198 protein-coding genes and 2 riboswitches (2 of these 200 only partly in view) are annotated in these 230,686 nt (G+C 49.0%); of the genes, 26 read left to right on the forward strand and 172 right to left on the reverse strand.

The features are described from left to right. The 6 genes from A7975_RS24610 to A7975_RS24635 form a co-directional block, all read right to left on the reverse strand. Nucleotides 1-1,346, reverse strand: the 5' portion of a protein-coding gene (locus tag A7975_RS24610) for an ABC transporter substrate-binding protein (protein ID WP_053373845.1). The gene continues 22 nt to the left of window position 1, outside the view; 1,346 of the gene's 1,368 nt are visible here — the first part of the coding sequence; the start codon lies at nt 1,344-1,346; the stop codon falls past the left edge of the window. 122 nt (nt 1,347-1,468) lie between these two features. After that, nucleotides 1,469-2,293, reverse strand: a complete 825-nt coding sequence (locus tag A7975_RS24615) for a carbohydrate ABC transporter permease (RefSeq protein ID WP_065386919.1) — start codon at nt 2,291-2,293, stop codon at nt 1,469-1,471. A 21-nt stretch (nt 2,294-2,314) separates the two neighbouring features. Next, nucleotides 2,315-3,223: a carbohydrate ABC transporter permease gene (locus tag A7975_RS24620; protein ID WP_053373843.1), complete on the reverse strand. Its 909-nt coding sequence runs from the start codon at nt 3,221-3,223 to the stop codon at nt 2,315-2,317. Nucleotides 3,224-3,462: 239 nt separating this feature from the next. Further along, entirely contained in the window at nt 3,463-6,345 is a 2,883-nt protein-coding gene (gene uvrA, locus A7975_RS24625; protein ID WP_053373842.1) for an excinuclease ABC subunit UvrA, read from the reverse strand. A gap of 16 nt (nt 6,346-6,361) precedes the next feature. Beyond that, on the reverse strand, nt 6,362-8,362 hold the full coding sequence (uvrB, locus tag A7975_RS24630; RefSeq protein ID WP_065387163.1) for an excinuclease ABC subunit UvrB: 2,001 nt from the start codon (nt 8,360-8,362) through the stop codon (nt 6,362-6,364). Between the two features lie 227 nt (nt 8,363-8,589). Then, on the reverse strand, nt 8,590-9,747 hold the full coding sequence (locus A7975_RS24635; RefSeq protein ID WP_065386920.1) for a response regulator: 1,158 nt from the start codon (nt 9,745-9,747) through the stop codon (nt 8,590-8,592). 435 nt (nt 9,748-10,182) lie between these two features. On the opposite strand from A7975_RS24635, the gene A7975_RS35285 reads away from it, so the two are divergent. After that, nucleotides 10,183-14,592, forward strand: a complete 4,410-nt coding sequence (locus A7975_RS35285) for a collagen binding domain-containing protein (RefSeq protein ID WP_065386921.1) — start codon at nt 10,183-10,185, stop codon at nt 14,590-14,592. Between the two features lie 71 nt (nt 14,593-14,663). On the opposite strand, the gene A7975_RS24645 is transcribed toward A7975_RS35285, so the two are convergent. The 5 genes from A7975_RS24645 to ftsE form a co-directional block, all read right to left on the reverse strand. Further along, nucleotides 14,664-15,959 (reverse strand): PDZ domain-containing protein, encoded by a 1,296-nt coding sequence (locus A7975_RS24645; RefSeq protein WP_053373839.1) that lies wholly within the window; start codon nt 15,957-15,959, stop codon nt 14,664-14,666. A gap of 105 nt (nt 15,960-16,064) precedes the next feature. Continuing rightward, nucleotides 16,065-17,543, reverse strand: a complete 1,479-nt coding sequence (locus A7975_RS24650; RefSeq protein ID WP_082198440.1) for a S41 family peptidase — start codon at nt 17,541-17,543, stop codon at nt 16,065-16,067. A gap of 165 nt (nt 17,544-17,708) precedes the next feature. Further along, nucleotides 17,709-18,968, reverse strand: a complete 1,260-nt coding sequence (locus A7975_RS24655; RefSeq protein ID WP_255314533.1) for a murein hydrolase activator EnvC family protein — start codon at nt 18,966-18,968, stop codon at nt 17,709-17,711. Between the two features lie 12 nt (nt 18,969-18,980). Further along, the gene (ftsX, locus tag A7975_RS24660; protein ID WP_053373837.1) at nt 18,981-19,898 is read right to left on the reverse strand and encodes a permease-like cell division protein FtsX; all 918 of its coding nucleotides are present in this window, start codon (nt 19,896-19,898) and stop codon (nt 18,981-18,983) included. After that, the gene (gene ftsE / locus A7975_RS24665; RefSeq protein ID WP_053373836.1) at nt 19,888-20,574 is read right to left on the reverse strand and encodes a cell division ATP-binding protein FtsE; all 687 of its coding nucleotides are present in this window, start codon (nt 20,572-20,574) and stop codon (nt 19,888-19,890) included. The genes ftsX and ftsE overlap by 11 nt, the downstream gene beginning before the upstream one ends. Before the next feature lie 202 nt (nt 20,575-20,776). On the opposite strand from ftsE, the gene A7975_RS24670 reads away from it, so the two are divergent. Continuing rightward, complete coding sequence (locus tag A7975_RS24670) at nt 20,777-22,228, forward strand: VanW family protein (protein ID WP_141680415.1); 1,452 nt, start codon at nt 20,777-20,779, stop codon at nt 22,226-22,228. Nucleotides 22,229-22,353: 125 nt separating this feature from the next. Here the strand turns inward: A7975_RS24670 and argH are convergent, their stop codons facing one another. The 28 genes from argH to A7975_RS24810 all read right to left on the reverse strand — a co-directional run bounded on the left by argH (nt 22,354) and on the right by A7975_RS24810 (nt 51,011). Then, nucleotides 22,354-23,769, reverse strand: a complete 1,416-nt coding sequence (gene argH / locus A7975_RS24675; protein ID WP_053373835.1) for an argininosuccinate lyase — start codon at nt 23,767-23,769, stop codon at nt 22,354-22,356. A 26-nt stretch (nt 23,770-23,795) separates the two neighbouring features. After that, nucleotides 23,796-25,025, reverse strand: coding sequence for an argininosuccinate synthase (locus A7975_RS24680; protein WP_053373834.1), 1,230 nt, complete (start codon nt 25,023-25,025; stop codon nt 23,796-23,798). Between the two features lie 51 nt (nt 25,026-25,076). Then, complete coding sequence (gene argF / locus A7975_RS24685; protein WP_065386922.1) at nt 25,077-26,036, reverse strand: ornithine carbamoyltransferase; 960 nt, start codon at nt 26,034-26,036, stop codon at nt 25,077-25,079. A 45-nt stretch (nt 26,037-26,081) separates the two neighbouring features. Then, on the reverse strand, nt 26,082-27,284 hold the full coding sequence (locus tag A7975_RS24690; RefSeq protein ID WP_065386923.1) for an acetylornithine transaminase: 1,203 nt from the start codon (nt 27,282-27,284) through the stop codon (nt 26,082-26,084). 6 nt (nt 27,285-27,290) lie between these two features. Next, complete coding sequence (argB, locus tag A7975_RS24695; protein ID WP_065387166.1) at nt 27,291-28,076, reverse strand: acetylglutamate kinase; 786 nt, start codon at nt 28,074-28,076, stop codon at nt 27,291-27,293. A 52-nt stretch (nt 28,077-28,128) separates the two neighbouring features. Next, nucleotides 28,129-29,370, reverse strand: a complete 1,242-nt coding sequence (gene argJ, locus A7975_RS24700) for a bifunctional ornithine acetyltransferase/N-acetylglutamate synthase (RefSeq protein WP_053373832.1) — start codon at nt 29,368-29,370, stop codon at nt 28,129-28,131. 66 nt (nt 29,371-29,436) lie between these two features. Continuing rightward, nucleotides 29,437-30,486 (reverse strand): N-acetyl-gamma-glutamyl-phosphate reductase, encoded by a 1,050-nt coding sequence (gene argC, locus A7975_RS24705; protein ID WP_065386924.1) that lies wholly within the window; start codon nt 30,484-30,486, stop codon nt 29,437-29,439. A gap of 350 nt (nt 30,487-30,836) precedes the next feature. Then, complete coding sequence (locus A7975_RS24710; protein ID WP_065386925.1) at nt 30,837-31,724, reverse strand: YitT family protein; 888 nt, start codon at nt 31,722-31,724, stop codon at nt 30,837-30,839. 88 nt (nt 31,725-31,812) lie between these two features. Next, a protein-coding gene (prfB, locus tag A7975_RS24715; RefSeq protein WP_141680416.1) for a peptide chain release factor 2 occupies nt 31,813-32,920 on the reverse strand; the annotation gives its coding sequence in 2 pieces (ribosomal slippage) (nt 31,813-32,847 and nt 32,849-32,920; 1,107 coding nt in all). Nucleotides 32,921-32,988: 68 nt separating this feature from the next. Further along, nucleotides 32,989-35,496: a preprotein translocase subunit SecA gene (secA, locus tag A7975_RS24720; RefSeq protein ID WP_065386926.1), complete on the reverse strand. Its 2,508-nt coding sequence runs from the start codon at nt 35,494-35,496 to the stop codon at nt 32,989-32,991. 139 nt (nt 35,497-35,635) lie between these two features. Beyond that, nucleotides 35,636-36,181: a ribosome hibernation-promoting factor, HPF/YfiA family gene (gene hpf, locus A7975_RS24725; RefSeq protein ID WP_053373828.1), complete on the reverse strand. Its 546-nt coding sequence runs from the start codon at nt 36,179-36,181 to the stop codon at nt 35,636-35,638. A 287-nt stretch (nt 36,182-36,468) separates the two neighbouring features. After that, on the reverse strand, nt 36,469-36,666 hold the full coding sequence (locus A7975_RS24730) for a cold-shock protein (protein ID WP_028608231.1): 198 nt from the start codon (nt 36,664-36,666) through the stop codon (nt 36,469-36,471). 238 nt (nt 36,667-36,904) lie between these two features. After that, complete coding sequence (gene fliS / locus A7975_RS24735; RefSeq protein ID WP_053373827.1) at nt 36,905-37,330, reverse strand: flagellar export chaperone FliS; 426 nt, start codon at nt 37,328-37,330, stop codon at nt 36,905-36,907. 85 nt (nt 37,331-37,415) lie between these two features. After that, nucleotides 37,416-37,829, reverse strand: a complete 414-nt coding sequence (locus A7975_RS24740) for a flagellar protein FlaG (RefSeq protein WP_053373826.1) — start codon at nt 37,827-37,829, stop codon at nt 37,416-37,418. Between the two features lie 200 nt (nt 37,830-38,029). After that, entirely contained in the window at nt 38,030-38,404 is a 375-nt protein-coding gene (gene fliT, locus A7975_RS24745; RefSeq protein ID WP_065386927.1) for a flagellar protein FliT, read from the reverse strand. A gap of 72 nt (nt 38,405-38,476) precedes the next feature. Next, the gene (fliD, locus tag A7975_RS24750; protein ID WP_065386928.1) at nt 38,477-39,991 is read right to left on the reverse strand and encodes a flagellar filament capping protein FliD; all 1,515 of its coding nucleotides are present in this window, start codon (nt 39,989-39,991) and stop codon (nt 38,477-38,479) included. Nucleotides 39,992-40,196: 205 nt separating this feature from the next. Continuing rightward, nucleotides 40,197-41,960, reverse strand: coding sequence for a flagellin N-terminal helical domain-containing protein (locus tag A7975_RS24755; RefSeq protein WP_065386929.1), 1,764 nt, complete (start codon nt 41,958-41,960; stop codon nt 40,197-40,199). Nucleotides 41,961-42,101: 141 nt separating this feature from the next. Further along, nucleotides 42,102-42,326: a carbon storage regulator CsrA gene (csrA, locus tag A7975_RS24760; protein ID WP_053373822.1), complete on the reverse strand. Its 225-nt coding sequence runs from the start codon at nt 42,324-42,326 to the stop codon at nt 42,102-42,104. A 12-nt stretch (nt 42,327-42,338) separates the two neighbouring features. Continuing rightward, nucleotides 42,339-42,731, reverse strand: coding sequence for a flagellar assembly protein FliW (gene fliW, locus A7975_RS24765; protein ID WP_255314539.1), 393 nt, complete (start codon nt 42,729-42,731; stop codon nt 42,339-42,341). Nucleotides 42,732-42,841: 110 nt separating this feature from the next. Beyond that, complete coding sequence (locus A7975_RS24770) at nt 42,842-43,408, reverse strand: DUF6470 family protein (protein WP_065386931.1); 567 nt, start codon at nt 43,406-43,408, stop codon at nt 42,842-42,844. An 11-nt stretch (nt 43,409-43,419) separates the two neighbouring features. Further along, entirely contained in the window at nt 43,420-44,379 is a 960-nt protein-coding gene (flgL, locus tag A7975_RS24775; RefSeq protein WP_176707810.1) for a flagellar hook-associated protein FlgL, read from the reverse strand. Between the two features lie 27 nt (nt 44,380-44,406). Continuing rightward, nucleotides 44,407-45,966, reverse strand: coding sequence for a flagellar hook-associated protein FlgK (gene flgK, locus A7975_RS24780; RefSeq protein ID WP_053373819.1), 1,560 nt, complete (start codon nt 45,964-45,966; stop codon nt 44,407-44,409). Between the two features lie 19 nt (nt 45,967-45,985). Continuing rightward, on the reverse strand, nt 45,986-46,489 hold the full coding sequence (locus A7975_RS24785) for a flagellar protein FlgN (RefSeq protein ID WP_053373818.1): 504 nt from the start codon (nt 46,487-46,489) through the stop codon (nt 45,986-45,988). Nucleotides 46,490-46,497: 8 nt separating this feature from the next. Beyond that, a complete protein-coding gene (gene flgM / locus A7975_RS24790) occupies nt 46,498-46,764 on the reverse strand; it encodes a flagellar biosynthesis anti-sigma factor FlgM (protein ID WP_065386932.1) in 267 nt (88 codons plus the stop codon). 111 nt (nt 46,765-46,875) lie between these two features. Next, nucleotides 46,876-47,292, reverse strand: coding sequence for a TIGR03826 family flagellar region protein (locus tag A7975_RS24795; RefSeq protein ID WP_065386933.1), 417 nt, complete (start codon nt 47,290-47,292; stop codon nt 46,876-46,878). Between the two features lie 114 nt (nt 47,293-47,406). Then, nucleotides 47,407-48,288: a ComFC family protein gene (locus A7975_RS33305; protein WP_082198443.1), complete on the reverse strand. Its 882-nt coding sequence runs from the start codon at nt 48,286-48,288 to the stop codon at nt 47,407-47,409. After that, on the reverse strand, nt 48,285-50,402 hold the full coding sequence (locus A7975_RS24805) for an ATP-dependent helicase ComFA (RefSeq protein ID WP_065386934.1): 2,118 nt from the start codon (nt 50,400-50,402) through the stop codon (nt 48,285-48,287). Before A7975_RS24805 ends, A7975_RS33305 begins: the two co-directional genes overlap by 4 nt. Nucleotides 50,403-50,549: 147 nt before the next feature. Continuing rightward, nucleotides 50,550-51,011 (reverse strand): hypothetical protein, encoded by a 462-nt coding sequence (locus tag A7975_RS24810; RefSeq protein WP_053373813.1) that lies wholly within the window; start codon nt 51,009-51,011, stop codon nt 50,550-50,552. 249 nt (nt 51,012-51,260) lie between these two features. Beyond that, a riboswitch (cyclic di-GMP riboswitch) is annotated at nt 51,261-51,342 on the forward strand. A gap of 33 nt (nt 51,343-51,375) precedes the next feature. On the opposite strand from A7975_RS24810, the gene A7975_RS24815 reads away from it, so the two are divergent. Further along, nucleotides 51,376-53,136: a SpaA isopeptide-forming pilin-related protein gene (locus A7975_RS24815; protein WP_065386935.1), complete on the forward strand. Its 1,761-nt coding sequence runs from the start codon at nt 51,376-51,378 to the stop codon at nt 53,134-53,136. A gap of 153 nt (nt 53,137-53,289) precedes the next feature. Here the strand turns inward: A7975_RS24815 and A7975_RS24820 are convergent, their stop codons facing one another. From A7975_RS24820 to A7975_RS24900, 17 genes are all read right to left on the reverse strand, one after another. Next, nucleotides 53,290-54,018, reverse strand: coding sequence for a response regulator (locus A7975_RS24820; RefSeq protein ID WP_053373810.1), 729 nt, complete (start codon nt 54,016-54,018; stop codon nt 53,290-53,292). Nucleotides 54,019-54,022: 4 nt separating this feature from the next. Beyond that, complete coding sequence (locus A7975_RS24825) at nt 54,023-55,183, reverse strand: sensor histidine kinase (RefSeq protein ID WP_053373809.1); 1,161 nt, start codon at nt 55,181-55,183, stop codon at nt 54,023-54,025. A 77-nt stretch (nt 55,184-55,260) separates the two neighbouring features. After that, a complete protein-coding gene (locus A7975_RS24830) occupies nt 55,261-57,969 on the reverse strand; it encodes a stalk domain-containing protein (protein ID WP_065386936.1) in 2,709 nt (902 codons plus the stop codon). 177 nt (nt 57,970-58,146) lie between these two features. Next, complete coding sequence (locus A7975_RS24835; RefSeq protein ID WP_065386937.1) at nt 58,147-62,532, reverse strand: Ig-like domain-containing protein; 4,386 nt, start codon at nt 62,530-62,532, stop codon at nt 58,147-58,149. Between the two features lie 171 nt (nt 62,533-62,703). Continuing rightward, nucleotides 62,704-63,918 carry a methionine adenosyltransferase gene (metK, locus tag A7975_RS24840; protein ID WP_053373806.1) on the reverse strand — a complete coding sequence of 405 codons (1,215 nt, stop codon included), beginning with the start codon at nt 63,916-63,918 and terminating at the stop codon, nt 62,704-62,706. A 162-nt stretch (nt 63,919-64,080) separates the two neighbouring features. Beyond that, nucleotides 64,081-64,356 carry an alpha/beta-type small acid-soluble spore protein gene (locus tag A7975_RS24845; RefSeq protein WP_053373805.1) on the reverse strand — a complete coding sequence of 92 codons (276 nt, stop codon included), beginning with the start codon at nt 64,354-64,356 and terminating at the stop codon, nt 64,081-64,083. A 113-nt stretch (nt 64,357-64,469) separates the two neighbouring features. Beyond that, on the reverse strand, nt 64,470-64,958 hold the full coding sequence (locus A7975_RS24850) for a hypothetical protein (protein ID WP_255314540.1): 489 nt from the start codon (nt 64,956-64,958) through the stop codon (nt 64,470-64,472). 90 nt (nt 64,959-65,048) lie between these two features. Then, entirely contained in the window at nt 65,049-67,160 is a 2,112-nt protein-coding gene (locus A7975_RS24855; protein WP_141680417.1) for a hypothetical protein, read from the reverse strand. 171 nt (nt 67,161-67,331) lie between these two features. After that, nucleotides 67,332-69,953 (reverse strand): S-layer homology domain-containing protein, encoded by a 2,622-nt coding sequence (locus A7975_RS24860; RefSeq protein WP_065386939.1) that lies wholly within the window; start codon nt 69,951-69,953, stop codon nt 67,332-67,334. A 491-nt stretch (nt 69,954-70,444) separates the two neighbouring features. Then, entirely contained in the window at nt 70,445-74,554 is a 4,110-nt protein-coding gene (locus A7975_RS24865; RefSeq protein WP_065386940.1) for an S-layer homology domain-containing protein, read from the reverse strand. Between the two features lie 259 nt (nt 74,555-74,813). Further along, the gene (locus A7975_RS24870; protein ID WP_053373801.1) at nt 74,814-75,956 is read right to left on the reverse strand and encodes a glycosyltransferase family 4 protein; all 1,143 of its coding nucleotides are present in this window, start codon (nt 75,954-75,956) and stop codon (nt 74,814-74,816) included. A 103-nt stretch (nt 75,957-76,059) separates the two neighbouring features. After that, the gene (locus tag A7975_RS24875; RefSeq protein ID WP_082198476.1) at nt 76,060-76,764 is read right to left on the reverse strand and encodes a WecB/TagA/CpsF family glycosyltransferase; all 705 of its coding nucleotides are present in this window, start codon (nt 76,762-76,764) and stop codon (nt 76,060-76,062) included. A gap of 64 nt (nt 76,765-76,828) precedes the next feature. Beyond that, the gene (gene csaB, locus A7975_RS24880) at nt 76,829-78,007 is read right to left on the reverse strand and encodes a polysaccharide pyruvyl transferase CsaB (RefSeq protein WP_065386941.1); all 1,179 of its coding nucleotides are present in this window, start codon (nt 78,005-78,007) and stop codon (nt 76,829-76,831) included. Then, the gene (locus tag A7975_RS24885; RefSeq protein WP_065386942.1) at nt 77,971-80,112 is read right to left on the reverse strand and encodes a DUF5693 family protein; all 2,142 of its coding nucleotides are present in this window, start codon (nt 80,110-80,112) and stop codon (nt 77,971-77,973) included. Before A7975_RS24885 ends, csaB begins: the two co-directional genes overlap by 37 nt. A gap of 35 nt (nt 80,113-80,147) precedes the next feature. Next, nucleotides 80,148-81,872 (reverse strand): phospho-sugar mutase, encoded by a 1,725-nt coding sequence (locus tag A7975_RS24890; protein WP_065386943.1) that lies wholly within the window; start codon nt 81,870-81,872, stop codon nt 80,148-80,150. 33 nt (nt 81,873-81,905) lie between these two features. Beyond that, nucleotides 81,906-82,337, reverse strand: coding sequence for a 3-hydroxyacyl-ACP dehydratase FabZ (fabZ, locus tag A7975_RS24895; RefSeq protein ID WP_053373796.1), 432 nt, complete (start codon nt 82,335-82,337; stop codon nt 81,906-81,908). A 176-nt stretch (nt 82,338-82,513) separates the two neighbouring features. Further along, nucleotides 82,514-83,047 carry a CDP-alcohol phosphatidyltransferase family protein gene (locus tag A7975_RS24900; protein WP_053373795.1) on the reverse strand — a complete coding sequence of 178 codons (534 nt, stop codon included), beginning with the start codon at nt 83,045-83,047 and terminating at the stop codon, nt 82,514-82,516. Between the two features lie 245 nt (nt 83,048-83,292). Between A7975_RS24900 and A7975_RS24905 the strand changes: the two genes are divergently transcribed. Further along, nucleotides 83,293-85,503: an Ig-like domain-containing protein gene (locus tag A7975_RS24905; protein WP_065386944.1), complete on the forward strand. Its 2,211-nt coding sequence runs from the start codon at nt 83,293-83,295 to the stop codon at nt 85,501-85,503. Nucleotides 85,504-85,638: 135 nt separating this feature from the next. Here A7975_RS24905 and A7975_RS24910 read toward each other — a convergent pair whose 3' ends face one another. From A7975_RS24910 to spoIIR, 60 genes are all read right to left on the reverse strand, one after another. Then, a complete protein-coding gene (locus A7975_RS24910; RefSeq protein ID WP_231637354.1) occupies nt 85,639-85,953 on the reverse strand; it encodes a DNA-directed RNA polymerase subunit beta in 315 nt (104 codons plus the stop codon). 16 nt (nt 85,954-85,969) lie between these two features. Beyond that, complete coding sequence (locus A7975_RS24915; protein WP_053373792.1) at nt 85,970-86,812, reverse strand: flagellar hook-basal body protein; 843 nt, start codon at nt 86,810-86,812, stop codon at nt 85,970-85,972. A 32-nt stretch (nt 86,813-86,844) separates the two neighbouring features. Then, nucleotides 86,845-87,708 carry a flagellar hook-basal body protein gene (locus tag A7975_RS24920; RefSeq protein WP_053373791.1) on the reverse strand — a complete coding sequence of 288 codons (864 nt, stop codon included), beginning with the start codon at nt 87,706-87,708 and terminating at the stop codon, nt 86,845-86,847. Nucleotides 87,709-87,875: 167 nt separating this feature from the next. Next, entirely contained in the window at nt 87,876-88,868 is a 993-nt protein-coding gene (mreB, locus tag A7975_RS24925) for a rod shape-determining protein MreB (RefSeq protein WP_053373790.1), read from the reverse strand. A gap of 124 nt (nt 88,869-88,992) precedes the next feature. Further along, nucleotides 88,993-89,280 carry a sporulation transcriptional regulator SpoIIID gene (gene spoIIID / locus A7975_RS24930; RefSeq protein ID WP_053373789.1) on the reverse strand — a complete coding sequence of 96 codons (288 nt, stop codon included), beginning with the start codon at nt 89,278-89,280 and terminating at the stop codon, nt 88,993-88,995. Between the two features lie 191 nt (nt 89,281-89,471). Further along, a complete protein-coding gene (locus A7975_RS24935; protein WP_053373788.1) occupies nt 89,472-90,212 on the reverse strand; it encodes a M23 family metallopeptidase in 741 nt (246 codons plus the stop codon). 80 nt (nt 90,213-90,292) lie between these two features. Further along, nucleotides 90,293-91,492 (reverse strand): stage II sporulation protein D, encoded by a 1,200-nt coding sequence (gene spoIID, locus A7975_RS24940; protein WP_065386945.1) that lies wholly within the window; start codon nt 91,490-91,492, stop codon nt 90,293-90,295. A gap of 125 nt (nt 91,493-91,617) precedes the next feature. Beyond that, complete coding sequence (locus A7975_RS24945; RefSeq protein ID WP_065386946.1) at nt 91,618-92,808, reverse strand: ABC transporter permease; 1,191 nt, start codon at nt 92,806-92,808, stop codon at nt 91,618-91,620. Continuing rightward, on the reverse strand, nt 92,750-93,511 hold the full coding sequence (locus A7975_RS24950; protein WP_065386947.1) for an ABC transporter ATP-binding protein: 762 nt from the start codon (nt 93,509-93,511) through the stop codon (nt 92,750-92,752). The genes A7975_RS24945 and A7975_RS24950 overlap by 59 nt, the downstream gene beginning before the upstream one ends. After that, the gene (locus A7975_RS24955; protein ID WP_065386948.1) at nt 93,508-95,046 is read right to left on the reverse strand and encodes an efflux RND transporter periplasmic adaptor subunit; all 1,539 of its coding nucleotides are present in this window, start codon (nt 95,044-95,046) and stop codon (nt 93,508-93,510) included. The genes A7975_RS24950 and A7975_RS24955 overlap by 4 nt, the downstream gene beginning before the upstream one ends. Nucleotides 95,047-95,253: 207 nt before the next feature. Further along, nucleotides 95,254-96,204 (reverse strand): carbohydrate kinase family protein, encoded by a 951-nt coding sequence (locus A7975_RS24960; protein ID WP_065386949.1) that lies wholly within the window; start codon nt 96,202-96,204, stop codon nt 95,254-95,256. A gap of 12 nt (nt 96,205-96,216) precedes the next feature. Continuing rightward, the gene (locus A7975_RS24965; protein ID WP_082198445.1) at nt 96,217-97,671 is read right to left on the reverse strand and encodes a glycoside hydrolase family 32 protein; all 1,455 of its coding nucleotides are present in this window, start codon (nt 97,669-97,671) and stop codon (nt 96,217-96,219) included. 24 nt (nt 97,672-97,695) lie between these two features. Further along, nucleotides 97,696-98,523 (reverse strand): carbohydrate ABC transporter permease, encoded by an 828-nt coding sequence (locus A7975_RS24970; protein ID WP_065386950.1) that lies wholly within the window; start codon nt 98,521-98,523, stop codon nt 97,696-97,698. Further along, complete coding sequence (locus tag A7975_RS24975; protein WP_053373781.1) at nt 98,523-99,407, reverse strand: carbohydrate ABC transporter permease; 885 nt, start codon at nt 99,405-99,407, stop codon at nt 98,523-98,525. Before A7975_RS24975 ends, A7975_RS24970 begins: the two co-directional genes overlap by 1 nt. A 108-nt stretch (nt 99,408-99,515) precedes the next feature. Continuing rightward, entirely contained in the window at nt 99,516-100,841 is a 1,326-nt protein-coding gene (locus tag A7975_RS24980; protein ID WP_065386951.1) for an ABC transporter substrate-binding protein, read from the reverse strand. A 179-nt stretch (nt 100,842-101,020) separates the two neighbouring features. Then, the gene (locus tag A7975_RS24985) at nt 101,021-101,998 is read right to left on the reverse strand and encodes a LacI family DNA-binding transcriptional regulator (protein WP_065386952.1); all 978 of its coding nucleotides are present in this window, start codon (nt 101,996-101,998) and stop codon (nt 101,021-101,023) included. A gap of 143 nt (nt 101,999-102,141) precedes the next feature. Next, entirely contained in the window at nt 102,142-103,575 is a 1,434-nt protein-coding gene (murA, locus tag A7975_RS24990; RefSeq protein WP_065386953.1) for a UDP-N-acetylglucosamine 1-carboxyvinyltransferase, read from the reverse strand. Nucleotides 103,576-103,876: 301 nt separating this feature from the next. Further along, nucleotides 103,877-104,143, reverse strand: a complete 267-nt coding sequence (locus tag A7975_RS24995; RefSeq protein ID WP_053373777.1) for a DUF1146 family protein — start codon at nt 104,141-104,143, stop codon at nt 103,877-103,879. 71 nt (nt 104,144-104,214) lie between these two features. Further along, a complete protein-coding gene (locus tag A7975_RS25000; protein WP_255314543.1) occupies nt 104,215-107,298 on the reverse strand; it encodes a S8 family peptidase in 3,084 nt (1,027 codons plus the stop codon). A 486-nt stretch (nt 107,299-107,784) separates the two neighbouring features. Continuing rightward, a complete protein-coding gene (locus tag A7975_RS25010) occupies nt 107,785-109,335 on the reverse strand; it encodes an NADH-quinone oxidoreductase subunit N (protein ID WP_065386955.1) in 1,551 nt (516 codons plus the stop codon). Between the two features lie 3 nt (nt 109,336-109,338). Beyond that, nucleotides 109,339-110,970 (reverse strand): complex I subunit 4 family protein, encoded by a 1,632-nt coding sequence (locus tag A7975_RS25015; RefSeq protein WP_255314544.1) that lies wholly within the window; start codon nt 110,968-110,970, stop codon nt 109,339-109,341. After that, entirely contained in the window at nt 110,967-112,838 is a 1,872-nt protein-coding gene (nuoL, locus tag A7975_RS25020; RefSeq protein ID WP_065386956.1) for an NADH-quinone oxidoreductase subunit L, read from the reverse strand. Before nuoL ends, A7975_RS25015 begins: the two co-directional genes overlap by 4 nt. Before the next feature lie 8 nt (nt 112,839-112,846). Continuing rightward, nucleotides 112,847-113,149: an NADH-quinone oxidoreductase subunit NuoK gene (gene nuoK, locus A7975_RS25025; protein WP_053373773.1), complete on the reverse strand. Its 303-nt coding sequence runs from the start codon at nt 113,147-113,149 to the stop codon at nt 112,847-112,849. A 4-nt stretch (nt 113,150-113,153) separates the two neighbouring features. Next, on the reverse strand, nt 113,154-113,669 hold the full coding sequence (locus A7975_RS25030) for an NADH-quinone oxidoreductase subunit J (protein WP_053373772.1): 516 nt from the start codon (nt 113,667-113,669) through the stop codon (nt 113,154-113,156). After that, nucleotides 113,670-114,119 carry an NADH-quinone oxidoreductase subunit NuoI gene (gene nuoI / locus A7975_RS25035; RefSeq protein WP_065386957.1) on the reverse strand — a complete coding sequence of 150 codons (450 nt, stop codon included), beginning with the start codon at nt 114,117-114,119 and terminating at the stop codon, nt 113,670-113,672. A 16-nt stretch (nt 114,120-114,135) separates the two neighbouring features. Further along, entirely contained in the window at nt 114,136-115,152 is a 1,017-nt protein-coding gene (gene nuoH, locus A7975_RS25040) for an NADH-quinone oxidoreductase subunit NuoH (RefSeq protein WP_053373770.1), read from the reverse strand. Beyond that, on the reverse strand, nt 115,152-116,252 hold the full coding sequence (locus A7975_RS25045) for an NADH-quinone oxidoreductase subunit D (protein WP_053373769.1): 1,101 nt from the start codon (nt 116,250-116,252) through the stop codon (nt 115,152-115,154). The genes nuoH and A7975_RS25045 overlap by 1 nt, the downstream gene beginning before the upstream one ends. 7 nt (nt 116,253-116,259) lie before the next feature. Continuing rightward, entirely contained in the window at nt 116,260-116,910 is a 651-nt protein-coding gene (locus tag A7975_RS25050; RefSeq protein WP_082198446.1) for an NADH-quinone oxidoreductase subunit C, read from the reverse strand. Next, nucleotides 116,907-117,425 carry a NuoB/complex I 20 kDa subunit family protein gene (locus A7975_RS25055; RefSeq protein WP_053373768.1) on the reverse strand — a complete coding sequence of 173 codons (519 nt, stop codon included), beginning with the start codon at nt 117,423-117,425 and terminating at the stop codon, nt 116,907-116,909. The genes A7975_RS25050 and A7975_RS25055 overlap by 4 nt, the downstream gene beginning before the upstream one ends. Next, nucleotides 117,410-117,781: an NADH-quinone oxidoreductase subunit A gene (locus tag A7975_RS25060; RefSeq protein ID WP_053377574.1), complete on the reverse strand. Its 372-nt coding sequence runs from the start codon at nt 117,779-117,781 to the stop codon at nt 117,410-117,412. Before A7975_RS25060 ends, A7975_RS25055 begins: the two co-directional genes overlap by 16 nt. A gap of 98 nt (nt 117,782-117,879) precedes the next feature. Further along, nucleotides 117,880-119,103: a GerAB/ArcD/ProY family transporter gene (locus tag A7975_RS25065; RefSeq protein ID WP_065386958.1), complete on the reverse strand. Its 1,224-nt coding sequence runs from the start codon at nt 119,101-119,103 to the stop codon at nt 117,880-117,882. Then, nucleotides 119,100-119,351, reverse strand: coding sequence for a hypothetical protein (locus A7975_RS25070; protein WP_053373766.1), 252 nt, complete (start codon nt 119,349-119,351; stop codon nt 119,100-119,102). The genes A7975_RS25065 and A7975_RS25070 overlap by 4 nt, the downstream gene beginning before the upstream one ends. Nucleotides 119,352-119,360: 9 nt before the next feature. Next, complete coding sequence (locus tag A7975_RS25075) at nt 119,361-120,611, reverse strand: Ger(x)C family spore germination protein (RefSeq protein WP_053373765.1); 1,251 nt, start codon at nt 120,609-120,611, stop codon at nt 119,361-119,363. Then, a complete protein-coding gene (locus A7975_RS25080; protein ID WP_082198447.1) occupies nt 120,608-122,221 on the reverse strand; it encodes a spore germination protein in 1,614 nt (537 codons plus the stop codon). The genes A7975_RS25075 and A7975_RS25080 overlap by 4 nt, the downstream gene beginning before the upstream one ends. 196 nt (nt 122,222-122,417) lie before the next feature. Continuing rightward, nucleotides 122,418-124,640, reverse strand: a complete 2,223-nt coding sequence (locus A7975_RS25085; RefSeq protein ID WP_065386959.1) for a methyl-accepting chemotaxis protein — start codon at nt 124,638-124,640, stop codon at nt 122,418-122,420. Between the two features lie 265 nt (nt 124,641-124,905). Then, the gene (locus A7975_RS25090; RefSeq protein WP_053373763.1) at nt 124,906-125,304 is read right to left on the reverse strand and encodes a F0F1 ATP synthase subunit epsilon; all 399 of its coding nucleotides are present in this window, start codon (nt 125,302-125,304) and stop codon (nt 124,906-124,908) included. Nucleotides 125,305-125,328: 24 nt separating this feature from the next. Beyond that, on the reverse strand, nt 125,329-126,732 hold the full coding sequence (gene atpD, locus A7975_RS25095) for a F0F1 ATP synthase subunit beta (protein ID WP_065386960.1): 1,404 nt from the start codon (nt 126,730-126,732) through the stop codon (nt 125,329-125,331). Between the two features lie 78 nt (nt 126,733-126,810). Beyond that, the gene (gene atpG / locus A7975_RS25100; protein WP_053373761.1) at nt 126,811-127,671 is read right to left on the reverse strand and encodes an ATP synthase F1 subunit gamma; all 861 of its coding nucleotides are present in this window, start codon (nt 127,669-127,671) and stop codon (nt 126,811-126,813) included. 118 nt (nt 127,672-127,789) lie between these two features. Further along, complete coding sequence (atpA, locus tag A7975_RS25105) at nt 127,790-129,304, reverse strand: F0F1 ATP synthase subunit alpha (RefSeq protein WP_053373760.1); 1,515 nt, start codon at nt 129,302-129,304, stop codon at nt 127,790-127,792. Between the two features lie 25 nt (nt 129,305-129,329). Further along, the gene (locus A7975_RS25110; RefSeq protein ID WP_053373759.1) at nt 129,330-129,869 is read right to left on the reverse strand and encodes a F0F1 ATP synthase subunit delta; all 540 of its coding nucleotides are present in this window, start codon (nt 129,867-129,869) and stop codon (nt 129,330-129,332) included. After that, on the reverse strand, nt 129,866-130,348 hold the full coding sequence (atpF, locus tag A7975_RS25115) for a F0F1 ATP synthase subunit B (RefSeq protein WP_053373758.1): 483 nt from the start codon (nt 130,346-130,348) through the stop codon (nt 129,866-129,868). Before atpF ends, A7975_RS25110 begins: the two co-directional genes overlap by 4 nt. An 84-nt stretch (nt 130,349-130,432) precedes the next feature. After that, nucleotides 130,433-130,648, reverse strand: a complete 216-nt coding sequence (gene atpE / locus A7975_RS25120) for a F0F1 ATP synthase subunit C (protein ID WP_053373757.1) — start codon at nt 130,646-130,648, stop codon at nt 130,433-130,435. Nucleotides 130,649-130,732: 84 nt separating this feature from the next. Further along, nucleotides 130,733-131,491 carry a F0F1 ATP synthase subunit A gene (gene atpB / locus A7975_RS25125; RefSeq protein ID WP_053373756.1) on the reverse strand — a complete coding sequence of 253 codons (759 nt, stop codon included), beginning with the start codon at nt 131,489-131,491 and terminating at the stop codon, nt 130,733-130,735. A 22-nt stretch (nt 131,492-131,513) separates the two neighbouring features. Continuing rightward, nucleotides 131,514-131,882 carry an ATP synthase subunit I gene (locus A7975_RS25130; RefSeq protein ID WP_053373755.1) on the reverse strand — a complete coding sequence of 123 codons (369 nt, stop codon included), beginning with the start codon at nt 131,880-131,882 and terminating at the stop codon, nt 131,514-131,516. Next, nucleotides 131,875-132,108, reverse strand: coding sequence for an AtpZ/AtpI family protein (locus A7975_RS25135; protein ID WP_053373754.1), 234 nt, complete (start codon nt 132,106-132,108; stop codon nt 131,875-131,877). The genes A7975_RS25130 and A7975_RS25135 overlap by 8 nt, the downstream gene beginning before the upstream one ends. 190 nt (nt 132,109-132,298) lie before the next feature. After that, nucleotides 132,299-133,447: a non-hydrolyzing UDP-N-acetylglucosamine 2-epimerase gene (gene wecB, locus A7975_RS25140; RefSeq protein ID WP_065386961.1), complete on the reverse strand. Its 1,149-nt coding sequence runs from the start codon at nt 133,445-133,447 to the stop codon at nt 132,299-132,301. Nucleotides 133,448-133,485: 38 nt separating this feature from the next. Further along, nucleotides 133,486-134,115, reverse strand: a complete 630-nt coding sequence (upp, locus tag A7975_RS25145) for a uracil phosphoribosyltransferase (protein ID WP_053373752.1) — start codon at nt 134,113-134,115, stop codon at nt 133,486-133,488. Nucleotides 134,116-134,284: 169 nt separating this feature from the next. Beyond that, nucleotides 134,285-135,394, reverse strand: coding sequence for a glycine-rich domain-containing protein (locus A7975_RS25150; protein WP_065386962.1), 1,110 nt, complete (start codon nt 135,392-135,394; stop codon nt 134,285-134,287). Between the two features lie 422 nt (nt 135,395-135,816). After that, nucleotides 135,817-136,779, reverse strand: a complete 963-nt coding sequence (locus A7975_RS25155) for an ABC transporter ATP-binding protein (RefSeq protein WP_065386963.1) — start codon at nt 136,777-136,779, stop codon at nt 135,817-135,819. Then, a complete protein-coding gene (locus tag A7975_RS25160) occupies nt 136,776-137,774 on the reverse strand; it encodes an ABC transporter ATP-binding protein (RefSeq protein ID WP_053373749.1) in 999 nt (332 codons plus the stop codon). The genes A7975_RS25155 and A7975_RS25160 overlap by 4 nt, the downstream gene beginning before the upstream one ends. 13 nt (nt 137,775-137,787) lie before the next feature. Then, entirely contained in the window at nt 137,788-138,711 is a 924-nt protein-coding gene (locus A7975_RS25165; protein WP_053373748.1) for an ABC transporter permease, read from the reverse strand. Further along, on the reverse strand, nt 138,708-139,643 hold the full coding sequence (locus A7975_RS25170; RefSeq protein WP_053373747.1) for an ABC transporter permease: 936 nt from the start codon (nt 139,641-139,643) through the stop codon (nt 138,708-138,710). The genes A7975_RS25165 and A7975_RS25170 overlap by 4 nt, the downstream gene beginning before the upstream one ends. Before the next feature lie 132 nt (nt 139,644-139,775). Beyond that, nucleotides 139,776-141,458, reverse strand: coding sequence for a peptide ABC transporter substrate-binding protein (locus tag A7975_RS25175; protein WP_065386964.1), 1,683 nt, complete (start codon nt 141,456-141,458; stop codon nt 139,776-139,778). A gap of 751 nt (nt 141,459-142,209) precedes the next feature. Then, nucleotides 142,210-143,457, reverse strand: coding sequence for a serine hydroxymethyltransferase (locus A7975_RS25180; RefSeq protein WP_053373745.1), 1,248 nt, complete (start codon nt 143,455-143,457; stop codon nt 142,210-142,212). A 79-nt stretch (nt 143,458-143,536) separates the two neighbouring features. Then, nucleotides 143,537-144,142 (reverse strand): TIGR01440 family protein, encoded by a 606-nt coding sequence (locus tag A7975_RS25185; RefSeq protein WP_065386965.1) that lies wholly within the window; start codon nt 144,140-144,142, stop codon nt 143,537-143,539. Between the two features lie 16 nt (nt 144,143-144,158). Beyond that, nucleotides 144,159-144,617, reverse strand: coding sequence for a ribose 5-phosphate isomerase B (gene rpiB, locus A7975_RS25190; protein WP_065386966.1), 459 nt, complete (start codon nt 144,615-144,617; stop codon nt 144,159-144,161). A 98-nt stretch (nt 144,618-144,715) separates the two neighbouring features. Next, nucleotides 144,716-144,796, reverse strand: a riboswitch (ZMP/ZTP riboswitch). A gap of 71 nt (nt 144,797-144,867) precedes the next feature. Further along, complete coding sequence (locus tag A7975_RS25195; protein WP_053373742.1) at nt 144,868-145,446, reverse strand: low molecular weight protein arginine phosphatase; 579 nt, start codon at nt 145,444-145,446, stop codon at nt 144,868-144,870. A gap of 41 nt (nt 145,447-145,487) precedes the next feature. Continuing rightward, nucleotides 145,488-146,048 (reverse strand): manganese efflux pump MntP, encoded by a 561-nt coding sequence (locus tag A7975_RS25200; RefSeq protein ID WP_053373741.1) that lies wholly within the window; start codon nt 146,046-146,048, stop codon nt 145,488-145,490. 136 nt (nt 146,049-146,184) lie between these two features. Then, on the reverse strand, nt 146,185-147,246 hold the full coding sequence (locus A7975_RS25205; RefSeq protein ID WP_065386967.1) for an L-threonylcarbamoyladenylate synthase: 1,062 nt from the start codon (nt 147,244-147,246) through the stop codon (nt 146,185-146,187). Nucleotides 147,247-147,370: 124 nt separating this feature from the next. Continuing rightward, nucleotides 147,371-148,135, reverse strand: coding sequence for a stage II sporulation protein R (gene spoIIR / locus A7975_RS25210; RefSeq protein ID WP_082198448.1), 765 nt, complete (start codon nt 148,133-148,135; stop codon nt 147,371-147,373). A gap of 279 nt (nt 148,136-148,414) precedes the next feature. Here spoIIR and A7975_RS25215 point away from each other — a divergent pair, with 279 nt between their 5' ends. Together A7975_RS25215 and A7975_RS25220 are read left to right on the forward strand one after the other, a co-directional pair. Then, nucleotides 148,415-149,287: an RNA polymerase sigma-70 factor gene (locus A7975_RS25215; RefSeq protein ID WP_053373739.1), complete on the forward strand. Its 873-nt coding sequence runs from the start codon at nt 148,415-148,417 to the stop codon at nt 149,285-149,287. Nucleotides 149,288-149,444: 157 nt separating this feature from the next. Beyond that, nucleotides 149,445-149,882 (forward strand): carboxymuconolactone decarboxylase family protein, encoded by a 438-nt coding sequence (locus tag A7975_RS25220; protein ID WP_053373738.1) that lies wholly within the window; start codon nt 149,445-149,447, stop codon nt 149,880-149,882. Between the two features lie 138 nt (nt 149,883-150,020). Here A7975_RS25220 and prmC read toward each other — a convergent pair whose 3' ends face one another. From prmC to ychF, 3 genes are all read right to left on the reverse strand, one after another. Continuing rightward, a complete protein-coding gene (prmC, locus tag A7975_RS25225) occupies nt 150,021-150,965 on the reverse strand; it encodes a peptide chain release factor N(5)-glutamine methyltransferase (protein WP_065386968.1) in 945 nt (314 codons plus the stop codon). Between the two features lie 114 nt (nt 150,966-151,079). Further along, the gene (gene prfA, locus A7975_RS25230; protein WP_053377571.1) at nt 151,080-152,150 is read right to left on the reverse strand and encodes a peptide chain release factor 1; all 1,071 of its coding nucleotides are present in this window, start codon (nt 152,148-152,150) and stop codon (nt 151,080-151,082) included. Between the two features lie 168 nt (nt 152,151-152,318). Next, nucleotides 152,319-153,419 (reverse strand): redox-regulated ATPase YchF, encoded by a 1,101-nt coding sequence (gene ychF / locus A7975_RS25235; RefSeq protein ID WP_053373736.1) that lies wholly within the window; start codon nt 153,417-153,419, stop codon nt 152,319-152,321. A 216-nt stretch (nt 153,420-153,635) separates the two neighbouring features. On the opposite strand from ychF, the gene A7975_RS34320 reads away from it, so the two are divergent. Beyond that, nucleotides 153,636-153,779, forward strand: coding sequence for a hypothetical protein (locus A7975_RS34320; protein ID WP_176707811.1), 144 nt, complete (start codon nt 153,636-153,638; stop codon nt 153,777-153,779). 86 nt (nt 153,780-153,865) lie between these two features. Here the strand turns inward: A7975_RS34320 and A7975_RS25240 are convergent, their stop codons facing one another. The 7 genes from A7975_RS25240 to A7975_RS25270 form a co-directional block, all read right to left on the reverse strand. Then, nucleotides 153,866-156,250, reverse strand: a complete 2,385-nt coding sequence (locus tag A7975_RS25240; protein WP_065386969.1) for an S-layer homology domain-containing protein — start codon at nt 156,248-156,250, stop codon at nt 153,866-153,868. A gap of 141 nt (nt 156,251-156,391) precedes the next feature. Continuing rightward, on the reverse strand, nt 156,392-157,654 hold the full coding sequence (locus tag A7975_RS25245; protein WP_065386970.1) for a phospholipid carrier-dependent glycosyltransferase: 1,263 nt from the start codon (nt 157,652-157,654) through the stop codon (nt 156,392-156,394). Nucleotides 157,655-157,685: 31 nt separating this feature from the next. Continuing rightward, nucleotides 157,686-158,030 (reverse strand): EamA family transporter, encoded by a 345-nt coding sequence (locus A7975_RS25250; protein ID WP_053373733.1) that lies wholly within the window; start codon nt 158,028-158,030, stop codon nt 157,686-157,688. Beyond that, nucleotides 158,030-158,374, reverse strand: coding sequence for a DUF2304 domain-containing protein (locus tag A7975_RS25255; RefSeq protein WP_053373732.1), 345 nt, complete (start codon nt 158,372-158,374; stop codon nt 158,030-158,032). Before A7975_RS25255 ends, A7975_RS25250 begins: the two co-directional genes overlap by 1 nt. A gap of 94 nt (nt 158,375-158,468) precedes the next feature. Continuing rightward, entirely contained in the window at nt 158,469-159,251 is a 783-nt protein-coding gene (locus tag A7975_RS25260) for a glycosyltransferase family 2 protein (protein ID WP_231637351.1), read from the reverse strand. A gap of 270 nt (nt 159,252-159,521) precedes the next feature. Next, entirely contained in the window at nt 159,522-159,833 is a 312-nt protein-coding gene (trxA, locus tag A7975_RS25265) for a thioredoxin (RefSeq protein WP_053373731.1), read from the reverse strand. Between the two features lie 73 nt (nt 159,834-159,906). Further along, on the reverse strand, nt 159,907-160,326 hold the full coding sequence (locus A7975_RS25270) for an RrF2 family transcriptional regulator (protein ID WP_053373730.1): 420 nt from the start codon (nt 160,324-160,326) through the stop codon (nt 159,907-159,909). A 293-nt stretch (nt 160,327-160,619) separates the two neighbouring features. On the opposite strand from A7975_RS25270, the gene A7975_RS25275 reads away from it, so the two are divergent. Continuing rightward, the gene (locus tag A7975_RS25275) at nt 160,620-160,829 is read left to right on the forward strand and encodes a hypothetical protein (protein WP_053373729.1); all 210 of its coding nucleotides are present in this window, start codon (nt 160,620-160,622) and stop codon (nt 160,827-160,829) included. A gap of 72 nt (nt 160,830-160,901) precedes the next feature. Here A7975_RS25275 and A7975_RS25280 read toward each other — a convergent pair whose 3' ends face one another. Further along, the gene (locus tag A7975_RS25280) at nt 160,902-161,582 is read right to left on the reverse strand and encodes a serine/threonine-protein kinase (RefSeq protein WP_255314551.1); all 681 of its coding nucleotides are present in this window, start codon (nt 161,580-161,582) and stop codon (nt 160,902-160,904) included. Between the two features lie 278 nt (nt 161,583-161,860). Between A7975_RS25280 and A7975_RS35525 the strand changes: the two genes are divergently transcribed. Beyond that, nucleotides 161,861-164,923, forward strand: coding sequence for an FAD-dependent oxidoreductase (locus A7975_RS35525; RefSeq protein ID WP_369688960.1), 3,063 nt, complete (start codon nt 161,861-161,863; stop codon nt 164,921-164,923). Nucleotides 164,924-165,006: 83 nt separating this feature from the next. Here A7975_RS35525 and A7975_RS25290 read toward each other — a convergent pair whose 3' ends face one another. The 11 genes from A7975_RS25290 to A7975_RS34600 form a co-directional block, all read right to left on the reverse strand. Continuing rightward, nucleotides 165,007-165,330, reverse strand: coding sequence for a DMT family transporter (locus A7975_RS25290; RefSeq protein WP_053373728.1), 324 nt, complete (start codon nt 165,328-165,330; stop codon nt 165,007-165,009). A gap of 1 nt (nt 165,331) precedes the next feature. Then, nucleotides 165,332-165,760 carry a DMT family transporter gene (locus A7975_RS25295; protein ID WP_065386971.1) on the reverse strand — a complete coding sequence of 143 codons (429 nt, stop codon included), beginning with the start codon at nt 165,758-165,760 and terminating at the stop codon, nt 165,332-165,334. Nucleotides 165,761-165,766: 6 nt separating this feature from the next. After that, on the reverse strand, nt 165,767-166,369 hold the full coding sequence (locus A7975_RS25300) for a TetR/AcrR family transcriptional regulator (RefSeq protein WP_053373726.1): 603 nt from the start codon (nt 166,367-166,369) through the stop codon (nt 165,767-165,769). A gap of 168 nt (nt 166,370-166,537) precedes the next feature. Then, on the reverse strand, nt 166,538-166,972 hold the full coding sequence (locus tag A7975_RS25305; protein ID WP_065386972.1) for a hypothetical protein: 435 nt from the start codon (nt 166,970-166,972) through the stop codon (nt 166,538-166,540). Continuing rightward, nucleotides 166,972-168,033 carry a histidinol-phosphate transaminase gene (gene hisC / locus A7975_RS25310; protein ID WP_053373724.1) on the reverse strand — a complete coding sequence of 354 codons (1,062 nt, stop codon included), beginning with the start codon at nt 168,031-168,033 and terminating at the stop codon, nt 166,972-166,974. Before hisC ends, A7975_RS25305 begins: the two co-directional genes overlap by 1 nt. Before the next feature lie 70 nt (nt 168,034-168,103). Further along, nucleotides 168,104-168,556: a VanZ family protein gene (locus A7975_RS25315; protein WP_065386973.1), complete on the reverse strand. Its 453-nt coding sequence runs from the start codon at nt 168,554-168,556 to the stop codon at nt 168,104-168,106. A 31-nt stretch (nt 168,557-168,587) separates the two neighbouring features. Further along, the gene (locus A7975_RS25320; RefSeq protein WP_065386974.1) at nt 168,588-169,301 is read right to left on the reverse strand and encodes a metallophosphoesterase; all 714 of its coding nucleotides are present in this window, start codon (nt 169,299-169,301) and stop codon (nt 168,588-168,590) included. Continuing rightward, the gene (locus A7975_RS25325) at nt 169,298-169,804 is read right to left on the reverse strand and encodes a GNAT family N-acetyltransferase (protein ID WP_053373721.1); all 507 of its coding nucleotides are present in this window, start codon (nt 169,802-169,804) and stop codon (nt 169,298-169,300) included. The genes A7975_RS25320 and A7975_RS25325 overlap by 4 nt, the downstream gene beginning before the upstream one ends. Nucleotides 169,805-170,002: 198 nt before the next feature. Then, nucleotides 170,003-170,596 (reverse strand): molybdenum cofactor guanylyltransferase, encoded by a 594-nt coding sequence (gene mobA, locus A7975_RS25330; RefSeq protein ID WP_065386975.1) that lies wholly within the window; start codon nt 170,594-170,596, stop codon nt 170,003-170,005. 79 nt (nt 170,597-170,675) lie between these two features. After that, the gene (locus A7975_RS25335; RefSeq protein ID WP_065386976.1) at nt 170,676-172,349 is read right to left on the reverse strand and encodes a glutamine--tRNA ligase/YqeY domain fusion protein; all 1,674 of its coding nucleotides are present in this window, start codon (nt 172,347-172,349) and stop codon (nt 170,676-170,678) included. A gap of 187 nt (nt 172,350-172,536) precedes the next feature. Continuing rightward, nucleotides 172,537-173,334: a hypothetical protein gene (locus A7975_RS34600; protein WP_065386977.1), complete on the reverse strand. Its 798-nt coding sequence runs from the start codon at nt 173,332-173,334 to the stop codon at nt 172,537-172,539. Nucleotides 173,335-173,529: 195 nt separating this feature from the next. On the opposite strand from A7975_RS34600, the gene A7975_RS25345 reads away from it, so the two are divergent. The 4 genes from A7975_RS25345 to A7975_RS25360 all read left to right on the forward strand — a co-directional run bounded on the left by A7975_RS25345 (nt 173,530) and on the right by A7975_RS25360 (nt 177,626). Beyond that, nucleotides 173,530-174,480 (forward strand): polyprenyl synthetase family protein, encoded by a 951-nt coding sequence (locus A7975_RS25345; RefSeq protein ID WP_065386978.1) that lies wholly within the window; start codon nt 173,530-173,532, stop codon nt 174,478-174,480. Between the two features lie 97 nt (nt 174,481-174,577). Continuing rightward, nucleotides 174,578-174,766, forward strand: a complete 189-nt coding sequence (locus tag A7975_RS25350; protein WP_065386979.1) for a hypothetical protein — start codon at nt 174,578-174,580, stop codon at nt 174,764-174,766. A 66-nt stretch (nt 174,767-174,832) separates the two neighbouring features. Next, complete coding sequence (locus A7975_RS25355) at nt 174,833-176,989, forward strand: ATP-binding protein (protein WP_065386980.1); 2,157 nt, start codon at nt 174,833-174,835, stop codon at nt 176,987-176,989. Continuing rightward, nucleotides 176,973-177,626: a response regulator transcription factor gene (locus A7975_RS25360; RefSeq protein ID WP_053373714.1), complete on the forward strand. Its 654-nt coding sequence runs from the start codon at nt 176,973-176,975 to the stop codon at nt 177,624-177,626. The genes A7975_RS25355 and A7975_RS25360 overlap by 17 nt, the downstream gene beginning before the upstream one ends. A gap of 14 nt (nt 177,627-177,640) precedes the next feature. On the opposite strand, the gene A7975_RS25365 is transcribed toward A7975_RS25360, so the two are convergent. Next, entirely contained in the window at nt 177,641-178,975 is a 1,335-nt protein-coding gene (locus tag A7975_RS25365) for a sodium-dependent transporter (RefSeq protein ID WP_065386981.1), read from the reverse strand. 159 nt (nt 178,976-179,134) lie between these two features. Here A7975_RS25365 and A7975_RS25370 point away from each other — a divergent pair, with 159 nt between their 5' ends. Genes A7975_RS25370 through A7975_RS25380 form a run of 3 tightly spaced genes read left to right on the forward strand, consistent with a single transcriptional unit; the run spans nt 179,135 to nt 182,254 of the window. Then, a complete protein-coding gene (locus A7975_RS25370) occupies nt 179,135-180,352 on the forward strand; it encodes a hypothetical protein (RefSeq protein ID WP_065386982.1) in 1,218 nt (405 codons plus the stop codon). A 22-nt stretch (nt 180,353-180,374) separates the two neighbouring features. Beyond that, nucleotides 180,375-181,121: a glycosyltransferase family 2 protein gene (locus A7975_RS25375; RefSeq protein ID WP_053373711.1), complete on the forward strand. Its 747-nt coding sequence runs from the start codon at nt 180,375-180,377 to the stop codon at nt 181,119-181,121. Beyond that, nucleotides 181,118-182,254 (forward strand): glycosyltransferase family 4 protein, encoded by a 1,137-nt coding sequence (locus A7975_RS25380; RefSeq protein ID WP_065386983.1) that lies wholly within the window; start codon nt 181,118-181,120, stop codon nt 182,252-182,254. The genes A7975_RS25375 and A7975_RS25380 overlap by 4 nt, the downstream gene beginning before the upstream one ends. A gap of 74 nt (nt 182,255-182,328) precedes the next feature. On the opposite strand, the gene A7975_RS25385 is transcribed toward A7975_RS25380, so the two are convergent. From A7975_RS25385 to A7975_RS34325, 6 genes are all read right to left on the reverse strand, one after another. Beyond that, a complete protein-coding gene (locus A7975_RS25385) occupies nt 182,329-184,332 on the reverse strand; it encodes a tetratricopeptide repeat-containing glycosyltransferase family 2 protein (protein WP_065386984.1) in 2,004 nt (667 codons plus the stop codon). Continuing rightward, the gene (locus tag A7975_RS25390) at nt 184,329-185,867 is read right to left on the reverse strand and encodes a tetratricopeptide repeat-containing glycosyltransferase family 2 protein (RefSeq protein WP_065386985.1); all 1,539 of its coding nucleotides are present in this window, start codon (nt 185,865-185,867) and stop codon (nt 184,329-184,331) included. The genes A7975_RS25385 and A7975_RS25390 overlap by 4 nt, the downstream gene beginning before the upstream one ends. After that, on the reverse strand, nt 185,818-187,971 hold the full coding sequence (locus A7975_RS25395) for a glycosyltransferase family 2 protein (protein WP_065386986.1): 2,154 nt from the start codon (nt 187,969-187,971) through the stop codon (nt 185,818-185,820). The genes A7975_RS25390 and A7975_RS25395 overlap by 50 nt, the downstream gene beginning before the upstream one ends. 46 nt (nt 187,972-188,017) lie before the next feature. Further along, complete coding sequence (locus A7975_RS25400; protein ID WP_255314555.1) at nt 188,018-189,205, reverse strand: DUF6385 domain-containing protein; 1,188 nt, start codon at nt 189,203-189,205, stop codon at nt 188,018-188,020. Nucleotides 189,206-189,258: 53 nt separating this feature from the next. Further along, complete coding sequence (locus A7975_RS25405) at nt 189,259-189,561, reverse strand: DUF6385 domain-containing protein (protein ID WP_053373705.1); 303 nt, start codon at nt 189,559-189,561, stop codon at nt 189,259-189,261. Nucleotides 189,562-189,942: 381 nt separating this feature from the next. Next, on the reverse strand, nt 189,943-190,371 hold the full coding sequence (locus A7975_RS34325; protein WP_176707812.1) for a hypothetical protein: 429 nt from the start codon (nt 190,369-190,371) through the stop codon (nt 189,943-189,945). 65 nt (nt 190,372-190,436) lie between these two features. Between A7975_RS34325 and A7975_RS25415 the strand changes: the two genes are divergently transcribed. After that, nucleotides 190,437-191,018, forward strand: a complete 582-nt coding sequence (locus A7975_RS25415) for a hypothetical protein (RefSeq protein ID WP_065386988.1) — start codon at nt 190,437-190,439, stop codon at nt 191,016-191,018. Nucleotides 191,019-191,899: 881 nt separating this feature from the next. On the opposite strand, the gene A7975_RS25425 is transcribed toward A7975_RS25415, so the two are convergent. The 3 genes from A7975_RS25425 to A7975_RS25435 form a co-directional block, all read right to left on the reverse strand. Beyond that, on the reverse strand, nt 191,900-192,445 hold the full coding sequence (locus A7975_RS25425; RefSeq protein ID WP_053373701.1) for a glutathione peroxidase: 546 nt from the start codon (nt 192,443-192,445) through the stop codon (nt 191,900-191,902). A gap of 208 nt (nt 192,446-192,653) precedes the next feature. After that, complete coding sequence (locus A7975_RS25430) at nt 192,654-194,000, reverse strand: DUF2252 domain-containing protein (RefSeq protein WP_065386990.1); 1,347 nt, start codon at nt 193,998-194,000, stop codon at nt 192,654-192,656. Between the two features lie 19 nt (nt 194,001-194,019). After that, a complete protein-coding gene (locus tag A7975_RS25435) occupies nt 194,020-194,502 on the reverse strand; it encodes a CcdC family protein (RefSeq protein ID WP_442950605.1) in 483 nt (160 codons plus the stop codon). A 164-nt stretch (nt 194,503-194,666) separates the two neighbouring features. On the opposite strand from A7975_RS25435, the gene A7975_RS25440 reads away from it, so the two are divergent. Then, on the forward strand, nt 194,667-195,203 hold the full coding sequence (locus A7975_RS25440; RefSeq protein ID WP_065386991.1) for a DUF5362 family protein: 537 nt from the start codon (nt 194,667-194,669) through the stop codon (nt 195,201-195,203). Between the two features lie 16 nt (nt 195,204-195,219). On the opposite strand, the gene A7975_RS25445 is transcribed toward A7975_RS25440, so the two are convergent. Together A7975_RS25445 and A7975_RS25450 are read right to left on the reverse strand one after the other, a co-directional pair. Then, entirely contained in the window at nt 195,220-196,839 is a 1,620-nt protein-coding gene (locus A7975_RS25445) for a response regulator transcription factor (RefSeq protein ID WP_255314556.1), read from the reverse strand. Then, a complete protein-coding gene (locus A7975_RS25450) occupies nt 196,814-198,733 on the reverse strand; it encodes a cache domain-containing sensor histidine kinase (RefSeq protein WP_065386993.1) in 1,920 nt (639 codons plus the stop codon). Before A7975_RS25450 ends, A7975_RS25445 begins: the two co-directional genes overlap by 26 nt. Before the next feature lie 133 nt (nt 198,734-198,866). Between A7975_RS25450 and A7975_RS25455 the strand changes: the two genes are divergently transcribed. Genes A7975_RS25455 through A7975_RS25465 form a run of 3 tightly spaced genes read left to right on the forward strand, consistent with a single transcriptional unit; the run spans nt 198,867 to nt 201,928 of the window. Continuing rightward, nucleotides 198,867-199,748, forward strand: coding sequence for a carbohydrate ABC transporter permease (locus A7975_RS25455; protein WP_053373696.1), 882 nt, complete (start codon nt 198,867-198,869; stop codon nt 199,746-199,748). Continuing rightward, the gene (locus A7975_RS25460) at nt 199,748-200,581 is read left to right on the forward strand and encodes a carbohydrate ABC transporter permease (RefSeq protein WP_053373695.1); all 834 of its coding nucleotides are present in this window, start codon (nt 199,748-199,750) and stop codon (nt 200,579-200,581) included. Before A7975_RS25455 ends, A7975_RS25460 begins: the two co-directional genes overlap by 1 nt. Before the next feature lie 60 nt (nt 200,582-200,641). Next, the gene (locus A7975_RS25465; protein ID WP_065386994.1) at nt 200,642-201,928 is read left to right on the forward strand and encodes an ABC transporter substrate-binding protein; all 1,287 of its coding nucleotides are present in this window, start codon (nt 200,642-200,644) and stop codon (nt 201,926-201,928) included. A 108-nt stretch (nt 201,929-202,036) separates the two neighbouring features. Here A7975_RS25465 and A7975_RS25470 read toward each other — a convergent pair whose 3' ends face one another. The 12 genes from A7975_RS25470 to A7975_RS25525 all read right to left on the reverse strand — a co-directional run bounded on the left by A7975_RS25470 (nt 202,037) and on the right by A7975_RS25525 (nt 214,048). Further along, nucleotides 202,037-202,774, reverse strand: coding sequence for an IclR family transcriptional regulator (locus A7975_RS25470; protein WP_053377566.1), 738 nt, complete (start codon nt 202,772-202,774; stop codon nt 202,037-202,039). 137 nt (nt 202,775-202,911) lie between these two features. Further along, nucleotides 202,912-203,196, reverse strand: coding sequence for an aromatic amino acid lyase (locus A7975_RS25475; protein ID WP_053373693.1), 285 nt, complete (start codon nt 203,194-203,196; stop codon nt 202,912-202,914). Nucleotides 203,197-203,200: 4 nt separating this feature from the next. After that, entirely contained in the window at nt 203,201-204,298 is a 1,098-nt protein-coding gene (locus tag A7975_RS25480) for a thiohydantoin desulfurase (protein WP_065386995.1), read from the reverse strand. A gap of 26 nt (nt 204,299-204,324) precedes the next feature. Continuing rightward, nucleotides 204,325-205,977 (reverse strand): thiourocanate hydratase, encoded by a 1,653-nt coding sequence (locus A7975_RS25485; RefSeq protein ID WP_255314560.1) that lies wholly within the window; start codon nt 205,975-205,977, stop codon nt 204,325-204,327. Nucleotides 205,978-205,990: 13 nt separating this feature from the next. Then, nucleotides 205,991-206,905, reverse strand: coding sequence for a DMT family transporter (locus tag A7975_RS25490; protein ID WP_065386996.1), 915 nt, complete (start codon nt 206,903-206,905; stop codon nt 205,991-205,993). A 28-nt stretch (nt 206,906-206,933) separates the two neighbouring features. Beyond that, nucleotides 206,934-207,761: a DUF427 domain-containing protein gene (locus A7975_RS25495; protein WP_053373690.1), complete on the reverse strand. Its 828-nt coding sequence runs from the start codon at nt 207,759-207,761 to the stop codon at nt 206,934-206,936. 19 nt (nt 207,762-207,780) lie between these two features. Then, nucleotides 207,781-209,139 carry an LLM class flavin-dependent oxidoreductase gene (locus A7975_RS25500; RefSeq protein WP_053373689.1) on the reverse strand — a complete coding sequence of 453 codons (1,359 nt, stop codon included), beginning with the start codon at nt 209,137-209,139 and terminating at the stop codon, nt 207,781-207,783. 29 nt (nt 209,140-209,168) lie between these two features. After that, on the reverse strand, nt 209,169-210,119 hold the full coding sequence (locus A7975_RS25505; protein WP_053373688.1) for an ABC transporter substrate-binding protein: 951 nt from the start codon (nt 210,117-210,119) through the stop codon (nt 209,169-209,171). A 27-nt stretch (nt 210,120-210,146) separates the two neighbouring features. Continuing rightward, entirely contained in the window at nt 210,147-210,797 is a 651-nt protein-coding gene (locus tag A7975_RS25510; RefSeq protein WP_065386997.1) for an ABC transporter permease, read from the reverse strand. Then, on the reverse strand, nt 210,794-211,930 hold the full coding sequence (locus A7975_RS25515) for a betaine/proline/choline family ABC transporter ATP-binding protein (protein ID WP_053373686.1): 1,137 nt from the start codon (nt 211,928-211,930) through the stop codon (nt 210,794-210,796). Before A7975_RS25515 ends, A7975_RS25510 begins: the two co-directional genes overlap by 4 nt. 256 nt (nt 211,931-212,186) lie before the next feature. Beyond that, nucleotides 212,187-213,023: a DUF427 domain-containing protein gene (locus A7975_RS25520; protein WP_053373685.1), complete on the reverse strand. Its 837-nt coding sequence runs from the start codon at nt 213,021-213,023 to the stop codon at nt 212,187-212,189. A gap of 200 nt (nt 213,024-213,223) precedes the next feature. Beyond that, the gene (locus A7975_RS25525) at nt 213,224-214,048 is read right to left on the reverse strand and encodes an AraC family transcriptional regulator (protein ID WP_053373684.1); all 825 of its coding nucleotides are present in this window, start codon (nt 214,046-214,048) and stop codon (nt 213,224-213,226) included. Nucleotides 214,049-214,252: 204 nt separating this feature from the next. On the opposite strand from A7975_RS25525, the gene A7975_RS25530 reads away from it, so the two are divergent. After that, nucleotides 214,253-215,485: an alpha-L-fucosidase gene (locus A7975_RS25530; RefSeq protein ID WP_065386998.1), complete on the forward strand. Its 1,233-nt coding sequence runs from the start codon at nt 214,253-214,255 to the stop codon at nt 215,483-215,485. Between the two features lie 141 nt (nt 215,486-215,626). Beyond that, nucleotides 215,627-216,148 (forward strand): GNAT family N-acetyltransferase, encoded by a 522-nt coding sequence (locus A7975_RS25535; protein ID WP_065386999.1) that lies wholly within the window; start codon nt 215,627-215,629, stop codon nt 216,146-216,148. A gap of 28 nt (nt 216,149-216,176) precedes the next feature. On the opposite strand, the gene A7975_RS25540 is transcribed toward A7975_RS25535, so the two are convergent. From A7975_RS25540 to cls, 5 genes are all read right to left on the reverse strand, one after another. Beyond that, on the reverse strand, nt 216,177-216,851 hold the full coding sequence (locus A7975_RS25540; protein WP_065387000.1) for a DUF559 domain-containing protein: 675 nt from the start codon (nt 216,849-216,851) through the stop codon (nt 216,177-216,179). Nucleotides 216,852-217,896: 1,045 nt separating this feature from the next. Beyond that, nucleotides 217,897-219,351: a catalase gene (locus A7975_RS25545; RefSeq protein WP_065387001.1), complete on the reverse strand. Its 1,455-nt coding sequence runs from the start codon at nt 219,349-219,351 to the stop codon at nt 217,897-217,899. A gap of 171 nt (nt 219,352-219,522) precedes the next feature. After that, the gene (locus A7975_RS25550; protein WP_082198455.1) at nt 219,523-220,416 is read right to left on the reverse strand and encodes a winged helix-turn-helix transcriptional regulator; all 894 of its coding nucleotides are present in this window, start codon (nt 220,414-220,416) and stop codon (nt 219,523-219,525) included. Beyond that, nucleotides 220,395-220,787, reverse strand: coding sequence for a Fur family transcriptional regulator (locus A7975_RS25555; RefSeq protein WP_053373678.1), 393 nt, complete (start codon nt 220,785-220,787; stop codon nt 220,395-220,397). The genes A7975_RS25550 and A7975_RS25555 overlap by 22 nt, the downstream gene beginning before the upstream one ends. A gap of 569 nt (nt 220,788-221,356) precedes the next feature. Beyond that, a complete protein-coding gene (gene cls, locus A7975_RS25560) occupies nt 221,357-222,805 on the reverse strand; it encodes a cardiolipin synthase (protein WP_053373677.1) in 1,449 nt (482 codons plus the stop codon). Nucleotides 222,806-223,042: 237 nt separating this feature from the next. Here cls and A7975_RS25565 point away from each other — a divergent pair, with 237 nt between their 5' ends. After that, entirely contained in the window at nt 223,043-224,359 is a 1,317-nt protein-coding gene (locus A7975_RS25565) for a deoxyguanosinetriphosphate triphosphohydrolase family protein (protein WP_065387002.1), read from the forward strand. A 72-nt stretch (nt 224,360-224,431) separates the two neighbouring features. Here A7975_RS25565 and A7975_RS25570 read toward each other — a convergent pair whose 3' ends face one another. Beyond that, a complete protein-coding gene (locus A7975_RS25570; protein WP_053373675.1) occupies nt 224,432-225,403 on the reverse strand; it encodes a nucleoside hydrolase in 972 nt (323 codons plus the stop codon). 72 nt (nt 225,404-225,475) lie between these two features. On the opposite strand from A7975_RS25570, the gene A7975_RS33320 reads away from it, so the two are divergent. Further along, the gene (locus tag A7975_RS33320; protein ID WP_076266302.1) at nt 225,476-225,631 is read left to right on the forward strand and encodes a DUF1540 domain-containing protein; all 156 of its coding nucleotides are present in this window, start codon (nt 225,476-225,478) and stop codon (nt 225,629-225,631) included. 104 nt (nt 225,632-225,735) lie between these two features. Here A7975_RS33320 and A7975_RS25575 read toward each other — a convergent pair whose 3' ends face one another. After that, nucleotides 225,736-226,638, reverse strand: a complete 903-nt coding sequence (locus A7975_RS25575; RefSeq protein WP_141680427.1) for a M15 family metallopeptidase — start codon at nt 226,636-226,638, stop codon at nt 225,736-225,738. 341 nt (nt 226,639-226,979) lie between these two features. Between A7975_RS25575 and A7975_RS25580 the strand changes: the two genes are divergently transcribed. After that, nucleotides 226,980-228,842, forward strand: coding sequence for an LTA synthase family protein (locus A7975_RS25580; protein WP_053373673.1), 1,863 nt, complete (start codon nt 226,980-226,982; stop codon nt 228,840-228,842). Between the two features lie 75 nt (nt 228,843-228,917). On the opposite strand, the gene bcp is transcribed toward A7975_RS25580, so the two are convergent. The 3 genes in view from bcp to A7975_RS25595 are tightly spaced (at most 13 nt apart) and all read right to left on the reverse strand, a layout consistent with a single transcriptional unit that may run on beyond the window. Next, nucleotides 228,918-229,388, reverse strand: a complete 471-nt coding sequence (bcp, locus tag A7975_RS25585; protein ID WP_065387004.1) for a thioredoxin-dependent thiol peroxidase — start codon at nt 229,386-229,388, stop codon at nt 228,918-228,920. A gap of 13 nt (nt 229,389-229,401) precedes the next feature. Next, nucleotides 229,402-230,082 carry a VOC family protein gene (locus A7975_RS25590; RefSeq protein ID WP_065387005.1) on the reverse strand — a complete coding sequence of 227 codons (681 nt, stop codon included), beginning with the start codon at nt 230,080-230,082 and terminating at the stop codon, nt 229,402-229,404. Nucleotide 230,083: 1 nt separating this feature from the next. Next, on the reverse strand, nt 230,084-230,686 hold the 3' portion of the coding sequence (locus A7975_RS25595) for an asparaginase (protein ID WP_065387006.1). 456 nt of this gene lie beyond the right edge of the window; the window shows 603 of its 1,059 coding nt (coding positions 457-1,059); its start codon lies beyond the right edge, outside the window; the stop codon is at nt 230,084-230,086.

Genomic DNA, 230,686 nt, shown 5'->3' on the forward strand with positions numbered 1-230,686 from the left:
ACCTCAGCAATATTTTTATCAATATTAGCAATCGTGGTGTCCACGTCCTGCTTGCCTAGAATGTACAGCTCCGCCTCAGGGATAACGGTATTTTTAGCTTCATCGGCGTATTTAGCAGGTACTGGCGCCGTTCCTGGAATGGTAGTGCTCATCGTATATTTCAGCGACTCCACGTCAATTTTTGAAGGATCCTTAGCTGCAGCTACAATCGTATCGATAAGCTTGCTGGAATCGGACTTCGCCCAGCCGGAGAATACGCGGCCGCTAATGCCAAGACCTTCAGAGGTATACCATCTTACAAACGTATATGCCGCTTCTTTGTTTTTCGATTTTGCAGCTACGCCCATATAAGTCGGTTGTACCGGCGAGTAATGTTTGCTCTCTCCGTCAAGTTTTGGAAGCGGCGCGAATGCCGTTACGAAATTAGCAGGAATCGCATCCGTGCCCCCGGATTCAGCTACCATCCAGTCACCCATTGGCAGCATAGCAGCTAAGCCGTTGAAGTATTGGTTGCGGTAAGCCAGCTTCTGCGAAATAATGTCCTCGTACATATTGGCGCTCTTGTCTTCATACATCATTTTTTTCATCATTTCCAAGTTCGATTTAAACACCGGATCAGTCGCATTGGATGTACCGTCCGCTTTCAGGAACGTATTATCGGTCGCTTTGCTCATCATTTGCAATTGGAAGTAATCCGGCCAGTTATGCAAATAAGCGCCATAACGTTTCGTTGTTCCTTCGCCCTTAGTGAGCTTTTTCGCATATTCCATGAACTCGCTCCACGTCCAGTCCGTCGGAACCGGCAAGCCTGCCTCGTCGAGCATCTCCTTGTTCAAGAGCACGAACCAGCGCTGCATGGAAGAAGGCAAAGCGTAAATTTTATCGTTAACCTTCGTATCTACCAAATACTCGTCTTCGTATTTATAACCGTCCTTTTCAATGTAGCTGTCCAAAGGCTCAAGCAAGCCAATATCGGCACGCTGCGAATAGTTCGTATAAGGCAGCTCGATAATATCAAGCTGGTCATTGGAAGCCGCCATCAGATCTAATTTTTGCATGGAAGCAACCGAGTCGCCTTTTTCATTGAGCAGGTCAAGCTCTACTTTAATATTCGGGTGTTTCTCTTCAAAAACGGAAATAATGTCGGTCCACTTTGCTTTACCGTCCGTTTGCCATGTGCTTAGCTTCAACGTTACTTGCTCTGCTGCCGCTGTCTCTTTAGGAGCGTTAGTAGCGTTTGTAGCATTTGTGGCGGAGCTGTTCGGAGTGCCGCCATTGTTGCCCCCGGAGCAAGCCGTTGCGAATACTGCCAAGCCCAATAACATCATCGATAATCTCTTTTTCATAGTAACCCTCCTAATATTTATGACCCGTCTAGTTTTTGAAAACGTCTACAATCAAATCCTACCACGTACAAATCGTATTCGAAGTTCTCATATTTTACTGAAGAGAAACTATTTTGACTTTGTTACCCTTTTACGCCGCCAAGCGAGATCCCTTCGATAACCTGCTTTTGGCCAAGCGCAAAAATGATAAGCAGCGGAACGATCGCCGATACGGCGCCCGCCATCATAAGCGAGTAGATGTCCCCGTATTGGTCGCCAAACAGCCTAATGCCAAGCTGGATCGTGAATAGGTCCTTCGACTTCAAAAAGATTAGCGGATACTGGTAGTCATTCCATGTCCATATGAAACGCAGAATAGCATACGTTGCCAAGCCTGGACGAATAAGCGGCAGCGCGATTTGAAAGAAAGAGCGGAAGTGGCCTGCGCCATCCATCCGGGCCGACTCCATAAACTCATTGTTCACGCCCATAAAAAATTGCCTGAGCATGAAGGCTCCAATAATGCTGAAGCTATTGATAAGTATAAGGCCAATATGCGTATCGATAAGGTTCATCCAGTTAAACAATAAAAATTGCGGTACAAGCGATGCTTGAGGCGGCACCATATACAAGGCAAGTACGAGAAGGAACATCGTATCTCTGCCGCGGAACCGCAGTTTAGAGAAGCCGAACGCTGCCAGTGCGCAGACGAAAACATTGATAAAGGTTGTCGTTAACGTAATGTAGATGGAGTTGAGATAATAGTTCAAAAATCCTCCTGTCCACACTTGCTTATAGTTTTCGATGAGATGCCACTTCGACGGAATCCATTCAATCGGAAAATTAAAGACGTCCGCTTCCGGCTTGAACGAGGTCGTCAGCATCCATAAAAACGGGAGCAACGAGATCATGCCCGCCGCTGCCATAATGATGGTCCATCCTATTTTGGATACACTCACGTTTTTCATTAGCCATTCCTCCTCTCCGAATTAATAGTTCACCCATTTTTTTTGTGCGAGCATTTGCAAGCCCGTAATTGCTAGACAGATAACGAAGAGAACAAGCGCCATACTCGATGCGTATCCCGTCTTCAATTGATTGAAGGCCGTATCATATAGCTCGTACACGATAACGGTCGTCGAATTGGCTGGTCCGCCCTGCGTGAGCACTTGGATCAAATCAAAAATTTTGAACGTCCCGATAATCCCGGTAACGAGCAGGAAAAAGGTCGTCGGCGATATGCAAGGCACGGTGATTTTGCGAAACTTGGTCCATATATTCGCGCCATCGATGTCGGCCGCTTCATACAAATCCTTTGGAATCCCCTGCAAGCCAGCAATGAAAATAATGATGTTATAACCAAGCAGGATCCAAATTTGAATCATCATGAGCGACGGCATCGCATAATCGATATCAGCCAGCCACTTCGGCGGGTTGTCGATTCCGATTGAAATCAAGAAATTATTTACCGGTCCATGCGAAGGGTGAAAGAGCACCTGCCATACCATCGCAACGGCGACCACGCTAGAAATGTAAGGCAGGAAATAAACGACTTTGAACATATCCTTTAAATAAACATGCTTATCAATAATGATCGCCAGCACCAACGCGAGTATGATTGTAATAGGTACCGTAATGATAAAGATAAGGTTGTTTAATAAGCTTTTCATAAACACGCCATCATGAAATAATCGGACAAAGTTATCCAATCCTGCAAATTTAATTGCATCCACCCCTGCGACAAAATTCCAATTCGTAAAGCTAAGCAATAATGATCCTAGAACGGGAATCAACGTTAGCACAACGAGCCCGATCATTAAAGGAGCGACAAATAAGTAACCTGCTATTTGCTCCTTAGCGCCCATACTGAGCTGGATCAACGTTTTTTTCTGTTTCATGAAGCTCCTCCTTCAAACTTTCTGTATAGCTTCATTTTAGAAAAAAAAATAGCTGCTCATAAGAATTAGATCTTTGTATTTTGGAACATATTTTACTTTTTTATCATTTCACACACAGGGATGGGCAAAAGACGTTTTGTTCATCCGCGGTCGCAGCTCCGTCTCTGATAGGTTGTAAATATGCAAAAAAAGAGAAAGCCATCTGATTAATCTCAGACTGCTTTCTCTTCTATTCTTGCTTATTCTGCTGCTGCAGCTACCTTCTGATTCTCTTTATGCTGTGCGATGGTCCTTGCGCGATCACGCTCAAGAATCGGCTTCAAGTATTTGCCCGTATACGATTGCTCTACCTTAATGACCTGCTCCGGCGTTCCTGTCGCAACGATCATACCGCCGCCGCTGCCGCCTTCCGGCCCTAGATCAATGAGGTAATCCGCTGTTTTGATGACGTCCAGGTTATGCTCGATGACGAGTACCGATTCGCCTGAATCAACCAAACGATGCAATACCGTCAGCAATCTATCGATGTCGTGCACGTGCAAGCCCGTTGTAGGCTCATCTAAAATGTATAGCGTCTTGCCCGTCGAACGGCGGTATAGCTCAGCCGCCAGCTTCACCCGCTGCGCCTCGCCGCCAGACAATGTTGTTGCAGGCTGACCCAGCTTCATATAACCAAGGCCTACATCAAGAAGCGTTTGCACCTTGCGGTGAATGCGCGGAATGTTCTCGAAGAAGGAACAGCCGTCTTCAATCGTCATTTCCAGCACTTCGGCAATGTTCTTTCCTTTGTACTTCACTTCCAGCGTCTCGCGATTATAGCGTTTGCCCTTGCAGATCTCGCAAGGCACGTATACGTCGGGAAGGAAATGCATCTCGATTTTGATAATTCCGTCGCCGCGGCATGCCTCGCAGCGTCCGCCCTTCACGTTAAAGCTGAAGCGGCCTTTCTTATAGCCGCGAACCTTCGACTCTGTCGTGCTTGCGTACAAATCACGAATATCATCAAAAACGCCTGTGTAAGTGGCAGGATTCGATCTTGGCGTCCGGCCGATTGGCGATTGATCAATATCGATGACCTTCTCCAAATGCTCGATGCCTCGAAGCTCCTTGTACTGCCCTGGACGGGTTTTCGCTTTATTCAAATCACGCGCTAGCGTCTTGTAGAGAATTTCATTTACGAAAGTCGACTTGCCCGAACCCGAAACGCCCGTAACCGCCGAGAATACGCCGAGCGGTATTTTTACGTTCACGTTTCTAAGGTTGTTTTCCTTAGCGCCGCGTACCTCCAGCCATTTCTCGTTTGTTTTGCGTCGTTCAGCCGGCACTTCGATAAACTTGCGCCCGCTTAAATATTGTCCGGTCAACGAGTTTTCATTTTCCATCACTTCCGCAGGCGTACCTTCGGCAATGACCATGCCGCCGTGAATGCCTGCCCCAGGTCCAATATCAATGATGTAATCGGCTGCGAGCATCGTATCCTCGTCATGCTCTACGACGATCAGCGTATTGCCGAGATTACGCATATGCTCTAGCGTCTCAATCAGCCGGTCGTTGTCGCGCTGATGCAAGCCGATGCTTGGCTCGTCCAGTATATAGAGGACGCCCATCAAGCTGGAGCCGATTTGGGTTGCCAATCGAATCCGCTGCGCTTCCCCGCCGGACAGCGTCCCCGCTGCGCGGCTGAGCGACAAATATTCAAGCCCGACATTAACAAGGAAGCCAAGGCGGCTGTTTATTTCTTTCAAAATGAGGCTCGCAATCGCAAGCTCCTTCTTCGTCAGCTCAAGCGACTCGAAGTAACGCTGCGCATCGCCGATGGAGAACGATGTTACTTGCGACACATTTTGCGCGTTGATCGTTACTGCCAAGCTTTCCTTGCGCAGCCGCTGTCCCTTGCAGCTTGCGCATGGCTTGGCGCTCATGTAGTTCTCAATATGCTCGCGCATCATATCCGATGCCGTATCGCGATAGCGGCGCTCGAGGTTATGGACGATCCCTTCGAATGGAACATAGGCCTCTTTGCGATGGCCGAAATCATTTTCGTATAAGAAACGAACGCGCTCTCCGCCTGTGCCAAAAAGCAGCTTCTTCATCTGCTCGGGCGCAAGCTCCGATACCGGCACGTTTTGCGGAATGCCGTAATGCACGCAAACCGCGCTCAGAAACTGCGGATAATAGTTGGACGTGCTGCCTGCCCAAGCTAGGAAAGCCGCATCCTCAACCGATTTGGTCGTATCAGGTACAAGCAAGTCCGGATCAACGATCATTTTGACGCCTAAGCCGTCACACTCCGGGCATGCGCCATATGGGCTGTTGAAGGAAAACATCCGCGGCTCCAGCTCTTCGATGCTGAATCCGCATTCCGGACAAGCAAGGTTGGAGCTGAAGAGCAGCTCCTCTTGATCGATAATATCAACGAGCACGCGTCCCTCGGACAGCTTAAGCGCCGTTTCCAAAGAATCCGCAAGCCTAGTCTGAACATCCGACTTCACGACGATACGGTCGACCACAACTTCAATGCTGTGCTTTTTGTTTTTCTCCAGCTCAATCTTCTCGCTAAGCTCTCGGAGCTCGCCGTTTACGCGGACCCGTACGAACCCTTGCTTCTGAATATCAGCCAGCAGCTTGGTATGCTCGCCCTTGCGTCCCGAAATGAGCGGCGCCAAAATTTGCAGCTTCGTCTTCTCCGGGTATTCCATAATCCGATCGACCATCTGCTCGACCGTCTGGGAAGTAATTTCTATGCCATGCTCCGGACAATGCGGCTTGCCGATACGGGCAAACAATAGCCGCAAATAATCGTAAATTTCCGTAACCGTGCCGACTGTAGAACGCGGGTTGCGGCTGGTCGTCTTCTGGTCGATCGAGATAGCCGGTGATAATCCGTCGATCGAATCAACGTCCGGCTTTTCCATTTGTCCAAGGAATTGACGCGCATAGGCAGATAAGGATTCCACGTAGCGGCGCTGTCCTTCCGCATAAATCGTATCGAATGCGAGCGAAGATTTACCAGATCCGCTTAGCCCTGTCAGTACGACAAATTTGTCGCGCGGTATGGTGACGTCAATGTTTTTAAGATTGTGGGCGCGAGCGCCCTTAATAACAATTTTATCGCTAGCCAATCGTTTCTCCTCCTACTTAACCCATCTCTGCGCGCAGCTCCAGCAGCGCGTCCCGCAGCTCCGCTGCACGTTCGAACTGCAGATTTTTCGCTGCGTCCTTCATATCCGCTTCCAATCTTTGAACAAGCGCCAGACGATCCTTCTTGTTCATCTTGCCTGCGCCGGCTTCGGTCAAATAATCAGCCTTCTGCTCGGCTACCTTAGTTGCTTCGATAACGTCATGTACTTTTTTGCGAATCGTTTGCGGCGTAACGCCGTGCTTCTCATTGTAGGCAAGCTGAATCGTACGCCGCCGTTCTGTTTCTTTTATCGCGCGATCCATAGAATCGGTTATTTTGTCGCCGTACATGATGACTCGGCCTTCGCTGTTGCGCGCCGCGCGTCCAATCGTTTGAATAAGCGCGCGGTCCGAGCGAAGGAAACCTTCCTTATCCGCATCGAGAATCGTAACTAAGGATACCTCCGGCAAATCCAATCCTTCGCGGAGTAGATTGATGCCGATGAGAACATGGAATACGCCAAGCCTGAGGTCGCGCAAAATCGCTAAACGCTCTAGCGTCTTTATATCGGAATGGAGATAGCGAACCTTGATGCCAATCTCCTTCATATAATCGGTAAGATCCTCTGACATCTTCTTCGTCAGCGTCGTAACAAGAACCCGCTCATCCTTGGCAATGCGATCACGAATCTCGTTCAACAGGTCATCGATTTGGCCCTTCGTCGGCCGAACGTCAATGATCGGATCGATTAGGCCGGTAGGCCTGATGATCTGCTCGATCATTTTGTCGGTATGCTCGATCTCGTAAGGACCCGGCGTAGCCGATACATAAACGAGCTGCTTCGCCTTCGCTTCAAATTCTTCAAAGCGGAGCGGCCGGTTATCCATCGCGGAAGGAAGCCTGAAGCCGTGATTGACCAGCATCTCCTTGCGCGCGCGGTCACCATTGTACATCGCCCTGATTTGCGGCAGCGATACATGTGATTCATCGATGACGATAACCATGTCGTCGGGGAAATAATCGAGCAGCGTATACGGCGTGGCGCCGCGTTCTCTGAACGTTAGCGGTCCCGAGTAGTTCTCAATGCCGGAGCAGAAGCCCATCTCCGCCATCATTTCCAAATCGTAGCGCGTCCGCTGCTCCAGCCTTTGCGCTTCAAGCAGCTTGCCTGCCTCGCGCAGCTCGGCGAGCCGCTCCTCCAGCTCACGCTCGATGTTCACGAGCGCTACCTTCATCGTCTCCTCCTGCGTAACGAAGTGAGACGCCGGGAAAATAGCGATATGATCGCGTTCGCCGATAATCTCGCCGGTCAGCACGTCAATTTCCGAGATGCGCTCGATCTCGTCGCCGAAGAGCTCCACCCGAATGGCACGCTCATTGTTGGCAACGGGGAAAATCTCAACGATATCGCCGCGAACGCGGAACGTTCCCCGCGTAAAGCTTATATCGTTGCGTTGATATTGGATATCGACAAGCTTATGCAAAATCGTATCGCGCGGCTTCTCCATTCCCACTCGCAGCGAAAGCACGAGCCCTCCGTATTCCGTCGGAGATCCGAGGCCATAGATGCAGGAGACGCTCGCTACGATAATCACGTCGCGCCGTTCGAACAGCGAGCTTGTCGCCGAATGTCGCAGCTTATCGATTTCATCGTTAATGCTCGAGTCCTTCTCGATAAAGGTATCGGTTGAAGGGATGTAAGCTTCCGGCTGATAGTAATCATAATAGCTCACAAAATATTCGACTGCGTTATCCGGGAAAAAAGTTTTGAATTCACTGCACAGCTGTGCGGCCAGCGTCTTGTTATGAGCAATGACGAGCGTTGGCCTGTTCAGCTTCTCCACCATATTCGCAATCGTGTACGTTTTGCCTGTACCGGTCGCGCCGAGCAGCGTCTGATGCCTCTTGCCTGCCTTTATTCCTTCCAGCAGCTGCTCGATCGCTTTCGGCTGATCGCCCTGCGGCGTATAATCCGACTGAATTTTAAACAGCTTCGTTTCCTTTGCAAGTTCGCTCACGCTTACCATCCACCCCCATCATTCCGAATACTCTTATCATTATGGTCAAATATATGAATTTCATTTCATCAGCTTTCACAAAAATAAGAATGTTTGTTCCCGTATATTATACCGTTATCTTTCCTGCCGCGCAATGATCCCCTAACAAAAAAATACCGCAGCAGCGTCCCTACAAGACTTATGCCGAGGTATTCCAATTTGTACGAGCCCGCCTTATGCCTGCGCCCTTACTGCATCCGCTCTCTGCCGTTTCTATTTCCCTGCCACTTCTTATACCATAAATTTACCTGCTGCGGAACAACTATGCCCAGCTCCTTCTCCATCGATTGGAGAAGCCGCTCGTAATGGGCTGTCACCTTGTCATAATAGCCGAGCTCATCATACAGCCGCATGACGATCAGCGCCTCTTCTTCATTATAAGGATCCATCGCTTGTATTCTTTCATAGATTTGCAGCGCATCGGATTGCCTATGGGCATCCTCCAAGTAATATGCGCCAAGCTGCCTCGCGAGGATCAGCCACAGCTGTCTCAAGCGCTCTCTCTCATACTCAGCCCAAATGTACCCGTAATCCTGAAGGTAGTCGCCCTCATAATCCGCCAGCAATTGCAGCACACGATCCACCTGCCCCGAGACAGGCCCGCTCAGCTTGCTCAGCTCCTGCTCCCACAGCTCTGTAATCAGCACGACTTCGCCGATGTCGAGAATATAACCCTCTTGGATGCTCGAATTATGAATCGATATGTTCATATTCATTTTCTGAATGCATTGCCTGATTTGATAAATAGCGGTATAGAGCTGAGTCATCGCCCGCTTCAAATCCATCTCCGGATAAAAAACCTCCAGCAGCGTCGACTTATGAACGATCTGCCCCCGATGGTGCAGCAAATAAGCAAAAAGCTCCTGCGCTTTAGCCGTCCGCCATTTGGGCAGCTCAGGCTGTTGCCCCGAGGACTGGAACTTTAGCATTTTGAAGCAATTGATTTTCTGAGTGTGGTCGATTTCAGCTATTGGCGCTGCCGGCAAGCCTCTCCGCTTGGTCAGCCTATCCATCGTTTTCTGCAGCCGAGACATCTGAAGCGGCTTGAGCACGTAATCCATCGCATTCAGCTCAAATGCTTGCACCGCATACTCATCATGAGCGGTTACAAATACGATATCCGCAAGCGGACAAACCTCGGAAAGCAGCTCGGCTGCCTGCAATCCGGAAATTTCGGGCATATGAATGTCCAAAAAAATAATATCCGGCTGCAGCACAGCGGCTTGCTCCACGGCATGCAGCGGATTTTGAAACGATTCAATTGACGTTACCTCTGTCGTTTGGCGGAGCATCCTCTCTAGTTGAACAAGAGCCAGTCTTTCATCATCTATTAAAAGCGCCTTCACCTGCTTCACTCCCACATCAGTGTAAAAATAATCCGATTTTATTACTTAAAAAGCGTTGTTGCCGTTTACATACTCCTATCGGCAACTTCTCCGTAATCATTTATGCTCTTGCCAAAAAACGATAAGTCTTAAGAACTATTATGTTCAGAAAATGTATAGATTGGGTTGATATAATGCTAAAGCATGCAATCCTGCTCGCAATTTAGCGAAAAAAGTAAAAAAACAACTAGAATCGAAGCTTCAAACACCCTCGCTAGGCCGGCGCTTTTCTCGTAAAGCTGCCATGCATACATAGATTATCTCATAAATAACAGCAGGCCGATCCCTACATTTTACCCGTTTAATTTAGAAAGGAATGATGCATTGCCGCTTAAACGTTAATCGCTATCTTCGATTAGACCCAATAGACCAAACCAAGATGGAGGATACTAAGAAATGAAAAGAAGAACGATCGCATTAATGGTAGCGTTTCTGCTGATTTTTCAGTACGTGAACTTCGCCGGTGCTTTGAAGACGGCAGAAGCAGCAGGTATTACAGACAATATTATTACAAAAATGAAACTGACTGACAAGGATACCCCTAGTACCGTCATAGCCTCTGTCTATCAATCCGTTTATTATGTAAACCCGGATATCCGTGTCGAATTAGGGCAATATCTGACTTTGAATTATGAGTGGGAGCTTCCTGAAAACCACACTTATAAGAGCGGCGATACGTACACCTTCCAGCTTCCGTCGCAATTTGTCATGTACGGCGGCAATATTTCGGAAAGTTCTTTGGCCGGCACACCTTCAGTCGGAACTTATAAAGTTACGAACGGAACGGTCCTATTAACCTTTAATGAAGAGATCGAAGGCTCAGCCGTTAACGGAACGCTTAGCTTCTGGAATTACTTCACCGAGCAAAGCATCAACTACAAAACGGAAGTCCCTATTCAGTTCAATATCGGAGACAGCATCACGATTCCGATCGCGCCTAAGCCCGGAACCACCCCCATCGCCAAAAAAGGCATTGCGGACAAGTCCTTTAACGCAGAAAACATTAAATGGACCGTTGACGTAAATAAAAATTTGCAAAAGGTGAACGATGCCGTAGTGACCGACATCATTCCCAGCGGCCTGACTTATAAACCCGGCACGCTCAAGGTATACAAAATGGATACGGATACGAACGGTGTTTTGTCCAATCCCGTCCTTGTAACGCCTTTGATCACGGAACCTACGGCTCCTGCTTACGAAATGAAGATCGAGCTCGGAAATATCGCTTCCTCATACCGCGTGGAGTACGAGACGCAAATTACCGATATTACGAAAGCGAATTTCACGAACACCGCCGTGTTGAAAGGCAGCAATATCAGCAATGCCTCAGCCTCTGATACGGTGACGAATACGCGCGGCAAGCTGCTCGAGAAATCGGGTACTTACGACGAGTCTACTCAACTGATTGATTGGGAAATTAAATACAATTTCGGCGAGGATACCATTGCCAATGCAACCTTGACTGACTTGTTTGATAATCGCCATGAGCTTGTCCCAGGCTCCATTAAAGTGTACCCTGTTGCAGATCCGGTTACCGGCACGGCTGGAGCTGAGATTCCGGCAGCTAACTATGCGATAGACACCAACGTTAGCAGCCATCCTAACTATACAGCTAGCAAGAACGGATTTAAACTGACTTTTACGAATCCGAATCCGATTACTGGCGCTTATAAAATCAAATACCAAACTCGCCCGTCATCGAACCTTTATGCCGACGCGACGATTAATAACACCGTTTATTCCGACACGAAACAAAGCTCAGTCAACAAAACGATAAAGCATCACTTCGTGCACAAAACAAATTCCAACGCTAACTACGCAGCTAGAACGATTGACTGGAAAGTAGAAATCAACGCCGACAAATACAATTTGTACGATCTCAAATTCGAGGATACATTCCCTACTCAGCTAGGCGCCTTAAAGCTTGTGCCAGGAAGTCTGGTCGTTAAGCAAAACGGAGTGACCGTCGGCAATTCTGTCTATACGCTTGCTTATAATCCGGTTGGCGATACTGCCACGGCTAAGGGCTTCAGCCTTGTACTCCCGGATGGAAATGCTTCCTATACGATCACGTATACGACGGAGTACGACTATGTAAACACATCTTATTTTTCCAATGCGAACATTGCTTTCACCAACAACGGCAAAGTCATTTGGAAAGAGACGCCTGCTGGCGCCGTTAAGGAGCAAACCGGATCTTCAACGTTTACGCCTAACAAAAACACGCAGGACAACGGCTACAAAAAAGGAAGCTATAACGCGACCGATAAGCAAATCACTTGGACGATCGGCGTCAACTACAATAGCAAAACGATTGCTGCCGCTAAAGTCATAGACAAGCTCGAGTCTGTCCAAAAATATGAAGCCGGCTCTATCGAGGTTCGTAAGCTCGTAATCAACAGCAATGGAACGACTGCTCAAGGCGCTGTCGTTCCGGCATCAGAGTACAGCGTAACGAATCCAGATGCAGCAAATTCGAATACGCTGACCGTTGCCTTTAACCATACGATTACCGAGCCTTACCAGATTACGTTCAAAACGAGTCTCGTGAACCAGTTCATTGACGACACATTGATTAAGAACGATGCTCTATTCAGCGGAACAGGCTTTAACGAGAAGACTTTGCACGCTGAAGTAACGATCCCTAAAGCAGGCGAATATGTAGCGAAAACCGGCGCGCAAAGCGACGATTCGATCAACTGGACGATCTATATCAACCGCGGCCAATCGACCGTGGCTGGCGCCAAAATCAATGATACGCCTAGCAAAAAGCAAACCTTGATCAAACAATCGTTCAAGCTATTCAACACATCCGTAGCTGCGGACGGTACGGTTAACAAGCTAGGGCCAGTAAACACTAATGAGTACGAGCTAGTGTTTACCGAAAATACCAATCCGGCTATCGATAGCGATGAAACCTTTGAGCTCCGCTTCCTAAATACGATTTCCAAGCCTTACATTCTTGAATATCAATCGATTATTGATGCTAAGGACGGCGAGAAGGTATCGAATACCGCTTCGTTCACAGGAAATGGCGTAGGAACAAAGATCATCGACAACCCTTCCGAGGTCAGAGTAGCTCTGTCTGGCGCTGAGGGCAACGGCAGTGTCTATATCGGCTCCTTGAAGATAGAAAAGGTTGATGCGGATGATACAAGCATCAAATTATCGGGCGCAGCCTTTGAATTGACTCGTAATTCCAATGGCAAGAAGTCAAGTGGTACGACCAATGCCGCTGGTGAGCTTGAATTTAACAACCTGCGCTATGGGAAATATACGTTAAAAGAAACGGGCGCGCCTACTGGATATAACATTGACGGTAACGGAATCTATGAGATAACGATAAATTCCTCAACTCCTCTACCGAAGCAAATTGGGAATAAAAAGAAAACAGGCAGCTTGGAAGTGACAAAGGTAGACAAAGACAATAACGCAACCGTCCTTGAAGGCGCTAAGTTCGAGCTATTCAATGTCGCGAACGTAAGCCTTGGACAAAAAACGACAGCGGCTAACGGTAAAGTTTCCTTCACTGATCTCCCGTACGGCAATTATGTGCTGAAGGAAATATCTGCTCCTGCTGGCTACAGCATTGACGGCAGCGGTCAAGTAAATGTAACGATCAATGCAGCAGCTGTTACGCAAAAGGTTGAAAACAAAAAGATCCCTGTCGTTTTGCTTGGCAGCTTGGAAGTAACAAAGGTGGACAGCGCTAATATTGCTGCCGTTCTTGCTGGAGCCAAGTTCGAGCTATTCAATAGCGCGAATGTAAGCCAAGGACAAAAAACGACAGACGCCAGCGGCAAAATCACGTTTACTGATCTTCCTTACGGCAATTACGTGCTGAAAGAAATCTCAGCTCCTGCTGGTTACACAATGATTGGCAATGGCGAGCTGAGTGTAACGATCAATGCTCCAACAAATGCTAAACAAGTAGAGAATACGAAGATCCCGCTTGGCAGCCTGGAAGTGACCAAGGTTGACAGCGATAATGCTGCTATTGTTCTTCAAGGAGCGAAGTTCGAACTGTTCAATAGTGCGAATGTAAGCCTTGGACAAAAAACAACAGCCGTTAACGGTAAAGTATCCTTCACCGATCTTCCGTATGGCAATTATGTGCTCAAAGAAATCTCGGCTCCTGCTGGTTACACAATTAACGGCAGCGGCGAAGTGGCGATTACGATTCAATCAACCGTCGTTAATCCGGTTACCGTCAAAAACGTTAAATTCGTTGCGCCGGTTGTGACGCCTAGCCCAGCGCCTACGGCGACACCGACACCGACGCCAACAAATAAACCTACGGCGACCCCTCCAGTAGTGGTGCCGACTGCAGTACCGTCTCCGACGCCAACTGCTGCTGTTACTCCATCGCCAACAGCGTCACCTGCCGTATCGGCTACGCCGGCACCTACTACTTCTACTGAAAAAGAAGTAACAGAGGTCGACAAGCCAATTGAAGGCGAAGTAGAGATTCCTGAGGATGGCACGCCAATTGGCGGCATTAAACCAGACCATGGCAAGGTTACGATCACGCCAGACGGCAAATGGGTTTACACGCCGGATCCTGGCTACGTCGGCAAAGACAAGTTCTCGATCATCGTCATCGATAAAGATGGCAACGAAGAAGAAATCTTCTTCGAAATTGATGTGGAAGAGCCGCCGCAAGGCGGAGTTATCGCAACGCCAGACGTACCGGTATTGCCTAAGACAGGCGAAGGCAGCTATCTGCTTATGCAGCTCCTCGGCTTCTCGATGATTACAGTTGGACTTGCAACACTCGTTGTGAAAAGAAGAAGAACAAGACGTTAATGGTTATTAAAAAAAGGTGGATCAGGATTATCTCCTGACCCACCTTTCTTTTCGTCCACAGGTTCTGCCAATCAGCTCTCCGCTCTCTCCAGCGGAACATCGCGACGGTTCGACGTGCGCGAGCTCCGAAGCAGCTCAAGCAGCGATGCCGGCCCTGAAGCTGCATAATAATTAGCCTGCTCATCAGGAGCGAGTATTACGCCCAGCTGGTGATGCTCCCCCGCAAAGCGCGCCCGCTGCGCAAATTTTAATTCCCCGTCTAAATTCAACACTTCCAGCTTGCAAAAAGCGGAGTTTTGAACGAGCGCCTCATAAAGATCCTCTTTCGTTCTAACCCGCACGCCATTCACCTTATGCAGCACCTCGCCTGTAACGAGTCCCATCGTCGCTGCCGGCGTTCCAGGCACGATGCCCAGTATGCGCAAGCCGCGCGAGTCATGAACGTACAGTGGCGATTGAGCGGCTTCTACAGAGCGGCTGCGCCAAATGATAGCTTCATGGAAGAGCAGCGACACCAGCGCTGCCAGCGGCAGCAGCATAGGCTGCCACCAGGCTAATATTGCTGCACCCGCGAGGCAGATGCTGTATAGGAGCAGCCCTTTGGCTGCATGCTTTGCTTTATCTTTGGGCAGCAATGACCGCGTCATTTCGGTAAAGCCGATAATCATAGGCAGCGCCACAAACGTCCAGCCCTGCGACCAATCCGCTCCAAACAGCGGTGTCCATGGCAACGCCGACGTTGATGCTCCCGCTCCGGCAGTTGGCACAAGCATCAGTAGCGGTACGGGCCAAAAACCTTGAAGCATATAGCCGCCAACGAGCTTGCCTCTTTTTCCTTCAAGAAATAAAGGCGTAGACAACCGATCTCCTTGCCAGCGTACAAGGACAGCCTCTGCCAGATGGAGAAGGGCGACCAGCACAAGCAGCCCTGCTGCATCGATGCTTGCCAGCGACGCTGCCGCTGATCCGAGAAAGTCCGTTCTCTCTGCGAGCGGCGTCCATCCAATGACCCATTGCAAAAGCGTGATTACTCCTGCGCTATAAGCGAAGCATAAGTACCTGATCCTTGCGAGCATAAGAATGGCGGCAACCGCCCATAGCCAAATTACCGACTCGCCTGTTAACGACACGCCTACGAACGCTCCTGCGACCGACACGGCTATCCCAATCAACAGCCCTGCCAGCAGCGCTTTAAAAACCAGGCCTACCCAGTTATGGAGCTTAACCGCGAACATTTGCCTCTCCATCCGGATTTGCCTCGTGTACTGTAAAACAATAAACAAAACCGCAATATAATAAAATGGCTGTGCAACCAATTGGACAGCCGCTTTTCCGAGCATTTCCAGCAACTCCATCGCCGTTTCCAAAGCCAACACTCCTTTGCTCGTTCCACATGTCCTTATAAGCGCAAAAAAATAAAAGGCCGACTCCGTTAAACAGAGTCAACCTCTTATTCATTCGACGCATGCGCATTATTTCCTGCCTACCGCTTTAATTGCTTCATGGAGCTGAGTGTCATTTTTCTCATCTTGAATCCATTTAATGACCGCTTTCTCCAGCGCTTCCCCGGTCTGCTTGTCGACCTGTCCCGTAGCCGGCAAGCTATGCTCCGTTTGGAACTTTTTAACGGCCGCCGTTGTATCGGCCCCGAAATAACCATCCTCGCGCTTCGGCTCGTAGCCAAGCCCGTGCAGCATAATTTGTACGCTTCGCACCTGCTCGCCCAGCGTATCCTGCTTAAGCGTCTCCGGCAGCGTTAATCTGGCTACCGTATAAAGATCCGGAGGCTTCACCTCAATATCCGGCTTAATCCCCTTCTCGTGAATCCAATTGCCGTTAGGCGTGAGCCATTTGGCAATCGTCATTTTCACCAGGCTGCCGTCCCCTAATGCCTTGTTGTAGCTCACTTGTACCGTACCTTTGCCGAAGGAGGTTTCGCCGACCAGCTTCGCGCCCGCGCTCTCCTGCAAAGCGCCCGCCAATATTTCTGATGCGCTGGCGCTGCCGTTATTCATGAGAACCGCGATCGGGTAGCTTTTGCTTTGCCCCTTGGACAGCGTTTTCTCCCGATTTCCGTCCCGATCCTCCACCTGTACGACCGTTGTGCCTTTCTCCATAAAGGATTGCGCGATTTCTACGACAACTGGCAGCACGCCGCCCGGGTTGTTGCGCACATCCAGCACAAGTCCTTTCATGCCTTGCTCCTCAAGCTTAGCAAGCTCCTGCTTAAAGCGCTCAGCCGTATGAAGAGAGAACTGTCTGATCTCAATAACGCCTGTCCCGTCGGGGCGCAAGCTGCCGTATACCGTTTCCACATCAATATCGTCGCGGATGAGCACGAGCTGAATCGGCTCAGAGAAGCCGGCACGCTGCACCTGAATTTTCGCTTTCGTCCCCTTGGGGCCGCGAATCTTCGCTACCGCATCCTGCAAATTCAGCCCGTCCAGCTTCACTCCATTCACAGAAAGCAGCACGTCTTTAGCTAATAAGCCCGAGCGCTCCGCCGGTGAGCCCTTTATCGGAGATACGACGACAATACGACCATTCTCAAGCGTCACCTCTGCGCCAATGCCTGTGAACGAGCCTTCAATCGATTCTGAAAAATGCGTCGCCACGTCCTTCTCCATATACACGGAGTACGGATCATCCAGCGAAGACATCATTCCGCTTACTGCGCCATCGAGCAGCTCAAGGCGATCGACCTTTTGATAATATTTTGTTTCGATTAATTCCAGTACCGCATTGATCTTCGTCAGCTCGTCCTGCTTGAGCTTGAAACGCCCGCCGTCATCGGCTGCCGAGGCCGTGAGCGCAGGCCTTGACGCCTCGTCTGGTTTAATAATTTGGTCCGCGATCGTCAGCGTAACGAGTACGGATGCAATCATCGTCAGCATAACGAACGCAAATACTGTGCGTCCTTTGAAATGCACCGGTCTACACCACCTTCTCATCTTACACGGTCTTATTTAAGACCATCCTAGTATATGACAATTCGCTTACAATTATTTGTATTTTAGGGTGAAGATGATCCACGCAAAATTTGGGGGATGTTATAGTTCAAACGAGGCAGCCACAATGGGCTGCCTCTAGTTGTTCCAATATGAATGAATGAGCGCTTATTTTAAATAGCTGCTTGGGTTAACCGGCGTTTCGTTTTTGCGAACCTCAAAATGCAAATGCGGTCCAGTCGAGTTGCCCGTGCTGCCAACCTCGGCGATTTTCTGGCCTTTCGACACCTTATCGCCTTTGTCGACCTTGATGCCGCCGTTGCGAATATGGCCGTATAACGTCCACAAGCCATTGCCGTGATCAATGATGACACAGTTGCCGTAGGTGCTCCATGCCTGCGCGACAAGAACTACGCCGTCCTCCGCCGCGTAAATATCCGTACCCTGCGGTGCGGCAAAATCGATTCCCGTATGCGTGTGCTTCTTGCCGGTAATCGGGTGAACCCGCGTGCCAAAGTTCGAGCTTATCCGGTAGCTGTCCCTGATCGGCATGCCCAGCTTGCCGCCCGAATAAGGGTTCGTTATTCTGTTTTTCTCCGCATTCAGCTTGGATACTTTAGCGGCAAGGGCCATCAATAGATCCTCTTGCTCCTTGCTAATTCCTTCAAGCTCCTCCAGCGTGCTGTCGATTTGCTGAAGCTTGCTGTCCAGCTGTTTAATATTGCTCTTATAGCTCGCTATCATCAGTTCCTTCTCTTGTTCCTTCTTCACAAGATGGGCTTCATACAGCTTGAGCTTCTCATAAATGGCCGTCACTTCGGCAAATTGCTTCTCAACCTCAACTTTTTTGAGGGCAACAAGCTCCTTCTCTTCCCGCTGCTCTGCCAAAATATCGCGATCCTGCGACAGAATCGATTGGAGCGCGTCAAAGCGGTCGATAAAATCAGTAAAGCTCGTCGCGCTGAGCAGCACGTCCATGTACGAAACAAATCCGTTTGTGTACATGAGGCGCATACGGGATTGCAATAGCTCATCGCGCGTTTTCACGCGCTCCTCGGCCTGCTCCAGCTCAAGTCCTGTCTGCAGCAGTTCCTCTTCCTTCGCTTCGCTTTGCGCCTGCGTTTTCGTTTTGTTAATGACGACATTATCGATCTCCGACATTAAGTTAGCAATAGAAGCCTCCGCTTCCGATTTCTTGCCTTCAATATCAATCTTCTCGCTCTTGGCGCTGGTAGCCTGTTGATGAGCGCTTGCCGCTTGCTGCTCCGCTTTGGCAGCGCGTCTCTCCGCCGCTTTCATTTCCGCCTTTGCGGCTGCAATTTGTTTCTTGATATCGTTAAGGGAAGCAGCTTCTCCGCCTGTTGGCTGCAATACAAACACCGTGAGCATCATCGTAACTGTGAATAGTACCCATTTCTTCTTCTTCACGTTCGCGTCCACCTACACTTTCAAATACTTGCGTATCGAAATCGTACTGCCCCAAACACCGATCAAAGTACCCAGCCCTATAAGCAGCGTTCCGGTCATCAGGCCGGAATCCTCTATCGTGACAAGCTTTATCATCATGAGTGACAGTTCCATTTGCGTAAACTTTACAAGCTGCGAATAACCCGCCAATACCGCTATCGTTGTAATGACCGAGCTAATGATGCCAATTAATGCGCCTTCAATAAAAAACGGCCAGCGAATAAAGGAATTTGTTGCTCCGACCAGCTTCATGATGCCGATTTCCCGGCGCCGTGCAATAATCGTCATTTTGATCGTGTTAGAGATGAGGAACATAGCAGTTACTGACAAACCGATAACGACGACGATTCCTATGTAACGAACAGCGTTTGTAATTTTGAATAATGTTTCTACCGTGCCTTGCCCATATTTGATTTTGGCAATCGGGATAAGCTCGTCTGCTTTATTGATCGCGTCGATCTGCTTGGCTGCCGCTTCGATCGATTGCGGATCGTAAACCTCTACCGTAAAGGAATCCGGCAGCGGATTTTTTTCTTTTTCATAACCGTCAAGCAAATCCTTGTTCTCGTCGCCCAGGTTTTTGCGAAGCAGCTCCAGTCCCTCTGCTTTGGACACAAACGTTACTTTGCTTACCTCGGTAAGGTTGCCGATTTTATTTTGCAGCTCCGTTATTTTCGCTTTATCGACATTAAGTTGCAGGAATACGCGAATTTGCACCTGGCTTTCAATTTGTGACGCCATATGGTTCACGTTCAAAGCCAGCAATAAAAAGATGCCAAGAATGAACAAAGAAATAAAAATGGAGCTCATGGAAGCAAACGACATCCAACCGTTTCGAATGATGTTTTTGGCGCCTTCCCGGAGATGACGGAGTATGGTTCTAAGCTTCATAACCGTACTCCCCTCTTGCTTCATCACGAACGATATTGCCGTTTTCGATAGCAATGACGCGCTTGCGCATGGAGTTGACGATATCTTTGTTGTGTGTGGCCATTATGATCGTTGCGCCGCGAAAATTGATTTCTTCGAGAAGGTTCATAATGCCTAGCGATGTTTCCGGGTCCAAGTTGCCTGTAGGCTCGTCCGCTACGATAACCGATGGGTTATTGACGATCGCCCGCGCGATCGATACCCGCTGCTGCTCGCCGCCCGACAGCTGCGATGGCAGGCTTGTATGCTTATGCTTCAGTCCGACGAGGTCGAGCACTTCCATCGTCCGTTTCTTGATTACACGAGTCGGCGCTTCGATTACTTCCATGGCGAAAGCGACATTTTCATATACGGTTAGTTTGGGTAATAGTCTAAAGTCCTGAAAAATAACGCCAATATTACGTCTTACAAAAGGAATTTTGCGCGGCTTCAGCTTGCCTATGTTAAATCCGTTAACTGATAGCTGTCCTTTGGTCGGTACTTCCTCGCGATAGATGAGTTTCATGAATGTCGATTTACCTGCACCTGATGGTCCTACTAGATAAACAAATTCATTACGATCTATACGAACGGAGACGCCTCTTAACGCATGCGTTCCGTCGATGTACGTTTTCCATATGTCTTGCATCTCAATCACATTATCACATCCTGTTAATAGTCAGTAGTACTATTTCGACAGTTTGTGCTGAATTCCTTCATAAGAAGCTGGCAATCCTCATTTTTCACAAATCTCATAAATATCCAAATGTCGAAACGAACTCAACTTTCTGAATAGACAAAATTACAGGGCAACGCGCATATACATGTAAGACTGTCCTTGTTTAAACACGCAGAAAGGAGTGATTCGTATCGTAAAACGTATACACATCGGTATCATCGTTATCGCTTCATTGCTTCTCGTTGCCGCAGTCGGCTGGGGCTTTGTCTGGAATTACGCGCTTCAAAAAACCGTTCCTGCTGAGGTAGATGCCGGAGGCATCCCTATCGGAGGCATGCCGGTGAGCGATGCTCTGAAGCTGCTGGATCAATATGAAAACTCGCTGCTGCAGCGGACGATTACGATTCATGCCACGGCTGCTAACGGCGACAACAAGCAGTGGACCGTTGCTGAGCTTGGCTACAAGGCTGAATTTAAGGGCGTTCGCGATGCTTTATTAAAGCTGGGCGAGGGTGATATATGGGAGCGTGCCGTTTATCGGCATCAATTCGCCAAAACATACGGGCTGACGCAAGGCTGGAACCGCGATGTGTTTGATGCCGCCGTCCGCAAGCAGTGGAGCTGGATTGAAAAAAGCGAAACCAAAAACGCTGCCCGCACGATCACCGATACGGATAAAGTCATTTATGAGCCGCATGTTGACGCTTACCGCTTGGACATCGGGAAGCTGCTCGATGAGGTCGATAACTTTGTCGTGCTGAAAAAGGAACAGATTGGCGCATCAGTAAAGCCTGCCTTTGAAGCTGAGCTGTCGATCGCGGCCATCCATCCCGAGCTTACGCTGGAGAAGCTGAAGGACGAGGGGGTCGAGCGTAAAATTGTCGAGTTTTCGACTGACTTCAAAACGAGCGCCGAGGGCCGCGCCCATAATGTCACGGTTACCGCCGAAGCTTTGAACGATTGGGAGCTAGCGCCAAATGAAGTGTTTGACTACAGCAAGCTGATCGCGAGAGCGGAGGAGCTTTACGACTACCGCGAAGCACCGGTTATTTTGAACGGCAAGCTCGTGCCCGGCATCGGTGGCGGGATCTGCCAAGTATCCAGCACCCTCTATAACGCAGCGCTGCGCGCAGGCCTTGAGATCGTGGAGCGGCGCAATCATTCGCTGCCCGTTGCTTATTTGCCGATAGGCCAGGATGCCACTTACGCAGGCGGAGCCATTAACTTCCGCTTTAAAAATACGACAGGCAAACATCTCGTCATTCGCACCCTCGTAGAGGACCGCAGGCTTACCGTTAAAATATTCGGTACGATGAAGGCAAACGAACGCTACGAGATCAATTCCGTAACGCTCAAGACCATTGCGCCATCCGTGCAGGAGAAAAGCAATTCCCTTCTATCTCCCGGCAAAAAGGTGACTGTGGAGAAAGGCAAGGAAGGTTATGTGGTCGAAACGTTCCGCACGCTGCTGCGTGACGGAAAGGTCGTATCCCGTGATCGGCTATCACGGGATACGTACAAAGCTCAGCCTAAGGTGATCGAGGTCGGGCCGCTCAAGGGCGGGAATGGCCCGGCTGCAACGCCGTCTCCGGGACCGGATACGACAGAAGGGCTGCTGGAGGACGGGATTTAGGGAATTTAATCTCAGCTAGAAGCATCTTGATTCCAACGCCGCCATATAAAAAAAGCAGCTCAGCTGATTGCCTCAAGAGGCATCGCTGAGCTGCTTTTATAAAGCCTATAAAAGGCTGTTCATCCTTATCTGCTGCGCTCCAGATACTCGGTTACCCAAGCAGCCGTTTGCTCCAGCGCCAGGCCGGCGCGGCCGATAGCATCCTGCACCTGCGTTTTTGCCGTACCGCCGTAAACGTTACGCGCATTAACGACCTGCTCCGGTTGAAGCACCGCATAGATGCGGTCGTCGAACAGCGACGAGAACTGCTTGAATTCCTCTAGCGTCAAATCCAGCAAGTATTTGTTTTGCTCGATGCAATACAATACCGTTTTGCCGATAACCTCATGCGCTTGGCGGAAAGGCAAGCCTTTGCCGACTAGGAAGTCCGCGATATCCGTTGCGTTCGAGAAATCCTGATTCACCGCTTGGCGCATCCGGTCTTTGTTTACTTTCATCGTCGCGATCATCGGAGCGAACAGTTGAAGCGCGCCTTGCAGCGTCTTCACCGTGTCGAACATGCCTTCCTTGTCTTCCTGCATGTCTTTGTTATAAGCGAGCGGCAGCGACTTAAGAACAGTCAGCAAGCCGACAAGATCGCCGTATACCCGTCCGGTTTTGCCGCGTACAAGCTCGGGCACGTCCGGATTTTTCTTTTGCGGCATAATGCTGCTGCCTGTGCAGAACGCATCGTCCAGCTCAACGAAATGGAACTCCGTGCTTGACCATAGAATAAGCTCCTCGCTCAGGCGCGAGAGATGCATCATAATGATCGAAGCGTCAGCCAGAAACTCAACGATGAAGTCACGGTCGCTTACAGCATCCAGACTGTTCTCGTAGACGCGGTCAAATTTCAATTGGCTCGCCACAAAATGACGGTCGATCGGGAACGTCGTTCCAGCCAAAGCGCCCGCTCCAAGCGGAAGCACATTGATACGCTTATAGCTATCCTGGAGACGCTCGATATCCCGTCCGAACATCGACACGTACGCCATCAAATGATGCGCGAACAGAATCGGCTGCGCGCGCTGCAAATGCGTATATCCCGGCACAATCGTATCGATATTCGCTTTCGCTTGCTCAATAAGCGCCGATTGCAGCTTGTGCAGCATATCCACGAACTCGACAACACGTTTGCGCAGCCACAAATGCATATCCGTCGCCACTTGGTCGTTCCGGCTGCGGCCGGTATGCAGCTTGCCGCCTACCGATCCCACATCGTCGATCAGCGTCTTCTCGATATTCATATGAATATCCTCGTCGCCGATCGAGAATTCGATGTCGTCGCGCTTGATGCGTTGAAGGACGCGGTGCAGGCCGTCCTTAATTTTTTCAACGTCGTCTGCCGGAAGAATGCCTTGCTTGCCGAGCATCGTGACATGCGCAAGGCTGCCTTGGATATCCTCTTCAGCAAGCTCCTTGTCGAACATGATCGAAGCCGTATATTCCTCTACCAATTGGTCCGTTTTTTTCGTAAAACGACCGCCCCATAATTTGCTCACTGGTTCGTTACACTCCCTTGTAAACCTTATTTATTGCTAACTGCAGAGGACACTTTAAGACGCAAAGCGTTCAGGCGGATAAAGCCTGTTGCATCGCCTTGATCATACGCTTGGGAAGGATCAGCTTCCATCGTTGCAATGTCTGGATTGTACAAGCTGACAGGGCTTTGTACGCCTGCTCCAATTACGTTTCCTTTGTAGAGCTTCAAGCGAACGACGCCGCTCACGTTCTTTTGCGATTCCGTAACAAGTGCCTGCAGCGCAAGGCGCTCCGGCGCGAACCAGAAGCCGTTGTATACGAGCTGGCTATATTTTGCGATCAATGAGTCACGAAGGTGCATAACCTCGCGGTCCATTGTCAAAGATTCCATTTTGCGGTGAGCGGTGAACAAAATCGTTCCGCCCGGTGTTTCATATACGCCGCGGCTCTTCATGCCGACGAAGCGGTTCTCTACCATATCTACGCGTCCGATGCCGTGCTTGCCGCCAAGCTCGTTGAGCGTATCCATAACTTCAAGAGCGCTAAGCTCTTTGCCGTTAATTGCCGTACAGTTTCCTTCTGCAAACGTCAGCTCCACATACTCCGCTTTATCCGGCGCATTTTCAGGAGATACGCTCAGCACATACATGCTCTCGTTCTCTTCGGAGCTTGGATCGAACCAAGGATCTTCCAGCATGCCGCTCTCAAAGCTGATATGCAGCAGGTTGCGGTCAGTCGAATAAGGCTTAGCCGCAGAAGCGGTTACCGGAATGTTGTGCTTCTCCGCGTAAGCGATCATTTCTGCGCGGCCCGGGAATTCCTCTCGGAAAGCTTCAAGGCGCCAAGGGGCGATAACGCCGATCTCAGGAGCCAAAGCGGCAGCAGTCAGCTCGAAACGAACTTGGTCGTTGCCTTTGCCTGTTGCGCCATGCGCAATATAAGCCGCACCCTCGGCACGGGCGATATCAACCATGCGTTTTGCGATTAGCGGACGTGCAATGGATGTGCCAAGCAAGTATTGGCCTTCATAAAGCGTTCCCGCTTGGAACATCGGGTAGATAAAATCTTTGGCGAACTCATCGCGAAGATCGTCGATGTACACTTTGGAAGCGCCTGTTGCCAGTGCTTTTTCTTCCAAGCCGTCAAGCTCGTCCTTTTGACCGATATCCGCTGTAAAAGCGATAATTTCTGCGTCATATGTTTCTTTCAACCATTTGAGGATAACCGAAGTATCCAAGCCGCCGGAGTAGGCGAGTACGATTTTTTCTTTTGCCATGTTCGTATCTTACTTCCCTTCGAATAAATTCATATTGTTGGAGCGACAAACCTAGGACATAATAGCGGCCATAATCGCTTTTTGCGCATGAAGACGGTTTTCTGCCTGATCAAAAATGATCGATTGGTCGCCGTCGATAACTCCCTCGCTCACTTCTTCGCCGCGGTGCGCCGGCAAGCAGTGCATGAAGAGATGATCCTTCTTCGCGTATTTCATCAAAGCCTCGTTTACCTGATAAGCGGCAAAAGCAATCTCGCGTTCCTTCTGCTCCGCCTCTTGTCCCATACTCGCCCACACATCCGTGTAAACGATATCGGCTTCGGCAATCGCTTCCTTCGGATCGCGGCAAATATGAATTTGCGAGCCTGTCTCGGCAGCATGATCCTTCGTTTGCTTAATAATATCGGAATCCGGCTCGTAGCCCTCCGGCGTCGCTACGGACATATGCAGACCAAGCTTCGCCGCGCCCATAAGCAGGGAATGCGTCATATTGTTGCCGTCGCCGATATAGGCGATTTTCAACCCTTCCAAGCGGCCTTTTTGCTCAAGAATCGTTTGGTAATCCGCCAGCGCTTGGCAAGGATGCGACAAATCCGTCAATCCGTTGATGACCGGAATCGTTGCTCCGCGGGCGAGTTCAACCACTTTGCGGTGCGCGAATGTACGAATCATAATACCGTCCAAATAGCGGGACAACGTCTGAGCTGTATCCCAGATCGTCTCGCCGCGGCCGATTTGCAGGTCGTTCCCGCTAAGGAAAAGCCCTTGTCCGCCAAGCTGATACATCCCAACTTCAAACGAAACGCGCGTGCGTGTCGATGATTTTTCGAAAATCATGCCAAGCGTCTTCCCTTTTAGCACATGATGCGTTTCGCCTGCTTTTTGTTTTTGCTTAAGATCAATCGCGAGGTCGATCAAGTAACGGATTTCCTCCGGCTTGAAATCGACCAGCATTAGAAAGTCGCGCCCTTTCAAGCTTTGAGCCAATTCCTCATTTACTGTTCCTTGCATGGTGAAGCCCTCCTTCAGGTTAAAACCATTTGCATTGTTATGTTGTTAAACGACAGGACGCTTCGCTTCCAGCAGTTCTGCTAGGATCGCTACGGCTGTATCGATTTCTTCATCAGTGACGAGCAAGTTAGGCAATAGGCGGATAACGTCCGGACCTGCCGAGATGGCAATCAATCCGCGCTCCTGCGCCTGATTCAAAATATCAGCAATCGGCTCTGCGCATGCAATGCCGACGAGCAAGCCAAGACCGCGAACCTCTTTGACAAAAGCATTGGCAGCCAGCTTCTCCCGAAGCTGCGACATCAAATACTCGCCTTTTTGCGCGGCGCGCTCTGACAGGCGATCGCTTACGATCGTCTCAAGCGTCGCTTTTACGACTGCTGTCGCAATCGGCGTTCCGCCGAACGTTGAGCCGTGGCTGCCTGCCGTGAAGCCTTCGCGCAGCTTTTCCTTCGCTGCCATCGCGCCGACCGGGAACCCGCTGCCGAGACCTTTTGCCATCGTAAAAATATCTGGCTCAATCCCGTAATGCTCGTAAGCGAACAGCTTGCCTGTACGGCCCATGCCCGTTTGGATCTCATCCACAATAAGCAGGATGCCTTGCTTCTCGCACAATGCGGCAAGCTCTTTCATGTAGGCAGGGTCAACCGGATAAATGCCGCCCTCCGCCTGCACCATCTCCAGCATAATCGCTGCAGTCTGGTCCGAAACCGCCGCTTCAAGCGCAGCCAGATCGTTTAGCGGAATGGTTTTGAACCCTTGCGGCAGCGGCGCAAAACCTTCCTTCACCTTCGCTTGGCCTGTCGCCGTAAGCGTCGCAAGGGTACGTCCGTGGAAGGATTGCTCAAACGTAATGATTTCAAAACGGCCATTGTTCAGCACCTTCTGATTATAACGGCGTGCCAGCTTAATGGCCGCTTCATTCGCCTCGGCGCCTGAGTTGCAGAAGAACACCGCATCCGCGCAGCTGTTATCCGTAATAAGCTTGCCCGCTTCCGCTTGGTTTGGAATGTGGAACAGGTTCGATACATGCCACAGCTCATCAAGCTGCTTGATAAGCGCCTCTTTGATCTGTTTAGGCGCATGCCCGAGATTCGTAACGGCAATGCCGCTCATAAAATCAAGGTATTTATTCCCTTTATCATCCCACAGCCAGCTTCCTTCGCCCTTTACCAAAGCCATCGGATATCTTGCATAGGTTGGAAATAAAGATTGGTCCACAGCATCAACCGTTTTTGTCTCACTCATCTTTCCTTACACCCGCCCTTCATTCGTCTGGACAATACGCGTGCCTACGCCGCCCTCGCGGACAGCTCTCGTCAGCACGCCTGGCTCCTCGCCGCTTACGATCACGACCTCGCGCACGCGTCCTTGTATACACTGAATGGCTGCACGCACTTTTGGAATCATGCCGCCGTAAATGTCACCGCTCGTTATCATCTCTTCAATCTCGTCCACGGTTACAACCGGAAGCACCTGCTTCTGGCCATCTACCGTTTTCAAAATGCCCGGCACGTCCGTTACGACAATCATCTGCTCGACGCCAAGATGGGACGCAACCGCGCCTGCCGCCGTATCTGCATTAATGTTGTAGCGCTGTCCTGCGCCATCAATGCCGATTGGAGCAATGACCGGAATGTATCCCATTCCCATCACGCCTTCGATAATATCGGCATTCACGTCGGTGACATCGCCTACGAAGCCGATCTCCGCTGCATTCGCAACAGGCTGAGCCTGAATGAGCATGCCGTCAACACCGGATAGGCCAAGCGCCTTCGCGCCGTTGATCTGAATTTTACGAACGATTTCTTTATTGATCCGGCCCGCAAGCACCATCTCGACAACATCAAGCACCGCTTCACTCGTTACGCGCAGCCCATTTACGAACCCCGTCTCGATGCCGAGCTTGCCGAGCGTGTCCGATATGGCAGGACCGCCGCCATGCACGATAACCGGCAGAACACCCGCTAGCTGCAGCTCGCGCAGCTCATCAAAAAAGCTGCTCGGAAGCGCCGCCAGCGTGCTGCCTCCGCATTTCATTACAAATCGTTGCTCCGTCACTGTTCCATGCCCTCCAAGCGTGTACTTTGCTTTAAGTCCGATATGCCGCATTGATGCGGACATAATCATAGGTCAGATCACAGCCCCATGCTGTCGCTGTTCCTTCGCCATTATGTAGATCCACGCGAATAACAACCGTATCGCCCTTCAAATATTCCAAGGCAACCTCTTCGTCGAACACGACAGGACGAGATTGCTCCAATGTCAAAATATCGCCTAGCCGGATATCAACCGTCTCAGGGTTAACCGGCTGGCCTGCACGGCCCACAGCCGCAATAATGCGGCCCCAGTTCGCATCCGCTCCGAACACGGCCGATTTCACGAGCGACGATCCGATAACCGTCTTCGCAATCGCTTGTGCGGAATCGTCGCTAACCGCTCCGTTCACCCGTACCTCAACAAGCTTCGTCGCACCTTCGCCATCGCGGGCGATCGCCTTCGCAAGCACCTCGCAAACATGGCGGATCGCTGCCGCAAATGCCGCCCAGCCCGCATGCGCTTCTGTCAGCTCGTTATTGCCAGCAAGACCGCTCGCCATAGCCACGAGCATATCGTTCGTGCTCGTATCGCCGTCAACCGTAATCATATTGAACGTCAAGTCCGTCGATTGGCGCAGCAATTGTTGAAGCGCCTCGCTGCCGATTGCCGCATCCGTCGTTACGAAGCCAAGCATCGTTGCCATATTCGGATGAATCATGCCAGAGCCCTTCGCAGCGCCGGCCACATGCACGGTTTTGCCATCCAGCTCCAACTCAACGCATACCATCTTCTGTACCAAATCCGTCGTCAGGATCGCTTGGCAGAAGTCGTCCGCGCCTGCGCGACCGCCATCCAGCCTAGCCGGAAGACCGTCGATGCCCACGCGTACTTTATCCATTTTGAGCAGCTCGCCGATAACGCCCGTTGACGCTACCGCTACATGATTCGCCGATACACCGATCGACTCCGCGAATCTAGCACGCATCTCGTATGCGTCCGCGTCGCCTTGCTTGCCTGTGCAGGCATTCGCGTTGCCGCTGTTCACGAGCACAGCGCGCAGCAAGCCGCCCGCTCCGATGCTCTCGCGGGTAACCTGCAGCGGAGCAGCCTGAAACACGTTAGTCGTATAAACACCGGCTGCCGTTGCCGGCACTTCGCATACGATCGCGCCAAGGTCGTGACGCGTCGTTTTTTTGAGGCCGCAATGCAATCCCCCTGCTTTAAAGCCTTTTGGCGTTGTTATCGAGCCGTCTGCGACGACTGAGAACAAGGCTGCTGTTTGATCCTGTCCCATCGTAAAATCGTATCTCCTTCACCTGTATGAGTATGGATGATGATTTCAAAAGATATGTTTCGTTATTTACGGATAAACGGGAACGAATTGCAGACCAAACGTCTCGTCCCAGCCCATCATCAGGTTCAAGTTTTGAATCGCTTGACCTGCTGCGCCCTTAACCAAGTTGTCGATAACCGACACAATCGTTACGCGGCCCGTACGCTCATCGACCGCAAAGCCGATATCGCAGTAGTTGGAGCCCCATACTTCCTTCGTGGCCGGCCATTGTCCTTCCGGACGAATACGCACGAACTTATGCCCTTCATAATAAGTGCGATATAGCTCGATAAAATCGCTAGTGCTGCGCCCGCCCTGAACGGTTGCGTACATCGTGGACATAATGCCGCGTGTCATCGGTACAAGATGCGTCGTAAACGTCGTTACGACCGGCTTGCCCGCCGCATCAGACAGCACCATTTCGATTTCTGGAAGATGCTGATGCTGATTAAGCTTATAAGCTTTCAGGTTTTCATTAAGCTCTGAATAATGAGTGCCCAGCGAAGCGCCGCGACCCGCACCGGAAACGCCCGATTTGGCATCGATAATAATGGTAGCCGGATCGATCCAGCCTTCTTTTACCGCCGGAATAAGTCCTAGCAGCGTCGCTGTCGGGTAGCAGCCCGGATTCGATATGAACGAAGCATCCAGCACCTGATCCCCATAGATTTCCGCCAGACCAAACACCGCTTGCTTCAAATACGCCTCATCCGCAGAAGGCTTCTTATACCACTGCTCGTATAATGCAGGCGATTTCAAGCGGAAATCTCCGGACAAATCAATAACCTTCAAGCCTGCCTCAAGCAAGGACGGAACCAGCTTAGCCGCAACTCCCGCGGGCGTAGCAAGAAATACGACATCCGCTTTCGCTTTGATCGCGGCAGGATCGACATCATCAAGAAGCTCCTCGCGAATGTTCGTCAAATGCGGATAACCTTCTGTAATCGGCGTACCTGCGCTGGAAGACGAGATGATTGAAGTCACCTCTGCCAGCGGATGGGATGCAAGCAATCGAATGAGCTCTACACCGCCGTAGCCGGTTGAACCGATAATCGCAATTTTCACCTTATTGCTCATGTTTATCTCTCCCCAAAACAAGATGCTGCGCGTGGTTTCGACCTTCATTGGCAAGCTCGCTGCAGCTTTATCTATTGCTCTTTCCGCATGCGGAAAGCTTGACTTCTTTCACAACTAATAATTGTACAACATTCGGCAGTTGATGGAAATACGCACATTGTTTCGTATTATTATACATTCGAATTCATAATAATACAACGAACAAATGAAGCGATTATATGAACAAAAATGCCCAATTTCATGCGCCGGAACATGGCTCCGCTCGCCGCGTTTATGTAACATAAAAAAGAGCCTATGAGCTTGCTCCCGCAGCTGTTCATAGACTCTTTTTTTGAGGGAGGCAGCGGTGTTTATCCGTTCTCCAGCTTAAACCCTTGCCCGAGCACCTCTGCCGTATTGCTTATGATAACAAAAGCGCCAGGGTCGATCGCTCGCACAAGCTGCTTCAGCTTCGGCACCTCATTTTGCCCAACGACTACCATCAGCACCGTGCGCCCAGCTCCCGTGTATCCACCGTGGCCGTCGAGCCTCGTCAACCCCCGGTCCAAATCATTCAGAATCGATTCGGCAACAGCCTCGGATTGGTCGCTGATAATAAAGGCCACCTTAGAAAGCTGAAGGCCGCTTTGCACAAAATCAATCGTCTTGCTCGTTACGAACAATCCAATCAGCGCGTACAGCGCCACCTCAGGCGAAATAATGATACCCGCTGCAATGATGACGCATCCGTCAAAGCATACAATGGCAAGGCTAAGCGGAAGCCCGGTATATCGGTGCAGGATTTGAGCCGCCAAATCGAGTCCGCCAGTAGACGCGCCTCCTCGAAAAACCAGGCCAAGTCCGAGCCCCACTCCAATACCGCCGTAAATGGCTGCCAGAAGCGGATTATCGGTTGGCGAGGACACATGGCTTGTCAGCAGCACGAACAGCGGCAAAATGACCGAGCCCAGCGCTGTTTTGACCGCAAACCGTTTACCAAGCAGCCATAGGCCTGCGATAAACAGCGGAATATTGATAGCCCATTGCGTTATCGCCGGCATAACGCCTGCCACTCTCTGCACGAGAATGGACACGCCGGATACGCCGCCCGAAGCGATTCCATTCGGCACCATGAACATATTGAAGCTTATCGCTACAATAATCGACCCTATCAGCAGCTGGACAATGCTCCAAACCGACTGAGCCCGCGGGCTTAAGCTTCGTCCGCCTTTTCTCCGTTTCACTGCGCCTTCATTCATGCCCCTTCAATCTCCTTGCAAGCCGATTTTCGCAAAAAGAAGAGCTCCACACATTGGCTGTGTCGGAACTCTTCCCTCTTTCTATACATTAATCATGACGAATCTGGTGGCGCAAATAACCGTCGATAAAAGCGTCGATATCGCCATCCATAACCGCGCCGACATTTCCGGTCTCGACCGATGTACGGTGATCCTTCACCATGCTGTACGGATGGAAAACGTAGGAGCGAATCTGGCTGCCCCAAGCAATCTCGGATTGCTCGCCGCGAATTTCCGCCAAATGCTTGATCTGCTCCTCGATCTTTCTCTCATACAGCTTGGAACGAAGCATCTTCATGGCCCGCTCGCGGTTCTGAATTTGCGAACGCTCCTGCTGGCAAGCGACTACGATTCCCGATGGAATATGCGTAATCCGGATGGCTGACTCCGTCTTGTTGACGTGCTGGCCGCCCGCTCCGCTCGCCCGGTACGTATCCACCTTCAAATCCTCGGAGCGAATCTCAATCTCGATGCTGTCGTCGATTTCCGGAACAACGTCACAGGAAGCAAACGACGTATGGCGGCGGCCGGCCGAATCGAACGGTGAAATACGAACAAGCCGGTGGACGCCCTTCTCCGCTTTCAAATAGCCGTAAGCATTATAGCCTTTGACCAAAATAGTCACGCTTTTGATGCCCGCCTCATCGCCTGGCAAGTAGTCAAGCAGCTCAACCTTGAAGCCGCTCTTCTCCGCCCAGCGCGTATACATCCGGTACAGCATGAGGCCCCAGTCTTGCGACTCCGTGCCGCCAGCGCCAGGATGCAGCTCGAGAATCGCGTTCAGCTTATCGTAAGGCTGATTAAGGAGCAGTTGAAGCTCAAAATCGCTAACCTTACGCAGCAGCTTGGCAACGCCGCTCACGACATCCGCCGCAAGCGACTCGTCGCTCTCCTCTTCCGCCAGCTCCAGCATCATCTGCAGCTCTTCTTGCTCGCTGTTCAGTCCGTCGTAATGGTCAACGACCGACTTTACCGCATTGAGCTCCGAAATGACGCTTTGCGCTTTCTCGTTATCATCCCAGAAATCAGGCATCGTCATCTTCTCTTCGAAATTCGCAATAATCTCCTGCTTAAGATCTAAGTCAAAGAGACCCCCTGAGCTCTTGGAGCCGCTTGGCCATTTCACGCAGGTCTTGTTTAACCGTTATGTCTATCATAGCTTCAGCTTCACCTCAAAATATTACTTCAATGCCTTACCGTATGCTGCGGCGTTTAACGCTGTTCCTTACTTGCCGTGGCATTGCTTATACTTTTTGCCGCTTCCGCAAGGACATGCATCGTTGCGCCCTACGCGCTCTTCGCGCTTAGCCGGACGCTTCTCAACCGCTTCTCCGCCGCCGCTTGTCGTAGTCGTTTGGCCCTGAGCTACCTCTTGGCGCTCCAGGTTGCTCTCTACGCGAGCCTTCATAATGTATCTCGCAACTTCCTCTTGAATGCTCTCGATCATTTCCTTGAACATCTCGAAGCCTTCAAATTGATATTCGCGAAGCGGATCTGTACCGCCGTATGCGCGCAAGTGGATACCTTGACGAAGCTGATCCATGGCATCGATGTGATCCATCCACTTGCTGTCTACCGCACGGAGCACAACAACCTTCTCGAACTCACGCATCGTGTCCGCGCCAAGCTCTTCTTCACGCTCATCATAAGAAGCAACGACCTCATCATAAATATAGTCGATGATCTCTTCTTTCTCTTTGCCCCAAATTTCTTCTTTGGTCAAGGAGCCTTCTTGCAGGAAGGTAGCATGCGCAAAATCAACGATCGCTTGAAGATCCCACTCTTCCGGAATATCCTCCGAGCAGTGTGCTTCAACGATGCGATCAATGACCGGCTTGATCATATCCATAACTTCCTGGCGAATATTTTCGGAACCAAGAATATCGCGGCGCTGTTTATAAATAACCTCGCGCTGCTGGTTCATTACGTCATCATATTGCAAAACAACTTTCCGAATGTCGAAGTTGTTGCCCTCAACACGCTTCTGTGCCGATTCGATCGCTCTTGAAATCATCCGGCTCTCGATCGGTTGATCCTCATCTAGTCCTAGCTTGTCCATCATGCCCATAATATTTTCAGAACCGAAGCGGCGCATCAGCTCATCCTCAAGCGATAGATAAAACTGTGAGGAGCCTGGGTCGCCTTGACGTCCGGCACGACCGCGCAGCTGATTATCGATCCGACGGCTTTCATGGCGCTCCGTACCAATAATATGCAAACCGCCAAGATCAGCAACCTCGTCGCCCAGCAAAATATCGGTACCGCGTCCAGCCATGTTCGTTGCAATCGTCACCGAGCCTGCTTGTCCCGCTCGGGAGATAATTTCTGCTTCCTCCGCATGGAACTTCGCGTTCAGGACCTTATGCGTCACGCCCCTGCGTTTGAGCATGTCCGATAGCTTCTCGGAATTTTCGATGGAAATCGTACCGACAAGGACCGGTTGGTTTTTGCTGTGGCGCTCGACGATTTCTTCAACGACCGCTTTAAATTTACCCATTTCGGATTTGTAGACCACGTCTGCGATATCCTTACGGATCATCGAGCGGTTTGTAGGCACTTGAATAACATCAAGACCATAAATACGCTTGAACTCTTCTTCCTCCGTCTTCGCCGTACCGGTCATGCCTGCCAGCTTGCGATACATGCGGAAATAGTTCTGGAACGTAATCGTCGCAAGAGTCATGCTCTCGTTTTGAACTTCCAGCTGCTCCTTCGCTTCAATTGCTTGGTGCAACCCGTCGCTGTAACGGCGTCCCGACATGAGACGACCCGTGAACTCATCGACAATAACAACCTCATCTTCCTCAACCACGTAATCCACGTCGCGCTTCATAATAAAGTTCGCTTTCAGCGCTTGCTGAATATGGTGGTTAAGCGTGACATTCGCATGGTCGAATAGATTCTCGATCGAGAATGCCTTCTCCGTTTTCTCAACGCCTGATTCCGTCAGCATAACGCTGCGCAGCTTGATATCAATCGTGAAGTCCTCTTCGGGCTTCAAACGGCTAATAAAGCGGTCTGCGGCAAAATAGAGCTCAGTCGACTTAGCAGCTTGTCCGGAAATAATAAGCGGCGTCCGCGCTTCATCGACTAGAATGGAATCCACCTCATCGATGATTGCAAAATAAAGCGGACGCTGTACCATTTGTTCCTTGTAAAGCACCATGTTGTCACGCAAATAATCGAAGCCGAATTCATTATTTGTACCGTACGTAATATCGCAAGCATAAGCCTCTTGCTTCTCGTCATGCGACAAGCCATGCAAATTACAGCCGACAGTCATGCCTAGGAAGCCGTAAAGCTGTCCCATCAGCTCGCTATCACGCTGTGCCAAGTAGTTATTGACCGTAATAACATGAACGCCTTTGCCAAGCAATGCGTTCAAATAAACCGGAAGCGTCGCAACGAGCGTCTTACCTTCACCCGTTCTCATCTCCGCAATCTTTCCTTCATGCAGAACCATACCGCCAAGAAGCTGTACGTCAAAATGACGCATGCCAAGCGTACGCTTGGATGCTTCCCTTACGGTTGCAAAAGCTTCAGGAAGAATTTGATCGAGCGTTTCTCCCTTTTCAATTCTTGCTCTGAATTCTTCCGTTTTCGCGCGCAGCGCTTCATCGGACAAAGCCGTGAACTTCGACTCTATCGCATTTACCTCATCTACCGTCCGTTGGAGCCGTTTTACCTCGCGCTCGTTATGGTCACCAAATATCTTTTTCACTAGTCCGAGCATGGAATTCCCCTTTCGTAATGACGCCTCTTTGCATTAAATTGTATCAGTTTGTCGACACCGCCGCAACGAAGATGATTGGAAAAGAAAAAGCCTCTCTCCAAAAAGGAGAAAAGGCTCTTCGTTTTAAGTATAATTGCTGCTAGCCCTGCTCGATTAAGCCGTATTTTCCATCATTGCGTCTGTATACAACACTCACTTCTTTGTTGTCTACATTCGAGAATACGAAGAAGTTATGTCCAACCATATTCATTTGCAAAATCGCTTCTTCCACGTCCATCGGCTTCAGATCAAAGCGTTTGGTACGTACAAGCTCCAGATCATCCTCTTCCTCCAGAACGCCCACTGCTGAGCCTTCTTCCCTGAATAAGGCGCGTACGCCGCTGCCTTGGCGGAACTTGCGATTTACTTTAGTTTTATGCTTACGTATTTGTCGTTCGAGTTTGTCCGCAACAACATCAATCGATGCGTACATGTCCTCGCTTTTCTCCTCGGCTCTTAGCATGACACCGGTGAGCGGAATGGTCACCTCTACTGCATGTTTCCCTTTGGTGACGGATAGTGTTACGTTAATATCGGAGGTGATTGGTGCTTCGAAATATTTATCCAATCGGCTGAGTTTCTTTTCGACGTAGTCTCTCAATGCGTCTGTCACTTGAAAGTGTTGACCTCGAATGTTGTAGTTCATGGGGAACTCCTCCTTTACATGGCCTTATTATAACATATGTAAGCGTTCGAATCAAAAGAGTTTTTGTTTTATTTCGAATTTTCAGATAAATAATGCTATAGAACTAATAGAATTGTCACAATTAAGATACATACTCCGTTGGGCTCGTCAAAACGCCGGGATTCCGTTAATTAGCTGCGACCCGTTTGTTAGCGCGGACAACAAAAAAAAGCCCCGGTTACCCGGAGCTTTGTGTAAGTTGCTTGTTTAGTGATCCAAATTATAAGGTGGCTGGATCAGCCGAATGATTACAGTTTAACTACGTTAGCAGCTTGTGGACCACGAGCGCCTTCAACAATATCGAATTCGACGGATTGGCCTTCTTCAAGAGTTTTGAAACCTTCAGTTTGGATAGCGGAGAAATGAACAAATACGTCGCCGCCTTGCTCAGTCTCGATAAATCCATAACCTTTTTCTGCGTTAAACCATTTAACTTTACCTTGCATGTGCAAACATTCCCTTCATCTTCAAATACTGTGAGGCATCGCTTTGTATAACCCACAATTTGACTATAACACCCACTTAACGGAATTGTCAAACAATTTATTGTAAGCGAATACATTTGAGTGTTGGCGGGGTTTATGCTTGGCGATTCTTGTCGATAATCCAAATAAAAAAGCCACCCAAGGGGTGACTTAGCAATTAACTTCGTTATATCCAAAGTCACAAACCATGTCATTCAAACTAGACGACCGTTGATTGAGTTTGTTTATAGTTGCTTCCATTCGATTGTCCAACTGCTTGATTGAACTCCTTGGCAGCTTGCATCCAAGTTTCTTTCAATTCAATCAAATGCGCTAACACCTCTTCAGCCGGCTCAGTATTTTTCTTCACATTAGCTTCAATAAGTCGCATATTGAAATAATCATATAGTTTCAGTAAATTTTCTGATATCGGATTGGAGCGATCAATTGTAATCGTAAACTCACTTATAATATCTTGTACCTTTATTAAACTCGTATTTGCATCTGAATAGCGTTGTTCTTTAATCGCTTCAATTCCTTGACGGCAAAACCGGATAGCACCATCGTAGAGCATAATAAGTAATTGTCCTGGAGTAGCTGTTTGAATGGTATTCTGAATATACTTATTACGTTGTTGAAGTTGCATTTTTTATCCTCCTATGAACTAAATTGCTGTTTAAGCCAATACTCGCGAGTTCATCTTAATAAGATCTATCTTATGAAACGTTGAATTATCCTTTTTCGTCTATAAGTATCCCTGCCATCTCCCACAACTTAGCTACAAAATCCAAGTTTTTTTCTGGAGGGATTTCACGTATGACTTCTCCCGATGCACTATCTAGAACTTTAACTGAAATGATATTTGTTTGCTTATGCACGGAGAACTCTAAGTTCGTGCTTTTGCCTTCCATGGCTTTAATCGCTCTATCGATTGCTTTAACTAGCTGCTCTTCGCTAATCGTAATATGCTCACCGCGAAGCTCTGCCTTTTTCAACTCGTCTTGTCTAGTAATTTTAGAAAGGTGTTGAGAATCACTCATTCCAACAGAGCTTGATGACTCTACTCCGGAATTAACCGAATCGATACCCATAGCACTACGGTTCAGTGAGCTAATCACCCCTGTTGCTGGCACATTCGTGTTCATAACCTATCATTCCTTCCGCGTCGATAGTTCTAAAGTATATATCGGCTAGCCATCTTTTTTTTATTAGATGAGGACCTATATTTTGGAATGTTTCTTTTTCCTTTTTAGCTTTGGTCAACACCAATAAATCAGTTTGTATTCATAACACTATTTATATAACAAAAAGGAGCTTCTTTAAAAAGAAGCCCTTAAGCAGTTGGTTATTTCTTTGTATCAAAAAAAGCACCATACGGAGAATAAGAATTTCCATAATCCCCGTATTGTTGATTTGCCGCTTTGCTTTTTTTAAGGTTAATAATTTCGGATTCCAGCTTCTTTTTCTTCTGGTCCATAATGGGAAAAATTCTTAGATCAATCTCATACGCCGGTTGTAGGCAGCTTTTTTTCTGAGAATCCGTAAATGCTATACCCTGCGATAGTAGAATGGTTAGTGCATCAATATGCTCTTGTCGTTTGTCCAACAGCTCTATCCATTCTTCCGGTTCACTGTTTTCATCTACTACTCTCTCCTCTAACGAGCGCGTAATATGCAAGAAGTCGTTAAGAAGAGATTCTAGAGAGGTATCCGTGTTCATTATCGCCTCTCCTTCTACTTTACTAATGTGTACACTAGCAGTAGCTTTTTTAGCCAACAATTTGATTATTCATTATTTGAATTGTTGTGACAGCCAACCGCTCTGTGAGTTTGCTTTACTCATCGCGGTCTCCATAGCAGTAAATCTCTTCCAATACCGATCTTCGATATCCACCAGCCTAGTGCTCCACTTGTTAATATCCGTATTAAGCCTGCTCAATCCTTTGCCTATCGTACTGTTGTCTACGAGCGAAGCGATGCTTCCTGCTTTTTCCGTTAGCTTACCCATTGTACTGTTAATTTGATCGTAAAGCCGCTGAGCTACACCGCTCTCATTGTATTTGGTTGCAGGATCCGTGGAGGTGCCCGTTTTAGTGAATAAATCCATTATCGCGTTACCGTCTTTGGAAATTGCTTCACGCAGCTTTGTTTCATTGATATACAGCTTTCCTTTTTCCGAATAGCTACCGGAAGTAATACCAATATCGGAAAGATTGTCATATTTCGAATCTATGCCGGAGCCCTGTAAGTTCGACGATAGAGAAAGCCGCATTTCAGATAATACATTAGAGAGCAGAGAATCTTGACGCAGCAATCCGCTCTTCGCCTTGTCCTCCCATTGCTCGATTTGCTTTTCCGACAGCGATTCTTTCTCCTCAGCTAGTAAGGGCTTAAAATCTCTATAGGTTGCTTCCGTTATCTTAGTATTGATCTTATTTGTAATTTCATTATATTTATCAACATATTCTTTTATCGATTTAAAAATAGCATCCTCATCTGGCTTTAAGCTGACTTGCGTCGTACCGACAGCTTTAATGTTGAATTCAACGCCATCAAATGTGAAGGTTGAGCTATTGACCTGATAAGCAATTCCGTTAATTTGGACATTGCCAGGCTTAGCGTCTTTGGACGATTGAAAACCCTTATTCGTAGCAAAATCCGTTATTGTCGCAGAATTGTTAACCGTACCCGTAGATAATCCAAGCTTGTTGCTCGTGCCAAACCCGCCTGTGTTAGTAATCGAGATAGCCGCGCTTGCACCGCTTGTCGTTGTTGTAAATGTGATGGATTTATCATCTTGCAGGTAGCTTGCGGTAACTCCTGTTACGGATGAATTGGAATTCACCTTAGCTATTATACTATTGATGTTATCAGTTGCTGCAACACTAATCGTGGTTGCGCCTATTTTGAAATCAAATGCCTCGCCAATTTCGGCAGTTCCATCTGCCAGTCCACTGGCAGTAAATTTCACAGATGCTGCTTTGGCCGCTTCAGCAAGGTCTGTAACCTTCACTTCATAATTGGAGGTACTTGGGACCCCTTTTTGCTTAACAGCTACAAGATTGTCGTTACCTGATGCTAATACCTTCTTCTGGTACGTCCCTTGCAATTTCATATCAAAGGTTTTGTTTTTAAGATCTAATAATAGAGAGTTCATCTCTCTAAACTGATCACGTTTCCATTCCTCGGTTTGCTTCTTTTGGAGCAGCTTATTGAGCGGCGCTTTTTCAGCTTTCATTAGGTTTTTAACAAGCGTATCTGTATCAAGGCCCGAAGCTAATCCACTCATGCGGATTGAATTTATCATAATCTTCCTCCTACCTTTTCTCATCTATTTGTATTTTTATATAGAGCATTATCTTGCTGGCTAGTTCACATTATCGTTTGTATCTACTACTAGTAGTATCGGAAATAAATAGAAGATAGTTTAGGGATAATCATAAAAAGCGATAACTTTAGCCATAAAAAAAGAGACTCTAGATAATCTAGAGTCTCCTTGTAAACCATTAGAATTAACGAAGCAATTGAAGAACGCCTTGCGGTTGTTGGTTAGCTTGTGCAAGCATAGCTTGTGCAGCTTGTGCAAGGATGTTGTTTTTCGTTTGTTCCATCATTTCTTTCGCCATATCAACATCACGGATACGGGATTCAGCAGCTGTTAGGTTCTCAGAAGCAGTTCCCAAGTTGTTGATTGTGTGCTCAAGACGGTTTTGTACCGCACCAAGTTTAGAACGCTCGCTGGAAACAGAAGCAGTTGCTTTATCAAGAACTGCGATTGCTTTAGCAGCATCATCTTTAGTGGAGATGTTCAAAGCAGCTTCGCCTTTAACATCGTTAGTACCATCAGTTACGGAGTTAGATTTAGTGAAACCAGCATCGCCAGCTTTACCAGTGATACCAAGTGCTTTAGAGCGCATATCGTTCACTTCAAGGCTCATTGATTGACCGCTGTTAGCACCGATTTGGAAAGAAGTTTTGAAAGCTTCTTGTACTCCGCCATCGATTACTTTTACGCTGCTATCAGCACCTTTGGCAGCAGATGTCACAACTAGGTTGTTAGTAACCGCTTCTTTGCTCAAAGTAACGCCATCGATTTTACCTTGTTTTACAATTGCATCTACTAGAGTAGCTTCATCTGTTACGTCGCTGATGTCAATACCAATCGAGCTACCGTTACCATTAAACGTTCCATTGTCAGCATTGTAAAACTGGATTTGTTTTCCGTTAATTGTAAGTCCTTTATCAACCAAAGTTGATAGTTTAGTGAAATCGATGGATGCAAGGTCAATAGATGTTTTTGCAGATGTACCATCAGTATTCGTACCCATAACTTGTGCGCCAGCATTCACAAATGCAGCCATAGCTCCAGCAGCACCAGTATTTGCTTGTCTAGTTACATTTGCATCTGTTGTTGTTGTAATTTTCATGTTGCCTTTGGAACCAGCGTATTCACCAGTTTTAATAGCTTCAATTGTAACTACTCCAGCATTTTCAGATACTTTAAAGTTACCTTTTAGTGAATCGTCACCATCAATCAACTTTTGCAACGTTTCTACCGCTGATTTTGTAGCTTTAGCATCAGATCCAGCTACAGCACCAAGTGTAGCACCGCCAATGTCAATTGTAGCGCCAGATGTTGTTAGGTTAGTAACATCACCGGCTACTGCACTACCACCGCCATTTGCAAATGTAAGTGTCAATGCCTTGCCGTTAATGTTAACTGCTAATGTCTCACCAGCAGCTAATGTACCGTTTAAGTCAAAAGTCATTTTAACTTCTTGCGAAGTTGCATCAGTTCCAGCAGTGCTTGTGGAAAGAGCAGAAATATCTAGTCCAGTACCAGTAAGGTTGGATTTTCCATCGCCTTGAAGCAATTTTTGAGTATTGAACTCAGTAGTGTTACCTACACGGTTGATTTCGGAAGTCAATTGGTTCATTTCGTCTTGAAGAGCGCCACGGTCAGCATCAGTGTTCGTTCCGTTTGCTGATTGGTTAGCAAGCTCGCGCATACGTTGCAAGATGCTGTGAGTTTCGTTCAGAGCGCCCTCAGCCGTTTGAATCAAAGAGATACCATCTTGGGAGTTCTTAGCAGCCATGTCCAAACCACGGATTTGACCGCGCATTTTTTCGGAAATGGCAAGACCTGCTGCATCATCGCCAGCGCGGTTGATGCGAAGACCTGAAGATAGTTTTTCGATGTTTTTGGAAGTTGCTGCGCTGTTAGCACCTAGTTGGCGGTGAGTGTTCAAAGCAGCGATGTTGTGATTAATACGCATTGTTATTTCCTCCTTGAAATTTTCGAGTATCCGCATCCTTGCGGAAGCTTACGGTTGTAGGTCGGCCGCCCTTTTCACCGTGCTAATATATATATCGACAGATCATTTTTTTTGTTTATAGTAATTATCCAAAAAAACGAATTATTTTTTGAACAGCTTCGTCACTTCATCTAATGGTAACGGATGCTTGGCTGCTGCAAGGTTTTGGGCTTGAATGGTTAAGTAAATTTCTTTGCGGTAAATGTCTACTTCCTTCGGAGCCCGTATACCTAATTTAACATTGTCGCCCTCCACGCCTAATACTACAATCTCGATATTGCCACCTATAATAATGGATTCATCGCTTTTGCGAGATAAAACGAGCATGGCTGTTCCTCCTTATGTTCGATTAAGCGGGGCCCGCGAGCTGTAAGTACTGTCATGAAGAATGAGCTGCTTCCCAGTCATTTGGTTAGGATTCAAGACGAGCGGAGCCAGCAAATTAATGGTAGCCTCTGACGGTTCGGTAGCCATCGTCAAAATCGACCAGATTTCAATATCCTGTTCCGTTTGGATTTGCAATTCCTGTTTAGCCGAATCGGACAACTCCCATTCGTACTCCGGATAAAAGAAGAATGGGTTAACGATTAGTAAAGAGATTTCTTGATCATCTACGGATTGCATAAGCTTGATTGGCAGCTCTTGCTCCAGGTCTGAGAACACAAAGTGATGAAGATGTTCAAAACCCGGAATACCTTGCTCGAAATGATACACTGATGTAGTTGCACTCACAGTATTGCCCTCCTCCATATGGTTACCAATATTATAAATAAAACTATAGACCCCGCAACTGCGTTCAGTTACGCTGCTGGTCTATAGTTCTGATTTCGAAAGCGCATATTTTATATAAGCTGATCAATTTGGGGAGGAATGATTTCGACCTTCGGATATTGACTCATATAAATCTCTAGCTTACCTCGCTCATACTGATGAATAGGCCGATTCACTTGTACGTCCAAATTGACTCTCCCCGGCGTTGTTTCAATTGAAACTTCTGCAGGTGTGTAGGAAATATCAACGTTATCATAAGATGCTTCTCCGCTGAAATCAAATTCAGGAAAAGTCCGTTGCCAGTCTTTAGCTCTCTCTGCAATTGGATTTCCGCCTAAATGAATGTCTGCCATACGGTTTCCCTGTTCTACAATACGAGCCAGACCTCGGAGAGCCATATCAGATGCCATGGAATAGATTTTGCTCATCGTTTCTAAATTCCCGCCTAGTGCTAAAGCATCCCAGGCTCGATCCTGATTAACTTCAAGCCGGCTTCTTGAGGTTGTAAAATGCTGCTCCGGGCGAATCTGCTCCATTTCCACGGTCGCTTGTGGTTGCTCCAAAGACTGTTTCCCCATATCTGCATCAATGGAAAGCATGGCCGGAAATTGGCGAATCTGGATTTGAGGAATTTGCATAAGGCACTCCCTTATCTCAAGAAGTCAACCAGGCTTGGTCTAATAAGCTGCGCGCCGACGGATAAAGAAGCCTGATAAACGTTTTCTTCCGCCTTTAAGTTCGTAATAACCTCGGCGATATCCGCATCCTCAACCTTAGACTTCACTGTCTGGAGATTGATCTCAGAATCCTTTAGTCTGTTCTCGATTAGCTCCACACGGTTTATCCTTGCTCCGATTTCCGCGCGCTTGGTAAGCATCGTATTCATTCTCGTATCTACTTGCCCAATTAAGTTAGAAAGTCCCTTCTGGTCCCCAGAAGAAAGCATATCATGTGCACGGCGCAATAACTGGAATACGTTATCGCTGTTTGTGTCTGTGTCAGATGCAACGGGATTTCCGAATACCTCGTTCCCCGTTATGTTTGTCGCAAGCGTCATTCCCGGCGCCAACTCAAACTTAATTGCGCCTGGGTCTGAAGCATTATTATAGGCCTTTGTCTGCGGAGGAACAGCAAGCGGGTCAATGGCTTGCTCAAGTGTCATTGCGGAATAAGGCTTGGTTCCCGTCAACTCCCCGTTAAATACTTGTTTGCCATTGAATTGGCTGTTGCCGATCTCAATCATTTGATTAAACAATTGCGACACTTCGGTTTTAATGGCATCCAAGCTGGTTTGCTCATTCGTTCCGTTAGAGCCGTTTACCATGAGTTCCCGAAAGCGTTGCATAATCTCACCGGCTTGGCCAATCGTTGTATCCGTATATTGTAGCATGGATAACGCAGAATCTACGTTTTCTGTATATTGAGCATTAGAATCAATTTCGCTCCTATATCGCAAAGCAAACGTAATGCCTACTGGATCATCAGAGGGCTTATTAATTTTCATACCGGTCGAAAGCTGATTTTGCAGGTTGTTCATACGACCCATATTACTGGATACATTACGCAATAGCTGGGAGTTCATCATTGATTGTGTAACGCGCAGCGACATAATATATCACCTCCATGTTTTTAATCATTACAGACCTACCCGGCCCATGCCATTAATGACTTTATCTAAAATTTCATCAATCATCGTCATATTCCGTGCTGCAGCATTATATGCATGCTGGTATTTGATCATATTCGACATTTCTTCATCGAGCGAAACACCGCTTACCGATTGTCTCCGCGACTCTACTTGTTCTACTATAATTTGTTGATTTGTCTGCATCCTTGTGGCCTCAGCCGCTTGAACGCCGATCTGCCCAACCACGGAACGGAAATAGGCATCCATCGTATTTTTGTTTTCTCCGGCGCTTGGGTCAAAATCAAATCGAGTATCTCTCATTTGCGAGAAAAGCACCGCCAACGAGTTATTGCCGCTAACAACAGTCTCTGAACCGTCAGCATTCGTAGTTACACGCATAGAAGAGGCTAGCAAATTGGAATTAGCAACAATCGCAGGATTAAGGGTAATGTTACCCGCTGTAAGTCCTGAAACCCCACCCGTACTATCCGTGAACAATGGCAGTCCTGCCTCCGTGCCTGCCAGTGAATAGCCAAGCTGGTGCAAGCCGTTTAAACCTTTAACCGTAACAGTCGTATCCTCAGCTAGCGTACGATTTGTACCCGTGTAGGTTACATTATTAAGTACTGTTCCTTCTGGCAATACAGAGCCTTTGGGAAGCGTTATCTCAAACTCACCGGTTGCCATCGTTTGTACGAGCTTATTCAGTTCGCCAATGTAACCTTCTACAAAATGATCTCTGGAATACATTGTGCCGTAAATCGTACCACTATTCAGGTCGCCTGATGCAATAGCTTGCTCAACACCCGGCATATCAAGCTCAGATGTTGCTGTTCCTTGAACAAGCTCAGTACCGCCCATTGTAATCCTGTAGCCATTTGCTTGGTCTTCAACACGAATGTTGATCAAACCGGAAAGTTGGTCCGTTAACAGGTCACGCTGATCACGCAGGTCATTGGCGTTATCGCCTAAGCCTTCGATCCGACGGATCTCACCGTTTAGCTGCGCGATGTTTGTTGTTAAGGAATTCACCGTGTTTAGATTGGTTTGGACATTTTCGGTTAGATCGGTTTTCAGATCCCCTAGTTGTCTTGCCGTGTAATTAAATGCATCAACCATCGCCATCGTTTGTTCCAATACAACCTTGCGTCCGTCAGCGTTTTCCGGGTTTTTGCTTAAATCCGACCACGAATTCCAAAAATTCGAGATCACCGTTCTTAAGCCCGTATCACTTGGTTCATTTATGATTCCTTCCAACTTTTGAAGCGTATCCAGTTGAACCGTAAAGTTGCCGTACGATTTATTTTCATTGCGGTACTGATTATCCAGAAACTTCTCTCTAATACGTGTGATTGAGCTTGCCTCCACACCTGTACCAAGTTGGCCTGCCGCTGTTGATTTGGAGAAGCCTACTGCATCAATCGGTCTTGAAGCGGTCATGTTTACGACTTGGCGCGAATAGCCTGCCGTGTTAGCATTCGCTATATTATGTCCTGTTGTATTTAGAGCGGACTGCGTCGTGAACAAGCTGCGCCTTGCTGTTTCTAAGCCATGAAATGTCGATGCCATCGTATTTTGTCCTCTCTTGTTACGTCTTTATATTAAAGCGGCCAGTACGATTGTAGGCCATGCCTTGAACAGCGCGATGATAGGTTGCTTCGTCCTCCGTTGGTCCGAGCAGCAGATCCTGCGTGAAATGCAAATGCTCCAGCGTCATTTTTACAAGCTGCTGATTAAATTCATTGATGTCTTGAAGTTTGGCAAGAGCTGCCGACAATTCCTGCCATAGGGCCTGAAGTTGCTGCTTCTCATTGGCATGATAGACAGCCTGTATGAGCTTGTCCATCTTGAAGGAACGATGGCTAGTCAGCTTTTGATCCAGCATATATTTCCCGATCAGAAAGATTCGCCGCTGCTCAAGCTCCAGTATGCGCTGGAGACACTTCTTTTCTTTGCTGGAAATGTATGAAAGAGTCTCCACATTGTTCACGGTAATGGCCGTTGTTTTCGCATTGCCGTATTCAATTAGCTGCCGGTGCTCATCTAATAGCTCTTGCAAAACCTCTAATATTTGCTGGATGTATTCATTCATTTAGAAAACTACTCCTTCAAGTAGGGAAGCAGCTTCTCGGCGATTTTGCCGGCTTCCACATGATACGTGCCCGATGCAACCGAACGCTTAAGCTGCTCGATCTGTGCTGTTCTGTCCGCTCCGCTCGCTTTGCTTGTCGTCAGCATCTCCTTGGCAGCCGCAGAAATCTGGACCTCGTCCTTCTTCTTTGTCTTGCCTTCTGCGCTCAATCTTGCTTCATTTTGCTTATGGTAAGGATTTAGCGCGCCAATACGATTCGTCTCGTTTATTTTCATTTTATCCACCTCATTATTTACGGAAACTAAAAAAGCCGATTACCTTTACAAGTATTATCGGCTTCGGTCAAGTGAAATTTTATAGTCATGAAAATATTAACAGTAATTCATCTATTTATCCTTGTATCTTTCTAAGCCTTTATATACACCGGTTGGCTTATATGCGCTTTTTACTTCAGCCTGCTTAGCGAGGTTATCGAACATTTCCTTTTTGTCCTTCTCGATCCGATGACGGCAGTTGTCGCAAAGATGATGATCGCGTATTAGCGTCCCGCAGGATTCGCATGGATACGACATATTAGGAGCGTTCACGATCGAAATACGTCCCTCGCGGATAAATTTCGTGATTTGTTTAATGGACACACCGGTAGCATCTGCCACCTCAGTAATAATCGAACCCTTGAACTCACGCAAAAAGTTTGCGCAAAGCTCGTACTCTTTATCAATATCTCGCATGCATGACGGGCATACATCTCTAAAATTTTTGGCAAAAAGCTTACCGCAGCGAGGACAATTATCCAAATTCATCGCTCTGAGCCCTCCTTTTTCTGTCAAAAGAATCATATGATTAGCTTTATTCTAATCGAAAGCGTTAACTTTTTCACTATGAATCTATTTACGATCCTATGAATATTATATCGCTTAGGAGCGCGCCCAGGTCAAAATGTATATTTCCAGCGGACGCTTCGCCAGCCGATGCAATTCTTGCGAGCAGGCTTCTGCCGTGCTTCCCGTCGTATAAATGTCATCAATGAGGAGGAGCCGAATCGTTTTCCGAGAGGGCTGTGCTTTAGAGGCAGGGTCAAGCAAAATGCGAAGCAAGCCAACGTTCACGCTAAAAAGAGACCTTGTATCTCGCATTCTTTCGGAGCGAGTTTTGAAGCTTTGCTTCTCCGAATGGCGCGCACGGACAAGCAGGTCCAGAAGCTGCAAGCGATAGCGCTTCGCAACATGGCTTGCAAGCTGCTCTGCTTGATTGAAGCCCCTCTCGCTTGCTCGTTCTTCACTGATAGGGACATAGGTGACGGCATCCCAATAATCTGCTAATTTCCATTTTGATATTTTAGCATTTCCGCTTGCCGCATTTTGTCGCTCCGCAATCTCAGCGGTCATCGCCTCTATAACAGGCAGCAGCATATCGCCTAGCAATGGGGCCAATCGTTCGTTCCCACGATATTTATATAGAGCGAGCATCGCCCTCATCGCTGGGTCATAATAAACCGCGCTGCGGTTGCATACGAATGCACGATGCGGACTGCGTATGCAGTCCTCGCATGCGATGCCGCGGCCGCATCTGGAACAGGCGATGCGGGTGAGCCATGGGATTGCGGAGAGGCATGCTCCGCAAAGCGACTTTCGAAGCTGGGGAGTCAGCTTCGATGGGTTGGAGCTGCCCGGGCTGCGAGCCTCGGTTCGCGGTTTGCCGCATAAGAGACATGCGGCAGACGTTGGAGCGAGCAGCTCCGCGGTAGTGGCGAAGGCGGATTGGAGACGCCGGAGCCATGCTTGCGGCGAGTCGGTCACTTTGACGAGCCTCCTCTGCTGGCGGGGAGCAAGTAGCCTTCCTTGCGAGCCATGCGGTTCATCGATTGAATGTGGCGAACGGCCGATACTAGCGAACGATTGCGTTCGCGGCTGCAAAAATAAACGCGGCCGAACGGGTCTTCGGCGGATCGCCCTGCCCTACCTGCCATTTGGACCAAGGATGCTTCGTCAAAAAGCCGTCCATCCGCATCTAGAATGTAGACATCGCTTCTCGGAATGGTGACCCCTCGCTCTAATATGGTGGTCGTGACCAGCACCCGAATTTCCCTCGCGCGAAAACGTTGAACCTTCTCCGATCGACCATCATCCTGTGATGAGGTTGCTGCTACGGATGGATGGTTTAACACAGCTCGCAGCAATGCAGCCATTGGCTCGGTCTGCGCGATTTGCTGAACGAATACAAACAGCTGGGCATTTCTCTCAATGGAGGCCTTCATAGCCGCCAGCAGCTTGGATGGCAGCTTTCGCTGCTGCAGCATTTGTTTCACTGCCGGCGTTTGGTAAAGGCGCGGAACGGGCAGCGGATGACGATGATAGCGCACGGGTACCCTAGCATGCGGAAGCTTACCGCGCTTCGCTGCTCGCTGCAGCTCCGCTGGCGGCGTAGCGGATAATAGCAGCCGGGCAGCGCCAGGCGCGCAGCTTTTGTCCGCCGCATAATGCAGGATAGGGTCGCCGGCGTAGGGAAAGGCGTCAAGCTCGTCTACAACGACTAAGTCAAAGCCCTGATAGAAACGCAGAAGCTGATGCGTCGTAGCTAATGTGATATCCCCGGCCTCCCAGCGCTGTTCGCTGCCGCCATACAAGGTTACTACTGAAGCCGCCGGGAATGCTTTGCGAATACGTGGATCCAGCTCGATCACGACATCGCGGCGCGGCGTTGCGATAAGCGCCTTGCCGCCCCGCAGCAGTACCGATTCCACCAGCGGAAAAATCATTTCGGTTTTGCCCGCTCCCGTAACCGCCCATAATAAAAAATCTCTCGTCTCCACGGATTTGCTTGTTGACCGCAATGCTTCGTTCTCTTCCTCTTCGACGAAACGAAGCGCCTTCGCAGCTGCAGCGCTCTGCGCTGGGCTCAGGCTCCATTTCGCAAGCCGCCGCTCCAAAGGCAACGGCTTGAGCGGCCGGCCACGTCCCGCCTGCACCCCATGAAGCGCAGGATGCTGCCCTATAACGAGCAGCTCGCATTCACGGCTTCGCCCCATTCCAATGCACGCCGTACAATAGGCGCACAACCGCCCGCACGCGGCACATGCCGTGCGGTGCATGAGCGCCTCACCGCTCCCGCAGCGCAAACAGCTGCGCTCGCGCCTGCGGCGCCCCATAGCGTCCAATCGCCCGCCATCCCCGGCGGCGATCGATCCGCTCAGGCGTACCCGCCCGAGCAGCGCGGCAAGCTGGAGCACTCCGCTCCAGCTCACCGCGGCGCCGGGCCCGCCCGCGCCAGCGAGCAGGGCGAGCGCCTCGCTTCGCAAAAGCGCACGTCCCTGCATCAAACCCGCGGCAAGCTGCGCTCCCGCCCCGATCTCTCCCAGCTCCGCCTCACTAATCGCCCGCTCCCGCTCTCCCCTTTGCTTGCGCACAGCGCCAACATGCGCAGCAGCATCCAACTTTCGCCATTCGCTCGCCGAATCCCTTTCAACTTTCCACTGCTCCACCAAGCCAAACAAGCTCCCCTCTCTCGCCTTTTCCCGCTTTCCTCCGCCACCTAGCGGCCACCATCGCCCGCTGCCAGCTGCTTTCCCTTCATTTTCCCCGCCTCGCTTAGCTATCTCAACACAAGCAAGCAGCAGCTCTATCCACTCCTCATGCTCCGCTCTCTTCCTTCTTCCGCTTGCTTTCATGTCCAATGCAGCCTTTCTCTCTTTGCTTCTCTTATGCCTGTCTTCCCAAAGCGCAGCTGCAAGGCAAGCATCGCCAAGCGGCAGTGGCTCCTTTAACAGCCAGCCAGAATCAGCTGTCTTCTCATTCAGACGCCCTGCTTTCCCAAATCTACCGTCCATCCAAAACTGCTTATCTATCTCCGGATTAATCGTTACCGCGGCCTGCCAACACCCTCGGACCTCCACAACATACACATGAGCCTTCATTCCCCTTCTCTCCCCTCGCACTCTTCCTTTAATCAATAGCAAAACGCTTCCTCTAATCCCCCGAACGACAAAAAAGCACACCCAACAACGCATCCCGCGTCATTGAGTGTGCTTCACTCCGGTTTTTCAATTACAGAAAATTATATACTAAAATGGCATTTTCGACAAATCCGACGGATTTTGCAAATCAATCAGCACCGCATGATCAGACTGCGATACAATTCCTTCTGCCTGCAGCAGCCATAGCAGCTGTGTGCCGTCAACTCCATCCTTTTGTGAGCGCTTACCACCCTCGGTTTCCGTTTGCGGCACATTTTCTCCGGAGTGTATCGTAACCTTATTGCCGCTTCTAGCCAACCGTTCGACAATAGCACGCGTCTCATCCGTCACTCCACGATCGACAATGGTCAGGCGGACATCCTTGCCCATCCTTCTCGAGAAAGAAAACAATGAACGCATATGCCATTCCATATTTTTTTGCCGAACGTCCGCTACAAACACATAATGCTTGCTGGATTGCTGTCTTCTGCGCCGAATTCGAAACGCCAGATGCACCGACAATGCAGCCAAAGCATAACATCCAATCACTAAAAGTAGAAGCTCAAACATAGCGGCCACCTCCTCTTTGTGACACTATATGCCACGAAGCGCCCACTGGTTCCGCAAGCGGAGGACAAGATGACAAAATGTGCGCCATGTCCAAGAGATACCCGGTTTTATGCTGAAAATAATAGTCAAATTACGACAAAGAAACACCCTTGAGCAATTTATTATATATGTTATCATCGAACTACATCCTTGCATAAGTACGTTTTTCAAGCATAGATTACAGGGAGAAGGTGGACTTCGTTCAATCGTAAAAGCTAGGGAAGCGATGAAGTATAATCTGCATATGGACACTTGGATTATATGGAGCCAATAGTGTAACCGGCCCTCTTAGAACCCACTATCTACTCTAAGAGGAGAGTGAACGATGCGTTATTGGAAAAAGCAGTTTACTATGAGCTTGGTCATTATATTAATCCTTTCGCTTGCGCTTGGTTCCTTCGTTATGGCTGAAGGACAGAACGGTGGTGGCCAGAGCAGCGGAGGCGGGGCTACTACACCCGTACCTAACACCGAAAATAGCTGCCAGAACTATTCGAACGACCGCAATAACGTTATTGCCAGCCATTCCAATATCGTTGTTAATGGCGACGGCACGGCAACGGCTACCTTTAAGACAAAGATCGATTGTGTAAGAGTCAGCTTTTCCTCCTATGTGGCTCCTGCTGACTGGGCTCCAGGGCCAGGCGATTTGACGATTCCTTACAATAAGCAGACCTATTTTGATGGGCAGTCCATTGCCTTTGATAAAGCTGGCACGTACACCATTACGATTACGATTCCGAAATGCCTTCCTTATCAATTGGACATTTACAGCGGCGATTTGCTCAAAGTGCTAGGCACTGGCGCCCATGGCGACAAAATTTTAGCCTGGAATCTAAAGCTGCAAAACAGCTGTACGGGCAATATCGTCATCAATAAGCTGTTAAACAACGTAGAAGGCGCTCCTCATGCGGGCATCACTTTCGAGCTATGGAAAAATAACCAGCTTTTCAAAAGCGGAGTTACGGGCAGTGACGGCACCCTTTCGTTTAATAACCTGCCGATCGGCAATTACGTGTTGAAGGAATTGACACTGGACGGCTTCACAACCGATTTGGCGGTGAACGAGCAAATTGCGGTTACGACCGACTCTACCCAGTTAAAAGTTGTCATCAATACACCAAAGTTAAAAATTGAATCGGCATGCTCCGTTAACCCGAATGAAACTAGAAGCTGGAAAGTAACGAACGAAAGCAATATTGATGTCCCGTATTCATGGAAGATAGAAGGCTCTAACCAGACGGGAGCAGGAAGTATTCCATCAAAAGCTACCGTTTCGTTTTCAACAAATACAGTAGCAGATAGCAATCCTATCGCTAATACCTTAACGGTGTATTGGAGCACCAGTAAACAACTGTTACTCGCAAGCACAGGTGAATTATGCGTTACGCCTACGCCTTCAACGACACCGACACCAACGCCTACTGCAACACCTACAGCATCACCGACACCTGATGTGACGCCTACTTTACCGCCAACTGCATCACCTACACCGGAGACTACGCCTACTATACCGCCGTCAGCATCGCCTACACCGGAGACTACGCCTACTATACCGCCGTCAGCATCGCCTACGCCGGAGACTACGCCTACGATACCGCCGTCAGCATCGCCTACACCGGAGACTACACCTACGATACCGCCGTCAGCATCGCCTACACCGGAGACTACGCCTACTATACCGCCATCATCAGAACCTACACCGGTGACTACGCCTACTACACCGCCATCATCAGAACCTACACCGGTGACTACGCCTCAGAATACGCCTAACTCAACGACGCCAACACCTACGAGTACGCCAACCTCAACACCTGTTGTCTCGACTGCACCTACTCCTACATCATCACCCGAGGTTACTACAATCGTTGAGATCGTGGATGAGGAGCCGCCAATCGGAGGAATCGATGATAACGAAAATGGCGAGCCGCCTACAGATACCGTTATCGATGTAGCCGAGGATCAAGTTCCGCTTGATACGCTTCCAAAAACGGGCGATTCCAGTCCTATCCCGTATTATCTCATTGGCGCCTTTGCCCTTTCAGCCGGCTTCCTATCGCTTCGCAAGAAACGGCAAGGAAGATAACCGGTAGGATCAAACCATCTGATAATTGTATTTTCATCTCCGGAGCAGCCTAAAAGGCAGCTTCGGAGTTTTTTTCGCAGCTCACACCTAACGGGAGCTAAGCATACAAAAAATCCCGCATCATCCGATACGGGATTTTTAATGATTTGAAATTTAAAGCGTAACCCAGCCATATTTGATCGATTGAATAACAGCTTGCGTCCGGTCATCAACTTCCATCTTTTGCAAAATGCTGCTGACGTGGTTTTTAACTGTTTTCTCACTGATAAATAGAAATTCACCAATTAGCTTATTGCTCTTGCCTTCAGCCATAAGTCTCAGTACCTCTGCCTCGCGGCGCGTTAGAGGGCTCTCGTCGCCTGCAACGAACTTCACTCCCGGCTCTTGTGCAGCAGCTGCTCCCGATACGATTCCCATCTCGTCCAAATAAGTCATGCGACGAAGCTGGTTAATCAGCTTGCCAGTAACTTTAGGATGAATGTAGGCATGTCCTTGAACGACAGAGCGGATGGCATTAATTAACGATTCCGCTTCCATATCCTTAAGCAGGTAGCCTGTAGCCCCTTTGCGAAGCGTTTCAAATACATAGCTCTCATCGTCATGGATAGATAGAATGATTACCTTAACATCGGGAAACAAGCTTTTCAAACGCTCTGTCGTAACGACACCGTTCTCGATTGGCATATTAATATCCATCAAAACGATTTCAGGAATCGTGTGATTACAGAACTCCATCACTTGAATGCCGTCGCCGCATTCGCCAATGACTTCAAGATCGTCTTCCATATTCAGAATCCGTTTAAGTCCTTCACGAAATAGCTGGTGGTCATCCGCAAGTAAAATTTTGATTGTATTTGCACTGCTTGCAGGTTTCTGGATCATCATCTTACTCCTTTCTAGATTCGGCAGTCGTAGGTATGTCTATCATAATTTTCGTCCCTCTACCGGGATTTGAGTCTATATCCATCCTTCCCTCTATCAGCTCAATACGTTCTCTCATCCCCACCAATCCAAAGTGTGCGTTTTGGCTAGCATCCTGCTCAATTAGTTCGCTATGAAAACCAACGCCGTTGTCCTGAATAACGATAGAAATCTGTTGTGGCTGATAGTTAATTTCGAGCAAAACATGAGTAGCACTCGCATGCTTCAAAGCGTTGGTAAAGGCTTCCTGAACCAAGCGGTAAATAGCCGCTTCCATTGCAGAGGGCATCCGAGCTTCTTTACCGATTAGCTCGAATACGGTATGTATTTTCGTTTTCTCTTCAAAATCCTGCGTGAATTTGCGAAGAGTCGGCACAAGTCCCAAATCATCCAGCGCCATCGGACGCAAATTAAAAATAATTTTGCGAATTTCTTCTAGGCCGGAACGGACCTGTCCTTTCAAATCTACTAATTCTTCCTGTACCATCACAAATTCCTGCTTGATAAGCATTCGTTCTGCAATTTCTGTTCGAAGAACGATATTGGCGAGCGATTGTGCCGGACCGTCATGGATTTCTCTCGCGATCCGCTTTCGTTCTTCCTCTTGCGCCAATATGATTTTTAAGCCTAGCAGCTGCCTTGTTTTGGCGGATTCAATGATTCGAGTAACCTGGTTCAGGTCACCCGCTAAATACTCAAGCACAACATTTATTTGCGAAGCAATCGTTTCAGCTCGCTCAATCGAATTTTCCACATTGCGGACGCGTTTTTGCAAATCATCCCGACGTGCCTTCAAGTAAGACTCTTTCTCGCGATACACCATCAAATCCAATTGAATTTGAGTAGCCTTCTCATACGCTGACTTAATGTCGTCTTCCTTGTAGCGTACAAAATCCCGGCTTACTTCTGTTAACCGTATACGCGCACGACGGTAGTCCAGCTCCAACTGATCGACCTTATCGATCGTCTTCACCGTTTCCTGAAGAACGATCTCAAGCTCCTGCTCCAGCGACTCAAGCTCCGTGCGCGCCGATTCACATATTTCATAAATCTGATATTTGCTGTCTTCCATCACTTCGATTGCATTCTTAATAACTCGATTTATATCGACGGTTAGGTGGTCCACGATAGATCGGCAACCTTTCTCTACTTAAAGGTTTATCTATTCTATCATAACACAGAATATAGCTATTTCGTCCATCGTTAATCGATGGTAATCTTTTTGGCTTTGCCGTCATAGCCCACTTTTAATCCCAGCTTCTCCGAGAATAGACGAACCGGAATTAGCGTACGGTCGTTTCGAACGATCGGAGTTACTTCTGAGGTTTGACGCACGCCGTTTAAAATTAGATCTTTTTTCCCAAGCGTCATTTCCATCAGCTTATTGCCGCGCAGCACCGTAACTTGCCCCGTTTTACCATCAAAAAGCAGCTTGGATCCCATTGCGTCCGAAACGAACCGAACCGGTACATAAGTGACTCCATTCAGCACGATTGGCGCCGAATCCAGCTTGATCGCTTTACCATTAACCGTAGCAGCAGTCTTGCCTACGATCATCTCTACTTTCGTTTTTGAATCAACCGTTACGGACGGCGGATATTGCAGCTTCATGTTATCTAGTCCAATTGAACCAGATGCTGCCCGCTCATCCTGTCCCTCGGCAATCGTAACGACGTAGATGCGTTTGAGCTTAACCGGGAATTTCATTCCAGCCGACGATAGGTTCAGCTTCACATTTTTCCAGCCGCTGAAGTCCAGCTGCTTGGCAAGATCCAGAAGATGCGCTTTTCCGTCCGCATCAATAAACTCCGCACGTACCCAGTTCAGGCTGTTATCTCCGTATAGGTCTACGGTCATTGAGATTGGCGAGCCTTCGATTGCACGGCCTGTCGAATTAAACACTGCATAAGATGCTTTCGTACCTGTTCCATTCGTAAAATCATAATCCAGCTTTAACGCCTTCGCGGACGTTTGGCCCGGCAAATCAGACACTAGGTTTACGCTGCCAGCCGTTTCAGCAGGTGTCACCTGTGAAGTAATCGGATAGGTCGATTTCTCAAAGTCCTCGAAGGTGCTGACCGATTCTCCTTGCGTAAATGGAATCATAGCCGGATAACCGTCATAACGGGCAATTGCGTATCCTACAGTCGTTCCTGCATTAACCGATTGAACCGTTAGGCTATCTCCTTTTTGCGCGGCTGTGAAGCCAACAAATTCCCATTTTACGGAGTCGCCGCTTAGCTTATAGGTATTGCCGTTTTTGAGCTTCATCGTAAGCGGAACGGAAATGGTTGCTCCCTTAGCCAATACGCCCACTGCCGTATCAATGGATAGCGAGGCAATTTGGTCTTGGCCAATGACTTCAATATCCTGTTTTGTCGATATTCCGCCCGACTTCACGCTGAGCGTCGTTTTCCCTGCTTTTGTCGCCGTAAACTCATTGCCTTGGAAAGTTCCGATCGCTTTCTCAGAGCTCCATACTGCTGTTCCATTATCTACATCATATGGATTGTAATACGTATCATAACCCTTCAATGAATAGGAAGACTTCTGCCCTATTAGCATGACTTTAGATCCACTTACAGAAATACCTTTAAGCGTTCCTTTTGGCGCTGTTGTGAATACGCCTATTCCGTTAGCCACGCTCCGCTGCGTTGTGCCGTATTGCGTAGAATGAGCAAGCTGCAGCGCACTATTGCCAAGCGGACGCTCGATCATCGTCGTTGAACCGCCGCCATCGAGATTGACGCCTTTATAAACGCCTAGCTGCACCATAATCTGCTGAAGCTCCTTCAAGCTCACACCCGTATTGCTGCCATATCGCTCACTCGTAATGAGATAGACTTTCGTTCCGTCCTGTGAGTAGCCGACACCAGTCCGCGAGGTATAAGAGGAACCGCTAACCCCCGTAATATCACGAGAGAACGCAGCAGCAGCGCCGGCATTAACCAGAAGCGTATGACCGCCTGCCATCATCTCGAAGGACGCAGGATCTACCTTCGCTCCCGTTGTCTGTGACACAAGCGAGTAGTCGGCTGTAATCGATTGTCCGATCTGCAAATGCTCTTTTACGTATGTAGCTGCTAGGCCGTGCGTACGAAGGATGTATCCATCGGCTGGCGCTTGTCCGGCTATTGCTTTATCAATGGAAATTTCCTCGATAATGCCGTTGCGAACCAATACCTCCGTAGGTGTGGAGCCTGAATTTTTGGGCCGTTCCGCCCCGCCCCAGGCACTAGTATAAATATACATCTTATTGACGTGGCTAAAGTTCGTGCCTGTCGTTTCCGGAACATAGGCCGATTGGTTCAATCCCTCAAGCGGGAAGCTAGACCCATCTGCAGCCGTCACTAAGCCGTCGAAGGTATAATTATCGATCATTGGCTTGCGATCCTTCGATATCGAGAATGCATGCATCCCCTTTAGCTTAGCTGGGCTCGACATGAACATGCCGCTCGAGACTTGCCCTCCAAGAGGCGCGCCTTCATTGCCCATTACGAAGACGTCAGCATTGATTGCAGCTACCGCTCCGTTTTCTTTTGTCATATTAAGAATCGTGTTGACTTGACCAATGCTATTATTTCTCCCGCTCATCGCATTTAAGGATACGTAGGGATTCGTTAGATCGACTTCTATGACATGAACATCGGTTTGTACCTTCGAGCTGCCGCGCGTCGCCGTGTATACGTAGTCAAGCCGCTTGGCTCCCGCTGTAACATATGATTGTTGTGACAGCTTAAGAACAGTATTGCTAGCAGCCGCCTCTGTGGGCTCCACAAGTGCCGTTTGCCAGCTTCCAGGCAAAAGTGACGCTACTGGCTGTACTAGCAACGCTCCACCTAACACAACGATAATGACGCGCTTCCCCAAGCTTTCTGTCTGCCGTCCGATGATTTTCTTAACCTTACCCATTAGATTAGCAACTCTCCCATCCATTAATCTAATAGTTATAGACTACAAGAGTAGTAGAAAAGTTACGTCCGATAAAAGAGTACTATCGTATTCTCTAGACTGATAGATATCGCCTATGTAATAAAAAAGGCTCAGACCGCACATTTGATGCACGGACCGAGCCATATTAATTGCTTATTACGGAGTCAAAAATTTCACCTTTTGCAGCAAGCGCAGGATCATAACGGATCCTTCCGCGCGCGTTGCATTGGTTTGCGGACTCAATGTCGCCGCCGTTTTACCGCTAATGACACCGATATAAATCGATTTTGCTACGTCAGACTGCGCCCATGCGCCAACTTTCCCGCGATCCGTGTACTTCTGGAGGTAGGAGGAAGCCGATTGAGGCAGCTGAACCGTTAGACCTGCTACACTAGCGGCTCTAATCATCATCACGGCCATTTCCTGACGCGTAATAGGATTGTTAGGCTTAAAGGTGCCATCGGTATTGCCAGCCACAATTCCTGCTGCCGATGCGGCGCCAATATAAGCTCCCATTGTCGTATTCGTATTGACATCCTTAAATCTGGCCGCTGCCGTCTTGTCGCTGCTTAGCCCTAGACCTTTGGCGATGTATGTGGCAAATTCACCGCGCGTAATCGCTTTATTCGGCTCAAACTTAGATGCAGTCCGGCCCTCTACGATGAATTTCCGCGACAATGTATGAATATTGGCCGCTGCCCAGTGATTGGCTAAATCCGAGAAGCTCGCTGAGTTAGTCACAAGCGCATATGAGCTATTGCCCTTCCGCTTGAACGTTGCTGTCGTCTTGCCTGAGCTTGTCGTAAGCTCAGTCGGCACATAGGAAAGCCCGCCTGTCGTAGGGTCGAACCACACGACTGCCGCCTTGCTCGTGTCCACGGACTGGTAAGTCTGAATCGTACGCGACACATAGCTGTTAAAATCATTCAATGGCTTCTGCACGGAACCGCTGACAGCGGTAACGTCGAAGTGGTAAGGGCCGGCTAGCATACCGACATTGGAGCTATTGATTTTTGAGTTGAGATCTCCCGTAAGCGTTGATGAACCTTGGTCGATTCGGATCAGCAATTGCCCCATTGAACTGTTGCCATTAAGCAAAGTATTTATTTTCGAAAAATCCGTCGCATTTAATTGCAGCTCATAAGTCGCATCGCCATATTGCACAGCGAATACGGATTTAGCATTGATGCGGGATGCCATATCCAGCGTGCTTATTGGAACAGACACAATCGCTGCACGTTCTGAGGAAGGCACTTTAAACGCGACACGAGGTATTGCGATACCGGCTGTACGAGCGGTTGAAAATGCCGTAAGCAGCTTCTCGCTCGATATTACATAACGATTTGCTTGTACGCCTGCTGGAGAAGTGTCCATTACAGTGGATGCTACTGACGTTTTTAAGCCAATTCCTCCACCATCAGATTCTTCATACTCACCTGATAAGCCATCCAAGATCGTTGTTTGATTGGCCGCATTTAGATTAGTGAAGCTATTTATCGTCGTCCCGCTATTCGTGCGAAGACCGGTAGTGCTCGAATAGTAGCTCACCGTCACCGTCTCTCCCATGCCAACTGGGGAGGCTAGCCTTAAAATGACCGATGATCCGCTCAAATCTACTCGCGATACTAATCGTACTGCGTTATTCGAATTTACTAGAAACTGAGAAATGCCAGGCACATAACTGCTGTTCATTGACTCAGCGAAAGTTAAGGTTATTGTAGAGCCTTTTGCAATAACGCCATAAATGGTGCCGTTTTGCCCTCCTCCGCCGCTACCTCCACTTCCAGACGTAACATTGGTAAAGGAGGATGCAGCATTTCCTGCCAAGTCTGTTATCAACGACATCGAGGCCAAGTACGATACGGATGCCACTTGTCCAGTTGTTATAGCTGATGAAAGTATTAATAGCACGGAATCACCAGAAATATTGATTTGTAGTACAGGACGTACGATGTTATCGACCAATACATTGAACTGTCCCACTGTTGGTACACTCTGTGTGTTCAAGTTCTTATTGTATTTCAATGTGACAATGTTACTGTTAACGCTAATATATTGAAGGGTGGGCGTACCAGTATCAGGCACACTGTAAATACTGTAATTGTTAAAAGCCCCCAAGTAGTTGCCAGCCTTATCCCTAACTGGATTAGAGCCAGGCGTATAAGTCACATAAACGTTTTGATAGCTTTGAATCGATCCATTAATCGTAAGCAAAATATTGTTTCCGTTGCTTGAGATGGAAGTCGTACTGTAATTAACGCCTCCGATGTTAACTGAGAATTGCAGATATGCGTAACTATTTACTTGCATTAGTTCTTTATTAAAAGATAAAGTAATGGCGCTTCCTGAAGCGTTACCGCTTATTACCGTAGGTGCTGTGACATCTTTTGCACCAGGCACATCCTGATTGGCAATGCTTGCTGCTTGATTGCCTGATGTATCTTGAATAAGCCCTACGGCTGCTTTAGAATATGACAGCTTCACTTGTTGTCCCGCAACAATTGGGCTAGAGAGTGTTAGGTAAACAGCTTCTCCTCTTACCTGAACGCCAGTCACTGGTCGCGGAGCTCCATTTACCGTCACATAGAAACTCCCCGTTGACGGGACCGAATATACATTTAAATCTTCGTTAAAAGATAGAGTGATCGTTGATCCGCTCCACTCTAGCTTGCTAATCGTTGGCGCTGTTGTGTCCGAACCAAACGTATGAAAAGTCCATTGATACTCGTTTAGTATTCCTGCAAAGCTGTTTCCAGCTAAATCGGTTACAGCACTAGCATCAATCGTTATATAGTAGGCGGTTTTGGCATTCAATGCCTGTGATGGCGTAATAACTAATAAACTATTATTATTGCCGTCAATATAAAAATTCCCTGGAATAGGCTGCAGCGTGTTATCCCCTACAGGATTAAACATGATCGATCCTGTGCCCTTTTTGACAGGCTCGTTGAACGAAGCCGTAAAGGCTTGACTCAGCCCAACCGAAACCGCATTATTTACCGGATTCAGTAATGATAGTGTAGGCCTCACTGTATCCTGCGCAACCGTAAAGGACCAAGCTGACGAGGATGAAAGCCCTGCATAGTAATTGCCTGCCGCATCGCGAATTGCGCGATTGCCGATTGTAACATAATATTTTGTATTATTTACGAATGCCTTCTCGGCCTCGCCACTAATCGCTTTATTCGGATCAATCGTAATCTGATATGTTCCGCCACCCGTTACTCGCTCCGAAGTGACTGGAATCGAACGGAATAATGCTCCTGTTGTTGAATCTCTAATTTCAATTGCGCCGCTGCTTAGAAAAACGGGCTCATTAAACGTAATTTGCAAGAGAGAGCTCAAGCCACTGATCGTTCCGCCCGCCGCCGGCAAGACCGCTGTTGCAAGAGGCGGGGTCGTTTCATTGCCAGGATCCGTACTGAAATTCCATACGGAGGCGCCGGCAATCCCATGATACCATTGATCGCCATTTGGGTCCTGCTGGGTGAACGCACCTGCATCAATTAACACATAATAAGCTGTATTAGCCTCTAGATTTGAGCTTGGAGATATTTGTACTTGATTACTAGTAACAGTTACTCGAGATGACAGAGCGCTAAAGCGTTCAAAGGTTGTGTTATTGCTTATCCGTCGTATTTCAATATATTTATCTGCACGTGCTTGAACATTTTTGTCAAATGTAATATTTAGCGTTGCAGTGATCGGCACCGATGTCGCATTGTCTGCTGGAACGAAAGGCGCTGCCACATTCACTGGTGCAGTGTCCGTTGTAAAGCTCCACGTTGTGCCATTATAAAGATTGCCCGCCGCATCCTGAAAGGCTGTACTGGGAATCGTAACGGAATACGACGTGTTTGGCTGCAGTGCAGCTGGAGGCTGAATGATGATTTGGTTCGTCCCGCTGCCCCTAACCGCATTCGAAGTCACTGCAATCGTTCTATTATCCTCTGTAGAGTTGATTTGGATGCTGCCGCTTGCAACATATACCGCCTCATCGAAGGTAATGATAATAGGTGTCGTTATTGCCGTAGGCGAAACATTAGGAATTAGCTTTGTATGCGACGGCCTGGTCACATCCACTTCAGCAACCGTTCGGAAATTCCAGCTGCTAGCGCTATTGATCCCCGCATAACCGACATTGTTCGAAGTGTTAACAAAGGCACCGGCATCAACCAAAACATAATAATTTGTATTTAGCGCGAAATGATATGTCGGGTCTATCGTCACCGTTCTCTGAGATGCATCAATGGAGATTTGATTAGACGATAAAGGAATCCTTTCCACCAAGTTGCTCGTTGCATAATCGTAAATGGAAATGGATGTTGAATTAGACCCTTTGCTCACATTTTCATCAAAGGTCATTTTCAAATCAGCCGTAATCGATACGTTAATAAGATCATCAGCCGGGCTGAGGCTTAATACGACTGGACCCGTAGATGCTGCAGCCGCTTGCTGCGTGCCAAGAGGCCAGCTTGCCAAGCTTAATTGGAGAAACAGCATTACGGCGATAAATGAAGAAAGCTTGCTGGTTCGGTTCATTTCAATTCACTCCTCAAAAAATTACACTCGTACTGTATTTGTCGGTTAGTTGACATGAAAAATTTAGGTTAAACTCCTTTTTTGTGTCGAAAGGCAAACAAAAAAAGCTGACCACGGAGTAGTGTAACTACTTCAAGGTCAGCTTTTTGGTTCATCTATTTTAAAATTTGCTTATACTCCGCTTTGAACGCCAGCCTCTGCTTTAAGCTTCTCAGCTTTGTCAACGCGTTCCCAAGGAAGATCAACATCCGTACGACCGAAGTGGCCGTATGCAGCTGTTTGTCTGTAAATTGGACGACGTAGATCAAGCATTTTGATAATGCCAGCTGGACGAAGGTCAAAGTTGCTAGTGATAAGGTCAACGAGCTTATCTTCGCCAATTTTACCTGTTCCATAAGTATCCACGTTGATCGATACAGGTTGAGCTACACCAATAGCGTATGCCAATTGGATTTCGCATTTGTCTGCAAGTCCTGCAGCTACGATGTTCTTAGCTACGTAACGAGCAGCATAAGCCGCTGAACGGTCAACCTTTGTAGGATCCTTGCCGGAGAATGCGCCGCCGCCATGACGAGCGTAGCCGCCATACGTATCAACGATTATTTTACGGCCCGTCAAGCCTGCATCACCTTGAGGTCCGCCGATAACGAAACGGCCAGTTGGGTTGATGAAGTATTTAGTATCTGCATCAAGCCATTCAACAGGAACAACTGGCTTGATAACATGCTCAAGAATATCCTGTTGGATTTGCTCAAGCGTAATTTCTTCCGCATGCTGAGTAGAAACAACAATCGTATCAACGCGGACTGGTTTGCCATCTGCATATTCGATTGTAACTTGCGTTTTACCGTCAGGACGAAGGTAAGCAAGCGTTTCGTTCTTACGAACTTCAGACAAGCGGCGTGCAATACGGTGCGACAGAGCGATTGGAAGCGGCATAAGCTCAGGTGTTTCGTTCGTAGCAAAACCGAACATAAGACCTTGGTCGCCAGCGCCGATATCTTCGTTCTCTTGCTTCATGTCCTTGCCATCACGAGTCTCAAGCGCAGCGTTAACGCCTTGCGCAATATCAGCCGACTGCTCATTAAGCGATGTCAATACTGCACATGTGCTGGAGTCAAAACCATATTTGGCGCGTGTATAGCCAATTTCTTTAATAGTACGGCGCGCGATTGCTGAAATATCAACATAATCCGCGCGGCTGCTAATTTCACCAATTACCAAAACAAGACCTGTAGCGACAGAAACCTCACAAGCGACACGCGCGTGTGGATCAGCTTCAAGGAATGCATCTAAGACAGCATCGGATATTTGATCACAAATCTTATCCGGATGGCCTTCAGTTACTGATTCCGATGTGAACAAGTGGCGTCCTTTAACCGACATCCATATCAACCTCCTACAACCTCAATATGAAATAAGTGCGAACATTCTACACAAAAAATGAACCTTTTCCCGGAGGAAAAGGTTGTTTGACAACTCTTCTAAGACAGTATGATACCTAAAATGTCGCATTGTGTCAATGGAAGTCGGGATTTACACAATATGTTAGTAACCACCAAGCACCGATTCTGCTTGTGCGATCAACCTTTTTGTAATCTCTCCACCCACTGAGCCAGCTTGCCGTGTAGACAAGGCTGACCAATGCACGCTTTGACCTCCTGTGCCTCCAGAGGACGCTCCAAGCTCGCCGGCAAATTCAGTATCTGCACCAGTGCCTGCATAGGCTCCTGAAGTTAATCCAAATTCTGCTGCGATTTCATACTTCAATTGATTAAGCGCTGCTTTACTTTGTTGCACTACCACTTTATTCGAACGACTCATAAAATGACACCTCCAAATGAATGTAAAACACATATGTATTGTGCGTTGATCCATCATTTTTGAAGCGTATAATCTATTGTCAGTTCGGGTAAAATGTAGAGCATCTAACCATATTATTGCAATGTATAGCTTCCTTTTACCAATACAGTAAGACCGTTCTTCTGATTTGGATCAGGAAGGATGCCTCGACCTTCACGCGGGAACAATAACAAATGGTTCGTAGGAACAGCTTTGCCTTTCGTCAAATCAGTACCGCCTGTAAGATCGGCAATACCGCTGGCGTCAGAGCTATATGCAATGGCTTTGCCTACGCGTACAATGACCTCAGTGCCTTGTCCAGCCATTAACGTCTTCCCAGCGGGAACAGTTACTACTTCTAACGCTGACTCTGCAACTGGCGTAGTACCGCCGCCAGGGGTGCCACCGCCCAATTTTGCAAGCTGCTCGTCCACATAACTTTTGGTGACCACTGGATCTTCTACGGAGCCTGGTGTGAGTGCATTGGACTCTGCTTCCAATGAGTTAGGACGCAAAATGCCAAGCCATACTCCAAGCATCACTAATAGCGCTGCTACTGATAAGCGTACTGCTAGTTTCTTCAAAATAATTGCTCCTTTCAGAAAAACATCGGATATCCTTTGTTAAAGATATCCGATGTTTATTGTATAAGTCTAGACTTTTTATGGTTTTTATTACGAAACTGGACTCACATTTGCATCCGCCCAGTTTGTGAATGCAGACCACTGGATCTTTTTCGAAACAATTTTAGATTTCGATCCGTTAAGCTCCTCATAAATATTCAAAGTAACAGAGCTTGAGACTCTTGTTAAATCTTCATTTATTTCGGTATAGTTGCTTCCCGTTTTCAAACTGTATTTTGCGCCAGCAGTAGTTGTATCAATCTCTAATGGAGTTGAGTAAACCGTTGTATTTGTCGATTCATCTTCAAAAGCAAGCGTTAATTTCTTGCTGCTGTATCCATCGTAGGCAAGATTGCGCTCAATTTGTGAAGAGATATCCACATCAAGAGATTTGCCATCTAAATAAGCAACAAGCGACTTAATATTAATGGTATATGGACCAACATGAATATCGTTGAAATTGTTTGAAATCTCTTTTTGTACAGGCAAAGCAAATTTCGCAGCATTGAAGTAACCAAGTGCGGCTCCCTCGCCGGCGATTAATCCTTTTTCATTATATGCTAATCCAAGCATCAAGCTCGCATTATTCAAATCAATATCCTTTGGCACTTCAGCTGTAATAATGACTTGCTCTTTTTTACTAGGGTTGATCAAATTCGTTGTTTTAATCATTTTCGTATCAAAAATGGTGCCGGTAGCTGACTGCAAGTAACCTGCCCAATTAGAAGTTAATTTAGCTCTGTCCTGAAGATTAGAGAAATCCATATAAATGGCATAGGTGTTTTTGTATTCGCCTTGGAATAGTCGTACGTCTGTTACAGTCGCCGACATTTTTTCTCCATTGTCGTTAATGTTGTAGGTTGAACCCACTGCAATTGTAGAAGGATTAACTGCATCTTTCGTAATTAACGATGCAAGCTCTGTTTTTGTTTCTCCTTCTGTTTTAAACAGCTTGAATTTAAGATTGCTTACTTTAATGGAACTAGCTACGGAACCATAATAATACAGCGTTACTGATTGTTTAGCTGGAATCGATAGCTGTGTAGTCAAAGGAAGCTCTTTAGTTGTTACCTCTGCACTGTTGTCTACGTAAAATACGCCATCAATTTTCGGAATTGGAGCTGTTTTAGCGCCTTTGTTCGTTATTGTCAATTTACCAATGATATTGTCATCAGATGCCCATGCATACTTCTGAATGGAGCTGATTGTATAATCGTATACATAATCTCCATTAATATATTCGTAATGGTTTGAGCCAACAGTTGTAGTTGGTTGTTTTACTTGCAGCTTGAATTGAGCCAAGCCGATATTAATGCTCGCTGCAGCTTCTCCTACAGATTGTGCTACTACGATATTCATATCCGTTGTATCAATCTTAGTCGGCAACTCTACTGAAAGTTTCAGCCTTTCCAAGATCAATGGCCGGAGAACAACTTCCTGAGAAGTAGCCGAAGACAGCTTCAAAGGATAAAGCGCTCCTGTTTTCGTTTGCAAATAGAAATTGAAATTGGGAACAGTAAGACTAAAATTGTTTGTATTTCTCATGAGCAGCTCGATATTAACGACTTTATTTTCGCCGCCAACGGAAACGGTTGATTTATCAACACGTACGTTTACCAAGTTGTTGCTAATTTTAACAGCTTTATAACCATTTACTTTAACAGCTGTCGAATAATTAGCAGGAAAATTAAAAGAAGCGACATTTGTCTCATAACCTGCTACCGAGAAGTCAAATTTGATCACTCTCAAAATCAGGTTAGTAAGCTTAATATTGTTTGGTACTTCACCGTAATAAGTTAAGGTAACGGTAGATTTAGGCTGTACTTTCTTCTTTGTTTTGTCTGTTTCAATAAGTGCTAAGTTATATTTATTACCGCTTGTTGATGATAATCTTGCCCAGTAATCCACTAAATTAATAGAAGTAGTACCACCATTGTAAAAAGTTAAAGTGAAACTGGCTGTATTCCCTTTGCTGCTAGGCATAAGATTAGCGCTATCCAATTGTACATAGGATTGCTTATTTATATATACCTGTTTGCTTGTACTTGCATTTGCTGCAACAGCAGCTTGTGCGCCCGCTGAAATCAACAAAGAGAAAACCAGCAATAGGGCTAGTACACCTATACTCCTTTTCTTTTGCTTGCGAATAACTCTCTGCATCATGATCACTCCGCTTCATAATTATGTACAACTTTATAGACGCATACTCTAACCAATAAGTTTCGTGCTTTTTAATTATATCACTAAAATATGTATGGAATATGAACAAAAAAATCGGGTTCTCGAAATTCGAGAACCCGATTTTTGTCTTGCACTAATTACTCCGAGGAGTTATTAGCCTTTTTTGATAACAAGAACGGAAACTTCTTTGTTGTTACCAAGGAATTTCTCTGTGTCAGCTACGAATACGTTATAAGCGTTATCGCCAGCATCACCAGCAAGTTGAGCAGCAACTACGTCTGCGATCGAACCAAGAACAACATTGTTGTCTTTGTCGATTACATATACAACGGAGTTAGCAGACAGTGCATAGCTTCCAGTCAAACCACTAACTTCAAATGTGTTGTAGTTCAAGTTAGCAGCAGTGAAGTTATTGTTAGCAGTAGCTGTTTTTTCATAAACAACAGTTACGCCATCGTATTTAGTGGAAGCTGTTGTACCGTCACCGTTATCTTTGTCGTAAAGTTTAACGATTACGTTGTTGTCAGCTTTTTTGCCATTCAATGCGTCGTATACAACACCTTGGATAGCGATTTCTTTGTCAGTTCCGTTAACATTCAACGTTACTGAGTAAGTGGATCCAGACACTGTATCAGCAGTGTTTTTGCTTACACTTACAAATTTACCAGCTACTGTTGGAAGTGCATTTTCAGCAGCTTCAAGATCTTTGATAAGAACGATGTAAGTAGCGTTATAACCACTAGCATCAGTTACAACAAATGCAACGTCAGCTTTAGTTACTTTAGCGATATCGCCCTTAACAACTTTAGCATCGGATTTAACTTTACCAGCGTTAAGAACGCCAGTTGCATCAAGTACTACAGTGTTGCCGTTAATTGCATAGTTACGAGTTGTAGTACCGTTTTTAAGAGTCAAAGAAGTATCGGATTTAGCATCTACAGTAGTAACAGCAGTTTCGATGTTACCAGCGTTTTTAGATGTGTCGATACCAGTTACTGTAGAACCGTCAAAAGTCAAAGTTACAAATTCACCAATTTGAGCTGTGTAGTTTTTAGCTACATCAAGGTTAACTGTAATGATTTTGTCTTCTTTAACGGAGTAGTATTTAAGAACATCACGATCTGCAAGAATTCCGTCAACGATAACTTTTGCGTCGTTAGTGTAACCAAGAACGATAGCAAGGTTGTTATCAGCTGCACCTGGAGTTACAACCGTGAACTTAACGATTGCTTTGTCTTTGTTCAAGAACAATTTGTACTCGCCACCGTTAACAAGTGTAACACCGATAGCTTTGTACTTCTCACCGTTTACAGTGTAGAAAGTGTCAGAGTTAACTTGGCTAATGTTAGTTACTTTACCAGTAACAACGTTACGAGTAGCGTTAACTTCACTTGCTACAGATTTAGAGTTACGAGCAACTTCAAGCACGTCATCAGCAGCAAGATCAGTTACCGCTTTAACTTCACCGTTAATTGTAACAACAGTGTTGTCGTTCACGATGCTGAAACCACCAGTGTGAGTGATACGAGCGTCAGAAGAAGCTGTTTTAGCTACGTAAGAAACGAACAATGCGTTTGTTGGGTTGTACTCTTTAGCTACAACTGCACGAGCTGAACCGTCTTTGTTAAGGTAAACATTAACAGTAGCGCCACTTGCGATTGTACCACGGTTTTCAACAGCAACAACGTCACCGTTTTTGAAGAAATCAGTTACGCCATAAGTAGTCGAAGCAACAGTGTTAACTGTGTAAGATTTAACATCGCTACCCACTTTAACGAATACTTTACCTGCATCAGCGCCAGAAACTGTAGGAGCTGCATTCAAAGTACCAGTTACAGTGTTTTCAGATGCTTGAGCATCAGTCAAAGCAAGAACTTTACCGTTTTTGTCAAGAAGAGCAACAACATCACGGCCGATCAATTGGGAAAGTTTTTTGCCGCCAGTAACGATGAAGTTAGCAGCAGTGGACTCCCATTTGTCGTTAAGTTCTACTTGACCTTTGGAATCAAGGGAACCTGCAGTAAGTACACGATCAATTGTGGAACCTAGTTTAGAAATCAAGATAACGTTTTTGCCTTCTTTTACAACATTGTATTGATCGCCATCAGCATTGTAAGCTACTAGCTCTTTTTGCAATGTGTTAGAAGTGATTTGTGCAACGATTGCACGAGTTGCAAGCGTACCAGGCGTAATTTCTACTTTGCTAAATAGACCAAGGTCTTCAGCTTTTACTAGTACGTTATAAGGCCATGCTCCAGGAAGCTTAGCATCTTTGTAACCAAGTGCACGAGTCAAGATTGCTGTAACTTCTTCAAACTTGATGTTGTCGCTTGGACGGAAGTTGCCGTTGAAACCTTGGATGTAACCTTTAGTAGCAGCTACGTTGATGTAGCCAGTGTACCATTGGTTTGTTTTAACGTCTTTGAAAGTGGATTTAACGGATTGCATCAATGTTGCAGCGCCGCCGCTTCCTGTAGCTTCAACAACGATTTTCGCTAGTTCTGCGCGAGTAATTTTGTTGTCTGGCTTGAAAGTACCATCTTCATAACCTTTGATGATTCCTAGTGCGGAAAGTTCTTCGATTGCTGATTGTTGCGGTTTGCCCACAACATCAGACGGTGTTGCTGCAAAAGCTGTAAGAGATGTTGGAAGTACTAGCGCTGCCGCCAATACAAATGCTGCTATTTTTTTCTTCATAACCTTTATTTCTCCTCCTCTAAATACATGCGGTTGTTGAGAGTTTTGTTTAAATAGTGAATTGCTCTTTTCCCTCATAGCCGATTCACCCCCTTTCCAGAGTTGAGCATAGATTTGATATAAATGATGTCTACGATCACGATAAACCCATTTGTAAAATCATGTCGTAGAAACTTGTAAAAAAAGCTAGAACAATGCTAGAGTCACGGCACCACTATAACATTATACAATGGGCGCGCCGTACCGTAAAGAGGAAGTTGAGAATTCATTCCAATTTGTTACCAGCAAGAGTAGGTCTAGCGCATCAAATCATGTGTTTGTTACAACGTCATGTATTTAAACGCACGCGACAGTGAAAAGTTGCGATGATCTTAAAAAAACTTTTAAAGTTTTTTTCGTTCGTCTTTTTTCTCACTTATGTACTCCATCTGTATACCTTACAGATTACTTTGTAAGTATAGCTTGTTTTCATAGATAGCGTCGATGCTAAAGTTTTTCCATGGATAATGTTTCTCTTTATTGAGAGTGATAAAAACAGACCGGCTCGAATGCCGGTCTGTTAGGGCTTCTTACTTGCTATAGATATTAGGCAGCTTCTTCAAATCAGCCATTACTCTAGCCATTATTATGGCAGCGTCGCTGCGAAGCAGTTTTGCTTTGGGTTCGAATACAGATCCGGATTTTGGATTGCTTGGATCAATTAAGGATCCTTGGATAAAACCTTTTTTCTGAATAGCGATGACCGCTGGTATTGAATAATAGTCAAAGTTACCGGAATCTTTGAACGTTTTATCAAGCGTTGCTTTTGCTTTTTTCGCATCTGTCTCCAGCTTCAGGTTCAGAGCCCTGGCCAAAACAACCGATGCATCTTGACGGGATAAATCTATATCTTCATCGAAGAATCCTGGTCTTGTGCCCCTTACAAACCCTGCACGTGCCGCTGTTTCGATATAACGATAATCATAAATGGCATTTGCGTTGCTTGCATTTGTGATTGTTTCTGGATAATAAGAGAAATGCATAGCCCCGCCATAATTCATAGGAATGTCTAATGCGCGAATGATCATACGCGTGAATTCACCGCGGGTTACATAACGATCGGCACCAAAAACACCAATCGGATCAACAGCATTCATAACGCCTTTTGAATAAATAGCCTCCATAGCCTCACGAGCATAAGGGTGGTCATTAATATCGTTATATCCACGAGTTAGTTTAACTGCAACATAATAGCCGAATTTTGTAAATGGAACCGTAATCGTGTGCTTCTTCTCATCTACGACACCGCCAATATTTTCCCATGTACTATTGTAAGGGTCAAAGCGGAATACCGTTATTGTTGTACCCGCGCTTTGCGAAACATTGCTGTCGTAAGATAGCGTAAGCTTACCCGGTGCGGTTGGAGCTAGCTCAAGTCCGAATTTATTCCAGCGTTTAGCAAAACTATCCGTTGCTTTCCCTACAATGTTTGGAAACGGGAACGGGTCTGTTCCTGTAGTCACAGGATCAAATGCAGGTGAGCTTGGATCTGGATTATCCGCTTGTCCGCCATCTATCCAAAATAGCGGGCTCGCCTTAATGAATTGTCTGGCTTGATCTTGGAATCTAAATCCAATATGCAGGTTGCCTTCAGCCAAGCTATTTGCTGAATAGTTAGGCGGCTGGCTTTCGAATTCGTGACGGTCAACGATTCCATCATTTGGATTTGCAATAGCAAACAAGATGTCATTGCCGTTATAAACTTGTCCCGAATAATTGGTAGAAGAATTATATGACGGACGTACCAGCTTGCTGTTCTTGGCAAATGCTAGGACAAGGTTGCCATCAAATACTTTATGAGAGCTTTGCATCTTCTGAAGATACTGTGCGCCTGGAATATTTGCCGGCTGATAGACCATTTTAAAGGAATCGTTAATTTTATCCTGTCCGCGCGTAATGGTGAATTTAATATCAGTATCCTTATTCGGTTTCAAATCCTTCACCGTGATGCTGAAAGCATCAATGAATTGCGGCGTGCTTTGACTATAGTCAATGAATTTCACTTTTTTGGCAACTTCTTTGCCAATTAGTAGTGTGTCAGCTCCTGGTGAAGCTATCACGACTTCGACGAAATTCTGGTTAGTCGTGCGCTTTTCAACAAGCGGTGCCAAAATGGAGTATGGAATTGATGTGGAATCAATCTCCATTCGATAGGTTGCCCTAGGGCCTGCCTCGCCGCTATTGAAAACGGTCATCGAATATACTTGAGAGCTTCCATCCTCAGGCATTTTTTGGTTAATGATTTTAAAGTAAAAGTATTGACCTTCTACGTCATAGAAGAAATCTACTTTAGCATCTCCATTAGATACGTTTTGGCCAGAACCGCTATTGTACGGAACTGTTGCATAAGCCGGCAATGGCACCCCTTTTTTGGTAGGCGTAAATTCCTTCGTCAGATCCCATTTTATATCTGATTTCCAGTTCGGTGAGGATATTCTAATAATGTATTGACCTTGAGTTGTTCCCAAATTCGTATGACCATTGCTAAAAGAAGTTTCCCCTCCAAGGTCAACGAAATCAAATGTGCCATAAACATTCAAACGAGCTTCTTTAGTCGTATAGATGCTTCCTTGTTTTGGAAAATTCGCATCGTTCGGCAGCGGTTGCGGCAGATTCGCGCTATATGGATACACTCCATCAGTTCCAGGAGCTGGGATGACTGGTAAGTTCGTCGGTACGACACTGAATTTAAAAGTATTCTCATAGTTATTTTTTTGCGTGCGGAAAACAAATTTAACTGTGTTCTCCCCTGCTTTATTAAGGATATTAAAAATAGTTGCTGCTGAGCCCGTTGGTTTAAACTTTGTTTTCACTACATCTGCAGTGAGCGGAATCTCGACATTATTAATGTAGAGGAATACAGACTGTCCCACACCACTGTAAACAACTTCCGACTCATTGGCTACATTAAATAATTGTCCGCTAAACATACCCAATCTATTTAACAAAATCGTTGGATCTGTCTCTCTTACCGAATCGTAATCAACCTTCATTCCTTCAACTAAAGTATTGAACTTCACGTAAGGTCCATACAATAATTTGGCAATGATTGTTTTTACTTCGCTTGTGCCGTTATTCAACTTGAAAGTGATTGAATTTGTTCCGGATGTTGGCAGCTTATTGATTTCAATAAACAACCGCAAAAACGGCGTTTGTTGGTTATTTACCGTACGGTAAACAATTTCGGAATGGTTAATTTGCGAAAAGCCGGAATCGGTATCCGCTTGTTTTTTCCCGTTTATCGTGAATAGGTCAGCGTAAGGGCTGGTAAGGCTGCCATAATTGCCGACCAATACTTCTACCCCCATTGGCATCGAATATACATTGACGCCGTCACTAGGAATATCTGTACCTTGCAATCCTTGAAGCCTTCCTGCATTTATAGGAGTAATCATGGAATGATCGTAGCCTGACAAATAATTGATATCGTAAATATAGGATTTCCCGCTATCACGTACGACAAATGGTATCCAATCCGAGCCTTGAAGAGTATTTGCATTGGGAGCAATAAAACGAATTTGATTGGATTGGTCATACGCTAGTGCAGGTAAATTATACTTGTAGGATACCGTAATGAATTTAGTTGTGCTATCAATGGTTCCTGGAGTAAATGTAACTGAGCCGGTAATCGGACTTGCAGATGTTGCTGCTGATGCTCCTTGTTTCAGTTCCATGCTTAACATTTTTTCAAGATTAGCTGCGGATACGGTAACGGTTTCGGCTTTATCTCCGTCACCATCGATGTCCGTCACATCATATAAAGGAAGCGGCAATATCACATTGCCGGATACTTGGATTGCGTCAGCTGTAATGGCGTCAGAAGAGAAGTTCAAATTCGGCTCCAAAGCAGCCGTTTGTGTATTTCTTGTCATCTTCAAATCATAAAACGTTACTTCACCGTTATAGAAGGCAACCTCGCGTGTTGTTTCCACCACTTGACCATTGTTGTGGACTTTCAAAACAATGGTATTGATCCCCTTCTGTATGCTCAGCAAAGAGGTGCTAAACCGGCTATCGCTAGTAGAATTAGAGACATTGAATTCGTAGCTTCTACCATTAATAACTACTGTTATTTTCTGCGCATTTGGCGCTTTACCAGAAATAACGATCTCCCCGTTTTGGATAACAACAGGCGCCGTTGAATAAAGCATAGTCGGTTGATCTTCCGGCATTGCATAGTCTTTGTTCTCAAACGTCGTTTTTAGATCATAAAGCATAGGACTGTTGCGATACTCAATATAGATAGATTCGCTGACCGTAGATGTGCCTGCGATTCCTTTGAACGTTATCTTATTTAGACCAGGAAAGAGAGTTAGGTTAGAAATCACGATGCTGTTATCCCCACTGGATGTGGAGATGCCCGTTGTGATCTCTTCTGTTGTGTTCGTTTCTTTTTCTGTAGTTCCGTTTAGAGTAATTTGTTTTACATTGTAGCTGATTGAATTACCAACAACTCCGTTAATCGTACCCTCGAGCCTTACGGATTGACTGGATACAATGCGTGCACTTCCCGCTGATGCATTTTCGTTGGAAAATAGAAAATAAGAGCCTGCAGCCATAGCTGGCTGAGAGTTACCGAACGGCGGCAACAATGTAATCAACAATGCCAGCGTAAGCGCTAATGAAAGTATTCTTTTCAAAACAATGTTCCTCCTTTATGTATATGACGAGCATGGGTATTTGAGTATGAGATGAACAGACGACAGTGCTACTTGCTTCCGAATAAACCTTCCTCCCTTTTCCTCTTTAGCCAGCTTTCGAGCATTGCAGCAAGATACGCTGACCGCAGAAAAGTTCTGTATTGTAGTTATCGGTTTTTGGCTTCCATTTTTTTAGTGAAATGAGCAATTTAGCACAAAAAAAAGAGCCCTGATTCCCTTACGGAGTCAGAGCCCTTGATTATTTGGATCTGGATTCAGCATCAACCTTGAGCCGAAGCCTCATTCGGTTTAAAAAGTTTATTAGCGGCCTGCGCGTTTTGTCTACGATTCCGGTTACCTCTGCCCCGATTTGGAGGAAGAACATCAGCAAGCAAATGACGGCGAAGGTGATCCAGTTCGCAGCGCTTGATTGCACGACTGCCGATTGCACGATAGCCAAAGCGCCGAATATCGCTGCAACTCCCCATATGATCAAGACGGTGCGGCGGTGGCTAAAGCCGAGGTCGCGCAGCCTGTGATGCAAGTGGCCTTTATCCGGTGCGAAAATCGGGCGTTTGTTCACCCAGCGGCGAACGATTGCGAAGAAGGTATCCGAAAGCGGTACGCCGATAATAAGAAGCGGCGTTACAAACGATACGATCGTCACTTGCTTGAATCCAAGCATCGAAAGCGTTGCTAGGCTAAAGCCGAGAAACAGCGAGCCGGAGTCGCCCATAAATATTTTTGCGGGATGGAAGTTGAATACGAGAAACCCTACGATTCCTCCAAGCAGCAGCGTGCTTAGCAGGATAACCGGTTGGAAGCCCATCAGCGATGCCATCACGACGATCGTTGCGATTGCAATGCCGGATACTCCGGCAGCGAGCCCGTCTAGGCCGTCGATCAAGTTAATCGCATTCGTGACGCCAACGATCCATAGAATCGTGAGCGGAATGCTGATCCAGCCGGCGATCGGCTGCATCGTTTCGCCGAACGGAATGTTCAGCAGGTCAATCTTTACGTTAAAGCCGAACACGACAACGCATGCTGCCGCGACTTGGCCTAGAAGCTTAACTTTTGCCGACAGCTCGAAGCGGTCGTCGAATGCTCCTAAAATAATGATCATCGTACCGCCGACTAGCAGCGCGTTGATCATATTCGAATCTTGAGGGCGAAGCAGTCCCTCCGGAATAAATGGCGACAGTATAAAAAATGCGCCTACGAATGCAATATAAATAGCTAGACCGCCAAGACGCGGCATAATGCGCGTATGTACCTTGCGGTGGTTTGGTTTGTCTATTGCGCCAACTTTAAATGCGAACTTCTTAACAAGCGGCGTCATCGCAATGGCAAGTACTAGAGCGATTATGAACCCAATTGAATACAGCAAGCCAACCGGCATGTGTGCAACTCCCCTTTTTTCTCTACCGAAGTGAATTATACTCCGATTGAAAAAGAAACTCCAACTCCGTTTTCAACCAATTTTCATGGTTTTAACGAGATTTTCACGGTGTAGGCCTAGGTTTTGTTACGTTTTCTTTGTCGCGAAGCACTTTCACTACGAATTTCGGCAAAACAAGCATTCTTTTGTATCTTTTTGGCTCTTGAAGCAAGCGATAAAACCATTCCAGCCGAAGTTTTTGGAAAAGAACAGGGGCTCGTTTCAGTTTGCCAGACACAACATCAAAGCTGCCGCCGACGCCCATGATAAGAGGCACGTCTAGTTTTTTCTTAAACTTAACAATCCACGGCTCCTGCGTATCTGCTCCTCGGGCAACGAACAATAAGTCCGGCGCTGCCTCGCGGATCGCAGCTACCACTTCCTCGTCCTGCTCCGGTCCAAAAAATCCGTTTCGGTAGCCAACGATCCGCACCTGCGGATACTGCAGCTGCAGCTTCTCGGCTGCCGCTTCAATAACCTCCTGCGAAGTCCCGAGCAGATAGGCTTTCCATTTGCGCGATTCGCCCTGCTGCAATAGCCGGTGCAAAAGATCAAATCCCGTCACTCGCTCGGCTACCGGATGGCCAACATATTTAGCTGCCCATACGACGCCTGCGCCATCGGGGACAATAAGGTCCGCACGGCGCATCATTGCGCTGTAATTCGAATCCTCGACCGCGGACATGATCATGATTGGATTAGCTGTAATGACGTGGGTTACGCGTCTCTCTTCGATAGCTGTTGTTAAATAATCAACCGTCTCATCCATGCTGGCTTTCGAGAACGGAATGCCGTATATCGGCACAGTCGGTAAACGTTTCGACAAGAGGAACTCACCTCGATATGTTATGACGCAATAAATTTACGATTTGTTGCGCCGGTTTTTGCGATTGTTGTTTTAAAAGGTCGATTGCAGGCTTATGCTTCGCTTGCCAGCCAGCCTTGTCCGCCAGCAGCGAGCTTGCCGCGTCTGCAAAAGCTTCGGCATCCAGCGACTCCGTCGTGCCGATTGCACTTAGCCCTAATCGATTCAGAAACTGATCGATTTTGGGATCGTATGAGAGGCCAAGCATGGGAACCATTTGGCCTGCTGCATAGATGAGCGCATGGAGGCGCATGCCGAACAAAGCGTCGCACCGGCTGACCTCAAGCAGCATTTGCTGCGGGTCGTCGCCGGGGGCGGCCAGCTCGGCGGTGGAGCCGGAGCCGAGCCTGCCGCGCAGCCGTTCCATCACCTGCTCCGACGTTTCTTGGTCGGAGGGGGTGTGGAACGGCAGGAAGCGCAGCCGGACAGGCATGCGCTTCGACAGCGCGACTAGCGCTTCGACGGCGCGGGCGAGATCGGCGCCGTCGCTGCGCCAGTGGCGCAGCGACACGCCGACTAGCGGCGGAGCTTCCGCACTTGGTGGAGCCGAGGCTTGCCCGGCCTGCAAGCTGAGCTGAACTTCAGCATGCGCGCCTCCCGGCAGCGGCAAGCCCATAACCGGATCGGGAACAACCTCGATCTGCTCCGCCGGAACGCCAATTCGTCCCAGCAAAGCAGCGGATTCTGCATCGCGTACGGATACATACGCGCTGCGCTTCATGACGCTGCGGATGAGAGGGTCCATCCAGCGGCGATTCACAGGGCCAATTCCCTGCGAATATGCAAATGTAGGCTTGCCAAGCATCTGTGCGAGCTTCATGACTCCCGTATAATAAGGAATCGTTTTGGCGCTGGTAGCATCCTGCAAGAGACTGCCGCCTCCGCTAATCAGACCATCGCTGCCCCGCAGCGCTTTCCATAAATCAGCTGGGTGCATTCGCCTTACGGATTCAACGCCATACATCTGGCTTGTCCACGCTGGATCAGCCGACAGGACGATCGGTTCAATCCGAACGCCCTGCGCCGCTCCTTCTTCCTCCAATGCAAGCAATATCGATCTGAGCACCGCTTCGTCACCGCTATTGCTGAAGCCATAATAGCCCGATATTACTATTCGACGAATTTGCGAACGATTGCCGGTGCCCATTTACGTATTGCCCCTTCCACGATCTGCCATGCCACGATCAAAATACAGCCTATAATTGCGCCTACACCCAATCCGAGCAGTACTCGAATGATTGAAATGTAGAGCGGCGTATGAAGATGCGCGAACGTATCAACCATCGACAGCTGTCCAATCGAGCCGATAATGATAAGCAGCCATGCTGCGCGGTATCTCAGCGATAGGAAAAGTCCCAGCAGCAATAGCGGATGCGCGAGCAAGAACTCTTTGAAGCGCGGCCGCACGCCAACGGTTGATTCCAAAAAGCGGCGAATAACCAGCTCAATGGACGATACTTGTCCGCTGTTGCCTGTACGAGACAGATAGTAGTAGCCGATGATTCCGATCACTGCCGCCAAAATAATCCATGTCAACGTTATTGGCTTCGTAAGCAGTGCTTTCAATCTACCCACAGTAATCTGACTGTTGTATAGCAACACATAGATAGCAACGAGTGCTATAGGTGCCAAATGAAGCAAGCCCACACCTCTGAATTGCTCCAGCTTCAAATTGTACGTAATGTTATTCAACAATCCGAATAAAATAGGAACGGCCATTAGCGAGATCAATGTAGCTACGATAAACCAGTTCAACGCCAGTCCAAAACGCCTTCCCGTGGACAATGCAGGGAACAGCCATTTCATGCGGGAGCCATTCTCATAGATGGCGCCTGGCTGTGGAGCTTGTCCTTGCTGGCTGCGGCCCACAGACCAATTAGGTCCGCCAATGACGCGCCGATCGCCAACCGTACGGGCATAAATCCGGTTCATCACCCATACAAGCGCGAGCGTAGGAGCTGCGATTGCCGCACCTAGAGCAAGCCCTTGCTCCATGATCGAGCTATTGAGCTTATACAAGCCTGCGCTTCCGACAAGGCCGATTGCAAAGACTGGAATATATACGCCGGGAATGAACGCGCCAACCAGCAAGGCGATGAGAGCAATTGCACCCAAGGCAACCACTGCCCGCACCGGCTTATTCCATGATGGCGGATCATAGTCGAACGGTTTTGGCGTACCTGGCGTAAAGCCATCCTTCGAAAGCTTCGCGACCACGCCGTCTTCTGCGCTCATCGCTTCTGCAAGCCTGTCCAAGGAATGAACGACTTTAGCTTTTTCGGTATTTGACTCTACCATGCCGTTAATGAAAAACATACGGATATTCCGGTCTTTTGCCGCCAAAAGAAAACGGTCCGAAATCGCGCTTGTCGTCATGGTCATCCCATCGGTCTCCGACAAGGAATATAACCTTACTGCATTATAGTTTGTAATATATGCTAATTTATTTATGCCTTCTTGCGGTTTTTTTAAATTTTCGATTACGGCAACGCCCATATCGTATTTTTTTAACAGCTCGCCGAATTTAGTAAGGCTGTTATCCGTCGCTTGATCGGATGCGCCCTTTACTTTATCGCCATCAAACAATACGCGATTTACGCCGTAGCCTTTTAAATTCGCAAGAACCTCTTCTGTATCCGCTTGGTTGTAAGGCTTAACGCGGTCAGAGAAACGCGGCAATATGCCTAGGCCTGCGTCGTGGATCGTTTGCAGCGACATCGGGTCAAAATCCAACGTTTTCATAATCGCTTCCGCAATCGGAATCTCAACGACAATGCCGTTGCGTCCGCCGAATGACCAATCGCTGTATACCGCTTCCGAACGATCGAATGCTTTGCGGACAATTGGCCCGATCAGCTCTTCTTCCTTAGGTCCACTAAATAAAATATAAGTAAAGTTCTGGCCGACAGCTTCAAACTTGCCTTGCAGCATGGCTGCATCCCTTGAGCTGTAATACGTCAATCTGCCCGATAATTGCAGTTCCTTAAGCGAGCTCTCATAGACGGCCATCGTCGTAATGCCGGATTCCTTCAGCAACGCTAGCTTCTCCGTCAGGAAAGATAGCGGCCTAGCCTGCTTCTCAGCTACCTCGGCAATATCCCGATAATCAAACACATACTCCACTTGCTTCGATGATTTCTCCATTTCCATACGGACGGCGCCGAGCGGCAATGCTGCCGCTACCCCTATTATTGCAATTACCCATAATACAAACCTTGCCCGCCGATTCCATTGCTGCCAACGTAAAAACACGTAATTCCTCCGTTCTAAACAGGTTGATTATCGTTCTATTCGTTTCGGTCTACCCGTTCCATAACGGCTGTCTTCAACGTTTGCAGCGCAGCAGAAGCAGAATCGTTCGACTCGCCCTTGACCGCAAAATAAACCTTGATCTTCGGCTCCGTACCGGATGGACGCAAGCAGAACCATGAGCCGTCCTCAAGCAAATATTTCAATACGTTTTCTGGGCGAAGCCCGTCTTGGCCCTTGCCGTAATCGAGCACACGCTCTACCTTAACGCCTCTAATTTCTGCTGGCGGATTTTGGCGCCAATCATCCATAATGGCACCGATTTTTTGTACCCCGTCAAAGCCTTTAAGCGTGCGTGACTCTAGCCCTTCTAAGTAGAAGCCAAACTTTGCGTAGAGCTCAAGCAGCACGTCATATAATGTTTTTCCTTGGCTGCTATAGTATGCCGCAGCTTCCGAAATCAATAACGCAGCAACGATAGCATCTTTATCGCGCGCATAGGTTCCCGTTAAATAACCATAGCTCTCTTCATAGCCAAACAAGAAAGAACGCTCGCCTGTTTGCTCATAGCGGGTCATTTTTTCTCCGATATATTTGAAGCCGGTTAACGTGTTCTCAACGGCTGCCCCGTACGAGCGGGCAATCTCCGCGCCGAGCTCGCTAGTCACGATTGTTTTAACGACTACGCCATTGGCTGGCAGTTGGCCGCGCTCCTTCAACTGGCTAAGCACATAATGAACCATCAGCGCACCGGATTGGTTGCCCGTAAGCACCACATATTCGCCCTCGTTGTTTTTCACCACAGCGCCCATTCGGTCGGCATCGGGGTCCGTACCGATAATGATATCGGCATCCACCTCCTGCGCAAGCTTAATCGCCAGCGTGAACGCTTCCCGCTCTTCGGGGTTAGGCGATTTCACCGTGCTGAAATAGCCGTCTGGCTGCTCCTGCTCGGGAACGATGTGGACATTGTTGAAGCCGACTTTTTTTAGCACTTCACGTACGGGCATATTGCCCGTCCCATGCAGCGGCGTAAACACGACGCTAAACTTTTCGCCGATTCCACCTTTAATCAGATCCGCATTTAAGCTTTGTGCAACTACCGTATCGATATATTGTTGATCGGCTTCCTCGCCAAGCCAGCGAAGCAAGCCTTTTGCTTCCGCTTCCTCGCGGCTTACCCTTTTCACTTCATCGAAACCAGCAATTTGGCTGATCGCTGAAATCACTTGTTCAGCTTCCTCAGGGATGAGCTGGCAGCCGTCAGAGCCGTATGCTTTGTAGCCGTTATATTCAGGCGGATTATGGCTAGCCGTAATAACGATACCGCTGGAGGCCTTTAGCTCGCGCACCGCATAGGAAAGCTGAGGTGTCGGACGAAGCGCAGAGAACAAATAAGTGACAATGCCGTTGCCTGCAAGCACAAGCGCAGCATCAAGCGCAAATTCAGGCGAATAGTTACGGGAGTCATGCGCAATGACAACCGACGGCGCAGCTTCGGCTGATGCGCCTGCAAGCAGCCAATTGGCAAGTCCTTGCGTCGCTTTGCCGACTGTATAGGCGTTCAAACGGTTTGTCCCTGCGCCCATCACGCCGCGCAAGCCCCCCGTACCGAACTCAAGGTCACGATAGAAACGATCCGTAATTTCCTTCTCTTGCCCTTCAAGGCCGCGAAGCTCTTCCTTCGTCGCTGTATCGATAAGCGGATCATTAAGCCAAGCCTCATATTTAGCAATAACAGTATCATTAGTTGGAGTTGTCATAATTATCAGCCTCTCTCATTCATCATTTTTAATTTATGAAGGATTTGATAAAGCAAACATTAGCTCGCCTTCGGCAACGATTTGATCGCCTACTCTTGCTGTTCCTTGCCCTTTGCCGATAGAACCCTTGAGCCTGGTTATTTGCACTTCAAGCGTCAGCGTGTCTCCAGGCTTTACTTGCCCGCGGAAACGGAAACCGTCAATGCCCGCAAAAAAGCCCAGCTTGCCGCGATTCGCTTCAATCATAAGCATTGCAACTGTTCCGACCTGCGCAAGCGCTTCTACTATAAGTACGCCAGGCATAACCGGATAGCCGGGAAAGTGACCTGCAAAGTAAGGCTCGTTCATCGTAACATTTTTCAAACCGACTGCTCTTACGCCTGGCTCAACCTCCAAAATACGATCGATTAGCAGAAACGGCGGGCGGTGCGGAATGATTTCTTGAATTTGATTAATGTCCAACATGTTAGAAAAAAGCCCCTTTCAAAGGTTGAGTAGTATAAAAACGGTGTAATTGTACGACACTAAGCATATCCCTCATAAAACTGCAGTTTATGGAGGTTAAGATAAGGGGCTTGGCTGCTTGGACCAGAAGTGTCCTTCGCCAAGCCTCTTTGTTCATATGTAGAAGCCTAGGTAGATCATGAATGCCCGGTCGGCGTTCCCGGGGCAGCTTTATTGAGCGCCTTAAACATAACGACATACATAATAGAAGTAATGAACGAAAAGGCAATAACCGCCCATAAATACGAATGGGCATTTGGCGCTTCAAAGAAGATGAGCATAATCGCCACATAGAACAACACGGTTGTCAGCTTTCCCATCCAATTCGCCGGCACTGTCTTCTTTCCTCGAAAATGAGAAAACAATCCTCCAGCTATCATACCTAGATCGCGCAAAAACATCGCTGCTGCCGCCGCCCACGAAATATGGCCGGAAATGAGCAACGATACAATAACGGTTATGAGCATCAGCTTGTCAGCGAGCGGATCGAGCATAATGCCTACCATCGTAACCTGGCCGCTTCTGCGCGCGATATAACCATCCAGCACATCGGTAATGCCTGCAGCAACCATAATCAAGAAAGCGGGTATCATATGCCCATTTACGAATACCGCAATGTACACGGGAATCAATACAAAACGCAATGATGTTAATAGATTCGGCAGATTCAAACTCGCACGCTCCTCTACCTATTACTGACGTCCACCATGGTTCCCAACTATTATACAACTACCTCCCCTAAAAATAAAACTGTCGCTGGTCCGAGAAAGCCGAGTTTTTATGCATCAGTCGCCCCATCCTGCCTCTTTCGCAAAAGTTTTATTACCATATTATACCTTTGTTCTTCATTTTCGCCATCTCTTTACCGTTATTAATAGAAGACCATTTACTTTAACCAAGAAAGGACAGGGATGTAGTGAATTTTAGTTTACGCTTTGGCAAATCGTTAAAAGAAACTCGTAGGTGGCTGGCAGCAGCGCTGGCATTCGCAATCGTCATGACTTCGCTTACCGGAATAGTAAACGCGGCAGAGGAGACCGTAACCGGCATCGAATTTTCTTATGATCCAGATGATTACAACAACAGCACATCTTCGCTCAAAGTATTCGTTGAGGATGACAAGGTCAATTTATCCGTGTTTGCCCTTATTTCAGGCGCAACTAACAAAAATGTAACTGCGGATGTAACATGGAAATCGTCCAATACAGCTCTCGTCAAAGTGGATAAAGGCGTATTAACAGCTGTCGGCAAAGGCACGGCGACAATTAGCGCTACTTATAAAGGCTTCACATCTTCCATCAAAGCGACATCCGATTATGTGTATGACTCCGTTGTTCTGAAGTATCTAAACGGAACGGTCGCACCGACAACGCAAGATATTGAAATCGGGCAACCTTTGGCCTTCATTCTTGACGGTACAAAAGCAAGTACTCCCGACGAGAATGTTACAAGGGAAGCCGTTTGGACGACTTCAAATTCTGCTATTGCAACCGTAGATGAAGGAACGGTTACCCTGTTAGGCGTCGGGACCGTTACGATTTCTGCCAAGCTGAAAGGCAAATCCGATTCCATTACACTTAATGTATCCTCACCTTACAAATCGATTGCAATTGGAGCAGGAGATTCCGGCAATTTAGTCCAGTTCGATATGGGCTCAGAAGACAAGACATTAACAGCATCCGTCGTTGTGAAGACAGGCGAAACACTTAACGTCACGGATGCAGCCAAATGGGTGAGCGCCAATGAAAAGGTCGTAACCGTTAAAAAAGGTGTTGTCACTGCGGTAGGCATCGGCAAAACAACGATTACAGTATCCCATAAGGGCGTATCCGCTTCTATCGATGTTGTCGTTCGCGCGGCTTTCCAATCGATTAGATTAACGCCCGAGAAGGAATATCACCTGCTTTTGCAGAGTGATGGGATTCAAGTAAAAGCTGAAGTGCAAAATAACTCAGGCACTACAGATGATGTAACCCAGGCTGCGGATTGGACGTCCTCGAACGTCGTAGTCGCTACCGTCAAGGAAGGCAAGGTTACGCCTAAGGCTGTTGGTTCAACTAAAATTACTGCAAGCCACAAAGGCGTTAGCCGCAGCATCGACATTACAGTCTACCCTACAGTAAGCGAGCTAAGCGTAGAGACCGAAACCATCGATGGCTTTAATGAGATGAGCGGCGACCTTCCTAAAGTTATGGCAACAACGTTTGACGGCTCTAAGGTCGATGTTTCAAAAATCGTAACCTGGACGTCCAAAGACGAGAAGATCGCGATCATCAAAGACGGGCAATGGTCAGCCAAAGCGCTCGGCGAAACGACACTGACGGCTACCGTGCAAGGGTATAAAGCCGAAGTAAAATTAATCGTTCATGTGAAGCCGTTGAAGCTGATCGCAAGCGTGAAGGATCTTAGCATTATTTTAGGAAAAGAAACGCCATACCCTTCTGTAACCGTCGTGAATGAAGATGGGGATGAAGAAGACATCTCAAGCAGAGTCAAATGGAAAACAACGTCTGAGGATATCGTTTTGAAGGATACGGTAATGAAGGGCCTAGAGGTGTCCAGCGTCACTCTAACAGCCACTTACTTGACCAAGAGCGTAACCGTCCGCGTAAAGGTTGAAGAGGAGATCGTGAAGCTCGTCGTTGAGCCTACCGCTCTCGATCTTTATCCCGGCAGATCCAAATCAATTAAAGTTACAGGCTACTACAAGAGCGGCAAGCAAGTTTCCCTTGGTTCAAAAATGAACTGGGAGTCCGGAAATCCGGACATCGCTAGTGTAAGCAGTACTTCCGTAAAAGCTATAGCTATCGGCACTACAAAAATCACGGGCTCCTACCAAGGCAAAACGGTTGTTGTTCCCATCATTGTGTCGCCGAAGCTAAAATCGCTTGTTCTTTCAAGCAAATCGGTACAGCTAAGCCCTGGCGGGACTTATTCCGCTAAGCTGCAAGCTAATTTCACAACCGGCAACCCGACTAACGCGACAGATGCTGCAGTATGGACTTCATCCAAAGCTAGCGTAGCGACCGTAGTAGGCGGCAAAATCGTTGCAGTCGGCAAAGGCTCCGCATCCATTAAAGCAACCTATGCTGGCAAGAGCGTAACCATTCGGGTAACGGTAAAATAGTTCTCGAATAAGCAAAAAAAGCAGATCAAAGGCGAGAGCCCTGATCTGCTTTTTTTCATTTTTGCCCAAACAAAAAAAGGCCGCCCGCCACGCCGCAAATACCGCTGGATAGACAACCTTTTTATCGTATGATTATTAAGAATCAGCAAATACCAGGTCATAGAGATGCTGCCAGGTGGCCCAGCTGAACACTTCTTCGTTAGGCTGCTTGCCCACCACTACGTAACCAACATATAGGCCTGCAACAAGCATAATAACCATAATGAGCGGTACGATGCTTTTGCGTAAAAACCACAGCAGCACCCTTACTCCTTTGGGCCGTTGCTTCTTCTCAGAGCTCCCGTCAGCCTTCGCGCGACTTTTGCGCTTCTTCCTCCCGGAGCCGCTCTCTTCAGCTTGACTCCCGACCCCGCTTGCTTCGCGGTCGATTCGTTCATCGGCCATACTCATCAACATCATCCTATCCTTATGCGCGCAGCCCGTTTGTCAGGCTCATCATCGTATCGCTTGACGATAACGCTCTAGCCGCCAGTTGATAAGCGCGCTGCACATTAATAAGCTCGGTCATCTCGTCCGTTAGCTCAACATTCGATTGCTCCAAATAGCCTTGGCGCAACGTGATGAGATTTTCCGAATTGGGTACGATCTGCTGCACCACATCTCCAGCATTGATGCCGTTAGCAATAACAAATAAGTTGTCATTAACCGCAGTCAGCGCTGCCGGACGCGAAGCTTGCAGCAGCTTAATGCTGCCAAGCTCGATGGTGCGGTCAGACGAGACCCCAAGCACGGTTCCATCTGGATTAACTCGCAGGCTGAAACCTTGAGGCACAACAATATTGCCCTCTACGACGTTACCCGTCAGAGGGTCTTTAACATTCGCAACGACCGGATATCCGTCTTCCGTTGCCAAAATCGTATCACCGTTTGCACCGACCGTCAACTGAAAGGCGCCATTGCGCGTGTATCCGCGGTTGCCGGCGTCGTCCACCTCGACTTCAAACAATGCGTTTCCTTCAATCGCAAGATCGGTTTCTTTATTCGTTCCCTGCATGGGACCTTGCGATAGATTCGGCTGAACCATCGTCATTCGCGAGCCCCAACCTTGCGTAAAGTCCATAGGCGTAAGACGGCCAGGCTGATTAAACGCTTCGGGCTGGTTTCTTAAGTTCGTTAGAAGATCCTCAAAGGTAGCTTCTTTCCGCTTGTAGCCAACGGTATTCACATTAGCGATATTATCTGCAAGCAAATCTAGCTTCTGCTGAAGCCCATTCATCGATACCATTGCGTTAATCATTGAACTGTTCATGCTTCGTGCACCTCCGCTGCTTCAGCCTGCTGTTATACGCGACCTACTTCATTAACTGCTTTGCTCAAGCTCTGATCATAAAATTGAATAACCTTTTGGTTCGCTTCATATGCCCGGAGCGCTGACATAAGGTCTACAGCCGCTTGCGCAGTATCGACGTTCGAACGCTCTACGTAACCTTGCCTTACCTCGACACGCTCACCTGGAGCAACCGCAACTGCCGCACCGTCCGCTGTGGCGAATCTAAAGCTTCCGTTCCCTTCGCGTACGAGCAGATTCGGATTATCGACCCGGCTAATTAGCAGTTGAACGCCAATATCCTGTCCATTTACATCAAGAAAACGTTGATCGTTTGTCAATTTTAGACTCTCTAGACCTACGCCAACAGGCATCTGAATAGGCCGGCCATCTGCACCGAGCACGTTCGAGCCATCACTTGCCATAAGGAAGCCCTGCTCCGTTAGCGTAAATTTCCCGCCCCGCGTATATCTTATATCGCCATTTTGATCCTGAACGGTAAAAAAGGCTTGCGGCTGGAAAGTGACCGTGCCGTCTGGCGCGACATTTTTGCCGGATGCGTCAAAGGACAGCCCGTTTAATTCGATGTTCGAAATCAGCGCAAAATCAGACGAATTGTTCGTCTGCATGAGATCGCCCTGCAAATGAATGGATAAGCTCTCTTCCGCAAATACGCCGGTTGTCAGCTTCCCGATCTTGTCGACGCTCTCAGGGCCCGCTCCAGTCAATGACAGCATCATTTCCGGAAAAGAACGGGTCACCGCATTCGTCTGCTTATAACCAGGCGTGTTTATGTTGGAAATATTATTCGTTACCGTATCATGTCTTCGCTGCTGAGAAATCATGCCCGACGCTGCGGTATATAATCCTCTTAACATAGTTGTTACCCCCTTGGCCGCTTGCCTTCCAACTTCCTATATATGTTATCGGTTGAAAGCAAGGCTGCCTGAATAGCTTGTCCTGCGACCAATGACTCATTTACGCCTCGGCTGCGCCCCCCTAAGGCTCCCTACCCGCGCAAATTCATACATGGCCGCTCCTGCCCTTACTTCTTCCCGAGCTTGTCCAAGTTATCTAGAAGGATGCCAGTCCCTTTGACCACGCAGTGCATCGGATCTTCCGCAATGAGCACCGGAACTTTAAGCTCCTCTGCCAGCAATGCATCAAGCCCGCCAAGCAAAGCGCCTCCGCCCGTCAAAATAACGCCGCGGTCAATAATGTCGGCAGACAGCTCTGGCGGCGTGCGCTCAAGCACAGCCTTAGCCGCAGATACGATCGACATTACCGGGTCCCAAAGCGCCTCGCGGACTTCGCCGGAACGAATCGTCAACGTAAGCGGAAGCCCAGATACCATGTCACGGCCGCGAATGTCGATCTCCTCTTGGCGTCCGCCCTCAAGTACCGTACCGATCTTAATTTTAATATCCTCACTCGTTCTCTCACCGATCAGAAGCTTGTATTTATTCTTGATAAACTTCATGATCGCATCATCGAACTTGTCCCCTGCGACTTTAATAGAAGAGGCGGTCACAACGTCGCCCATAGAAAGAACGGCCACATCCGTTGTGCCCCCGCCAATGTCTACGACCATATTGCCGCTAGGCTGGAAGATATCCATTCCAGCCCCTATAGCGGCAGCTTTCGGCTCATCCTCGAGAAATACTTCCTTTGCGCCGCTGCGCTCGGCAGCCTCGCGAATGGCCTTCTGCTCAACTGAAGTAATATTCGTTGGCGCGCAAATAAGAATTCGGGGACGGCTAAACCATTTCCGTCCCTCGACACGATCAATAAATGCTTTGAGCATAATTTCCGTAATCTCAAAATCGGCAATAACACCATCACGCAATGGACGAATCGCTATAATGTTGCCTGGCGTCCGGCCTACCATTCTATGTGCTTCCTCACCAACAGCCAGCACTTTCTTCGAGTCGCTTTCAATCGCAACGACTGAAGGCTCATCGAGAACAACGCCTCTTCCTTTTACATGAATGGAAACATTGGCTGTTCCAAGATCGATCCCAATATCCTTGCTCAACATAAGGCTTAAGTCCCCCAACGAATAATAATTACAAAACGTACATTTGGTTCCCTTGACACAGAAACCGCTAACGTTTATTATTCGCCAAAAAAGACAAATTTCCTCTATAATTCGAGAAAAAACTTCACAGCTTGCCAGCAGCGAGTACTTCACGCTTCTTCGTGCTCGTTTTCTTGTATTTAATCTTGGTCGCTTCTCCCCCCCTCAGATGCCTGATTGATTTGTGGTATTCGAGAATGTGCTTAACCTGATCGGCCAAATCGGGGTTTATTTCAGGAAGCCGCTCAGTCAAGTCCTTGTGCACCGTGCTTTTGGATACACCGAACTCCTTGGCAATCGTACGCACCGTGTGCTTCGTTTCCACGATGCAGCGGCCTATTTTAATGGTTCGCTCCTTAATGTAATCGTGCACGTTCCCGCCTCCCTACTCGAGATAGTTTGGTACATTATATGAGTAGGTCACGTATATATTCGTTATGGTCAAGCCTAACAAGCCCGAATGTGAATAAATTTTCATAAAAACGTAAAACAGGCAGGGAATCGCTCCCTGCCTGTACGTCTAAAGACCTATTTTTTTGAGGAGAAGTTAATCTCCAGCCGCCATTACTCTTTAATCAATGAGCTTGGGTTAATCGGCTTGCCATTGTTGCGTGTTTCATAATGAAGGTGAATGCCAAGGTCGCGTTCAAGATCGTTCCGGCCAGCTTTTGCAATGACAGTGCCTTGTGTAACATCATCGCCTTCAGCAACCTGAATGTCCGTTAAGCTTTGGTACACGGTCACAAGGCCGCCTTCATGTGTAATTTCAACTACGTTGCCGTTTGTTGGTTCAGTCTTTACATAAGTGACTTTACCGGAAAGTGCGGCAAGTACGTCAAAGGTTTGGCCGCTTGGGTCAACAAAGTCGATACCCATATGCGGTGAGAACGTGTCTCCCACTTGAACCAGTGCAGCTTCGCGCTCCGCGTCGCTTGATTTTTCATCATAAAACGGAAGTTCTTCCTTCAAAGCCGCTTTGTTAGCGATTGGCCATTGCATCAATTCGTCACCAAGTACCACTTCAGGATTTTCTTCACCCTTGCCAGGCGCTTTCGTTTCCCCTTGTGTAGCTTCAGTAGGGTCCGTTTTTCCTGTTGTCGTTTTCGCTTGATCGGCCCCCTGATAGATCCACATTAAGGTTACGATAATTGCTGCCGCGGCCATGAAGATTGCTGGAGATACCCATCGCTTTGCAAAAAGGTTCTTCCATCCACTGCTAGATTTGGCGGCAGACGTTCCTCCCAGAACAGTTTTGGGAGTTTCTTCTGGTTTTTGCTTCGGTTTACTTTGATTTTGATCATTCATTTTCTATCACCTCACTAGCCATTGTTGCCAGATCTGCTAGGTTTATACGTGAGGCAATACGAAAAATTGAAAGATTTAAATTACGAGTGGCGAGAGAGCTGTTTCGAAAGCTTTGAAGCTTGCTCCACTTGAACGCTAGAGTAATAATGTTCCAAAATATCCTCGGCGCTTGCTCCCGTCTTAGCCATGCCGTTTGCGCCCCACTGGCTCATTCCGACGCCATGCCCGTAGCCATAGGTTGTAATCGTAATGGCACTTCCTTTGATGCTCCACGTGAATTGAGAGGATGCGAGACCTAGCGCCTCTCTCACTTCACGTCCTGTAAAAGCGGTTTCTCCTATGATGATCTTGCTTATGCGATTGCCTTCCGTCTTCTCTACCACGCGAATCGAAGGTTTGGCAGAGCCCTTCTTCCTCACGCCAAGCTTGCTATAAAAATCGTTTAAAGACAACTTCACCGTTTCTTTGTATCGAGGAGAGATCGCTTCATCCCATGGGCTTGCCACACTCCGCAAATAAGGAATCTCTTGGTTCCAGTAGTCCTCTGAATTTTCGGTATAACCGTTGCTGGTGGAGAAAAAAGAAGCCTCTATCGGCTCGCCTTTATACGTTATGATTTTTCCTTTTGTCTGAGCGATCACTTCATTCAGCTTGCCCATGTTTTTCTTCTGCTCGTTCTTTGGCCATTTCCGAGCGAGCTCCGCCAAAGGAATATATACTTGATGCTCGATGGTATCGGTCACATCGGCTCCCTCTACAGGCACTCCGCTGTCGTTTCCTTGAACGATTCGCCGCACCATATAGGTGCGTGCAGCAATCGCTTGCGCCTTCAACGCTTCAAGCTCAAAATCGATTGGCATTTCCGCTGCGACCACACCTCGGACGTAGGTTTCCAGCGGAACCTTCTCTATCCTTTTGTCCTTCGTCATATAGACGCGGACGGTGACATGATCAAGTGCGCTTGACGTCTCCGTTTGCGATGTTTCGCTAGAGGATGGCTTAGCCGTTTGCCGAGGTTGATCCACGCCCTTGGACGGCTTCGTATCTGCTGATCCATCCGCAATGCCCGCTGAGGGATCCGCTTGAAATCCGTCCTTTACGCCGCTGGCATCTGTTAAAGTTCGAGCCGCTTGTACATTTCTCAGCTCATTCAGCGATAGCCTTACTAGCAGCATGGATGCACCCAGCATGGCACCGATTGCAAATAGCGCCATCCATCTGCTCGTCCGCAAACGACCGATTATCGAAACTATTGAAATCTTCCCTATCCTTCGACTCATGAGCTCTCCTTCCACCTTTGACGGTAAGAGAAAGCAGGAATCAGCTTGCGCCAGGCTGTTCTCTCTTAAACCGTTCCTGATGGTTCATTCTATGAGTCTGAATGATAGGGTAGAACTCCAAATGGCTAATCGTGGCGAAGTGCGTCAACCGGCCGCAGGCTTGCCGCTTTATTCGCCGGCAAATAGCCGAACACCACGCCAACGAATGCAGAAAAAGCAAAAGCCAACAATACCGTATCGCCAGGAACCTCTGTTTCTGTCTGCATCACCAATCCGATAACGATAGAGGCAGCGTATCCGAGCCCAATCCCTAGCGCGCCTCCCAGTCCGCTTATACAGACAGCCTCTACTAGGAATTGAAATAATATGTCCCGCTTCTTAGCTCCAAGCGATTTCCGAATGCCGATCTCCCTCGTCCTTTCCGTTACCGACACGAGCATGATGTTCATGATGCCGATTCCGCCTACGATAAGCGAAATGATCGCTACATAAATAAGCTGTCTGTTCATCGTTTCATTAACAGAATTCAACGTCTTCATCGCTTCCTCTTGGTTGAAGACGCGGTACGCATTCTCGTTCCCTCTGAATTTCTCATAAAGAACGGCTTCAATAGCCGTGACGGTTTCCTTCATGAGGTCCGTATCCGTCACTTTTAAGTTAATTGTAGAAACGCCGCTTGTTTTAAATATTTTTTGAGCGGTTGTCACCGGAATTAATATTTTCTCGTCGTTCGATCCCGTAAGCGAGCTGCCTTGCGACTCAAGCAGTCCTACTATTGTGAAAATATAGCCGTTAATCGTTATTTTTTTGCCGACTGCCGCAGAGGGGTCCTCACCCTCATCCTCAAACAGATCCTTTGCGGTATCTACGCCAATGAGCGCGACCTTCGTATTGTTATTAAGATCAGGAGAGGAGATATACCTGCCATCCTGAACCGGAAAATCCTTAACGTCTTCGTACGCAGCCGTAATCCCTTCCACCGTGACGGATACTTGCGTTTTCCCGTATTTCGCATAACCTGTCGTGCTGGTTACCGGAGCCACTCCCGCCACGTTGACAACGTCCCCAAGCTCATTGGCTTCGTCAACGGAAAGCGTCGTAACCGTCCCGCGTCCAAATATCGTTACGGAGAGGGAGTTGGGACTTCCTAGCGAGGAAACCTGCTTGGCCACCTCATTGGAAGACGCCTTCCCCATGGCGACCAGCGCAATGACAGTAGCAACGCCTATCAGGATGCCGAGCATCGATAGTATCGTTCTAAGCTTGTTGGACAATACGCTCTTTATTGCCATCTTGAGTCCTTGCGAGAGTTTCATGGCTGACCCTCCTTTCCTGCTCCGTCAACACCCCATCCCGTATAATAACCGTACGTCTTGCCCGGCTTGCTATTTCCATATCATGCGTAATCAGCACGATCGTCTGGCCTGCCCGGTTCAGCTCCTCCATCATATCGAGCACTTCCAAACCCGTCTTCGAATCGAGCGCTCCTGTCGGCTCATCTGCAAGCAGCATCGGCGGGTTAGTAGCGAGGGCGCGCGCAATCCCGACACGCTGCTGCTGCCCGCCTGACAGCTCATTTTGGCGGTGGTTCATCTTTTGTCCAAGCCCCACCCGCTCTAGCGCTTCCATGGCCCGCTTCCTCCGCTCCTTGCCTGGCAGGCCGCGATAGATAAGAGGGAGCTCGCAGTTCTCCAACGCCGTAAGCTTGGGAAGCAAGTGATAGCCTTGAAAAATAAATCCGATTTTCTTATTGCGCATTTCGGTCAGCTTGTTGTCGTTTTGTCCCGTTACTTCAAGCCCTTCCAGCTTATAGCTGCCTTCGCTTGGCAGGTCAAGGCAGCCAATAATGTTCATTAGCGTCGATTTGCCTGATCCGGATGGACCTACGATCGCCAAAAAGTCTCCATGGTTAACCGTTAGCGAAACCTCATGCAAAACCGTCGTTTTTTCGCGCGCCATCATATAGGATTTTGTAATATTGGTCATCTCAATCAGCGGGATGTTTGGATTTATGCTCATCGCGCACCACCGGTGCTGCGCATGCCGCCTCCGCCCATTCCTCCGCCGCCTCCGGGGAACATCATAACCCCGCCTGCAGGGAAGCCGTCACGCTGAATCGTCGTCTCTTGGGAGCTCGTTCCCATGCCCGGCGTTCCTTGAGCGATTGGAATAAGCACGCTGTCTCCCTCTTTCAACCCGGATACGATTTCCACAAAATTCTCATTGCTTAGCCCCGTCGTCACCTCAACCAATTGTCCTCCCAGCGCATTAGGCATCCGTCCGCCGGCACGTCCTCCCGCTGCAAAGCCGCCTCCAGCGGATGCTCCGCCTTGGACGCCAGCTGCCGCACTTTGCGCACCCTGACCGGCTGCAGCTTGGTTCCGACCGCCTTGGGTGCCTTGGGTGCCTTGGGTGCCTTGGGTGCCTTGGGTGCCTTGGGTGCCTTGGGTGCCTTGGGCTGCCGCTGCATCTCCGGCTGCTCCGCGGTTTGGCCGCTCGCCGCTTGCCGCACCTTGACCGGCCGCGCTTCCTTGCTGATTGCCGCCCGTCATTGCAGCCCGATCGGGTGCTAGTCCCTGTTGTTGGCCTTCCGCTGAAGCGGCAGCGTCTCCGCCCTCTTCAGACGGAATACGAACGAATGAACGTTTACCCATCTCGACAACCGCATTTACCGGCACTAGCACGATGTTTTCTTTGGAAGCGATCGTAATGGCCGCTTCGCCAGACATGCCTACTCTTACGCCTTCAATGTCCTTAAGAAGGATGCTTACATCAAATGCAGAGGAACCGTTATTCGAGGTGCCCTCCAGCGCGATGTCGGAAACCGTTGCATCAATCGTTTTATCCGTAATCGAGCTTAATGTAATATCTACAGCTTGGCCTACCTTTACGTTAGAAATATCGAGTTCGTCAACAGAAGTTACAAACTCTAGCAGCGTATAGTCCACTATCGTAGCTATTGTCGTATTGGAGTTTACCTCATCGCCGACCTCAATATCCATCTCGGTAATTTCTCCGTCAATCGAAGCGACCACCGCTTTTTCCACTTTTTCCTGCTCTGCATAAATATCCTGCAATTGGTCGTTGTAATCCGCTATCTCGTCATTCGCGCTTTCTATATTTTTTTGCAGAGATTTTTTTGTAACTTCTTCACTTTCCGTTCCTGTCGCTTCCTTATAGCTTTCTTGATAATCTGCAATGGATTCCTGCAGCTTTTTAATGCTTTTTTCAATCGTTTTCACTTTGTCTTCATTATCATTCGTATCCTCAAAGGTAACAAGAACTTGACCTGCCTTGATCTTATCTCCTTTTTTGACGTTCACAGTCGCAATCGTGCCGCTTTTGCCCGCAGTCACCGTTTCTCTGGAATTAGCCGCTACCGTTCCGGTTCCGCTAATCTGCTTTACGATAGATCCTTTAGTAGCAGCAACGGTCAGCGACGTAGGCGTTACCCCTGCCGCTTCCTTGTCTTTAACGAAAAAGAAATAATAGGCACCTGCTCCGGCTGCAGCCAGAATAATAACAATGCTGAGCCCTATCGTCCATTTCTTCATTTGCTTTAATCCACCCTCCATCGGTCTTAGTGAGATAGACTATAGCATTCAAAAATGAACGGAAGATGAACAAGCTTTCGCTCCCTAAACCTATACGTACGCTTATGCCCACTACGCCTCACCAAGCTCTCTGTCAAACAAAAAAAGAGTATTGCTCCTTCTCCGCCCTGCTCGGCGAGAACAAACAATACTCTTATAGAAACTTCTTTATAGTGGCGGAAGCTCACTCAATACCGGTAGTGATGAGATTGCTCCTGCTCTGGTCGTCGTTAGCGCTGCTGCGGTATTGGCGAACGAGAGAATTCGCTCCGCCTCTTCCGCTCCAATCGTCTCTACGACTCCTTTATTTAATAGAAGCTGATATAACATCGCTCCAATAAAAGCATCTCCAGCACCAGTCGTATCCATGACGGATACTTTTTGGCCGGGCACGGAAACGTCGTAGGAGCGCATATACCATGCTGCTCCATCGGAGCCGCGCGTATAGACGACAGCTTGCACGTCACCGACAAACAGCGAGGAGATCGCCTCCTGCTCGTCTTCGATTCCTGTAATAAAGGCAAGCTCGTCCGAGCTTATTTTGACAAGGTGGCTCAAAGGTACAAATTGAAGGATCGTTTGCCTGCACTGCTCATGATCCTCCCATAGCGGAAGCCTTACGTTTGGATCAAAGCTGATCAGGCCGCCTGCCGCCTTCATCGCCGCTATCGCTTTAAGATGGGCATATTTCACCGGTGCCTCAATTAGATCAACGGAGCAATAGTGCAAAATATCCCCTTTCGCGAACCAATCCTCACCGATCTCGTCCTCCGTAAGAAGCATGTCCGCACTCGGATTGCGATAGAAGGAAAAATCTCTGTCGCCGTCTGCCTTCAAGCTTACAAATGCAAGAGCTGTATTCGCCTCTTTCGTCCGAAGCACATGCCCCGTATCGACGCCCACCGCCTCCAACGTTTCCACGAGAAAATCCCCAAAAGCATCCTGACCCAGCTTTCCGATAAATGCGCTGCTGCCGCCTAGCTTCGCTACCGCACAGGCAACATTCGCAGGAGCCCCTCCGGCTTCCTTCCTGAAGTTAACGACATTCTTCAGCTCGACTCCCCGTGAATCTGGAATAAAGTCAATGAGCGCTTCCCCAATTGTATATAGCTTAGACAGTTTAATTCCCTCCTACTTTATATCCCATTTTTTAAAGGATACCATAGAACATGATCCCTCGGCATACGCTTGAATGCCCAGCGAACCCGCACCCGGGTAGATTCGGCCCGTCATGACCTTTTCACCGCCTTGAATGAACACTTCGACAGACGATTTATCTACAAATACGCGCAGCGTGAGCAGGCCGTCCTTTAACGCGACCTTCGTTCTGCGCTCGCCGCCCAAACCGACTCCCGAGCGATCACGATTGAATCGAAACCGGCCTTCTGCTTGTCTGTAAGAAAGAACAGTCTCCTCCTCGCCGCCCACTCGCAGCTTTAGACCAAACTCTTCAGCCTGCTCGGCCTGAAATACAACCTCAAGCTCGTAGCAGTCCCCGCTCACTTCCATATCCTTAACACCGCTCAGGCTCAAATTCCCAGCTTCAAAAGCGTTATGACGATAAGCGCTCGTTTCTTCCAGCGGTTTAAACAACAATGATTCCCCGTCCAAAACAACCTCGCGCGGCATCGTCATTGCCCCAGCCCAATAATGACCAAGCTGCGTTGGAATCTCCGTCTCCCATGTCTCCATCCAAGCCATGACGATGCGTCTTCCTTTGTCGTCAATCGTTGTCTGCGGGGCATAAAAATCAAAGCCGCAGTCAATCGGCTCATACCGCTCATAGCGGAAGCTTCCGCCCTCGATATCCAGCCGACCGATCATATAAGTAGTGGAGTGCAGATTTTGATAGTCATCCCCTTGTGCCGGCATGCGCTGCGGCGACATCATCAACACATCACGCCCGCCCAGCTCAAATAGATCCGGACATTCCCAATTGTCTCCGAGCTTGCCGTCGCTGCGCGCAATTTCCCCAACTAAGCTCCAATTAGCCAGATCATGCGAGCGATACAATAAAATAAGCCCGTGTCCCTGCCCATCGTTTGAGCCTAACACCACATAATAAACACCGTCGCGCTCGAACACTTTCGGATCCCGGAAGTCTTTCCGGCTTAGACCTGCCGGTATTTGTTCCGGACCGATAACCGGATTGCTCGTCAGCTTCTCGAACCGGATTCCGTCCTCGGAGACGGCGATGTTCTGGTTTTGGCGGTAATCATTATCCTTATCCGGGCCTGTTACTAGATGACCGGTATACATCAAATACAGCTTGCCGTCACGCTCAAAAGCGCTGCCAGAGAAACAGCCGTCGCGGTCGTAAGCTTGATCCGGCGCAAGAGCTACAGGCAGTTGCTTCCACTTCATTAGATCATGACTTACCGCGTGCCCCCAGTGCATAGGGCCCCATACGGGCTGGTACGGATAGTACTGGTAAAACATATGGTATTCGCCGTTATAGTAGATAAAGCCGTTCGGATCATTCATCCAGCCGAATTCGCTCATTAAATGAAAGGTTAGCCGGTATTCTTCGTTCAGCAAATATTTACGGTCAGCAATAAATTTATCGGCATTTTCTCTCGTGTACAAAATAAAGCATCCAACCCTTACTTGTTATTTGATTGAGCCCTGCATAACCCCTTGAATAATATATTTCTGCGCGAATAAGTAAACTACCAGCACAGGCAATATGGTCAGCATAAGACCCGCCATAAGCGGCCCATAATCAACCGTGTACGTCCCGAAGAAATAGAAGGTCGACAGCGGCAGCGTTCGCTCGTTCGGCGAAATCAATACGAGGGATGGCAATAAGAAATCATTCCAAATCCATAATACATTTAAGATTGCAATCGTAACCGTGGTTGGGGCCAGCACTGGAAAAACAATTCGGAAAAACGTCTGCGTTCTCGTACAGCCATCGATAAGCGCCGCTTCTTCCAGCTCCGCGGGTATGCTTTTTACAAACCCGTGATAAATGAAAACAGCCAGCGGACTGCCAAAGCCGATATACATATAAATGAGGGCCCATTCGCTATTCAAAAAGCCGATGGAGCCGTATATTTTGACGAGAGGGATCATAATGGCCTGAAACGGAATAATCATAGCCGCGACCATTAAGAAAAAGGTGTATTGATTCAGCTTCGATTGATTTCTTACAAAATAATGAGCCGTCATGGCAGCTAAAAAGGAAATAAGGGCGACGCTAAGCACCGTTATAACAACCGAGTTCGTAAAGGCAGAGACGTATTCCATTTTGCCAAAAGCATTCGTGTAATTCGCAAAGCTAAATCGATCCGGCAAGGAAAGCGGGCTTGATGTAATCGCCTTGTTCTCCTTAAAGGAGTTGACGAGCAGCATCAAGAAAGGAAACACAAACAGCAGCAAGCCAATGAAGAGGGCGATGAACTTTGTCCATGCCAGCGTTCCGTTTTTGTTTGCCATCACGCCTCAACCTCCAGCTTCTTGCTAAAATAAACCTGAGCAATCGTTATCGTCGCTACAAGCAGGAACAGGACGAACGCCTCGGCTTGGCCTACTCCGTAATCTCTCGATAGGAATGCCTTCTCGTACACGTGCATAGATACCATCTCCGTGCTTTTGAACGGCCCGCCCTTCGTTAACGAGAGGTTCAGGTCATACACCATAAAGCATCTTTGCAGCGATAGAAAGATACAGACGATAAATGAAGGAACCATAAGCGGCAAAATCATTTTGCGCATTTTGGTCCATAAGCTTGCACCATCGATGCTGGCTGCCTCCAAAATATCCTTTGGCACATTCATGAGCCCGGCTACATAAATAACCATCATATAACCTGCGTATTGCCATACCGTAACGATGATCATCGACCAGAATGCTTTATTCGGGTCGGCCAGCCATGAAGCGCTGAACAATGGAATGCTCAATTCTTTGCCTAAGTACACGATCACATTGGAAAAAATAAATTGCCATACGAAGCCGAGCACGATCCCGCCTACTAGGTTGGGAATAAAGAAGCCTGCCCGGAAAAGGCTTTGCCCCTTTAAGCCGCTCGATAATACAAAGGCTAGCAGGAAAGCGACCACATTAATAAGGCCGACAGAAATGAAAACATATTTTAACGTCAGCATAAATGATTTCCAAAAAACAGCGTCTTTAAATACCGAAACGTAATTAGCAAACCCTACTAGGCTGCTTGTCGTCGAAATGCCATCCCAATTCGTAAAGGTCAAATAGATGCCATACAGGAAAGGAATAATCATTACGGCAAGAAAAGCAAACAATGTAGGTCCGGTAAACAGCAGCCGCAGTCGCAAGCGATTCCACAGCCCTTTTTCCGTTATCATCATGATCCCTCGCATTCATGCATGGTTTGTAAAAAATAATCGTGATTAAGAGTAAACGGCTTACCCCGTCACCTATGCGGGGTAAGCCAGCAGCTAGCTTTTAATAGGTTACTTAACCGTCTTCCAATATTCTTCGACTTCTTTGGTTAGAACAGCACGGTCAGCCGCACCCGCCAAATACTTTTGCATCGATGCGCCAAGCTTCGCCCAGTGATCGGCAGGCAGCGTGCTCATTGAATCCTCTGTTTTGCCTTTTGCGATATGTTCAGAGATCGACTTCGCAAGGGGATCCTTAGCTTCGAGCGTAATATTCTTGAATGCAGGGATAATGTTCGCTTTGTTTACAAGGAAGTCTTGTCCCTTCTCGCTGTACACCATCCACTCCAAAAACGTTTTGGCAGCCGCTTGCTGCTCGGCCGTATTTTTTTCCTTGTCCAGCACCAAACGTTTCGAAACGGCGGAAGAAATTTGCGTATTGCCAAAGTCATCCGCATTGTTGCTTATCGGTACAGGCAGGAACCCGTATTGTCCGCTTGCCGTATCGAAGCTGCTGATTTGCGGCCAAGCCCAGTTTCCTTGGAACCAGATGCCTACTTCCCCTTTGCCAAGCACTTCTGGACCTCTCTCATACGTACCGGACAATGGAGAAGCTTTGTCGATATTGTATTTGGCCATGACGTCAAACGTATCGATCAAGCCATTAAATACGGCATTGCTGGCAAGGTCGACTTTTCCTGCTTTCAGATCATCTACGAACTTCGCAACCGCTTCCGTATCAGCGGATTGGCCTGCGTAAGCAAGCGGCAAGTAGTGTGCGCCAAGCGACCAATCCATTGGAGAGATGATAAGCGGCGCTTTGCCTGATGCTTCGATTTTTTTGAACAGCTCTTCAAGCGCGCTCGTTGTGTTAATCGTTGCCGGATCAAATGTGCCGCCTACCGCTTGATCAACAACCGCTTTGTTATAAATGAAGCCATAACCTTCAATGGCCAGTGGGAATGCGTAGTTCTTGCCATCGAACGTCGTAAGCGACGTGCTGCGATCAACCGCATCCGCCATCCATTTCTCACCGCTAAGATCAAGAATGCGATCCTTGAATTTCTCAACGTCACCCGTATCGAGCATCGTAATAGTAGCCGGATTGCCTGAAGCGTAAAGCGCTGAAGCCTTCTCGAAAGGAGATTGCCCAGCCGGAACCGGGATAATTTCAAGTGTGATGTTCGGGTTGTCTTCTTTAAAAGCTTTTGCCGCTTCTTCCAGCTGGGCTTGTATTTCACCTTTAGAATTAAGCAGCGTTATCTTTACTGCAGAGCCTTCGTTTTTTGATCCGGAATTGCCGGAGTTTCCAGAGTTGCCAGAGCCGCCACATGCAGTAACTGTCATTACGACGATAAGTGAAATTGCCAGCGCCTGTATCCATTTCCATGATTTCATTTTAATGCCCCCGATTCTTCATATTCACAAACGGATTACCGATCGTGTAAACCGCTTTCATAACGTATTATATATTCGGCACTTTTGTATGTCAATCGTTTGACATGTCAAACGATTGACATTATTTTTAGACAGCAAAAAAACCCTTGCAGGACAAGGGTTTTCCGTCATTTCCTTACTTATGTAGTTGCTCGCTCAATCAGCGATATGGGCAAAATGTTTTCCGCCTCGAAGGGCTCAACGTTCATTTGCTTCACGATCAAGTCTACCGCCGTTTTGCCGATTTCGGCAATCGGCTGCTTGATAGTCGTGATCTCCGGGGTCATCCATCTTGCCGCATTAATATCATCATATCCAATGATCTTCACGTCTTCAGGAATACGCTTGCCGGCGGCTGCGCATTCCTTAACCGCAAACGCTGCGATAATGTCACTTGTAGCGAACACGCCGTCTAGATCAGGATGCTCCTGAAACAGCCGATGGATAATCTGCTCATACTGCAATTGATCAAAAACGTTCATGTCCGTCTGAATGATCACATGCTCGATTCCTTTCGCCTTCATAATGGCTTGAAAAGCAATCGTCCGCTGGTTGGCGAGCAGCTGCAGCTCCAGATTGCCGCAAATATGCGCAATCTTTTTGCAGCCTTTGTTAACCAGCAGTTCAGCAGCTAGACTCCCGCCAGAAAAATTATCGGATGAGATGTAAGGAATATCGCTGCTGATTTGGCGATCGATGGTTACGATCGGAGAACTCAGGTTTTTGTACTCCTCTACCTGAAGGGTATGGCTCCCCATAATGATGCCGTCAACGCGGTTCCGCTTGAGCATCTCAATGTAATCCTTCTCCTTCACCTTATCCAGCTGGGAGTTGCATAGCAGCATTTTGAAGCCCAGCTCATACGCGTAGTTCTCCACATGATTTGCAAGCTCGCTAAAGAATGGATGGGCGACGCTTGGGATGATCAGCCCGATGACGTTGGATTGTTTTCGCAGGAGAGACCGCGCGATCTCGTTAGGCTGGTAATTGAGCTCATCCATGATCTTGAACACCTTGGTTCTTGTTGCTTCGCTAATATAACCGCGATTATTTAAAACGCGAGACACCGTCGTTACGGATACGTTCGCTAATTTCGCCACATCATGTATCGTTGCCATGGCCGCCCCTTTGCATCTTGCAGTAGTCCCATTCATTATAGCTAAATCGCAGATATATTCCTACGGCAGCAAAAAAGAAGCTGTTTCAGATAAGTCCATGACGGCTTATTTGAAACAGCTTCTTTTTGATAAAAAGGGAAACGTTAAGCCCAAGTCGGCTGGATTTTGAGAACGGCAACTTCTTTCTCACGCTTGTAGGAAGCGGCCGATTCGCTCTCAGACGATGCCGTAATCGCAACTACGGAAGCGATATCCCGAGCTGGCAGCCCGTGGCTGCTTGAAGCTTGCTTGCTTGTCGTAGCCATAGCTGCGGCAACCTCTTGCTCGACACGGTGAATATCAGCGCCAAGCGCTGCGAGCTTGCCCGTAATATTGACGTAACCGCGATCCACATGATGCAGACCCGTTACTTCCGTCTCGCCGTCTGCTCGCAAAGCCGCGCATATAAGCGCCGCTCCTGCCCTCAAATCGGTTGCGCATACTTTTGCCCCTGTAAGAGGCAAGCCGCCGCTAACGATAGCTGTACGTCCATCCACCTTAATTTGAGCGTTCATCTTCTGGAACTCCTCGACGTGCATGAAGCGGTTCTCGAACACCGTTTCCGTCACGACGCTCGTTCCTTCGGATACAAGCAGCAGTGCCATCATTTGGGATTGCATATCCGTAGGGAAACCCGGATGCGGCAATGTTTTGACGTCAACCGATTTCAGCACAGTGCTGGATTGTACGCGAATACCGTTGTCGCTCTCCGTAATTTCTACGCCCATTTCCTGAAGCTTGGAAATAACCGGCGTCAAATGGTCCGCAATAGCGCCTTCGACGAATACGTCTCCGCCTGTGATGGCTGCAGCGATCATATACGTGCCTGCTTCCACGCGGTCAGGAATGACATTATGCGCTGCGCCAAACATTTTGTCCACGCCTTCGATACGGATTACGCCCGTACCTGCGCCGCGAACCTTACCGCCCATCGCATTGATATAATTTGCTAAATCAACGATTTCAGGTTCTTTGGCTGCATTTTCAAGAATGGTTGTGCCCTCAGCCAAAGCGGCTGCCATCATAATATTTTCAGTTGCGCCTACGCTAGCCACGTCGAGGTAAATTTTCGCACCTTTAAGACGTGTCTTTGTGCTTGCTTCAATGAAGCCCTGCCCAAGCGTAATTTCTGCGCCCATCGCTTCAAAGCCCTTCAAATGCTGGTCAATCGGACGAGTTCCGATCGCGCAGCCGCCTGGCAGCGAAATTCTTACCTTGCCAATACGGCCCAAAAGAGGCCCCATGACAAGAAAAGATGCCCGCATTTTGCGAATAAGCTCATACGGAGCTTCGTAGGACGTAATCTCTTGCGCTGTAATGCGCATCGTTTCATTGTTATAAGTTAATTGTGCGCCCAAAGAGGCAAGCACTTTCTGAATCGTCATAACGTCGTCGAGGAGGGGTACGTCACAGATGACGCTGTCTCCTTCTGTCGCCAATAATGAGGCCGCTAAAATGGGGAGTACTGCATTTTTTGCTCCGCTAACACGGACCGTACCATTTAAACGCTGGCCTCCGCGGACGATAATTTTGGTCATCTTTTGGTTCCCTCCGCGAACTGCAATTTCTATTTCCTATTCGTGAATATTCTGGAATAGCTCTCTTTACCCAAACTTCATCTTATCACTCAATTACACGAATCGACAAGCGTTAAATTATTACTACTTTGTGCACACGCTTCCGGTGGCAATTTATGACTTTTTTCACCATAAACGACTCTGTTTTTCGGTAAAAAGTACGTTCCTCATCCACATTCAGGTCCTAATTAATACCTATTCGTGGCTCGTTTGTTTTTTGAGTCCGTCATGTATTACCCATTGTTGACATGTTTCGCTTTTGTTATTCGACAAAGCTTTTGAGAAGCACCGTGTAACCCCAATATTCCAAAATAAATTTGGCGAGCAAATGTCCCATAATGATGGCGACGATGACTTGAAACAGACGTGCTTTGGGGCTGCGCGGAAAACGAAAAAAGGTTTCCCACTTTACCTCTTGAATGACAAACCAAACAAAAATAATGCTGAGAATGACAATGACAATGGAAAACAAACCGGTCATGCCCGTGTAGGTTTGCATGTCATTGTAGAGCTCGTTGTCGACGTTCATGTTGCCTCCCTGGCTTCGCAGCTTAGTTACCATTCAAACGAGTTTGGATGCGAAAAGGTTATATGCAAATATTAGGATACGAAGCGGTGCAAAAGGACGGTGAAGTCAGCCCTGCTTGCCTCCTGCTTCGGTTTGTAGAGATTGGACTGCACCCCATCGATTTGACCATTCAGTCTCATCGCAAACAGCAAGGGGGCTGACCAGTGCGTTTTGGGAACATCGCCAAACGGATCGAACGTCGGAAGCCGCGGCTGTACGCCTTCGGCATGGCCGATGATAAACGCCATTTCCGCCCGCGTAATCGGCTGATCCGGCCTGAATGTATCATCCGGGAACCCTTTGATCCAGCCCTGCCTCACCGCGCTTGTGATGGCGTCATTTGCCCAATGGCTCACCCGAACATCCTTAAACCGCTTCACTTGCCCCATGCCGCTAGGCGTTATTGGCTTGTAAGCCTTGACGACCATCGCTATCGCCTCAGCCCTTGTAATCGAACGCTTAGGCTCAAAGCGATTGTCGCCCGTACCGTTAATGATGCCCTTCTTGTTTAAAGCGATAATTTCTTTTTGTGCCCAATGGTCCTTAATATCGCGGAAACCGGCTATCAGCTCCTCTGACTTAATTTTCAACCGATAATACTGCTTGTCAAAGGGAGCGTCTGCCGTCAGCTTCACATAATACAAGCCTGGCTGCAGCAGCAGCTCGCTCGTCTGAAGCTTCCCGCTAGCGCCGGTTCGTCCTGTCGCCAGCGATTTCATACGTTTGTCATATACTTGGAGATTCAAATCGACATCGAGCGGCGTACCGCTGACCGTCATGCTAACGATGCTTGCGCTCGAAATCCGGTATTGAAACCAATCCACATCGGTGTAGCTGCCGATTACCCCAAGGTACTCTGTGCCTGGATTAATCATGAACGCTTCATACGATTTATCGTTTGGTTCATTCGGATCATCATATTTAGGCGTATAGTTCATCTTGAGCGTATAAGTGCCTATAGCCGGACTCGCTTCCGAGGAGATCGCATTATGAACACGAATATAATATTTGCCGGGAGTCACAGTTATGACAGGTGACTGCTCTGTTGCCCCTTCTCCCTCGTCATCGTAAACGAGCAGCTGCTGGCCCGCTCTTTGGAGAGCCAGCCCGGGATCAATGCGAGCCGTATTCGCGCTGAGCACGAGGCTGAGCTTCCCGCTTTGCGTAAAGGTAACGGCAAACCAATCCCGGTCAGCAGTTTGATGGAAATTGCCTGTTATCGATTGGGTCCTGGGCTGAAGCGTCGAGGCTTCGTACGACTTATCGTTTTTCTCGTAATCGTCCGGCTTCATCGTAAACGTCGATGTAAGCAAATAAGCCAGATCATCGTCGCTGCTCTGATTGATTAGCTCTAATTGAATAAGCTGCGGCCCTTTTTTGACCTCGATATCTATGGATCTGCTTGCAAGCTTCGTATCGCTCACGCTTTGCTTCACGCCATTCGCATAATGGGTAAGGCGAACGGGCGGCACGATTTTGCCGCTGGCAACAAGTCCTTCATAATGTACCGTCAACGTACCATCATATGGCGCATCGATTCGGTACCAATCGCGATCAGCGGTTCCTTGCAGCATGGCTGAAATATTCGAGTTAAGCGGAAAACGAGCTGCCGTTGACATGCTGTCATTCGGCTCGAAAATATCCGGATTTAAAGTGGCGCGAACCGCTTGGTCAACTTGAAGCACGCCATAGCCTGAATTGCGGTCTGCTCCGGAAGTGCCAATGTCCTTAGCTGTCTGGCGTAGCAGCGAGCGTACTTGGTAAGGCTTCAAGTCCTTGTAGCGTGCCCATATTAGAGCTGCTGCCGCAGCAACCTGAGGCGCTGCCATCGAGGTTCCCTCCTCGGCTTTGTACAAACCGCCAATCGCAGTCGTATACACATTCCAAGGCGCGACCAGATCAAGCTCCGAGCCCCGGTTGGACCTGCTGTCCACGGAATTATCCGATTTGACCCCGCCAACCGCGAGAACCGTCGGATAAGCTGCCGGGTACTTCACTTCCGCCTTCTCGCCGAGCGAGACGCCATCATTACCCGACGCCGCAACAAGCAGTACGTTTTTGCTTTCCGCATACTGCACGATATCGAGCATATAAGGGGAGTAACGATGTAGGCCTACCGAAAGCACGACGATGCTTGCACCGCTGCGAACCGCATACAAGATGGCTTCGCCGAGCTCCTGCTCCGTACCGTCGCCGCTGTGATCAAGCGCCTTGATCGGCATTATTTTAGCTTTCCAGAGTATGCCTGATACGCCTACTCCATTATTTCCAGACGCTGCTATGACGCCCGCCACGCTTGTTCCGTGACCGTTATCATCATCCGGCGGCTTGCCCGGGCTTACCAGGTTAGCGCCTGGAACTAGATTATCCTTCAAATCAGGATGGTCCAAATCGACGCCCGTATCCACGACCGCAATCGTAAGCTGCTGCTGCTGCTCGCGCACGGTCTCCCACGCCTTGGGCGCGCCGATTTGGCTTAGATATCGCTGCTTAGGCAGCAGCGGATCATTCGCCTGCAGCGCAGCAGCCGCCGCTGCTCCCGCAAGCCTCGCTGAGGGCGGAGGCGCTGTCTCCTCCGCCTCTGGCGCTGCGGCTGCTTGCGAATCGGCTTCTGCCTCGCTGGCAGGCAAAGACAAGGCGTGCACCCGGTAATTCGGGTGCACGTATGCCACGCCCGGCATGCTTTGCAGCCGGCGCAGCCACTCTTGCACGTCCGCGCCTTCATCGGCCGGACGCACGAGCATGACCGCCGCCTCATCCTGGCGGCGCAGCACTTCTGTCCCGCGCGGCTCATGCGCCAGCGCGGGATCGCTCCATTTGAGCAGCCAGCTTTGCGGCTGCTCTTCGCCTGCGCCGGCGGCGTCAGCAGCCGCGCTAGCTGCGGCGGGAGCGAGCCCTGCGGGGGCTATGCCCCCGAGGGTAACGCTCGCGAGCAAGAGCGCGAGCAGCGCGCGGCGCAGGAGCGTGCGCGCGCTCGGCGTGCTCTTGGCGGCCGCCCGCTTGCGCAGGCGCGCTATTTTATTTTTGAGCGCAGGCCGCATGCCTGCGCTCGCTGCCTTATCGCAGTCTTTATGCGATTCTCGAGCTGGTCTTGATGCTATTTCATTAATCATCATATTCTGCCTTTTCGTATTGGAACGATTATAGTTTGTTCCCACTTTCAAATGGATAATGCTGTACCTATTATTTCTATTTACAGCTATCATTTCCCTTGTTACATACAGACAAAAGGACAAAAGACCTAGGAGACAGCCCTTCCGTATGCACAAAATACGGTTTCCCGACGTCATACGATGTTTTCTCGGTCATGTAGAACTAGAACGACCAACATCCTCAGCAGCCCTTCCATATCTCCAATCCTATAGAGATGAATCTTTACTCCCCTGCTGCTCCTTACCCACATCCCCGACCGCTGAAACAGGCGCAGCAGAGTGCCGCGCTCCACCTTTTCTCTACTCATTTCATAGATAAAAAAAAAGCAAGGCCGCTCCCCGCCTGCGAAGACCATACGCCCTCGAGAGAGTCTCACCTTGCTTCTCCTGCTTTCGCTAGATTTCTCTAGCTATTTCCTGCCTTTTCCTGCTTCTCTAGCCCCTAATCACTTAACCAAGCATCAAATCGCCTTTTATCGAGAAAACCGCATCAATCCATTCCATAAGCGGCCCAGGGAATAGGCCTAGCGCAATCGTCGCCGCTACGCATAGCCAAATCACGATTGCTGTGCCGCCCGGGATACGAATCTCGTTCTCGTCATTCCCGCTTCGCATGAACATTTGGCGCACGAGGCCAAAGTAGAAGTAATAAGAGATGACGCTGCTGATTACCATAATAGCTACGAGCCAATATGCCTTGGCGCTTGCCGCGCCCAGCAAGATGAACAGCTTGCCAAAAAATCCGCCGGATACCGGCAGCCCAGCCAGCGACAATACGAAGATAACCATCGCCGCAGCCGTCCAAGGAGCACGGTAGTACATGCCCGCGAAACCTTTTATCTCGTCATGCAGAGAGGCTTTGCTCACGACGGTAAACACCGCGAATGCCCCTATGGTCATAAATAAGTATGCCACTAAATAATAAACAAACTCTGAGAAATTGCTGCTGTGCACAACCGTAATCGAAATTCCGATCGGCACGAGCATATAGCCGGCATTCGCTACTCCTGACAAAGCGAGCAATCGCTTCATATTTTTTTGCCTTAGCGCTGTCGTTGTCCCGACAAGCATCGCAGCCGCCGCAATGACCAGAATGGCGAAGAATACATCTTTAAATACTTCGGCACCGTCGCCCGTTACGGCAATTAGCGCAGTGCTGAAAATAATTCGGAATATAGCTGCAAGCGCCGCGCCCTTCGCGACAACCGCTAGAAAAGCAGATACCGGAGTAGGAGCGCCTTGATACACGTCAGGTGCCCAAGCGTGAAACGGCGCCGCTGCTATTTTGATGCCGAAGCCGGCAATCATGAAGAAGAACCCGACATAAGCAAGCGCTTTGAAATCATTCAAAGCACGAGGCAACGCCTCCGCGATCGTGCCAAGATCAACCGAGCCTGTGATCCCGTATATGTACGACATCCCGAACAGCACCATGGCGGAGGAAATACCGCCCGTCACCACATACTTGAACGCCGCCTCGGCGGACTGCAACGATTTGCGCCTCATGCCAACGAGCACATAGCTTGTTAGACTAAGCAGCTCCAGCCCGATGTACAGCGTCACCAAGTTGCCTGATGAGGCCATCATCATCGCGCCAATAAGAGCAGGCAACAGCATATAATAATATTCCGACTTATCCGTTATCGCTTCCTCATCACGCGCCGATCCGAGCGCGAGCAGCACGATAAGCGCCGTTCCCGTCAAAAACACGAGCTTCAGCAGGCTGGCAAAATCATCAATGCGGTAGCTATTGCCAAGCAGATGGATCGCTTCAGCAGATGCTCCGCCAATGTTCATGTCGATCATTCGCAGGACAACAAATAGCAGCGAAACGAGTATGCCAGCTAACGTTAACCAACCAATCGAGATTCTGTTTACGCGCTTTGGCAATAGCAAATCCAGCAGAATTAAAATCAAAAAAGCAGCAGCTAGCGAAAACTCCGGGGCAAGGTAGCGCATATCCGTCCATGTCAGTGGTATGAAAGAAACGCCTTCGTACATGGTCTAACCCCCCGCCCTTGTTGCAAGTAATTGTTCGAATAGCCCGCGGGTGCTATGCTGCACCGTATCCGTAAGAATGGAGGGATAACAGCCAAGCAGCACGATGAACGCAAGCAGCACGATCATGGGAACCGCTTCGATAAGCCTCGCGTCTTTAAGTGCGCCATACTTTTCCGGCTGCGGGCCAAACGTGATTTTAAGCACAGCTCGCAGTACGTAGACAGCGGTCAAAATAACGCCAAGCACCGCGGCCGCAGTCAGCCAGCGCAGCGATTCAAACAGGCCAAGCAGCGATAAAAACTCGCCAATAAAACCCGATAAGCCCGGCAGGCCAAGCGAAGCAAGCCCCGCCGCCAGCAATACGCCGCTAATAAACGGCATAGAGCGTGCCAAGCCGCCAAGCTCAGCCAGCTCGGTCGTGCCCGTTCGCTCATAGATACTGCCGACGATTAAGAACAGCAGCGCGGAGATCAGCCCATGCGATACGAGCTGAAACACCGCCCCTTGCAAGCCGATTTCATTAAAGGCAGCAATGCCGAGCAATACGATCCCCATATGGCTTATCGAGGAATAGGCGAGCACCAGCTTGAACTCCTTCTGCCGGAAAGCAAGCAGTGCCCCGTACAAAATATTAATGACTCCCAGCACGGCGATTGTGACTGAAAAATCCCGTGCCTGCTCCGGGAAGAGCAGCAATCCAAAACGGAGCAAGCCGTATGCGCCCATTTTTAGCAGGATGCCGGAATGAATCATCACGATGGAAGGCGGTGCTTCCGCATGGACCTTGAGCATCCAAGTGTGGAAAGGAAAAATCGGCAGCTTAATTCCGAAAGCAACAAGCAGCATGATAAAAAGTACCCACTGCATCGTATCCGTCATTTGAAAAGGATTGATTGTGCCGAGCTGCTCGGGCGTCATATTCACCCAAGCGGCGGGATCGGCCATGTTCCGGAAAATATCCTCATAGCTCCCGCTATAAATGAAGCTCACCTGCTCGCCAATCTGATCGATCCGGAAGCCTGCCGTGCTCACAAGCAGCACGAAAGCAAACAGCATGATCGCTGAGCCAACGCCGTTATAGATCAAAAACTGGTTGGCGGCGCGCTCGCGATTGAAATAACCCCATATCCCGATTAAAAAGTACATCGCAATAAGCGTAACCTCGAAAAATACAAAAAACAAAAACAGATCGCGGGCAAGAAACACGCCCAGCATCCCGATCTCAAGGATCAGAAACCATATAAAAAAGGATTTCCATCGTTTTTTAACGTGAACGGCAGCAAGCGCAGCCATCGCTGTTACGAGCGTCGTCAGCAGCAAAAGCGGAAGCGACAGCCCATCTACGCCAAGCGCATATTGCAATTGGAACGTATATTCAGTAACGCTGGACTGTGCCTCTTTATTAAGCGGAACCATCGCCCAGCTATGCTGCTCATCGAATGCCGCTCCGCCTTGCTGCTTGTCGAAATCGACGTACAGCCAAAAAGACAACACAAGCGGAACTAGCGTCGTGACTACAACAGTGGTCTTCATCCAGCTGCTCCGATGCTTGGGAAGCAATAATAAGACGAGTATGCCAAGCAAAGGCGACAGCAAAATAAGCGAAAGGACAGGAAGGTCATTCAGGATGCTCATGGCAGGAACCTCCTTCCGACTATAGCAAGCACAATAACGACAAAGCCGATTACGGCTGCTACCCCATAGGTTTGCACCTGACCGTTCTGCAGCCGTGCTGCCGCTCTTCCGCCGGAGCTTACCGCTGCTCCAGCTAACCGGACGATTCCGCCAATGACATAAGCGTCAAAAGCCATTAAAGCCGAGCCAAGCAGCTTCAGCGGCTTCACAATAATTACGGCATACAGCTCATCGATGTAATAACTGCGCTCAAGCAGTTTATAGAGCCATGGCGCCCGCTCCTGGAAGGTCGCTCTGCTGACACTTCTCTTCCCGTATACGAGCCATCCGATATAGAGGCCTAGCAAGCCAACCGCAATCGACGCAACGATCGCTACTCCGCTCTCATGCGTTTCTACGCTTCCATCGTAGATCCATGATCCGAACCAGCCGTTCCATGGCGTCTCTACAAAACCGGAAGCGATAGCAAGCAAAGACAGCACGATCAGCGGCAGCGTCATGGAGAAAGGCGCTTCCTTCGCGTTAGCGGCTGCCGCGCTCGGTTCTCCCGTAAAGACAAGAAAAAACAGTCGCGACATGTAGAGTGCCGTACAAAAAGCTGCCGCCAAGCCGGCGACGAATAACAGCGGATTAGTCTCCCAAGCAACCGACAATATCAAATCCTTCGACCAGAAGCCGGATAGCGGCGGTATGCCCGCAAGCGCCAAAGCGCCTATGCCGAAGGTCCACGCCGTCAACCGCATTTTCGAGCCTAAGCCGCCCATTTCATTGATGTTTTGCGTATGTACGGCATGTATAATGCTTCCTGCTCCGAGGAACAGCAGCGCTTTGAAAAACGCATGCGTGAATAAATGAAAGATCCCGCCCGTAAGGGAACCGAGACCAAGCGCCATCATCATATAGCCTAGCTGGCTGACCGTTGAGTAGGCCAAAATTCGTTTAATATCCTTTTGCACCAGCGCAATCGTCGCTGCAAGCAGTGCGGTAAAGCCGCCCACGTAAGCTACCGTTTCCATTGCGGCTGCCGAATCCTGAAAGATGTCATACGTCCGCGCAATAAGAAATACGCCTGCCGCTACCATTGTAGCCGCGTGAATAAGCGCACTGATCGGCGTTGGTCCTTCCATCGCATCGGGCAGCCAGACATGGAGCGGAAATTGACCTGATTTGCCAACGGCACCTAGAAAAATCAACAAGGCGATAAGCGTCGTTATCCCATTCGTAATGGCGCCGGATTGCCCGTCGAACACGCTTTGAATCGTTGTGAAGTCGAGCGCGTGGTCCGGCATATACCAGAACAACAGCAAAATCGCGAGCAGCAAGCCCGCATCTCCGATTCGCGTCACGATAAATGCCTTTTTGGCAGCGGCGCGCGCTTTGGGCAGCGTAAACCAAAATCCGATTAGCAAAAACGAGCATACGCCAACCAGCTCCCAGAAAATATAAAGCGATAATAAATTATCAGACAGAACGAGTCCGAGCATCGAGAATGTGAACAAGGCGACATAACCGTAAAATACAGTAATCCGCTCATCGCCTTTCATATAACCTGCCGAGTATACGTTAACGAGCAAGCTGACAATCGTGACGACCACAAGCATAAGCGCCGTCAGATTCGTTATCTCAAACCCGATGCGGAGCGTATAATCACCGATCGCGATCCAATCGAAGGAATAGTTGTAATCAACCTCATTAGCGCCCAGCCGATCAATGACAATCAGCAAGGAAAGAATGAATGCGGCGAGTGAACCGATACAGCCGATCATTACGCCTGCTCGCCGGTAGCTGCGGCCAAGCGCTGTCAAAACGAGGAATGCCGCCAGCGGGAACAGCGGAATTAACCATGCCGCCTGTGTGAACTTATCCATTTGCCGCGTTACCTCCTCATTTTGTCAAATTCGTCGACATTAACCGTCCCGCGCAATCGGAACAACGCAATCAAAATAGCTACCCCTATCGCCGCTTCAGCCGCGGCAACCGTAATCGTAAATAACGAAAAAATTTGGCCTGTCAGCGATGGAACGACGCCATATTTGGAGAACGCTACTAAATTCAAATTGACCGCGTTAAGCATAAGCTCGAGAGAGAGCAGAACGACAACCGCATTTCTCTTTACTAAGGCGCCATAAAGCCCGATACAGAACAAAATGGCCGCCATGGTTAAATAAGATGGAAGCATATGATTAATCCGCCTCCTTTTTGGCAAGCACGATCGCTCCAATAAATGCAACCGTCAGCAGGACGGAGAGCAGCTCGAACGGTATGACATAGCCCGTATACAACAGCTCGCCAATCGCCATCGTATTGTCTTCAGGCGCATGGAAGGGCTGCGGCTCGGGAAACGTCGTCGTGCGAATCGCATAAAACAACACGCCGAACAAGCTAAGCGCGCCAACCGCCGCAAGCGTCTCATGCAGCGGCTTCGCAGGCTCGCGCTCCCCAGCCTGATGCTTCGTCATCATAATGCCGAAAATCATCAAGATTGAAACCGCTCCGGCGTAGATCAGCACTTGAACGAACGCAACGAACTCCGCCTCAAGCAGTACAAACATGCCTGCTAAACCAATAAACACAGCCGCCATGGAAATAACCATATGAACGACCTTCTCTAAACTGATCATCAGCACGGCCCCGCATATCATAATCGCCGAGAAGATGAAAAAGGCAACGAACTCGCCTGTAAATGCTATATTGAACAACTATTTGCCGCCCCCTTTGGCCGGCGCCCCGATATTGTTATTATCCTGCCGGGTAAGCGTATTATTGTCTGTCAGCCACTGCGCATCCTTAAACAGATCATCGCGGCTGAAGGATGCCAGTTCAAAATGGTTAGACATTACGATCGCTTCAGTCGGACAAACCTCGGTGCACAGATCGCATAAAATGCAAATTTCAAAATTAATATCAAACGTGTCGATCACTTTGCCTTTTTTTTCGGGATCAGGATTGGGCTTGCCCGTCAGCGTAATGCAATCCGTCGGACAGATGCGCGCGCATTGATTGCAAACGATGCATAGATCCGGAATAAAGTGCTGTATGCCACGGAAACGGTCCGGCATGACAAAGGGCACGTCAGGATAGGCAGTGGTCACTTTTGGAGCCGTCATCGATTTGAGCGTAACGCCGAGTCCCTGCAGCATTCCTTTCATTTCCATCTCCCCTTTGCTAGTTCTTAATAAACAGCTCTAAATAAATGGCCGTCAGAAATACGTTGAGCAGCGATATGGGCAGCAGCACCTTCCAGCCGAGCCCCATGAGCTGATCCACGCGAATGCGCGGCAGCGTTGCGCGAATCCAGAATAGGAAAAACACGATAAACGCAAATTTGAGCAGAAACCAGATGATGCCGGGCACAAAGTCAAGAAATGGCGCGGGCGCATGCCAGCCGCCAAGAAACAGCACTGTGGTTAATGCGGCAATCGCATATACGTACACATATTCCGAAAGCATAAAAAACGCGAAACGGAAGCCGCTGTATTCGACATGATAACCCGCGACAAGCTCGGATTCTGCCTCAGGCAGGTCGAAGGGCGTACGATTGAGCTCTGAGACCGCAGCAATAATGAATATGACGAAGCCGACAATTTGGGGCAGGAAATTCCAGTCCCAGAACCAGCCGCCATCCTGCGCGTCAACAATATCGCGCAAATTCAGGCTGCCGCTGAGCAAAATAACGCCGACTACCGAAATAACAAGCGGTACCTCATAGCTTATCATCTGTGCCGCCGAGCGCATACCCCCAAGTAGGGCATACTTATTATTGGAAGCCCAGCCGCCCAGCACGATCGCAAGCGTCGAGATGCCCGACAATGCTACATAATAGAGTAGGCCGACATTCAAATCCGCGAAATAAAGATTTTGGGTGTAGGGGATTACGGCCAGCACGGAGAAAGCCGGTATGTAAGCCAGTGCAGGCGCGATAATGAACAATACCCGATCAGCCTTGCGCGGTATCGTATCTTCCTTAATCAGCAATTTAAAAATATCGGCTACCGTCTGCAGCAGCCCGAATGGGCCAACACGGTTAGGTCCGATGCGCAGCTGCATCCAGCCGATCACCTTGCGCTCGAAATAAATGGCATAGGTTACGAAGCCAAGCACGATGAATAGAAATACGACCGCCCAAAGAAACAGCACCAGCGCGTTTCCCCACGTCAGCGATTGGTTAAGCCAGGACTGCATCAGCAATCGACCTCCCCGACGACAATATCAATGCCGCCCAGTATCGTAATGAGGTTCGTCATCGTTTCTCCTACGAGCAGCTTCGGCAGTATTTGCAAATTAACGAATGAAGGCCTTCGAAACTTGAGCCGGTAAGGCTCAGCTTTGCCCTTGGATACGATATGGCAGCCGATCTCGCCGCGCGGCGATTCAATTCGCACGTAAACCTCGCCAGCAGGGGGCCGGATTACGCGCGGCACCTTGCCCATCGTCTCCCCATCGCTTGGGAACTGCTCCAACGCCTGCTTTAGAATCCGCAAGCTTTGGCGAATTTCTTCCAGCCGAATGCGGTATCGGTCATAGCAATCACCGACGGTGCCAACCGGCACATCGAATTCAAACTGGCTGTACAAGCTATAAGGCTCAGCCTTGCGAATATCAAAGTCTACTCCGGTGCAGCGCAAATTAGCTCCTGTTAAGCCATAATCGATCGCAGTTGCGGCATCATATTGCCCGATCCCTTTAATGCGGGCAAGGAAAATCTCATTGCCGCTGACCAGCTTATCGTACTCCTCTAGTTTATTCTCCATATAGGGAATAAAGTCGCGCACCTTATCCAGCCATCCTGGCGGCGCATCCCATTTCACGCCACCGACTCTCATATAATTGTATGTTAATCTAGCGCCGCATAGCTCATTGAACAAATCGATTATGATTTCTCTATCGCGGAAGGCGTATAGGAAAGGGCTCATTGCGCCAATATCAAGCAGATAGGTTCCCCACCAGACAAGATGGCTCGCCACGCGCTGCAGCTCCATGACGATTAGCCGAAGATACTCCGCCCGCTGCGGGACGGCAAGGCCCATCATCGTTTCAACCGCATGCACCAGCACGTAATTGTTTGTCATTGCTGAGACGTAATCCATACGGTCCGTATAAGGAATGATTTGCGTAAAATTCAAATTTTCCGCGATCTTCTCGGTGCCCCGGTGCAAATAGCCCATAACAGGCGTCGCCTCGGTAATGACTTCTCCGTCAAGCTTAACGATGATTCGGAATACGCCATGAGTGCTTGGGTGCTGTGGTCCAACATTCAAGAGCAGTTCTTCTGTTCGGATCAAGGGCTGCCTACACCTCCGAGTCTAACGGTTCATAATCTTTGCGCAGCGGATGTCCCACCCAGTCGTCGGGCATCATAATGCGCCGCAAATCGGGATGTCCAGGGAAATCGACGCCAAGCAGATCGTAAATTTCGCGCTCATTCCAATTCGCCGTCGCCCAGACGGGCGTCGCGGAATAGACGGCAGCCGCTTCGCGGTCTGCCTTAATCTTAACGGCGACCTCTCTCCTGCTGCCAAGCGAGAGCATATGATAAACCACTTCCATGTGCGTTTCATAATCGATGCCCGACACATTGCGCAAATAATTAAATTGCAGCTGTACATGCCCCTTTAGCAGCTTAGCCGCCTCGCGCCAATAGGAATTGCTTACGATGATCACCGGCATATCGCCATTTAATTCATTCACATAAGCATCCTCAACCGCTGACACTCCGATTTCCTGCTTCAGCAGCGCTACGATGGCCTCCAGCTCCGGCTGCCGCGGTGAAGGGGGCTTGGGCTCCTCTGGCGCAGCTTCCGCAGCCTCCGCCTCCGCCTTCGCTGCCGCCCTTGCTGCACGCGCCTCAGCAGCTGCTTTCAGCTTTGCCTCTCGCTCAGCATCGACGGGAGGCGAATCTGCGGGCGATTGTTCTTCTTTGTTATTCTGATCCTCACTCATCGACCGGTCACCCGCTTCCCGGTTTTCGCCTCGTACCGAATTTTCTCCTGCAGCTTGTTAATGCCATAGATCAGCGCAGCCGGGTTAGGCGGACAGCCTGGAATGTATACATCAACAGGCACGATCTGGTCGACACCTTTAATGACCGAGTAAGATTTAATATATGGCCCGCCTGCTGTTGCGCATGAGCCCATCGCGATCACCCATTTTGGCTCAGGCATTTGGTCATACAACCTTCTTAAAAGCGGTCCCATCTTCTTCGTGACCGTTCCGGCCACGATCATCACGTCCGACTGGCGCGGCGAAGTACGGAACATAACGCCGAAGCGGTCCAAATCATAATGGGACGCTCCCGTCCCCATCATTTCGATCGCACAGCATGCCAGCCCAAACGTCAGCGGCCATAACGAATTGCTCCTTGCCCATGCTTTTAATTGCTCCAATGTTCCCATAAATACGTTGCGTTCCAGCTCTTTGCGTTCCTCTAGCGAAATTGACTCTAAACTGAATTCCATTTCAGCACCTTCTTTTTCCAGGCATATAGAAGACCAATAAACAGCATTCCCGCAAAAATCAACATTTCGACTAGCACAAATAAGCCGAGCTTATTATATGCAACGGCCCACGGATATAAGAAAACGGTTTCTACATCAAAGATGACAAACATCAACGCAAACAAATAATAACGAATGTTAAAACGGACCTGTCCCTCACCTACCGGCTCATTGCCGCTCTCATAGGTGGTTTGCTTCAGTTCAGTTGGCTTATTCGGTCTAAGCAATCTTCCTACAGTCAGTGCAACAACCGGAAGCAAAATGCCAAGTACGATAAAAATAGCCACGACGACATAGTTATTGGCGTAGTTTTCCACACGATCGCCTCCGTCAATTGAATAGGTACGGACCGCCTGCGCTTGGTCAATTTTCCTCACAATTATAACAAATGCTTCCACACACGTCTATGACGGAGTTACGCCTGTGCAGGCTCCTTCTCAAGCATTTCCCCCGCATCATCAGACGTTTTTTGATTGGCTGCCCCGCCCTTACCTTGCTGCTTCACCTCAGGAAAACGGCCGTCGCTGTTATCGCGCTTCCCCCTAATAATAGCTATGACAAGCAGGAACGTCGGCAGAACAAAACCTTGAAACAGGCTATATGCGGTCCATACGCCCATCGCAAACTCTTTGGCATGAGCTACGTTTCGATAGACGATTAAAGAAAGCGGTACAATTATTACGGCATAAGGCACAACCAATGTCCGGTAGGTAGACAGCTTCAGCATTTGGGCGGTAATCACGGTCAGCACATACACACAAAGCGCCAGTTTCATAAACACCGTTCCGATCCAGACCATCGCTACCAAAATTTCGACCCGCACCAATATTTCCTCGATGTTGATGTTCTTCGCCATATCATACACGGCAAAAGGGCTTCGGCTTGCCTCATCCACCCCCATCACGCCTACTAAAAATACCGTTATGAGAATGCTTATAAACGTAATCAACGCGGCTGAGAGCTTTAATGATTTTCTCAGCTTTTTGCGATCTTTCTCGCGTACAAGCGGAAATATCATCGTTATGAATACAAATTCCCCAATCGGAAATCCCAAAATCGGATAAACGCCCTTGATCGGTCTCTCCCATCCCGCAAATAAGAAAGGCTCAAAGTTATGGAAATCAAATTGATTAAATAAAGAAAAAATAACGATAACAATAACGAGCATACCCCAGCTAAACAAAATTTCTCCCGTTCGCGCAATCGTCTCAATGCCTAAGAAAACACCGTAAATGATCACGATCATAAACGTGCTGTCAATGAACCACTCCGGCGTAAGCGGCAGTACGGAGAGGTTCAAGAAATCAGAAATGTTGCGAAGAACCAGCGCGCTAAGCAGCAGGAAAAAGAAAATATAAAGCAGCGTCACGATCTTCCCCCCCCATACTCCAAGCACCTTTTCCGAGTATTGAGCCAGAGATAATTTAGGAAAACGATCCGCCAGCGCTAAAAGCGCGATCAATACGAAGTAATTGAATGGGCCGGCCAGCAGCATCGATATCCATCCGTCCTGCTTGGCAATGGCTGTTACAGAGGTTGGCAAAATAAGCGCCGCGCTCCCAAGCGCGAATAAAAACAAGATTTTCGCGCATTGGCCGGAAGTGATTTCCGCATTGTTCATGCCAGCGTATTTACTCATCTGTTTTTTATATCCTCCTCAACCCATTTTGTAATTGGCCGTGACATAGGCGTAAAAACAGCCGAAATCCAGTCCGTCGGATTGGGAACCGGAATGCGGAACTGTAGCGCGATAATGAGCAGGGTTCCTATTAATAAAATAAACAGGGCCCAGCCTCTCTCGCGCAAGCGCTGCTTATCGCGATTCCTTTTCCAAATCACTGTGCCTGTAAAGGCCGCCAACAGAACAACTACGATAGGAGCCATCATTGTAATCACTCACTTCACGATAGATTCGCCTCGTATACCCGATCCTTCGATTTCAGTGCTGCAATTCACTTTGCTTTGCACATTCGGAAAAACCGTCTCCCAGTCGCCTTCTATCCGTTTCCAGATGCCGGGCTGATGCAAATAAATCTCTTTTCCCCAACCAATCGCATCAATCTTCAGCTTTTTTTGCAGCTTTACGATTGTCGCCTCCATCTCATCCTTAACGGCTTGACTAGTCATCGCGCCGATTTGCTTCAGCACTTTCTCCTCCGATACATTGATATCCGTGCACATGATCTCTTGTACGCTGCCTGAGATCTTTGCGTTAATGAGAATAACCGGTTCACCCTTCTCGTCTCGTTTGACGTTGAGCTCCGTGGTAACGCCATGAACCTCCACAATCAAGTTCTCCTTCGAATTCGGGCATGCCAGCTTGACGACAGTGCTTTTTACCTTTCCTTGCAGCCAAGACAAACCTCTCGACTCCTTCGGCTTCAAATATTCGACCAGCTTCCCGTTTCGAAATACGGCCATCGTTGAAAGGACGGGACTGGCTTTCGCCGGAATGCTGTTCACATTTTCATTGGAGTGGCCCATTTCCTTCTGGCCTTCGATTCTCATCGATGGCAGCACAGCCTGCTCTTTTCCTTCCCCGTTCAGCCTCGTTAAATCATTGACCTGGACGACATAATTCATGGCATACGCAGATTGATTGGTCTCTACGATCGCGTGAATCTGATTTATGGGAATAGACTCCATTTGGGTCGTTAATTGCAGCAGCTCCTCCGCTTTCACGCCGCGTGTGACGAGCACGTAAATATCAGTACGTATGTCCGGGTTTCGCTCGATCAAATCGACCAAAGGGAATATCCCTTTCCTCGCCATCTTCTCCCCGATGATCAACATTTGCGTATGGGAGAAAAACAGCCTCCTCGACGTTTTCGCCGACATTTTGCGAATCGCTTCAAAAATCGTGTCGCCCGTTTCCGTAAACGTCGTTACAGCGGTCCCCCCAATCCCACCCTTGCTTTCAGCGGCTACATTTTGCGGAAGGACGACTTGGACCGTCAGTCGAAGCTTCTGCTTGCCGCTGGGATCCTCATCCACGCCCAAAGCCAGCACGACCCCAAGCTTGTCCAAATAACGCAAATCCCAGCAGCCGCTTAGCAGGATCAGCATGCAAGCCGTCCATAGCAGCACCGATTTGCGGCATGCCCGAATGACTAAGCGCACGCGCTTGTCGCTTTTTCCACCGCTCATTGCCCTGGCTCCTTCCTATGCTCTGGATGCACTTCTTGCCTCACGACATTTTCGGTGGCCAGCTTTTGGGGGCGGTCACGCATCTTCCAAAGAGGGGCGCGAATAAGCGTATCCTTCATATCCCTTGGGAACATCGGAGCAAATGGCTTGATATAAGGCATGCCAAATGACCTGAGATTACTAAGGTGCAGGATAAGAATCAGCACAACTAAGCCAATGCCATAAAAGCCCAGCGTCGAAGCGGCGAGCAGAAGGAAAAATCGCAGCAGCCGAGCGGAGATGCCAAGGCTGTAGGATGGCGATACGAAGCTCGCAATGGCGGTAAATGAAACGACGATTACGACTGCCGGCGATACGATGCCTGCCTCCACCACCGATTGACCGATAACGAGACCGCCTACGATTGAGATGGTATTCCCCGCGGCGCTCGGCATTCGAACGACGGCTTCCCGCAAAATTTCGAATACCAATTCCATAATAAAAGCTTCCAAATAGGCAGGAAACGGTACGCCCTCCCTCTGTGCCGCCAGCTTGAGCAGCAGCTGCGTCGGTATCATTTCCTGATGGTAGCCGACGATAGCCACATAAATGGATGGCATGAGCAGCGCAATCAGAAATGAAACAAAACGAAGCATGCGCAAAAAAGTAGCAATATCATACCTTTGGTAATAATCCTCTGAGGCTTGAAAAAACATGTTTAGTATGGCAGGTACAATGAGAACAAACGGGGTGCCATCTACCAAAATAGCAATACGTCCTTCAAGCAGATTTCCCGCTACCGCATCCGGCCGCTCGACGCTCAGAACCGTTGGAAATGGCGTCCACATTTGATCCGTTATCAGCTCCTCGATATAGCCGGATTCTAAGATGCCGTCTATGTGGATCGCCTTTAACCGTTCTCTTAAATCCTTGAGCACATTTTCATCCGCCAAACCTTTGACGTACATAATTGAAACAGGAGTTTGCGAAACCTCTCCAATCGTCCACTGCTCCATCCAAAGCTTTGGGCTACGTATTTTCCTGCGAATCATAGACGAATTAATCCGGATGGATTCCGTAAAGCCTTCCCTAGGACCGCGAATAGCCATTTCCGTTTTGGGCTCTTCTACGCCGCGCCTGGCTCCGCCCACTACGTTTGTCCCGATCGCATGGCTGGCGCCTTCTATCATAATGATGCAATAGCCCATGAACAGCTTTTGGAACAGCATCTTCCAATCGCAGATATCGTTCACGATGCCCGTCTCCAGCTGGCTGCTCTTCATATGCTCTAACAGCTCTTTTGGCGGCATGATCTCTTCATCTGGAAATTTAACGCGGTGCATAGGCTGAATAACAAACTCGTTCATGCGCTCGTCATCTACCATCCCCTGCACATAAACGATAAGCGCCTTCGTTTGATTGACATCCTTTAGCTGCAGCTCGCGGAAAATAATGTCCTGACTCTCCCCCAGCTCACGTTTGATTGCCTCCGAATTCTGTTCCAGCGAAGTGAAAAGAGGCTTGTCCGAGAACGCATCCAGCTGCTCTTGCTCATGCTTCTCAGCCCGTGCTAATTTCTTATTGGCTTTCTTGCTAGCTTTGCCTCTGCCGCCCATAAACGAACCGGACATCTGCCCCTCTCCTTTCCTGTTCAAGCATTCGTTTCTGTCTTAGGATAACTATTCCATGGCATAATTATGTACTCCGGCATAAATGGTTAGCATTGCTCTAAGACAAAACAGGCACGTTTTGATTAATCCGAGCACGACAAAAAGAGCCGCAGCGCCGTTGCTAGAACGGCCTCCTGCGACTCCCTTTTTGGTACTTTTATCGAATACGTGATTCTGTCAGCTTAAACTGTCCGACGAGCTGCTGCAAAAATGTCGTAATCGACTCCACGCTTTGCGACGTTTGCCGAACATTCATCATTTCGTAAATGAGCTCCTGTACCTTGCTCTCCACGTCAGATGACACCTTGCGGTTCTCTCTGCTTACGAGAGCGATTTTTTCCATGAGCTGCACGACCTCATCGACAACCTGCGTTTTGCGCAAATCCTCGGCATGCGCCGCTGCAAGCGTAGTCGCGGCAGCCGCAACAAGCTGATTGCCTTCCTCTACGACTCTTGTTCCCTCGTCCATAGAAGCGTAGGCTTGCTTCGCTTCGTCATAGATATGCCGGGTAATCGCATGAACCTCTTCCGTCGATTTCTTGGTCATGTCCGCAAGCTTGCGTATTTCCGATGCAACAACAGCAAAACCTCTGCCTTGCTCGCCTACTCTAGCAGCCTCGATCGAAGCATTTAGCGCGAGCAAATTCGTTTGGGCTGATATTTCTTCAATCACCTGCAGAACGCCTTGAATCTCCTGTACGGTATCCATAAACCTGTGTATGGTATGGTTCGTTTCGCCAACCTTAGCCGAAATATGATGCATCTTGTCGCCAATCCGGTCGACCTCGGTTTTAGCTACCGCAATTTGCTCGGCAGCCTGCTCCTCGATCTGCCTTAGGGTAGCCTGCATATCGCCAGCCGCATCCTTAGCCGTATCGATATCCTTGAGCTGCTGCCTGATGCTTCCGATCATATCCGTTACTTTGCCGCTGACCCTCTCCGTAGAGGCTGACGTGACCGCCGCCGATTCGTTAAGCACATGCTGGCTGGATAACACATCCGCGGAGGTAAGCCTGACCTGAAGCATAATGCCTTCCAAGGAATCGATCATATTGTTAATCCACTTGGCCAGTTCCTTCGATTCGTCGTTATCAAACTCGCTAAGCGGCAGCCGCTGCGTCAAATCACCCTTGCCCTCAGCGTTTATGCGAATAAATCGGTTAATTTTTTGCAAATGCGATACGACTCTCGTAGATTCCCTCTTCTGAAAAATACCGCTGAACAATAAACCGAATATGAGATTGAAAAAGCCTGCCGCCGCCGCCGTTAGCTGAACCGGCGCACTATCAGCCATTAAGACAACGAGCAATGTCGTTAGCACACTCAAGCTAATAACCGATATAAGCTGAAGCTTCCGCTGCCTCCATCCCACGCTGCGTATGCGGTATACCTCTTCTAAGTCGCCTTCGCACATCATCCCCCATCGATCCGGACAATGCGGAAGCTGAAAGGTCACGCCTTTGCCGATTACAGAAATATGCCGGTAGTCGGAATAACCCGGAAATTCAACGAATAGATTGCTTCCATTGCGGATCGTATTCGCTACGCCTGGATGCAGCTGGCCAGTAGCCGGATCGGTAAACATTATTTCAAGCTCGGTGTGTTCTTTGATGGATACCGTGCCCCAGTCCGTTGTCACGCCATCCTTCAAGTTTTCCCCGTGCGTAAATGTCCGGTCCTCAAAGCGGCTGCGGGAAAGCGCAGTTCCTGGCGCAATATGTTTATTCAAGCCGGCTTTTGCCATAAATAGATAATTGTCGCCCGAATCCGGATACACATGCCCCGATTCGCGTTGAATCAAATCGCCCAAGACATCGTTTGGCACTCTGCCGCACAGCGTCCCAGCAAAGCTGCCGTTTACCGTTAGCGGGAGCATGAACATTAGCGTCATTTTGTCATGAAAAGCGGACGAACGCGCTCCTAGCTTAAGCGTAATCGGATCACTATAAGGGCCGTATAAGCAGCTCCGCAGGCTGCTCGCTTGTTTGGTATAGGCAAGACCCATTTGCAGGCTGCTGTCCGCCTCATAAGCCGTTCCTACGTGCGCTGCATACGTTGAGTATGCGACCGTTTGTTTGTCATCCAGCAAAAACAACTCCGTAAAATCAATTGCGCGCGCGTATGTTTTTTCAAATAATCGTTCTATTTGTGACTGTACAGTAGAAGTAGGAGAACTCTCGCTTTGACTGAGCGCCTCTGTCATTTGGTCGCTAAGCCGCTCTAAATGAATCCAATAATCCGTTGCCCATGAGGTCAGAAGCTCCTTACGCGTCTCTGCAATACCCTCAAAGCATTGTTCAACATCCGTCTTCAACTCTTTGTTCAAGTTCCATGACACCCAGAGCGGAAACCCTACCTTCACACCCAACCAGTCAAACATAGCGCTCTCCTCCTGCAACTCTATCTCTTCTAATGTTAACTATATTAACATATATTTTTGGAGAAAACATACATATTATTTGATTTTTCGTCGAAATATAGCTTTTTTTGCGAAATGTAACACCAAAACCGCCTCAAAACACGAATATTAAACAAACCTGACATCGTTTTATATAATAATTTCCAAATCCTCCGTAAAAATCTAACATAATAAAAAAAGCACCGCCGCGCCTATACGGCGCTAACGGTGCTTTTTGGGATAAATCTTATTTATGCTTAATGTTCAGACGATTCATAGCACGCTGCAAAGCAAGCTCTGCGCGGCGGAAATCGACCTGATCTTGCTTAGCGGCAAGACGCTGCTGGGCACGCTGTTTAGCGGCTTCAGCACGTTCAATGTTAATATCGGTTGCAAGCTCAGCGCTCTCTGCAAGAATAACGATCTTATCCTTGCGTACTTCGATAAAGCCTCCGTTAACCGCTACAACATCAACCGAATTGCCACGTTTGATGGTGACAGGCGCGATACGAAGCGGCGTTACGAGCGGAATGTGGTTTGGCAATATGCCAAGCTCACCTTCAACACCAGATACGCTTACCATATTCGCAGTTTCTGCATACACCTTGCGTTCAGGTGTTACGATCTCTACCAAAAACGAACTCATGTGGATTCCTCCCGCCTTTCGCTATTAAAGCGTTTTGGCTTTCTCCACGGCTTCTTCAATCACACCAACGTATCGGAAAGATTCTTCCGGAAGGTCGTCATGTTTGCCCTCGAGAATTTCTTTAAAGCTGCGAACGGATTCTTTAACAGGTACATATTTACCTTTGATACCTGTGAACGGCTCAGCAACGTGGAACGGTTGAGATAGGAAGAGTTGAATTTTACGTGCGCGAGACACGGTCAATTTATCTTCTTCGCTTAGCTCGTCCATACCAAGGATTGCGATAATATCTTGAAGCTCTTTGTAGCGTTGAAGAATTTTCTTAACGCCTTGAGCCACGTTGTAGTGCTCTTCACCCAAAACAGATGGGCTAAGGATACGGGAAGACGAAGCGAGTGGATCAACCGCTGGGAAAATACCCATTTCGGAGATTTTACGCTCAAGGTTCGTCGTTGCATCCAAGTGGGCAAATGTCGTTGCTGGAGCCGGATCCGTATAGTCATCGGCAGGTACGTAGATCGCTTGGATCGAAGTAACCGAACCTTTTTTCGTAGACGTGATACGCTCTTGCAATTGACCCATTTCAGTTGCCAGCGTTGGCTGGTAACCTACCGCGGAAGGCATACGGCCTAGAAGGGCCGAAACCTCGGAGCCTGCTTGCGTGAAACGGAAGATGTTATCGACGAACAATAGTACGTCTTTGCCTTCTTCGTCACGGAAATATTCAGCCATTGTCAGACCAGTCAAAGCAACGCGTTGACGTGCGCCTGGCGGCTCATTCATTTGTCCGAATACCATCGCTGTTTTGCTAAGTACGCCGGAGTCTTTCATCTCGTGGTAAAGGTCATTACCTTCACGAGTACGCTCACCAACACCCGCGAATACGGAGATACCGCCGTGCTCTTGTGCGATGTTGTTGATAAGCTCTTGAATCGTAACCGTTTTACCTACGCCCGCGCCGCCGAAGAGGCCGATTTTACCGCCTTTTGCGTATGGAGCGAGAAGGTCGATTACTTTAATGCCTGTTTCAAGAATTTCCGCTTGCGTGGACAATTGGTCGAAAGCAGGTGCTTCGCGGTGAATTGGAAGGTTGATTGGCGATGTAACAACGCCAGCTTCGTCAATTGGCTCACCAAGTACGTTGAATACACGGCCAAGTGTTGGAGCGCCAACCGGAATAGTAATTGGTGCGCCTGTATCAACAGCGATCATACCGCGTACAAGACCGTCTGTTGTACTCATAGCTACGGCACGTACCTTATTGTCACCGAGGTGAACAGCTACTTCAAGCGTCAAGTTAATATCAATGCCGCCTGCTTCGCCCTTTTGCTCGATTTTGACAGCGTTCAAAATTTCCGGCAAATTGCCGCGTTCGAACTCTAAGTCTACGACCGGACCCATGACGGATACTACGTGTCCTTTTTTCATGGTTTTCCCTCCTGGTTCCTTCTTGTTACCGCAAGCCGGTTCACTTATCACAAGCGCCTAGCTCTTGCAGTGTATCGATTACGATTGAGCATTTGCCCCTGCAACGATCTCAGAAATTTCCTGCGTAATCGCTGCTTGACGCGCTCTGTTGTAAGTGAGCGTCAATTGGTTGATGATCTTCGTTGCATTTTTCGTTGCGCTTCCCATGGCAGTCATACGAGCGCCGAACTCACTTGCTTTACCGTCAAGAACTGCGCTGTAGATAAGCGTTTCGGCATATTTAGGCAGCAGCACTTCAAGTACGCCCTCTGGAGACGGCTCGTATTCATACGAGGTGACAGCTGTGTTTCCGCCCACTTCTTCAAGCGGCAGCAAACGTACATCTGTCGGTATTTGCGTAATCGCGTTAACGAATTCGTTATAGTACAAGTAAAGCTCGTCATAAGCGCCTTCCGAGAAATTCTTAACCGCGGAATAAGCGACCGATTTGATGTCAGCGAAAGAAGGAGCATCTGGCAAGCCAGTCACTTCCTCTACGATTGGCATGTTGCGGCGGCGGAAATAATCGCGGCCCTTACGGCCGATAACGAATAGCACGTATTCATCTGTCGACTTATGCTTTTCACGAATGGTTTGCGTTACTTTACGAAGAATATTCGCATTGTAGCCGCCTGCAAGACCACGATCGGAAGTAATAACGAGATAACCCGTTTTCTTTACCGGACGCGTTTCCAGCATCGGATGCTTCACATCCTTGGTGCCGGCTGCGATGCTTGCCACAACTTCCTTCAGCTTCTCAGCATATGGACGTGCTGCTTGCGCGGCTTCCTGTGCTTTTCTTAGGCGGGAAGCGGCAACCATCTCCATCGCTTTCGTAATCTGCTTCGTATTTTGTTTGCTCTTGATTTCGCGTTTAATATCGCGCATACCTTTTGCCATTTGGTTTCACCCGCCTTTGTTGCTTTGGAGCTGCTCCAAAGCCTGGTGTTGGTGGAGTAAGCGGTCTAAGCCCGGACAACATGAACGGGCGAAGACCTTTATTGAAAGATGAAGAGATTTATGCCGTTACAGCGAAGCTCTTCTTGAATTTATTGATAGCGTCAACGAGAGCTTTCTCGTTGTCAGCAACGATGTCTTTTGTATCGCGAATCGATTGACCGATTTCTGGGCTGTTCGAATCCAAATACGCGTGGAACTCTTTCTCGAAACGAAGGATGTCGCCAACCGGAATCTCATCCAAGTGACCTTTAACAGCGGAGTAGATCGAGATAACTTGCTTCTCAACCGGCATCGGCTTGTTAACGTCTTGTTTAAGAATTTCCATCGTACGAGCACCGCGGTTAAGGCGGGCAAGCGTCGATTTGTCAAGGTCGGATCCGAATTGCGAGAACGCTTGAAGCTCGCGGTAAGCCGCAAGGTCAAGACGAAGCGTACCAGCTACCTTCTTCATCGCTTTAATTTGTGCGGAACCACCTACACGGGATACAGAGATACCAACGTTAACCGCTGGACGTTGACCCGAATAGAATAGATCTGCTTCAAGGAAGATTTGACCGTCAGTGATCGAGATAACATTCGTAGGAATGTATGCCGATACGTCGGATGCTTGCGTCTCAATGAATGGCAATGCCGTCATTGAACCGCCGCCTCTTGCGTCGCTAAGTTTTGCAGCGCGCTCAAGCAAACGGGAGTGAAGATAGAATACGTCACCTGGGTAAGCCTCACGACCCGGTGGACGGCGAAGCAAGAGTGAAAGCTCACGATAAGCTGCCGCTTGTTTCGATAGATCATCATAAATAACGAGAACGTGCTCGCCTTTGTACATGAAGTACTCACCCATCGTACAGCCCGCATAAGGAGCTAGGAAGAGAAGTGGAGCTGGCTCAGAAGCACCTGCAGTAACGATGATTGTGTACTCAAGCGCGCCGTGGCGACGAAGAGTTTCAACTACGTTAGCAACAGTGGATTGTTTTTGACCAACGGCAACATAGATACATTTTACGCCGTTGCCTTTTTGGTTGATGATTGCATCGATAGCAATCGCTGTTTTACCCGTTTGACGGTCACCGATGATAAGCTCACGTTGTCCGCGGCCTACTGGTACCATCGCGTCGATTGCTTTAATTCCCGTTTGCATGGGCTCATGAACCGATTTACGGTCGATAACGCCCGGCGCTGGAGATTCAATCGCACGGAATTGAGTGGTATTGATTGGTCCTTTGCCGTCAAGCGGCTGACCAAGCGGGTTTACTACGCGGCCAAGAAGCTCTTCGCCGACAGGTACTTCCATGATACGGCCTGTACGTTTAACTTGATCGCCTTCACGGATATCCGTGTATTGTCCAAGAATAACGACACCGACATTGCTTTCTTCCAAGTTCAAAGCCATACCGACAACACCGTTGGAGAATTCGAGCAGTTCGCCCTGCATCGCATTTTCCAAGCCGTGTACGCGGGCGATACCGTCACCGACATTGATTACGGTGCCGACGTCTACGACTTGAATTTCGGATTTATATTGTTCGATCTGTTGTTTAATCAGCGTGCTGATTTCATCAGGTCTGATACTCAATTCGTTCACCCCTATCTACAGTGCATTAGATTTTAAACGATTTTTGTAAACGTTCCAGCTTGCCGGACAGGCTGCCATCGTATAGACGGTCACCGATGCGCACTTGTACGCCGCCGAGCAAAGCAGGCTCTACCACTTGCTGTGCAATAATAGTTTTGCCGGTCAATTGTCCGAACTGCGCCGCTACACCGGCAAGCTCGTCATCAGACAAAGCTTTGGCGGAGTAAACCGTCGCATGCGCTTGACCAAGCGAATCTCCCGCAACCTTGGTGTATGCTGCATATACATCAGCAATAACATCCTGGCGGCGACGAGTGATTAGAATTTGTACAGTATTGAAAACGAGCGCAGATACACGATCGCCGAATGCTGCTTTTAGAACCGCAATTTTGCTTTCTGGATCAATGCTTGGAAGTGATAGAAACTTTTGAACGTCAGCGTCCTGCTCAAGAGCTTGCACGATCAGCTTAAGCTGCTCTTCTACCTCTGAAACAACCTGCTGCTTCTCAGCAACCTCGAACAGTGCTTTAGCGTAGCGCTTCGCTACGACTGCATCGCGGCTCATTTATTTCCAACTTCTTTCAAATATTGACCAACCAGCTGCTCTTGCGATTTTTCATCCACTTGCTTCTCGATAATTTTCGACGCGATTTTCACGGAAATGCCGCCAACTTCTGTACGAAGCGCTGCAATTGCTTTGTTTTTCTCGCTTTCGATATCTTTGAGAGCATCGTCTTTCAGACGGGATGCTTCCGATTTTGCAGTTTGAACGATCTCTTCCGCTTGCTTAGAGCTCGTAGTTCTCGATTGCTCGATAATTTCGTAAGCTTCCTTGCGAGCTTGCTGGAGTGCAGCCTTTTGCTCTTCCATTTGCTGCTCGGCTGCTTTACGACTGCTTTCTGCTGTATTCATTTGTTCAAGCACAAGCTGTCTGCGCTTCTCCATTACTTCAAACAATGGACCAAACGCATACTTGCTCAACAGCCAGTACAGCACACCAAACGCGATCATCGCGATTACTGTCGATTCCCAATGCCATGCCATAGATGCCACTCCTTTCTCACCACAATATTGTCTTAATCATAACGAAGGCGAAGAGGGCTAGGCCTTCCCCGCCAGTTGCAGTTATTAAGCTTGGAAGAAAGCCAAGAAACCGATAACTACGCCGATGATAGGCACAACTTCGACGATACCTACACCGATAAACATTGTTGTTTGAAGCTTGCCTTGAAGCTCAGGCTGACGAGCGATACCTTCAACTGTTTTACTAACGATCATACCGTTACCTACGCCTGCGCCAACTGCACCCAAACCTACTGCCAAAGCTGCTGCTAATAATTCCATTTTTAAAATCCTCCTCGAAAATTGTTGTTTTTTTGTATAACCAACCGCGGTATTTCTTAAATAAACCGAGGCATAAAGCGTAAATTAATGTTCCTCATCGTGGATGGCAGCTTGCGAAATATATACCATCGTTAGAATCGTGAACAAGAAAGCTTGAATACCGCCGACAAAAAGACTGAAGCCCTGCCATGCGACTAGGAACGGCGTACCATACCAGCCAAGCATCAGGATCGTTGCAATAAGCACCTCACCTGCAAAGATGTTGGCGAACAACCGGAGCGCAAGCGTAACCGGCTTCGAGATTGTCTCAATAATGTTAACAGGGAAGAAAATTGGAAACGGATGGAAATAATGTTTCAGGTAGTGCTTTCTATTCTGCTTCAGACCAAGGAAATGGACGATTACGAATACGATAAGCGCAAGACCGGCTGTTACCGAAAGATCGGCAGTCGGAGATTTCCACCACGCAAGTTCAACATGTCCATGCTTCTCTTCCAACAACTCGTGCGTAACACCGATATTCTCGTTTACGCTAGTCGCTTCGGTAACAATACCAAATGGCAATCCCAACAAGTTGGAGACGAAGATGAACATAATGAGCGTCATCCCTAAAGAGATGAAGGGTCTGACTCGGTTTGCCGGCATTGTGCTGGAAATGAAGTTGTGTACGAAATCAACGACCCATTCCAAAAAGTTCTGCATCTTCGAAGGGTTGTCCACCGAAAGGTTGCGAACAGCCAGCTTAGCGATCAGAAACGTCACAATGACTGAAACCACAATTGCTACTAAGGTCGAAATATCAATATTAAACGGCCCCAGTGGCATCACCGGAAATTCATGCATCTAAAATTTTCACCCCTTTCCGCTAAGATTGTCGTTTATTGTGGATAAAAGCTGTTACCAAAAGAACAAACGGCATGACCATGCAGCCAGCTAAAGCGGCCGGCATGCTGAGATCCTCCGGAAAACGATAGGCGATCATGGCTACCAGCAGCACGGTCGCGATGCGGTTTCCAAGACCTAGACCTCTCTTACGCGGTCCTACCCCCGCTGCTCCTAGGGTGACCATTTCCACTCGGCGTCTCAGTAAAAACGCATTCATGGAACCTGCTGCCAATCCAACTAGAAGGCCGAGAGACACAGTACGCCATTCCGGAAGGAAAGCCCATACAATTAGGCATACCGCCATTGCATAAACAAGCGTACGTAAGGCTGTCTTCATAATGTTATCCATCGGGTTCCTCCATAACCTTCTTAACAAGCAGAATGGCTGAGAGTAGACCGACAGCCAGACCGACCAGTATGCCACCGAGCGACCATCCCTTCACGTCACCAAAACGGTTCCCGAGGGACGAGCCGATCCAATAGCCTAAAAAGATACATGCAGCGACTTGCACTCCGAGTGCGCCGACTAGGCCGGCTGCAAACAGCGGATTGTCCCTTCTGCCCTTTTTATTCATGGATCATACCCCTGTCAATCCTCATTTATTTTATCCAAGCGGCGACACGTTTGTCAATTGAATTAACTGCAAACATTTAGTGAAAAGATGCCCCAAAACCCTTGATACATAAGGTATTGCGACCCCCGAAAACCGTACAGTACTACTGTATGCTGTACATTCGCCTATCAGGCTATCGCCGCTGGTCAATCTATGAACGTTGTGTGAACGAATCCGGACGCTCCTTCAGCCTGCCAAAATGATGCAAAATCGCGTCTACAATACGCTCGGATGCCCGGCCATCGCCGTAAGGATTTGCGGCTTGGCTCATGCGAGCGTACAGCTGCGAATCAGTTAAAAGCGCACGCGCGCGGCTGTATACGAGCTCCTCGTCCGTGCCCACCAGCTCAAGCGTTCCTGCCTCGATGCCCTCAGGGCGCTCGGTTGTATCGCGAAGCACCAGCGTCGGCACGCCGAATGATGGAGCCTCCTCCTGCAAGCCGCCTGAATCCGTCATAATCATATGAGCATGCGGATAGAAATTGTGGAACTCGAACACATCAAGCGGATCAATCAAGCGAATCCGCGGGTGGTCGCCCAAAATTTCATTCGCAGGCTCTCTGACTGCTGGATTTGGATGAACCGCATAAACGACAACGACATCCTCATGCTCGTCAGCGATCCGTTTGACAGCGCGGAAAATATTCCGATGCGGCTCGCCAAGCGCTTCCCTGCGATGCGCCGTCATCAGAATCATCCGTTTTCCTTTCGCCCAGTCAATGACCGGATGCGAGAAGGACTCGTCCACCGTATATTGAAATACGTCAGTAGCGGTGTTCCCAGTCACATAAATGGCAGCATCCGACTTATTCTCTTTGCGCAAATTGCCGGCCGACCATTCTGTCGGTGCAAAGTGAACATCAGAGAGCACGCCGGCAAGCTGCCGATTCATTTCCTCCGGATACGGAGATAGCTTGTTCCAAGTACGAAGCCCCGCCTCGACGTGACCGACTTGTATTTGCTTTAGGAACGCTGCATAGCTCGCCAGGAAGGTCGTCTGCGTATCGCCGTGAACAAGCACAATATCAGGCTTCGCCTGCGTCAGAACGGGATCCAGCCCCTCTAGAACGCGCACTGTCGTCTCCGTTAATGTCTGACGATCCTTCATGACATTCAAATCGTAGTTCGGATGGATCTCAAAAAAGTCGAGAACCTGGTCCAGCATCTGGCGATGCTGCGCCGTTACGCACACGATCGATTCGATTTCGTCTTCGCGCTTCTGCAGCTCAAGCACGAGCGGTGCCATCTTGACTGCCTCCGGACGCGTTCCGAAAATGGTCATTACCTTCAGTTTAGACAAAAGCTTCCACTCCTATTATAAATTCATGCGAAATAGCGTTAATTGGTTCCGAACATGCGGTCTCCAGCGTCGCCTAAACCAGGCACGATGTAGCCCTTCTCGTCCAGACGCTCATCCAAGGCTGCGATATAAATATCAACATCCGGATGCGCTTCCTGCACGGCTTTTACGCCCTCAGGAGCAGCTATCAGACACATTAATTTAATTTGGTCACAATTATGGTTCTTCAGCGAAGAAATGGCAGCGATAGCCGAGCCGCCGGTTGCCAGCATCGGATCAATAACGATAAGCAAGCGATTCGGCGCATCAGTCGGCAGGTTAATATAATATTCCTTCGGCTGAAGCGTCTCATGATCGCGCGCCAAGCCGATATGTCCCACCTTCGCGGATGGAATCAGCTTCAATATACCGTCTACCATGCCAAGTCCGGCACGCAAAATCGGCACAAGGCCAAGCATTCTTCCTGATACTACTTTTGAATCCGTCTCAGCGACAGGCGTTTGCACCTTGATCGTATCAAGCGGTATTTCTCTCGTTAGTTCGTATGACATTAATGTAGCAACTTCATCAACCAATTCCCGAAAATCTTTTGTATTCGTCTCTTTATCCCGAATAAAAGTCAGCTTATGCTGAATTAACGGATGGTCGCAAATAATTACTTTGCTCATGGAGCGGTATTCCTCCCGTTTGTTGTTGTAGGCCTTGACACAATCCCGTATATTATAGCACTGTAAACTATCCGTTGCATCCCGAGTTTTTACGATTGTGTAAATAAAGACTGGCGCATCCCTATAAGGATGAACCAGCCTCCGGCCTGTCATTTCCTAATGTTACCTATTAGCTGCTGCAACCGCCGCCGCAGGAGGAGCCGCAGGACGATCCTCCGCCACCGCTGTCTCCCCCGCCGCTGCCGCAGGATGAATCGCCGCCTGATCCTCCGTCGCTCCCACCGCTGCCGCCGGAATGGTCCCGCCCATCATCAGACGAGCCGCTGCATGCGTAAGTCGAGTCACCGCTGCCATTTGCTTTGCGCTGTTCCTCGCTTTGGGCTTGGTCCATCTGCTGGGTAAAATCACTTGGACTCGATAACGAATGATAAATAAGCATGCCAGAAAGCAATCCCGTTGCGCCAAGTACAGAATCATAACCTAAGCCGCTCGAAGAATGACGGGCATCTCTCGCGTATGGAGGCTTGCCGCTTGAAGCAGCCGCAAGCTGAAATTTAGCTCGTTCGATTAAATAGTTGGAGCTTGCAAGCAAGTCCGCATAGCGGGCCGCCGCTTTAACGTTAAACCATTGAACGCGCAGCTCCTCAGGATTTAATTCCCCAAGCTCCTTTAGCTTTTGCTCCGGCATCTGGGTTCGGTAGAATGCCCCCCAAACTCTGCCGCTTGCCGGCGCTTGCTCAAACAGCTCGCCATACACCCAGTCGAACAAGGCTCGTTCTCCTGGTTGAGGCGAAGCACCTGGCGCATGAGGCGCATGATGAATCATTTCGCCGCAGAAACGGGTGCAAAACTGCTCATACTCCCTAGTGAACATCAGCATCTCATGCCACACCGCGTCAACCTGGCTGCTATACATCGGAACGCTGCGCATAATGCCGCACATTAGAAAATAACGCTTCAGCTCAAACCAAGTCCAGTTCCACTCTTTATCCGTTATTTTCGGAAATTCCTTTAACACCCGGTCCTTTACCCGGCTCTCAAAATCCAGGCCCAGCGCTGACTCCAGACGCTCTGCCGCAGATCTTGCGGGGTGGCCCTGCGGTACGCCAAGCGCCGCCGGCGGCTCCGCGTTCGGCCAAGGCGCAAAAACATTCGTCCTGCCGGCATAACCCCTGCCGCTTGCCTGCCTGTTTCTTCTAGAGCCCCTCGAATTATTAATTGAACTAACTACAACGACCAGAATTACCGCAATCATTACAAATATTATTAATTGAGTCATTTTATCCTCCTAAGCCAATTCGTCGTATCCATATTTTAACACAACTGCTTCCAGGAGGGAGAGGGTTTTATCATCTTTAGAAGATCATAACAAGATGGATATGCACATAAAATGATCCACAACTTATTCTTATATACAGCCAACTCAGCAAAAACAAAAAAGATATGCACAGATAAATCATTAGTTATCCACACTCATCCACAGCTTATCAACAGTTTTGTGCACAATCCACAATAACTTTATAAATCGAATGGTTATCAACCTGGTATATCGAGGAGAGACAAATCTAACTTCTATACCTAATTTCTATACCTAATTTTCGCCAAGCTAACATTTCCCGCTCGCCAAATACAAAAGAAGGAGCTGTCCTTCAAGGGATATAACCCCTGTGACAGCTCCTCGATCATGTTCCATTCATTTTCTTACACAGACGCATAGTGGCAAGCGGCAAAATGCCCCTTCCGCACTTCAAGCAAAGCTGGTTCGTCCACCTTGCACTTGTTTGTCGCAATCGGACAACGCGTATGGAATTGGCAGCCTGTAGGCGGATTGATTGGACTTGGCAAATCGCCCGTCAATACAATGCGTTCACGGCTTTCTTCCACCTCTGGATCCGGAATCGGAATGGCCGATAGCAGCGCCCGCGTATACGGATGCGCCGGCTTATCGTAGAGCTCGCTGCTCTCAGCAAGCTCTACGATTTTGCCAAGGTACATAACCGCTACGCGGTCGCTGATATGCTTAACCATCGACAAATCATGCGCGATGAAAAGATAGGTGAGTCCCATTTTGCGCTGCAAATCCTGCATCAGGTTGACAACCTGCGCTTGAATCGATACGTCAAGCGCCGAGATCGGCTCATCCGCAATAATAAAGCGCGGATCAACCGCAAGCGCGCGCGCGATACCGATACGCTGGCGCTGCCCGCCGGAGAACTCATGCGGATAACGTGTAGCATGATCCGGGTTCAAACCAACGACATCAAGCAAATGCTCCACACGAAGCTTCCGCTCCTTCTTGCTGCTTACAAGGTTATGAATATCGAGCGCTTCGCCGATAATATCCATAACCGTCATACGTGGATTCAAGGAAGCGTACGGGTCTTGGAATATCATCTGCATGTCTCTGCGCATCGCTTTAAGCTTCGCGCCCTTTAGACTGTAAATATCCTGCCCATCGAAAGTAACGCCTCCGCTAGTCGGCTCGTACAGCCGCATAATCGTGCGTCCAGCCGTCGATTTACCGCAGCCGGATTCACCAACCACACCAACGGTTTCCCCTTTTTGAATGGAGAATGTTATATCATTAACGGCTTGGAGCGTCGCTCCACCGCCCAAATTAAAAAATTTGCGCAAATGATTGATCTCAATTAACGGTGCGCTCATACCGACACCTCCCGATTTGCATAAGGATGCGCAAGCCAGCATGCCGAAGCATGGGATTCATTGCCGTCTACCGGGAGCAATTCAGGATCATTGTCCACGCAAACCCGCATCGCCTCATCGCAACGCGCGCAGAAGCTGCAGCCCGTCGGCGGTTTAATCAAATCCGGCGGCATGCCGTAAATCGGCACAAGCGGCTCTTCCTTCTTCTGATCGAGACGCGGCAATGAACGCAGCAGCCCTCTTGTATAAGGATGTTTTGGATTTTTGAAAATTTCCCACTTGGTTCCGGTTTCTACCACTTTTCCGGCATACATAACGATAACGCGGTCACACATATCTGCTACAACGCCTAAATCATGCGTAATAAGAATAATAGAAGTGCCTAGCTTTTGCTGCAAATCCTTCATCACGCGCATAATTTGCGCCTGAATCGTTACGTCGAGCGCCGTTGTAGGCTCATCCGCAATCAACAGAGACGGATTGCACGCGAGCGCAATAGCGATCATCGCACGTTGGCGCATGCCTCCCGAGAACTGATGCGGATATTGGTTCACACGTGAAGCCGCGTTTGGAATACCTACAAGATCAAGCATTTCAACAGCCCGTGCGGTTGCCTTAGCGCCGCTGATACCTTGATGCTTAATCAGGCCTTCCGTAATTTGTCGCCCAATCGTCAAGGTAGGATTAAGAGAGGTCATTGGATCCTGAAAGATCATTCCCATCTCTTTGCCGCGAATGTCTTCCATCTGTTTATTGGACTTATTCAATATTTCTTCGCCTTTAAACATGATCGATCCGCTGGTCTCCGCCGGAGGCGATGGAATCAAACGCATAAGCGATTGAGCGGTTACGCTCTTGCCGCAACCCGACTCCCCAACAATGGCTACTGCTTCTCCTTTATTAACATGAAAATTAACGCCGCGAACCGCTTTAACGATACCGCCGCGAACTTTGAAATTAACGCGAAGGTTTTTTACTTCAAGCAACTTCTCCATCCTTGTCCACCTCCTACTTCTTCATTTTCGGATCAAGCGCATCTCTCAGACCATCGCCAAAAATATTAAAGCAAAGCATCGTAATACTGATAACTGCCGCCGGGAAAATCATTCTCCACGGGTACAGCGTCCAGGCTTTAATAGCGTCATTGATCATCGTACCGAGCGAAGCTGCCGGAGATTGTACGCCTAGTCCCAAGAAGCTGAGGAACGCCTCTGCGAAGATCGCGCTTGGAACGGTAAGCGTCAACGTTACGATAATCGGACCCATCGCATTAGGAATGAGATGGCGGAACAGAATACGTGCCGTGCCTGCGCCGAGCGCTTGAGCAGCCATAACGTACTCTTGGTTTTTGAGCTGCATGATCTGGCCGCGCACGATCCAAGCCATACTGATCCAACCGGTTATACTAAGCGCAAGCACGATCGTGAACATGCTCGGCTCTAAAATGACAATCAACAGAATGATAATAAGCATGCTTGGAATGGAATACAGAATTTCGCAAAAACGGTTCAATATCTCATCGACACGCCCGCCGAAATAACCCATAATTCCGCCGATAATAACACCGAGAACCAAGTCGGCTAGCGCAGCATAGATACCAACCTGGAGTGAAATTCCTGCCCCCATCCAAGTACGGGTGAAGAGATCCCGCCCGAGATCATCTGTACCGAACCAGTAAGTGCCGTTAGGACTGAGGTTCTTTTCCTTCAAGTGATTCGTTTGAAAATCTTGCTCCGATATAATCGGGCCAAAAATCGCCGTAAGGGAGACGAGCAGCAGAACAACTAAGCTGAACATCGCTATTTTGTTGGAACGCAGACGCAGCCAAGCATCTTTCCATGCCGAGATGCTCTCGCGAACGACAACTTCCGTCTGCTTCTCGTCTTTGTTCAACTTAGCGAATTGATCCGGCGTAAAGGTGTTATCCTTCATCCTTTTCCGCCTCCTCTACTCAGCTTGATACGCGGATCGACAAAGCCATAAGCAACGTCAGTCAAGAACCGCGCAACCATCAGGATAATTCCATAAAATAAAGTAAGCCCCATTATGAGCGTATAGTCGCGGTTAGTAATACTTTGTACAAAATATTTCCCAATTCCACCTATACCAAAAATTTGTTCGACAACGACAGATCCGGTAATAATGTTAGCGGTCATCGGTCCGATATAAGTTACTACTGGCAAAATAGCATTGCGTAGAGCATGACGAACCAAGATAATGCGGCCGCTGAGACCTTTGGCGCGAGCTGTCTTAATGTAGTCAGCGGATAGTACTTCCAGCATCGTCGAACGCGTCAGACGCGCGATAAATGCAGCCGGAAGGAACGAGAGCGCAAGCACAGGCATAATGAAATCCGTAGGATCGTTAAGACCCGATACATTAAGCCAACGCAGCTTGCTGCCTAGAACGAATTGTAAAATGGAAGCTGCCAAAAAGTTGGGAATCGATACCCCAAGCACCGCAATAACAATCGTGAAGCTATCCAAAAATTTACGATGATTAAGCGCGGCAATAATACCTAGAATCAAGCCTAAAGCGAGTGACACAATGACGGCGAAAAGGCCGATTTGCGCAGAATAGATAAAGCTCTCTTTGATAATACGAGTTACAGACATATATTGCTGCTTCATTGACATCCCTAAGTCGCCATGAAGCAAATTGTTCAAATACATTAAATATTGTTTCCATACGGGCTGATCAAGGCCGTACATTTGCAAGAGGTGCTCTCTTATTTTCTCAGGAATGGCCTTCTCCCTGATGAAGGGATCGCCCGGGATGATTTTCATAAGAAAGAACGTAGCCGACGCAAGTACAAACAACGAAACAAACATGGACAGAAACTTCTTGGATACATATTTTATCAACGCAATGGACACCTCCTTACAGAATATAAACAAGAAGAAATGCTGGCGTGCAAGAGTCTAAATCAGTCAATAAGAAAGGGATATATGCGGTCATCCCGCATATATCCCTGCCTTCAGATGCTCGAAGGATGACTAATTCGCTTGGTAGTAACCTCTTGTGTAGTCGATGTCCCCTTTGTAGTCCAAGAAGATGTTCTTGAATCCAGGTTTAAGCATGTAAACGTTGCTGTAGTAGTAGATCGGCATGATCGGCATATATTCCATAAGAATTTTTTCTGCCTCAGTCATAGCCGCAATACGTTCAGCTTGATCTCCGCTTGCATTCGCTTTTTTGATCAAAGCGTCATATTCAGGAGAAGCAAAGCCAGTGTTGTTTTGACCGCCGCCAGTTACGAACATATCCAAGTAAGTCATTGGATCGTTGTAGTCAGCTCCCCAGCCTGCGCGAGCGATTTGGTAGTTCATTGCAGTACGGTTTTTCAGAAGAACGGCAAACTCTTGGTTCTCGATACCAACTTCGATACCAAGGTTTTGACGCCACATTTCAACGATCGCTTCAGCAATTTTCTTGTGGCCGTCGCTTGTGTTGAACGTCAATGTTACTTTAGGGAACTTAGCAAGCTTAAGCTCAGCTAGACCTTCAGCAAGCAATTTTTTCGCTTCATCAACATTCTCAGTGAAGAAATCATCCTTCACTTCGTTACGGTAATCTTCTTTCAAACCGATGATGCCTGGTGGTACAAAACCAAACGAAGGAACTTCGCCGGCCATTGTTACGCTCTCAACAATTGCTTGACGGTCGATCGCCATTGCAAGTGCTTTACGAACTTTCACGTTGTTGAAAGGAACTTCTTCTGTGTTGAATTGGTAATAGTACGAGCTTGCGATACCTTTTGTAACGATCTCGTCTTTTTTCGATTCTTTTAGAACCGGGATTTGTTCAGCTGGAATTTCACCAGTTGGTTTACCAGTGTAATCAAGTTTGTCTGTCTCATAGTTAGCAAGCTCAGTTGCAGACTCGGCGATCATTGTAAAGTCAACGCCAGCAAATTTCACTTGGGCTTTATCGTAGTAGTTTTCGTTAGGAACAAGCTTAATGGACGTATTGTGCTGCCATTCGCTCATTTTGAAAGGACCGTTACCGATGATTGTTTTCGCATCAGCAGCCCACGCTTCGTTGTCTTTCACGGATTGGTGAACAGGGTTGTAAACATAGAAAGAAGTAAGGCTCAAGAAGTACGGAGTAGGTGAAACGAGCTTAACTTCAAGCGTTTGAGCGTCAAGCGCTTTGATGCCTACAGCATCAGTGTTTGTCGTTTTGCCTTCGTTATAATCTTGTGCGCCAACGATGTAGTAGAATTGGTAAGCGTAAGTTGAACCTACAGCAGGATCAAGCGCACGTTTCCAAGAGAATTCGTAGTCATTTGCAGTAACAGGGTCGCCGTTACTCCATTTTGCGTCTTTACGGATTTTGAAAGTGTACGTTTTGCCGTCTTCTGATTTTTCCCAGCTTTCAGCAGTTGCAGGAATGGATTCACCATTCTCGTTTTTACGAGTCAAACCCTCGTAAATACCAGTTGCAAGTGTACCTGATACGTTGTCTTCCATTAGTGCCGGGTCAAGAGTTGAAGGCTCAGAGTGAATGTTCATTCTGAATACTTTCCCTTCGGATGATCCGCCATTAGTAGCACCGGATGTTTCTCCATTTGTAGCACCGTTGTTGCCTGTCTCTTGTTTCGGCGTACAACCTACTGCGACAATAGCAAGAATGAGTAAAGCAGCAATAAAGGATAAAGCAGACTTTCTTGTTCTCATTGTAATCCTCCCGTGTTTTTTCTTCCGTGTTCATCGTGGGCAGAATCGACCACCTCACTCGCGTTACATACAAACGTTTGCATTGCTTTACAGCTTGTACGATGCAAAAGCATGTATCCCCCTGAGTTGCAGTTTATGCACCCTTCCCCTTCAAACATAGAGATTATAGTTTACTAATATTTTTCACTATACATCCATGTTAATTATTTATCAACAAAATGTCAGGTGTAAATTTATGTATGAAATGACTTTTATACTACATACTTTAGCACTTTGACGCGTTTATTCAGCTAATTATTTTGTTGCTTTAATGCTTTACAGCGTTTATTCAGTCTAATATTCTGTTACTTTAACGCTTTGAAGCAAATCAACATAAATTATCAATAAAAAAGTGATAATTTATGGAAATACAAAATATTGTTCTTATCCTTTTAATTACCATTTTAAGAGCTTATTTTTCGCTCTTTCACGATTTTAACTGCAATTGCCTTACAAAAACCTGTGCAATTGTTAACAATTCATGACTTCACATAATTGTCACTCGCTATTATCAACTCGATTTTAAAGCAAATTCATGCAATAATTTTACTAAAAAAAAGGACGAATCTTATGTTGAATCAGCCTCACTATCTTTCTTCCAGTGCCAACATTTTATACTGGACAAATAGCTGTAAGAAGACAAAGACAAAAAAAAGACCTATTCGGCACCTGGATGCCAAATAGGTCTTGCTTTTAAAAAAGGAGAATAAAATTAGTAAGTCATACCTGGATAAAGTGGGTATTGCGCAGTAAGATCACGAACCAATCCGCGGGCTTTGGCAAGCACTTCTTCATCTTGCGGGCTGTTAAGGACAAGTGCAATTACCTCAGCAATCACTTTCATTGCTTTCTCATCCATGCCGCGAGCCGTAGCTGCCGGTGTGCCGATACGGATACCGGATGTGACGAATGGGCTAGTTGGATCAAATGGAATTGCATTTTTGTTTACCGTAATGCCTACTTCATCAAGCACATGCTCAGCTGCTTTGCCCGTGATGTTCAGGCTGCGCGTGTCGAGCAGCATCAAGTGGTTATCCGTACCGCCGGATACGATGTTGAAGCCTTTTGCAACTAGCTCTTCGGAAAGAACTTTTGCATTTTTTACGACTTGAGTCGCGTATTGTTTAAATTCCGGTTGAAGCGCTTCGCCAAAAGCAACTGCTTTAGCAGCAATAATATGCATCAACGGGCCGCCTTGCGAGCCTGGGAATACCGCTTTATCGATTGCCGCTGCCCATGGCTTACGGCAAAGAATCATACCGCCGCGAGGACCACGAAGCGTTTTGTGAGTTGTTGTCGTTACGAAATGTGCATGCGGCACTGGGCTCGGGTGCAAGCCTGCTGCTACCAAACCAGCGATATGCGCCATATCTACCATGAACAATGCGCCTACGTCGTTAGCAATTTGGCCAAGCTTTTCGAAATCGATGGTGCGCGGGTAAGCACTTGCGCCAGCTACGAGCATGCGCGGACGGTGTTTGAAAGCTAGCTTGCGCACTTCTTCGTAATCGATTGTGAAGGAATCCTCTTGCACGCCGTATGCAACGAAATTGTAAAGCAAGCCGGATGCGTTAACCGGGCTGCCGTGCGTCAAGTGACCGCCATGCGCCAGGTTCATACCAAGAACCGTGTCGCCAGGCTGCAAAGCCGCTAGGTAAACAGCCATGTTCGCTTGTGCGCCGGAGTGTGGCTGTACATTCGCATGCTCAGCGCCAAACAGTTCTTTTGCACGGTTGCGAGCGATGTCCTCAACGATGTCAACATGCTCACAGCCGCCGTAGAAACGCTTGCTCGGGTAACCTTCTGCATATTTGTTAGTCAGGACGCTTCCCATTGCTTCGAGCACCGCTTCGCTAACGATGTTCTCGGATGCGATAAGCTCGATATTGTCACGTTGACGGCCAAGCTCTAGGCCTAGCGCTTTTAGAACCTCAGGATCTTGCTTGCGTAAATTTTCCATTTCAGTATTCCTCCTCAAGTTAGATAGCCTGTATTTTAAAATGGTTAAAAATCAACTCATTATGGCTCAAAAATGTAACCTAATCGCATGTTCCAGCAGCTTGCTCAGCCGTTATATTCGTCTCCAGCTCATATACCGCACGGGAACCGCCTATAAGCTTCGGCCTTGTAACGGCCATCGTCACATGCGCCTCGCCAATGCGGCGAATCGTCGGACGAACCGGTACGGCCACTCTCTTCAAATGCATGCCGATGAACGTATCTCCGATATCGACGCCAGCGTGCGCTTGCACAGCTTCTACTAAACAAGGTGACTCGAGCTGACGATAGGCGTATGCCGCCATCGACCCGCCTGCTTTTGGCACAGGTACCGCACCTACAATGTCTAATCCATAATGCTCAGCGGCAGCTTGCTCGATAACGAGCGCGCGATTCAGATGCTCGCAGCATTGATACACCGGAATGAAGCCAATCTCCCTGCGGACAGCTTCCACGCCTGCATAGATCTGCTCAGCCGTCTCCGTTGTCCCTGCTGTACCGATGCGATGCCCAAGCACTTCACTTGTACTTACACCAATGACAAGCAACTGACTCATACCGATTCCGCCAGCGGACACCAGCTCTCGAACAATCGTCTCTACTTGCTCTGCAATGACTCCTGGCTGTAATTGGATGTTTTCACTCATTGCGATGGCCCCCTAATTAGGACTGGCTAATATATTGCTCTTCAATTTGCTTGACTTTATTAACCCGGCCAACATGGCGCTCGCCGTTTGAGAACGGCGTTTCAAGCCAGATCCGAACTATCTCCAGCGCAACCCCAGGGCCGATAACACGCTCCCCAAGCGCCAATACATTCGTATCGTTATGCTCGCGAGTGGCTTTCGCCGAGAACATATCATTTACTAGCGCGCAGCGGATGCCCCGCACTTTGTTGGCAGCAATCGACATTCCGATTCCTGTCCCGCAAATCAAGATACCGCGCTCTGCTTTGCCGCTCGTAACAAGGTCGCATACAGGCAATGCATAGTCCGGATAATCAACCGATTGGTCGCAGCTGCAGCCAACATCTTCAATTTCATGACCGAGCGATTGAAGAAAAGGAACGACCTCGTCCTTCAAACGATAACCTGCATGATCGGCACCAATAGCAATTTTCAACGCAAAAGACCTCCTTCGAAATGATACATCACAGTGCTAGTATACCTATTTTTGCAAAAAAAGACGAAAAAAGAGCAAGACATGCTGAATAGCATGCTGCTCTTTGCCCAGGCGACCGGCCGTATATTCCGATGCTCCACCGTGGTTACCCACTTCCGTCGCCAGTTACATCGGAAACCGTATATTGTCCTTTTATAATAGCCGAACCTTCGTGAAAAATCAATCTATATCGCATTGGGCAATTGCGGAATTACCTCTTCGAAAGCTTGTCCAGCAGCTTCACGAGCGCGTCCTCAATTTCATTCGCGCTGGTGCTGTAAACCGACAACGAGCCGCCGAATGGATCAACGATGTCGAAGCTTGGTATACGGCGCTCCAGCTCAAGCAGCCGGCTTCTCTCAGCGGAGGTCAACTGCTGCCCCAGCGCCTGCTTCATATGAAGTTCTGAATATAGACGCTCCAGCTCTTCGATATCAGCCAGTACGCGCGCGTCCTGATTGGCGTATTCTTTGAGCGTATAGGTTTTGTCGATCGCCTCCGGATGCCATTGCAAAAGCCCGCGCTTATGGTTTGCCGTCATCGTCAAAATTATATCCGCCCAGCCGACCGCTTCGCTCGTCAGCGCAAGCGACGTGCTTTTGTGATCGATGTCGCGTTGTCTAAGCGTCTCTACCGCATGTGCCGAAACCGGAAGCCCATCAATCGTAGATATGCCCGCAGAACGTACAGCAACCGTAATGTTTCTCAGAGCAGCCATCCGGCGAAGCATAGCCTCCGCCATCGGCGAGCGGCATGTATTGCCGGTACAAACAAATAAAATACGCTTCACACTGCCAACTCCTTTTCTACCCGAATCTAAGTGTCTGTCCATCAAAAAATAAACAAGATGCCAAAGACGAGCAAAATGGCCCCGCCTATGGCTTCGCCATATTCACCAAGATTGTTGCTTACTTTGCGCCCAAGCATTAAGCCCAGTACCGACATCAGCCCGCCAAAAAAACCAATCAGCAGAATGGTCGTCCACAAATTAGCTGCAAACATGCCAAGCGTGATGCCAACGGAGAAGGAATCAATGCTGACGCTTAGCGAAAGCACCAGCAAGCCCCATAGGGACCGATGGTCAAAGGACTGCACCGCGTCTCCGCGCAGCGAGCTATAAACCATATGACCGCCTAGCAGAACTAGCAAAATACCGGCTGCAGTCGTTGCCACATCTCCAAGCAAGCCGCCTACATACTGCCCGGTATATATGCCCGCAAGCGGCATTATAACATGAAACAGAGCAATCACAATGCCGAGCTTTAAAATATCCAGCAGCCGAATACCTTTCAGCCCAATGCCAAGTCCAAGTGAAAACGCGTCTAAACCGAGCGCCAACGCTATAATGAGCAGCGTCAACAGCTGTCCGGCATGCAAATGTGCTTCGACCACAGTCAATCTCCCCCATGTCCGCCTGTATTCTTTACCAAACATATGCGGGCATGAGGACAAACATACTATTTGCTGTGCCAAGCTAAATTTTCAATGACCGGAAATAACGTGAAACCCAAGCTTTTCTTGTAGCTGCCTATACGAAAATAATTCGGTTACCCGCCGCCTTAGCCAGCCGGTTCATTAAGGCTGCGCCAATGCCATGAATGCTGCAGCACTCCCCCCATATGCGCTGCACGCCTTCGCCGTCAAACTCACGCAAGGCTGCGTATAGTAGATGCGCTGCTGCATCAAGCTCTAACTCGCTTCCCAATGAAAGCACTGTATGCGACTCATAGCGGCCAAGACGTTCTTCAAAGGCGAGCACGCCCGTAATCTCGCCGCGCGCTCGCGCAGCTGCCACTTGCGCCTGAATGTACGCGACGACAGCTTCAGAATCGCCTTGTACAAGCTCCAGCTCCCCTTGCGGCGCATAATGCGTATATTTCATGCCGGGGGAACGAGGCGCCGTCTCTGGCTCCTCTGTTATGCCGCTGTCGATTGCAGCAGCCGGCGCCGCCTGCTGCAGCGCTTCAAGCGTTATGCCTCCTGGACGCAATATCCGAATGTCCTTGTCGCCGACCAGCTCTATCACCGTCGATTCCAAGCCAACGCCCGTCGGCCCGTCGTCAACTACACCATCGATACGTCCATCTAGATCCTCCAGCACATGCTCGGCAAGCGTCGGGCTTGGCCTGCCGGATCGATTGGCGCTTGGCGCGGCAACCGGGCAGCCCGCCTGCGCAAGCAGAGCAAGCGCCGTAGGGTGGTCCGGCATCCGGATGCCCACGGTTGATAAGCCAGCCGTCACTAGCGGGGAAAGCACGGCCGGACGGACAGGCAGCACAATCGTAAGCGGCCCCGGCCAAAAATGGTCCATAAGATCCGCAGCCAGCTGCGGATATGGCAGCACCAGCTCATTCAATTGCTCGCGCTGAGCGATATGAACGATAAGGGGATTGTCCGAAGGACGTCCCTTTGCGGTAAATATTCGCTCTACGGCTGCTGTGTTTCGCGCATCCGCGCCAAGTCCATACACCGTCTCCGTCGGAAAAGCAATTACGCCGCCGTCTTTCAGCTGACCTGCTGCCTGTGCGAGCTCTTCGCGCAGCCGATTGTCATCAGCCTTTTTTACACGCCATATATTAGTTGTCGTCATCTTTATCCTTCAATCCTTGCCGCTAAAATTAAATTGTCCATTCATCCATTATTATAGCATAAGCGCTCCAAAACGAGCAGAAACGGCAGCTCCTCCCCGCAAAATCAGAAGGAACTGCCGTTTCTTATGCAAACAATGATTTGATCCAATCGATAAGCGATTTGATCATCTCCCAGAGAAAAAACTTCGCTTCCGGCGCTTCTCCTGCAGCAGGCGCATCTGCCGGCGCTGCTTGCAGCGCGGCCGCCTTCTCTGGAGCAGCATCCGCCTTCACCGCTGCTGCCTTTGCCGTCTCCTCGGCTGGCGCAGCCGAAGCCTCGCCAGTTGCAGCATCAATGAAGCAAAGCGGCGGGAACAGCACGCACCACCAATTTTGACCTTTGCCTTCGCCAAGCGTAATGCGGAGCGCTTCATAGTCACCGGCTGGATAAACCTGATTGCCGTACATTTTTGTAGGGAAAGGAACCATGCCAAGCTCGGCGGCGGAACCATATTCAAAGCCGCGGCTCTTTAATACCTTTGCTGTAATCCGTTCAATTTCAGGCATATTGGCGATAATCGTCTGACGTGCTTCCTCAATCGTCTGAGGGCCCGTAACCCAGCCGTTCATCGCTTTAACGATCTCATCCCGGACAACGCGCTTCACGACTTGGTCCGCGGGATTATCGGAGTTGGCTAATATACGTAAACGGATCGCTTCCTGCGGAATTTCGCCGCCAGCAACCGCTGCATCCATCTTCTGGGCTTCCCAGCTCATAATTAAAATAATAATGGCAAAAACAATAAAACCATATGATCTGCGATAAGCGGATTTTTGGGCGCGCACCGAATAAGAAGGAGTGGACTTCGAAACATTGGAATAAGAATGAATGGAAAAATGGCTGGACATACACACAAGCTCCTCTCGTCGCACCCGTCAGTGCGTCTGCTTGCGTTCCGGAACGTATCTATCCGTCATTATGTCCGCCTACCGGAAAATATAAACCTAGCAATCTATCTTTTTTAATTCGGTTCCGAGAGTGACTAGAGCGGAAAAAAAGCTAGACGATAAAAACTTTAGCTTTTCACACCCGTCGGTTGGCAAGCTATAATGGTGTCAATAAACATACAAACGAAGGCAGCATCGTTGATGCGCCTCGATTCTTCATGCAGATAAGGATGGTTGCCCATGAATTTTGAAACTGCCTACACCACCTATCGGCCGCTGCTTCATTCGATTGCCTACCGCATGCTTGGCTCCTTCAGCGAGGCCGAGGATATGGTTCAGGACGTATTTGCGGATTACAGCCGGCTGGACGCAAGCGACATAAGCAATGAAAAAGCCTACTTGGTTCGAATGGTTACGAACCGCAGCTTGAATCTGAATCAATCCGCGCGCAAGCGCAGGGAGGTTTATACCGGGCAGTGGCTCCCTGAGCCTGATGTCACGACGATTAAGCAGGACCCGGCCGAGCTGTATGACCTTCATGAATCGGTGTCCTATGCGCTGCTCGTTATGCTTGAGCAGCTCTCCGCTGTCGAGCGGGCCGTATTCATTCTAAGGGAATCGCTGCAATACGATTACGAGGAAATCGCAGCTTGCTTGCAGAAATCGGAGGCCAACTGCCGGAAGATCTACAGCCGCGCGAAGGAAAAGCTGCAAAAGGAACGGAACCTGCTGCCGGTAAACTCGGAAAAAGCCCAGCCGCTCGCCATCACGTTTATAGAGGCGGCAGCGACCGGCAATTTTGACAAGCTGATCTCGCTTTTGACGGAAGAGGCTGTGCTTGTTTCCGATGGCGGAGGAAAAGTCCGTGCGGCGATATTCGCCATTATTAGCAGAGATCGCGTTATTGCGTTTTTGCAGGGCGTTATTCCTAAAACTTTTCTAGGCGACAGCCATAAGTTTGCGATCGTTAACGGACAATTCGGCATCATTATCATAAAAGACGGCAAACCTAGAAGCGTCATCAGCTTCCGGCTAGACGAGTCCGAGCAAAAGGTTGAGCGCATATACGTCATGCTGAATCCCGACAAACTGCAGCATGTTCGGCTGGATTAAGCACATCCGCTTTCATTTAGGCACACTTGCGCTCACCCGAAAAAACTTTTTTTCATCTTCTGTCACAACCGGAGCGGCTGCTTTGTCTTAGATGACGAAGAAACGCATTCAGCCTCACAAAGGCTAACCAATCGGATGATAGAGGAGAATGAAGAACATGACCGAAAGAACCGTAATTATGAAAGAAGCCCCTGCCGCATACCAAGCGATGCTCGGATTGGAAAAATATTTGGGCACTGCCAGCATCGGTAAACAGCTGAAGGAATTGATAAAAATTCGCGCATCGCAAATAAACGGCTGCGCATACTGCATCAATATGCATACCAAGGACGCAAGAGAGCTTGGCGAAACCGAGCAGCGGATCTATGCTTTGAGCGCTTGGCGCGATACGCCTTACTTCACGCCTGCAGAGCGTGCCGTGCTTGCCTTGACCGAGTCGGTTACCGTTATTACGAAGGAGCATGTGCCCGATGCGGTGTACGATGAGGTTGCGAACTATTTCGACAGCACGCAGGTAGCGGAGATTATTATGGCCATCGTTACGATTAACGCTTGGAACCGTATTGCGATTAGTACGAATATGATGCCGGAGTAAGAGAGTTTCAGCAGCGTGAGTTGTCATGCGAGGCGGAATTTTTAAAAGGATGCGGCCGAAAATCCAATTTTCGGCTGCATCCTTTTTATTTCGCCCTATCAGGCGCGGCATAACGAGTCAGATAAAAACAATATTCACTCAGCGTGGCTGCGACTGAATGGCAATGACATGCCGCTCAATACCGGCATAGTCGTTAATGATGCGGATATCATCCCATGCGCCCATGCTGCGCATCATGTCTGCGACGATGCGAGGCTGGCCCATGCCGAGCTCGAAGGCGACGATGCGAGGCATCTGTACGAGCAGCGGAAGCTGTTCCAGCATGCGGCGGTACGGGTCTAAGCCGTCCGCCCCGCCTTCCAGCGCGAGATGCGGCTCATAGTCGCGCACCTCGCGCTGCAGGCCTGGCATATCCGCCGCAGGGATGTACGGCGGATTCGAGACTAGCACGTCGATGCGCAGCCGCTCGTGCGGGGGTTCACCCTGCTCATGCCCAGTTATGAAGGGCATGAGCAGGTCGCCCAGCACGAACGCCATCCGGTCCGCCGCTTCATGGCGGGCCGCGTTCGCGCGGGCGACTGCCAGCGCGTCCGGCGACAGGTCGGACGCGCTCACGCGCCACGCGGGACGCTGCGAAGCTAGCGTGACGGCGATGGCGCCGCTGCCTGTGCCGACGTCAACGACCGTCGGCGCCTGCCCTTCGCCCGCTGCCTGCGGCCAGATTAGATCGGCCGCTTCCAGTACGGCCTCAACGAGCAGCTCCGTCTCGGGGCGGGGAATGAGCACCGCCGGCGATACGGCAAAAGGGCGGCCGTAGAACCACTGCTCGCCAATCATGTATTGAACAGGCTCACCCAGCGCCTTCCGGCGCACGAGCTGCTCCCAATCGGCAAGCTTATTGGGCGGGAAAGGATCCCCTCCGTCGCGAAGCAGCGCAGCCCGGTCGATATCAAGCAAATGCATGAGCAGCAGCTCCGCATTGTTGCGCGGCTCCTCTACCGCCTCTTCCTTCAAGAGTGAGGCGGCTCGCATGCTTGCTTCGCGAATCGATAGCGGCAGCGTAAACCATTGACCACTATTCATGTTGATCACTCCTTCCATGCTCTTTCTTCAGCTCCAAGAGCTGCCCATAACCTAATAAAACGCCGGGCCGCCGGATGCTTATCGCAAGCATCCGGCAACCCAGCGCATTATGGTTTAAGCCATTTCACGTTCCATTAGATCAGCTTGCTCCGCAATCGTAAGCGACGAAATGACTTCCGTCAAATCACCGTTCATGACGGAATCAAGCTTATGCAGCGTAAGTCCGATGCGGTGATCCGTTACACGGCTTTGCGGGAAGTTGTACGTGCGAATACGTTCGCTGCGATCTCCCGTTCCAACCTTGCTCTTCCGCTCGCCAGCATATTTCGCTTCTTCCTCTTGGCGACGAACATCCGAGATACGTGCGCGAAGCACGGCTAGCGCCTTCGCTTTGTTTTCATTTTGCGATTTGCCATCTTGGCAAGTCGCCATGATGCCTGTCGGAACATGCAATACGCGAACCGCGGATTTCGTCGTATTAACCGATTGACCGCCTGCTCCGCTGGAGCAGAACGTATCGACGCGAATATCCTTGTCTAAAATCTCAACCTCAACATCTTCAACCTCCGGCATTACGGCTACCGTCGAAGTCGAGGTATGAATGCGTCCGCCTGATTCCGTTACCGGAATACGCTGCACGCGGTGCGCGCCGCTCTCGAACTTGAGCTTGCTGTACGCGCCTTTGCCCGTAACCATGAAGATAACCTCTTTGAAGCCGCCCAGATCGTTCTCGCTGAAATCCATCAGCTCCACTCTCCAGCCTTGCGTATCGGCAAACTTCGTATACATGCGATACAGCTCATATGCGAACAAAGCTGCTTCATCGCCGCCGGCAGCGCCGCGAATTTCAACGATAACGTTCTTGTCGTCATTCGGGTCCTTCGGCAATAGTACGATGCGAATTTTCTCATCAAGCTCAGCTTGGCGCTTGCTTAATTCGTCAATTTCCATCTTTACCATTTCACGCATTTCGTCATCGAGCTTCTCTGCCTGCATCAGCTTGGCATCGTCAAGCTGCTCGGTAACTTGTTTATATTCCGTAAAGGCATCATAAGCCTCTTGTAAATCCGACTGCTCCTTGGAAAGCTCTCTAAGCCGCTTGGGATCACTGGATACATCTGGATCACATAAAAGCTCGCTCAGCTTCTCATACCGGTCTGCGAGTGCTTGTAAACGGTCAAACACGATCATTCACCTCTGTTTATTCCATTAGGATAATGTTCATTATACCATATCAACGGCATTGTATCGACTGCTGGTTTGGAATTGCGACCAGTAAACTGCGCCCAAATTCGAAATAAAGCCCCGCGAGCGCAGTGCAGCACTCACAGGGCCTTATTATTGCCAATTGTTTTACACGTTAAAACGGAAATGGATAACGTCGCCGTCGCGCACGACATATTCCTTGCCCTCAAGGCGAACTTGGCCCTTCTCGCGGGCTGCTACCATGGAGCCAGCCGCTGCAAGGTCCGTAAAGGATACAACTTCGGCACGAATGAATCCGCGCTCGAAATCGGTATGAATGACGCCAGCCGCTTGCGGCGCTTTCGTTCCTTTGCGAATCGTCCATGCACGAACCTCTTGCACGCCTGCCGTGAAATACGTGTATAGCCCAAGCAATTTATAAGCCGCGCTGATCAAACGGTTCAAGCCGGATTCTGACATGCCAAGCTCCTCAAGGAACATTTCCTTGTCCTCGCCTTCAAGCTCGGCAATTTCCGCCTCTACCTTCGCGCTGATCGGCACAACTTCCGCGCCTTCCGCAGCCGCGAAATCACGAACGCGCTGAACATACTCGTTGCCGTCTGAGTTTGAAACCTCATCCTCGCTTACGTTCGCAGCGTACAATACCGTTTTCATCGTCAGCAAATGCAGATCGCGAACGAGCAGCTTCTCATCGTCGCTAAGCTCTACGCTGCGCGCAGGCATGTCGTTGTACAATGCTTCCTTGATGCGCTCAAGCACTTCAATTTCTTGGGCAACCTTCTTGTCGCCGCCTTTTAGGTTTTTGCGGGAACGCTCGATCTTCTTATCAACGGAATCGATATCCGCCAAAATCAGCTCCAGGTTAATGGTCTGAATGTCGCTGATCGGATCTACTTTACCGGATACATGCGTTATGTTGTCATCTTGGAAGCAGCGAACCACGTGAACGATCGCATCAACCTCGCGGATATGCGCCAAAAACTTGTTGCCAAGTCCTTCGCCCTTGCTCGCGCCGGCTACTAGGCCAGCGATATCAACAAATTCGAATGCCGTTGGCACAATGCTCTTCGGAACGACAAGCTCAACCAGCTTGTTCAAACGCTCATCCGGCACCTCAACAACACCAACGTTAGGATCTATTGTACAAAAAGGATAGTTGGCAGATTCTGCCCCTGCTTGTGTAATTGCGTTAAATAAAGTCGATTTGCCGACGTTCGGCAAGCCTACGATTCCAGCTTTCAATGCCATGCTATAAGACACCCCTATTTTCCCGAAAGTAAACAACTCCAGCTATTATACCCCAGCGTCCCCTACATTGAAAGTGCCAACGGCTTCCGTCAGCCACTTTAATCAGCCTTTAAAGCGAATAAATGATGGATTGTGTACACAAGCTATGTATCCGCAAATGTAAACTTACTCGTACGGAGCAAGCTGCCAATAAGCACATCCGAAGGAGGTGAGCCCATGGAAAATCAGACGCACAAAGGCAATTACAAAGGAACGACGAATATGAAGGCAAAAAATCAGGATATGGCATTCGTCAACGATACGATCGAGGATACGAAGTCCACATCCAATTTCACTTCCAAAAAAAAGAAAACGGATTAGCTATCGTCCTTCAACTACCAAACAGCCTGAATACCGCCCGCTCATCGCCGGCTGTATTCAGGCTGTTTTTATTCCTTATGAAATGGCTACATACGGATCGGCGCTTCCTGCAGCTCGGCGCGCGATTGCAGATAGCGGAAGAACGCAACCGATGCCTCGCCTCGCGTCACCTGCTTCTTAGGCAAAAACTTGCCGTCAGAGAGGCTCATGATTTTGAGACCAACGACGATTGCCGCCTGCCCTTTGTTCTCGATTTGCGTAGCATCCTTAAATGTCGCTTTAAAAATATGGTCATAATTCGCAAGCGCGTTATAGCCAAGCGCACGCACAATCAGCTCTGCCATCTCATCACGGGATACTTTGCCCCCTGGATTGAAGGACCCGTCGCCCACATCAATTAGATTTTGCTCCAAAGCAGATTCTACATACAAGAAATAGTTAGAGCCGTAAGCAACATCATTAAATGAGGCTTTAGCTCCTGCGCTATCGGCTGAAGAAAGCATGCTCGGCAACCGCCCGCTATTTCTGGCCAGCACCAGCATCTTGATCAGCTCTCCGCGCGTAACCAGCTCATTTGGACGCACTTGGCCATCTTTTACGTCGAGCGCTTTATAAGCAACCATCAGCTCCAGCTGACGCTGCGCAAAATGCCCCTCGATGTCCTGTGCCTTCGGCTTCTCGAGCTGCGTCGCTTCGCCGGTATCCCGGTTGCGCCAGCTGCCCGTCTCGGCGTCAAGAAATACTTGCTCATCCATCAATCTCGGCACTAATCGGTAGACGAGCTCGGCTTCCGTAGCCGTCTCCACCTCGTTGCCCTTTATTTCACCCGAAGCGAGCATCAGGTTATACTTCTCGATCGGAATCGGCTGGCCGTTCCATGAAAATTGCTGAATCAAGCGATACGTAAGCTGCGTACGATAATAAGTTAACCACTCTGCTACTGCCTGCTCTTTTTTGATCAACGCTGGCGCATCAGCAGGGTACTCAAAATCCGACAGGTTCGTATCATAATTGAGGATCTCGCCCGTACGTGAATCGATGGATACGTTGATGCGGTCAAATTCGACTTCCGCGCCATGTATTTTGTGCACAAAATTAAAATAGTATTGACGATTCTCGCTTGCGCTTAGTCCCTCATATTGCTTAGGATCAGGCTTTACCAAATACAGCTCATCCGTCAGCCATGGCAGATGTTTTTTCACTGCATCAGTCGCCAGTGCCGATGCTTGCTCAACCGTTACGCTTGGACTACCTGACGGCGCTTGCTCATTGTACGTATACGTATAAAAATTACGGACAACGCCGTTACGCCCATCGACAGAAGCGGATGCGGAGCCAAGCTCCTTGCCGTCCTTCTTAATCGACCAATTCAAATGCCAATACGCCTCTAGCTTGCCGGTGCTCTCGTTATTGTTTTCACTGTAATTCGAACCGTTCAGCTCCGCCCCTGCCGGCAGCTTAAAAGCCGCTTTCACCGCATCTGCTGCTTGCTTCTCCGTAATCGTTGTCGCCTTAGGCTCCTCGCCTAACGGTTTGTCTGTCAAAGGAGTATCAGAAACGGTGCCCGCTCGAAAGTACGCATCCTTTGACGGTCCTTTTATTTCTCCCGTAACCGCATCGATGGATATAGCCTGTAGCTCATAGCTGAGCACGGGTTTTCTTTTTCCCTGCATATTGCGAGGCACGATATAAGCAAGCTTAGGATCAGAAGCTGCTCGAAGCTTAGCGTTGGCTTCTTCTAAAGTAAGCTTCGCGTCGACCTTCGGGAAAGTAATCGTATCATCCCATTGCAGCGAAAACCTCTGTATATGACCTTCGCTATCCACTTCCAGCTCGATATAGTTATCCACGTACGGAATGTCCTGAACCACACGGTCAAAGCGGAGCGAATGCACCACCTGACCCGATAATGGCGGCAGAAGCTGAACTCCGTATTCCGGATTGTACTTCAATTGTGCTTTATAATCCGAAGCGATCTTATCTATGAATTGGAGCGCGATTTGCTGTGCTGCGTCACGTTCGACCTTAAGCGGGTATGTCGGCTTAGCAGACGGATTATCGGTGTAAGAGTTAAATTCGAGCAGTTGTCCTTTGTCCGCATGAATACGGACATAAATGCTGCCCAAATGCTTGCCGTTTACTTTCTTCACGAAATCAAGGCCCCAAGAATTACGCTTCCCGCCTGCCAGCATTTCCATCGAAAGATTAGCTCCTTGGAGCACGTACTCCTTCGGTATGCTCACATACTGCCTAGCCAACGCCTCTGCCTTCTCCTTCGTAATGGCAACGTTCACCGGAGCCTCAAATGCTTCTCCCATCTTATCTCCTCCCGACGAAGGCGCTGCTTGCGCAACTGCACTCGTCCCTACAGGCTTGTTAACGCTTTCGGCAAATGCCGCAGCAGGCAATACGCTCATCAGCATCACCGTCGACAGCATAACAGCAAGCTTCTTCCGATTATTCCTCTTCACTGCTTCACCCTCCAATGCTTTTCCAATTTATTCATAAATTAGACGTTTCCTGCTGAGGGGAAGTTGCACAAAAAACGAAAAAAAGACTGTCTCAGGCTTGCAACCTGACGACAGTCTCTCATTAATAAACGATAATTGCGGTTATACAGTTTTTCTACGCGAGAAGTACGCCCCTATTTTTTGCAAAATATAAACGCCCAGCCAAGTCGACAAAATAATAAACAACGGCATAACGGTAAAATTATAACGATACTCCGGTACAAATACGAGCCTGATCATCGACATAATGATGATGACTACCGCGAGCATAGCTGCCGGATGACGCCATCTCCATATAAGGGCAAGCAGCGGAATGATCGTACTGTATACAATCAATATATGCAAGTAGGCTACATGCGGATAAGCATGATAAATGGGTGAATGCCCAGAGCCAAAGAACATATGCGTATACGTATATTTGAGCTTGCCTACCGTGTACCATTTTACGTATTTCCATGTTTGCTGAGTGAAGCCTGCTTTTATGCGCGCCCAAGCGTATTCATTTTGCGACATTCCATTTTGCACAACGATTTTATCGGTATAATCTTTGTTTGGATATGTACCGGCTTTGAAAGGATTCGATTGGGATGCTGTCATAACAAACTCATTTAACGTTACAACGTTGCGAATCCACCATGGAAGCATTGTCGCCGAGAGGCATAAGCCCGTAATGATGCCAAGCAATGCGACCTTTTTGAAAATGGCAAGCTTAGAGGCTGTAGCCACTTTCTGCTCTGACCTTGGCCTGAACCATTGCTGAAGCAAGAACACACCATACAACGGAACAAATAAGGGCAAGAACTCCGCTCTTACGAGTACCGTAATCCCTAATAACACGCCAGCGAGAGCTGCATCGCGCTTTCTTTGCGTTCGAAAGGCATGAAGCTGCATCGACAAGTAACCCATTAGAAAAAATAACGCGAGCGTCTCAGTAAGAACGGCGCCGTTGGCCCAAATAAAAGGATGGTAAATCGCAGAAATAAACAGCGATATAATGGCAATCCATTTGTTTCTCGTAGCTTGCATGGCTATCATATAAATCAAAATTAAGGTTGCTAAGCTGATGAGCACCTGCACCCACCGGATCAGCGGGAATGGCTCTACGCCGATTTGATCTGCTACGACGTACATAGCGGTCATAAACAACGGGTATCCTGGAGTTACCCTTGCATTAGAAACCTCTTCCTTATAGGCATAAATGCCTTTGTCCAGCAGCCGATGAACCATCTCATCGTAATATTTCGTATCATGCGATACGGTATGCTTGACCGAAGTAAGAAAGTCAGCTCTAAGCCAAGTGGCCAACACAAAAATAAGGACAATCGCTATTGTCCATGCTTTGTTTTTTCTAATCCATTCAACCACGTTCGTTAATCCCCCTCAATTCTAAAAGCACCTATTTCCAAGCGAGTACAATGACACCGGTCAAAATAATGGCAGCACCGATCCAGCGCTGCAGCGGCACCGATTCATGAAAGATAAATACAGCTGCTACCAAAGCGATTACGTAGGCCAAGCTCTGAAGCGGATAGGCCAAGCTAAGCGGCAGTTTCTTAAGTACGTAAAGCCACAGAACCGTCGCAATCCCGTACAATACAAGACCTGACCAAATATGCGGCGACCACAAAAGCGTTACCCATGAATCTCCCTTAGCGGTATCCAGCTTATTCATGCCTGTTTTCCACAGAAGCTGACCTGAAACGAGCAGTATAATATTAAAAAACAATACAATATATGCCATTAGGAATCCGACCTTTTGCGTTCATGTAATTCGTGATGCAAAATACCAAGCTCTTGCGTAAGGCGAATAACCTTTTCCGATAATTTGGAGACGATGACAGTTAGATGAAGAATCAAAGCAACACAGAACAAAATTCCAACGAGAAATAAGAGTGCGGGCGCGTAATTGATTCCAATCGCATGTGCGAGCGTATCAATAATTTGGACGCGTACGGACAAGATCAGCATCACTACGCCAAATAGCAGCCAAAGCATGGAGTATTGCTCGCGCAGCAACCTCCGATTAATCAACATAATGAGAACGAGCAAAAAAACGATACTTGTGATAATCCACAAGGCTTGCATGGTGTATCCTCCTCAAAGTTTGCGAAGCAAACTCACTTCGTAAGCATAGACATAGTTGCTTAACAAAACCCACTTCGTGTGCATGAACTTATTTCTACGATTGAACATCAACGGGCTTCGTCGCTTTTAAGCTACGGATAAATAAGGACAATGTTACCTTAACCATATAATAGACAGAGCGCATTGCATTGATGGAGGAAGTTCCGCCTGTGCGCGCCTCCATCACTACGGCTACCTCGCTTGTACGCAGGCCGCTCCGGTGAATAAGTACAATCGAGTCCACCTCTGGATAATCCGTTGCGTAATCACTTTGAAATACAGCGATCGCACGCTTGTTGGCAGCACGAAAGCCGGATGTTACGTCAAGAACGCGTTTATGCGTCATGGCGCTGACAATAGTAGATAAAATTTTTATTCCGACTCTCCGCGTTGCTGAAGACAAGAAGCCCGTCTGTTCAATAAAACGCGAGCCAATCGCCAGATCTGCTTTTCCGCTCAGTACAGGATCCAAAATAAGGTGAAGCTGCTCCGCTTTATGCTGTCCGTCGCCATCCACCTGAACGGCAACATCATAGCCATAACGATAAGCGTAACGATATCCGGTCTGCATAGCGCCGCCGATACCTAGATTCGTCGGAAGTGTAACGACAGCTGCACCGTTCGCTTCAGCTACCTCGCGAGTACGGTCCTTTGAGCCATCGTTAATGACCAATATATGAGCAGACGGGCAATGAGTCTTCACATCATGAATCACATGGCTTATGCTGTGCTCTTCGTTATAAGCCGGTATTATGATCAGTATTTTTGAAGACGTCAACCCTTGCCGCAGGGACTCCCCGGTAACCGCGCTGTCCTTTTTCTTCATGTCTGCGTTCACTCAATCACCACTCCATAAACCATAGTTTGGGCACGCTCATGCGCACAATTATATCAATTCTACTAGATAACTCTATTAGAAAGCAACAGAAACGATTGTGAAAATGTGTAAAATATGGTCAATCTGCGAGGAATATCTGCCCATTTGATGGATAATATAGTATTTCATGATTAATAGATGGAAGGCTTTTACGAAAAAAATATCGCCCGGTAACCAGCCATTGACTGATACCAGACGATACTTAGACGATTATTCATTTGAAAAAGTTGCTTACATTTGACCGGAGATTTTTGCTTTCAAAGCGTCTTTGCTTTGTACGCCGACCATTTTGTCAACGGGTTGACCGTCTTTGAACAAAATCAATGTCGGAATGCTCATAACGCCGAATTGGGAAGCCAGTTCAGGCTGCTCGTCAACGTTGATTTTAGCGATTACGGCTTGGCCTTCAAGCTCTGTTGAAAGCTCCTCAACGATTGGAAGCTGCATTTTGCAAGGTCCGCACCAAGGGGCCCAGAAGTCTACAAGGGAAACGCCGTTTTGAATGCTCTCGTTAAAGTTTTCTTTAGTCAATGCTACTGCCATTTCAATCATCCTCTCCAAACAATGTGTATGATAAAGGGAATACCCGTCTCACCGCTTAATGAATCATCATTTGCTAACCGCATGCGTGAATTTGTTTCAATACATCTTGAATCGTTATCGCGCTAAAATGGCTTTCGAGCTGCTTCTCCGCTGTGCAAAAAATACCGAACATCACTTGAGTCATATTCGATCCAACGACACAATCCATCTCTGGATTGCCCGAGCACCAGCTCGGAATAAGCGAGCCTTGTGCCATCACGCGATAAATATCGGCTAATGTTACCACGCTCGGATCAATCGTCAGCCGATAGCCGCCTCCCGATCCTTCACGCGTATCCACATATCCACTGCGGCGCAAACCACTCATTACCTTACGAACGCGAGCAGAGTGCGTGCCAACATTCTCGGCAATCATATCGCTGCTAGCCATTTTCTCCGGTAAATAAGCCAAGTAAACGAGACTGTGTACGGCAATCGTAAATTCGCTGTTCACTGTTTAAGGGCCTCCCTGCTTTGTACTGTAATTTTATCAGTTACAGTTAAGTTTGTCAATAGACAGGTCGCCAACTCACTTCCATAGCATACGGCATGGCTCAAACAGTTATGCTCCATCAGATATTGGATAGATCGTGAAAGTATTTTTCGTTTCGCTGTCATGTTTGAATGCTATGGCTGAATAAATATGATATGTGCATCCTTATTCGGTTTGAACATGCAAGCCAAGCCGGAGAGCACATGCTTCCTATACCGGTTTTACTATGTAAAACTTTAAGGAGGTGACGCATAATGGCATTATTTTGGAATCGTTGGATACCCGTTCGTACAGAAGGAGGTTCTAGATCGGAATTAATTGACCGATTGCAGGCCCATTTCAAAGCAAATGGATTGAAATCCAAAATTACCATTGAAGGCAATTCCTTGAGACGGATTCATGTGCTTAAAAAGGACGCCGATCTCGCCAAGGTGCTGCTTGACGCCTTTGACGAAGAGCATTAATGCGAGGGTTTAGGGAATGCTTTGCCTAGCAGCGGCTGCTCAAACAGAGCAGCCGCTGCTTCGGTCTAATCATTAGGACGAGCGTCCCGTTACTGTAGAGCTTCGCATCCAGCGGTAGCCTTTGCGAACGCCATTGAGCACCCATTCGGGTACGGGCCTTGGCTTTTTGGACAGGAAAGGCATATAGATCTTGTTGTACGCTTTTTTGAGATCATCCCACATCGTGCATGGCTCTTCCTTCAAAAAATCCGAAATGTCGAGGACGATGCCCCGCCCATCCTTCACCATCACATTTTTGCCATGGACGTCATGCGGGTATAAGCCGCGGGAGCGAGCATAGTCGAGCGCCTGATCGATATCTTCAATGACCTTGTTTGGAATAGCTACCCCATCGATAATGCATTGATAAAGCGTCTTCCCCTTCAATCGCTTTAAAATCAAATAATAATGCCCGTTATGCTCCCCTGCGTGGTAACACATCGAATAAGCAGGATGCTTGCCGATTAATCGGTAAACCTCGCATTCGCTTTCCCAACCCTCGCGGTTAGGCGCATATACCTTGACCGCTATATCCGGATAATCGCCATGCGTAAATACGCCAGCGTAGTTCCCTGCTCCAAGCAGCTTCCATCCGAGCGGCAGTACAGCCACGCGAATCGGATTTTTGGGGTCTATGCTGCTAAGCTCAACTTCAGATAGCAGCGACCGTTCGGTTAACGAGATCAGCATCTCCAACTGCCGGTCATCCATCATGTATCATCCCGCTTTTCCCTTTAGTTTCATCTTATTCCTCCATATTGTAAAACGAGCTGGTTCAAAAATAAAGCACACCCGTTTAGCTTTTCATTTCCGCCCTGCCTATTCTTACTATTTCCTTAACAAATCGTCTTACTCCTTAACGATTTCTAACGATAAATTTCACCTTGCTTATCATTGCATTAAGGTTGCTGCAGAATTATTGAACCGCCCCAGGCGCCGTGATACTTTCGTGAAGATTCCAATCCAAACACGAAAGGGCGGGCCTTAAAACTATGACACCGAACCTGCAAAACAGAGACGAACAGATTCCCGAGCTTCAGATCGCAAGGGCGCTCGCAATGCTCGGCGTGCTGTCTGTTCATGCCAGCGCATCCGCGACAATTTCCATGCTGAAATCAGGCTACTACTCCCTTTACAATTTCATTAACGTTTTCATGAAGTTTGGTACACCGACGTTTATATTGCTAAGCAGCTTTGTATTATTTTACAGCTATTATACTCGTACGCTGGATACCAAGCTTATGACGAGCTTCTATAAGAAAAGACTGCTTTACATCATCATTCCTTATTTCATATTTTCAGCCCTGTATTTCGTCTTGGTGCAGCTAATCCAGCATGAGCCGATCTTCTCGCTCGGCGCGCTAGCCAGCTTCTCCAAAAAGCTTTTGCTCGGAAAAGCGTTCTCCCATCTTTATTTTATTTTTATTAGCATTCAATTTTATTTGTTATTTCCGGCGATTCTTTGGCTGGCGAAGAAAAAAGCCGCTCTCGTGCCTTGGTTTATTCCGATGGGCTTCGCCCTTCAATGGGCCTTTGTCTTGTTCAACAAATATTATTTTCAGGTGCCAAACAAAGGGAATTGGTCCTTCTCTTATTTTTCTTTCTTCTTTCTTGGAGCTGCGATGGGTATTTATTTCCCTAAAATCAAAGCATGGCTCATGATTAGCAAACAAAATGTTACCCTTTACCGGCTATCGGCCTGGGCAATCATCTGGATTGCTTGGCTTGCGTTTGCATTGTCCCATGTCTTGATCAATTACAATGCCCGTTTGCTTGGAACGCGCTATAATTCGCTGCTGTATGAATTTTTATGTAGCTTCCATACCGTGCTATCCGCTCTTGTCCTAGTTCAGGCTTCTTTCATTATTTACCGCTTCCTGCCCGGTATAGTTTCCAAAACATTTTATCGCCTAGGACAATTATCCTTCGGTATTTATCTGATTCATCTTTTTTACTTATTTGTCTACGATCAGTACATACCGAGCTTTGGAATTAGCTGGCTAAGCCACTTCCGCTACTTAGGAAGCTGGATATTCATGCTGGGAGCATCGTGGCTGACAGTGGAATTGGCAAGCAGGCTCAACCCTTACGCTTCGTTTGTATTCGGCAGGCTGCCGGAGAGAAAGGAAAACAAGCGAATTCTAACAGGCAAAATGATTGCTCTCGGTTCTGCCGCCTTGCTGCTTGTCTTCGCAGCTGTCTTCGGGATTTGGCAGAAGAAGTCAGACGATACGAGCAACCCTTCCCGGCGCCAGCAGCTATTATCCGTTCAATCGGAAACCAATCTTAGCGGGAATTATGATGTCATCGTCGTCGGAACAGAGCCAGAGGGCGTTGTCGCAGCCGTTTCCGCTGCCCGCAATGGACTGAAAACGTTATTGGTTGACGGAAAGAACCGTGAAATATTAGGCGGCCTTATGACAGTGGGAGGCTTAAATACGCTGGATCTCAACTACTCGCCTAAAAATAAAACTTCACTCGGCAAGCACATTTTTTTAAATAAAGGCATTTTCCAAGAATGGTACGACAAAATAGAAGGAACGTCCTTTGATACCCATACGGCGGCTAATGCTTTTTATGAAATGGTTGCAAATGAACCAAACATTGACCTGTTGATGAAAACTCGAAAAATGGCTCCGATCATCCATACGCAGACAAACGGAAACAAAGCAGTAACCGGACTGCATGTCGTGCTCGAGGATGGCAATGAACGCGAGATTCAAGCTAATTCGGTGATCGACGCGACGCAGGACGGAGACATTGCTGCAGCAGCGGGGGCGCCGTATACGATAGGCCGTGAAGATCTGGGCGACCCGAATGCGCAAATGGCTGTGACGCTTGTGTTCAAGCTAAGCGGCGTCACGCAACAACTTTGGGATTCGTTCGCTAAACATAAAAATACGGGGATAGATAAAATGAGCGCCTGGGGCTTTCCTGAGGCTAAGGAGTATGTATCGAGCAATCCGGAGCGCGTTCGCATTCGCGGACTTAATATCGGGCGGCAAAATGATAACACCATCCTTATTAATGCGATGCACATTTTTAAAGTCGACCCGCTTGACCCCGAGTCTGTGGCAGAGGCGCTTGAAATCGGCAAGCAAGAGGCTCCTCGCATCGCAGCGTATTTAAAGAAGGAGTTCCGTGAATTTAAAAATCTTGAATTTGCCGGCACCGCGGATGAACTATATGTTAGGGAAACCCGCCATTTTGAAGGGGAGTATCGTTTGACCGCAGCCGATTTGCTCGATAATCGCGATCATTGGGATGCCATTGCGTACGGCTCTTACAAGCTGGATATTCAAAGCACCAATTATAAGGATAACGGCATCATCATCATGGCCCCTATTCAATATGGCGTACCGTTCCGCAGCTTGGTTCCGAAGGAGGTCGACGGAATGCTCATCGTGGGCCGGTCTGCCAGCTTCGATTCGCTGCCTCACGGCAGCGCCAGAGCTATTCCGCTTGGCATGGCGACCGCAGAAGCCGCAGGTGCGGCAGCAAAGCTTGCAGCCGAGAACAAGATAAGCTTTCGCGAGCTTTCACAGTCACGCGAGCTGATAAGCACCCTCCGGGAAAGGCTGACTGCACAGGGCATGGACCTTAGCATGAATGATTTTGAAGCGCCTGCCTACAAGAGCCACAAAGCATACAAAGGATTAATCGCAGCTGTAAGCATGCTTTTGACAAGCGGATCCGTTGACAACAAAAGCTTTGAGCTGGATGCTCCGTCAAATGCCCAACGCTTCGTCAATAATATGAACAATGTAAAAAACAGGCATCCCGCTTTTTTTACAGGAAAATCAGTTGCCGCTATTGATGGCATGAGCGATCCATCCGCTATGCCGCTGACACTCGAGCAAGCCTTCAAGACGATTGCTCATACAATAGACAACGAGAACGCTGCGGAGCTGAGAAGCAGCGAAATCATTAGCCGGGGCTGGATTCAACCCGAAACCATAGACGCGATCGCCAATCCAGCCAAGGTAACTAACGGCGAGGCATTTATGCTCATACGAGATTTAATGGAATACTACGCAAATATCGTGTACGAGTGAGAGCCCTTCCTGCTCCAAAAGAAAAGAGTCTGCTTCTGCAAGGTCAATGACCTCGCAGAAGCAAACTCTTCCAAAAATTTCAACTAATGCCCTCCGCTGACAACCTTTAGTCCAATAACGCCACAAATAATCATCGATAAAAATAACACCTTACGCCAATCACGCGATTCGCCAAAAATAAACATGCCGAGCAAAACGCTGCCGATCGAGCCGATTCCCGTCCATATCCCGTATGCCGTGCTTATCGGAATGGTTTGGAGCGCTTTGGATAAGAAGAAAAAGCTGATAAAGCCTGCTCCGATTGCTCCAACGGTACCTTTCCATTTCTTAAAACCGTCAGACAGTTTCATGAACGTTACGCCGCCGACCTCGCCTAAGCCGGATATAATTAAAAAGACCCAAGCCATGTTACGTACCCACCTTTTCACGATCTTTGTTGTTTGTTCTTATCGCTGATTCCGTTGAGCGCTCCTGAATGGATGAGGATGCCTCTGCTTGCTCATCTGCTGGCGCCGGTTTATCCTTCGACACAAGCTTAAGCCCAACGATCCCGCCGACCAATATTGCAATAAAGAACAAACGCCAGAAATCAGCCGGTTCATTTAATATAAAAATGCCTGCTATAACCGTTCCGACCGTCCCAATACCTGTAAACATAGCGTAAGCAACGCCTATTTCAATCGTTCTCATCGCACGGGCAAATAGCATAAAGCTTACGGCAAGCAGCACGATGGTCACGATACTTGGAACAAGCTGTGTAAAGCCCTCCGAATATTTGAGGCCAAATGTCCAGCCAACCTCCAGAAAGCCTGCTAATAATAAATAAATCCACTGCATGATTTTTCAATCCTCTCTCGCTGTCATCGTCCAAAGCTGCCATAATGATTGCCACACCATTTGCTTCCTTTTTTCGAACAGCTCTTCCTCATATAATTGGTTTTCGACCAGAATGCCATCGACACACACGTAAAAGGAGGCAATCAGCCGCTCCTCGTCACGGTTGAATAATCCCTCAGAAGCACCTTTATGCAGCACCTCTACAAGTCCTTCGGTTAACCCATTTTCATGCCGCATGAAATCCTGCCTAAGCTGATCACGCAAATGCCGTGGCGGTACAAGAATCGTCCGCTTCAAAAATGCCTGCCCAGTCGACATATGCTTCAGATTGGTGAAAAAATCAAATAATCGATAGACCTGTTGTTTGATTGGGTCCTGCTCAATCGCTTGAAGCAGCTCTAAATATTGTTTGCGCTCCTCCGCGATCACTTCTTGAATGAGCTGCAGAAACAGCTGCTCCTTTGATTTATAATGCGCATAAATGGACGGCGTCTTGATGCCGACCGCATTGGCAATTTCTGATAAGGATGCTCCTTCATAACCAGATTCCGTGAACATCGTTAACGCCGCCAGCTTGATTCTCTCCGCCGTAGAAGGCTCCTTACTCATCTTTATCCCTCCTGCTGCCTCGTCCGTTCCCTTGCCTAACGAACGTTAGTTTAACAGAATTGTAAGACGGATCAGGCCAAAAGTCAAGGTATAAATCATCGGACAAAAAAAGCTGTGCATGCTCCTTTTTTAAGAGGAGAAACATGCACAGCTTATGAATTAGAATTATTACTTTTTGTTCTGCTTCATTCGATGCCATAACATCCAACCCGTATTTATGATCATGCCTAATGCGATGCTAAGCACCATAACAGCGACATTCAATATAAGGCAGTAAACGAGCAGCAGCCCAAAATCGACATAATCATCTGTTACCGGAAGCACTTGGCTAAGCACAAATGCAAGCAGGACGCTGAACGGTATCCAAAACAAGAAGATGAAGGCCGGAAAGTACCAATGCTGATTGCGAAAGAGCTTCACTATCGGCAGCACGAATGCGATTACCATCACCGTACAAATAAGGTAGCTCCACTCTATAACGCTGCTGTTAAAGTAGGCAGAATAGAGATAAACATTGCTTACTACGGCATAAATGGCGCTTAGCAACAGCACCGACTTCATCGAACGCTTAAACAACATCGGCTCCTTTGCTGCCGCTTCCATTATACGCCTACAATTTCTTGAAGCGCCGCAATGAAAGCATCCATCTCGTCATCCGTGCCAATGCTAACCCGCAAATATTCATGAATCCGGGGCTGATTGAAGTAGCGTACAAGCACGCCCTTATCCCGCAGCTGCTGGAAAATGCTCTCTGCCGCCATGCTTGGATGCGAAATAAAGACGAAATTCGCCTTCGAATCCGTTACTTTGAAGCCCGCCTCAAGCAGCTGCTTCGTTACCCGCTCGCGCGTAGCGATCACCTTCGCAGTCGTTTCACGGAAATAAGCATCGTCCTCGAGAGAAGCAACGGCGCCTGCTAAGGCGAGCCGGTCAATTGTATAAGAGTTAAATGAATTTTTGATCCGATTAAGCCCCTCGATCAGCTCTTCGCTGCCGAAGGCAAAGCCAACGCGAAGTCCTGCCAAAGAACGTGACTTCGAGAGCGTCTGCACGACGAGCAGATTCGGATAATCCTTAACCAGCTCGACCGCCGATTGCCCGCCAAAGTCGATATAAGCCTCGTCAATGATGACCGCCTGATTCGGATGGCTCGCAAGCAGCTTGCGAATACTCTCGAGCGGAATCAGCTCCGCTGTCGGCGCATTCGGATTCGGGATAATGATGCCGCCGTTATCCGCATGGTAGGCTTCCACCTGCACATGAAACTGCTCGTCCAGCGGAATAAGCTCCGTTTGCAAACCGTAAAGCTTCGCATACACCTTATAGAAGCTGTACGTGATATCCGGGAACAGCACTTTCTTCGCCGGGTCAAAAAACGCTGCAAACGCAAATGCTAAAATTTCATCCGAGCCGTTGCCGACAAATACTTGCTCAGCGGGCAGGCCGTAAAAGCTTGCAGCCGCTTGCACAAGTTCCTCGCAAGTAGGATCGGGATACAAACGCAAATCCGCATTCGCCGCATCCTTGATAGCCTGGGTTACCTTCGGGGATGGCGGATATGGATTTTCATTCGTATTCAGCTTAATATACGTTTTATCCTTCGGCTGCTCGCCTGGCACATAAGGCACGAGCGACGCGGTTAGCGGACTCCAAAATTTACTCATTCGTCATTCTTCCTTTCGTTGCCTTGATTCTATTTCATTGCTTTTATTTTAACATTAATAGATATGCCAGTCACAGTGGCTGACGAAGGGCGGACCGTGTTATCAGCAAGCCGATCATCGCCCCGAAGGTATTCAATATAATATCATCGATGTCGAAGCTGCCCACCCGCGTTAGCATTTGCGTCAGCTCGACAATTGTAATCAATAGGATAGAGGCTGCGGCAAGCGCGAGCACATGTCTGTATTTCTTATTGAATAACGGCAAAAAAAGTCCGATCGGTATAAATAATACGATATTTCCGAATAAGTTTTTGAACCAGGTATCAAAATTAAAATGATCATGGTAAATGATATATTTTTTTATCGTAAAGAATGGAACTAGATTATAGCTGTAGCCTTCGCCAAAATAGCGGCCGCGGTAAAATAACAGCCAGCCCATAATAAGTGCGTAAACTAAGGCAAGCGCCGTAAGCAAAACATTCAGCAGCAAGCTTTTGTAATGAGCATTAGCGTACATCCGCATTCCATTTCACCTCTTTATATGAACAGCTACCCTATAATCTCCAAGGTACAGAATACGTTTTAAACTCGTCTGCTCCTGTTATCGCTAATCCGTTGAGCTGATGCCCGTTTGCGCAACCGCCGTCAACGCCGATTTTGCCGGGGCCGAACCAAATATCCGGCTTGCCGTGAATGTCGATCGTTTTGGTGTGGCCGAAAACAACCGTTTTGTTCACATTGGTCGGCCTGGTAAGGAATGGCTGCTTAATATAGAGAAAATCTCTTGGCGGCTGATCTTTCCAGTTCAAATAATTAGGATTAAGGCCGGCATGGACATAAATAAAATGTTCGTCCTCATGGTAATACGGAAGATTGTCAAGAAACGTCATATGATGCGGATAATGCTCGTGAACCGCCGCCTTCGCGCATTCGATAACATGCTCGATCGGGCCTTGCTTAATGCCGGCATAGCTCTCGGCCGTCTGTCTTCCGCCGTGTCCGGAAAACTTCAGCAGCGCTTGTTCATTCCGCTCCAGCATGACGTCAACAAGCCTCTCGTCGTGATTGCCTTGAATGGCAATCGCGCCATCCTTTTGCACCAGGCCAATGACCTGCTCCACCACATCCTTGCTTCTTGGACCACGGTCAACAAAGTCGCCGAGCAGCAAAAGCTGATCCTCGCCCGGGCAATAGTTCATAAGCGCAAGCAGATCATTAAATGGCGCATAACAGCCGTGAATGTCACTAATGACTAACGTTCGCTTCATACGCGTCTCCCCGAGATCACAAGATCTCTCTCTACGCCGTCAAGCACCGCTACCTTAGGCAAATGCCCCCAAACCTCAAACCCGAACTTGCGAAGCAGCGCCAAGCTTGGCTCATTATGTCCGAACACGAAGCCAAGCAGCGTGTTAAGCCCCAAACGCGGGCATTCTTCGATTGCCTTCTGAATCAACACCGAGCCAAGGCCGCGGGAACGGTATTCCTCCGCGATATAAATGCTGATCTCCGCCGTTGTATTGTAGGCAGGTCTGCCATAGAACGATTGAAAGCTGAACCACGCCGCAATTTCCCCTTCGATTCGCAGTACCCATAACGGCCGGAAATCGGCAGAGTGCTCATCGAACCATTTTCTTTTGCTCAGAGCCGTTGCCGGTTCCAGATCTGCCGTAACCATTCGGCTTGCAATCGTTGAATTATAAATGTCGACAATACGCTCCAAATCGCTTAGCTGAGCGTCGATAATTTCATATTGTAGCTGCCAAGACATACTCGCCACCTCGTACCTTCCTATGTGTCGCTTGCGTGCTTCCTGCTGCTTATTTATTAACGATTTATGAAGGCCTAACGCCTCTCCCAACTTTGACAAATTATATCACAACGCCGATTGTTTGAGCATCCAAAAATAAAAGCCCGCCAAGCTAATCGCTCTGCAGGCCGCATGAATCAAAACCTTGCTTTGCATCCCTTACTTGCCTATATATTTGTTGTAATCATCAGGCGTGTTGAGGTTCGTTGCGACTATTTCGCGGCCATTCCCCGAGGGACTAACCACAAGAGTATGCAGCCTGCTAAGCAGCCGCATGACGCGGTAATCCTGCGCATCAAGCGCAGCCGCTATTTGCGTGGCCGTTCTTGTATGATACAGCGCATGAAACGGCTGTCCATCGGCGTGAATAACGTCCGCTCCGCTATCGATATGAGCCATGAGCTGCGCGAGCAGCTCCTCGGACAGCTCCGGCATATCGCAAGCCATAACGAATACGTAACCTTCAGCGGCAGCAGATAAGCCTGCATGCAGACCGGACAAAGGACCGCATCCTTGAGCATGATCCAAGGCGAAGCTCACTTTCTCTCCCCGTTCCTCGAGGGATTCGCGGTAGAGCGCCTCCCGCTCCGATGATCCAACCGATATAATCACATGCTGCGTCAGAGCGCTTAACTGCTCGACCAGCCGGTACAGCAGCGGCTTGCCCTCGATGGGCAGCAGCGCTTTGTCCGTTCCCATTCTCGTACTAAGCCCGCCAGCCAAAATTAAACCGTTAATGCGATGTTTCCCCACAACCTCGCCCCCTCTGCCAGATAGAAAGAAAGCCTGCCGAGTGTAAAAATCTCGGCAGGCTTCTGCGCTTCGTTTGCGTTTAGGCTTTGGATGGATCGAACGAGCTCTTCAGCGAAACGATACGGTTGAATGCCAGCTTCTCTGCCGTCGTATCCTTCGGATCTACATTAAAGTAGCCATGGCGGAAAAACTGGAACTTGTCGCCGCCAACCGCATCCTTCATGTTCGGCTCAACGAAGCCCTGCAGCACCTCAAGCGAATTCGGATTGATGCATTCAAGGAATGGCTTGCCTTCCTCTTCCGCCTCACTCGTAATAAGCGGCTCGAACAAACGGAAATCGGCAGGTACGGCTTGAGACGCTTCTACCCAGTGAATCGTGCCTTTCACTTTACGCTCATTAAAGCCGGATCCGCTCTTCGTCTTCGGATCATACGTGCAGTGCAGCTCGATAACGTTGCCGTCCGCGTCCTTGATCACTTCTTGGCATGTAATAAAATACGCATGCTTGAGGCGTACTTCATTGCCGGGGAAGAGACGGAAATATTTGCTCGGAGGATTTTCCATAAAATCATCCTGTTCAATGTAAATCTCGCGGGAAAACGGAATTTGACGCGTTCCCATCGCTTCGTTCTCCGCATTGTTCTCCGCTTCCAGCAGCTCGGTTTGGCCTTCTGGATAGTTCGTAATAACCACTTTCAGAGGGCGTAATACCGCCATCGTGCGAAGAGCTTTCAGCTTCAAATCTTCTCTTATAAAATGCTCAAGGTTGCGCTCGTCCACAAGGCTGTTGCTCTTCGACACGCCGATTTCGCGGCAAAATGCACGCATGGCTTCCGGCGTGTAGCCTTTGCGGCGCAAGCCGCTAATGGTCGGCATGCGGGGATCATCCCAGCCATCCACAACCGCCTCGTCTACCAATTGCTTAAGCTTGCGCTTGCTCATAACGGTATTCGTCACGTTCAGGCGGGCAAATTCATATTGGCGAGGAGTTGCTTCCATCTCGCATTCCGCGATCGTCCAGTCATATAAAGGACGGTGATCCTCAAACTCCAGCGTACAGATGGAGTGCGTAATGCCTTCAATCGCATCGCTTAGCGGGTGGGCATAATCATACATCGGATAAATGCACCAAGCGTCGCCCGTACGGTGATGATGCGTATGCGCAATACGGTACAGCACCGGATCACGCAGCGTGATGTTCGGCGAAGCCATGTCGATCTTAGCGCGAAGCACCCGCTCGCCGTCCTTGAACTCGCCCGCGCGCATGCGCGTAAACAAGTCGAGGTTCTCCTCGACAGAGCGGTTCCGATTAGGGCTTTCTTTGCCAGGCTCGGTCAACGTGCCGCGATATTCGCGCATTTGCTCAGCCGTCAGATCGCACACGTAAGCTTTGCCCTTCTTAATTAGCAAGACAGCGCGGTTATAAAGCTCTTCAAAATAATCCGACGCAAAACGAAGATCATCCCATTCAAAACCAAGCCAGCGGACATCCTCTTGAATGGATTCCACATACTCGGTATCTTCTTTGAGCGGATTCGTATCGTCAAAACGCAGATTGGTTCTGCCTTTAAACTCATCGGCGAGCTCAAAGTTCAAACAAATCGACTTGGCATGTCCAATATGCAAATAGCCGTTCGGCTCCGGCGGGAAACGAGTCACAATTTCCTGCACAAGGCCGCTCTTCAAATCTTCGACTACGATGTTTTTTATAAAATTCGAGGATGATGACTTGTTCTCTACTGCATTCTCCATCTGCGACCAACCTTTCCCACGGAAAATATTTATCCTCTTATAATACACAAATTTCCGCGAAATTATAATACTCCCTGCTTGCGGGCGTCATTTCAGCAGCAAACGAAACAACCCGGCCTCGATCGAGGCGGGCTGCAATTGTTGTTTACGCTTATGTTTCTCTATTAACTTCTTTAATTTTGACGATTCATTGTATCAGTTCTTTGTTTGTCTCTCTGATCAATTTCATAATTAATATACAGCTTATGAGAACAACTGCGCCGTACCCCCAAACAAACGTCCCCATACCTGGCAATTGCACGCTGTAAGCGGCTATTAAATGAACGGGATCAATGATCTTAATATGAAAAACCTCAGATATGACCAGCAGCCCCATATAGAACAAAAACGGAGAAGCCATCACCGCATAGCGGTTTTTGAGCAGCGCCGAAAACGAAAACCCGAGAATGCCGTACAATCCGCCAAACACTGCGTTCGTCCCTATAATAAATAAAATGTAGAGAAAGGGATGCTCCTGATAATAAGCTGCTCCGGGTCCTTGTGGCACAAAATTCATATCGGTATTGGGCAAGTGCAGCGGAAACAAGGCAGCAACGATTAAAAACAAAATGAACAATATAGCAATGGCAGTCAATCCGCCTGCGAGGAAATTAACGACTATTTTTGATCTCATATACTTGGCAAAAGAAACTCTGGCCAAGACGGCTTTTGAATAGCCTGTTTTTTTATCATGCAGAAAACTATCACAATAGGGCAGACCTATAAGGAGTGGCAAAAGGAGCTGGAGCATAGCCCCCGAACCGAGGCCCAGACAATACAGCCACGCTTCAAAAGCTGAAATCGAGGTGTCTAACTGATATATTTTATAGTAGGATGTATCCGAATAATAAGGGAATAGCCCTATCAGGCCAATGATTACTCCGAAGGAGACAGCAACGTAAAAGAGCTTGTTTTTGGACAAGCGCCTCAGCTCTACACATAGCATCCTTATGCTCCTATTCTAACAAATTAATATCACCCCTTAGTATAGTAAATGGAGCAAGGATTGTCCCCCCACATAAATGTAGTCTTTCCCCAAGAAAATTTAAGGCAGTAACTACTTGCATAAATCGGATTTATATAGCTATCCTTACCAAAAAGAAAATTATCCATCTATAAGTAGGAAGGAAGAATCAAATCCATGCAAGAAAGCGCTCCTGCCGGCTCATATGAACAACGCTCCATGCTCGACTATGTTTCTATTGAATTATTTAAAATCATAGACATACACTTTTATGAAGAAAGCTATAATCGGATCATTAGAAGCTATATTCAATATAAAAAATCAGAAACAACGTTATGGTCCGAGTTGACGCTGTATACCCACTACATGCTCGGAGGCAGCTCCCCAGCTATTTATCATGCGGCTGCCCAAACGGAACTGCTTATTATAAGTTTGGATATATTCGATGATCTGCAGGATCAGGACAACTTCATCCCGCCATGGATGCATGACGAGCCATCTGTTGCCATGAACTGCGCTTCAGGCATAATGGCTGCCGCAATTGCAGGCAATCTGAACAAACCGCTTGGCTCGGATATTCTTCAACTGCTTACAACGGCTCATAATGGCCAGCACAAGGATATTCAGAACACCGTCACAAAGGAAGAAGAGTATCTACAGCTTATTTCCGAGAAGTCCGCATCGCTCCTTGGCGCTGCTATTAAGCTAGGCTATCAACTCGTTGATCAGCCAGATGCTTCTATAGCAATAAAGCTCGCAGATTTTGCACAGTTCATCGGGATTGCCGCCCAGCTGCGCAATGATGTCAAAAACTTATCCATCCTTCAAGAACGGAATGATATCGTTCAGCGCAAAAGGACGCTTGCTACTTTGTATTTGCTCGATCACAGCGAGGGAAACTTTCCCTTTCTCAGAAAATATTACGACGGTATAATAGGAATGGAGGAGTTGCCTGCTCACGAGCAGCAGCTTGTTGAATTTATCCATACATCCGGCGTTTCGGAGTATACGTCGGCTGTTCAAAAGCTGTATCTGCTGCAAGCGGATCATCTTTTGACAACGATACCCGTTAGCCAGCCTTGGGAGCATCATTTCAGAGCGATCACCATCGGCCATTTCCGTAAATAAAATTGCGGCTTGCCCTAAAAATATTAGGGAAATCCTCTCTATCTTTTTTGCTATAATTTAATTTGTAAAGATACCATTTTTTAGGGGGAATTTAACCATGTGGTCACCGCAGCTTAAAGAAACCGCTCTTCAGTATGCAGCTAACAAAAACTCAAAAGACAAGCTTTCAACAATACTAGCCGAAGCTACGATTTCCATGGAACAGAAGCAGGTTCTCAAACTATCCTATGCAACTCCGGCAGCAGCACTTAGCAATGGAACTGCCTCATCCGATTATTGGGCTTAATTCCATAATACAGAGCCTGACCAATGAGTCAGGCTTTTTATTATGTATTCTGAAAGGATTACTGCCATGCATAAATTACCGCATTTCAAGCGGTTTATCTTTATTTTTGTAGGAGCCGGCCTGCTGCTGATTCATTCATGGGTCAGCTATGTTACGTTTCATTACCCTTACCTCGGCATTGGCGTGAGCTCTACCGACAACATTAATTGGTCAATCTCGGAAATCTATGAAGACGGCGCAGCCGAGAAAATGGGGCTTATCGTCAACGATACCGTGCTGCGCATCAATGGTGGGCCTACGGGCGAGCATTTCACCGTGCTAAAATTCCGAGATATTGAACAAGCCCATTCGATTGAAATCATGCGAAACGGCCAGCGATATACCTTTGATATCAAAAATAACACGAACGAGCTCTCATCCAGGTACGTGCTGGGAATAATAGGCGAGCTTGTTCTATTTGCCATTTCCGTCTTTCTTTATTTTAACGTGAAGCATTCGCGATCCATTTATTATTTACTCGCTGTGTTCATATTAATGGGACTTGCCTTCATGTGCGCCGAAGCCTCTTCACGCTCAGACGCGCTTGCCAAATTCATTACGCTTAATGCGATGTCATTTATTCCGCTCCTGTTTGCAAAGTTCATCTATTTCTTTCTTAAGGAAAAGGGCTATAAGCTCTTTCATCAACGCTGGCTCAAATACGCTTTCGCTTTGCTTACTTTCCTGGCAGCGATACGGATCGTCTATTTTCTGAACATGCCCCTCCATCGCTATTTCTTGATTGACCGCTTTATCAGCTTGTTATGCTTTGCATTAGGATCGCTGCTTACGATCATTCTCTTAATCGTGATTTACATAGAGAAGCGCCATGAATACTCCTTCTCAGCCAAGGTGATCAAAATCATTTTCATCGCTTTTCTTCTGTCATTCTTGCCTTTTTTGCTTTTGTCGGTCGTTCCTGACTTACTGGGAAAACCGGTAGTCAGCTACGCTTATGCCGTATGGTTCATCACGCTATTTCCGCTGACCTTTATTTATTACACCGTTAAGGAGACGCTCTATAAGAACAATGGAACGGTCAGCTTTCTCTTTCCGATAAAAAATAGACGGCTTGGCGCGTTTTATCGTATTCTGACAGAGCATGGGCAGATTAAGAAGCTAGAGGATGCGAAGTTTAGCCTGCTGCCTCAGATTTGCACGGCACTTGGGCTTGAAGCGGCAGCGCTGCGATTCCATGACAACTCCCGCATCAGGCTGGTGACCCATGGACCGCTCAATAAAACAGAGCTGGAGCATGCTGTCCTTACGGATGACTTGCCCCCCTCAAAGCACATCGTATATGCCATAAATTCAGAACTGGATTTCACCAGCCATATTATTATGAAAAAAATATCGCCTGATCTGCCGTTCAGCGATGAACAGCAGCAATGGATTGCTATATTAAAAAGCCAGCTTTCTATTTTGATCGAGAATGTATACTTATCCGAGAAGCTCTCCATGAAAGTGAGCGAGCTCATTTCCGAGCCGGCCGCCGCAGCGGACATGCCTGCTGATTATTACTTATGGTTTAGAAAATCGCTCTATCAGATGCAGGAAAAGGAACGCCGCCGGGTTGCGACGGATCTGCATGACACGGTGATGCAGGATATTTATTTTGCCAAGCAGCGGGTCACAGCCATTCAAAACGGGAGGCTCGAGCCAGCCGCCCTGCAAACGGAATTAAAAGAGCTGGCGGAGTATTTGGATATTATTAATTTGAACGTGAGGGAAACGGGATTTCAATTGTATCCTCATCTGCTGAAAGAGGTTGGCTTCGCCGTAACGGTATCCAATCTCATCGAGACGGAGAGGATGAATGTCCCCTTTAAGCTGCAATTGCGCATTGAACAAAAGACGGAGTGGGAACAGCTTGATACCGATGTCCATCATCATTTATTTCGGATCATGCAGGAGCTGCTCTCTAATGCGAAGAAGCATTCCAAAGCGAATGAGGTCGATTTCCACCTCTACTACGCCAATCAAACCTTTGTACTCGAATATGAGGATGATGGCATCGGATTAAACGAAAAAGAGCATAGCGGGGGCATCGGCTGGCATGGCATCAATCATCGCATCAACAGCCTGGAAGGTAAAATGCAGTATTTTACGTCCATCAATAAAGGGTTAAAGCTTATCCTCACGCTGCCTGCAGAAGGGAAAGACACTTATGAATCAAGAAATTAAAATACTCATTATCGATGATCATCCGGCAATGGCGCTTGGCATCAAGTTCCTATTGGAGCAAGATCAAAGCATAAAGGTGCTTGGCATTGCAGCGAGCGGCTCGGAGGGCATCGAGATGGTTCGAGAGCAGCTCCCTTCCGTTGTTGTTCTTGATTTGAACCTTCCGGATGATACCGGCGTTCATATTGCCGCTGCGATCAAGGAGCAGCATCCTGCGATACATATCATCATCCATACCGGATATGACTATATTCCCTATTTCAATCGCCTTATCGAGTGCGGCGTAAGCGGGATTTTGAATAAGAGCGCTTCGCCCCAGGACATTCTGGACATGATCCATACCGTTATTCGCGGGTATACGATCATGCCGCTGCCTATTTTTAGACAGGTTCAGCTGCAGCGCCCGGATCATGTCAAGCACTACTGGGAAGCGGATCTGACCACGACCGAAGAGAAAATTTTATCGATGGTGGCCGACAAATATACGAACAGCAAAATAGCCGGCATCATTCACGTTAGCGAGAGCTCCGTCGAAAACTATTTGAAAAAAATTTACGGCAAGCTGGGCGTTAAATCCAAGGTCGAGGCGCTTGCCAAAATTACGCAGGACGACCGCTTTCAGCGCGTCGACAATTAAAATCAGCTTCTGCTTTAAAACGCAATAATGCCTGATGAGTAAAGAAAGACGAGCAGCACTAATACCGGAGCCACGTAGCGCAGCATGAACATCCACACGCGCAGCCACCATGAAGACAAGCCCGCTTCCTCCGCCGCCCCCTTCCAAGCATATCCGACGAACAAGGTTACGACTAATCCGCCGAGCGGAAGGATTATATTCGAGCAGACGAAGTCAACCCAATCAAAAAAAGGCTTGCCGCCAAACGTTAGCCACGGCGCTTTATCTCCTAATGATAAAGCGGACGGCAGCCCGACCAAGAAGCAAAGCAGCGTCAGCATCGCGGCAGAAAAGGTACGGCTCCAGCCGAATGCCTCGCGAACGAAGGCAACCGGCACTTCAAGCAGCGACACCATGGATGTCAGCGCCGCAAAAGCTAGCAGCACAAAGAACAAGCCTCCAAAAACCGCGCCTAACGGCATCGCGGAGAATGCAGCCGGCAGCGCCACAAACACGAGGCCTGGCCCTTGCGATGCCTCAAGCCCATATACAAAGGTTGTTGGGAAAATAATCAGCCCCGCCAGAAAAGCGTATGCTAAATCCCCGATTCCGATAGCCAGCGTAGCGAGTCCCAGCGATTGCCGCTTGTCCACATAGGCACCGTAAGTCATAATCGCCCCCATGCCTAGCGAAAGCGAAAAGAAAGCATGTCCCAGCGCAACGAGCGCCGACTCTGCCGAGAGCTTGCTAAAGTCGGGCTTTAGGAAAAAGGATACGCCCTCCCCTGCTCCCTCTAACGAAAGCGCGCGAACGCAAAGCACAAGAAGCAAAATGACGAGCCCCGGAATGAGAATCTTATTGAACCGCTCGATGCCTGCCGACACGCCCCGAATGATGACGAAACCCGTTAGCACCATCACGATAAATTGCCAAAGGACGGGCATCCAGCTGGCATTGAAATCATGAAAAAGCAGCGCGTAATCCTTATGCACGAACAGCTTTCCCGTGAAAGAAAGCATCGCATAGTGCAGCGTCCAGCCTGCAACTACCGCATAAAAGGACAAGATGACAAACGCGCCTACTATCGTAATAAACCCTAAGCCGCCCCACAGCTTTTGCCCGCTAAGGCGAATGAGCGAGGTCGCCGCATTTCCTCTGCCGCCCCTTCCTACCGACAGCTCGGCAAGCAGCACCGGCAGGCCAACAAGCAGCAAGCAAATGACGAATAACATAAAAAAGGCCGCGCCCCCGTATTGTCCTGTTATATAAGGAAACTTCCACATATTGCCTAGACCGACTGCGCTTCCGATTGCCGCTAAAATAAATCCCGAGGACGAAAACCTCTCGTCTGTGCGATATTGATCCTTCATTACCCTAATTCCTCCCGCTTCTATGCTTACCAGAATTTCTCTAGAGGTGCTGATGGGTAGTATGACCATTTTCGAAAAATATATCTGCATTCGTACATGCATGCCCTGCATAGGCTTCATAAAAGCGAATACATATCTCACAGGATGGAAGGTGAATCGATGGCGGCTGCTTCGTCCTTTGTTATTTTCCCGGATGGCGGCTGGAATAGCCTCCCCGCTCCCTTTCAACAGCTGTTCAGCAAGCTTAGTGATAAATATGCGATTTATATCGTTTCGGAAAGCCCCGTCCCTGCACAGGCGCCACCAGAAGTAACGTCTCTTTCCTTGAAACAGGCGGAGCAGTTCAACTGGGAGCAGGCTGCCGCCGTCGTTTTGCATCCTTGCTGGATTCAAACGGCGATGGCCGCTAAGCCGCTTATGCTTATTGCGATGCCGGAATCTCCCCAGCAAGGCGAGCCTGCACTTTGGACAAAATGCCGGAAATGGTTATGCGCGCATGCTGATTTAATCATCACGGAATCGGAGACTTATTATTTGGAGCAATCCTTTTGCACGGAGCATGTCTTCCTGCTCGACGGACGGGATGAGGTATGCGACTTGCTGGCAAAGCAGGCTTTCAGCTGGATGCTCAGCGGCTTCTCCCCTAAGCCGCTTATTCGTTTGCAGCAGCGCAGCCTTGCGGAATGGTACAGCAAGCTGCTCAGCGCTGGGGCTGGGCAGCCAGAGACGAGCAGGCTGCAGCCTTTATTTTTCCACGCGGTTTATCGGTATCTGATTTGTGATCTGGAACGAGCAAAGGAAGCGCTGCTTGCTTCATTCGAGCTTGCCGTTATGGAAGGAAAAGAGGACGCTCTAAGTACGTATTACCGTTTTTTGTCCGCCATTGAACTAAAGCAGGGACTGACCAAACAAGCCGTTCAAACGTACAGCTTCACCGCCGTCACGGAGGAGGAGAAGCAAACGGTCAGCTATCTGGATGATTGGCTTCATCAAGGGAAAGACGGGCTTGCAGGAGCGCTGCTCTATCGTCTGAACGATGATTTTAAGCAGTCGCTTGAGCGGCTGGAGCTGATTGAAGCAGAACCGATGGCCGAACGGCTCGCCACCGAGTCCTGCATACAGAGCGGACGGCTAATGAAGGCGATCGCCCTCCTATCACCGGAGCATCTGACGACCGATGAGGAACGGCAGCAATATTTGCTGCTTCGGGGAACCACGTTTCTGCTTGAAGGGAAACGCCACGAGGCGATTCATGCTTTTTTGGAGGCAGCGGAAAATGGCTTGGAGGCGCTTGGCAATATCGCCGAGCTGGCGGTGCTAGACTCAGCGGTGCTCGAGCTCGCCAAAGATGTTAGCAGGAGAGCCTCAGATATATAAAAGCGAAGAAGGAGGACGTTCCATGGACGACGGACGCATTTGGCGGCGCAAGAAGAACGGCAATAAGCTGACGGCCATTTTGCAGGTGCGAAATGAACAGGGCCGGTACTTGGAAGCGGTATTGTCCGAGCTATCCGGCTTTGTCGACGAGCTAGTTATTGTGGATGACGCCAGCACGGATGGAACCTATGAGCTATGCCGCTCCTTCGATAAAGTCGTGAAGCTGGTCCGTCTCGATACGCCTCTTTTTCGCTCGGAGTGGCAGCTGAGGCAAAGACTGTGGCAGGAAACCGTAGCGACAGAACCCGATTGGATTTTGTCGGTGGACGCGGATGAAATCTATGAGCAGCGGGCAGCCAAAGCGATTAGGACATTAATCAATCAGGAGCAATATGATTGGTTTGGTTTTCGCATGTTCGATTTCTGGGGCTCGCTCACTCATTACCGCGAGGATGAATGGTGGAATTTGCATAAGCGGCATACGATGACGCTCGTTCGCTATTTGCCGGGCTACCATTATTTCTATCCGCAATGGGAGCATCATGTGCCGAGACTGCCCATTACTGCCGCTGCGCTGCCGGGCGCTTGTACCGAATTTCGGATAAAGCATTTGGGCTGGGCAGGAAGCGGCGCCGATCGGCGTGCGAAGTACGAGCGTTACAAACAAATTGATCCATTCGGCAAGTGGGGCAGCCTTGCGCATTACGAGTCGATACTCGATCCGAAGCCGAATTTGATCCGCTGGCGCGAGGAGGCGATTGAGGATTGAGCGAGACTGAACGGGATACGGTTACGATTTTGACGCATAATTATTTAGATGGCTATACACAAAATATTTCGCGCCCGTTCGGCGGGGGCTTAGAGAGGTATGTGCATGCACTCTGCCAAGTCGTAACGGGCATGGGGCTTCGCCCCGTCGTGTATCAGCTCTCTTACTTTGGCGCATTTGATACGGTCTACGAAGGCGTTCGCGTTCGAGGCTGGACCTATGAGACCGATAAAATCGCCGCCGCTTTCGAGGAGATGGCCGAGGCTGCCGACGGATTGATCATTTATGGCAGCTGTATCTGGCATCCCATTCGCTACAGACCGCGCAGCATCGGCATTTGCCACGGCATTAGCTGGGATCGGCATGATATGACGCGGGAGGCCAAGCAGGATGTCGCTGCCATCATCAACGAAGCGATCAGGCAGCTCGACCGCGTCGTTTCCGTTGACTCGCAATTTTTAACTTACTGCCGCTCCGTCTGCTGCTATTCCGATCCCGCCAGCATTATTCTGCTCCCAAACGCGGTCGATACGGATTGGTTTACGCCGGGCAGAGGCAGCGAAGCTCAGAGCAAGCCTCTGCGCGTGTTGTTTCCGCGAAGACTCAGCTATGAACGCGGAGTCGTTCCGATGATGCTGCTCACAGATGCGATTTTGCAGGAGTACCCGAACGTAATTATCGAGTTCGCCGGCGAGCTGGTTGAAGGAACGACGATCGCTGCCGCTTTCCACCTTTGGGTAGACGCCCATCCGAATAAAGCCCGAATCGCGCATCGCACCTACTCGTTCAGCGAAGTCCGAGAGGCTTACAGAAATGCCGACATCGCCGTTATCCCGACGATTTTCTCAGAAGGCACGTCGCTTGCCTGCTTGGAAGCCATGAGCTGCGGCCTCCCCGTCGTATCCGCCAATGTCGGCGGACTAAACGATATCGTCATCGACGGCATGAACGGCAGGCTTGTCTCTCCAAGGGCACAAGCGCTCACCGAAGCGGTTCGCGCTTTGCTGGACGATGAGGACAAACGCCTCTCCATGAGCCAAATGGCCAGGCAAACCGCCCTCGCATTCGATCAGCGCAAATGGAATGAGCAGTGGAGAGGAATCATTGCGGAGCAGCTGGGGAGATTGAGGTGACTTCGGGCGCGGGGGTAGGTTGTTAGAGGGTTCGCCTAGCTAAAAAATCAATAAACGATTCAATCGTATATTGATTATGAAAATAGCGCAGAGACGGCTCTCAGCCTCGTCTCTGCTTCCACTTGCAGCGGCGGCATTGCTATCGCCGCAGCTACCGCGGCGCGAGCGCGCGCCGCGAACGCTGCCGCCAGCCCTGCTGCGGCTGCGCGGGCAACCCATGGCTGCGCCGCCGCAGACGTCGCGGCGCTGCCAAAGCTGCCAGCCGCAGCGCGCCAGTCGGCTGCTGCGGCTGCAAGCACGCCCGCGGCAAGCTGCGCGGGCGCCGAGCTGCCGCTCGCGAGCGCATAGCGCTGCGCTGCGCGGGCACCCTGTGGTGCGCGAATAACCGCGCACCATTGCAGCGGCGGCAGAGCCGATATGCCGCCCGCACCCGCAAGATCCACCCAAGCTTGCCAAGCGCGAACGCGCAGCAGCGCCTGCTCCAGCGGCGCCGAACACTCCCGCGCCGGCACAATCCCCCCGCCCGCTTCGCGAAGCGCAAGCGCGTACAAATAAAGCGCTCGCCGCTCGTCAGCCTCCGGCAATTGCTCCCACAACTCGCGCCCCTGCTCGCAGTCGCCTAGCTGCACGTATAACAGTCCTCGCCAGAACAAAGCTTGCTGCTTGTGATCAGCCCCAAAAACAGAAGCTATTAGCTTTTCAACGATTGGAACTTCGCTATTTTTGACGTAGCCTAGTTTCCCCTCAGCCTGCGACCCGTCTTCATTCCGGGCAAGCGTTTCAAACCCTGCATCGCCCATCCGCTCCAGAAGCGCTTCGCCTACTGCCTTTATCTCCTGCTCACTTCCCTCATCTAGCAGCTTGCTCAAAGCCTCCAACAAACGCAATCGAAATCGATCATCCACCGTCCCCAGCAGCATCAGTCGTTCCCATGCGGCTAAATAACGAGGCTGCCGAGCTGCCGACCTGCTGTAGCAATCTGCCGCCTTCTCCCAAGCGTACAAGCGCTCGCAAACTATGCCTGCCGCATGCAACGTCCGGTAGCTTCCCGCTCCAGGAGCGGTCGAATAATAGTCGGGAACACTCCCAATATGGAGTGCCTGTTCAAGCACAGCAAGCGACTCCGCGTTTCTATCCTGCTCTTGCAAAGCTAATGCCAACGCTTCATAAAGATCCGGAAAATCTGCAAATCCAAGCTCTACGATGCCTTTTCTCGCCCATTTCTCCGCAGCGTGAAGCCTGCCAAGCGCAAGACAGGCGTAGCTCAGCTTTAATAGAAGATCGGAAGCGTAGCCGTCATTTGCCTTTAATTGCTGCGCGACCGGTTCAAGCCAAGCTGCCGCCTCCGCCCAGTTGCGATAAGTAAAGCATTCTGTCCCCATGGCGTAATGCAGAACAGGATCTTCAGGATTATGATGCAGAGCAGCTTGCAAAATCCGCCTATTCCGCTCCCGCTTCCCCTTCCTTGCTACAACTTCAGCTCGATAGCCCTCATGCCACACTGTCACCGGAGCATAAGCCAGTGCCCTTTCCCCAAACGACGTTATGCTTGTAGCTGCCTCTTCATGCAGCGCTCCTCTAAACCGGATTTGCGGATCATTGCGAAACAAGCGGCATACCGCATCCGCAATAAAGGCATCGCCCGCTTCAAGCACGTTGCCTCCTTCTATGCTTGACCCGATCCAGCTGCACAGCTTAATGTAATATCCGGCGCATGCCGTATTCGCAAGCAAGTCCTCCCAAATATCCAGCGCGGCGGGCTCAATCCGTTCATCCGCATCCAGCACCAGCACCCAAGGCTGCTTAGCCTGTTCAAGCCCTAAATTGCGCGCTGCCGCAAAATCATCAGTCCAAAGCGCGTGTACAACCTTCGCTCCAAAACCTTCTGCAATTTGGACCGTACGATCTGTCGATCCCGTATCTACGATGATGATTTCAGATACATACGCTTGAGCGGATGCTAGACATGCAGGCAAAAGGGTCTCCTCGTCCCTGACGATCATACATAACGAAACAGGCGGCTTCCTAGCCATAGTTTGAGTATTCGCGCTTACAGCGTCCTTATCCTCAGCATTCATCGGCGAGGCCCCCAGCCTTCCTCGCATGGAAGGAGCAGCCTAAGTGCAGTTACGGCTTTATTGGAGCGCTGCAGCCGCTCCAAATGCCAATCCGCTCGGAGGCACATCTCTGAAAATAAACCCGACGTACCTATCGGCGTTTGCACGGGTTCCTGCTCCTGCTCCTGCCCCTGATCCCGCAACAGTCCCCGCTCCGTTTTCTGCCCCTTCTCCTCATCCCCCACTCCACCAATTCGCTCGAACCATGCCTCCAGCCGTCGTCTCTGTTCATCGCTATGCTGAGCTGCATGCCAGTTCACCCATTCGATGGCCGCCTGCTCGCAGCCGCTTTCCGCGATAACATCCGCTACCTTCAATACAGCCTCCTCATTATGGCAGGCGAGCTGAGCTGCCAGTATCGCCGCTAGTCGATCTGCTTCTCCGGCGATGCGCAAATATCTGCACAGCCTGTACAGAGGCGGCATTAGTGAGGAATGCTGACGGAGAGAAGCGATATAAGCGCGAATAACGCCTTGTGTATCAAGCTGCGCTTCCTTCAGCCTGCCGAGCATATAGGACGTGCGGTAAGTGCCGATTCCATCCTCCGTATGATACTGCGGCGGAGCCGCTCCAAGCTGCAACGCCTTCTCGGCAGCATGCACTGCTTGTCGCAGCTGGCCGTTCTGCGCCAGCGATAATGAGCGATAATGGTGCATATCGGGATAGTCGGCGAATTGCGCCGTCCCCTTAGTCGCGGCATCAACCGATTCAGCCCAGCGATGAAGGGAAAGCAAGCTCCTCACTTCATATTTCAATACCAGATGCGCATAGCTTAGCTGTCCGAACCCTTCCTGCTTCTTGACGAAACGAAACGCCTCAAGCGCCTTCTCTGGCATGCCCGCCCGCAAAAACTCTACGCCCAAATTATAGCGATGAAAGACGTTATTCGGCTCTTCCAGAACCGCCCGCTCCAGCAGCTCCATATTGCGCTGCAGCTTATTTTTCTCAAGCACAATATCATGCCGATAGCCATAGTGAAAAATTTTTGCATCCGTCAGCCGAAACACGGCCTCCGGCCATCTCCGTAAAATAGAGGCCGCGATCTGCTCGTGAATTCTGCCTTCGAACCGAATATGCTGGTCATTGCGAAACAATCGCAAAACAGGGTGAACCGTCCCTCCCCGTTCATCGTCGCTTGAACCAACCACATTCCATATTTGCAAAAATAGCCCTGAAGCCTCGTGATCAGCCTCCTCTCGCAGCTGACTGCCCGTTGCAGCATCAAGCATCTCGTCTGCATCAAGAAACAGCACCCATTCGCCTTGAGCTCGTGCAAGACCAACATTCCGTGCCTTGGCAAAATCCTGCTCCCACTCCGCCCGCACGACGATCGCCCCAAATTGCTCCGCAACTTCAATCGTGCGATCCGAGGAGCCTGTATCGACGATGATAATCTCGTCAACAATACCTTGCACGCTCTTCAGGCAGCGAGGCAGCTGCTGCTCTTCATTCCGGACGATCATGCATAAGGAAATCAGCTTCCGCAGCTTCTCCATTCGCTCGCCTCCTTTGCATGCCGTTCCATTTCGTTTTCCAGCCCAGCGCATCTAGGCGCTTTATAACTTCCTGCAGTCTGCTCGCATCGGATTCAGCCCAGCTTCCATCCCAGCCTCTGCTGCTCCCCGCGCCTGTTAACTCCAGCGCTTCTAAAACAAGCTGCAAGCTGGCTGCGGCTGAACCGAGCGTTGATCGGTCTGCCGTACCGCCATCTGTCGACCCTCCAGCCGACGCACCGCGCTCGAACATGCCCAGCGCTTCGCTATAAAGACTCTTATTGTAAAGCAGCTCACCCAAGCGAAACCAATGCCCGCTGTTTAAATCTCCTTCTTCCGAGAAACGGCGCAGCATCCATTCAGCGGCAGCATCCTTATAACCTTGGTCGTACAGCACATGCTCAAAATATACCGATAGCGCTGCATCCGTATCCGCCAGCCGCTTTGCAAGCCGAAGCATCCCCAAAGACACGGCTCGCTCAAGCAGCTCTTTGGCAATAGCCATTTCCTGCTTCTGGGCAAGCCAAGTTTCTTCCTTATTAGCCGAGTATGAAGCATCTGCCAGCATCGTCTCGATTATTTTTAACCATCCGCTATCGCTCTCAGGCCATATCGCTTTAGCCGCGTAATCCAATTCTTCATCTGCCAGAGCACGGCTATCGTTCCAAAAGCACAGCGCTGCGGCTATCGCTATTTCCCGGAGCAGCGCTTCCCCACTTCCTCCTTGTCGCCGCTCCAGCTCCTTCAACAGCATTTCTCCCGCTTCCGCATAATGCCCCGTGCCGATAAGTGCGGCAGCAAACCCGTGAACATCCTGCAGCGATCCATGCTCAGCAAGCACATCGCTTTCCACACGCCTCCACAGCGGAAGCGCTATGCCAAAAGCGCCTATTCGCGTCAAGCATCGGGCAAGCCATAGTTCCCCTGATTGCGGCATGCCAACCACCTTTACGAGCCGGTCACGAATAGCCGTATCACTTAAACCTTTTTGGTGAAGCACGTCTGCCAGCCCACAGTAAGCTGGCTCCCAATGCGGAATTTCCGTTACCAATTGCTCGAACAGCAGCTCAGACCGCTCCAGCTCTCCTAGCTCCAGCCATACGTCAGCGAGTGCAAAACGTGGCAGCACGCCGCCCGCTTCCGCTTCCGATACATAACCCGACACGCTTTTGCCTACTGCAATAGCCGCCTCATAAGCTGCTGCCGCTTCAAGCAGCATGCCGGTTGAGCGAAGAGCATCCCCGTACAATAGCTGCAAATCCGAATAACCACTGTATCTCTCAGCCTCTGCTTGCAGCATAGCTGCGGCTTCCTCTGCATGATGAAGCGCAAGCAGTACTTTTGCGTAATCCCGTACTAAAGTTGGCCGAAACGGAGCATCTGCCGCTACCTCATCGAGCGCATGTTTGAACGCTATTCGAGCATCCTCCACTCTGCCAAGCTGGCACATCGTAACGCCATAATTGTAAAGGCAAAAAGGATCATTGGGACGCCTAGTCAGCTGCCTCGCAATGATCCGTAAGTTTCGTTCCGCTTTTTTCTTGCGCGCTATTACCGAAGGCTTATATCCATCATGTTTAATGGTTAGTCCGCTATCGCTTATTGGTCCGTCTACATCAAGCACCCGGCCTGATTGGCTCCCGCCGGCTGCCGGCTTGACAAGCTGTTCGTGAATTTCTCCTACGTATAGGTATCCGCGATCAGCGCGAAATACCCGCACGGCATCATTCACCTGCTGTTTGCCCACACCTTCAGAGCTCAGCTCATGCTCCATCCGAAAACGAAGTGCAGCCGACGTCGTCCGCTTTAGCTCCTCCCGCAGCTTCAGCCCTGACTGAACAGACTCCGCCAACCACTCATCAGCATCCAACACGAGCACCCACAGCGTTCGTGCATGCAGCAAGGCTTCATTTCTAACTACGGAGAAATCATCCTGCCAAGCAACGGGCAGCACTCTAGCGCCATACCGCTTCGCTATATCTACCGTATCGTCTGTAGAGCCTGTGTCTGCAACAATGATCTCATCTGCAAATGCTTTTACGCTTTGCAAGCAGCGCTCAAGCACATCAGCCTCGTTACGCGCAATTACGTGTACGCCGAGCAGCATTCGCTACCCTCCCAAATAATAAATCATTATTTTGCTGAAGCACGCATTAAGTGCCTTGTCCGTTAAAATAAGCATCAATGGTTGTCGGCAAGCCAGCCGCGCTAGAACGATAGGAAAGTCTCGTATATTTCAAAAAGCGCTGCGGCACAAGTACGTCCACAGAGCCTACTGCGACTCCCGTTACCGTATCGACATCGTCATACCAGTTCGTTCCGTTAGCGCTGATCTCTACCCGCGCATCTACCGCATTCGTACCTGGGCCTCTATTGTATACAAAAAACGAATACGTACCGAATACGCTCGTCGTTACGGCTGGCAAAGGCGTGAACGCATCGACCGTCGGAAGGTTCAAGCTGCTCGATTCTTGGAAGCTCTTCTGCGAAATGGACGTCACACTGCTTAGTGTTCCCGCCGTAATTGTCGCTCCGAGCACGCTATTGACTGTACTCAGCGTTCCCGCGGTGATCGTCGCTCCGAGCACACTGTTAACCGCGCTCAACGTTCCCGCTGTAATCGTCGCTCCGAGTATGCTATCGACCGTACTTAGCGTTCCTGCCGTAATCGTTGCTCCGAGCACACTGTTAACCGCGCTCAACGTTCCCGCTGTAATTGTCGCTCCGAGCACACTATTCACTGTACTCAGTGTTCCTGCTGTAATCGTCGCTCCGAGCACACTGTTAACCGCGCTCAACGTTCCCGCTGTAATCGTCGCTCCGAGTATGCTATCGACCGTACTTAGCGTTCCCGCCGTAATCGTTGCTCCGAGCACACTGTTAACCGCGCTCAACGTTCCCGCTGTAATTGTCGCTCCGAGCACACTATTCACTGTACTCAGTGTTCCTGCTGTAATCGTCGCTCCGAGCACACTGTTAACCGCGCTCAACGTTCCCGCTGTAATCGTCGCTCCGAGTATGCTATCGACCGTACTTAGCGTTCCCGCCGTAATCGTCGCTCCAAGCACACTGTTTACTGTGCTCAACGTTCCCGCCGTGATCGTCGCTCCGAGCACGCTGTTGATCGTTCCTGCCGTGATCGTCGCCCCGAGCACGCTTGTAATCGTCCCCGCGGTAATGGTCACGCCCATGAGGTTGCTGATCGTACCGTCTAACATAATATTCAAAATATGACCTGCGGTGTCAGTCGCTAATGCTTGCGGGGTATCCGTGCTGTCTCTGCCGAAAATGAGTGTGCGTAATTTATCCGGATTGGGGTTAAACGACGAGAAGTTTGGCATTGTTTATTCACCTTTTTCCTTTGGGAATGTGTGCGGCCACGAGGGAGGGCCGGCTATCTGGCTTGCTGCGCTTGAAAATAGACTTGCAGCACCGTCGGCTGCCCTTGCTGCTCAGACTTCATTTTCAGCCGAGAGTAACGCATGAATTTGGAAGGAACAATGACCTCCGTCATCCCCTTCCCTACTACACCCTCTATGTCAATCGCATAATCGGAGCCGTTAGGACCCACTTCAAGACGAAGCTCAGCCGGATGCTCGCCATGATTAACAACGGCGTACGAGTACATCATTTTGTTCGAGGTATCCTGCATCGGAAGCGGCTTGAAATGATCGGTAGTCCTCACGTCCTTATACACAATTTCACAAAATCTTGAAGGCGTGCAGGCTGCGGAATGCTTGCGATGACGGCATTTGCGATTGCGTTTTGGTCTTCTCGGAGGTGATAAGGAATGTTTATTACAAACCTTTTTCTTAACAACCCCTTCACAACGACTCGCTGATTTTGGCATCTCCTCTTCTTCCCCTCGTGTCCATGCTTCGATAATCTATGTCATTTCTACAAGGTTTGAAACGGCGATTGTTACTTCTTTCATGAATTTAGACCCTAAAAATTCCATATTACCCAAACTAACAAGCTGTTGGCGCCATATAATGCTCATGATAGAACTCTATTCAAAAAAAGAAGAGGTCTTCCCTATGACAAATAACGCGGTATTTAATAATGAGAATAACCCCCTTTATATGCTCATCAATAATCCATACAGCACCTCTGCGTCTATCGCTCCGCCAGAGACAAACGCCTCAAGCAATGGAAGACTCTTTATGGTTACAACTGCAAGCGCAGCAATTGCCGGAGGCTCGAACCAGCTTGTCCAAATTACAAATCCTAACTTGAGCGGCCGGTCCTTATATATTTCTAGAATCTCCGGCGGCACTACTTCAGCGGCTACCCTCATCTTATATTCCGGCGGGACTGTAACGGGTGGAACTACGCCCACTCCCTTTAACTGCCAATTCGGAAACGCTACAACCAGCATCGCTACAGCAAGAACATCATCCGGCACAGTCGGCGGCACGCCAACCCAATTCATGTCGCTGCCGATGGCGACAGGCATGTTTAATCTTGATTTTACTGGCGGCATCATCGTTCCTCCCAACCGTTCCATAACGCTTTCTCTCGGCCCGGGCGCCATTACTGCTGCAACGAATATCACATGGTGGGAGGTTTAACATGCCTAACTATAATCCGATAGACAACCCCCGCAACGAGGTTTTTGGCGAGGCTGTAAATGGCTATAATGATCCAGGCTCCGCTTCCTTTCCTACAACCGGTGCCGCTCGAGCGGGCAGATATTTTTCAGCTGAGGCCAATACCAGCGCAAGTCTAGGCGTACTCGGCGGAACCGTTAACATCACCATACTGCTAAACAATCCGGCCGCGAGCGGCAAAAAATTACTCGTTCACAGTATTGGCGGTACAATTGACATCTCGCTCAGCTTGCTTTCCAGCTTTTCAGGACAAGTAACGATGAACAGCGGGGGCACGCTCACCTCCCCTTCGGCGGTGACTGCTTCTAATTTGAATCTAGGAAGCTCTGTAACCAGTGCCGCAACGCTTACCTCTTCAATCAGCGCGCCAACCGGCGGGACTACCTTCATGATCTACCCCCTTTTCCCTCAGCCTTTTCGTTTAACTTACACGGGAGGAATTGCCATTCCTCAAGGCCAATCCTTGGTCGTCAACGTAAGAGGATCACTAACGCTGCTCGGTTTGCTCGGTACGAGAGTCAATATTTCTTGGTGGGAAGCCTAAATGCAATCGAATTTTTCCTATCTTATTTCACACACGCTTTTTCCTGCCCTCCGCTCACTCGATCAACGTTTTAATTTTCAGCATCATTGAAATAAAAGTTTCATATTTTTGTATTTTTAACCCCTAAACACAAACAAATATCAAACATTAAATTTCGATAAAGTGTCATGTAATAAAAGGGATGTTTAAAATATCCATCTATGAACCCGAAAAAAATATTGCATATTTAAACCTAATTCACATATCAATCTTCATATCGTAAATGCAGGTCTCAAAGACTCCCAAACACAAAAAAATAGATAGAAACGAAATTTCCGTTTCTATCTATTTTCAACTTGTCATTTCAATAAGCTTCCTATCCAGCATTAAACGTGAATTCAATATATGCAGATGCGTTAGCGTACGGGATGAGGGACCAGATCCGTGATCGCTTCATCGATCTAGGCTGCTGCAATAGAGTAAGACAAGCCCATGAGGAAGCCGTATTTTGCCCGTGAAAAAGAGAATAACCAAGTGTCCGCAATAGATTCGGCTACAACCCTTTAATAGTGCCCGGTATCAAGCTGCTATAGCCATATTCCGTTGATGTCAGTGCCATAGTGTTGACCAAAGCAGCTCTGCTTTATTAATGCGGCTGCTTCTACAGCATCCATAAACAAAAATTTTTCTTTCGAGAGGCTAGCAGCTGCCTCTCTTCCAAATAAACAGCAGCCCTTTGCCGTTTACGCATATTCCGAGTCATTTCACAGTTTGTCCCTTGCTCGCTGAACAAGATTTCGCCAACCTGCTGCACTTCTCGCTCTAAATCGACTAAAAAAGCCATTAACTGGGCTTTTTTTCGCCGGGAAGCCGCATCTATTTCATTTTTCAGTGAGGGAGCACTAGAGCAGCTGTTCGATATCGGCCTTCATATCGAGGGGCTCGTCGGTCGATTCGAACCGTTTGATGACATTGCCTTCCCGATCGATCAAGAACTTCGTGAAGTTCCATTTGACCGAGTTGCCCTCAAGGTAGTGTGGCAGCTTTTCCTGAAGAAAGGCGTTGAGCATTTTGCCGCTAGGGTCGCTAAGCTCAAAACCGTTAAAAGGCGCTTCCTCGGTCAAATGCTTAAATAGCGGATGAGCCGTTTCGTCCCTTACATCCGTCTTAGCAAAAAGAGGGAAGGAGACGCCGTAATTCAATTGGCAAAAGCTTTGCACATCAGAATTGGCTCCTGGCTCCTGCTCGCCGAACTGGTTGCTAGGGAATCCGAGAATTTCGAGCCCTTGCTCTTTGTACTCCTCGTACAGCTTCTGCAGATCGGAATATTGCGGCGTAAAGCCACATTTGCTAGCTGTGTTGACGACAATCAACACCTTGCCCTTATATTGTTCCATGCTTATTTGTTCACCTTTAATGGTTTCTAGCTCATGCGAATAAATGCTCATAGTTTACAGCCTCCTGTAGGTTCACATATATTTCAGTAAATTAAATTGCATACAATTTAATTACTAGTAAAGAATACCATAAAATTTCACGGCTTGTCAAACCAAATAATTAGAAATTCACGGACAATCGGAGATTATAAAAAAATAAAAGGACTGCTCCCTAAGCGAGTGGCCTCGCCTCTTGAGAGCAATCCTTTCTTCAAACGGTTTACGATGACGCCGGCTTCTTTCTTCCGCTTAACCAATCCGTGAACAACCCATAATCATGCTCTACCTGATCGGCATAGGAAATTGCCCAGTTCGCAATCGACGTGCAAAAGGCATCTTCGTCATTGCCCATCGCCTTCACGATTTCCACTTCACTGTGGTAGGCAAGTATGCCTTGAGCTACATCAGCATCCGCGCGCGCGTGCATCTTAGCCGTTAATTTGCCCATACTGTCCGTCACCGACAGCACATCGCCGACCGTTTCAAGCGATTCCAGCTTAAGCCGCTTCTTATACGGGGACCGCTCGCGCACGTAGAACTGCCTGTCTCCGATCGACAGCCATCCAAGGTAAGGGTCGGCTTCGTGGTGCATCGCCTTCTGCGTCATCGTCACCCTCTTGCCCTGATGCTCGAACATCGCCCAAAACGTTTCGTTATAAGGCATGAAGTACGCCGGAACCGGAACGCGCACTTCCTTCACCTCCAACACGACATCATCCTCACCCTGCGCTTCTTCGCCAGCTTCAATCAGTACATAGAAACGGTCGAGCCCGATAGAGGCCGTCCCTGAGCCATGCTTCACCGCGATATCCTTCACCTGAAAATGGCGCAGCTCCTCCGCATCATCCGCTGCGACCGTAGCCAAATAGCCAGGCCAAGCTTCCAGCAAAGCCGCTCGCTCTTCGTCGGTAGGCGGTACGATCTCATCGGTCGAAGCAAATTGCCTATGCTCCTGTACGAGTGCCGTCACCTTCTCCAGGAAGTGCTGGTCCTTGCGTTTTTGCAGCTTTTTGAGCAGCTTCTTCACCGGACCCTCCGCTTGCTCAATGTCGATCGCAAACGTGCCGGGATCATCCTTCCCTTTTACGAATCGACGCATTTGCTTGGAATAAGCCTGCAGATAAGCTTCAATCGCGCTGATCTGGTTATCGTAGGTCTGCCCCTTGAGCCTGCCGACAAGCGCGATGCTCACGGACATCCGCAGCAGGTCGTATAAATAAGAGCCCAAGTAACCTTCATCAAAATCGTTCACGTCATAGACGAGCGTCCCCCGTTCATTCCGAAAGGCGCCAAAGTTCTCAAAATGCAAATCGCCTTGAATCCAAGTCGGACGATTCAGCGGCGTATGGTAAGGAAACCATTCCCGGGATACGTCAAAATAAAACAAATAAGCGCTGCCGCGAAAAAACGAAAATGGCGTCTCCGACATTTTCAAATACTTCTCCTCGCGCTTGCCGCGCGCAAGCTTCATTATTTTTTGATCAAACTCTTGAAAAATTGCGGATAAAGTCCGCTTTCTTAGCTTATTCTGCGTCAGCTTTACCCGTTCGGTCAGCTTCGGATCCATAGCTCTTCCCCCATTCAGACTATGACTCTACTTTTTGCAGCCTCATATAATCGCTAATCATAGCAACCCGCCACGGTATAATCATGCCAAATGCCAGCAAATAGAAGATAGCGCCGGTTTGCGGGATCGACATATACTGCTCCACGACGCTATGAAGCGACAATCTAATAATGAACAGCGTCAGCATAATAAATATAAACGCCTTCGAGCGCCTGACATAGATTTCGGATTCCACACGCTCTAGGCGCGTCGTAACGATAAGCGGAAACGCAAAGATCAGCATGCCGGTTAGAAAAGCGGACAAGCCCCACACCCAAGGAATATGAGTCGCCGAGAATGCAAACATAACGAAGCCCGTTGCCATGCCAAGCGGAGGAATGATGATTTTGCGCAAGGAGGTGGGCTGTTTCCCGGCACGAATACGAAGAATGATAAGCGTAAGCCCTGCTAAAGCCGATACAATGATCGAGCTCATTTGAATGAAATAGGTAGAGAACAACACCGCGTCCTCCCTTATGTATTGGTATGAGTGTCTTATTATTTCTTTCATCGTACTGCAAAACAGGAATCACTGCAAACCGCAGTATAACCGCTAAGAAACTTATGGCGTTTTACTAGCGTATACCCCTATAATTGGAAAAAAGGTATGTTAAGGAGAGAGTTTACTTGGAGACGAATGCACAGGCAGAATCCCCCTATGAATGGCCAAATTCTTCCGCGGCTTCATTAGTGCCCGAAACCGGCGGCGGCATGCAGCAGGAGCTTCAGAGAGTATGGCAAAAGCTTGCTTTTTGGATGCGGGTATCTGCCGTTTTCACGCTGTTATTTGGTCTATTTCAAACCTGTATTGGCATCATCAACTTTGGCTGGGGAACGATTGCCGGGCTTCTCGAGCTCGTCATTGCCGTTTTGCTCATCATCATGGCAAGCGCAGCGAAGCGGCTGCAAGCAAATCCGGGCGAAGAGCAGACGGTCACCAAGCTTGCGCGGCATCTCACACTGTACTTTAAGCTGCAAGCCGCTTTTGTCGTCGTTTTTTCGTTCGTCATTATTATGCTTGTCGTGACGATTTTGCAATTTTTAACCGACTGGGACTGGCTCGTCCATCTTGTCAATGAAGGCAAAAAGCTGGACAAGCTAGTCATTAAATTACAGGGATGGTACGAAACGATCGCGGATTGGGTGACAAAATTATTCGGATAACCGGCTGTTTGCCTTCCTATTCCGTCTCGCCAAGGCGATACGCCTTCGGCGAGATGCCCTCCTGCTTCTTGAACACCTTGCTAAAATATTTCTCGTCATGAAATCCAACCATTTCGGCGATCTTCGTAATGCGCAGGTTCGGATTGACCATCAGCAGCTTCGCTTTCTCGATTCGTTTGCCGGAAATGTAATCCGTAATGTTGATGCCATACTCCTGCTTGAACTTGCGCGACACGTACTCGCGGCTGACGAAAAACCGCTTCGCAATATCCTGCAGCGACAGCTCGGCTTGATAATTTTGCTCGATAAAGGCTGCAATGTCGCTCATTTTCGCTTTCTCTTGCGTCTGACGCTGCACGATTGCCAGCGATAACCGCATTAATAGCAAGCGAGACCACTCGCGCCAATCCTGCAGCGATAGCACAGCAGCATTCACATGCGGCGACTTCTCCGCAAGCTCCTCCAGAATCATCAGCGTCTCCTCGTCCGCCGCATGGCGGCCTTGTGCATCGCGAATCATTCTGGCACAGAAAAGAAGCGCATCCGTCTTATAATCCTCAAGCATTTGCGGCGACAAATACCCGCTCGAGCGTGCCGCTTCAAGCCACAGCTCCGATGCAGCGGCGAGCTGCTCCTCATTGCCGCTAAGCGCCGATACCTTCCACTCTTCTTCCCATTCCGCGAAAGCGATTCTACTGCCGCTCTTGGCCTCTTCAAAGAGATGAATATAGTGATTGGCATCCATCATATTCCGGCGCCACAAAGCAGTTAGCGCATCATCGTATTGAGTCGGCAGCGCATCAGGAAACGCCCCCGGCATGCTCGTTCCCATATGGATCCGGCGCTGAAGCGTCACAAATAAGCCCTCATTGATGGCTTGAAGAACAGCGGGCATCTGATCCACTTCTTCCCATAACGCAATAACGATTTCCGTAGGCGCTCCCCAGTGCCGGAAGGCGACGCCCTTTTGACCCGGCAGCAGAAACTCATTGCAAATATTAATAATCGCAAAATGAAGCAATTCACTGTCCCACGCGAAGCGCTCATGCAGCTGTCTGTCGCCTGCATCAACCTGCATGAGCGCAAGCCGCGCAGCGCGCGCCCCTTCTGGAACGAGCCGCTCCTCCCGCAATCTGCGCAGAGCCGCTTGCGCCGTAGCCGGCTCCGTGATTAACGCGGTAAGCAGCTTCTCGCCATAGACCGGCTTGAATTCATTAAGCCGCATGCTCTGCTTTTGCCGGTCAGATCGCTCCTTCTCCTCCACCCGCCACTGCGCGGCTGCCTTCGCCACCGCCGCATTAATAGCCTCCGGTTCAATAGGCTTCAACAAATAATCGATTCCGCCATGCCGGACTGCCTCGCGTACGAAGTCGAAGTCCCCGCGTCCGCTCACGACTATAAATTTGATCGTTCCGGCAAATTCATTTACCGCTGCCATTAGATCAACGCCGCTGCCCTCCGGCATCATCATATCCATAATGACAATGGCGGGCTTGTCCTGCCTCATCCGCTCGATAGCTTCGAATCCGCCGCTTGCTTCCTCTATTTCATCAATGCCATGCGTCTCCCAGTTCACAAGCAGCCGAACGGCTTTTCTAACGCGTGCTTCATCATCCACGATCAGTGCTTTCATCATTCGTCCTCCCCTCAACCACCGTCCTCTTAATCAGAAGCGTAATCTGTACGCCTTGAGGCTCTTTGTTCTTGATCTCAAGCCGCGCTTCATCGCCATAAACCATCTTCATGCGCGCCAGTACATTGTTTAAACCAATCTTCGGCTCGGCATCATCCTGTGCAAGCTTTAACGATCGGTTGATATTATCCGCAGAAAGCTTCGATTGTTCCTCTATGCCGCTTGCGCCCCGGGCCGGAGCATCCTCCCGCTCTCGATGCGAATAGGCTACACTAGCCAGCTCTCGGCGCAGCTCGGACAACCGCCACTCTGGTATCGCCGCCCCGTTATTTTCGACAATGATTGCAAGCAGCCCATCCTCACGCTCATGCGCACGCAGAAGCAGCACGCCATCCTCCGCCGACTTATCCATGCCATGCTTAAAATAATTTTCAATAATGGGCTGCAAAATCATTTTCGGCATTTGCGCTTCCATCAGCCTATCGTCCACATCGACATGAAAAACAAACCGATTCTCATAACGCTCCTTCTGAAGCTCCACATAAGCCTTCAAATGATCCAGCTCATCCCGCAGCGTAATGGCGCTTGCCTCATTGTCCATGCTGTAGCGCATCATGCGAGCAAGCGCGGACAGCAGCGCATAAATGCGCGGCACGCCCAGCTCCAGCGCCAATGTCCCGATAATTTGGATCGTATTATTTAGAAAATGCGGATTAATCTGCGCTTGCAGCGCCCGCAGCTGATTCGTCTTATTCGCCAGCTCCAGCTTATACTCGCGCAAGATTAAATTGTTGATCGTATCCATCATGCTGCGGAAGCGAACGACAACAAGGCCGATTTCATCATTTCCGGATGGCTGGATCGGCACGTTCAAATTGCCGGCTTGCACCTGGTTCATATAGCGGACCAGTTGCTTGACGGGAGCCGTTATGCGCAGCGAAACGATGATGGTCGCCGTGACAATAACGGCAAGCGACAAAGCGAGCAGCATAAGATTAATAGCCGCGGCTTGATTCGCCTCCCGAATAAGGTAGGACGTCGGAATGCGTTTGATGATCGTCCAGCCCGCTACCTCCGTCTGCACTCGCTCATAGACGAGCAGCGCGCCGCCTTGCTCAAAGTGGCCGCTCTCCTCGCCGCCGGCAGCCAATGAGCCGCTGAACCAAGACGCCTTAAGCGGCTTTCCAAGCAGCCTTTCATCATCTGCAAATACGACATAGCCGTTATCGTCGACCACATACAAATCCTCTTCGCCGACGTCATAGAGCTGCCCCACGATGTCTGTAAGCAGCGACAGCTTCACATCCATCGAGACATAACCAAGCTTCTCGCTAGAAGGAATCCGCTCAATGCGCCGGTGCAGCGTGAAGACCAGCTCGCTGGGCTGCTGGGGCTGCAATGAGGAAAATCCATACGTATGGCTTTTATGAGTCGGTTGAATCGAAATGCTCTCACCGCTGCCTACATAGGCATCCAGATCCGGGAAAGGCGCGATATCGTTCGCCCGCTTGGCGCCCGCTACATTCGTGACGATCGTAGCCCGTTTGCCGAGGCTGGCGTATAAGTAAACCTGGTGCACCGCCGGCACCGAGGACTTCATATAAGATAGAGCCGCGAATACGCGGCTGTCCGTCTGAAAGTCGGCTAATCCCGTTTGCAGCTGCCGATACAGCTCTGCATCCGAATACACGTTAAGCGAGCCGAGATTAAGCTCCTCCAGAACGGCGGTTACGTTCCGCTGCCCTTGATAAAGCAGGTTTTGCGCATCCTCGAGCGCTCTCTCCTTCATTGACTTCGCCGTATAGCTGTATGTCACAATCATCGTCGTCACAATCGGCACGATGGTCGCAATCAGCATAAAAACAATTAATTTAGTCCGTATGCTATTGAATCTCAAAACTAAGCCGCCTCCGCTCCCGATCAATATATTGCACCTGACCGGTCACATCCGTCGGTGTTTATCACTCTCTGTCCCTTGCATAATTAAACATACAATAGTTTTCTGGTGAAAAGAAAGGGGAGTTGCAACGATGGGCAGCAAGAGAATGTCTGGATGGTGGCCGCAATTGGTGTTTGTGGGGCCCGTTACCGTCTTTTTTCTACTTATTATGATTATCCCGTTTCTGCTTGGCATGTACTACTCGTTTACCGATTGGAACGGCGTTGCAGGAACTGTAAATTGGGTCGGGTTCGACAACTTCAAACAAATTTTTACGAATGATGCCGACTTCTGGTCTTCCTTCTGGTTTACGATTCGGTTCACCGTCGTTGGCGTTATTTTAACCAACTTGGTCGGGTTCTTCCTAGCCTACCTGCTTACAAAGAAGCTAAAATCACGCAACGTCCTGCGGACGATTTTCTTTATGCCTAACGTAATCGGCGGCTTGCTGCTCGGCTTCATTTGGCAGTTTATATTCGTAAAAGGCTTCTCCACCGTCGGCGACATGACCGGCTGGTCCTTCTTCAACCTTCCTTGGCTTGGCGATGAAACGACTGGCTTCTGGGGCATCACGATGGTATTCGTCTGGCAGTCAGCCGGCTATCTGATGGTCGTGTACATTGCTTCCCTTACGAACGTATCGAAGGAAGTGCTTGAGGCTGCTGAGATCGATGGCGCCACTCGCTTGCAGGTGCTTCGCAGCATTATTTTGCCGCTTATTATGCCTGCCGTTACCGTCTGTCTTTTCCTTGCAATCTCATGGTCGTTCAAAATGTTCGACCTTAACCTATCGCTCACCAAGGGCGGGCCGTTCAAATCAACGGAATCCGTCGCGCTCAACATTTATGCGGAAGCGTTCCAAAACAACCGCTACGGTCTTGGTACCGCTAAGTCGCTTATCTTCTTTATCGTCGTTGCCGTCATTACGCTTATACAGGTTCGCGTCACCAAGAGCAAGGAGGTTGAAGCTTAATGGATACGAAAAAATATACCGGAAAGCTGTTCATAACCGAAGCGATCATGATTATCGTCGGCCTATTATTCCTTGCGCCCTTTTATTTTCTGCTCGTTAACTCGGTTAAGCCGTTCGGCGAAATTATGGCCAATTCGGCAAGCTGGCCGCAGGTGTTCAACTGGGAGAACTACTCCCGCGCTTGGAAGCTGACGAGATTCCCGCAAGCCTTCAGCAACTCCATGATCATCACGGTCGTCACCGTTGTTCTGACGGCTCTCATCAGCGCGATGGGCGCTTACCGGATGGTTCGTTCCAATACGCGCTTTAACCGCATTTTGTTTATGCTTTTTGTAGCCGCTATGGTTATTCCGTTCCAGTCGATTATGATCCCGCTCCTAAAAGTCGTGAACGTGCTGGGCGTCAACAATAGTATGTACGGTCTTATTATGTGTTATCTCGGTCTCGGCGCTCCGCTCTCGCTCTTTCTATTTCACGGCTTCGTCAAAGCGATTCCGCTAGAAATTGAAGAAGCGGCGACCGTTGACGGCTGCAATCCGATTACGGTATTTTTCCGAATCGTGCTTCCGCTGCTAAAGCCGATGCTTATGACCGTCATTATTTTGAACTGCCTGTGGGTATGGAATGATTACTTGCTTCCGTCGCTTATTTTGCAGAAGCCCGATATGCGTACGATTCCGCTTGCGACCTTCGCGTTCTTCGGACAATATACGAAGCAATGGGACCTTGCGCTTCCAGCGCTTGTACTTGGCATAACGCCTATCGTAGCTTTCTTCTTATTATTACAGCGTTACATCGTTGAGGGAGTTGCGGCTGGTTCGGTTAAAGGCTAACGCTTATAATCAAACGGTCGATTCCATATACTAAAACTTGAATCAAGGGGGATTTGCATCATGAATAAAAAGCTGACCATGCTATCGCTTAGCCTTGTGCTGGCCATGAGCATCATCTTGTCCGCGTGCGGCGGAAGCAACAATGAAGGCGGCGGCACGGACAAAGACAAGGGCGAGACAAAAACCGTAACCATTTTCCAATTCAAAACCGAAATTGTGGAAGGCCTTAACGAATTGGCTGTGGAGTTTAATAAAGAATACCCTAACATTAAGCTGGACATTCAAACGGTAGGCGGCGGCGCTGACTATGGGGCTTCCCTTAAAACAAAGTTCGCGGCGGGCGACGCGCCTGACATTTTCTCTAATGGCGGTTACGCAGAAATGGAAATGTGGCTGGACAAGCTCGAGGATCTATCCGACCAAGCATGGGTGAAGGATCTTGTACCTTTGGCTGCTGAGCCTATGACCAAAGACGGTAAAGTATACGGCATGGCGATGAACCTTGAAGGCTTCGGCTACATCTATAATAAAGATCTTTTTGCTAAAGCGGGCATTACGGAGCTTCCGAAAACGTACTCTCAGCTAGAAGCTGCCGCTAAAACGTTAAAAGCAGCAGGCATTACGCCGTTCGCCAACGCGTACCAAGAGTGGTGGCTGATGGGTAACCAAGGCATTAACCCTGCATTTGCGCAACAACCGGACGTCAATGCTTTTATCGCCGGCCTTAACGATGGCTCTGTAAAAATTCCAGGCAACGAAAAATTCGCAGAATGGGCCAAGCTGATGAAGCTGACGGTTGATTACGGCAACAAAAACCCGCTGACAACGGATTACAACACGCAAGTATCGTTGTTTGCCAGCGGCGAAGCTGCAATGATGCAGGAAGGCAACTGGGCACAAGTGCAAATCGACAGCATCAATCCTGACATGAACCTAGGCGTGCTGCCGATGCCGCTTGGCGAGGATGCTGGAGCGAACGACAAGCTGAACGTTGGTATTCCCGCTAACCTTGTAATCAACAAAGAATCCGACGTGAAGGAAGAAGCGAAAACATTCCTGAACTGGCTCGTTACTTCCGATATCGGTAAAGAATACATCGTGAAGAAATTCAAATTCATTCCGGCTCTTTCCACGATTACGGCTACTCCTGAGGATATGGGCGATATCGGAACCGAGGTTTACAACTACGTACAAGCTGACAAAGTACTTGGTTTGCAATCCTCGAAATACCCCGATGGCGTAACGCAGGAATTTGCCAGCGTCATTCAACAGTACATCGCAGGCAGAATCGATGAGTCCGCATGGGAGACTGGCATGCAAGGCGCTTGGGATAAGCTGAAAAAATAAGCTTTAAATAAAGAAAACAGCCGTTTAACCGTCCATCATGGAGGTTGAGCGGCTGTTTTTTCATTTATCTCAGAGAAGGGCACGCTCGCATTGGCAGGCTCTTCGTTTTTATTCTTTGCCCAGCTTGCGCGACACCTGCTCGGCAGCATGCTGCACCGCTTGGATCGATAGTCGCCTTAGCTTATCATCAAAGCGGTATTTGGGACCGGCTATCGACAAGCTCGCCACAAGCGCTCCTCTTGAGTCGAATATAGGCGCGCCAACTGCGCATACATCGGGATCAATTTCCCCCTGTGTGAGCGCATAACCCTGCTCGCGGATATGATGCAGCTCTTGCAGCAGCGTATCCTTGGATAAGTTCGGCGCAAATTTGTCGAGCACGTTCTGGATCGTTTTTTCGCTCTCGTAGGCTAATATGGCTTTGCCTGAAGCACCCAAATAAAGCGGCAGCATTCTTCCGTTCTCGGCGGAATATTGAATGAGCGCCTTGCTCCTGACCGTCTGAATGCTGATCGCGCTTGTGCCCGAACGGACAAACAGCAGCGAGGTCTCGTTCGTCTCCTGCGTCAATTCCTCCATGATAGGGAGTGCAAGCGGTACCAGCTCTCTGTGCACCTGTTGACTGAGACTCCTCGCAAGGTCCAATATCCGCATGCCAAGGCCGATTTGCCCTTTGCCTCTGCGCTCCACGATCCCATTCTGCTCCAGCGTTTGCAAGAAACGATAAATGGAGCTCTCCGGTATGGATACCTTCTGTGCGATGTCGCTCACGGACAAAGCTCCGTCCGCTTCGGCAAGCGCAAAGAGGATGTCCAGCGCTCTGCTCAGCGTCTGTGTTCCATTCATCGACCTTGCTTCAGCATTTGTGCTTGGATTCTCTTCTATATATTTAGTTGTCAGCTTATAAACCCCTTTCCGCGAGATGGGCTGCCGGTTTCTCATCATCTCCCAGATGATGAATGAGCGTACCGCTTTTCAATAGCTTATATGCGGCATGGATATCTCCAGTCAGGCTTCGATCCTGATCCAAAAAAGGAATGACGGACCACCACGCGGTCTTTATTCCAGCCTACACCCCGGTTAAAGCCGTATATAGGAACATCGCTTGATGACTGGCTTAACACAAATTTTCCGGAGCGATCAAGCCCTTGCCAAGCTTCCTCCGCAATTTCCACACGAGCAAAATCATCCGCTACCCGCTGCACGTCTTCTATCGTCAACGTACTTCCATTCAATAAAAGGCTCCGGTCCTTCTGCTTGGTGGTCATCGGCCTATTCCTGTATGCCTTCCAGCGCGTAGGCTGCAAGCGGTATGCCAAGCGCCTTCTCTACCTCAGGATATACGGTTGGATCTTTGACGCTTGAGCTTAACGGAACCTCGCTCTTATTGATGGACAATACGGCAAGCTTGCTTCCTACCTCCACATGACCGACGCTGACCGGCAAGCCCGTTTCCGTAGACAGCGTCGTAATGACATCCGGGTACGTCGTTAACCGATTGCCGCGGCTGTCGTCGGCTGCCATATATTCATTCATTACGTGAAGGGTGATCGTATCTCCATCTACGTTCACATCAATGGTCCCAATATCGAAAGCACCTGAATAATGGACTTCTCTGCGCGTAACCACACCCTCCCCAAGAATGGTACCGTTTGTCTGAGTGACAATCGTATCGATCACCGCCTGCGCGCCTTGCGGCTGCGCTGCGATAATCGCCTTGCCAAGCTCGATTGCAATCGTGATCCCGCCGATTGCAGCATGCTTCTTAATGTAGGAAGCCGGTAGCGGATGGCGCGCCGATGCGATGAAGCCTCCCGCTTGATCGGCGGCCGTACGCAATATGTTTGAAGTCTTAGAGGGCGAGCCTTTGACAACCAGCTCAAGATAAGAGCCATTTTCGCGTTTTCCTCCGACGACAACTTGAATCGTTTCGAAATCGTCCAGGGCGGCGAGTCCCATCGAGCCCATTTTCCCAGTTGGATGAGCGCGTATGTCCCCTGTTGCATCAACGACAACCAAATCAAGCAGCGCGGCCGGAAGCCAGCCGTTAATGGTGCTCGACATCCCGTTTTGAGGAGTCATGACGCCCACGATTTTGCCATCGTAGCTCTCCTGCAGCAGCTTCACCGCTTTAATATAATCCGTTCCAAGCATTTGCCAATCTGTCCCTGCTGGCGCACCAATCGCCGTTGCGGTAATAATAATCGCGTCATCCGGAAGCTCATCGACGGATACGAGCCGCGGCTGCCCGATCGCTACGGCCGCTCCTCCGATTTGCAGCCCATGGTCCACCCAGCCCCCGCCTCCGCATGCAAAGACGGAGCCTCCTCTTACCGCTGCCCATACATCCTCATTTGTCAGAATACGCATCGTCATTCCCCCTATTTCATTCTCGTTTACGAGTTTGTTATAATCCGCCTAATTCCTTTGCGCTCTACTTCAACCAGCGATTCCTCATACCCGGCATCTGCGTATCGCAAAACGCCGAGGCCAGTATCATTATTTAACGTAGTCTCCAAGCGAATATCGCTTTCAGCTGACCCATCCGCAACCAATGTAACGCCAGCGCTTGTCATGTAACCGGAATATCCGCCGCCGCCAGAGTGAATCGTCACAAGATCAGCCATGGAAGAGCAATTCAACATCGCGTTCAAAAGCGGCCAATCCGCGATGGCATCGCTGCCATCCTTCATTTTCTCCGTCATAATATTGGGATGGGTCATCGACGCGGCATCTAGATGATCGCGTGAGAATGCCACCGGACCGCTCAAAATGCCCTCTCGCACCATTTGGTTCACGGCAAGTGCAAGCTTCGTCCGTTCCCCGTGACCGAACCAGCCAATTCTTGCGGGCAAACCCTCAACGGGGACATGCTCGCGCGCCAGCCGAATCCAATTGACGATAATGTCGTTATCTGCGAACGCTTCGAGAATATATTCGTCGATCGCTTGTATATCGCGTGCCTCGCCGCTGAGCGCAACCCAGCGGAAAGGGCCGATAGCCCTTGCGAACAAAGGTCGGAGGAACGCTTCTGTGAAAATATCAATTTCAAACGCCTGCTCCACGCCGTACCGCTGCGCCTGTGAGCGAATGTTGTTCCCGTTGTCGAACACGATGGAGCCCCGTTCTTTAAATGCCAGCATCGCCCTTACTTCCCTTGCGATAGAAGCTCCAGCAGCATCTTGCAGTCTAGCGGGCTCCTGTTCTCTCAGAGCCTGTAGGTCCTCTGCACGGTATCCGGCAGGAATATAGCCATAAAGCAAATCATGCGCAGAGGTCTGATCCGTTACAATATCGGGCACGATGCCGCGCTGCACAATGGCTGGATAAATATCCGCCGCATTGCCGACAAGCCCCACCGACAGCGCTGCCTTGTTCTTAACGGCATCCTCGATCCACTCAAGCGCCTCGTCCAAGCTGTCCGTCTTACGCTGCAAATAACCCGATTGAATGCGGCGGTCGACCCGCTCCTCGGATACTTCAACGCAGAGAATAGCAGCCCCGGCAAGCGTTCCGGCAAGCGGCTGCGCGCCTCCCATGCCGCCAAGGCCGGCGGTAAGAATAAACCTGCCGTGCAGATGGCTGTCAAAATACTTCCTCGCGATGCTCTGAAAGATCTCATAGGTGCCTTGAACAACGCCTTGCGACCCAATGTATTGCCACGCCGCAGCCGTTAATCCGCCCCAAATGAGCAGACCTTTTTCCTCCAGCCGGTAAAAGTTCTCACTCGTAGCCCATCGCCCGACCAAATTGCAATTCGCCATTACGATCAGCGGCGCAAAACGGTGCGTCTTAAATATGCCGATCGGCTTCCCTGATTGGATCACCAGCGTTTCATCTTCTTCCAGCTCTTTAAGCGTTCTCACAATTGCATGGTAAGAAGGCCAATCGCGTGCTGCCTTAGCGAGTGCCGCATATACAATCAAATCCTTCTGGTTCTCTCCGTTCTCGAGCACATTCTCCAGCATCCGAAGCAGCGCTTCCTGTCTCCAGCCTTTGCAGCGAAGCTCCGTGCCCCTAGCTGCGGTTATTCGTTCCATTAGGATCATCCTTTCCTCTTCATTATCCAGACTTTCCTACCTCTGCTGCCGGCTTCTTATTCCATGAATAAGTAGAAATAAATACACCCGCCAATATAATAATTCCACCCAGCAGCTGAGTCGCTTCAATGGCATCCCCTAGCAGCAAGAAGCCAGCTAGGAGAGCGATAAATGGCGGCAAATTGTTAAATAGCGAGGCGGTTCCGGCTCCCACAACCGCAACGCCGTGGGTCCACCACCAGCCTGCCAGCACATTCAGCAGCCCGGCGGCGGCAAGAAGCGCCCACATGATGCCATCCCTGCTTACTTCAAGCTTGCTAAAAATACTTTCGCTAGCCGCAAGCGGGAGCATAAGCGAGCCGCCAATGAACGCGGAATACAGATTAACCGAAAACGCCGAAAGCTTTTGAGACAACCTAGGAATAAACAACAAGCTGACCGAGAAGCCCAGCATCGCAATAATTAAATAGAGATCGCCAATCGACACGCCAAGGGCTGAGCGGCCCGGGACCACAATGACAAGGACGCCTGTGAAGCCAAGAAGCGCCCCGCCCAGCTTTTTGCCTTCCAGCCTCACCCGGAAAAATACGGCCTCCAGCAGAAGGGTCACCAGCGGAGCAACCGCATAAATAAGAGAGCCATTAGCAGCAGTCGAGTACTGTAGTCCAAGAAAATAAAAGGGCTGCTGAATCAAGGTGAAAAAAAAGGAGGACGCGAGCAGCAGCAGCCACTCGGTCCTTGTTGGTTGCTGAAGGGACTGCGTTCTGCTAATGGCAAACAGAACCACTCCCGTCACTAGAATCCGAAGAAAAGATAAGAGCACGGGTGAAAAACCTCTAAGCAGATAAGCGCTAAGGACGTAGCTGATTCCCCACAAAAACGTAACGGCAAACAGCCCCATGTAAGCCGTTTTACTCGATGGCGGCGCTGCTGGCATTACGACCACTCCCTCATCGGCCTGATCATCAGAAGGGAGACGCGGAGTTTTTGTAAGGGAGCCGGTCCTCTTCCTGCAGCTTCCACTGCACGCCATCGATATAAATGGCATCTACTTCCTCATTGTAAAAGCTGAGCCGCCCGGCTATTTCATGTACCTCTGGCAGCGCTTCGGCATAGCTCCACACAATATCTTTGGTCGTTTGCCCATCCTCGTGTAGAGCGGACCAATAGGTGGCGGTCCCTTTGTACGGGCATTGCGTCGTCGTAGCGGACGGCTTCAGCAGATCGAACCGAATATCCTCTTTCGGCAAATAATAACGGGGCGTCAGACCGGTTTCGTACAAAATAACCGGACGACGGCTATCCGCGATCAGCTTGCCGCCTATGTACACCTGCACATGGCGGGAGCTTGGAATCGCGTCGATTCGCGAATACGGATCTCTGGCATGCACGAAAATTTGCTCTTCTTCCTCATACCACGCATCCGCTTGCTTCCAGGCAAAGGAGATATAGCCTTTAATGATCGAGCTCTCGCCCGCAGGTTCCGGATATTGCCATGCTGCCCGCTCGAATACAAGATTATCGACTGTAATATCTCCATATACAGCCTCCCCCTTGTTCCCTTGATTCTCGCGCTGCTCCGACCAAGCGATAAGCTCCGTCTTCACATCCTCCAGGGGGAAATAATAGACAGGCAGCCTGCCCGTTTCCGTCACGACCAATACTTGCTTGCTATCGGCTACCGTAACTCCGCCAAAGACGACACGAATCCATTTGGGGCTGCGCTCCGCTCGAATTTGCCACCCTTCGCGCTGACCGTCCCGCAATGACCATTGTGGATCTATATGCGACATTTCCCATCACTCCTTTGTCTTAAATACGTACCGACGTATTCCGATTGGCTGGTCGCTGCAAATTCAAGTGGTCGCGAAGCGTGCGGCCTGTATACTCCGTACGGAACAAACCGCGGCGCTGCAGTTCAGGAATAACCAAGTTAACGAAATCATCGAGGCTGCCCGGCAAATGCGGGAATGCGATATTGAACCCGTCAGCCGCGCCGTTTACGAACCACTCCTCCAAATGGTCAGCGATCTGCTCCGGCGTACCGGCGAAGCCGCGCTTGTTCGTTACCCGCTGATACAACTGGCGAAGCGTCAGAGGCTCTTGCTTCAAAATTTCCAGTATCCGTTCCAAACCGCTCTTGCTCTGATTAAAGCTATCGATTTCAGGAATGAAAGGCAGCGGCTCATCAAGCGGATAGCCGGAAATATCGTGACCCAAATAATGCGACAGCAAATCCAGTCCAAGCTTCTGCGGCGTCAGCTCCTCAATTACCGCAAGGCGCTCCTTGGCCTCCGACTCCGTACGGCCGATAATCGGCATGATGCCCGGCAATATTTTCAGCTCGTCTGGATGCCTGTTGTATTTGACCATTCTGTCTTTAATATCCTTGTACAGCCGCTGTCCATCCTCCAGCAAGCCGCCCGGCGCAAACGTCGAGCCCGGGGCAAAAACAACCTCCGACTTGGCAGCCGCCAGCTCTTTGCCAGCCTCGGATGCGCCTGCTTGGATAAGCACGGGATAACCTTGCGGCGGACGAGATACGTTAAGCGGCCCTCGCACGTTAAAATCATTGCCTTTATGGTCCAGATTATGAAGCTTATCCTTATCCGCAAAATAACCCGTTTCTTTGTCGAAGAGCAGGGCATCATCCTCCCAGCTATCCCACAAGCCTTGCGTCACCTCTACGAATTCGCTTGCCCGCTCATATCTAAGCGCATGCTGGAGATGCTTCTCCTTGCCGAAGTTGCGCGCTTCCTCATCCGTTTGAGAGGTTACGATATTCCACGCCGAACGTCCGTTGCTTAAGAAATCGAGCGTAGCCAGCTTTCTAGCGATATGATAAGGCTCGTTATACGTCGTGGAGATAGTCGCAGCCAGCCCGATGCGCTCGGTTACAACCGATAGTGCCGATAGAAGGGTGAAAGGCTCCGGCCGGATGCTGTTGGAATGGCTTACGCCCGATTCGAACCGATCCCAAACGTACAGCTCATCCGCATAAAAGAACATATCGAACTTGCCGCGCTCGGCCGTCTGCACAATTCGTTTGTAATAATCGAAATTAAGCAGTCCCTCCGCTTCCGCCTCCGGGTGACGCCAGCTGGAAATATGCTCGCCTGCGGGAAAATACATCATGGCGCCTAATGCCATTTGTTTTTTTGGTGTGCTCATTTTACGATCACAGCTCCTTCGTATTGTTGTTATTTTTCAATCAAGCCGTTAGCCGTCAGCCACTCTTTGGCAACATCCAATGCCGGTCTTTGCTTTAATTCCACTTCGCCGTTCAGCTTCTGCATTTCCGCATCGGTAATTTTTCCGGAAAGCTTATTCAAGACCTTCTCCAGCTCAGGATGCTCCTTCAGCACCTCGTCACGAACGATTGGCACCGCATAATACGGAAGGAAAACATGCTTATCGTCTTCGAGTACAACAATCGGCTTCACCGTGATCTGGCTGTCTGTCGTATATAAAATCATTGAGTCAATCAGCTTTTGGTCGATCGCCTGATACGCGAGGCCAGGGTTTTGAATCGTTTTGATTTCTTTGAACTTCGGATTGTATTTCTCAAGAATCGGAGGCCAAGCATCGGGACGGTTAATGAATTCCTCGCTTGCGCCGAAGATCAGCTCGCCGGATTTCTCTGCCAGCTGGCTAGTCGTCTTGATCCCGTATTTATCCGCTTGGTCCTTATGCAGGCCAAATGCATACGTGTTGTTGAACCCTATTGGGTCCAGCACGGTCAGCTGGTTTTTCTCTTTCAGTTCTTTTTTCACCTTATCGTAGGCTACCTGAGGATCAAACTCCGGCTCCGCTTTAAGAATATTGATCAGTGCCGTTCCTGTGTACTCCGCATAAACATCCACTTTATCCTCGTTTAAAGCGTTCCAAAGCAACGAGTTATCCAGCGTCTCTACATTCGCTTTCAGCTTCGTATCATTCTCGATAAGCAGCTTGAACGCATTCGCCAAAATATCCGACTCCGCAAATCCTTTGGTTGCGATGTTGATCGTGCTAGACTTGCCTGAGCCTGTAGCAGAGCATCCGCTCATCACGGCAATTAACAATACTGCTGCCCCCAAAATAACGGTATTGCGAAGCGAATATTTCCCCCTGTTGCTGTTGCTGCTTGCTGTCGAATGACTTGCTTTCATTGTCGTTTTCCCCTTTCGTGTTTTCCCTTATATTTTGGATTGCTCGCGGAGGCCCTTAGGCGTTAAGCGGCGGTTAAGCAGAAGCAGCAGTAAATTGACCACGATGACGAGCAGGGAAACGGGAATCGCTCCCGCTAAAATCACATTCGTATTGATCATCGAAATGCCCCTCGTAATAATGTCGCCCAGCCCGCCTGCGGCAATATAAGTCGCAATCGTCGCTAAGCTGATCGTCTGTACCGCTACCACGCGAACGCCTGCCATTATAAAGCTGCGTGCGATTGGCAGTTGAACCATCCATAAAATTTGCCCGCGTGTCATGCCCATTCCTGTGCCGGCTTCGATTAAAGCCGGATTGACGCCAGATATGCCTACGTACGTATTCTGCAAAATGGGCAGCAGCGCGTAGAGCGTCAACGCGATGATGGCAGGCTTGGTGCCGATGCCCACCAGCGGAATCATAAAGCCGAACAACGCGAGGCTCGGGATCGTCTGAATGACGGATACGACCGTTATGATGCCATTGGCGAGACGCTTGTGCGTCGTGAGAAAAATACCGATTGGAATGGCGATCACGCAGGCAATCACAACCGATACGAGCGACAGCTCCATATGCTCAATCGTCTTTTGCAAAATGTTCTCCCAGTCCGCTTTTATCGTGTTCCAAAACTGATTCATGCAAGCATCTCCTCCTTGTTGAACTGCTTCCCAAACGCCTCGATTAGACTCGTTTGCGTAACTGCGCCCAGAAAATGATGCGATGCGTCAACGACAGGAACGATCCTGTTTTTGCGCAGCAGCTCAAAAATGCGGGATATCGGCGCATCGCCTCTTACGTAAGGAGCGTCTGTCCGCATAATTTCATTAATCGGCCGTTCGCCGCGCTGCGCCGCTTCGCTCCGCAGCTGCTCAAGTCCGATAATGCCAAGATACGTGTTGGCCGCGCTCGTGACAGCGAGCGCCTCCAGCTCATGCTTCTCCACATAATGAAGCGCATCGACTGCAGTGAGGTGGGAGTGGATGGATAAATGATGGGCGAGCACACTTTCAACCGTATGCTGCGGCACATTCGGCTGGAATCGTTCTTGTCCGATAAATTCACGGACGAACGCATCCGCGGGATGGTTAAGCAGCTCCTCCGGCGTGCCTGCTTGCACAACTCTTCCGTCCTTGAGCAGCACGATGAGATCCGCGATCTTCAGCGCTTCGTCAATGTCATGCGTGACGAAGACGATCGTTTTCTTCACCTGCTCGTTCAGCTTGATCAGCTCCTTCTGCAGCTGAATGCGGCTGATCGGGTCAAGCGCGCTGAACGGCTCATCCATAAGGACGATGGAAGGATCGGCAGCCAGCGCCCGGGCAACGCCGATTCTTTGCTGCTGGCCTCCGCTTAATTCATGCGGATAGCGTTTGCGATACGATTCGGGGTCCAAGCCGATAAGCGATAGCAGCTCTTCCGTGCGGGCTTTCAGCTGCCGCTTCGCCTCTCCCTTCAGCCGAGGCACGACAGAGATGTTCTCCTCGATGGTCATATGCGGGAATAATCCGATTTGCTGAATGACGTATCCGATATTCCTCCTTAGCTCGACTGGATCCAAAGAACCGATGTCGCTGCCTTCGAGCAGGATCTGTCCGGCCTCCGGCTCGATCAGACGATTAATCATTTTGAGAATCGTCGTTTTTCCGCAGCCGGAAGGGCCTATAATCGTCACAATCTTTTCCTTAGGCACCGTCAGATCAAAGTTTTCCAGCACGAATCCCGCGCCATAATTTTTGCTTACCTGCTTGAACTCTACGGCAGCTTCGCTCATCCCCATCCATCCCTTCTAAAAAAATAAAAGGCCCCACTCTCCTGTAAAGGAAAATGAGACCTCCTAGCGTAAGGTTGACCTCTAATATTATTAACATATGATAACCAATGACTATATTGCAATAATATTACAGGCTTAAATCGTTGTCAATCATTATTTATACTAATCCTATAGGAATTAAATGTTTAAACGAAGGTATAAAAAAAGACCTCCTGTCAACAGGTCAGTCATCACTAGCTAAGCTTGTATTTTTGTGCTACCCCTTAATCTCGCTGGCATTAAAAAAGTCCAGCGCAGAGCGGTACCAGCTTGGCTCCGCTTCCTTCACTCCGTCTACGAAAATGGCGTCCACCCGCTCATTGTAAAAGGAGTGCAGACCGGCAATTTTCGGAATTTCCGGAATCGGATTCGGATAGCTCCACAAAATATTTTCATACGACTGGCCGTTGACGTCAGCAGATAAATAGGCAGCCGTCCCTTTGTATGGGCAGCTCGTTTGCAGATTCGATTCGGTAAAGTACTCCTGGCGAATGTCCTCAATTGGCAGGTAGTAGCGTACAGGCACTCCCGTCTCAAACACGATAACCGGACGCTTGCTCTCCGCTACCGTCACCCCGTTCAGCACAACCTGAATATGGCGGGAACTGGCGATGGCATCCACCCGCTTGTACGGATCACGAGGATGAACGAAAATTTCTTCCTCTTCCTCCAGCCATTTATCGACCTTATCCCAGTAAAAGGCGACATGTCCGCGCAGCGCTTCGCTCTGAGGGATCGGGTTCTCGTAACCCCACACCGCGTTTTCAATAAGGCGCTCGCCCACTTGGATGCTCCAATAAGAGGCGTCTCCCTTCAAAGGGCAATGGGTTTGATGCCCGGATGGCACCAGCAAATCCTTGCGGACATCCGCTTCCGGAAAATAATAGACAGGCAAATGCCCCCGCTCATGCAGCGTCAATACCGATTTGCTGTCTGCAATGGTCACACCTCCCACCTGTACACGAACCCAACGTGGATTCAGCTCCGCTTTCAGATTTTTCCTCGATGGATCTGCTGCCTGACAGGATTGCTGCTCCGTTTGATGAAGACTCATCCAATTCCCTCCTCGTTAATCTCATTTATAGATAATTAATTATCACTATTACATAATATCATCGCATTTTTCATTTCTCAATAGTTATTCAGATAAAACCAATAGGAATTTAAGTATATAGATTTAGAAAGCTTGAATTCGAAGAAAGACGCTCCACGGGCCGCATTGCGGCACTGTGAAACGCCTTTACAATCTTACGCTTATATACGCTGATTCAACCGATGCTGCTGCCTGAATTCATTCGGCGAAAAGCCTGTAAACCTTTTAAACATACGGGATAAATACGGAGTCTGCATGCCCAATTGCTCGGCAATTTCGGCGATTGTTTTCTCCGAATGAAGCAGCAAAGCGCTTGCCTTTTGCATTCGCTTCTTGTTGATATAGACGATAGGCGAGACTCCAAGCATCGATTTGAAATAGTGCAAAAAATATTTCGGGTGAAAGTGGACAAGCTGGGACAACGTTTCGACTGTTATTTGCTCGGTTAGATGTTTTTCGATATATTGCAGCACGATATACAGCTTATGAACGGACGGAATCGATGCGGTTTGCAGCGGATCTGCCGTTGATCGTTCAATGAATCTTGACATCATATGAAACAAAATCGACTTGACGATAAAAGGCGCTGCCAGCTCATCGCTCTCATGCTGGTCAATCAGCTCTTGAAATTGATTTTTGACCGATTCGTCATTTCTTAGGGCGATGTTATGAGGCGCGATCAGCAAATCGAACAAATTATTTTCCCCGACGGTCGCGGTAAAATGGCACCAATATTTGAAAAAAGGATTCTTCTCCTCCGTGGAGCAAGAAATACGCGTGCCTGCCGGCACTAGAAATAGATCACCCGGAACGGGGTAATATTCCATATTATTTATTTTCAGCCGGCCTTCTCCATCCAGAAAATAATAGAGTGCATTTTCTCCTTGAATGGTATTGACGCCGCCCCAGTCAGGACGAACTCTCGTCAGAGCGCCTGTCGTCATGTGGATCTGCGTATTCGATAAATACGTGCGAGCCAAATTCATCCTGCCACACATCCTTATTCATGAAGATAGCTTACTATTGTGCAAAAACCTCATATTATTATACATTCATTTCCCCGGTTCCGCATCTTACAATGTAGGAACAACAGGTGCAGGACAGCGCATGGATGAGAGAACACAACACGGTAAATGAACATTATTACAAGGAATCATACACAACACATGACTCGAAAGGGGATTATGGCAATGAAACAAACAGAACTAGCTAAGCCAACGAAACAGCAGCTCATGTGGCAGGACATGGAAATCGGAATGTTTTGCCACTTTGGGATGAATACGTTTTGCGATCAGGAGTGGGGAGAAGGCAATGACTCGCCGGAGCTGTTCAACCCGACGCAGCTTGACGCCCGGCAATGGGTCCGCACAGCCAAACAAGCGGGGTTCGCTTACTTTGTATTAACGGCCAAGCATCATGACGGCTTCTGTTTATGGCCGACAAAGACAACCGATTATTCCGTAAAATCGAGTCCTTGGAAAAATGGGAAAGGCGATGTGGTTCGCGAGGTTGCTGACGCTTGCAAAGAAGAAGGCATCCGCTTTGGCTTGTACTTGTCGCCTTGGGATCGGCATGAGCCTTGTTATTCAGACAAAGCGGCTTATGACGACTTTTACGCCGCGCAGCTTACGGAGCTTCTAACCGAGTACGGACCGCTTGTCGAGGTCTGGTTCGACGGAGCCGGATCGCATGGCAGAGAATACGATTGGAGACGCATCATTGGAATCGTGAACCAATACCAGCCGGATGCGATGGTATTCAATATGGGGGTGCCAACCATTCGCTGGGTAGGCAATGAGGACGGCGTTGCTCCTTATCCTTGCTGGAACACGACAGATTCAGCCAAGCTGAGCATGTACACGGACGATATGGCGACTTGGCTGCCGGAAACTCCGCCATGGGTGCCTGCCGAATGCGATGTGCCGATCCGCAAGGACCGCTGGTTCTGGCATCCGAATGACGAGCACACGCTTCGCTCGCTGGACAACCTGCTCGATATCTATTATCGCTCTGTCGGACACGGCTGTACGCTCCTGCTGAATCTGGCTCCCGATAACCGTGGACTCCTGCCAGAGGCTGACGTTAACCGGCTGCTTGAGCTTATGGAGGAAATTCAGCGTAGATTCTCCAGCCCCATTGCCCAAACCGAGGGCGAGGGAAATTCGGTACTTCTATCGTTTGGCTCGGCTGCCGACGTCAATCACGTAATTTTGATGGAAGACATCGCCCACGGCGAGCGCATCCGCTCTTACGTGCTCGAGGCGGAGCAACAAGGGGAGTGGGTGGAGCTGGCCAGAGGAAGCGCGATCGGCCACAAAAAGATCGACCGCTTCGACACGGTTCACACCAAAGAGCTGCGGCTGCGAATTACCTCTAGCGTGGACGAAGCATTAATACGGAGCTTTGCCGGTTATTATTGTTGATTTTATGAGCAGTCCGTTTCTTTCGATTTTATCGATTGAGATGGGCTTTTTTTTGATTGAGCACTGTGAAGCGGCTATAAATCGGTATAATACAGAAAAAGCATCATGGTTAGATATTCATTGAAGAAAGGTGAGGATTTAATGGCAGCGAGTGTCTCATTGGTAAAACCGACCTTAGCATTAAAAGACGCCTACTTGAACTTTTATCAGGAATGGATCGAGAGCAAAGAAGATATCGTGCCATGGGTGGTCAGCTTGGACCCGGCCGACTTTCAGGGCATGGTGCAGTCTTTGCTGGCTAACGAGAAAGGCGAGCATTTGCCCGAAGGGTGGGTGCCGGACTCTACCTTTTGGCTTGTTACTGAAAACAAACGGATCGTCGGAGCGGTGAACATTCGACATGGGCTTACCGAGAAGCTGATGAATTGCGGCGGCCATATCGGTTACGGCATCCGTCCTTCCGAGAGACGCAAAGGCTACGCCACGAAGCTATTGGCACTAGCATTAGAGGAAGCGCGGAAGCTAGGCGTCCACAAAGCACTTGTCGTATGCGACGAAAGCAATGTGCCGTCGGAGAGAACGATTTTGCGAAATGGCGGCGTGGAGGATACCTCATTCGTTGAAGAAAACGGCAACGTGATTAAGCGATTTTGGATTGGCTAATGGAGCATGGAGACGGAAGAGGTTCGTTCTAGTCATCTAAGTTACGAAAGAAATCATGGGCAAGCTCGTATCGGACGATTCGCTCTCTATTGCCGCGATATGAGGGCAGCAGCCAGCCTTTGGCGCATAGCTTTCGCAAAAGGTTAACCGCCGTTTTGTGATCGATCTCAAAATGCTTCTCCACATCCTTTGGACGAATGGGCTCCGCTTGCTGAATCGCGAGCCGAATAACTTCGTTCTCGGAAAGCATGACGCGAGTGATTGGCGACTGGCTGGATTGATGCCTGCCTATCACCATGCGTAGCATCGACATGCAAAGCGCGGGATTTCTCTCTACATCATCGTAGGCGAATGAGATTACGTGATAGCCCATCGCGTGAAGGAACGCTTCGCGGTTCAGTTCATTGCAATATTTTTGCCGATCCATATCGCGTACATGCGAAGCATAACCCTTGATTTCAAAAATAAGCTTTACCCTACCCGGAAGCCAAGCGAAATCGGCAAAGTATGGCCTCCCCCGCCAGTCGAGCACCTCGTACTCAGGATGCAAATGCTGAAAGTCACCACGAAGCGGCCACCATACGTTACGCAAAAACAAAGATTCTGCGTGTCCATATCCTCGTTCCAGCCTCCCGCGTCGTTCTCCCGACCTTTTGTCGATATGATCCTGAATAAAGGAACGAAACGTCTCTTCATTGCCCATTTTCATCCATCCTCTCTGGAAAATAGAAAACGCCCCGCTGCCACTCACTTTCGAGTGTTAACGGGACGTTCTTCGTCTCTTGCCTCTGATTATAAAATAATTGGAATGATATGGCTAGTCCCATTTTTCCCGGGATTCACGACACTTTAAGGGAATCAGCCCAGCGCTTCAGCGGGATGCTGCAGCGGCATCTTGGCTCTAATGATTTAACAGGAATTCCTCCTGCTAAATCATCATATTTTCACAGGAAAACGCACTTAACTGGAATTTCTCCAGCTAATTTTCAGAAATCACCCTCGCAGCAGTCAATTTAGAGAAATTAACGGGAGCTTTTCCTGTTAAAGGTTTTTTAAGGGCTCCCCTGCTCACAATTAGCAGGAGGTTTTCCAGCTAATTTCAGCCGTAACCAACGCCACCGTCCCTAACTCGCTAAAAAACCCAATAACTAGCAGCATGTCTCTTCCAAGTTCATTACTAGCGCATTTAGGTTCCATTAGCATATTAAAATTCCCATCAAACATAGCAACTTCACCTCATACCAGCCTCATACCAGCCAGCGCAAAGCCGCTCAAAAAACTAATATTACTTCAAACACCAATCAGCATATACGCCGCATTTAGGTGCCATTTAGCAAGCTATAACTCCCATCGAACATAGCAACTTTGCCTCGTACCCGCCTCATACCCGCCAGCGCAGTCTCAACATACTAATATTACTGCCAAACAGCAAGCAACGGACGCGTGGTTTGTTTTGGTGCCATTTGATCGGAATCAAGCTCACTTTGCCAATATGATTTAACAGGAATTCCTCCTGCTAAATCATCATATTTTCGCGAAAAAACGCACTTAACTGGAATTTCTCCAGCTAATTTTCAGAAATCACCCGCGCAGCGGCCTATTCCGAGAAATTAACGGGAGTTTCTCCTGTTAAAGGTCCGATAACGGATCCCCTGCTCACAATTAGCAGGAGCTTTTCCCGTAAATATATTCCCGCCGAGCCCCAACTGCCGACAGCACAAAGGGAGGCCCTATGCCTCCCTCTCTTCTTATCCCCTCGGGATAAACTTGCTTATATCTACGCCGAGCGCTTGCGACAGCTTCATGCCAAATGTCCGGTCGGCACGGAAAAAGTTGCAGATGGCGCGTAGACGGATGTCGTCGTTCGTCTGCTCCAGCTCGCCAACCACGTTGGCGATTAGATTCGCTTGCTGCTCCTCCGGCAAAGAACGGAATCGCTCGCCTGCCTGGGTGAAATCGTCGGTTTTGTCGATTCTTTGACGGCCTGCCGAGCCTTGAAGGGGAGCATAAGAATCAGCATAAGCCGGTGCTTCTTTCGGGCTCTCGGGCGAGCTGTTAGGCTCGTAATTAACCGGTGATGGGTTAGCTTGCATCGTCATTGCGCCATCACGTTGATGGTTGCGAACGGGAGCATATGGGCAATTAACCGGGATATGCAGGTAGTTTGCGCCTAAGCGGTAACGCTGCGTGTCCGGATAGGAGAACAAACGGCCCTGCAGCAGCTTGTCCTCCGACGGCTCGATGCCGGGAACTAACGCGCCAGGAGAAAACGCCGACTGCTCCACCTCTGCGAAATAGTTAACCGGATTGCGGTTTAACGTCATCGTCCCTACCTTTTGCAGCGGGTACATGTCCTCCGGCCATACCTTCGTTGGATCAAGCGGATCAAACGCGTAACGCTCCACATGGTCAACCGGCATCAGCTGCACATGAAGCTCCCACTCCGGGAAGTTGCCAAGCTCGATCGCATCATGCAAGTCACGTGTCGCATGGTTAAAATCTTTGCCTTGCATCTCGCTTGCTTCCGCCGCCGTAAAGTTGCGCACGCCCTGCAGCGATTTCCAATGATATTTGACGTAGGTCGGCTTGCCGGCGTCATTGATCCATTTGAAGGCATGTACGCCGAAGCCGTCCATTTCGCGGTAAGTGGCAGGCGTGCCATCATCCGAGAACAGCCAGGTCAGCATATGAGTGGATTCGGGCGATAGCGTCATGAAGTCCCAGTAGCGCGCAGGATCTTGAATATTCGTATTTGGCGCCGGCTTCAAGGAATGCACCATATCCGGAAACTTCATCGCGTCACGGATGAAAAATACAGGCAAATGGTTGCCTACGATATCATAATTGCCTTCCTGCGTATAAAATTTAACCGCAAAACCCCGTGGATCACGCGCCGTTTCCGGCGAGCCTGTTCCATTGATAACGGTCGAAAACCGTACGAATACAGGCGTTTCCGCCCCAGCCTCCTGCATGAAATGAGCCTTCGTATGCCCCTTCATGCTGGCCTCTGTACGGAACACGCCGTGAGCGCCCGCGCCCCGTGCATGGACGACACGCTCCGGAATGCGCTCCCGGTCAAAATGAGCAAGCTTCTCCAGCAGATGGTAATCCTCCAATAATGCGGGGCCTCGCTGCCCTGCCGTGCGTGAGTTTTGATTATCGCCTACAGGCGTTCCTAGATTAGTCGTTAGGTAGTTTTCCATATTAGCACCTCATCGATTAGTTTATATATTTAGACTTGATCTAAATCTTTAAACTAATCATATCGAATAGGTGCAGGGCTGTCATGAAAACACCATGAATGAACGATGAACGTTTCATGAAAAGGAAGCTAACTCCACGTGCATCTAGCCAGAGGAAGGAGCTGCTAATGCTTAACGGTCCCGAATATCCGCAAGCCGATAACCCACGCCCCGAACTGTTACAATATATTTAGGCGCTACTGCGCTGTCTTTGAGCTTCTTGCGCAAGCTCTTAATATGAGCGTCAACCAAGTTGCTGCCGCCATAAAATTGCAAGCCCCATACCGTATCGAGCAAAGACTCCCGCGTCAGGACGGAGCCATCCGAGGATATGAAATGCAGCAGCAAATCATATTCCGTCTTCGTCAGATCGATGCGCTGCCCGGCTCGGTCCACCGTCATTTTCTTTAGATCGATCTCAATATCTTTGAACGATCGAATGTCTTCCGCTGGCACTTTGGCAGCGCCGGTCGGACGATTCAGCAGCATGCGATTGATTTGCTTGACCGCTTGCTCCGGTTTCGCCGGCCACACAAGCAGCTCCGCCGTCCCCAGTGCGAAGGTGCCGCGCGTATCATACGACTTCTGATCCAGCAAAATAAGGACGGGCACCGCGTGCATTTCGGCAGATTCCAGCAATTCGGCACCCGCTTGCAGCGTATTGCCGCCAGAAGCATGGACAACCGGGATCGCATCATAGACGAGCAGCTCCGGCTGCAGGCTTTGCAGCATGCTTTTGTTGAAATCATGCAGCGAAAACACGTCAAAGCACTCGGACGACAGCGCGACCAGCAAGCTTTTGACCCGTTCAGGCATCGGACTAATAATCATGACCCTCTGGGTAAGCGAGCAAAGCATCCCGTTTTGAAGCAGCTCTTCCTCCGACAAGCTTGCTGCCTCATCCTGATTTAAAGAGCTTTCAGCTTTCATGGATGACTCGTCTATCCTGATTTCCGCTTCGCTTTGCTCTAAGGAAGCCAACCTAATCCATGCTTCCTCATCCATTATGATTGCTTCGTCGCGCATGATTCACAAACCCCCTCTAATACGACCTGAGCGTGCTCGATTTTATATTTCGTCTCCGAAGCTACCTGCTGGAGCCATACGTTCGGCAATTCGGTAAGCACCTCATCCACGCGGCCGCAGACCGTGCACACGATATGCTGGTGCTCGTCAGTGCGGGCATCATAACGGCTGACCGCCTCACCCAGCTTCAGCTCTCTAATGAGGCCCGCATCCGTCAAATACCTCAGTGAGTTGTATACCGTGCCATAGGCGAAGTTGAAGCCTTTGGCGCGCAAACGGTCAATGACATCCGCCGCCGTCGGGTGGTCAACCGCATGCTGCACGACTTCTAATATCGCTTTACGCTGTATCGTTAAGTTAATTTTGTTCATATGAACATCAATCCTTCTATTAATGACTTTAGACTAAGTATAAATTCATGCAACCAAATGGTCAACCTCGTCAGCCTATCCGTGAGCCGATCCACATCCCTTAAACACACTTCTCCGTCAAACCAAGCAACTTTGAAAACGCTGCAAATTTTTTGTCGAAAAGAATAATCTGAATATTTACAAAATTCTAATAAAGGTGTATACTAAGCCTATCTTAAACGAGAGGGGATAGCCCATTGAAGTAGGTTAGCGAAGCATGTCTCATTAACTCGGGAAGGAGTACCGAAGGAAATAAAAGGACATGCGGGGACAAAAGCGAACGATTTGTAAACGACCATTTGGATGACAGGTACTTATGGAAGGAAAGGATTTGAAACAAATCGAAAGGATGTTGATCGAGGTCAAGAAGGATAGGATCGAAGTCGATAAGGTTTGTAACAAATTCGAAAGGACAAAGAAGATTAAGGAAGAAGCGGATTGGAGCGTTTGAATAAATTGAATAGTAGTCTGCCAAGCAGGTGAAGGGCTTCTGGTTATCTTAGATAAGCAGAAGCCCTTCTTACGTCTGTCTATAGGATCGGACTGAGCAGCCTTGAGATCGACTCCTTGAAACGGTTCATGAGCGGACGTTTGCCATAAACCTCAGCCGTCAGCTTCGTACAATTTTCCATATCAGTCTCAAAGATCTGTTGCAGCTTAGCCGATGTCTGCGTATCATAGATAAACGCGTTCATCTCAAAATTCAGCTTGAAGCTGCGAATATCGAGATTGGCTGTACCGACGGAAGCGACCTTTCCATCGATAACGAGCGTTTTCGCATGAAGGAACCCTTTCTCGTACAAATAACATTTGACCCCTCCGGCAATAAGCTCGCCCAAATAGGAATGAGTCGCCCAGTATACGAAAAAATGATCCGGTTTGCTCGGCAGCATGATACGTACATCAACTCCGGACAAGGACGCGATCTTCAGCGCTGTCATTAAGCTTTCATCCGGCACAAAATAAGGCGTTTGCAGGCAAATGGTCTTTTTGGCCGCATAAATCATTTTGATATACGCATCCTTAATTTGCTGATACTCGGTATCCGGGCCGCTAGCGACCAACTGCATGCCAATCGTGCCAAGATCATCGCTCACAATCGGAAAATACAGCTCGTTCAGCAAAATTTTGCCGGATGCCGCCAGATTCCAATCCATCAAAAACTGCGCCTGCATTTGGAGCACCGCATTGCCCTGCACCCTCAAATGCGTATCTCTCCACTCGCCGAAATGCTTATCCAGCCCCAAATATTCGTCTCCGATGTTAAATCCGCCGATATATCCGACTTGACCGTCAATGATTACGAGCTTGCGATGATTGCGGTAATTGATTTTCAAGTTCAAATAAGGAATTCTCGAAGGGAAAAATGCCGCCTCTTGGCCCCCTGCCGCGATTAACTCATGAAAATACCGCTTCGGCAAGCTGGAGCTTCCAATATGATCGTACAAAAACTTAACCTCGACACCCTCTGCCGCCTTCGCTGCGAGCGCCTTCACCAGCCTTCTGCCAAGCTCGTCGTCACGGACAATATAGTATACGAGATGGATATGATGTTTAGCGGCTGCAATATCCTGAAGCAGAGCGTCGAACTTCTGATTGCCCTCGGTGAAGATATCCACCGCATTGTTGCTCGTAAACACCGCATAGCTCGTTTTCAGGTTCATATAAATCATATCCTGATAACTATGCATCGCCGGATCATGAAAAGAGATTTCACCGTCGCGAAGCTGGCGCATCTGCCTCTCGATCGTGTGCTCGATAATGCGCTGGCTGTCGCCTAGCAGCTTATACAGCTTCCTTTTGCGTACCTTCTGCCCCAAAATTAAGTACATGACAAACCCGATAACCGGGATAAAGAAAAGCACCATCAGCCAAGCCCATGTCGTACTCGCATTGCGCCTTTCGAGAAAAATGACGGTAACCGCCAAAAAAATGTTAAGAATCATAATAATCGCGTATGCGTTTTGCATAATGGCCATCCGTATAATAAGCACCTCAATCTAATGTAAAAGCTAATGCGATCATACTCCAAGGACGGTGTATGTTCAAGCTTCATTATATGCTACAATTCAAGCAGAAACGCCATACTATTCATTATGAAGAAGAAAGATTCGCCTTTCTTAACAATAAGCCAAAAATTCAAGGCTGAAACGGTAGACTCCATTTCTTTTTTATAAAACAATAAGACCCGCAGAAGTGGTACTGGAGGAACTGCAATGGACATACGCAAATTTAGATTAGACGAGAAAGCTCTCGGCACCTATAGCGAGGAGCGCGATGAATATGAACGGGATTATGCAAGGCTCATTCAATCCCCTGCCTTCCGCCGTCTGCAAGGCAAATCGCAAGTATTCGGCGCCGGCACGGGCGACTATTATAGGACAAGATTAACCCATTCGCTTGAAGTGTCCCAGATTGCTCGCGAAGTCGCGCGCAGGCTTAATAAGCAATATGCATTTCTATCGCGCAAGGAGCATCCGGGACTCATTTTGGATCCGGCGGTCGTAGAAATTGCTGCGCTTGCCCATGATCTCGGCCATCCGCCGTTTGGGCATAAAGGCGAGGAAGTGCTGAATCATCTGCTCATGGCGGAATACGGCATTCCCTATGAAGGCAATGCCCAGAACTTTCGCATACTGATGTTTCTGGAGAAACGCGCCGGAAGCGGCAGCGGCCTTGATCTGACCGCTGCCGTGCTGCTCGCCATTAACAAATATCCGTTTAGCCTTGACGAGCCTGGTCGGCTAAAGGGCTTGTACAGCTCCGAATGGGGAGAGATTGAACAAATCCGCCAGTCATGGAAGATGCCAATCGGCTGTTCGACGCTGGAAGCCCAGCTTATGGACCTATGCGATGACATCGCTTATTCGACTCATGATATCGAGGACGGCATTCGTGCCGGCAAAATTCACATGAACCGCACCTTCTTTGAGGACAGCAGGCTCATTGACCATGTCGTACAAGAAATTGTAGAGGACAAGGTCAATAACGGCATCGGCTGGGGAGAGGTCGATATTCCCGCCATGGTCAAACGTGTGCTCGTCTCTTATTTCGAGCAATGGGAATCACTGTACGTGAGCAGCGAGCGCGAGCCTTCCCGCACGAGAAGGGAAATGAAGGCGCGCTGGGTCAGCTTGTTCGCAGGCAAGGTAGGCATCATTGACGACACGTCACGCGGCTGGAAGAAGGTTACGTTCGTCAACAACGGGCAGCAGGATATCGAATTGCTGCGCACGATGGAAATACTGAAGAAGCTCGCTTGGGTGACGCTCATCAAAGATTTCCGCGTTCAGCGGCTGCAAATGCGCAGCGAGATCATGGTCCGCAGGCTGTGGGACAGCTTTAAGGTGCCCGACTCCGGCCGCCTCATCATCCCGCCTGACTGGATCGAGAATTATGAGATCCATAAGAACAAGTGGAGCTGGCCGCGCTTTGTCGCGGATTATATCTCAGGCATGACCGATGCCTACGCGGAGAAGGTTTACGCCGAGCTTTATGCCAGCAAATCCGGTTCCATATACGAAATGGATTAACCATAACAAAGCGCAGCTCCGAATGAGATGATCTCATTCGAGGGCTGCGCTTTTTTTAAGTAATTGTAGCTTCTAGCCTTGTCCCGCATTCGCGCTTACCGCGCTCGCGGATAGGTCTGTAATGTAATCAAAGAAACGAACGGGATCAACGTCATAAACAAGGCTTACGGGGCGACCATCGGCACGCTCTACCGTACGGCCTTGGCTAGGTCCATCCTTGATAACGCCGCTCTGCACCGTCTTGATTTCCACGAGCCCCGGGTTTCCGACGACAGCCGTCGTAAGCACATCCCATAAGTAGTAGGTCGAATTCGTTTCCATATAAACAAGCGGAGGGCATGCCGCATAACATTGCCCAACAAAGTCGAGACCTTCGTGCTTGCGCAGCGAAGCCCAGCGATTGCGAACGTCCATCGTGAGGGGAACCTTATTCGTGCTCTCAAGCGCGACAAGCAAAATCGGAATGCTGCTTGCCCATACGCGGTGCACAGCCTCTGGGTCCCAGAAGGCGTTCCATTCTGCGGTGCCGTCATGCTCAGGCTCTTGGACGTTGCCCTTTTCATTAAACGTGCCGCCCATCCAGACAAGCTTCTCGATCTTCGCTTCCACGTCCGGCGCTTCATCCAAAGCTCTCGCCAAATCAGTTAGCGGCCCTGTAAATAGCAGCGTCACCTTCTCGTCAGAGCGGCGCAGCTGCTCGATCATATGCTGATGGGCAGGCAGCGCGGCAACCTTCGTGCGGATCGTGCCTGATTCATTAAGTATAGGCAGCGCATCTACAAAAAACGTATGCATCCGCCATTCAGCCGGGAACGGATTGACGCCGCGCGAATTTGACCTTGCGACCTCGATCGTCTCCGTTTTCGCCGGTTTGCCGAAACGGTCGATGATTTTGCGGCTCGCCTTCTCGCCCGGCTCCAAATAACCGTCAGCGGGAATAACCGATACGCCAATAAGCTCAACGTCCTTCATTTGCAGCAAAAGAAACAAAGATACCAAGTCATCAACACCGGCATCGTGATTAAAATAAAGTTTAGTTCCCATATCAATCCGTCCTTCCTGAGTATAAAACGATATATCGTTTGTCCATCCTATAAATAAGGAGGTGAATTGTCAATGGCTAAGGATGTGTTATGCGAAGTGAATTCATGCAAGTTCTGGGCAGCAGGAAATCACTGCGGCGCCTCATCTATTTATGTTGTTAGCAATCGCGGCAAGCAAGCCAGCAACTCCGAAGAAACAGATTGCAAAACCTTTGAAGCAAAGATCTAACGAAGGGCTTTATCAATAGAAAGCAGCGCAAGCGCTATGTGCGAGTGAACTTCCTGTGACGAAGTCAGTTGCCGCTTGAGCCTTGCGCTGCTGCTATTGCTTTTTTATTTGGCAACGGGTACCGCATCCATATACTCCTCAAGCGTCTCGCCGCTCTCAGCGATCTTAGCTGCTGTATCCTTGCCTACGTAACGGATATGCCATGGCTCGTATTGATAACCCGTAATCTCTTCCTTGCCCTCCGGGTAGCGGATGATAAATCCGTATTCATGGGCATGCTTCTTAAGCCAAGCCGCTTCCTTCGTATCCGCAAAGCAATCAGCCGCGGCACATTTGCCGTCGCTGCCGGAAACATCGATGGCAAGGCCCGTCTCATGCTCGCTTGTGCCAGGAAATGCGCTGTACGTTCTTGCCTTCTCTAGGCCGTCTCTCTTCACGTAACGCTCAAACAACGTTTTTTGCGTGCTGTGCGAGCGGTAAGCAGATACGCCTGCCAGCTGGATGCTGTCATTCTCGGCAGCTTTAAACATATTCTCCAGCGCCGTCGCCGCTTCTTGCCGCATTTTGCGCTTTTCTATCTTCTCTGAAAATATAAACCGAACGTCTGGAAACACTAAGTCCGAAGGGTTATATTCCTCTGGCAGCTTGTGCTGTTTATTCACGAGCACAGCTATTTCTGCAGGTTGTGCGATGACCGCCATTCCATCCTCGGTCTGCTCATCTTGTCCGCCACCAGACTCTCCGCTCGGTTTATCCGTCGCCTGGCCATTGCCTCCAGTTCCCGCATTTCCATCTGCCGGTGTCTCAGTCTTGCCCGGCGCACCGCCATTTGGATCCGCTGCTCCGGCATCTCCCGACACTTCCCCGCCGCTTTCAACCGAACCATCGCCAGCCGCCTGCTTAGTCGGTATCGTTGCCGAATCGCCCGTCTTTAGAAAAGAGTAACCAATGACCATAGCCGCGCATACCATAACGAACAACAGCAGCCTTCCTCTTCTTTTTTTCATCATTTGCCTCCAGCATATATTTTACATATATTTCATGTAATTATACTCGTATTCATGCTTTGTCCACTAGCAACTAACTAATAGACTACTAAAATGGCGGTAATGTTTCAATCTAATAGCATGGTAATCATGTAACGTAATAGAAATAGAACAAAAACATGTATGTACTGCTAATTAGACAATTATAAGACTGGGCATGGAGGAGCCTTTTGCCTTTTGACATTCGACTATAATTAGGAGCATAATGGGATAAGAATTTACAGAACGCATATATATTATTATGAGCGGGCTGGCTGCCTCGGAGAGACGGCCTGTTTTTGCTGTGAAAGGTAGGCGGTTATATGACATTTTTAACTCCAAAACGACTGCTAAGCACTCGTCCCATCCTGTTTTTCTCGTTTATCATGCTGCTTAAGAGCTACCTGGCTTGGATGGTGATTTTCGAGGATGGGTTTTCCTGGACTACGATTTTAAAAGAAATTCCGTTTGTGCTTATCGTTTACTGTCTCATTGAATATTTTGCATCCAAACGCAAGCTTATCTACTATTTGATTGCGAACCTATTAATGACCCTTATTCTATTCGCCGTCATCATGTACTATAAGTATTACGGCGTTATCGTGACTTATCTCGCGCTAGAACAGGTGAATCAGGTAACAGCGGTCAAAAACAGCGTATTCTCGCTAATGGATCCATACTACCTGCTTATCTTTATCGACATTATTATCATGGCAGTATTGCTGTTTCGCCGCAAGAAGGCCGTCAATTGGAAGAAAGCAAGCTCCCGCAAAGAGAGCAAACGCCTGGTCGTTGCGCTGTTTACCATTTCGATCGCGCTTTGCTTATTCAACATTTTGCCAAACCGCGCCAGCATGAATGAGATTGTCAAAGCGGAGCAAATGGGTATTCTCAACTACGAGGCTTATATGATTTTCTCGAACAAAGATATTGATTTCGTTGATCCAAACCATATTACTCAAACTAAAATCGATAGCGTCAAAAAAATCGAGAAGCCGGCGGCTCCGTTTTTATGGAAGACAGCGGCTGGCAAAAACGTCATTATCATTCAAATGGAGTCGTTCCAAAACTTCCTCGTCAACCTTAAAATCGACGGGAAAGAGATTACGCCGAACATCAACAAGCTCGTGAATGAAAACTACTATTTCAAACATTTCTACCAGCAGGTCGGCCAAGGCAATACATCCGATGCTGAATTTGTCGTCAATACGTCGTTCTACATTCCGCCTCGCGGCGCGGCAACGATGATCTACGCGGACAAAGAGCTTCCAAGCTTGCCGAAGCTGCTTAAAGCGAATGGCTATGATACGACCACGTTCCATACGAACGTCGTTGAGTTCTGGAACCGGGGCGAGCTTTACAAGGCGCTTGGTTTCGACCGTTATTATGATCAGAAGTTTTTTGGCAATGAAGATACGGTGTTCTTCGGCGCCTCCGATGAGCAGCTCTACAAGAAAACAGCAGCTGAGATGGAACGCATGAGCCAAAACGGCAAGCCGTTCTACTCGCACGTCATCTCGATGACATCGCATCACCCGTTTACGATACCTGCGGACAAATACAAAATGACGCTCCCAGAGCGTTATGAGAACACCTTCGTAGGCGATTATATCCGTGCTCAAAACTATGCCGACTTCGCGCTTGGCAAGTTCATTGCCGATTTGAAGGAACGCGGCATTTGGGATAACAGCTTGATTTTGCTCTATGGCGACCATCTCGGCCTTCCGATTTACTCGCTGGACCGTGACGACAAAGCGCTTATGGCTGAAATTTACGGCCATGAATACAGCTACACCGATATGATCAATATCCCGCTTGTTGTTGCATCAACAGGCTTAACCGAAGGAAAAGTATTCGATCAGCTTGGCGGTCAGGTGGACGTTTTGCCAACGATTGCGAACATGCTCGGCATTTCCTTGGATGATCATATCCACTTCGGGCAAGATTTGTTCAATCAGTCCTATAACGTGCTTCCACAGCGTTATTATCTCCCAACAGGCTCATTCTTAAGCAGCAAAGAGCTGTTCATGTCGGGAAGCGGCTACGAGGATGGCAAGCATTACTCGCTCGCGGGTGATGGCATCAAGGAGCAGGAAGCAACAGAGGATGAGTACCAGCGTGCACTCGAGCTGCTCAACCTCTCCGACAGCTACGTAAGCCAATTGCCTAGCTGGAAGAAAAACTAAAGAACACACAAAAGGCTCACTTTGAAGCGCGATAAGCTGCTTCAAGGTGAGCCTTTTTTTTTCGTTCAAAATAGTTTAGATGCTTTTTACAGCCTCAAGCACTTCCTTGACATGCCCGTCTACGCTGACGCTGCGCCATTCCTTCGCAAGCTTGCCCTGCTCGTCCAGCAGGAAGGTTGAGCGCTCGATACCCATGAACTCCTCGCCGTTCCAGCTCCGCAGCTTCCAAACGCCAAACAGCTCGGACACCGTATGCTCCGTATCCGACAGCAGCAAAAACGGCAGCTCATGCTTGCTCACGAATTCCTCATGGGATGCCAGATCATCCGGGCTGATGCCGATAACCGCAGCGTTATTTGTACCAAACTCACCGTTAAAGTCGCGGAAGTCGCAGGATTCGGTCGTGCAGCCAGGCGTCATATCCCTTGGATAAAAATAAATAACGAGCTTCTTGCCCGCATAATCCGCCAGCTCTACATCTTTGCCGTTTGATGCGTGCAGCTTGAAATTTGGAACGATGTCACCCGTTTTCAATTGCTCTCCCATTGCACATGCTCCTCTAATTTATATTTTCAATCGTCAAGCCATGCTCATTGCTGCTGAAAGACAGCTCGCCCGCCTCGCGTATGTGGACTCGCACCGGGAAGCTCTCAGCCGTTTTGTTCGTGAAATGCCATCTTCTTCCCGTCGATACGACCAATAACAAGCCGTTATCGTCACCGATCGGATTAAAGCTTTCATTGGTCGTTTTATAAGACATCAGGCCAAGCTTCGCCAAATGCTCTACCGCAGCCGGAATATCGGCAGTTGGAACGCCAATCTCGCTAATGCAAATGATATCCTGTTTCGGGTCGAACGGCCGCTCTACGCTATTGTCCATCGTATGGCGAGCGATCAGCTCCAAAATATTACCCGCGGGGTCCTCAAAATAAACAGAATGCGAGTTCCATGATTCGCTGTATGACACATCCTCGCCTGCCTCCGTACCTATCGGAACCCTCGCCTCGATCCAAGCTTTCGCTTCCGGCAGCTTGTTCTCCGGGATCGTAAAAGCGAAGTGATAGTAATGCTCCCCATCAGCTTCATCGCTTGTCTCCTGAAAGGTTAGCTCGCTCCAGCCAGCCTGTACCGTGAAGCTGCCTTGTTCGGAGCGAATAACCGGAAATCCAAGAATGTCGCTGTAGAAAGGCTGAAGGCTTGCCGAGTTTGCGGTTACTAGCGCTAGCTTTTCAATAATCATTTTACACCTCGTTATGTTCATAATACAAAGTGGTTTGCGTTACAAATGCTTTGGCCTCTTCTTTATCCTCATATAATCCATATGCCAGCATGAGTTTGGTCAGTGCTGCTTCAACAGACAGCTTCTCAATGACGATTGCCCCCGCTTCAATAAGCCGCAGTGATGATGAATAAAGCGCATCCGATCGGTTTCTTATCGGACATATGTAGACATCGATGCCTTGCTCCTTGCAGCGTTCGATAAACTGCACAAGCGAATGCGGGCCTTCCTCGATCGCGCTCGCCGTGCCGGAATGATGCAGATCATGGAGCACTGCCTTCGGCTGATTCGACGAGAAATCATAATAAGAATAATTCAAGCCGGGATAAGGCCTAATATAGACGATGCCATGCTCAAGGCGCAGCGCCTTTGGCTCCCAGTTATATGATGCTGCCTGTGCAAGGCGCAGCGATTCAGGCTTCGGGTTGCGCTCATGCTCAAGCCAGTTGAACACTCGGCCTGCCATCGCCCCGTAAGGGATGCCGTAAGGACTTCCAAATTGATCGGTAAAAGATATCGCCTGCGTAATTCTCGTTCCGAGATAAACAAGCGGCACCCCTTTGTC

It is taken from the genome of Bacillus sp. FJAT-26390 (genome assembly GCF_001682865.1).
Taxonomy (GTDB): domain Bacteria; phylum Bacillota; class Bacilli; order Paenibacillales; family Paenibacillaceae; genus Pristimantibacillus.

What these genes read in the sequence shown, in the direction of transcription:
- A7975_RS24615 (WP_065386919.1), bottom strand. Translation starts at nt 2,293, where the DNA reads ATGAAAAACGTGAGTGTATCCAAAATAGGATGGACCATCATTATGGCA.
- A7975_RS24620 (WP_053373843.1), bottom strand. Translation starts at nt 3,223, where the DNA reads ATGAAACAGAAAAAAACGTTGATCCAGCTCAGTATGGGCGCTAAGGAG.
- A7975_RS35285 (WP_065386921.1), top strand. Translation starts at nt 10,183, where the DNA reads ATGAAAAGAAGAACGATCGCATTAATGGTAGCGTTTCTGCTGATTTTT.
- A7975_RS24650 (WP_082198440.1), bottom strand. Translation starts at nt 17,543, where the DNA reads ATGAGAAGGTGGTGTAGACCGGTGCATTTCAAAGGACGCACAGTATTT.
- ftsX (WP_053373837.1), bottom strand. Translation starts at nt 19,898, where the DNA reads ATGAAGCTTAGAACCATACTCCGTCATCTCCGGGAAGGCGCCAAAAAC.
- A7975_RS24680 (WP_053373834.1), bottom strand. Translation starts at nt 25,025, where the DNA reads ATGGCAAAAGAAAAAATCGTACTCGCCTACTCCGGCGGCTTGGATACT.
- argF (WP_065386922.1), bottom strand. Translation starts at nt 26,036, where the DNA reads ATGCAAGGAACAGTAAATGAGGAATTGGCTCAAAGCTTGAAAGGGCGC.
- A7975_RS24690 (WP_065386923.1), bottom strand. Translation starts at nt 27,284, where the DNA reads ATGAGTGAGACAAAAACGGTTGATGCTGTGGACCAATCTTTATTTCCA.
- argB (WP_065387166.1), bottom strand. Translation starts at nt 28,076, where the DNA reads ATGAAATGCGGAGGCAGCACGCTGGCGGCGCTTCCGAGCAGCTTTTTT.
- argJ (WP_053373832.1), bottom strand. Translation starts at nt 29,370, where the DNA reads ATGGGACAGGATCAAACAGCAGCCTTGTTCTCAGTCGTCGCAGACGGC.
- argC (WP_065386924.1), bottom strand. Translation starts at nt 30,486, where the DNA reads ATGAGCAATAAGGTGAAAATTGCGATTATCGGTTCAACCGGCTACGGC.
- A7975_RS24710 (WP_065386925.1), bottom strand. Translation starts at nt 31,724, where the DNA reads ATGAATGAAGGCGCAGTGAAACGGAGAAAAGGCGGACGAAGCTTAAGC.
- secA (WP_065386926.1), bottom strand. Translation starts at nt 35,496, where the DNA reads ATGCTCGGACTAGTGAAAAAGATATTTGGTGACCATAACGAGCGCGAG.
- hpf (WP_053373828.1), bottom strand. Translation starts at nt 36,181, where the DNA reads ATGAACTACAACATTCGAGGTCAACACTTTCAAGTGACAGACGCATTG.
- A7975_RS24730 (WP_028608231.1), bottom strand. Translation starts at nt 36,666, where the DNA reads ATGCAAGGTAAAGTTAAATGGTTTAACGCAGAAAAAGGTTATGGATTT.
- fliS (WP_053373827.1), bottom strand. Translation starts at nt 37,330, where the DNA reads ATGCAACTTCAACAACGTAATAAGTATATTCAGAATACCATTCAAACA.
- A7975_RS24740 (WP_053373826.1), bottom strand. Translation starts at nt 37,829, where the DNA reads ATGAACACGAATGTGCCAGCAACAGGGGTGATTAGCTCACTGAACCGT.
- fliT (WP_065386927.1), bottom strand. Translation starts at nt 38,404, where the DNA reads ATGAACACGGATACCTCTCTAGAATCTCTTCTTAACGACTTCTTGCAT.
- fliD (WP_065386928.1), bottom strand. Translation starts at nt 39,991, where the DNA reads ATGATAAATTCAATCCGCATGAGTGGATTAGCTTCGGGCCTTGATACA.
- A7975_RS24755 (WP_065386929.1), bottom strand. Translation starts at nt 41,960, where the DNA reads ATGCGTATTAATCACAACATCGCTGCTTTGAACACTCACCGCCAACTA.
- csrA (WP_053373822.1), bottom strand. Translation starts at nt 42,326, where the DNA reads ATGCTCGTTTTATCTCGCAAAAGCGATGAATCCATTATTATAGGTGGC.
- A7975_RS24770 (WP_065386931.1), bottom strand. Translation starts at nt 43,408, where the DNA reads ATGCAAATTCCTCAAATCCAGATTCGCCAATTTCCGGCCATGCTTTCC.
- flgL (WP_176707810.1), bottom strand. Translation starts at nt 44,379, where the DNA reads ATGTCGCTGCGCGTTACACAATCAATGATGAACTCCCAGCTATTGCGT.
- flgK (WP_053373819.1), bottom strand. Translation starts at nt 45,966, where the DNA reads ATGGCATCGACATTTCATGGCTTAGAAACAGCAAGGCGCAGCTTGTTC.
- A7975_RS24785 (WP_053373818.1), bottom strand. Translation starts at nt 46,489, where the DNA reads ATGAATGAATACATCCAGCAAATATTAGAGGTTTTGCAAGAGCTATTA.
- flgM (WP_065386932.1), bottom strand. Translation starts at nt 46,764, where the DNA reads ATGAAAATAAACGAGACGAATCGTATTGGCGCGCTAAATCCTTACCAT.
- A7975_RS24795 (WP_065386933.1), bottom strand. Translation starts at nt 47,292, where the DNA reads ATGAATTTGGATAATTGTCCTCGCTGCGGTAAGCTTTTTGCCAAAAAT.
- A7975_RS24805 (WP_065386934.1), bottom strand. Translation starts at nt 50,402, where the DNA reads ATGAAGGCTCATGTGTATGTTGTGGAGGTCCGAGGGTGTTGGCAGGCC.
- A7975_RS24810 (WP_053373813.1), bottom strand. Translation starts at nt 51,011, where the DNA reads ATGTTTGAGCTTCTACTTTTAGTGATTGGATGTTATGCTTTGGCTGCA.
- A7975_RS24815 (WP_065386935.1), top strand. Translation starts at nt 51,376, where the DNA reads ATGCGTTATTGGAAAAAGCAGTTTACTATGAGCTTGGTCATTATATTA.
- A7975_RS24820 (WP_053373810.1), bottom strand. Translation starts at nt 54,018, where the DNA reads ATGATCCAGAAACCTGCAAGCAGTGCAAATACAATCAAAATTTTACTT.
- A7975_RS24830 (WP_065386936.1), bottom strand. Translation starts at nt 57,969, where the DNA reads ATGGGTAAGGTTAAGAAAATCATCGGACGGCAGACAGAAAGCTTGGGG.
- A7975_RS24835 (WP_065386937.1), bottom strand. Translation starts at nt 62,532, where the DNA reads ATGAACCGAACCAGCAAGCTTTCTTCATTTATCGCCGTAATGCTGTTT.
- metK (WP_053373806.1), bottom strand. Translation starts at nt 63,918, where the DNA reads ATGTCGGTTAAAGGACGCCACTTGTTCACATCGGAATCAGTAACTGAA.
- A7975_RS24845 (WP_053373805.1), bottom strand. Translation starts at nt 64,356, where the DNA reads ATGAGTCGTTCGAATAAAGTGGTAGTGCAACAAAGTAAAGCAGCGCTT.
- A7975_RS24855 (WP_141680417.1), bottom strand. Translation starts at nt 67,160, where the DNA reads ATGATGCAGAGAGTTATTCGCAAGCAAAAGAAAAGGAGTATAGGTGTA.
- A7975_RS24860 (WP_065386939.1), bottom strand. Translation starts at nt 69,953, where the DNA reads ATGAGGGAAAAGAGCAATTCACTATTTAAACAAAACTCTCAACAACCG.
- A7975_RS24870 (WP_053373801.1), bottom strand. Translation starts at nt 75,956, where the DNA reads ATGCCGGTTGGCTTGCTGTATTCAATTGGGTTCATAATCGCTCTAGTA.
- A7975_RS24875 (WP_082198476.1), bottom strand. Translation starts at nt 76,764, where the DNA reads ATGGATGAGACGGTTGATTATTTAACAACAGCTATCGAAGAGAGACGC.
- csaB (WP_065386941.1), bottom strand. Translation starts at nt 78,007, where the DNA reads ATGGGCACCGGCAATCGTTCGCAAATTCGTCGAATAGTAATATCGGGC.
- A7975_RS24890 (WP_065386943.1), bottom strand. Translation starts at nt 81,872, where the DNA reads ATGACAACTCCAACTAATGATACTGTTATTGCTAAATATGAGGCTTGG.
- fabZ (WP_053373796.1), bottom strand. Translation starts at nt 82,337, where the DNA reads ATGTTGGACATTAATCAAATTCAAGAAATCATTCCGCACCGCCCGCCG.
- A7975_RS24910 (WP_231637354.1), bottom strand. Translation starts at nt 85,953, where the DNA reads ATGAGTATGGCCGATGAACGAATCGACCGCGAAGCAAGCGGGGTCGGG.
- A7975_RS24915 (WP_053373792.1), bottom strand. Translation starts at nt 86,812, where the DNA reads ATGAACAGTTCAATGATTAACGCAATGGTATCGATGAATGGGCTTCAG.
- A7975_RS24920 (WP_053373791.1), bottom strand. Translation starts at nt 87,708, where the DNA reads ATGTTAAGAGGATTATATACCGCAGCGTCGGGCATGATTTCTCAGCAG.
- mreB (WP_053373790.1), bottom strand. Translation starts at nt 88,868, where the DNA reads ATGTTGAGCAAGGATATTGGGATCGATCTTGGAACAGCCAATGTTTCC.
- A7975_RS24935 (WP_053373788.1), bottom strand. Translation starts at nt 90,212, where the DNA reads ATGAATGATCAAAATCAAAGTAAACCGAAGCAAAAACCAGAAGAAACT.
- spoIID (WP_065386945.1), bottom strand. Translation starts at nt 91,492, where the DNA reads ATGAGTCGAAGGATAGGGAAGATTTCAATAGTTTCGATAATCGGTCGT.
- A7975_RS24945 (WP_065386946.1), bottom strand. Translation starts at nt 92,808, where the DNA reads ATGAAACTCTCGCAAGGACTCAAGATGGCAATAAAGAGCGTATTGTCC.
- A7975_RS24950 (WP_065386947.1), bottom strand. Translation starts at nt 93,511, where the DNA reads ATGAGCATAAATCCAAACATCCCGCTGATTGAGATGACCAATATTACA.
- A7975_RS24955 (WP_065386948.1), bottom strand. Translation starts at nt 95,046, where the DNA reads ATGAAGAAATGGACGATAGGGCTCAGCATTGTTATTATTCTGGCTGCA.
- A7975_RS24970 (WP_065386950.1), bottom strand. Translation starts at nt 98,523, where the DNA reads ATGGCAAACAAAAACGGAACGCTGGCATGGACAAAGTTCATCGCCCTC.
- A7975_RS24975 (WP_053373781.1), bottom strand. Translation starts at nt 99,407, where the DNA reads ATGATAACGGAAAAAGGGCTGTGGAATCGCTTGCGACTGCGGCTGCTG.
- A7975_RS24980 (WP_065386951.1), bottom strand. Translation starts at nt 100,841, where the DNA reads ATGAAATCATGGAAATGGATACAGGCGCTGGCAATTTCACTTATCGTC.
- A7975_RS24985 (WP_065386952.1), bottom strand. Translation starts at nt 101,998, where the DNA reads ATGGCAACGATACATGATGTGGCGAAATTAGCGAACGTATCCGTAACG.
- murA (WP_065386953.1), bottom strand. Translation starts at nt 103,575, where the DNA reads ATGACCAAAATTATCGTCCGCGGAGGCCAGCGTTTAAATGGTACGGTC.
- A7975_RS24995 (WP_053373777.1), bottom strand. Translation starts at nt 104,143, where the DNA reads ATGAACGTCGACAACGAGCTCTACAATGACATGCAAACCTACACGGGC.
- A7975_RS25000 (WP_255314543.1), bottom strand. Translation starts at nt 107,298, where the DNA reads ATGATGATTAATGAAATAGCATCAAGACCAGCTCGAGAATCGCATAAA.
- A7975_RS25010 (WP_065386955.1), bottom strand. Translation starts at nt 109,335, where the DNA reads ATGTACGAAGGCGTTTCTTTCATACCACTGACATGGACGGATATGCGC.
- A7975_RS25015 (WP_255314544.1), bottom strand. Translation starts at nt 110,970, where the DNA reads ATGAGCATCCTGAATGACCTTCCTGTCCTTTCGCTTATTTTGCTGTCG.
- nuoL (WP_065386956.1), bottom strand. Translation starts at nt 112,838, where the DNA reads ATGGATAAGTTCACACAGGCGGCATGGTTAATTCCGCTGTTCCCGCTG.
- nuoK (WP_053373773.1), bottom strand. Translation starts at nt 113,149, where the DNA reads ATGCTTCCATCTTATTTAACCATGGCGGCCATTTTGTTCTGTATCGGG.
- nuoI (WP_065386957.1), bottom strand. Translation starts at nt 114,119, where the DNA reads ATGAAAGGAATGCTGCAGGGACTCGGCGTTACGCTCAAATCGATGACG.
- nuoH (WP_053373770.1), bottom strand. Translation starts at nt 115,152, where the DNA reads ATGCAGTCCTGGCTTAACCAATCGCTGACGTGGGGAAACGCGCTGGTG.
- A7975_RS25050 (WP_082198446.1), bottom strand. Translation starts at nt 116,910, where the DNA reads ATGAGTGAGGATCAGAATAACAAAGAAGAACAATCGCCCGCAGATTCG.
- A7975_RS25055 (WP_053373768.1), bottom strand. Translation starts at nt 117,425, where the DNA reads ATGGAATTCAGTTTAGAGTCAATTTCGCTAGAGGAACGCAAAGAGCTG.
- A7975_RS25065 (WP_065386958.1), bottom strand. Translation starts at nt 119,103, where the DNA reads ATGAGTAAATACGCTGGCATGAACAATGCGGAAATCACTTCCGGCCAA.
- A7975_RS25070 (WP_053373766.1), bottom strand. Translation starts at nt 119,351, where the DNA reads ATGATGGCTCCTATCGTAGTTGTTCTGTTGGCGGCCTTTACAGGCACA.
- A7975_RS25075 (WP_053373765.1), bottom strand. Translation starts at nt 120,611, where the DNA reads ATGAGCGGTGGAAAAAGCGACAAGCGCGTGCGCTTAGTCATTCGGGCA.
- A7975_RS25080 (WP_082198447.1), bottom strand. Translation starts at nt 122,221, where the DNA reads ATGTCCGGTTCGTTTATGGGCGGCAGAGGCAAAGCTAGCAAGAAAGCC.
- A7975_RS25085 (WP_065386959.1), bottom strand. Translation starts at nt 124,640, where the DNA reads ATGTTTGACTGGTTGGGTGTGAAGGTAGGGTTTCCGCTCTGGGTGTCA.
- A7975_RS25090 (WP_053373763.1), bottom strand. Translation starts at nt 125,304, where the DNA reads ATGAGTTCGTTTTTGGTAGAGATCGTAACACCTGAACGCAAGGTGTAT.
- atpD (WP_065386960.1), bottom strand. Translation starts at nt 126,732, where the DNA reads ATGAAAAAAGGACACGTAGTATCCGTCATGGGTCCGGTCGTAGACTTA.
- atpG (WP_053373761.1), bottom strand. Translation starts at nt 127,671, where the DNA reads ATGGCAAAAGGTATGCGCGATATTAAACGCGAAATCAAGAGCAAACAA.
- A7975_RS25110 (WP_053373759.1), bottom strand. Translation starts at nt 129,869, where the DNA reads ATGAGCCGCGATGCAGTCGTAGCGAAGCGCTACGCTAAAGCACTGTTC.
- atpF (WP_053373758.1), bottom strand. Translation starts at nt 130,348, where the DNA reads ATGGCATGGCATTGGGAATCGACAGTAATCGCGATGATCGCGTTTGGT.
- atpE (WP_053373757.1), bottom strand. Translation starts at nt 130,648, where the DNA reads ATGGAATTATTAGCAGCAGCTTTGGCAGTAGGTTTGGGTGCAGTTGGC.
- atpB (WP_053373756.1), bottom strand. Translation starts at nt 131,491, where the DNA reads ATGCATGAATTTCCGGTGATGCCACTGGGGCCGTTTAATATTGATATT.
- A7975_RS25130 (WP_053373755.1), bottom strand. Translation starts at nt 131,882, where the DNA reads ATGGATAACATTATGAAGACAGCCTTACGTACGCTTGTTTATGCAATG.
- A7975_RS25135 (WP_053373754.1), bottom strand. Translation starts at nt 132,108, where the DNA reads ATGAATAAAAAGGGCAGAAGGGACAATCCGCTGTTTGCAGCCGGCCTA.
- upp (WP_053373752.1), bottom strand. Translation starts at nt 134,115, where the DNA reads ATGAGCAAAGTAATTATTTGCGACCATCCGTTAATTCAGCATAAGCTG.
- A7975_RS25150 (WP_065386962.1), bottom strand. Translation starts at nt 135,394, where the DNA reads ATGACTCAATTAATAATATTTGTAATGATTGCGGTAATTCTGGTCGTT.
- A7975_RS25155 (WP_065386963.1), bottom strand. Translation starts at nt 136,779, where the DNA reads ATGAGCGCACCGTTAATTGAGATCAATCATTTGCGCAAATTTTTTAAT.
- A7975_RS25160 (WP_053373749.1), bottom strand. Translation starts at nt 137,774, where the DNA reads ATGGAGAAGTTGCTTGAAGTAAAAAACCTTCGCGTTAATTTCAAAGTT.
- A7975_RS25165 (WP_053373748.1), bottom strand. Translation starts at nt 138,711, where the DNA reads ATGAAGGATAACACCTTTACGCCGGATCAATTCGCTAAGTTGAACAAA.
- A7975_RS25175 (WP_065386964.1), bottom strand. Translation starts at nt 141,458, where the DNA reads ATGAGAACAAGAAAGTCTGCTTTATCCTTTATTGCTGCTTTACTCATT.
- A7975_RS25180 (WP_053373745.1), bottom strand. Translation starts at nt 143,457, where the DNA reads ATGGAAAATTTACGCAAGCAAGATCCTGAGGTTCTAAAAGCGCTAGGC.
- A7975_RS25185 (WP_065386965.1), bottom strand. Translation starts at nt 144,142, where the DNA reads ATGAGTGAAAACATCCAATTACAGCCAGGAGTCATTGCAGAGCAAGTA.
- A7975_RS25205 (WP_065386967.1), bottom strand. Translation starts at nt 147,246, where the DNA reads ATGACGACAACTAATATATGGCGTGTAAAAAAGGCTGATGACAATCGG.
- spoIIR (WP_082198448.1), bottom strand. Translation starts at nt 148,135, where the DNA reads ATGTCCAGCCATTTTTCCATTCATTCTTATTCCAATGTTTCGAAGTCC.
- A7975_RS25215 (WP_053373739.1), top strand. Translation starts at nt 148,415, where the DNA reads ATGAATTTTGAAACTGCCTACACCACCTATCGGCCGCTGCTTCATTCG.
- A7975_RS25220 (WP_053373738.1), top strand. Translation starts at nt 149,445, where the DNA reads ATGACCGAAAGAACCGTAATTATGAAAGAAGCCCCTGCCGCATACCAA.
- prmC (WP_065386968.1), bottom strand. Translation starts at nt 150,965, where the DNA reads ATGAATAGTGGTCAATGGTTTACGCTGCCGCTATCGATTCGCGAAGCA.
- ychF (WP_053373736.1), bottom strand. Translation starts at nt 153,419, where the DNA reads ATGGCATTGAAAGCTGGAATCGTAGGCTTGCCGAACGTCGGCAAATCG.
- A7975_RS34320 (WP_176707811.1), top strand. Translation starts at nt 153,636, where the DNA reads ATGGAAAATCAGACGCACAAAGGCAATTACAAAGGAACGACGAATATG.
- A7975_RS25250 (WP_053373733.1), bottom strand. Translation starts at nt 158,030, where the DNA reads ATGGCATATATTGTATTGTTTTTTAATATTATACTGCTCGTTTCAGGT.
- A7975_RS25255 (WP_053373732.1), bottom strand. Translation starts at nt 158,374, where the DNA reads ATGCAAGCCTTGTGGATTATCACAAGTATCGTTTTTTTGCTCGTTCTC.
- trxA (WP_053373731.1), bottom strand. Translation starts at nt 159,833, where the DNA reads ATGGCAGTAGCATTGACTAAAGAAAACTTTAACGAGAGCATTCAAAAC.
- A7975_RS25275 (WP_053373729.1), top strand. Translation starts at nt 160,620, where the DNA reads ATGGCATTATTTTGGAATCGTTGGATACCCGTTCGTACAGAAGGAGGT.
- A7975_RS25280 (WP_255314551.1), bottom strand. Translation starts at nt 161,582, where the DNA reads ATGATGGATGACCGGCAGTTGGAGATGCTGATCTCGTTAACCGAACGG.
- A7975_RS35525 (WP_369688960.1), top strand. Translation starts at nt 161,861, where the DNA reads ATGACACCGAACCTGCAAAACAGAGACGAACAGATTCCCGAGCTTCAG.
- A7975_RS25290 (WP_053373728.1), bottom strand. Translation starts at nt 165,330, where the DNA reads ATGGCTTGGGTCTTTTTAATTATATCCGGCTTAGGCGAGGTCGGCGGC.
- A7975_RS25295 (WP_065386971.1), bottom strand. Translation starts at nt 165,760, where the DNA reads ATGCAGTGGATTTATTTATTATTAGCAGGCTTTCTGGAGGTTGGCTGG.
- A7975_RS25300 (WP_053373726.1), bottom strand. Translation starts at nt 166,369, where the DNA reads ATGAGTAAGGAGCCTTCTACGGCGGAGAGAATCAAGCTGGCGGCGTTA.
- A7975_RS25305 (WP_065386972.1), bottom strand. Translation starts at nt 166,972, where the DNA reads ATGGAAGCGGCAGCAAAGGAGCCGATGTTGTTTAAGCGTTCGATGAAG.
- hisC (WP_053373724.1), bottom strand. Translation starts at nt 168,033, where the DNA reads ATGAGTAAATTTTGGAGTCCGCTAACCGCGTCGCTCGTGCCTTATGTG.
- A7975_RS25315 (WP_065386973.1), bottom strand. Translation starts at nt 168,556, where the DNA reads ATGCGGATGTACGCTAATGCTCATTACAAAAGCTTGCTGCTGAATGTT.
- A7975_RS25320 (WP_065386974.1), bottom strand. Translation starts at nt 169,301, where the DNA reads ATGAAGCGAACGTTAGTCATTAGTGACATTCACGGCTGTTATGCGCCA.
- A7975_RS25325 (WP_053373721.1), bottom strand. Translation starts at nt 169,804, where the DNA reads ATGTCTTGGCAGCTACAATATGAAATTATCGACGCTCAGCTAAGCGAT.
- A7975_RS25335 (WP_065386976.1), bottom strand. Translation starts at nt 172,349, where the DNA reads ATGGAGAATGCAGTAGAGAACAAGTCATCATCCTCGAATTTTATAAAA.
- A7975_RS34600 (WP_065386977.1), bottom strand. Translation starts at nt 173,334, where the DNA reads ATGCTATGTGTAGAGCTGAGGCGCTTGTCCAAAAACAAGCTCTTTTAC.
- A7975_RS25345 (WP_065386978.1), top strand. Translation starts at nt 173,530, where the DNA reads ATGCAAGAAAGCGCTCCTGCCGGCTCATATGAACAACGCTCCATGCTC.
- A7975_RS25350 (WP_065386979.1), top strand. Translation starts at nt 174,578, where the DNA reads ATGTGGTCACCGCAGCTTAAAGAAACCGCTCTTCAGTATGCAGCTAAC.
- A7975_RS25355 (WP_065386980.1), top strand. Translation starts at nt 174,833, where the DNA reads ATGCATAAATTACCGCATTTCAAGCGGTTTATCTTTATTTTTGTAGGA.
- A7975_RS25360 (WP_053373714.1), top strand. Translation starts at nt 176,973, where the DNA reads ATGAATCAAGAAATTAAAATACTCATTATCGATGATCATCCGGCAATG.
- A7975_RS25365 (WP_065386981.1), bottom strand. Translation starts at nt 178,975, where the DNA reads ATGAAGGATCAATATCGCACAGACGAGAGGTTTTCGTCCTCGGGATTT.
- A7975_RS25370 (WP_065386982.1), top strand. Translation starts at nt 179,135, where the DNA reads ATGGCGGCTGCTTCGTCCTTTGTTATTTTCCCGGATGGCGGCTGGAAT.
- A7975_RS25375 (WP_053373711.1), top strand. Translation starts at nt 180,375, where the DNA reads ATGGACGACGGACGCATTTGGCGGCGCAAGAAGAACGGCAATAAGCTG.
- A7975_RS25385 (WP_065386984.1), bottom strand. Translation starts at nt 184,332, where the DNA reads ATGAATGCTGAGGATAAGGACGCTGTAAGCGCGAATACTCAAACTATG.
- A7975_RS25390 (WP_065386985.1), bottom strand. Translation starts at nt 185,867, where the DNA reads ATGGAGAAGCTGCGGAAGCTGATTTCCTTATGCATGATCGTCCGGAAT.
- A7975_RS25395 (WP_065386986.1), bottom strand. Translation starts at nt 187,971, where the DNA reads ATGCTGCTCGGCGTACACGTAATTGCGCGTAACGAGGCTGATGTGCTT.
- A7975_RS25400 (WP_255314555.1), bottom strand. Translation starts at nt 189,205, where the DNA reads ATGCCAAACTTCTCGTCGTTTAACCCCAATCCGGATAAATTACGCACA.
- A7975_RS34325 (WP_176707812.1), bottom strand. Translation starts at nt 190,371, where the DNA reads ATGGAACGGTTGGGAGGAACGATGATGCCGCCAGTAAAATCAAGATTA.
- A7975_RS25415 (WP_065386988.1), top strand. Translation starts at nt 190,437, where the DNA reads ATGCCTAACTATAATCCGATAGACAACCCCCGCAACGAGGTTTTTGGC.
- A7975_RS25425 (WP_053373701.1), bottom strand. Translation starts at nt 192,445, where the DNA reads ATGAGCATTTATTCGCATGAGCTAGAAACCATTAAAGGTGAACAAATA.
- A7975_RS25430 (WP_065386990.1), bottom strand. Translation starts at nt 194,000, where the DNA reads ATGGATCCGAAGCTGACCGAACGGGTAAAGCTGACGCAGAATAAGCTA.
- A7975_RS25445 (WP_255314556.1), bottom strand. Translation starts at nt 196,839, where the DNA reads ATGATGAAAGCACTGATCGTGGATGATGAAGCACGCGTTAGAAAAGCC.
- A7975_RS25455 (WP_053373696.1), top strand. Translation starts at nt 198,867, where the DNA reads ATGGGCAGCAAGAGAATGTCTGGATGGTGGCCGCAATTGGTGTTTGTG.
- A7975_RS25460 (WP_053373695.1), top strand. Translation starts at nt 199,748, where the DNA reads ATGGATACGAAAAAATATACCGGAAAGCTGTTCATAACCGAAGCGATC.
- A7975_RS25465 (WP_065386994.1), top strand. Translation starts at nt 200,642, where the DNA reads ATGAATAAAAAGCTGACCATGCTATCGCTTAGCCTTGTGCTGGCCATG.
- A7975_RS25470 (WP_053377566.1), bottom strand. Translation starts at nt 202,774, where the DNA reads ATGAATGGAACACAGACGCTGAGCAGAGCGCTGGACATCCTCTTTGCG.
- A7975_RS25475 (WP_053373693.1), bottom strand. Translation starts at nt 203,196, where the DNA reads ATGACCACCAAGCAGAAGGACCGGAGCCTTTTATTGAATGGAAGTACG.
- A7975_RS25480 (WP_065386995.1), bottom strand. Translation starts at nt 204,298, where the DNA reads ATGCGTATTCTGACAAATGAGGATGTATGGGCAGCGGTAAGAGGAGGC.
- A7975_RS25485 (WP_255314560.1), bottom strand. Translation starts at nt 205,977, where the DNA reads ATGATCCTAATGGAACGAATAACCGCAGCTAGGGGCACGGAGCTTCGC.
- A7975_RS25490 (WP_065386996.1), bottom strand. Translation starts at nt 206,905, where the DNA reads ATGCCAGCAGCGCCGCCATCGAGTAAAACGGCTTACATGGGGCTGTTT.
- A7975_RS25495 (WP_053373690.1), bottom strand. Translation starts at nt 207,761, where the DNA reads ATGTCGCATATAGATCCACAATGGTCATTGCGGGACGGTCAGCGCGAA.
- A7975_RS25500 (WP_053373689.1), bottom strand. Translation starts at nt 209,139, where the DNA reads ATGAGCACACCAAAAAAACAAATGGCATTAGGCGCCATGATGTATTTT.
- A7975_RS25505 (WP_053373688.1), bottom strand. Translation starts at nt 210,119, where the DNA reads ATGAAAGCAAGTCATTCGACAGCAAGCAGCAACAGCAACAGGGGGAAA.
- A7975_RS25510 (WP_065386997.1), bottom strand. Translation starts at nt 210,797, where the DNA reads ATGAATCAGTTTTGGAACACGATAAAAGCGGACTGGGAGAACATTTTG.
- A7975_RS25515 (WP_053373686.1), bottom strand. Translation starts at nt 211,930, where the DNA reads ATGAGCGAAGCTGCCGTAGAGTTCAAGCAGGTAAGCAAAAATTATGGC.
- A7975_RS25520 (WP_053373685.1), bottom strand. Translation starts at nt 213,023, where the DNA reads ATGAGTCTTCATCAAACGGAGCAGCAATCCTGTCAGGCAGCAGATCCA.
- A7975_RS25525 (WP_053373684.1), bottom strand. Translation starts at nt 214,048, where the DNA reads ATGAATTTGGCTCGCACGTATTTATCGAATACGCAGATCCACATGACG.
- A7975_RS25530 (WP_065386998.1), top strand. Translation starts at nt 214,253, where the DNA reads ATGAAACAAACAGAACTAGCTAAGCCAACGAAACAGCAGCTCATGTGG.
- A7975_RS25535 (WP_065386999.1), top strand. Translation starts at nt 215,627, where the DNA reads ATGGCAGCGAGTGTCTCATTGGTAAAACCGACCTTAGCATTAAAAGAC.
- A7975_RS25540 (WP_065387000.1), bottom strand. Translation starts at nt 216,851, where the DNA reads ATGGGCAATGAAGAGACGTTTCGTTCCTTTATTCAGGATCATATCGAC.
- A7975_RS25545 (WP_065387001.1), bottom strand. Translation starts at nt 219,351, where the DNA reads ATGGAAAACTACCTAACGACTAATCTAGGAACGCCTGTAGGCGATAAT.
- A7975_RS25550 (WP_082198455.1), bottom strand. Translation starts at nt 220,416, where the DNA reads ATGCGCGACGAAGCAATCATAATGGATGAGGAAGCATGGATTAGGTTG.
- A7975_RS25555 (WP_053373678.1), bottom strand. Translation starts at nt 220,787, where the DNA reads ATGAACAAAATTAACTTAACGATACAGCGTAAAGCGATATTAGAAGTC.
- cls (WP_053373677.1), bottom strand. Translation starts at nt 222,805, where the DNA reads ATGGCCATTATGCAAAACGCATACGCGATTATTATGATTCTTAACATT.
- A7975_RS25565 (WP_065387002.1), top strand. Translation starts at nt 223,043, where the DNA reads ATGGACATACGCAAATTTAGATTAGACGAGAAAGCTCTCGGCACCTAT.
- A7975_RS25570 (WP_053373675.1), bottom strand. Translation starts at nt 225,403, where the DNA reads ATGGGAACTAAACTTTATTTTAATCACGATGCCGGTGTTGATGACTTG.
- A7975_RS33320 (WP_076266302.1), top strand. Translation starts at nt 225,476, where the DNA reads ATGGCTAAGGATGTGTTATGCGAAGTGAATTCATGCAAGTTCTGGGCA.
- A7975_RS25575 (WP_141680427.1), bottom strand. Translation starts at nt 226,638, where the DNA reads ATGAAAAAAAGAAGAGGAAGGCTGCTGTTGTTCGTTATGGTATGCGCG.
- A7975_RS25580 (WP_053373673.1), top strand. Translation starts at nt 226,980, where the DNA reads ATGACATTTTTAACTCCAAAACGACTGCTAAGCACTCGTCCCATCCTG.
- bcp (WP_065387004.1), bottom strand. Translation starts at nt 229,388, where the DNA reads ATGGGAGAGCAATTGAAAACGGGTGACATCGTTCCAAATTTCAAGCTG.
- A7975_RS25590 (WP_065387005.1), bottom strand. Translation starts at nt 230,082, where the DNA reads ATGATTATTGAAAAGCTAGCGCTAGTAACCGCAAACTCGGCAAGCCTT.